The sequence below is a fragment of the Paenibacillus sp. NPDC056722 genome, from assembly GCF_042790635.1.
GTDB classification, from domain to species: Bacteria; Bacillota; Bacilli; order Paenibacillales; family Paenibacillaceae; genus Paenibacillus_AQ; species Paenibacillus_AQ agri.
Window position 1 is genome coordinate 173015 of record NZ_JBHTYV010000003.1, and the last position, 230686, is coordinate 403700.

A 230686-nucleotide genomic window follows, 5' to 3' on the forward strand; every position below is an offset into this window, starting at 1 on the left:
TGCCAAATACTTCGGTGTACATCGGATTGCCGACCGCTTTAAGCACCTGGCCGGATTCGATCTTATAAGGAGAAATCCCGTGCCATTTATAAGAGTCGGCTTCCGCTGGCTTGTAGCCCTTACCCTTCGTAGTAAGCACATGCACAAGCACAGGGCCGTTGACATTATCGGCCTGGTGGAAAGCTTCGATCACTTTCTCCAGATCGTGGCCATCTACAGGTCCAAGATAAGTAAAGCCCAGCTCTTCAAAGAGAACACCAGGAACCATCATATATTTAAGGCTGTCCTTCACCCACTCCGCCGTCTTGGCGAGGCGGTCCCCGATGGCAGGGATTTTCTTGAGCAGTCCTTCAACTTCGTCTTTAGCGCGCAAGTAGTGGCGGTCTGAACGGATCTTGCTCAAATAATTGTGCATCGCTCCGACATTCGGCGCAATGGACATTTCATTGTCGTTCAGAATTACCATTAGTTTACGCTTTTCGTGTCCAATATGATTCAGTGCTTCAAAAGCCATACCGCCTGTCAAAGCTCCGTCGCCGATTACTGCGATCACCTTGTTGTCTTCGCCTTTCAAATCCCGGGCCATCGCCATGCCCATGGCTGCTGACAACGAGGTGCTGCTATGTCCGGCTTCCCAGACATCATGCTCACTCTCAGATCGCTTGACGAATCCGCAGAGCCCCTCGTGCTTGCGCAGCGAATCGAAGCGATCCTTGCGACCAGTCAATATTTTGTGGACATAAGCCTGATGCCCAACGTCGTATATCATTTTGTCCCAGGGACTATCATAGCAGTAATGCAGGGCCAGCGTGAGCTCCACGACTCCCAAGTTAGATGCAAGATGCCCTCCGGTTACAGACAGCTTTTCAATCAGGAAATGACGAATTTCCTCCGCAAGAACACCGAGTTCTTCGATTGATAGCATTTTCAACTGCGCAGGCTCATTTATTTGTGGAAGCAGCACGTGTATTCCCCGCTTTCCTAGTTGTTGTAAAATATATAAATCCCATTATAACACAAACGAAACGGCTGTCGAAGTACAGCCGTTTCCGTATTTGATTCTAATGATCCCGCTTCATGAGATAATCGGCGATCTCCAGCAGCCTGCTGGAGTCGGTGAAACCGCCGCCCAGCACGGCTTTCCGGGCTGCCAGCGTCAATCGCTCCACCTCGGATTTCGAAGCCTCAATCCCGATAAAAAAAGGATAAGTGACTTTTTGCTGCTCGATGTCACTGCCTGTTTTTTTGCCGAGCTTGCCTTCGTCGCCGATCAGATCCAGAATATCGTCCTGAACCTGAAAGGCCAGTCCAATATTTGTTCCAAACTCCCGTAGGGCAGCCAACTGCTGCTCATCTGCGCCCGCGATCCGTCCTCCGGCCAAGAGCGAGAAAATAAACAGATCGCCAGTCTTGTGTTCATGGATGTAGCGAAGCTGCTCTAAGTTGGTCAAGCCTTGCTCACCCTCCATGTCGGCCACTTGACCGCCGACCATTCCGCGGGGACCGGCCATTTCAGCCAATTCCTCTACAATGGCAAGCGAGCTCTCCGCCGGAATACCATGGCGCCGCGTAGCTTGTACAATACTGTAGAACGCGTGGGTCAGTAGTGCGTCTCCGGCCAAAATGGCTGTCGCTTCGCCAAACACCTTGTGATTCGTTAACTTGCCGCGCCGGTAATCATCATTGTCCATGGCTGGCAGGTCGTCATGCACCAGTGAATACGTATGTACCATTTCGATGGCTGCGGCCACAGGCAGCGCTGCAGTTCGAGATCCACCCAGTGCTTCACAAGCCGCGACGACAAGCAGTGGCCGCAGGCGTTTGCCCCCGGCCATCAGCGAATACTGCATCGCCTTATGCAAGTTATCGGGGACAAACCATGCTTCTGGGATGGTGGTCTCCAATTCTGTAGTGACCAGATCATTAATTATCGCAATGTAGGACTCAATGGGTTCCCGCAGGGGCTCCCCGGCGTTCCCTTCAGGACTGCTGTCAAAAGGACTCATCGCCGACCCCTTCCAGACCGCCAAACGGCTTCTTGCGCAGTTCGCCGTCTTCTTCTACTATCATCTCAATCTTGCGTTCTACCTGCTCAAGCTTGTTACCGCACAGCTGGGACAGCTTCATCCCCTGCTGAAATAAATCGATGGCCTTTTCCAGGGGGACATCGCCGTGCTCAAGCTCCCGCACGATTTCCTCCAGACGGTCCATCGCTCCTTCAAAATCCAGTTCCGCTTCCTTTGTCATCGTCTTTGCCATCCTCCTTCATTCCCCATACCTGGCAATTCAGTTCACCATCATTCAGCTTGACCACCACAAGGTCACCGAGCGCTACATCGTTAAGCGACTTGACCAAGTGCTGTTGTCCTTCATCGTAGACGAGGCTGTAGCCTCTCGACATGACTTTGAGCGGGCTTAGCGCGTCGAGGTGGCGCATCTCCGCCACAAAGCTCGAGCGCTTGTCCCGCAGCCGTGCCCCTATGGCGCCGATCAGTTCGCGGCGCAAGCCTTCGGCGCGCTGCCTGGCGGCGACCACGCCATCACGCGGATGGAAGCGCTGCAGGCTGTGCCGCAGCACCGCTTCACGCTCGCGCGCGCGCCGCAGGCGCGCATCCGCCGCGCTGGAAAGGCGCTGGCGCAGCATGTCGAGCTGCTGCGTATGCTGCAGCAGATACCGGCGCGGGTTGACCAGCACCGGCGACCGCTGCAGCGAAGCCAGCCGCTCGCGCCCGCGCTGGGCGCGCCGCTGCAGCCCCTGGCGCAGCCTGCGCTGCTGCTGGCGAAGCTGCGCCGCCAGCTCGGCGGAATGCGGCACCGCCAGTTCCGCCGCCGCTGTAGGCGTCGCCGCCCGGAGATCGGCGGCGAAGTCGGCGATCGTGAAATCGGTCTCGTGGCCAACGGCCGAGATAACCGGGATATCCGATGCCGCAATCGCACGGGCGACGATCTCCTCGTTGAACGCCCAGAGCTCCTCCAGGGAGCCACCACCGCGGCCAACGATCAAGACGTCTGCTTCACCCATAGCGTTCAGTGTCTTGATCGCCTTTACGATGGAAGGCGCAGCGCCTTTTCCCTGCACCGTCACCGGGTACAGCACAACTGCGGCTTGCGGGTATCTCCGCTGAAGTGTGATCATAATGTCCCGCACGGCTGCGCCGGTCGGGGAAGTTATGACCCCGATGCAGCGAGGCAGCCTTGGTAGTGGAGACTTGCGTTCCGCCGCGAACACCCCCTCTTGCTCCAGCTTTGCCTTCAGCTGTTCATAAGCAAGATACAGACTGCCAATGCCATCCGGCTGCATGTGCGTTGCATAGAACTGGTATTGCCCATCCCGCTCATATACAGTCACGTTGCCTCTGGCAATAACCCGGGAGCCTTCCTTTGGCACAAAGGGTAAACGCTGATTGTGGGACGCGAACATGATCGCCTTGATACGGCTGCTCTCGTCCTTCAGTGTGAAATACATATGTCCGCTGCCGTGATGTGTAAAGTTGGAGATTTCACCACGTATCCATACATCCGACAGAAGATGATCCGAGTCCAGCTTCATGCGGATGTAACGGTTAAGTTCCTTAATGGAATAGACTTGCCGCTCTGCCGCCATGATTCCTACCTATTCCAGTCCGTGACGGCGTTTCGCTGCAATCAGCGTATTCCCCATCAGCATCGTAATCGTCATAGGGCCCACGCCGCCCGGTACGGGTGTAATATGGCCAGCAACTTCTTTCGCGCTTTCATAGTCAACATCACCGGCAAGTTTGCCAGAGTCCAAACGGTTCATACCAACATCAATGACGATAGCGCCCGGCTTCACAAAGGATGCATCAATGAAATTAGCACGTCCAATCGCGACTACCAAGATATCAGCCTGACGGCTGAGCTCTGCAATGTTAGCTGTGCGGGAATGGCACATAGTAACTGTAGCATTCTCACGTTGCAACAGCAGGGATACCGGCTTGCCAACAATATTACTGCGACCGATAACCACAGCATGCTTACCGGAAATCTCGGTTCCTGTACGCTTGATCAACTCTATGACACCAGCAGGTGTACATGGAAGAAGGCTATCATCGCCAATAACCAGATTACCCACATTCACCGGATGGAAACCGTCAACATCCTTTTCCACAGCAATCGCATCAATAACGGCTTTTTCTTCGATATGTCCCGGCAATGGCAATTGCACAAGAATTCCGTCAATGTCATCACGTTGATTCAACTGTTCTACCAGTGCCAACAGATCTTCCTGTGAAGTCGAGGCATCCAGTCTATGTACTTCGGAATGGAAGCCTAAGCTAATGCAGGATTTCTCCTTATTGCGAACATATACTTGCGATGCTGGATCTTCCCCTACAAGCACAACGGCAAGGCCTGGCTTAACCCCGCGTTCCACGAGCCCAGCAACCTCCCGGGCAATGTCGATGCGAATTTCGTCGGATACTTGTTTACCACTGATGATTGCTGCTGTCATGAAAATCTCTCCTCTTTGGTAGGCTTTGATTGATTTTATATTATAAATTGAACCTGTTTTGGGGCTCAAGTCAAAATCAGAGGTCAACATTAAAGTTCTTTCCTGATTCTAAAGATAACTCCTAATTCCAGCTTAATTTATTTAAAAAAAGTTAATAGCTCTACGCAAAACATGGCGTGCTTTCAAAACCTGAGCTTGCAATGCTGAGTTTCGGAACAAAGGCAATATTCCACCTTAAAAGTTGGGAATTCCGATGTGTAATGTACATTAAGAGCAATAACCGCACTTAATCTAAAAGATTCACTTCTCTAAGACCGAGGTAGAACATTTTAGCATACGATAATGCTCCTAAATCATACATTCACCTGTTTCTTGCTAAATTAGCTTCCTCAACGTTTAATCAATTATTGAAGATGATCCGCTTTGAGCGTGTCCAATTCCTGAATCATCTTACCCAGTACCCCGTTGACGAACTTGCCGGAATCCTCGGTACCGAAATGCTTGGCCAGATCAATGGCTTCGTTGACGGAGACCTTGGCAGGAACATCGCTTGCGAATACCATTTCAAAAGTCGCCAGACGCAAAATTTGGCGGTCCACACGCGACAGACGGCTCATTTGCCAGCCCTTCAAGTAATATTCCAGCATGTCATCGATCGCTACCTTGTGCTCCCAAACGCCATTCACATGGTCTACTACATAGTGCTTCAGTTCAATCTCATCGGTAATTACACGTTCCGTCTCATTCTCCTCCGAAGCTTCTTCCAGCAGCATTTCTACCGCCTCAGCACTGTCCACATCATTCATTTCCATTTGGTACAGGCTTTGTACAATAATTTCTCTAGCTAAACGTCTCTTCATGTGTTCCTCCTAAAATCTTGTTTCGCATATCTTTATTTTAAGCCCAAATTCAGCACATTCTATCCCTATATAGGACACAGATATTATCGCAACTGCGACAAGAGCCTTCTCTCCACAAAAAAACCGCGTGATCTTTCTTCCGGGGCAACGAACATCAACAGACCTGCAATTCCTGCTTCGGGAGAAAGACTATCGCGGTTCATTTGAAAGGACGCCAGCGTCCAGACAACCACTCTACCAGCTCCTGCCATCTAACCATAGGAGACTGCGCGTGATCGTCCTTCCTTTTGCCAAGCGTATATCCGATGAACACTACCAGTGCAAAGAACAGCATATCCCAAAAACCACTAATCAAATAAATCAAACCGAGAATGACCCCGAAGGAGACTCCGGCGATCCTACCCCCGTGACTTTCCCATACTTCTCTCCAGGACATAGGGGAAACCCACCTCTATTCCACTCGACTTTTGAAGCTTGGAGACTGTGACAGGTTGGCAATATATACGGACACATCCGCGACCGGTATGCCAGTCGTTTCCTGCACGAAATCATGCACCTGACGCTGAACTTCCGTGGTCAGCAGCGGGAGCGAATGCTCTCCGTCCACTACCGCGCGGATCATGATTTCCAGACCCGCCTGAGAGACGCGGATACGCGACTTCAGATCGCGGATGCCTTTCACCTTACCGGCAGCCTTGAGACTGAGGTTCTCAATCGTTTCCATGGAGATCTGGATATCCCCATACTCTGTGCGCTGATCCACCGAAGGCAAAGTTGCCCGGTCGCGTCGCATGGAGATATAGAAGAAACGAATGCTGAGCAAGAACAGGATCACTGAGATCGTGATCGCAACAATGTAAACTGCCGGCCCATCCTTAATCTCCACCGTTCTGGGGATGGCTCCGCTCAAGAGGAGGATGGCAATTACAGATAATATTCCGATGCTAAGGCTGTAGATGAACAGCAGAAGCCTGTCCAAAATTTTTGCCACGAGTCTCATAACCTCCTTAAATTAGAGTAAACCCTCGACGTTGCTGTCGGGGGTTTATAGAAGAACGGGTGGCTATTATTTCACGCGAAGCACGGCTTCGACATCCTCGTTCTTTTCTACAGTGGTGCTCTTGAACTGCACATCATGAATATGAACATTGACTTCCACAACGGTAAGCCCAGTCATGGTCTCGATGGAACGCTTAACATTGCGCTGAATCTCCGCCGCCACTTCAGGAAGACGGTTGCCGTACTCGATGATTACGGATACATCCACCGCTGCCTCGCGTTGACCAACCTCTACCTTCACACCTTTGGACAGGTTCTTGCGTCCGAGAAGCTCCACAATTCCTCCAGCAAATCCACCGCTCATACCGGCTACACCTTTAACTTCTACTGTAGCCAAACCTGCGATTACCTCGATTACTTCCGGGGCAATTTGGATTTCACCGATTTCCGTCCGTTCGAATTCCGTCGGCAATGTACTCATCTTAGCCTTCACACCTTTCAACATGTTGTTCATGATTTCAAGCTTAAAGCACGTCTCTTATTAAACATACTATATCATTTGGCGAACTTTATGACAAACAAAGCAAAGTCGTCCTAAACTTCATACTCTTCCAGGAATTTAATGTCAAAATTCCCGTCCAAGAACACAGGATGTTCAAGCAGTTTTTGATGGAACGGAATCGTCGTATGAATACCTTCCACCGCGAACTCGCCCAGAGCGCGCTTCATCTTCGCAATAGCTTCCTGGCGGGTCGGTGCCCAGACAATCAGCTTTGCAATCATGGAATCATAGAATGGCGAAATGGTATACCCGGGATAAGCGCCACTGTCTACGCGAACGCCAAGACCACCCGGTGGCAGATAAAAGCCGATTTTGCCCGGTGAAGGCATGAAATTCTTCTCAGGATCTTCGGCATTGATCCGGCATTCAATGGACCAGCCGTTAATGACAATATCCTCTTGCTTGAAGGAAAGCGGATTGCCTTCAGCTACGGAGATCATTTCTTTGATAAGGTCAACACCGGTAACCATTTCTGTAACCGGGTGTTCAACTTGAATCCGGGTATTCATTTCCATGAAGTAGAAATTACCATCCGGACCTAGCAGAAATTCCAGTGTACCTGCTCCGGAATAGTTCACGGCAAGCGCCGCACGTACGGCCGCATCACCCATGGCCTCACGAATTTCCGGTGTCAGTACGGCGCAAGGCGCTTCCTCCACCAATTTCTGACGGCGGCGCTGCACAGAGCAGTCCCGTTCGCCCAGATGGACAACATTGCCATGCTTATCAGCAATAATCTGTATTTCGACATGCTTCATTCCCGTCAGGAATTTCTCCAGATAGACTCCGGCGTTACCGAAGGCTTTCTGTGCTTCCTGCTGGGCTGCAGTAATCTGCTTCACCAAGGATTCTTCATCCTCAGCAATCCGGATGCCCTTGCCTCCACCGCCCGCTGTTGCCTTAACGATGATCGGATACCCGATCTCACGGCCCAGCGTTACAGCTTCCTCTACATCACCCACAAGGCCATCAGAACCCGGGATAACCGGAACTCCGGCCTGCTTCATGGTGTCTTTCGCCACAGCCTTGTCACCCATACGCGTAATCGCTTCCGGGGAAGGCCCGATAAAGGTAATATTGCAAGACTCGCAAATCTCCGCAAAATCAGCGTTCTCCGCGAGAAATCCGTATCCCGGATGGATAGCATCGCATTCGGTCAACGTGGCAACACTCATAATATTAGTAAAGTTCAGATAGCTGTCCTTGGATGGCATCGGTCCAATGCAGTAGGCCTCATCTGCCAGACGGACATGCAGTGAGTCCCTGTCGGGCTCGGAATAGACCGCCACGGTGGAAATGCCGAGTTCACGACAGGCCCGGATAATGCGGACCGCTATTTCTCCACGGTTGGCAATCAGCACTTTTTGAATGTTCATGCGTTTCCTCCCAAAAGTATTGCGGAGCCTTAGCTCCGCATGATTTACGGCATATTATTCCGGTTTAACCAAGAACAGCGGCTGGCCGTATTCCACAAGCTGGCCGTTCTCGACCAGAACGGATACGATTTCGCCTTTCACTTCCGCTTCCAGTTCATTCATCAGCTTCATAGCTTCGATAATGCATACTGTTGTCTTGGCATTGACACGGTCGCCGACAGATACAAACGACGGCGTTTCAGGAGATGCGGCACTATAGAAGGTACCGACCATCGGAGACACGATTGTATGTAATGTGCTTTCTGCAGGAGTAGACGGAGTCTGTACCTGAACAGGTGTCTCAATTACAGTTGGCTGGACCGCTGGTTGCTGCGGAACAGGCTGTTGCAGAACAGGCTGCGTCAGAGGATAGGCATAAGGAACCGCTGTTCCGTCGGCCTCAGGGCGTTTCGGTTTGCGGATAGCCAGTTTCATTCCTTCGCTGTCAATCTCCAGCTCATGTACGGAGGATGTCTGGTCCAGCAATTTAATCAATTCCTTAATTTCGCTTAATTTGAACATAAAATCAGTTCACTCCTTCAGCTTTCTCTCGAAACCGCTCTTCTTCGCGGACAAGATAACTTTAAGTATTATATCATAAACGCTAGAAATGGAAAGAGCCCGGGATAACCCGAGCTCTTTCGCTATTTTCTTTGTTTTTTCTCATCGTTTACTGCTGGGAGACGTATTGCACGCTGACCTTGTCCTGAGTGACACTAAGTTCCTTCATGACCAGGTCTACAATGCTCACCGCCTGCTTCACATCCAGCTTGTCACTCTGAACGATCACTTTGTAGAAATTGTTACTGTCTTCCTTGACGATGGCCTCGCCATATTTTTGTTGAAGCTGCTCTTCGATGTTAGTGATTTTGGACTCTTTGTCTTCCAGCGCATGCAACTGTTCTTGAGCTACAGCATTCTCAGCTGGCGTCTTATCCATATCGTTGATCAGAGCCATCAGATCGCGGTATTGCTTCTGATTATTTTGCTCACGCTCGTACATGTAATTGTTGAATAAACTGCTTGCAGAGACACTTTGAGACGCGACTTCGTCCAGGACATCGGCATCTTTCTTGGCTGGTGTTTTCTCATCTGCTACTGCGGTTTTCTTATCGGTACTCTTGTCGCTGCCGTTCTTGCTGTCAGCAGTTACTTTGTTACCGTCAGATTTCTTATCCCCAGCAGCTGATTTATCGGCTGTCTTATCTGAAGTACCGGTGCTGGCCGCTGCATTGTTACTGTTATCGGCAGCTTTGCTGCTGTCCTCAGTAGTTGCTGCTGCGCTGTCATCTAATGTTGCAGGGTCTTGTGCAGTTGTCTGAGCGGTAGCATCTGCATCGCCGGTAACATCACCTTGGGTCACCACTTCATTGACCTCGAAGCCTTTATCAAGAACATTATTTGCGGAGGTTCCCTTAGCTGTGCCATCCACCTGCATGCTGCCCGCCGTCTCCTTCGGAACTGAAGCACCAGAGTCTTCTGTGAATAAATAATACGCGGATAAGACCACCATCAAGCTGAGCATCGATACTAACCAAATCGTTTGTCTTTTGCCGTTCATTCCTTATTCCTCCTTTTATGCTTTCCTTCTTCTATTCCTGCTTGCGCGGCACTACGGAGATCCTGTAGTTCGGTACATTTAGACCCTTCTGAACTGCCTGTTCAATCAAGCCGCGGACAACCTTGTTCTCTGCTCCTTTGGCCACTACCAGCACACCGCGCACCTGGGGTTTAACCCGCTTCGTTATGATCGGGGTCTGATCCCCGGACTGGGTGTACGTTACGATCTCGCCGTCTCTTGTGTACTGCGTCGTATGACGCTTTCCCCCGTTGGCATCCGTCTCTTCACTGCTCTGCTGAGAGTCTTTGACATCTCGTTGCACGACGATTTCCTCGGTAGAATCAACGGTGACCATAATATCCACTGTCCCCACACCGACGATTTTCTCCAGAATTTCCTTGGTGCGGTCTTCCATAGCCTGTTCTATGCCGGAAAAAGAATTGCTGACCGCCGGATCAGCCTGCTGGATAGTCGCCTGTGAACTACCGGAGCCGGGCGGCTCCCGCCCTGTATTCTCGCTGTCGATCTTCTTCACATTCACAAAAGAATTAAACAGCATGATCGCCGCGCCCAATAAGCCCAGAATAATCAGCCAGCGGAACGTATGGCTCCGCTTCGGGCTTCCCTGTCCGCCCCCGGCCCACTGTTCCAGCTTTTTCAACCAGTTGCCCATCCCTGTATCCCTCCTTCATTGTTTGGCATATTGTCGGTGCTTGGCCTCACAGCTTTGTGTCGCCTGCGCTTTGATCTTGTATGTGGATGACCTCCGGATCGAGATCCCATTTTTGTTTCAGCAGCTGAGTGATTAACTTTGCTTCTTCCTTTGACTCCCCGCTATCGTCGACACTGCCCTTTACTCCCTTGTGCCCGGTTTGGGCTGGCGCTGCGCTTGGTGTTCCCCCTATAGACACCTCTACAGCTTCCACAGGGGCGATGACAATCGGCTGGGAGACCGCTGCGCCGGAAGCACCTCCCTCCCCCCCTGAAGGGGATTGGGATGCAGGCAGCGCTACCGTTACGCCAGAGATCACCGGGACGTCTCCACCGCTTCCCCCAGGCGGCTTGCCCATCGCCAGCGAGACAGTTACACGGACACCCCGGACGCCCATTTCACTTGCGATCTGATCTCGCATCTGTCCGGCTACTTCCTCAGCCGCCAGCTTGAGACTCTGCTCCTGACGGCCTTGGGCTAACTTCTGTCCGTCCGCCAGAATCTTTTCCAGCGAATCCGTCCCCTTGCCAGTGCTTGTGAACATTCCGCCTGTCTTCTCTTGCTGACTCATCGCCAAGCTAAGCTCCTTAGCAGCGTCTCCCTTCAGCAAGGAGACGACGGGGTTCAACAGGGTGAGCAGGATCAACAGGCTGAGCACCAGTCTGGCATAACGCTCCATGGACTTGCTAGGAAGCAGCAGCTCCACGAAAGCCGCCAGCAGTACTACAAGGATGATCTCACGCAGCCAATCGCTTAACCAAGTCATCGTCTCCCTCCCAAAAATGTGCTGCTGATGCTGCATCCCGGAATCCTCTGCTGCAATCCGGCTTCAGAAGCACCGCCTGCACTCACCTCATCATTACCGTGACATTGCCTGCGGTCAGCATAATCGTGACGGCCAGGAAGAACATCAGCGAGACTGCAGCCAAGGCGGCGAACACATACACCATACTTTTTCCAATCGTCTGCAGACAGGTTACGATTGGTGTCTCGCCGAGCGGCTGCATAACAGCGGCAGCAACATTGTAGATGAGTGCAAGCACCAGGATTTTGATTGCCGGAAACGCACAGAGGAACAAAATAATGATAACTCCCGACAATCCAATGGCGTTCTTCACCAGCAGTGAAGCAGAAATGACGGTGTCCGTGGCATCCGCGAACATTTTACCGATGACCGGAACAAAATTTCCCGTTATATACTTTGCAGCCCTGATCGTAACCCCGTCAGTGACCGAGCTGGTAATGCCCCTGACGGATATGACGCCCAGAAACACAGTCAGCAGTACCCCCAGCAGCCCGGCACCGATATTGCGCAGCAGATTGGCCAGTTGGGTAAGCTTGTATTTCTCGGACAACGAGCTGACCAGATGCAGCACGGCCGAGAAGAATAGCAGCGGGAAAACCATGGTGTGAATCAAGGTGCCGACCGTATGGATCATGAACACAATTAGTGGATGAGTGACCGAGACCGTGATGATATTCCCCATGGAAGCGAGAAGCGCGAAGAGCAGAGGAATCATCGCCATCATGAAATCAATCATCCTGTCGATCGCATCCTTGGCATAACCGATAGCAATATTGAAACTGTTAACGGCAATGACGAGCACTACCATATAACAGAGGGTATACGCGACTTTACTGACGGTTTTACGTTCAAAAGCGGTCTGCAGCGTCTCCAGGATCATGCTCATCACACTGATCATGACAATGGTGACGAGGAGCTTGCCGTTATACAGTACCTCGTGCCACATGTACGCCCCCAGACCTGACAGCACCCCTTTCATGCTGAGTCCCTTGTCACCTGGCAGCAGCATATCCATGAGGGTAGGGGTGGCCCCGTCCGGGAAAAATCCGCCGTAATCCTTCATCAGCTGATCCCAGTATTTGTCCACTTTATCTTTGGGAAGGCTCTCTACCTGGCTTTTCACCCATTGATCCACCGGCGATGAGCTTCCTGCTGGAGTAGGCACTGGCGAAGCAGCGGCGCTCCCGGCACACCACAGCATCACGAGGCAGGGGAGCAGAAGCAGTATGATTTTGAACGGCGGAGGGCGAAACTTGCGGCGCTCCGACATGGCTTCTCCTCCCTGTTCCTCTTTCGCGTTCGTAGTTATTTAAGACCCTATGCGGGCAAAAGCTTCATGACCGTTTCAATAATAATGCTGATAATGGGCACGGCCAGCACCATGATCAGTATTTTTCCAGCCAGCTCAATCTTTGAGGCAATCGATTCCTGGCCTGCATCACGCACCACCTGGGCGCCAAATTCGGCAATGTAGGAAATCCCGATAATTTTGAAGATGGTCTTCAGGTAGATCATTTCCATCCCGGAGGATTCGGCGATCCGCTCCAGCGTGGAGAGGACCATCCCAATTTTGCCAATCAGGAGCAGAAAGATCAGAACTCCTGTGGCAGCTGTGAGCAGGAAGGCGAACATCGGCTTCTGTTCCTTCAGGACGAGTATCAATATGGTCGACATGAGCCCGATCCCTACAACTTGAATGATCTCCATGACACGCCGCGCCTATTGAAAAAGAAAGATCGTTTTGATTTCCTGGAGCAGTCCGTCCAGCATGCGGATGACCATGAACAGCACGACGACGAACCCGATGACTGTGACCCAATGGGCGATATCCTCTTTGCCCATCTGCTTCAGCACGGTATGAATCATGGCGATGATGATGCCAATGCCGGCAATTTGGAAGATGGCATTCACTTCAATATTCATTCCTGGCACCTCGCTAAAAGATCAAAATGACGATCAATGCTCCAAGCAGCAGACCCAGGCTTTTGCTCATAGTTTCGTATTTGCCCTGATCTTCTCTGGCCGCCGTCTCTTCCTGCTTTAATTGCTGCAAAGCCAGCGCGATATGGTTGCTCTGGTTCGACCTGTCGCTGGTGCCAAGCGTACAGCTTAGCTGCCTTATAACTTCTTTCTCCGCGCCCTTCAGCGCTGCGGCCTTCCAGTGAGCCTCCATAGCCCGGCCGAAGGCCTCCTCGGCGCTGCGATCATGCGGCGGAGACATTTCCTCCGCAGCTTGGACAAACAAGGCTCTCAGCGGCTCCTTGCACTGCTGTCCAATCCGCCGCAGCGCTTCCGGCAGCGGCGTGAAGCCGTACATGATCTCGGTCTCCAGCCGCTGCAGGGCGGCGATCAGGCTACGGATGTTCCGGGGACGATCGGCATACTGCCTGGCCCGCTGGAACCCGGCCAATGTACCGGCTAGCACGACCAGCACGGCGCCGAACAGTTTAAGCATGGCGTTCACCGCCTGTCCGCTCTCCCGGTGCGCCGGGAAGCAGCGCGCGCTTCTGACTGTCCAGAACGCGGAAGGATAATCCCGCCTCACTGCGGTGGAGAATCACATAGCGCTCGAACATCCTGTGTTCGAGCAGACTGCCCAGCCCCGGTCTGCGGGCCAGCTCGGCCACTTCCTTACCGTGCGCGGAAGCCACGACCGTGATGCCTGCATGCAGTGCTTCAGTTACCGCATCGGCATCCTCGGGACGCCCGATCTCGTCGGCAATAATGACGTCTGGGGAGAGCGATCGAATCATCATCATCATTCCTTCCGCTTTGGGGCAGCCGTCCAAAATGTCAGTGCGTGGGCCTACATCAAAGGCAGGTATCCCCCGTCTGCTTCCTGCAATCTCAGATCGTTCATCGACGATACCCACTTTGAGACCTTGCCGGCTCCCGCCTTGCCTGTTCTGGCTGCCGCCGGAGATCTGTCTGGCGAGATCGCGCAGCAGTGTGGTCTTGCCATGCTGGGGCGGCGAAAGGATCAGCGTATGCAGCACCCGCAGCCGACCTTTGTCCAGCAGATAAGGAAGCACACCGTCAGCCACACCCGGCACTTCACGTGCAATACGTACATTGAATCCGGTGATGTCGCGCAGATGTTCGACACCGCCCCCGCTCAATACAGTTCGTCCGGCCAGTCCAATCCGATGGCCTCCAGGAATCGTAATGAACCCCTTCCGCAGCTCTTCTTCCATCGTATACAAGGAGTGGTTGCTGATCAGATCCAACAGCCGGTGGCTATCCTCACGATCCGGCCGATAAGCTTCCTCCGGCTTTTGTGTGAGCCTACCATCGGCGCTTAGAAAGTGGTACTTCCCGGAATAGTTGATTTCGAGCGGCCGGCCTTCGCGGACCCGGATTTCCTCTACCGCTGATAAAAGTTGCAAAGGAAGGCTTTTTAGCAGCATTCTTACTTTTTCAGGGAATAAGTGAAGCCAGTCATTTGCCATACAAGCTACCCCCAAGTTGTCCTCTACTTCTTCTGCTTTAGTTCATATTTATGCTTGTACCGGTCAAATATGACTATCATCTATCATTTTTTTAGAATTCCAATTAAGAGAAAGGCAACACCGCAGCCAATCCAGCCCAGCTTGCCCCAAGACAGTTCCTGTGCCATACCGGTAAGTCCAATAGCCGTGGTCAGAATCAATATAGTGGGTCCAACTAAAGCCAGTGTAGAATTGACAGCCAACGCCTTATCCACCTGATTAAGCCTCAGCATAAGCAGCGCAGCTATAATCTCGGCACTGCCGGACAGCATTCTCAACACAGCCATCCAGCTTACATACTTGTCCAAATCCGCTCATCTCCTTCTGACAATATTAAAAACACTCTTGCTCCCTTTGAATTCTCTACTTCCAGCCATTATTCATGGATATGCGGGACGGGCCCGGATTAGACAGGAAAGAAAGGGAAGATTAAGGGGAAGACTGTGAAACAAATCATAGTGATCATTTTGATAAGAAAATATCATCAGTATGATAAATTTATTTTTTTACATAAGAAAAAAAGAGGGGATATCGTATGTACGTTCGGAATTTATGGGCAGGACTAAGTGGAGCTGCTGCTGTGAAGCAGGCGCGAGAAGTAGCAATTATTATTATTTCGGCCTTTTTGGTCGCCAGCGGGCTGCGTCTGTTTCTGATTCCGCACCAGCTATTAAGCGGAGGAATAGCCGGGGCAGCGTCCGTAGTGGGATATCTAACCAATCCGAAATATATCTCTATAATTTATTTTGCAATGAATTTACCGATTCTAGTGTGGGGCTTTGTCGCTGTGGGGAAGAAGTATATCTGTCTAAGCATGCTCTCGGTGGTGGCTACAACCTGGTTTATGACGATTATTCCGGTGGTAAGATTGACCAAAGATCCGATTCTGGCCAGTATTTTTGGCGGGGTGATTATTGCCTGCGGTGTTGGCTTTGCGCTGCGAGTGGGCGGTTCATCCGGGGGCTTTGATATTCTTGGCTCTATTATTACCCGTAAGCACGATATTCCGATGGGGTCGATCCTGTTCGTAATGGACGGAATCGTGATTCTGAGTCTTGGCTTCTTCAAAAGCTGGGATTCGGCCCTGTATGCCATGCTATGCATCTTCGTCAAGAGCCGGGTCGTGGATATGATACATATCCGCCACGTCAAACTGACCTGCTTCATCGTCACCAAGGAACGGGAGAAGATGCTGAATCGGCTCACACTCCTGCCACATGGGGTTACCGTGGTGAATGCGGAAGGTGGCTACAGCCACGAGGGAAATACCATGCTGATGACGGTCACAACCCGTTATGAGCTGTCAGAGCTTAGGAAGACGATCCTGGAGACCGATCCGAAAGCTTTCGTCAATGTGCTGGAGACGGTAGAGATTCTTGGCCGGTTCAGAAGACTCAGCTAGTAATAGCACCCTATCTTTTCTCTCAAAATGAATATAAATGGCCTGCAGGAAGAGACTTTTTTCACAAGTCACTATCGTGCAGGCCTTATTTGTTATAGACTTCGGGAAGTCTTCTAACCTGTGAAATTGCCAGCGGCCGCTGTTCCACTGAAATTTCTCGCCTGAACGTTGTTCAAGTTGTCTGTAACAGCAGCATTAGTGAAAATTTCGCAGGTATACTGAATCTGTCCTGTTGCAACATCCACAGCCGGGGGTACATCAACCGCATTAAATCCAATCATTTCATTTTCTCTGCTGAGTGCCACCCCAAAAGTCGTTGTAAAAATAACTGTGCCGTTTCTGCGGACATTAATAGTGTTGGTATTGAACTGTGGATTATTTTCCGTTTTCACAAAACCTGACAAGAGCACACGAACATTGCCATGATTCTCCGGCAACACCCCGGCGGTCTGAATCCCAATATCACCGAATACAAAGGGCGTGGCAGCTAGAGGAATAGTGACCGGTGTCGAATCAGACGCAGCTTGATTGGAGACTCTCAAATCAATAAATTGAATAGTCATAAGTTTTTCACCTCCTGCTTGTATCATATGACTGAGAGAGTTGATTATCTTGGACTACCCTTTAAAACACATGCTTATCCGGTAGATTTATGCACACTTTCCAGGTTTCCCAAAGAGCATTCAGGCAACGGAGATAATGCGTTTTCTTTTTCGCAAAAAAACAGGGATGCCGACAGCCGTAATGGCTGCTGACATCCCTGTTTGTGTGCTCACGAATAACTTAACGGCGGTCTTGTGGTCCGCCAACAAAAGCTTGCTCAGTGGTATCTAAATTATAGGCGGTGTGAAGCGCCTGAATGATATTTTGCAGATTGCCGGATTCAATGACACAGGATACCTTGATCTCGGACGTGCTTACCATCTTGATGCTAACGCCCTGATTGGAGATTACCTCGAACATTTGAGCCGCCACTCCAGGATGGCTGACCATGCCAGCGCCGACAATGGATACTTTAATAAGATTATCCTCGGAGGTCACTTCACGGTAAGGCAGTGCGCTGTGCAGCTCCTTGATTACTCCCTTGGCACGATCCAGATCATCCAGCGAGACAGTAAAGGAGAAATCAGCTTGCTCCCCTTGCACGCCGCTCTGTACAATAATATCCACATCGATGCCTTCTCCGGCCAGCTTGCCGAAGACTTGTGCGAGTACGCCCGGCACATCAGGCACTCCCAAAATGCTGATCCGTGCCACGTTCTTATCGTAGGCAATACCGCTTACCACTACTCCCTGCTCCATGCTTGTTTCCTCCTTCACAACAGTACCTTCATTATGGTTAAAGCTTGATCTGACGACCAGCTTGACTTGATGACGTTTGGCATACTCCACGGCACGCGGATGCAGAACAGCAGCGCCCAGATTGGCGAGCTCCAGCATCTCGTCGTAAGAGATTTCCTTCAGTTTGCGCGCAGTCTTCACGATCCGCGGGTCAGTTGAGTAGATCCCGTCGACATCGGTGTAGATTTCACACACATCTGCTTTGATCGCAGCTGCAAGTGCAACGGCCGTTGTGTCTGAACCACCGCGACCCAGCGTGGTGATCTCACCGTCCACAGTCATCCCCTGGAATCCGGCAACGATGACAATCTGGTTCTTCTCCAGAGACTCCAGCACGCGGCCAGGCAAAATTTCGTTAATGCGAGCGCGTCCGTGCGTCTCATCCGTACGGAATCCAGCCTGCCAGCCTGTATAGGACACAGCGTCCCGGCCAATTCCATTCAGCGCAATAGACAACAGAGCGACAGAGATCTGCTCCCCCGTAGTCATCAGCATATCCATTTCACGAGCTGGTGGCTGAGCGTTCAATTCCTTCGCCTGATCAATTAAATCATCTGTCGTATCACCCATGGCGGATACAACTACAACACAGCGGTGGCCCTCATCCTGCTTCTGTGCAATACGTCCTGCGACCCGCTTCATACGTTCAATGTCGCCGACGGAGCTGCCCCCGAATTTCATAACATAAAGTGACAAAGTCCCATTCACTCCCTATTTCGGTCTATGTAGTATCTTGCTTTCAGTTTCCCGCTTTAAATCAGTATAATACGAAATTAGTGTTATGCGTTAATGGTTTCACAAAAAAATATCCGGGCAATTCTTGGATTGTCCGGAATCAGGCCCCTCACAGGGCAATTTTAACAGGAAAATGATTGTTCGGGAAACCCAAACACGTACAAGCCCCGCCGCTAATGCGGGGGGCTTGTACGCAATAAAGTCTGATATGGAACACTCTTGCCTTACGACTACGCGCGGGAGATGTATTTACCTTCGCGGGTATCGATCAGAAGAACATCGCCTTCGTTGATGAACAGAGGCACTTGTACAGTGTGGCCAGTCTCAAGCTTAGCAGATTTAGTAGCACCTTGAGCGGTGTTACCTTTCACGCCTGGCTCAGTTTCAGCAACCTTCAGCTCTACGCTGGTAGGCAGGTTGATCCCAAGGATCTCGCCTTGGTAGCTTACAATGTTCACAGTCATGTTTTCTTTCAGGAAGTTAAGTTCCCATTCAAGCTGCTTGCTGGACAGTTCGAATTGATCGTAAGTTTCGTTGTCCATGAATGCGTGCTCCGAACCGCTGGCATACAGGTACTGTACACCACGGTTTTCGATGATCGCGCGGCCGATAGTTTCGCCTGCACGGAAAGTACGCTCAACGGTGTTACCGTTACGCAGGTTTTTAAGCTTGGAGCGTACGAATGCCGCACCTTTACCTGGCTTAACATGCTGGAAATCAAGAACGGTGAAGATATCTCCGTCCACCTCTACGGTCAAACCTGTTTTGAAATCGTTAACTGAAATCACAAATACCCCTCCTGAAATCAATAATTATAATGGAACCCTAATGAGAAAATATAGTCTTCCCGTTCGAAAGCTACTCATGGGCTTAAAGCCAACTTACAAAATGGTGTATTCTTTGGACGAGTGCGTCAGCAGCGAAATGCCGCTTTCCGTAATCACTACATCATCTTCAATGCGCACGCCGCCGAGACCCGGCAGATAAATTCCCGGCTCTACGGTAACTACCATGCCTGGCTCCATAATCTCATCACTGAGCTTGGAGAGGCGTGGCCATTCATGCACTTCCATGCCAAGGCCATGGCCGGTGCTGTGTCCGAACTGCTCGCCGTATCCATAACGCGTAATGATATCACGCGCCAGTGCGTCGCATTCACGTCCGGTCATACCCGGTTTGATATTTGCCAGCGTATGTAGCTGAGCCTCCAGCACAATATCATAAATCTCTTTCAGCTTCGGATCAGGCGATCCTAGCGCAATGGTCCGCGTCAGGTCGGAGCAGTAGCCGTCAAGCAGAGCACCGAAGTCCAAAGTTATGAACTCGTTACCCTTAATCACACGACTGCTCGCCACACCATGCGGCATCGACGAACGTTCACCGGAAGCGACGATCGTATCAAAGGACGACGATGTTGCTCCATGAGTACGCATGTAGAATTCCATTTCCAGATCCACATCACGTTCGGTCATGCCCGGTTTGATCACATTCAGAATATGGCGGAAAGTATCATCCGCGAGCGCGCCGGCCCGTCTCATGACAGCCAACTCTTCTTCATCCTTGTAGGTACGCAGGTTCTCAACAGCCTTGGATACCGGAACCAGCTCAGCCGGCTTTAAGGCTTCCGCATAAGCTGTATAAGCACTGTAAGCCACTTGATCCTGTTCAAAGCCAATACGCACATTGTTGCCTGCTGGCAGCAATTCACGTACTGTATCTAGAAACTTGGAAGCGTGCTCTACCACTTTTAATCCGTTTGATTGATCCGCTGCCTGTGTCATATACCTGAAGTCTGTCAGCAAATATGCTTCATCGCCTGTGACGAGTACATATCCCGATGACCCGGTAAATCCGCTCAAATAGCGGCGGTTGATGTCGCTGGTAATTAAGATCGCATCCAAACCTTGATCCAGCAAAGCCTTGCGCAGCTTGGAGACACGCTTGTTGCCCATTTTCATTCTCCTCTCAAAATAGCCACATTGTATTTTAACATAGGGTTATGCCCTTGAGAAGTTTTTTTGAGGCGTTTAAGTAAGTATGCTTTTCCGCTCCCGCTTGCGCTCATCCGTGTACTCCATCGCAACGGTATAGCCGATAAACAGTCCCCAGAGTAAAAAAACGCAAAATTCACTGATCACCGAATTCCATGGCAGCCGGAATGGACGCTGCAACAGGAAAAGCCAGGAACCCGCCAGAAAGATGCCTGCCCACCAGAGTGCACCATAAATCATCCCCGGCCACGGGCCCTTTAACCAGCGGAACACGAATACATAAATCAGGGTAGCGATCACCGACAGGAGAATAAAGGACAAGTACCCGATCAGATGACCGGCTGGCTTCAGCAAGAACCCATGCTTAAAGAAAGGCTCTGCCAAAAATGCGGGAATGACTTTGGTAAAGTGTAGTGTATACATGATCCAGCGGGCACCTCCCCAGAACAATCCGGCAAAAAAGCCGAGCTCCAAAGCAAACACAAACGGATTTGTATGCACTGTTCTCTGTTGTTGCGACTTGCTCATCTTGGCTGTACACCCTTTCCTCATTGGTTTAATACGGCCTAAACATCCTTATCCTCTCTCTAATGGATAGTATGTACAGCAAAAGCCGATCCAACTAGTAATGTCCGTAAAAATTAGTTACAATGAGGGATATACAAATATATTACAAACGGGAAGGTGAATGGGTTGTCCCAGGAAACTCCAAGCTACGGCGGCCAAGCCGTCATTGAAGGCGTCATGTTCGGCGGAAAGCATGTCAACGTAACAGCCGTACGGCGCAAGAATCAGGAAATCACATTTTTGGAGGTGCCGAAAAGCGACAAAAGCTGGGTCGTCAAACTCCGCAAGATTCCGCTGCTTCGCGGCCTTGTCAGTATTATAGATGCCAGTGCCAAGGGCTCCAAACACCTGAACTATTCCGCAGAATCTTATGCCGAGGATGAGGTAGATCCAGAAGAAGACGCCAAACCCAAGAAGAAGGATAAGGAAGAGGGCTGGAGTCTTGGAATGATCTTTGGCGTCGCTGTCATGGGTATTCTTTCTTTTATTTTTGGTAAGGTGATTTTTACCCTCGTACCGGTATTTCTTGAAAGTTTTTTATTTAAAAATGTATTCGACAACTATGTTTTGCACAACATCATAGAAGGTGCCATTAAGCTGATTCTGCTGCTGGTATATCTATGGGCGATCTCCCAGACACCGGTTATCAAGCGGCTCTTCCAATATCACGGCGCGGAGCATAAGGTAATCAGCGCTTTTGAAGCTGGTGAGGAATTGACCGTGCGCAACGTACAGAAGTACAGCCGCCTGCATTACCGCTGCGGAAGCAGCTTCATGATGCTGACCATTGTGCTTGGCGTAATTATCTACTCTGTAGTTCCATGGGATAGTCTGTGGGAACGTGTAATTCAGCGGATTATATTGCTGCCAGTCGTGATCGGAGTCTCCTTTGAAGTATTGAAGGGAACAAACGCGGTACGCGACGTACCGGGACTGAAGTACCTGGGCTATCCGGGTCTGTGGCTTCAATTGCTCACAACGAAAGAGCCTAAAGACGAACAGGTAGAGGTATCTATCGCTTCCTTCAACCGCATGCGGGAGTTGGACGCAGAGATCGAAGCAAAGGGTTATGCAGGAGCAAGTGTGTCAGGCATATTGGATCCGGCGAAAGGATGAGTGGCCTATGAACAGGCATGCTTTGATTTTTTGGAGTGCAATACTGCTGGCAGCATTCGGACTGGTGTACTCGATCATCGATAGTGATTGGGGGGCTTTATCTGAACTGATTATCCCGGTTCTCTTGATCGCTGTGATCTATTATTTCTTCAAAAAACGTGCCTTTAGCGGAAGTCCACGTGGATCGAAGATCAAGGTAAAGCCTTCCCAGAAAACGATGGCCAAGGTAGCTGGCACCCGCAAGAGCCAGGCCTCGCCCGGTAAACGTAAAAGCTATCCATTCCAGGTCATCGAAGGCAGCAAAGGCAAGAACGATGATCACCTCCCCAAATATCATTAATGTAAAAAGGCATCTCCACGTTTAACTTGTGGGATGCCTTTTTCAATAAGTCTGCACTTCAGTGCGGCCGCCAACTCTTGAAGAACGCCTCCCCCGCCTTCAAATACAGCATTTATGGCCATAACCATAGAAATACCCCCCGTTCCCATAGATCCTACTGCTTATCTATGAACACGGGGGTAAATTCATGAACTATAAGGGATAACTAAAGGATCAGGGCTTAAAATAAAATGTGAGTAGGCTTGAAAGCCCAAATGGATCTCTGACCACAATATCATTGGCGCGGAACATAATGCTTCCCGCCACTTCATTATACTTCTCGTTATATTTCAATTGATTGATGATCTGCTGGCCGCTCTGCCATTCCGCGCTTTGGTCGCTGGCCCCAACTTTATAGGCTGCCAGGCCGATGTAGAGCTTCACCTTAGTGTTCGCTACTTCATTCACCCACCAATCGACCAGCTTGTCATACCGTGCAGCATTGAAGGACAGGCTCCAGTAAATCTGTGGAGCGACATAGTCGATCCAGCCCTGCTTGACCCATGTCCGCACATCGGCATACATGCTGTCATAGGCGGTTACGCCTGCTGTGGTGTCTGAGCCTGTGCTATCCATCTTGATGTTGCGCCAGACGCCGAATGGACTGATGCCATACGATACTGCTGGCTTAGCGCTGTGAATCTGTGATCCAAGCTGACGAACGAAATCATTGATGTTGTCCCGGCGCCAGTCATCCTTAGATACGATTCCCTTGGCGTTATAGGTCTTGAAGGTTCCATCATCAGCAAAGGTAGTATTCGACGGATAGAAATAATCATCCAGATGAACGCCATCAATGTTATAGCCATTGACGACCTCCATTACCGTGTCAATAATATGCTGACGCGCCTCAGGTACCCCTGGATTTATGTACAGCTTGCCTCCGGCATTCACAATCCATTCAGGATGGGCTTTAGCGACATGATTGCTGGCGAGGCCTGTAGTAGACGCATCCGTGGTAGCCCGGAACGGGTTGAACCAAGCATGAAATTGCATACCGCGTGCGTGAGCTGCGCTGACCATATATGCGAGCGGGTCGTAGCCCGGATCCTTGCCCTGCGTTCCGGTCAACACCTTCGACCATGGCACCAGGGACGACGGATACAAGCTGTCTGCAGACGGTCTAACCTGCACAAAAACCGCATTGAAGCCCACTGCCTTCAGCTTGTCCAGTAGATTATCGAATTCCTGCTTCTGCTTATCGATTTTCCCGGCGGAAGACACCGATGGCCAATCCAGATTGAAGACAGAGGAAATCCATGCACCTTTCATCGCTTTGTTAACTCCCGCCCCAGGAAGGGGCACTGTCGGTACCGCTGGCGTCGACGTTGGTGTTGGCGTCGTTGTTGGTGTTACTGTTGGTGCTGGCGTCGCCGTAGGTGCTGGTGTAGAGGTAGGTGCAGTCGATGGTGTCGGCTGCTGCGGACCTGCCGATTGCGGCGGTTCTGCCCCTGTATACAAGGAGATATGCTTCGTTGCTTGATCCCATATCACCTGCAACCCGAGCTGTTCACTGACAAAACGCAGCGGTACCATTACCCGGCCCTGCTTCACCTCTACGGTGGTGTCAAGAGTTACTGCCGTTCCATTCACCAGAGCGTTCTTCTGGCCGCTGGTCAGCTTGATTACCGTGTCCCCTTGCGTGATCGTAGCAGTCTTGCTGCTCTGGTTCCATTCAACACCTGCGCTCAGTCCTTTACTGATAACGCTGATGGGCACCATAGTCACATTCTTCGGTGTAATATAAGGTGGCACATCACTAACCAGCGCCTGCCCGTCCAGTTCAATCGTAATCTGAACCCCCGCCGCTCGTACCCCTACAGAAAACAGCGGCAGACTCAAGATGATTACCAGTAGTCCAAGCATCCATTTACGGTATTTCATAATTCCTCCCCAAATTCAAAAAGTGTGGTAAAAAAACAAAAAAACGGAGTCGTCCTAAAAAGGACGGTATCCGTTTTGACGTAAAAAACTGGGAAAGGTTGCGGTAAATTCGTAGAAAAGAAACATCCGGGTCCCTTTTTCTAAGAATCGCTAACCAGTTCATCATGAATATTATAAAGCGTCTGCACCCGCTCCTGGTCCCGCCGGAAATATTCCACCAGTGTCTCAATACGCGTGATGGAGTCCCAGCTCAAGTGATGCTCGATGCCTTCAACATCCTTATAGATATTCTCCTGCTGCACACCAATCAGTTCAAGAAATTGCTCCAGAAGCTGGTGGCGGTCAACCAGTCGTTTTCCCACTTTTTTTCCTTTATTGGTCAGGACAAGCCCACGATATTTCTCATAGATGAGATATTCGTCCTTATCCAGTTTTTGGATCATCTTGGTCACAGATGAAGGGTGGACTTCCAATCCCTCGGCGATATCCGAGACCCGCGCATATCCCTTCTCATCGATGAGCTTGTATATGCGCTCCAAATAATCCTCCATGCTGGGTGTTGGCATTCAACTTTACCTCTTTTCTATAATGAGCGTGGCGCATAAGGCCAAACCTTGCTCTAACAATGATACATGTTTCTCCCGCTCCTTGGCAAGTCCCGCCACATTTTGCGGACCAAATTGCACAGGATTACCACGGTTTCAATGACCGCTAAACCCGCACACTAAGGACATCCCCTATATGAAGGAGCGTGTATTCATGTCAACCGTGACACCGAAACGCCCTGCAGTCAGGCGGCAAAAAAGACCAACAGCCCCCTTCATGCCCGAGCTTGTTTTTTTCGAGCCGAATGCCCTGAATTACCCCAAAGGGGAGCGGATTATGGAATGGGTCAAGAGCAATAACATCCCTTACCGTATGACAACATCGCATAATCGTATCACCAATCTTCCAGGCGAAACGGAATCCGAGCAATATAAAATCGCCAAAAGAACACTTGTCGTCGGCTTGCGCAAAACACTGACCTTCGACCAGTCCAAGCCTTCTGCCGATTATGCTATTCCCATCGCGACCGGTTGTATGGGGCACTGCCATTATTGCTATCTTCAAACTACCCTTGGGGCCAAGCCTTACATTCGGGTATACGTCAATACAGATGATGTGATGGATGCTGCTAAAAAATATATCGAAGAGCGCTCACCAGAGATCACAACGTTCGAAGCCGCCTGTACCTCTGATCCGCTGGGTCTGGAGCATATTACAGGTTCCCTGGAGGAACTAATTAATTTCATGGCAAAAGAGCCGCTGGGCCGGCTGCGTTTTGTGACTAAGTATCAGCATGTGGACTCCCTGCTAAAGCTTCAGCATAACGGCCATACGCGTATCCGCTTCAGTGTCAACGCCGATTATGTCATCAAAAATTTCGAGCCGGCCACCGCCCGGTTCGAGGAACGTATAGAGGCTGCCGGTAAGATCGCTAGGGCCGGCTACCCTCTGGGCTTCATCATTGCCCCTATTATCTGGCATGACGGCTGGCAGGAGGGCTACGCAGAGCTGCTGTCCAAGCTCGCAGAAGCGCTACCTCCTGAAGCGGGTAAAGGCTTGACCTTTGAAATGATTCAACATCGCTTTACCAAGACGGCCAAGACGGTCATTGAGAAGCGCTATCCGAAGTCGAAGCTGGAGATGGACATTGAGAAACGGAAAAAGAAATGGGGCCGTTGGGGCCAGAACAAATACGTCTACCCCGATGAACAACAAACCGCCCTGCGGGAATTCATCACAGAGCGGATTTTCGAGCATTTTCCAGAAGGTAAGATTGATTATTTCACCTGATGAAACAAGCTGCGTTGGCAGCATCTTCTAAATAGGAAGAATCACAGCCATTGTCCCATATTAATTCCAGAGTGGCTCAGCCTAAAACTTCAGCCATTCAGGTGTAATGTTCTGCAACCAAATCGTGATGCGGAACATCTGATCCGTAAAGAGCAACAGGCCCATAAGCACCATCAGAACGCCACCGATCTTCATCAGCACATTGGAGTACTTCAGAATGCGTCTGGCTCCGCCTAGGAAGAAAGCCAGCGCAAAGAAAGGTAAAGCGAACCCGATACTATATGCAGTAATAAGCGTAAACCACGTGCCAGGATCACTGGCTGATAGCGCAATGATGGCTGTTAGAATCGGGCCAATACACGGTGACCAGCCGGCAGAAAATCCAATGCCGAAGATAAAAGATCCGGCATAGCCTGCCGGCTTCCATTTGAGATTCAGCTTTCGTTCACGCATCAGAAATTGCGGCTGAAAAATACCGAGCAAAAACAGCCCCATAACAATAATAAGGATTGCCGATAACTGGCGAATCAGATCCCGCTGGCCGTTAAAGAACTGTCCGAACAACCCCGCACCAAAACCCAATGTGTAAAAAACCGCAGAAAACCCAAGGATAAAAGCCAAAGTATGACTCAAGGTCCGGAAACGGACCTCTTTGGTGTTGCCGCCGCTCTTCAATTGCTGAACAGATAATCCGGTTATGTAAGACAAATACGAAGGATAAAGAGGCAGGCAGCATGGAGAGATAAATGAGGCCAGACCCGCAGCAAAAGCTATTCCTGCATTAATGTTGGACAAAGCAGCAGTGCTCCTTCCCGATTAATGTCTCTTCCCAAAACCTTCTTCAGTGCGGCGACTTATGATTTCCCGTTGTATATGTTAAAATGCTCAGCTCACACCTTTTTTTTGTTGCGTTCACACATTCAATGTTACGTTAGGGCGTTCAATGTTGCATTCACACGTTCAACGTCCGCTTACACGTTCTTTGTTACGTTCACACATATTCATTGTTGCGTCCACACGCCCAACTTCTGCCTACACGGGACTACCTGCGTATCCCCTGTTTATGTTGGTAGGCCCTTCTTCCCGATCAGCGTCAGAGCCAGCATCGCAATAAGTAACAGGACAATCGTAGCCCCTGGCGCAAGATTCCAGATTCCGGCTACAACAAGGCCACCCACTACCGCAATTTCTGCGATAACCACCGAAACAATAACCGATGATTTAAAGCTGCGCGATAACAGCAGGCTAATGGCTACTGGTATGGTCAGCAGCGCGGATACCAGCAGGGAACCAACGATTTTGATTGCTGTGCTGATTACCAGTGCGGTCAGGATCGTTATTAACATGTTCAACAGCTTCACCGGCAGTCCGCTGACGCTCGCAGCATCCTCTTCAAAGCTGAGTAGGAAGAACTCTTTGAAGAATAGCGCAACCACAACTACAACTGCTATCGTAACCAGTCCAACGACGAGCAAGTCCGTATTATCGAGCGTATAGATGCTACCGAACAGATAGCTCATAACATCTGCATTGTACCCTTTCCCCAGTGTGAAGAAAAGCGAAGCCAGCGCTACACCGCCTGACATGATGATGGCTATGGACAACTCGGCATAGCTTTTGTAAGCCTTGCGGAGCTTCTCAATGGCAAAGGAGGCGGCAACGGCAAAAATCAGTCCTGCTCCCAGCGGATAAAATCCCGCCAAGAAGCCCAATGCCACACCGGCAATCGTGACATGCGCCAGCGTGTCCCCGATCATCGACAGACGTCTAAGAACAAGAAAAACGCCTATAAGCGGCGCAGTAATACCAATCAGCAGACCGCCCGCAAGCGCCCGCTGGAAAAAATCGCTGAATAGAATTTCCAAAATCAATTCTCCTTTTTTTTCGATCCCTCCCAAACCCTCCCTTCCCGAAGGGAGGGCCCCAAAGGGCTGCACCCTCTGGACACCGCTAAGTGCAACTGACGTAGGCGGGAGGGGGGCTGTGTCTAGGACCGTTTGGCGCATGATCGCTTTCGTCCCTGACGGGACACACTTTACGGTGGACGGGACTTAGGGACTTGAAAGATCTACTGACAAGTTCAAGATATAAGGTCAAAGGCAAGGGCAAAGACCTGATGTTATCCTATGTTATACAATGGATAACTGTAAGATCCAATGCGCTTGGTTATCCCATGTTTGACTATGGATAACCACAGGATCTAATGCTTTGGTTATCCTATGTTTGACTATGGATAACCTCAAGATCTAATGCTTTGGTTATCCTATGTTTCACCATGGATAACCTCAAGATCTAATGCTTTGGTTATCCTATGTTTCACCATGGATAACCACAAGATCTAATGCTTGGTTATCCTATGTTTGACCATGGATAACCACAAGATCTAATACTCTGGTTATCCTATGTTTGACTATGGATAACCACAAGATCTAATGCTTTGGTTAACCCATGTTTCACCATGGATAACCACAAGGCAAACATATGAAGGCAACTAACGTTATACTGTCGACGCCTCATCAATACTAAAAAACCTGGGAGCATAACTGGAAAAACTCCAGTTATTTAAGAAGGATAGCTCCTTTTTCTCAAATTAGCTGGAATTGTTCCTGTTAATCTAGCATTTTAAACGGATTAGAGCTCAATAGCCGAGAAATAACAGGAACTTATCCAGTTATTCTAACACTGACCAAAGAATGAATCAGATTACCGGGAAAAAATCCCGTTATTCTCATGTACTCGATCTCCATCAACCAAGTGTGTGCTGAAGATTATCCTCGACACAATCCTGCACATCATGAGAGTGGCGGGAGTAGAAATTGATTTTACCGTTACGCTGGACAGGCTCCTGCCCCAAATAATTACGGATCATATCAATATCATGGGACACCATCAGGAAGGTCATATGATGATGAGCATGCATATGCGTGATCAGGTCGAAGAATCCGGCCTGCGTCTCGGCGTCGATCCCAACGGTAGGCTCGTCCAAAATCAGCAGATCCGGGTGATTGATCAGCGCCCGCGCCAGGAACACACGCTGCTGCTGACCGCCGGAGAGCTGACCCACTCTTTTATCCGCAATATCCTGTATACGCATCACTTCGAGTGCATCATCACACTGCCGGTGCTGTGCTTTGGATACTCTACGAATCAGGTTTTTGTTGTTATAGAGGCCAGACAGCACCACTTCACGCACGGTAGCCGGGAACAACGGGTTAAACGCATTTTTCTGCGGCACATAGCCGATCCGCTCCCAGTCCTTAAACTTGCGCACGGATTGGCCGAACAACTTGATATCGCCGCTACTCGGAGGCAGCAGGCCGACGATCATTTTCATCAACGTGGTTTTACCAGCGCCATTGGAGCCAATGATGCCGAGAAAATCACGCTCTTTTACAGTATAGCTAAGTCCGGATATAACTTTTTGCTCTCCATAGGAAAAGGAAAGATCCTGTATCTCAATCATATGTTGATGACAGTCCAGGGATACCGGTTGCATGCATAGTACCACCTTTCACGTATACTTTCCTTATTATTGTAAGGCTAGAATTAGATTTTGCAAATTTTTCTCCATCAGAGTGAAATAATTATCGTTATTTTTCTCCTGTTCCTGAGTCAGCCCCTCTACCGGATTCAGCACAAGCGTCGATACTCCTGCTTCATTTGCCAGTGTTTTGGCAAGTCGATCGGAGACCAGTTCCTCGAAGAAAATATACTTAATCCCTTCATCCTTCACCAGTTTCGCCAGCGCAACCATATCCTGCCCGCGTGGCTCTGCATCCGGTGACAAGCCCATAATCGCATGCTGATCGAGACCGTAATCACGAGCCAGATAGCCGAAGGCCTGATGGGAAACCACGATTTCTTTGCCCGGTACCTTGGCAAGTTCGGTTTCGAACTTGGTGTCAAGTGCCTTGAGACGCTCTGCGAGCTTATTGTAACGCTCCTCGTAGGCATCTTTATGCTCAGGGTCAGCGGTTTGCAGACTATTTTTAATATTTCCGGCCATAATGAGCGCCGACTTCGGACTTACCCAAGTATGCGGGTCCGTGTGCAGGCTATCTCCGCCCGTATTTCCACTCTCCGCACCATGATCCTCTGCTACACTCTCATGATCGGCATTACCGCTGCCGCCATGGTTATGACCGTCATCTTCATTGGTTTTGATCAAATTAATGCCTTGGCTCACTTCCACCGCCTGCACTTTACTTCCACGATCCAGCCCCTTCAGGAAGTTCGGCACCCAGCCTTCCAGCCCGGCACCATTATACAAAAACAGCTGCGCTTTAGAAGTATTAATAATATCCTGACTGCGAGGCGTCCAGTCATGCGGTTCTACACCGACTGGCAGCAGATTAATGGCATGGACGTCATCCCCGCCAATTTCTTTGGCAAATTCATATATAGGATAAAATGTGGTGACCACGTTTACCTTGCCCTCCACAATATTTCCACCACTCTTAGCGCCGCATCCGGCGAGTACCAGAACCAGCATCAGGGCTGCCATGAACCACCCTTTGCGTGACATGCGTGAAACCATAATAACTATCGACTCCTCAGATCGTAATATTTACTATGCGAATTATAATAGTAATGGTTACGATAAGTCAACTCTTTATCCTCTTTACCCCTAATGTTGATTTGGTATTTGACTTGTGTTTTCTCTTCCTTTAGCTTGCCCTTCTATAGCAGATAATAGAATACCGCTGTTGCCGAAGCATAGTCTTACTATTCCTTTTCCTTTTCCTTTTCTTTTTCTTTCTCATCGTATATACAAAAAGGAACACCCCCTCAGCTCTCATAGCTGTGAGAATGTTCCCTTTTTAATGTACTCTGTTGTGCTCGGCAGTACTCTGGCATTATTCCAAATTGCTGCTCTGCACTACTCTAAATCACTTTTTAAAAAATGTCCCGTCTTATTTCACAATCGCTCCGTTAGGCATGCTGTCCGGTACCGTAGCAAGCGTCAGCTGATCGCCTTTGGAAGCTGCCAAAATCATACCCTGCGACAACTCACCACGCAGCTTAACCGGCTTCAGGTTCACGATACAGATCACCTTTTGCCCTACCAGCTCTTCAGGCGTGTAGAATTTAGCAATTCCCGATACCACCTGGCGTTGCTCGTAACCAAGATCCAGTTGGAGCTTCAGCAGCTTGTCAGCTTTCTTCACTGGCTCAGCGGCGATGACTTGTGCCACCCGCAGCTCTGCCTTGGCGAAATCGTCAATGCCGATTTCTTCCTTGTGCTCTTCTTCCACCTCGGAAGCTTCTACTGCAGGAGTCGCTTCAGCCTGTTGAGCCGCTGCTGCCTTGCCTCCGCCCATCGCCTCAGCGATGTAAGCCACCTCTTGTTCCACATCGAGACGCGGGAAGATCGGATTACCCTTCACCAGCTTCGTGCCGGCCGGAATCAGGCCAAATGTCTTACCACTATTCCATGTAGTCAGCTCGCCTGACGCAATACCCAGCTGCTCCCAAATCTTCGCTGGTGCGCCAGTAAGGAATGGCTGCAGCAGAATGGACGCCGTCCGCAAACCTTCAACAAGATGTCTCATCACGGAAGCCAGCTCCGCAGTTCTGCTCTCATCCTTGGCAAGCACCCAAGGCTGCGTCTCATCGATATACTTGTTCGTCCGGCTGATGAACGCCCCAATGGCAGTCAGTGCTACGGAGAACTCCATTTTTTCCATCGCTTCTTCTACTTTGGCATACGTACTCTGCGCCGCAGCCTGCAATTCGCCGTCGAATGCTGTTACGTTACCCTCATAATCCGGAAGCACACCATCAAAATATTTCTCAACCATTGCACCTGTACGGTTCAACAAGTTACCTAAGTCGTTTGCCAGATCGTAGTTAACGCGGTCTACAAAGCTTTCCGGTGTAAATGTGCCGTCAGAGCCGAATGGCACTTCGCGCAACAGATAGTAGCGCAGGGCATCCAGACCGTAGCGGTCAATCAGGGTTACCGGGTCTACGACATTACCCTTCGATTTGGACATTTTTCCATCCTTCATCAACAGCCAGCCATGCGCAAAAACCTTCTTCGGCAGCGGCTCACCCAGTGCCATCAGAATAATCGGCCAGTAAATGGTGTGGAAACGGACGATCTCTTTACCCACGATGTGCACATCTGCAGGCCAGTATTTATCGTACAGACTACGGTCTTCCGAGCCATAGCCCAGTGCAGTAATGTAGTTGGTGAGCGCGTCAATCCATACATACACCACATGCTTCGGATCACCTTTAACCTTAACGCCCCAGTCGAAGGTCGTACGGGACACTGCCAAATCTTCCAGACCCGGCTTGATAAAGTTGTTAATCATCTCATTCTTACGGGATTCCGGCAAAATAAACTCCGGGTTCTCCTCATAATATTTCAGCAGACGGTCCGCATATTTGCTCATCCGGAAGAAGTAGCTTTCTTCCTTGACCAGCTCTACCGCATGACCACTGTCCGGGCTTTTCGCGCTAACAATGACACCATTGCCATCGCGCTCCACATCAACGAGTTGCGTCTCGGTGTAGAACGTCTCGTCAGGAATGCTGTACCAGCCTTCGTACTCCCCTTTGTAAATGTCGCCTTGCTTCAGCAACCGGTCAAAAATATCCTGAACGACAGTTTTGTGGCGTTCTTCTGTTGTACGAATGAAATCATCATTGGAAATGTCCAGCTTGCGCCACAGGTCCTTGATGCCAACAACAATATCGTCAACGAACTGCTGCGGGGTCTTGCCAGCTTCTCCGGCCTTTTGCTCAATCTTCTGCCCATGCTCATCTGTACCAGTCAAGTAATGAACCTCGTAGCCACGCAGGCGCTTATAGCGGGCCATAGCATCTCCAGCTACCGTTGAGTAGGCATGCCCGATATGCAGCTTGTCACTCGGATAATAGATTGGTGTTGTCAGATAAAAAGTTTTCTTGTCGCTCAATTGTCGTCACCCTTTCTTCTCCATAAAAAACAAAAAACTCCCGCCCCCTATATGGGGCGAGAGTAAACTCACGCGTTACCACCCAAAATTCCCTGTCTCCTCACAGAGAACAGGCTTCTCCAGTTCCCTTGCCGGGAACTGCCCATTAACGCTGGAACACGCCGTTATCTTACGTGAACCCAGTCATGCGGTTCTTCGCTCGAACACAGTTCCTCCCGGACCATATTCAATCTGGCGTCTCCTGCCGGTTCTCAGCTTCCCCGGTTCTCTGTACAGGTATCCCGATCTACTCATCCGTTCCTCGGAAATCAAGTTATTATCCAAAATATACCCAAAAAGACGCCGTCATGTCAAGTAACCTGGGACGTTCCTCCCTCTGGGTTCTCTTCCTTTAGCGGAGGGACAGGGTCCAAACCTCCCGGATGAAACGGATGGCAGCGGGCTATCCGCTTCGCAGCCAGCCATGAACCCTTTAAGGGGCCGTGAACTTCTATCGCTTCCAGTGCATAGGCTGAACAGGTCGGGTAAAATCGGCAAGTAGCCGGCTTAATCGGAGAAATATACTTGCGGTATACCCGGATTGGCGCCTGAATCGTTCTGCGTCCGACTCCCATCTTAATGTCCTGCTTTACTAAGACTTGCCGGCGCTGACTCTTCTTCCCGGGTCTCTTCACAATCTTTGCAGTAACCGAACACCTCAAATTTATGCTTGACGACCCGGAACTGGTCCGGCGTATCAGTCAAATTCATCGGACAGAAATGGATTGGATAAGTCTTCATGCATTGAAGGCAAATCATATGATGGTGATGATGATCGTGTACGCAGCTTGCTTTGAACTTCACGCCATCTTCAAAGACGACCTGCTCAAGCACACCCAGCTCCTCCATGACCCGGAGGTTACGGTAGACGGTATCAAAGCTGAGACCGCTATACTTGCGACCCATATGATCATAGACATCCTTCGCTGACAAATATCCTGTATTCTCGCCGAATAACTTGGCAAGCGTTTTGCGCTGATCGGTGATTCGCAGTCCCTGCCCCGACATGACTTCCAATATTTGATCTGTCGACAGCATACGCTCATCTCCCATAATAATTGTTCATTTCAATAACACTCTCTTTATAATGCCCCAAAATATATGCTCCGTCAATGAAGCTCCACCCTTGCCTAATCAAATATCAGTCCATATGTATTCAATTCATTAAAAAACCCGAGGCATGTTCAATAGCTGAACGCCCTCGGGATGGATAAGAAAATTTATTTATAAGTGCTTTAAACTGTAAATATCCTTACTTTTTAGCTGGAAGCGGAGTGAAGACAAAGTTTACAGGAAGATTACTTCCGGATGCAACGGTGAAGAGCATCTCAACCGAGCCCTCATATTCACCGGTACGGAAGAGCACTGCGTTCATGTCAGAATTCGACAAGCTTCCTTTATTCGCCAGATTCACAATCACACCATTTACAAGAACAGAACCAAGGTAGTTTCCTCCGCGCGGGTTGAAAGTAATCAGTGTGTTTGGAGCTACCCGATCAATCTTGATTTTGTACAATACGCCAAAGTTCCCCGCGTTGGAAGCTTCGGTGCCATTCATAGGATCCACACCGATAAGGTTCAAATCGTTCTTGTTGTCACCCAGAACAAGTCTGGATGGTACTGTTCCTACTACATCAGGTACGTCGATGATGCGGGTAGAATCAGGATACGTACCACGGTTGTGCACGCCGTCGCGGTCAAGGATAGGCAGCAGCGGCAATGTAGTCAACGGATCCTTGGTCTGCTCGATCATGATTACGTTATATTGGATGGCATAATCGCTCATCAGGTCAGCACTCAGTGAGATGATGTCACCCGGCTTCATAGCGACTTTGCTAGTATCCGTCAGGATCGGAACGCTTTGTCCCGGTTGAAGTGTGATCGTGCTGTAGTTCGCACCAGTCACAATAGAATTATAATACTTCATGACAGAAATTTTGCCCGTGTACTCCGGTGATGCTGCCGGACCGGCAAATCCGACAAATTGAGTCGTAATCGTCGCTGGTACCGGATTGTTATTAGTTGCAATGATATACACTTTCTGTCTTGTGCTCATGTTGTTCTTATGGTGAACCAGGAAACGTGTCGCACCAAGAGCCGTCTCGCGGTACAATACGCCTTCAGTGTTTACTGTCTCAGGGCTGTTACTGCGGATCAGTGTGTATGGCTCGGAAGAGGTGTTGTACGCCAAATTAGGATAGCTTGGGATGGAACCACCATCGATAGTCAGAACATCACCCGGCGGGGTGAACAACTTGGCTACTTCGTCTTGTGTATACATCTGATCATTAGTAATATTAATCGTCTTTTCAAAAGTTCCGCTGAGTCCGTGTTTGTCCGTAACCTTCAATTGAATGGAGATTGGACCCGGGTTGAAATAGGCAAGTGCGCGATTCGACCATTCGGCCGTCAGTTCTTCGCCTTCAGGATCGTAGCTGTGGTCAGTAATAACCACTGGCTCACCCATTTTATATTCATCTTTATCTGTCGTGAAGTTGGCTACCGGCGGCTGGTTAGGCTGCAGGACATTAATGGTTACAGAGTAAGGATTACTCCATTCTCCATTCGCGTCCCTAACGGAGTAGCTAACGGTATAGAAGCCTGGTTGATCATATATATCCTGCTTGCCTTCCCAACGTTCTTCAACGATGGCTGTACCATTCGGGGAAGAGCTGGTTGTAGTAAAAGCTACCGGCTGGCCAGCGTAGATCTCGGTCGGCTGAACCGTGAAGGAAGCTTTAGGCTTTGTATCCAGTGTCAGAGTGACACTTTTTTGCACATTATCTACGGTATAAGGAATACCAAGTGCCGCAGTAATGGAAGTTAGCGGAATCATAAAGGTACCATTGAACAGGTAAGCTGGACCTTTCATCGTTACCTTCTTGCCGTTAACGGTATAGACATTGCTGTCCGTCTTGAAACGCATAACGTCAGTACCTTTAGTTACGACTGTTTCCTTTGTTTTGTTGTCAAAAATGAATTTGACCCCTACCCGCTCCACCATGGCGCGGATTGATACATAGGATACACCATTCTTGACGGCCATTGGCTGGTTAGCCAGATATTGAACGCCATTGACATACATCTTGTTACTATTCATCATCAGAATAAGCTGATTGGGACCACCAGTGGGAATAGGCTGTGTGCCTGAGCCCGGGGTAACGGTTGGCGTCGGAGTTGCACTCGGTACTGGTGTTGCTGTTGGCAACGTTGTGGATACAGGTGTCTCTGTCGTTACAGGCAGGTCACTTGGCGGTGGCGTGGGTGAAGCTTGATCTGCTTCAGGCGCTCCGGTGTTAAGAGGCTGTTCTGTGGCCTCTGGCTGATGCGGCAATGCGTCTGTTGCTTGCGTCGGATTGACGGTGTTCTGTGGCGTAGCATCCGGGACAGCGGCACCAACTGTGCCGACTACCGTACCACTCACAGAGGACGCAAATGCCGGAACGGCTGCAGCGACCTGGGAAACGGCCAGTACAGCAACTAATGCGATTTTTCTAAAATTCATTGTATAACTCCTTCTGCTCCTATTTGATGGAATATTAGCGCACTACGATCTTGTTAGATGTACAGCAACCACATTCCCTGCAAAAATGCAGCCATCCATAAGGACGGCGGTCAAATCTGCCACGTACTTTTTTAACAAAACATAGTATTAGACGCATCAGGCCTTAAAAAGTTTCAGAAATGTAAAGAAAAGATTAACGCCAGCTTCCATAAACATGGGAAAACACCTCCCTGAATCGAAAACCATGATCCATGAAGGTGTCCATAGTATGCCATTGCGCATTTTTTATAGGGCTTAAATTACTTGGGAGCTATACCAAATGCTTACTCGGCGCTACGCTTCCAGGCTTCCCGGTATTCCTTGGGCGACATTCCCGTCTGTTTCTGGAATACTTTGGTGAAATAACGCCGTTCCTGATAGCCGACACCCGAACCAATCACCGCAATGCTCTTCTCGCTGTGGGCCAACATGAACTTGGCGGCATCCACTCGCTGCTGCGTCACATATTCGACAAATGTCATGGAGAAGCGATTCTTGAACAGCAAACAGAAGTAACTACTGCTTATGCCAAGCTTACCAGCCACTTCTTCAATGCCGATGTCGGAACTCAACTTTTCTGTAATGTACTGAACCGCCATATTCATGAGCTGATCCGATGATTTTTTCGAGTTCTCGCTTCCGTTTTCCGGCACTTCCTGGAACAAAGGTAGACTATTGAACAATTTATCTTTGTACTTTCTGCTGCGAATGTGGGCCCCGATCTCACGCACCTTGTTGCCTAGCTCCTCATAGTGTATCGGCTTGCAGATGTACTCCCTCACTCCTAGCCGGATCGCTTCACGAGCATAATCAAATTCCTGGTAGCCGGTGAGCAGCAGTACCTCGCACTCATTGCCAAGCTCGCGCAGCTTACCAACGAACGTCAGACCGTCCATGACGGGCATGCGGATGTCACACAGCACAAGATCGGGATGCTCCTCCTCGGCGATACGCAAGGCATCCATCCCGCTGCGGGCCATGCCCGATACAGTCATGCCCATTTCCTCCCAGGGCAGCACACGGTTCAAATTATTGAGAATCGGCGCCTCATCGTCAACCAATAATACTTTTAGCATAATGATCTTCCCCCTGCTCGTATTTAGGTATGACGCATTGTATGATCGTTCCAAGTCCCGGGCTGGAGCAGATAAAGACACCGTATAAGTCACCGTATTCAATACGGATACGGTCGGCCACGCTGCGGACGCCAAGTCCCCGTCGCTCATGATTCATTCGCTGCTCCGGCTTGTCAATGACCTCCTGCTCCGCATTTTCGTTCACCATGTACTGGAATAGCGATAGCTGAGCCGGTGTCATGCCTATACCATTGTCTGAGATTCTCAGGATCAGATTCCCCCGTTCTTCCCATCCCTGGATGATCAGCTTGCCTGTATAATCAATCCCTTCAAAACCGTGTTGAATACTGTTCTCCACAAGCGGCTGTAACGTAAGCTTCAGTATCCCGCAGCTCATCAGCTCATCTGGAATGTCGATCTCATAGTCGAATAGATCCTCAAAACGGAACTTTTGGATATCCAAATAATGGCGCAGATGTTTCGTCTCTTCCTCAACGGTAATTTCATCCCTGCCCTGAATGCTGATCCGTAAAATGCTGGCCAGCCTGTAGACCATTTCGCTTACTTTTCGCCCCTCATTCTGCACCGCGAGCACATTGATTGACTCAAGGGTATTAAACAAGAAATGAGGCTTAATCTGCGCCTGCAGCACTCTCATCTCCGCCTGATTCTTGCGACGCTGCTCGACCTGAATTCTGTTGAACAGACCATTGATCTTATTCATCAGATCGTTGAATCCCTTCGCTAGCAGAGTCAGCTCATCGTTCCCTTTTTCCTCAACACGGGTAGTCAAATCTCCGTCTTCCACACGGCGCATGAAACGGACAATGACCGCAATTGCCCCGGTAATTCGGTTCATGAAGAACAGGTTGAAGAAAACGGCAGCCAAGAAACAGATAAATACGACGATCACGAACCAGCGTGCGAACACTGTGACTTCACGGGATAATGTCTCCCAAGAGGTCACGGATACAAGACTCCATGGATAATCCTTCAGGTGATAGACAGAGAGAATACTCTTCTCGCCGTCGAACTCGGTTTTAAAGCTCTGAAATCCTTTTTTGAAGGCTACTTGTTTAGTGGTAAAAGATTCAAAGTTTTGTCCATCCAGCTTGCGATCCGGATCAAACAGGATCATACCGTCATCATTGACCAGCATGAAGGAAACATTCTGATCGCTGTCGCCTATCTTCAAATTGCGGAAGATCGACTCGAACTCCCAGTTTTTAATTTGAACAACCAGTATGCCGATATTCTGAAAAAAGCTTAGCTCCTTCACGAGCCGAATTTGCGTAAACACGGGTTCAGTCCCCGTAAGTTCCGGGTATTCGTGAGGAGCCAGCCATTTGGGCACACCATTGAGCGTCATGACTTGCTTGTACAGATCGCTCTCTTTGAACTTTTCATAAGGCATCGTGCGGAAATTCTCTTTGGTGAAAACCGAGACAATCTCCGAACTGCCTTTTCCATTGAAATTGTATAGAAACGCATAACTAATAGAAGGATGATTGTATAACAGACTCCGGAAATTGCGCTGGCTGGCATTCAGGCTCAGTTGCTCGGCATCCGTCAGATCCTGTTTGGAAGGATCATCGGCACTTAGTGCCATATGGAATACTGAGGTGGCAATTCCGTTGTCTGTTACATTGTCCATGTCTTTGAAGACATTAGAAATACTGTAGCTGATCGCCTTCAGGGAATATTCCGACTGCTGGCTATATTTTTTCTCAATAGAATTATAAGTCACGAAGAACATAATCATGCCAAGTATAAATAGGGGAATGATAATCAGGCCCACAAATGCCGTAAAGAGTTTATAGCGCAAATTCATCGGCCATGCTCCTGACCCTAAGGGATTATCCTTTCACACTACCCGCTGTAACGCCTTCAATGATTTTCTCCTGCAAAATCGCATAGATAACAACCACTGGCAATACGCTGTAGACAATCCCCGCCGACATCTGTGCATAGTTCATCTGATATTGATCACGGAATTGAACCATGCCCACTGGAAGCGTACGCAGCTCATCATTGGAAAGGAAGTAGTTGGCTAGCAAGAATTCATTCCAATTTCCTAGGAAATTCACAATGAATACTGTAACCATAGCGGGAACCGTTAGAGGTACAATAATTCTAGCAAAGATACCAGGGGCATTCAAGCCATCCATAACGGCTGCTTCCTCAATTTCCGAGGGCAAAGATCGCATAAAAGCAGCCAAAATAATGATCGTAAATGGAATTGCATTGGCAATATATGGGATGATCAGCGCCCAATGCGTGTTCAAGATGCCAAGCTTACGTACAATGTTGTAGATCGGCAGCATCAGCGCGTTGTTCGGAATCAGCATCCCTACCAGAACCAAAGAGAACAATATCGTATTCCATTTGCCCTGACGCATGCGCGTGATTGCAAACGCGAACATCGAGGCTAGCAGGATGGATACGACGGATGATAACACAGAAATGTACAAGCTGTTGAAGAAATACGTGCTTATTTTGGCGTTAACCCATGCCTCAACATAGTTATTGAAAACAAATTCTTTCGGAATACCAAAAGGATTGAGAGCAATCGCGTTGTTATCCTTTTTCACAGACGAGAACAGCACGAACAGGAAAGGAAACAGGATGACCAGCAGATAACCCAGCAGGATCACATGGGGCAGACTCTTTTTCAGGGTGCGCATTAGTATTCCACCCTTTCTGTACGCCGGGCAATAAGCACTTGATAAAGAACTGTAACCACCAGGGTGAACGCAAAGATCAGAACAGCGATGGCATTGCCGTACCCATACTTGAAGTTGGTAATCGCATATTTAATCATATAAGTTGCCATAACCTCGGTGGAACCTGCTGGTCCGCCCTTCGTCATGACGATAACGATATCTGCCGCCTTCATCGCACCCGCGATGGACAGCATGATGACTACTGAAATAATAGGGACAATCAAAGGAAGAGTAATCCGGGTCGCCCGCTGGAAACGGGTCGCGCCATCAATTGCCGCAGCTTCATCCAGTTCGCCTGGAATAGACAGAATAGCCGCCAGCACCATGACAATATAAAATCCGGTCCACTGCCACGCATTGGTGATCAGGATGGACAGCATCGCGAACCGCTCATCCGACAACCAGTATACCGGGTTGATTCCGACCAAACTCAGCAGTTTGTTAAAGAGTCCGATGTTTGGCTCGTAGATAAAGCCCCACAGGATGCCGATAACAGCCGTTGACATAATCGATGGCATAAATACTGCTGTCTTATACAGACCCTTCAGCTTTTTGACATTTGCGATCAAAAGAGAGAAGATCACGATCAAAGGAACTTGGATAAACACGGAGAACAGAATGAACCATCCGTTGTTTTTCACCGAAATCCAGAATCTTTCATCCCCAAAAGCCTTCGTATAATTACTAAACCCAGTGTATTTCACTGTCGCTGATACACCATTCCAACTGGTAAAGCTGTAATAGATGGAACTAAAGATCGGATAAATGAAGAACATCAGGAACAGAATTAAAGCAGGAACAACAAACAGCGTAAAAACCACAGGGTTTCTCAATGCTTTATTCATGGCTACCTCCAATTGCTTAGACATCAGAGAACGATTTAAGGAAGTATTTTAAAAAATGTACCCTGGAACAAGCGCCAGGGTACATTCAGTTTCCTGCTTCTTATTCCACTGCTGCGTTGGCTTCTTCCTGAACCTTTTGCAGCGCTTCGCCCATCTTCTCAGGTGTGGTTTGTCCGCCGATCAGCTTTTGAATTTGAATGTTACTGATCTCGGTCGTTACATCCGCTTGCACAAGAGAGTCAAAGGCTGGGAATGAGGATTGGGAGTTGTTCAGTACAGCTACGATCTCGCTCATCAGATCATCTGTAATATTCTCATTCAATACGTTTTGGTCAATCTTCATTGCAGGCAGCACGCCATCTTCTACAAGTCCGCGAAGCTGCATTTCTTCATTAAACAGATTCTTGATAAAGGACTTCACTGCAGCCAACTGACGAGGATCATTAGCTACTGCTGCAGAGAAGCCGTAACCATTGTTCACATCGCGCATCAGAGCTGTTTGGTCACCCGCGCCGCCCTCAACCGGAGGAATATTGAAGAATCCAACTTTGCCGATCAGGCCTTCACCAGATTGACCTGGTTTGAATACGGAAGATTTCCATGTTCCGTCATACAACAGGATGGCTTCACCACTTGTGAATTGTGTTGTATATTCAGCATATTCGAAGCCCAGTTCGCCTTTTTTGAAGTAACCTTTGTCTACCCAGTCTTTGTACTTAGCAAAGCCGGCAACGACTTGCGGATCTGTCCATTTAGCTTCGCCAGTAGCGAACTTAGCAGTAACTTCCGGTCCAGCATAACGGGACCACAAGTGGTTAGCCAACATCAACGGTACCCAACCTGCTTTGGAGGCAGCAGCCAATGGCACTTTGCCGTCAGCTTTGATATCTGCCAGTTGTTGTTCCAGCTCGGCAAAAGTCGTAGGGGCCTTCCAGCCCTTGCTGTTGTAGTACTCTTTGTTATAGAAGAATCCTTCACCGGAACCGCCGATTGGCAATCCGTAGATCTTTCCTTCATAAGTAAACGGATCAAGGTTGGAGAACTTATCTTTGATGCCCAATTCTTCCAGAATAGGCGTCAGATCAAGAAGCTTGTTTTCTTTTGCATAAATCTTGGAGTCAGGGCTACCGAACAGATCGAATACCTGCGGTGGATTGCCTGCCGCCATTTCACCACGAAGTTTTTCTTTGCGGTTCACGTCTGATTCAACGCCGTCCAGCTTAAAGGTTAAACCAGGAACATCCCCTTCTACCTTCTTAACTACATCCTCCAAAATAGCCAAACGTTTTTGTTTGTCTGCCCCTACTTGGGTGTGACGGATCGTCATTTCGAACGGCTCCTCACTTACCGGTTCCTCAGTAGCAGGTGCGTTTGTAGCTTCCACCGTGTTCGTTCCAGTTTTGTTGCCCTCACCATTGGTAGTGCTAGTGTTGTTATTTCCTCCACAACCGGCAAGCAGCGCAGAGCTTACGAAAATCAGGGACAACAGCAAAGTCATACTTTTTTTCATTTTTGTGACCCTCCCTATTTAATGTTTTCGTTTACAGTTTCTATTATAAAAAAAGGTGATTGTTAACGTAAGGTTAAGATTCATCTACAGTAGGGATAAAATTGTCTAATGTAAGCGAAATCATTGTTATTTTTTAACTTTTAACGTTAGTATATATAACATATATCTTTGTAAAGGCTAATTTTAAAATCAAAAATCATCTAAAAACAATGAAGAATAAGTGCTTTTATGTATGATAAACCGTTATTATGTTATGTATTTTAACATAAATCAAAACAATCGATTCTTTTCTAATCAATTTGTAAACGGATTATTCTTATATCATAACAGAAGCCGCCCCTTTAGCAGCAGCTATTTTGGGACGGCTTCTTATGTTCTTATGTTCTTATGACAAGATATTATACCAGTTCGACTTGCTTGCGACCTTCTTCAACCAGTCTGTAAGCCCGCTGTACTTCCTCTTCAGTTGGGCTGGGAACACCCTCAAGCTCGTAAGCCTTGCCTAACATTTCCCACTTGTATACGCCCATCTGGTGGTATGGCAGGATCTCGAACTTCTCTACCCCATTCAGGCTGCCGATGAAGCGACCAAGATTCAACAGATCCTCTTCCCGGTCATGAATGCCAGGAACATAGACGTGCCGGATCCACATTTTGCGATCATGATCTGACAACCAGCGTGCGAGCTTCAGTGTCCGCTCATTGGATTTGCCCGTCAGTTTGATATGGGCTTCGTCATCAATATGCTTAAGATCGAGCATCACCAGATCTGTTACATCCAGCAGATCATTAATCTTATCACCTTCATTGTAGCCATTGCTATCCAGTGTGGTGTGCAGATTCCAGCGTTTCTTCACTTCCGTGAACAGTTGCTTGACGAAATGGGCCTGTAGCGTTGGCTCTCCGCCGGATACGGTCAAGCCACCTCCGGACGTACGGTAATAGTTCAAGTAAGGTTCTATCTCAGCCAGAACCTCTTCCAGGCTCATTTCCTTGCCCTCATCCAATGCCCATGTATCTGGATTATGACAATATTGGCATTTCAACAGACAGCCTTGCATGAACAAAACAAATCGAATGCCAGGCCCGTCAACGGTTCCAAAGGTTTCCAAGGAGTGTATGCGACCTTTAATCATTAGGAGTCATCCTTTCTCCACGACTGACCACAGCCTCTCCTTCCGAAGAAGGTCCCTGTCCTTAAAGACTGTTGTCACCTAAAATCGCGGTCCCGAAATTTAAAATTTTAACCAATTGAGAACAAGATTTTACCGCCCTTGTGACAAGGGCGGCATCTCCTTGCGAGTATCATAATGATATAGCTAAAGCCAAAGCAATTTCGTTATCGTCTTACATCGAACCATGGAACGTACGGTTGATTACATCCAATTGTTGTTCGCGGGTCAGCTTGATGAAGTTAACTGCATAGCCGGATACACGAATGGTCAATTGTGGGTAGTTCTCTGGATGTTCCATAGCATCCATCAACTGTTCGCGGGCGAACACGTTGACGTTCAGGTGGTGACCCTTGCTGCCGAAGTATCCGTCAAGCATGGATACCAGGTTGGATTTACGGCCTTCTTCTTCCTTACCCAATGCCTTAGGCACGATGGAGAAGGTGTTGGAGATTCCGTCCAGGCTATCCTCGTAAGGCAGTTTGGCAACAGAGCTCAGGGATGCCAGGGCGCCCTTCTTATCACGGCCGTGCATTGGGTTAGCACCCGGTGCGAATGGCTCGCCTTTTTTACGTCCGTCAGGTGTAGTACCTGTCTTCTTACCATACACAACGTTAGAAGTGATGGTCAGTACCGATTGTGTCGGCAAGGAATCACGGTAAGTTGTGTTTTTGCGAATCATTGTCATGAAGGATTCAACCAAATCTACCGCGATGCTGTCTACGGCATCGTCATTGTTACCGTAGCAAGGGAATTCACCTTCGATTTCAAAATCAATGGCAATACCTTGTTCGTTACGTACCGGTCTAACCTTGGCATATTTGATGGCGCTCAGGGAGTCGGCTGCAACAGACAAACCGGCGATACCACAAGCCATGGTCCGCAGAATATCGCGGTCATGCAAAGCCATTTCAATACGCTCGTAGGAATATTTATCGTGCATGTAGTGAATGACGTTCAGCGTGTTCATGTACAGCTTAGCCAGCCACTCCATCATTGGTTTGAAACGTTTCATTACTTCTTCATAATCAAGAACATCGGAAGTGATGCGCGGAAGCTCAGGTCCAACTTGCACGCCGGATTTTTCATCAACACCACCATTGATAGCATACAACAGTGCTTTTGCCAGGTTGGCACGTGCGCCGAAGAATTGCATTTGTTTACCAATGCGCATTGCAGATACACAACATGCAATACCGTAGTCATCGCCATAGATCGGACGCATCAGATCATCATTCTCGTATTGAATGGAACTGGTCTCGATGGATACCTTGGCACAATATTTCTTGAAGCCTTCAGGCAATTTCTCGGACCACAGTACAGTCAAGTTCGGTTCCGGTGCAGGTCCCAGGTTGTACAGGGTGTGCAGGAAACGGAAGCTGTTCTTAGTAACGCGTGTTGTACCATCTACGGACATACCGCCAATGGATTCTGTAACCCAGGTAGGGTCACCACTGAACAGTTCATTATAGTCAGGTGTGCGCAGGAATTTAACGATACGCAATTTCATTACAAAATGGTCTGTTAACTCTTGTGCTTGTTCTTCGGTCAAAATACCTTCTGCGATATCGCGCTCAACATAGATATCAAGGAAAGAGGATACGCGTCCAAGGGACATTGCCGCACCGTTTTGTTCTTTGATTGCTGCAAGATATCCGAAGTACACCCATTGGAAAGCTTCTTTGGCAGTGTTAGCTGGCTTGGAGATATCAAAGCCGTGCATAGCTGCCATCTTCTTCAGTTCACCCAGTGCGCGGATCTGTTCGGAGACCTCTTCCCGAAGACGAATTACGGATTCGCTCATGGCATCTACTTCAAGATTCTTGAGATCTTGTTTCTTTTCGTTGACCAAGAAATCAATTCCGTAAAGCGCTACGCGGCGATAGTCACCAATGATCCGGCCACGGCCGTAAGCATCAGGAAGACCGGTAATGATACCCGCTCTGCGCGCTGCTCTCATTTCATCTGTATATGCATCAAATACGCCTTGGTTATGCGTTTTGCGAATGTTCGTGAACATGTCGACAATGCCTTGCGGAAGTTCAAATCCGTATGCGTTGCAGGCATCGATCATCATTTTAATACCACCGAACGGTTGGATGGAACGTTTGAAAGGCGCATCTGTCTGAACGCCGACAATTTGCTCCTTGTCTTTGTCAATGTAACCAGGATTGTGCGAGACGATCGTAGATACAGTGTTCACATCTACATCAAGCACACCGCCGTTGGCAATTTCCCGTTTAGTCATTTCAGAAACAATTTTCCACAGCTCTTTGGTGTTCTCAGTAGCTCCGGCGAGGAAATCTTCCTTGCCCAGGTAAGGGGTAATATTCTTCTCAATAAAGTCATTCACGTTAACTTTTCTGGACCATTTACCTTTTGTAAAACCGCGCCAACCCGACTTCACTTCTTGTACATCTTTTTCAATCACCGACATGCTAAATCCCTCCATCTATATTTATAGTATTGTAGAGATCGCGGGCTTGAAGGTTAATCCCGTGTCTCGCGACCCCATCTAATGGTTGTTATAAAATTCACAAAAGTGATTTTACAACTGGGATCGTTGTTTGTTTATATAAATATTTTAGTTTATTTTCTGAAAAAGGACTGTGACAAATATCACCTTTTCGGTGATATTTGTCACTTGCATCCAGTTTCTAAAGGAACAGAATTCTTAGCTTAAATCCTTGGTATTAGTTGTCAAATTTTCCGTAGAAAGCATTGCGGTATACGTCTGCAAGCTCGCTGACAAGCGGCATTTTTGGATTGGCAGTTGTACATTGGTCTTCGAATGCACGGTCAGCCAGATAGTCAACACGCGATTCGAAATCCTTAGGATCAAAGCCCAGCTGTTGGAACGACTCCTCAATACCCAGCTTCTTGTTCATGTCGCGGATAGCATTGATCAAGCTGGTAACCCCTTCTTCAGTGGTACGAGCTGGCAGTCCCAAAATACGGGCGATTTCTGCATAGCGCTCATCAGCAACGAAGTGCGAATACTTAGGGAACGAAGCAAACTTCGTTGGTTTCTTGGCATTGTAGCGGATAACGTGTGGCATAAGAATCGCATTGGTGCGACCATGAGCCGTGTGATATTGACCGCCCCATTTGTGCGCCAAGCTGTGGTTAATGCCCAGGAACGCGTTGGCAAACGCCATACCAGCAAGCGTTGAAGCATTGTGCATTTTCTCACGGGCCAGTGGATCAGCTTCCAGTGCCGATTTCTCCAGGTATTGGAATACGAGCTGGATAGCTTTGATGGCCAGACCATCGGAGTAGTCACTAGCCATAACCGAGACATAGGCTTCAATCGCATGGGTCAAAACGTCCATACCTGTATCAGCAACAGCAGTTTTTGGCAAGCTGTATACGAACTCTGGATCAATGATAGCTACATCAGGTGTGAGCTCATAGTCAGCCAAAGGATATTTGGTGTGTTTTTCAGTTGTTTTATCCGTGATAACCGCGAAAGAAGTAACTTCCGAACCCGTACCCGAAGTGGTAGGAATGGCAACGAATTTAGCTTTGTTACCCAGTTTAGGGAACTTGTAGACCCGTTTACGGATATCCATGAATTTTTGTTTCAGACCGTTAAAGTCAGCGTCTGGGTGTTCATAGAACAACCACATACCTTTAGCTGCGTCCATAGGGGAACCGCCGCCAAGTGCAATGATGCAGTCCGGCTGGAATCTGTTCATCATAGCTGTACCTTTTTCCACTGTAGTTGTCGATGGATCTGGTTCTACTTCCGAGAACACTTCGATGGCTACTGGTGTTTGACGTTGACGCAGGTAGTGTTCAACTCTTTCCACATAACCCAGCTTCACCATCATAGGGTCAGTGATAATCGCAACACGTGTAATATCAGGCATTTTGGCAAGGTATTGAGTTGCACCTTTTTCGAAATAGATCTTGTCGGGTACTTTAAACCATTGCATATTCACGGTACGACGATTCACCCTTTTCACGTTGATCAGATTGATGGCAGTCACGTTTTGCGATACCGAGTTGCGTCCGTAAGATCCGCAGCCCAGGGTCAGCGAAGGGATATTAGTGTTGTAAATATCGCCGATGGCACCGTGTGTTGATGGCGAGTTTACCAGAATACGTCCGGTTTGCAAACGGTTCGAGAATTTCATGATCACTTCTTCATTGTTGGAATGGATAGCCGAGCTATGGCCCATGCCTCCGAACTCAACGATCTCGGCAGCACGTTCGATACCTTGATCAGCATTTTTAACTTTATAGCAAGCCAGTACCGGGCTAAGCTTCTCTGCAGACAGCGGGAATTTTGTACCTACACCTTCAAGTTCAGCTACCAGAATTTTAGTGCCTGCTGGAACTTGAATTCCGCACATTTCCGCGATCTTCGTTGCAGATTGGCCAACAATTGCCGGATTCACTGCACATTTTTCAACGTTCATTGCGCCGGAAGTCAGCTTGCCAGCTTCTTCTTTGTTAACAAAGTAACAGCCGTTCGCAATCATTTTCTTCTTCACTTGGTCGAAGATAGCTTCTTCAATAATAACAGCTTGCTCAGATGCGCAAATCATACCGTTATCGAATGTCTTGGAAAGAATGATGTCAGTTACCGCTTGGTCGATATCAGCACTCTTCTCGATAAAGGCAGGCACGTTACCAGGGCCTACACCCAGAGCCGGTTTACCACAGCTATAAGCTGCTTTAACCATCGCCGATCCGCCTGTTGCCAGAATCAGTGCAACGTCAGGGTTGTTCATCAAAGCGTTGGTTTTGTCCATCGTCGGCAATTCGATCCATTGGATACAGTTCTCAGGAGCGCCAGCTTTCACTGCTGCGTCATGTAGAATTTTGGCGGATGCTGCACTACACTCTTGCGCAGATGGATGAAAACCGAATATAATAGGGTTACGTGTCTTTGCGGCGATCAAAGCTTTAAACATCGTGGTGGATGTTGGATTGGTTACCGGTGTGATACCCATAACGATGCCGACCGGTTCGGCGATCTTTTGGAAACTTTCGTAGGAGTTGTCTTCGATGACCCCTACGGTTTTGTCATATTTAATTCCGTGCCAGATATATTCTGTTGCGAAAATGTTCTTCGTAATTTTGTCTTCATAGACTCCGCGACCTGTTTCTTCTACGGCCAGTTTCGCCAGATACATGTGCTTGTCGAGTCCTGCCAGCGCCATTGCATGAACGATTGTGTTGACTTGCTCTTGATCCAGCTGCATGTACGCTTCTTGAGCCTTCTTGGCTTTATCTACCAAAGTCTGAATATATTCCTCAGCTGTTGGTTGCTTCACTTGGGCGGGCACTTCATTTTTAACTGCCATGTCCCTCGTCCTCCTGTCAATTTTTGAGTTGTTTTTCTCTACATGTTCATATTATCACATACTTTTCGTCTTGTATAGTGAAATCTTTCACAAAGTATAAAGTTTTTTTGACATGTTTCAAAGCGCTTACATTCAATCATATTCAGGTATTTTAACCATATTTTATTTAAAAAATCGTTTAATTCCCCTGATTTTAGGCTTTTACCCAGCCTATTCCTTGTTATTTATAACTAAAAAGAAACCTCTTGCTCTTCATTCAACACTCCATGAATCACAGAAGGTTCACAATCCCTCTTCCCCGCTCAGTGCCAATCCTGCTCGCTTTTTCAATCTCAAACCTACCTAACAAAAAACGGCTATTAAAAAAGATCAACCAGTACTCTCTCGTTGATCCTATAATACGAAGGGATGCCCCTCACCATTCACATGGTTTCTGGGACATCCCTTTGTTCGTGCTATTCAGTTACAGCAATTATGCTGAAGTCTGATTATTGAACTTTGATTCCGTCGAAGAATTTCTCTTGGACTGTTTTAGCAGCAGCATCAAGCTGAGCTTTGGAATCCGTTCCTTTTTTGGAGAACAGCTCTTGAATGACATTGGACATTGTTGCATAGTAGTCCTGAGTATTGTACTGAGCTTCTGGCTTACCGTCCAGCAGGTTCATGATTTCCGGATTGTATTGGTAGACGTTTGTATACTTATCATAGACAGCTTTAGTCTTCTTACCGAATTCAGAATCAGCGGAGAAGTAGTCAAGAAGCGGCGGAATGAAGAATTTACCGTCTGCTTCACGTTGCTTGATTACCGCATCAAGTGCATCCAGACCCTTTTCAGAGAAGTAGTCGAATGTGATGTAACGGAAAGCCATTTCTTGCTCGTCTTTCGTTGCATTCGGGTTGATTACGAGATAGTCGCCACCAAGTACGCCTGTGTGCTTGCCGCCTTTTTCAGCTGCAGGCATTGGGTACGTCAACACCTCTTCAGGTTTCAAACCACCTTGGTTCAGGGCTTGCTCGATAACGCCGTCAGAACCGGCCATAACCATTGCAGTACGGCTTTGTTGGAACGCGCCTACAGCATCGCCCCAGCCAAGTGCCCAGTCTTGAGGAATAGCATTAGCTTCCCATCTAAGCTGCTTATAGAAGTCCAGTGCTTTCACACCAGCGTCGGAGTTGAATGTAGCTACAACTTTACCGCCGTCAATATTTTGAATTTCTCCGCCTGCTTCGAACAGGAAGTTGGTCCAGTTCCAGCCAGCTTCATTACCTTTACCCATTGGAGCAATACCAGAGATACCTTTTTTAGTATCAGCTGCGCCCTTGGCAGTGTTCAGCATATCGTCCCAAGTCCAGTCAAGTGGAGGAACAGCTACACCTTTTTCATCAAGCAGCTTTTTGTTGATCATTGTAGTGGTGACATAACCTTTTTGTGTTACGCCGTACACTTTGCCATCAATGATGAACTGATTCTGCAAGACAGGGTTAATTTCATCTTTGTGTTCATAGTTGTTCCAAAGATCTGTGATATCAGCTACCCAGCCCTTTTCAACCAGGAACTTAGCTTCTGTAGCAAAGGTATTGAAGAACGTTGGTGCCTCGTTGGCAGCCATTTTGATGCCGATTTCATTTACGTTGTACTGCCAGTCATCCTTAAGGATTTCAACATTTGGATATTCAGCTTGGAAACGCTTAATTTTGTCATCTTCCTGAGCTCTGATTTCTGTAAGGTCAGGTGTCGGATAGTGAATCTTGATTGTAACTTTTCTTTGGGTAATGTCATCCTTAGCTGCTGCATCGGTGCCGCTCGAATTGTCTGTTGCAGCATTCGTTGGGGCTGTAGTTGCATCCCCGCCCTTGTCGCTGGCTGTATTACCGTTGTTACCGCCACAAGCGGAAAGCAACGAACCGGCCATTAGGAGGCTTAGTAGCATAGTGGAATACTTGCGCATTGAAACTCCCCTTTTCAATTTCATAATTATCTTACACATTGATCATAAAAGAGAAATCGTTTACAAACGAGGTGCATTTATATTCCTTTTATGTGTAAGTTTACGATTGGTAGTAGAATCAGACATTAAATTTAACCTTTGACAGCGGATAAAGCCACACCGCGCATAATGAACTTCTGGAAGATCAAGAATACGACAATTGGCGGCAAGCTGACAAGGAAAAGAATCGCAAACTTGATATTGGTATTGAGTGCCTTAACGCTAATAACATACTTATAGATCGCTGTTGCCAATGTGTACTTGTCATCACTATGCATAACGAGTGACGGCCAGAACCAGTCATTCCATGCTGTGGAGAAGATAAAGATGGCAAGTGTTGCGAAAATCGGAACCGACAGCGGTACTGCGATGGAGAAGAAGCTTCTTGGCTCCGAGGCTCCGTCGATCCGGGCAGCTTCGAAGATTTCAGGGTGAATACCGTCAAAGAAGTTCTTGAGCAACAGGAAATAGAATGTATTCGCACCTGCTGGCAGCCAGAAAGCTGCGTATTGGTTCAGCAAGCCCAGTTCCTTCAAGTTGACAAAGTTTGGAACCATATAACTGCTCGCCGGAATGAACAGGGTCATCAGGAAGAAGAAATAAATAGCTTTCTTATAAGGTACATTCATCCGGGAGATACTAAACGACGCCATCCCCAACACTACCAGGGTCATTAACATGTTACCCACAAAGATATAGATAGTGTTTCTTAGGTATGAAAACAGATCAATATAGTTCATTGCTTGCTTCAGGTTGTCAAAATGCCATTCCTGCGGGAAAAAGTGCGGCGGGAACGTGTTCACTTCTGTATTGGACTTGAGTCCGTTAAACATCATCATGAGTATAGGATACAACATGCTGAACACCATGGCACATATAACCAAAACCATTATTCCATATACGATTTTATTACTGGTCTGCTTAAGATCGTGTTCCGATAATATACCTCTATCTCCACTTTTCATCTTAGTTGTCCTCCTTGTTGAGCTTGAACTGTAAGACGCCCAAACCGCCCAGGACGATGAACATAAGCATGCCTAGTGCAGTAGCCGTTCCATAATCAAGTTTTGTAAACGCGTATTTAACCATCAGGAGCGCATAGGTCAACGTGGTGTTGTTAGGTCCACCATCAAGCAAAGCCATCTGTGACTGGTACCCTTGCGAAGTGCCGATAACCTGCAAAATAAGCATCAGAATGATCAGATTACGCATAGAAGGCAATGTAATATGACGAATACGTGCCCATACACCAGCACCGTCAATTTCTGCCGCTTCATACCAGTCACGCGGAATGCTCAGCACTGCTGCCAGATATATTAGCATCCCTGAACCGAATTGCTGCCAGGTCTCCATAAAGACGAGTGAAATCATAGACCACCTGGTGTCAGTCAAAAACGCAATTTGGTCGATTCCAAAAGTGCCAAGTAACGCATTGATTGGTCCAACCGGATCGTACAGCCATCTCCATAGTCCGTACAACACGACGCCTGGTACGACAAAAGGCAAGTAAGCAGCTACCCGCACAAAGCCTCCGAATCTGCGGAGCTCCGAGATCGCAATCGCGAAGGCGATTGGAACCCAAAATCCGAGGACAAAACACAATGCCATGTAATAGAGGGTATTCTTTACAGCCGTTAATACATCGGGATCTGTAAGTGCTCTGGCATAGTTGTCAAAGCCCACAAAAGTATTGCCTGAAACGAAATCGACGTGATAAAAGCTGTACACTAAGCCCTTCAAAATGGGAACCCACATGAATAGGATGAAAATTACAAATGCGGGTACAAGGAACATGTAGCCCCAGAAGTTTTTCTTCCAGCGGCCATTCCGTTGTGGCGTGGACGATTTACGCTCCATCTGTGCCCCCGGGTTTTCGTTTACTACTGCAGTTTGGTTCATCAAGCTCCCTCATTCCTTTGGTTCGTTCGGCATTTTTTCGCAAAATGCTTCCTACCTTAAATTGTAGAAAATCAGGCTTGTACTGAACATGTGTATATCTATCGAAGTAATGACTGTTCTTACTTCTTCAATTCGCTGGGGCTAATTCCATAGTATTTTTTAAATATTTTGCTAAAATGTTCCGGTGATTCATAGCCTACCCGCTCTGCAATTTCATATCTTCGCAGATCCGTATTCAGGATCATTTCCCGGCTTTCCTCCATCCGCAGCTTAATCACATACTCCCACAGATTAAAGCCTGTATTCTTCTTGAACAGGTAGCTCAGATAGTTGGGACTTACATGATTTTTCTTCGCCACCTCGTGAATGGTCAGACCTTTTTGCGCATAATTCTCGTCGATGTATTCCTTCGCTTTCTGGACGATGAGGTTGCTTCGCGTATGTAGTTCTTCAGCAGAAGGATCTATTGCGTAATTATTCCAGTTAAAATCACCATAGTAGAACACATAGTGGTCGCTATGCTCCTTGTTCCAGAGAATAGCCTTTGAAGCCTGCCGGTTCAGCACATTCATAAACGGCAGTCCCTTCAGAATCTGGCTAATCCCGATAACCGCGTGCAGATGCAGATATTTATGAATATTAAAATGCAAACTGCGACCCAGAACATCTAACCGGTTAATCTGGCCCGAGGAAGATTCTTCATAGCTTTTCTCATCCCACTGGATAATGATCGTTATTTCTCCCTCTGGAGAGTAAAAAGCAATAGAGTTCCACTCCTGATCCATAAGTTCCTTGGCAATATTCAAGGCTGCATAACATAAGAGGCGCTTATCATTGGCGCAATATTTCTTCTCTGATCCCGGTTCAGACAACGGAAGCTTGATCTTGATAACCGAAAAGAAAGGTCCCTGAAGGTTAAGGGCATCGATTTTTTGCAGACTGCGCGGGTCAGCCAGCACCTTATCCGGATTCGCCAGCAATTCAGTCAACAGTTGACTGTATTCCGGCTGCGTCTCTTCTAAGCGAAAGCTCTCGCTGATACCGGACATGAACGTATCCAGCTCCGGTGAAGGCTTATCCAGCTTCAGCAGCACATTACGTACAGAGTCCAGGAACTGCTCGCTGTTCAAGGGCTTGATCAAATAATCCTTGGCTCCTAGCCGTACGGCCATTTGGGCATACTGAAACGTCTCATGCGCTGAGATGACAATGGTTTGTACCCAAGGCTTGGTCAGTTTCGCATGCTGCATCAGATCAATGCCGCTCATGGCGCCCATCTGGATATCCGTGACCAGCAGGTCGATATCTTCCATTCGAATGCAATCTAGCGCCTCAAAACCGCTGTTTGCTGTATAAATATGATCGATTTCCAAGCCGGATGAAGCAAGCAGGCTGCTCAGTCCTTTAACAATCAACGGCTCATCATCCACTACTAAAATATTAAACATATCGTTGATCTCCTTTTATTCGTGATTCTCTGATTTCGGCAGCTTCACTACTACCTGGGTACCACCACCTGCGCGGGCAGCGTAACTAATGCCATATTCAGGGCCAAAATGCAGATGTATACGCTGGTTGACATTGCGGATGCCATATCCGCTGGTCGGATTTGGATTTTCTTCATCGAGAATCCACATAATTGCCTCAAAATCAACTTCTTTGTAACCGTTATCTTCTATGGAGATAAGGATGTAATCCTCCTCCATCCAGGCTGTAATAATAATCTCGCCGTCTTCTCCCATATTCTTCACCCCATGAATGATGGCATTCTCGATCAACGGCTGCAAAGTGATCTTCGGAATCAAGTTGCTCTTAATATCCGGATCAATATTCATCTCAACCCGAAAAACATAATCATACCGGTGCTGCTGGAGCTTGATATAAGCAGAGGCATGTTCCAGTTCTTCCTCCAGTGTAATCAACTCTCTGCCACGACTGAGACTAATCTTCATCAGCTTGGACAGCTGCTTGACCATCTCGGCAGATTCCGCATTACCTTCAAGTGATATTTTCCAATATATGCTCTCAAGTGTATTATATAGCAGATGGGGATTGATTTGTTGGTAAAGCAACTGCAGCTGCGATTCTTTCTGCTTCAGTTCCATTTTATACTTGTAAGTAATCAGGCCATTAAGCCTTCGGGCCATGTCATACGTGGAAGTGATTAGCACGCTGACCTCGTCATTGCTGCCCCACCTTGGCGTCTCTGGGACACGATTGCCAGGTTCGTATTTACGCACGAAAAAGGCTAGCTTTTGCAAAGGCGTCATCAGGGAACGCCAGAAATATGTAATAATGATCAGCCCGAATACCGCATAGGCGATGGTGATATATTGTATGACCCTCTTCATCTCATTTTGCTGCTGTAAAAGCGCTTTTACAGGAACCTTGTAGACAAGCTTCTGACCCAGGGCATGGTTGTTATTGACCACATAAATAAAATCATTGGTGATAACATCCACGATACCTTCCGGATCTCCCTCCTCTGCCCCTTCCGGCAGTTCAATATGGTCACCTAAATTGTTAATCGTAGAAGCAAGTACAAGATTATTCATATCTGTGAGGTAGATCTCACCGTCAGGCAGGGATATCGATTTCAGCGATTCACTGATTTTGGACTCCATTTTGGTCACGACCAATACGCCAATGGTCCCTTCTCCCCGGTAAATGTTGTTGACCGCCCTGACATAGGTTAGTGTCTTGTTATTCTCGGCTTGGGCGCTGAGTCTGTCCATAAACTGCAGATAGCCCCGCCCTTTCTGCTGCACCGCCGATTGGAACCAACTAGGCTCCTCTTCCTTGGAGAAAAAATAAACTCCCGCCTTCTTGACCTGCGGAAAGTTCGGGGCAAAGAAATATTTATCCTCCGGATCGTATACATAGAGCGAGTAATAAACAACATCATCCTTGCCGGTACCCTGAGAGTAGCTGAGCAGCAGCTTTTCTATAGCCTCATAACGCTTGAACGAATCCATCACAATTTCATTGGTTTTTGTACTCAGCTGTTGAATCAGCGGGTTCTGAATGATGGTGGTGGTGATTTTGTTAACGGTCTCAATATCTCGGTTAATAATCGTAAAGTTCTGTTTATTCAGCTCCACATATGCATTCGTAACATGACGCTTGAGAATGCCCTCGGCCTTCAAATTGCCGTAGCTGTTCAGAATCAGAATGGGAGAGATCATAATCAGGAAGAGCAGGATTAACTGCTGCTTGACGTTCAGTTTCACAAGTGGCTTAACAAGTCTTGACCACATAAGGCACACCTCCAGCTTCATACTATAACAAACGCTATATGCGTCATATATGTCTATTCTAAAGTTTTTTAGGAGTATTTGTATCTATTTTTCTACTAAAGACAAAATAAAAGCTACGCCATGATCCAGCCAGCGAAAGTGGACTGCTAAATTTTCAGTTATCCGTTAACTTTTGGAGGATATTTGAAAATCTCAGTTATACAGCTACAGCACAAAAAAAGACTGGAACAGCCCGTCAGAACGGCTCCAGTCTTCTCTGAACACGTATTAGTACATTATTATTGCGTATATCCATTTAAGTCAAGCCATGAAGCGCAAGTCTCCGTCCAGCCACTAGTATGCTGTTCCTCCGTAGCCAAGCCTAGGCCATGTCTTCCGTGTGCATAGACATGCAGATCGAACGGAATACCATGACGTCTCAGAGCTGCGGCGAAAAGAAGGCTGTTCTCAGCCGACACGCCTTCGTCATCCGACGTATGCCACAGAAAGGTCGGCGGTGTGTCCGTTCCTACTTGCAGATCGCTGCTCATTAGATCCACCAAATCACCTTGCGGGGAAGAACCCAGTAAATTGTCCTTGGACCCTTTATGTACCACCTGATCATCCATAGAAATTACCGGATAACATAGAATCATAAGATCCGGACGGCTGGACACCCGTTCCACCGGATCAATATCCTCTGCATTGCCCTTGTCAAACAACACGCCAGCCGTAGAGGCCAAGTGACCCCCTGCAGAGAATCCAAGAATCCCGATTCGGGTGGGATCAATCCTGAATTTCTCAGCGTGCAAGCGCACTGTACGCATCGCCCGCTTGGCATCCAGAAATGCATTTGGATATTGGTAGGGCGCTACGCGGTAGCGCAACACAAAGGCTGAAATGCCCAGGCTGTTGAGCCAGATAGCTATCGGTTCCCCCTCATGATCTGCACGCATCCCGTAAGCACCACCGGGGCAAATCACAACTGCGGCATTGCCGTCCCCTTCGACAAGATAAGGTGTAATAGCCGGACAATCCTCGTCACTAGTACCTACAGCTCCGGGAGCACCGTCAGGCCATAAAAGAATGGTCTCCATTTCTCATCCCTCAATCTTCCTTCATAGACTTGTCATTATGAGGGAATTCCCTCACAATGACATCAGTCTATCAAGTTAGAGGAGTTCATGCAATCCGGCAACAACAAGATCCGCTTCCTTAAGGATTTCTGGCTTGCCGATTCCGACTACCTTCATTCCTGCCGCTTTTCCTGCTTCCACACCCGCTTCTGCGTCTTCAAACACAATGCATTCCTCCGGCTGCAATTTAAGCTCTACAGCCCCGGTGAGGAACACTTCAGGGTCAGGCTTAGCGTTAGACACTTTGTTGCCATCAACTACAGCATCGAACAATTCCGTAATGTTCAGCTTGTCAAGAATGAACATGGCATTCTTGCTTGCTGAACCAAGCGCGATACCAACACCGCGTTCTCTAAGACCTGTAAGATATTCCTTCACGCCAGGCAGCAGCTCGGACTGATCCAGCTTGTTGATGAACTCTACATACAGGCGGTTTTTCTTATCCGCCATCGCCAGCTTCTCTTCCTCTGGGAAATCAAGACCGCCTACCTCCAGCAGGATATCGAGTGATCTCATCCGGCTTACGCCCTTGAGCCGTTCGTTATCCGCCTCTGTAAATTCAAAGCCAAGCTCACGGGCAAGCTCTGCCCAGGCCAGGAAATGGTATTTGGCCGTATCTACGATAACACCGTCCAGATCGAAGATGGCACCTTTCATATTTTGCAGCATGATGTTCTGTCCTCTCTATGTGTTGATCATATAGTTATCATTGTATCTGAAAATACATCACAATGCTGATCGGGCTATACCGCAGCCCCTGCGGTCTGAAGTTTCAGCTCCACGCCCGGCTGGCATAACTGTGGCTCTGCGCCATCTACAACAAAGTTTAATGCACTACTGTTGCCAGCTGCAGCCGTAATCGTTACTTCTCCGCGGCTGATTCTCAGCGTATAAGTTCCTCCGCGCAGTACCACCGGAAGCTCCACTGCCTCCCATTTCTGTGGCAAAGAAGGCTTGATATGCACAGTGTCTCCATCGAAATGCACGCCGGCAAAACCAAGTACCGCTGCCATCCATGCACCGCCGTTCGCAGCTGGATGCGTTCCGCCAATATAAAGATCGCCTACGTATTGTTTCGATTCACCGGTCAAATCCACAGTAGCGGTCCGCATGAAGTACGGATATCCCCAATCGGGAGAGCCGATATCAGCAGCAACCAGCGCATAAATGCACGGACTGAGACTGGAGCCATGCTCGGTGCGTGGCTCGTAGAATTCCCAGTTCGCCTTCTTGACTTCTTTAGAGAAGGAATGCTTGAACAGGTTCATCATGAGCACAACGTCTGCTTGCTTCAGGATTTTGGTTGTAGTAGCCAAACCGTTGCCGCCGCCCCAATATTCGTTTTTATTCAGAACACGTGATTTCAGATCCGCCAGCGTGACTTCTTCAAGGGTATGATAACGGTCAAATTGTTCAATGACAAGCGTCTCTTCATCAGGCTGTGGAACATAGAAGCTCTCCAGCATCGAACCGATCTCGGTCAGGAATGGACCGTCTGCGAACTGAGCCGTCAATTTTTCAAACTCGGCAGGATACTTCTCTTTGAGCAATTCCGCCGTCCGTAACGAAATTTCCAGACTTTCCTTGACCAGCGCATTCGTGAAGGCGTTGTTGTTCACACGTTCATGATATTCATCCGGTCCGGTCACATCCAGAATTTCATAACGCTTCTTGACTGGATTGTAGAAAGCGTAGGAATAGAAGAATCTGGCGCACTCCCAGATTACCTCTGCTCCGCCATCCACCAGCAAGCTGTCATCACCGGTAAACTGCACATACTGCCAAATACCGTGGACAACATCCGCACTGATATGCACCTGTTTATCCCGGAAATAAGTACGCATAGGTCGTCCGGTGAATACATCATTCACGTTGAACAGGGTACAGGCATCGTCACCCGTATCCTGGCTCTCCCAGGCATAGAATGCACCAAGGAAGCCATATTCCGCTGCCTTCCGGCGGGCTCCATCCAGCGTGTGGATACGGTACATCATCAGATTGCGAGCGGTACTCGGATCACTGTGAAGGAAGAACGGAAGCATGAACATCTCTGTATCCCAGAACACTGCTCCCTTATAGACTTGCCCGGACAAACCGCGCGCCGGAATGGAGACCTTCTCCGATTCCGTTGGGGCAATGATCAGCAGCTGATAAATGCTGTATCTGAGCGCCATCTGTGCTTCATCGTCACCTTCAATGATCACATCACTGCCCACCCAACGATCTTCCCAACGCTTACAATGTGCTGCAAGCAGCTCATCATAACCTAATTTAGCCGCCGCCTGAACAGCCTCTACAGCATTGTCTAACGGTGCTTTACCGGCATCAAGGCCAGTGTATACCGACACATACTTGTGCCATTCGTAGGTTTCGCCTGCCTTGGCATCCAGCAAGAGCTTGCGGATGGTCAGGCCATCCACAATTTGCTGCTCTCCAAAGCCAAAATCAGCGATTTCTGCCACAGCAACCGGAACGTTCAATTCTCCGGAAACCGCACTAGAGATCAGTACATCGCCCTCGGCATATTCTTTTTTCTCGAAAAGGTGAGGACCGTTGATATCCCACACCTCTCCGTCGATTCCCGTCTCAATATCAATCCGGCAATCGATTGTACTGCTGACAGTAAGTTTGCTGAGAAGCAGATGCAGGTTATCCATGCTTGCAAAACGCTCGGCGGTAACGGTCACCGTGCCGCCCTCAGGCGTACGGTACACAGTCTCACGACGGTGGATTGCACTGCGGAAATCCAGCTCTTGTATGTGGGATACCGGTTCGGTATCAAGCACACTGAGCGGCTGGCCGTTGCAGGAGATGACCGTGAACAGTCCATTCGGAGCGTTCACAGGCTCACGCCATTTCTCACCAGCTCTATCATAGAGACCGGCCAGTGTCACCGCGGACAGCTGCTCCTTGCCGAATTCTTCAAGTGTGCCGCGATAACCCATATAGCCGTTGCCGGTCATATATTTGTTCCCGTTCGTCGTTATCAGGTTCTTGTCGAAGCTCTCTTCCCTAACTGTCCAGTTCAACCTGCAATCATCCCTTCGCCCAGCGGAAGCACCGTACCGGAGGCATCCACTTTAATCCGTTGCCCGTAGACAATAATCTCAGTACTACCGCCGCTGATGGCTTTCAGACTAACGTTATCCTTGCTCACAACAATCTTCAGCAGCACTCCCTCGTACATTACCTGGAAGCTGTAGGATGTCCAACGCTCAGGCAGGGATGGCTGGAATGATAGGCGTTCTCCGTCGGAACGCATGCCGCCAAATCCGTACACAATGTTCATCCATGCCGCAGCAATAGAGGTCGTGTGAAGTCCTTCGCGGGTATTGCGGTTATAGTTATCCAGGTCAAGACGTGTTGCGAATTCGAAGAAGTTGTACGCTTCCTCATGCTTGCCGATTTCGCTGGCAAGAATGGAGTGAATCGATGGCGACAACGAAGACTCATGGATACATCTTGACTCATAGTATTCATAGTTAGCTAGCTTCTCTTCCTTGGTGAATTGCTCACTATACAGGAACATGAACATCAGCACATCCGGCTGTTTGATCATGTCATAGCGGTACAGGCGATCGTACGACCAGTTCGAATACAGCGGGAATTCAGTGACTGGAATGGAGTGAATATCAATGTGAGGCATATCAAAGAATCCGTCATGCTCCTCATATACTCCAGTTTCCTTATCTACAGGAATCTTCATTTTTTCTGCCTTGTTGCTCCAGTCGCCCAGTTCTTCCTCACGCAGTTCCACTTTAGCTGACAATTCAGCGAACTCGGACGGCGCCTTTTCCTTCATTTCCTGAATCGCTTCCAGGGCAAATTCGAAGGATTTTTTAGCCATTAGGTTGATATAGCAGTTATTGTTCACCATCAGTTGGAATTCGTCTGGTCCCATAACTCCAAAATAACCGTATTCGCCAGTACGTTGTCCCCATTGACCGCGTGTTGCATAGAAACGGCTGATCTGGATCAGCATTTCTACCCCTTTGCTGAATAGGAACTCTTTGTCTCCAGTATTCTTGACATAGTGCCAAATACCAAAGGATACTGCCGTACCTACATGCAACTGCAGGTTGGAGTGCTGCCACAGATCACAGCTTTCCGTTCCGTCGATGGTAGCGATCGGGTAGCAAGCACCTTCGCAATCCACATCTTTGGCGCGTTGCATAGCTTCAGGAAGCGTTCTGTAGCGGAACTCCAGCAAGCTCTTGGCCGCTTTCGGATTGTTGAACATATAGAATGGAAGACAGTAGGACTCTGTATCCCAGAAGGCCAATCCGCGGTATACTTCCCCCGTCAGACCCTTGGCTCCGATATTGAAGCCGGGATGGTCTCCATGGTAAGTCTGATACAGTTGGAAAATACAGAACCGGATACCCTGTTGGTTCTCAGGATCGCCTTCGATACTAATATCACTGGTCTCCCAGATTCCGTTCCAGTAAGCTTCTTGCTCCGCAAGTACAGCCTTCTCTTCAAGACTCGATGACGCCACAGCCAGACCCAGACCTTCACTCCACAGCTCTTCGGCACTTCTTGCGGATGTGCTGTCTGCGCAGTTGATAGCAAACTTCGTAAAGTGTGCAGTTTCACCTTGGGTCAATTCCAGTGAGAAGCTCTGTCCAATGAATTTCTCCCGTTCAACACGTGCCGTTTCAAGCGGCTGGGAAGCTTTCAATGTGAAGCTGGAGAACAGCTTGTTGCCGGTATTTATGGTGCTCGCCAAAATTGCCGAGATTCCATCTTGCTCTCCGCTGCGAACAGGGTTCCACATGCTCACGCCGCGCTCTTCATGAATGATATTGAAATCAAGACCCGCAATGATATCCACACTTCCGGAGAAGTTTAGCGGCTCAAATGCAACTTGCTGCAAACCAAGGTGAGACATAGTCATGCTGACAAGACGGGTGAAAACAAGCTTCAGGCTTTTCCCATTCTCCAGATGCCATACAAATTCCCGGCGGTAGGTGCCCGTACGGAAATCCAGTTTACGTACATAATCCGAAATCTTGCTCTTAGCCAAATCAAGCTGTTCGCCGTCTACAGCGATACGTGTATGCAGCCAGTCCACGGAATTGACCATATACCGCAGAGAGCGAATAATCCCTTTATAATGGTTGCCGATGTCCAGCTGTTCATTTAAACCGTTGAAATAACTCCCGATAAGACTATCACCGCTGTATCCTTCTTCAGCGTATCCACGTACGCCCATGTATTCGTTACCTAGTGAAAAGATAGATTCGGAAACCCGGTTCCGCTCCGTGTCGAAGCCCTCTTCGATAATTGCCCACGGATCCACCTTTAGATATTTGTCCGCTACTTTAGCCATGTATGATTTCTCCTTCTCCTGAGTTTTGTCCGCCCGCCCTTATAATCACAGAGCTCCAGACGCTCAACTCTAGGATATCGTCCGGCTTTATTGTCGCCAATGTCCGGCTGTAACAGAGTTATGTGCATTTATACGAAATTATGAGAAACCAGTGTACAAACCAACCTCTTTTGCAAAAAAGACAACAAAAAAACAACCAAATCCCACTATATGTGTATACTGGTAATGGCTGTTTTGCTATGCACCTTAGTTACCCTTTATACTCCTAATGTCGCGAAAATCATATTAAATCTCACACATTTGAAGTGAAAATAATCACAATGTTAAAAATTCGACACTTTTAAGGGCTTTTTTTTACCCATATCTGGCCAATTTCAAGGTATAATTAATTTAAAATTTACTGAAAAACTGAGGGAATAAAGGGGATGTCGATTATGATCAAGGAATACCACAATGCTATCGAAGCCCATGGCAATACGAAATGTTTCTCCGAGCAGAACTTCAACAGACTTCTCGTTACAATGAAAGAACGTACAGTCCCTGAAGGATCACACCTTTTCTGGGAAGGCGACTATTCGGATAAACTATTTTACATCAAACGTGGACGTGTGAAATTAACCAAATCTACCGATGAAGGTAAAGAACTCATTCTCTATATGTACCAAGCTGGCGATATGGTCGGTCAAGCGGATCCTTTCTTCAGCACGAAGCACAGCTTTACAGCCGAAGTCATTGAAGACAGCGAAGTAGGCGTCATTGAACACAAGGATCTGGAGATTCTCATCTGCCAGCACTGCGACTTTGCCATTGACTTCATGAAATGGATGGGTATTCATCATCGTCTGACACAAACTAAATTCCGGGATCTAATGATGTATGGTAAACCGGGTGCACTCTGCTCTACGTTGATCCGTCTGGGCAACACCTATGGTGAGAAGAGCGGCGAGAACATTCTGATTAACAAAAAAATAACGCACACAGACCTGTCTAATATGATCGGTGCCACCCGTGAGAGCGTGAACCGGATGCTGAGCGATCTTCGGAAGAAAGACGCTGTGGAATATGAGAATGGCATGATCGTCATCAAGGATCTGGGCATGCTTCAGGAAATTTGCCATTGCGAAATGTGCCCGGGAGAAATTTGCCGAATTTAACGCCCTAATCTAATACCCTCTATTCACCTCATTGAATCATACCTGACCCAAGAAATTTCACGGAACTTAATAGAGTGGTCAAGACGCCTTGCGGGGCGTCTTTTTTTACGGCTGTACTGGCGGTCTACGATGATGACAAAGGCCAAATAAGGGGCTTTTAGAAGGACCATAACGACATGGTCAGTCCTCTAAATGTCAAAAACCAGGAAGCCCCCGACCTGCTGGAGACATCCTGGTTTAAAAAGTGTAACTTTGTTGAGTAGCATTGTGCTCAGCAAAAGACGCCCTTTAACTCTACGTTTGATGTTGCGTTTGCTTTTGTTTTATCTCTAGCTCTAGCTTTTACCTCTAATATACTCTTTAGCTTTGCCTCTAGATTTTCTTACCCGCGCCGCGCAAAGGTGAAATCAGCCAATAGGCCATACCGACAAAGACGCCGCCGCCAATAATATTACCGAGCGTTACAGGAATCATGTTGTGCAGCCAGCCTGCCAGCGAGATCGTTTCGGGATGACCTGGAAGCAGCAGCGCTACGCTCAGCAGCGTCATATTCGCTACACTGTGCTCATAGCCGCTGGCGATGAACGCGAACAGACACCACCAGATCAGCACCAGCTTGGCTGTCTCACTCTTGGCCCGCGAGGACATCCATAACGCCAGGCACACCAGCCAGTTACAAAGAATGCCGCGGAAGAACAACTCTGAGAACGGCAGACTCATTTTTTTAGCAGCAGCCGTGAAAATTAGATGTTCCGCCGGAGCCGCCTTGAATAGCCCCGTCCCTTGAATCAGAAGAGCAAGAACTATTGCACCCGCCAGATTGCCAAAAAAGACGATCACCCAGTTTTTCAGTGTATCCCCGATGCTCGTTCTGCCTGCAAGCGTGCTTGCAGTAAAAAACATATTATTGCCGGTAAACAGCTCCGATCCCGCAAAGACAACAAGGGTCAATGCGATTCCGAAGGAAGCCCCCATAATTAGTGATTGAAATGGCGACTTGAGTGCTGCCAGCGGCGCTCCCAGTGAAAAGATAAGGATAATGCCGATCCCTACATAGGCCCCTGCCAGTAGTGCTGCCAGAAAATACTTGGGCAGACTTTCATTCATTTTGTCCCTTTTGTAAACAGCTGCTTCAACGATGCTCTCCACATTTTGTGCAAACATTAACTTTCACCCCGCTGTTTCTGGTTCACCATGCTTATGAATCTTAACCGGTCAGGCTACACGCTAACCTTCACCTGATTTTCTTCAATCTGAACGGAATAGGTCACCACTCTGCCCTGATCTGGTGCCTGAACCTCTCCAGAACGCAGATCAATCTTCCAATCGTACAAGGGATCATAAAGGTAATAGCCCGATACGATTCCTTCCGCGAGCGGTCCACCCTTCGGATGAGGGCTCCGATTCTCCACAGCATAAAAAGTCCCGTCAGAGGTGCGGAAAACAGCCAGCTCAGTCTGTCCCGCCCTAACTACCCGGCCGATCTGTGGTAGAAAATCCTGCACTGCGCCGATCGCATATTCCTGCTTCGTCAGTTTCATCGTTCTCGCTCCTTTAAGATTATTCCTTCCTCATTCCGGCCAGCTTGCGCACGGCTAGACCTTTGCGGTCTCGAACAGAGCCGAACGGGTGCTGTCGTCATTCAGGATTTTTTTCCAAGGATCGCTAACCTGGGCCAGGGCAAAATCAATTCGTGCCGCCAGTTCCTTACGGTTACTCTCATTGTTCAGAATAACGTTCTGAATGTTCTCAAGTCCCATTCTCTCTACCCATTCGGAAGTTCTCTCCAGGTAGTTGCCAGTCTCCCGGTAATACTGCATTACGGCTGAGCATACTTCAATCAATTCCTCATCAGTCTTGACCTTACAGAAGGAGTCCGCAATCCGCGGTTTAATTCCGCCGTTGCCCCCGATAAAGACCTCCCAGCCGCCATCATTGCCGACGATGCCGATATCCTTGGTGCAGGATTCCGCGCAATTGCGTGGACAGCCGTTGACCGCCATTTTAAATTTCGCCGGGAAGTCCAATCGTTCGTACTTGCGTTCCATCAAAGCCCCCATCCCCATAGAATCCTGGGTGCCAAAGCGGCAGAACTGTGATCCCACACAGGTCTTGACGGTACGCAGCGACTTTGCATAACCATAACCGGACGGCATATCCAGCTCTTCCCACACCTTGGGCAGATCCTCCTTCTTCACACCAATCAGATCGAGGCGCTGTCCGCCGGTAACTTTGACCACTTTAACGTCGTACTTGAGGGAAACGTCGGCGATTTTTTTCAAATCCTCCGGTGTAGTCACCCCGCCGTACATCCGCGGAATTACAGTATAGGTACCGTCCTTCTGGATATTGGCTCCCATTCTCTCATTGACAAAGCGTGATTCCTTCTCATCCTCATAGGTGTCGGGATAAGTCATACCCAAATAATAGTTAATAGCAGGACGGCACTTGGAGCAGCCCTCCTCCTGGGCCCAGCCCAGCACATGCATGACCTCTTTACTGGTTTTTAGACCTTTGGCGTGAATCTCTGCCACGATCTCATCGCGGTTCAGGGAAGTACAGGTGCAAATGCCCTGTTTGGCACTTTGCTGGAAACTGTCACCAAGTACAAATTGCAAAATCTGCTCAACCACAGGTTTGCAGCCGCCGCAAGAACGGGTTGCGCCTGTGCAGGCCTTGATCTCGTCCACCGTCGTGAAGCCGTTCTCGGTTACCGCATCTACAATAGCTTTCTTCGTCACACCGTTGCAGCCGCAGACGATTTCTTCATCGGCCATAGATTCCACAGATAAGCCCTTTTTGGCCTCCCCATTTCCGCAGCAGCCGGTTCCCATAACCTCGGCATAGATATCATCCGTCATCTCCGCGCCTTGCTTCACAAGCTTCTGTAAGTTGGCCGATTCTGTCACATCTCCGAACAGAACAGCGCCGACGATAATATTATTTTTCAGCAAAATCTTCTTATATGTTCGTTTCCATTCATCTTTGGCAGAGATCACCGTATGTTCGGGGGTATCTATGAATTCGCCAGCAGAAAATACATCCACACCGGAAATCTTCAGCTTAGTCGATACCACGGAACCTTCATATGGCTTCGTGTCTACATTGCACAAATGCTTCGCAAGCACCATCCCCTGCTCAAACAACGGCGCGACGAGGCCATAGCATACACCCCGGTGCTCCGTACACTCGCCCACAGAATATACTCCCACTGCGGAGGTCTGAAGATAGTCATTCACAACAATGCCGCGGTTAACTTCAAGCCCACTGTCTCTCGCCAACTGCACGTTCGGCTTAATCCCGACAGCCATGACCACAAAATCAGCCGCCAGCTCACTGCCATCACTGAAGCGCAGCCCACTTACCCTCTGCCCGCCGGTCAGCTCTACCGTCTGCATACCCATCGCAAACTTCACACCTTGGCGCTCCAGTTCAGCTTGCAGCATTGAAGATGCGCTCCGATCCAGCTGGCGCTCCATCAAATCTTCCATCAGATGCACGACAGTGACATCCATGCCCAGATTGACCAGCCCTTTAGCCGCTTCCAGTCCGAGCAGTCCCCCGCCAATTACAGCTGCTTTGTTGTACTGCTGGGCTGCCTCCACCATAGCCTCACAATCCGCAATATCGCGGAAGCCTACTACTCCCTCCTTGTCGCTGCCCGGAACCGGCAGAATGAACGAATTTGATCCAGTGGCAATGATTGCCTTGTCATACGGAATCACCAAACCGCTGTCCGTGTAGATCTGGCGTGATGCTGTATCGATGCGCGTAGCTGTTGTTCCCGTATGCAGCGTAATCCCATTGTCTTTGTACCAGTTCCAATTATTTAGAATAATATCCTCGGTGGTCTTGCTGCCTTCCAGAACATAAGAAAGCATGATACGGTTGTAATTAGGGTGAGGTTCACTACCGATCACGGTAATCTCATACGCACCGCCAAGCTTTAAAATCTGCTCCACAGTGCCAATTCCAGCCATCCCGTTGCCGACTAATACCAACTTTTCTCTGCTTGCTGTCATGGTTAGGTACCTCCTCAATGCTTCTGCATGCTCTCTTGTTACTTCCATATAATGAAAGTATACATTTCAAATTTGAACCGTGATTGTGATTGCAGTCACAGTAATTGTGAATACTTTCACAATATATTTAGCAACTAACCATCTATATAAGATGCACAACAGAAAGTAACAAAAAGCGAGGAGGAACAAAGGGGGAAGTTTGGAACTGTAGGAGCGAAGCGCTCGCCTGAAAGCTTTCCGTAGGAAAGCTAGCACCGGAAGCATAGGCTGTAGCCAGATTTCAACCGCTACAAGCGGTTTACAAGGAAGAAATCTGGTGACAACAGCGACCGGAAGTCCAAACATTCCACCGTAGTGACGACAAGCATATGTTCGAATCTTATGTTCATCTTATCTATAACAATCCCTGATGAACGCAAATGAAATAGCCAGACCCCCTTTTTCTAACAGGCGATCTGGCCGTTATGTATTGTTATTATCGCAACCCTAAGGAAATCTCCAACTCATCCATCGGCCGAAGTTTCATGTCCATCCCGTTGTCCAGCAGCTTTTTTCCATTTACTCGCAATTTCCATATTTCACTGGACAGTGGTGTATGTCCCTTCACCACCTGTATCCTCTGGTTGTCTTCCGACAGTTGAACCATTCCGCAGCTTTTCAGCAGGCTTCTCACAGAGAGATCACTTGTAAAGCTCATTACGTATATATGTGTCAGGTTCTCCTGCTCACTCCCACCGTTCACGTATAGGAAGACTGAATCCGGGTCTTTGCCTCCGGCATCCGACTTTGCCATAATCACAATACGTGCGCTTGAATTAACGGGACTGCTCTTCCAATTCGTATTACTGATTACCTTGCCGTCCATTTGTACTTCCCATTCCATTTCTGGCCCCAGGGACACATTGCTTACAGCGAGAATCTTCTGTCTGTCTTCCGCAAATACAGCAATACCGCTGCCCTGCAACAGTTCAAGAATCGTGATTCCTTTTCTATAAGTGCCGCTCAACAATCTTTCTGTGCTGTCAGCCAGTTCTCTGCCGCCAACCATTAAAGAGAATGTCGGCCCCACAGGCTCTGTAACCACTTCCGCTTTGGTACCTAGAGCGGAGGAGCATCCCCCCAAGGTCATAATAATAATCACTCCTAGCAACAAACGCCCCAACCCTAGCATGGGCATTTCCAGCACCGCCTTATCTTCCCGACAACATCCGCTAGTAGTGTCTCAGGCTGTAATCACTTCGTATTTCGTCTCATTTTAGGATAACCGAAGCCAGCCATGTTCTCAATGCAAAATCAGGAGATTATTCCTATTGATAGAATAAAAAAGAGTCCCCGAAGGGACTCTATGCAAACTCTGCTTCTATATGATATCTGGGAAAAAGGATGTTGTTCTCCAGATGAATATGTTCAAACGTCATTCCTTCTAACTCTTCTAGGCGCGCATAGGTCAATCGATACGTAGTGCACGCGTGTTCCGGAGGTGTAAAATCCTCAGTAATCTTGCGAATCTGTCGTAAAATATCGCCTGCAGCATCATGCTCATCCTCCAGCTCAGCCAGAGCAGCACGTAATTCTGTCAAGCTGGCTGCTCCCGAATCAGCACTATATGCCAAAAGCCTAGGGAACTGAGTATCCTCTTCCTTAGCTGTATGGTCAAGCAGTTCATCCATCAGCTTGTGGAACAGCTCGTGTAGCTGGGCCAAATGTGGAGAGTTTTCCCCATGAACGCGAAATACTTTGTTGACATTCTGTGCGATTAGAGGCAATTCCTGACGCAGGTAATGATGATGCTTATCCACAATATGCTGAATCAGTTCAGAGGAAGTAGCATAGTTCCATACTGTTTCTTCTTCCAGAACCGGATGTTCCATCAGCAGTTTGTTCAGGTCGGCAAGCACAGCATCCTTGTCCAATCCCCGTTCAGTGACAGCTTCTCCAAGCGGTCTATCTCCACCGCAGCAGAAATCAATTCGATTAACTTTAAAATAATCCGCAGATTTAGGAAATTGCAGTACTACATCTCTTACCCAAGTTTCATTACTCAAACTGCTCTCCGGCGTTGGCCGGGAGGCTGAAACTCTATCCATAGGTTGTCTCATCATCATTGTGGATTCCTCCTTCGGTTGGCGGTTCAGGTTGGTCTACCCTTCCACTTTACCTCCGACAGAAACCTTGACTTGTGATTTAACACACAGCAATTGAAACGTTTTATTGAACAAAGGCCTGCATATACGTACGCTTGCCTTTGGCATCCTTCACATAAGGGCCGAGTCCGGCAAACCGGGCATGATCCATATAAACACCAGTCATCCATCGACCTTCCGTCAGCCCGCCATCCCATTGCAGGACCACATCGGGTGCTGAGATCCACTCCTGGTACACGCGAATATGCTGATCCTTATACTCTTTACAGGGCTTCGAGCGCTCAAGCAAAGGGAATTTGCTCAGATAGGTTGGCACGAAGTAAGAGGAGATCGTTTCCAGATCCTCTTCAGTCAAAAAGGGCTCTTCGCCCAAAAATGGTTCGAACAATATCGTATTCTCATACATGGACCAGATTACAGCCTGAAGTACCATGCTTTGTCTGATGCCATTGTGGAATTTGTACTTCCGCTGTACGCCGGATGGACGAATCTCAGCGGGAGGTGACGTAGATTCCAGGCAGTGACGTTCACAACCGATACATTTAAAGCCGGACGGACCTTGAATCCACTTCTGAAAAACAGTTCCACCATCGTTATCTCCCTTATAAAGGGAAGATATAATATTGTAAGGCACACCGATCCACGCATCCCACACGGACTTAGGAAGATGGCTGTGAAGCATAAACAGTGTCTTGTCATAAATAAGCTGCACCTTAATCGAAGCAGCCTCCAGCTCGGCAACATCCTTTTTTCCATACGTTATTTCCCGGGAAAACAGGGTAGTCTTCATCTTCTCGCCTCCTGTTAGTTGTGCTGAATCTAAAGCATGCATCTCAAGCAGCAACGTGGTACCCGGGCTGACTAGAGAATACTTAGGCCGGACAACAGGACAAAACATGCGATTGGAAATCATCCCCACGAAGTATGGGCAATGTTTTTTCTATTATATTACACAAATCTCGACTTTGTGCAACCATTCCCTATCCAATTTTAAGTAAATAAGTAATTTCATAGTTGGACAGACCTGAATACCATAGCTGAGCTATCAGAGGTTGAAAAAAGCCCCTCTCCAATACAGGAGAAAGAGGCTATCTACAAGTCATTGACCGGATGCAAGCTACTCAACCCAGCTCTCGGCCCATACAGAAATTTGTTTCATGACAGGCTCAAGTGCCCGTCCTTTGTCCGTCAACTCATATTCAATCCGCACCGGAGTTTCTGGATAGACATGGCGTACCAGAATGCCTTCGCATTCCAGATCCTTCATTCGCTCCGACAGCATCTTGTCACTCATCGAAGGGATCAGACCGGAAATATCCTTGAAGCGTTTCGGCCCGCTCATTAACGTCTGAATAATTAGTCCATTCCACCGCTTACCAAGGAAAGAAAAAGCCGTCTCAAATCTCGGACACATTGTCAGTTGATGTTGTTCCATTGTTTTCACCTCTCACTAATAAAACTTACTATTAGTTAGTATATAAAATTTTACCACACTTCAACCCCGATGAACATCGTTTGCCAAAAAAAAGTTAATACTGACATAATAATTGCCGTTTCTTACTACTCTCCGTCACCCTGTGAAGAAGCGCGTTCCGCTATCGCTTCAGTGACTACGAAGGCCAGATCATCATTGCCATACAGCGACAACACGCCGAGCACCGTATCATTGGAAATGAATCCGGCTTCTTCCTCAGATACGGTCAAGGAGAGCGCATGGTGCAGAGCTGCATTGTTCTCCTGATGCGGGTAAGCCTGCAAATACAAGGCATGCGGGTCCAGCTTATTGTTCACACACCACTGGGCAAAAACAAGAATCATCATTTCTTCATCACGCTTATAACTCTCAATAATCTGTTCTTCCATTTGTTTACGCTGGTCATCCATTTTATGTATGTCCCCTTTCTGTTCTCCTCAATCCGTAAGCTCTTCCGCCAGCTTGTGGCTTGCCAATACGGCTGCGGCCGCGATGCCGCATTGCTCCGGAGAGTCAATATGGCTTAGAAAATCATCCACAGCGCCGCTAAAGCCCCTTCTCTGGAGTATCGTATCCCAGCTACCAAAGCCCTGGCTACGCGGCAAGCCACCTTTTTCATAGAGTACCGCTGTCTCCAGGTTCACTACCTCCGCTGATCTGCCGTTTCCGTGCAGCTCCAGCTTCTCCAGATCTGTTCCGGCATCCCGGATCATACTGAACATCCCTGACGCTCCACTACTCCAACCCAATAGACCCGAGGATTGCAGCAATTGTCCCTCTTTGTTACTTTGCAGCATGGATCGTAACAGCTCATAGTCATTGCCGCACAGCCATAGCAGCAAATCCAGCATATGAATCAGATCATCATACACCGTCTCCCGGCTACTACTGCCAGATTGAAGCTCTGTTCGATGCTTAACGGCAGTACATTGACTGATGCCACCCGCCTGCTCTAACCAAGCCTTCGCTTGCATATACAAAGGAGCGTACCGGCGGTTAAACCCTACAGCCAGCAGAACCCCTTGCTCCTGAGCAAAAGAGGCCATTTCCTGCGACTCCTTCAAGTCATAGGAGAGCGGCTTGTCCACATAGACTGAGACTCTGCGTTCTAGACATTTCATAACGATATCATAATGGGAGGGTGTTGGGCTATGTACAAATACGGCATCCACATCCCAGGACAGTAATTCATTCAAATCAGTCGTGCCCTGAGGAAAACGATAGGTATCTACCGTATCTCGCACAGTTGTCGCGGAACGGCTCAACACTCCCGCGACCTCCACATGTGGATGGTTAGCCAGCAGTGGCAGATATACTTTACGCGCAATACTGCCGACACCGACCAGTGCAACTCTTTTTCGATCAGGAACTATCATGTCGTGAGCTCTCCCCCTTTTGAAGTCTGAATGTTCATCACGTATACACTCTTCCAGCTATTATACCTTGAACTGATGACCCGACAAATGACCTTTGCTTCAATAATTTCATTTTTTTCAGTATGATGAGATGAAGAGATGGAGGAAAGGGCATATTAAGATGAGAAAATGGTTGCCGATTCTGTTGTATATTGCGGGTATAGGCGCAGCTTTCATTTACAGGAATGACATCCTGGACTGGATGCGAAACGTTCAAAACCCGATTTTGTCGGTGGGAATGGCCACTGTGCTCGCCTTATTTCCGGTCGTGCCCTACAAGGCTGTCATCGGATTATTCGGCTATGTATATGGGAGTCTTGCAGGTGCGGTGATCTGCTGGTTAGCGACTAACCTGGCCGCAGCCTTGATGTTCATTGGCGTAAAGTACTGGTTCCAGGGCAGAGCCCGAGCCTATCTGGCCTCTATTCCCGCGCTTGAAAAATTCACAGCTACTGTGGAACGCCGTCCCTTCGCTTCTGTCGTATTGGCCCGGCTGCTGCCAATCATCCCGCAGACTGCGGTCAACGCTTATGCCGGAGCAGCAGGCCTGCCCTTCTGGAGCTTCCTACTGGCATCGGGCTTAGGCAAAATCCCCGGGATCGCCCTGTTCGCATATCTTGGCGGCAATGGGTTGAGCAATCCAAGGAATGCTATTATTGCTGTCCTGCTGTACGTGGCTGTGATTGGCCTAGCAGGGCTATCATTACGCTCGCGTCCAAATGGGGCTTAATGGAGGCAACTGCTGGCAGGCGGCCCATATTTGTTTTATAATTAAATTGTGATCTATTTAATTGCATTATCCGAATGGAGGGATATTAATGAGTGAAGTTCATAAGAATCATATAGAATCCAAAACGGAACAAGCCACCTTCGCAGGCGGATGCTTCTGGTGCATGGTATCCCCTTTTGAGGAGCTACCGGGCATTATCGACGTAGTCTCAGGTTATACCGGCGGCCATACAGAGAACCCTACCTATGAAGAAGTATGCTCCGAAACTACGGGCCACGTAGAAGCGGTGCAAATTACGTTCAATCCGGATATTTTCCCATATCGCAAGCTGTTAGAGCTGTTCTGGCAACAAATCGACCCTACCGATGAAGGCGGACAGTTCTACGACCGTGGAACTTCGTACGGCACAGCGATCTTCACCCATTCCGAGGAACAACGGGCTGAGGCAGAAGCTTCCAAAGCCGAGCTTCAGGAGAGCGGCCGCTTCTCCAAGCCAATTGTTACTCCTATTCTTCCAGCGTCCAAGTTCTATCGGGCTGAAGAATACCATCAAGGCTATCACCACAAGAACCCGGGGCATTACAAACGCTACCGCACTGGCTCCGGCCGGGATGCTTTTATCGAACAACACTGGTCCCATAAGGAAGACAAGGAAAGCCTGAGAGAACGTTTGACTCCACTCCAATATGAAGTGACACAGAATAATGCGACAGAGTCGCCTTTCCGCAACGAATTCTGGGATCATCATGGGGATGGCATTTATGTAGATATCGTATCCGGCGAGCCGCTGTTCAGCTCTGAGGACAAATACGACTCCGGCTGCGGCTGGCCGAGCTTCACCCGTCCGATCCGCGATTACTCCGTCAAAGAAAAGACCGACCTCAGCCACCTGATGGTCCGTACGGAAGTCCGCAGTAAAGAAGCCGATTCTCACCTCGGCCATGTGTTCAACGACGGCCCCGGCCCTAACGGCCTGCGCTACTGCATCAACTCCGCTGCACTGCGGTTTGTGCCCAAAGAAGACCTTGAAGAAGAAGGATACGGGGAATACCGGGTACTTTTTCAGCAAGCTTAATTAGCGGGGATGGGTATTGGTAAGAGTATGAGTTCGAGCACGCGTTAGAGTACGAGCTTGAGTAATGAGCTTGAGTACGTGTGTGCGTTTGAATAATGAGCAGCAACTAAAGACTTCGACATATAAGTACAGACAGGAGCCACTACGCTGTTTATACAACACCGTTAAATACGAATAGCTGACCTGCTATTGTGCTCCTCACAGTAATATCAAAGCCAAAGACAGAGCCGCCAAGCCTCACGAAATACGTGAGACTTGACGGCTTTTTTGGATCTTGAAGTGTAAGCTTTTAATGGAATTGGTCGTGAATATTTTCCACTACTAGTGCTCATCACTAATTCCCGTTACTCACTTCTGACTTTTACCCAAAAGATACAAGATGATCATGCTCCGCGCTGACGGCTAACTGGAAATTCTCCTGTTAATTCAAACATTTCTCCAGATATTCACACAATAACAGGATTATCTCCTGTTAATTCTGCCTGATTTAAATTTAATCGTATAATCGGGAGAAATAGCAGGATTTTTTCCTGTTATCCCCTAAAACCTAACGATCCAAGACAAAATAACGGGACTCCGTCCTGTTATTTTTCAAGTGAACACTGCCTAGGCTTAATCACCTCAGCCGCTTTACTGCTTGATCTCCCAAACGACTAACTCTGCTTTGCTGCTTGGTCTCTAAATTACTTATTCTGGTTGCTCAACACTGTCTGCTCGGACTGCCTTGTTCGCTTACAACGACTCTGGTTATTCTCATCAGATTGTTCTAAACGAATTTTTTCTTTCAACAAACGCAGTACCTTCTACCTCCACTTAGCTTCAGCAACAAATGAGGCAGGTTCGCGTTCCAGGTACAAATTTCTCACCCGCATACATTACTTTTTATCACGGTTACCATTCTCACGGTCATCCACAGGATCAGCCCCGCCCTGTGGCGCTTGCACATCTTCCGATTGTGACTTCTCTACCTTAAGCTGCGCCTGGTCTGCTTTCGCCTGCGTCTGGTTTGCTTTCGCCTGCGTCTGTTTGATCTCCGGTGACGGCTGCCGGATTTCCGGCGTTTTCTCTTGCGTCCGCCCCGACTGCCGGTTCGCTTCCCGAATCAATTGAGATTCTTCACTCTGCCGGTGCTGTCTTCTTCTACGATAAGCAAAAACGATAATTAGAACAAGCGCTGCACCGATTAATATTGGCAGGGCACCGGCCAGGATCACCACAATCCACTGAAAGGTAACGGACAACGCATTCAAACTGCCGCTCAGCGCCTGGGATGCGCGTGTGCCAAGTGGATCCTGACCTTTTTTCTTCATCACATCAAGGCTTTCGTCCGTTTGGTACAAACGTAGCTCTACGGTTGAAAACGAAACATTCTGGTCAATGTAACGCATTCTCCCTTTGATCCGTTCAATCTCCACCTGGATGGAACCCAGTTCGTTGGCAAACGCGACAAGGTCAGCGGGTTTGGTCGCTTTTTTCATAAATTCGGTATATTGGGCTTCCATCATTTGCTTAGCCTTCAGCCGGGACTCAAGATCTACATATTCTTCAGATACATCCTGCCCCTGAATACTACGCTGGAGTTTCGCATGCTTCACTTTTTCAAGATTACTCAAAAAAGAGGAGAAGCCAGATGCCGGTACCTTCATAATAAAAGTGCCACCCTGCTCATATTCAGACATATTCTCGTTGAACTCGATAATATAGCCTTGGGCAAGCGTCACCATGTTGCGAACCTCAGTCTGAGCCTTAGCGTAGTTATCCACTTCCATGTTCAGATTGGCGCGATAGATCAGCTTCTTGTTCAATCCAGCTACTACGTCACTGCCTGTAAATCCGGCACCAGCCTTGCTGGTATTTAACGCTGTAGAATCTCCTGCGGTGTCCGTACTACCGTCTCCTGATCCGCCCTCGGCGCTGGCGTCCGAATCGGCAGAAACATTAGACATAGACTTGTCCGCCATCTCAGATTTTTGTATCAGCGCCTCACTGTCAAATTTACTTTCAGAGCTAGCCGTTCCCGAATCCGCAGCCATATTACTGCTGTTCTTGTCAGCCGATCCGCAACCCGTGACGACAATAACCAAAATCAAAAACCAAATCCCATACAGCCCCCATTTTCGCATCGCCATACCCCCATAATTTAGTAGAATACTTCTTTCTACCCAGACGATTCCAGAAGCTGGAAGGTTGCATGTTATTAAAAGTTTTGCATAAAGTGATAAAGAATCCTAGTAAAAAAACAAAAAACAGAAGTATCCTGATCAGGATGCTTCTGTTTGCGAACAGTCACTTTGTTTGGTACAATTACGGTGTCTTAACAGACAAATAACACCAAAAACCCTAACATCCAATTAGGATGAGGGCATGGTTCTGTTCGGACAAGCTCCACCTTGCCGAGCAGTGCATTCCATTTAACGATGCAGTCATTTTACTAAAGGGGAGGTGAACCCTTATGGCAAAAGACGTAATCTGTGAAGTCAACTCCTGCACCCACTGGGCAGAGGAGAACAAATGTCAGGCTGATTCCATCTTTGTTGCTTTCCACAGCTCCAAGGAGCCAACACGTGCGGAAGAAACAGATTGTAAAACATTCGAGAGCAAGTAAGCCTACCCGGAAGGAACCCTCCACGGTTCCTTCTTTTCTCATTTATTCTATCAAGAATGAGAATTATTATCAAGTGTATCGCTAAAAAAAGTATACAATAAAGAAGTTGTCCTAAACGCCAGAAGACGTGGACACACCCTTTGCAGTCTACACAACCTTGCTTACTGCTGTATGCTCTTGCTTGTCTACAGCATGATCTTGTTTGCATGCAGTAGGCACTTGCTTATCTACTGCTTGCTTCTGCTCACCTGACGCAATCTCTCGCTTATCTGCTGCTTGCCCCTGCTCACCTGACGCATTCTCTCGCTTATCTGCTGCTTGCTCCTGCTCACCTGACACATCCTCTCGTTCGCCACTCGATTGTAACTGTTCCTCGCCCACTCCATGCTCTTATTCTCCCTGCTGTGCCCATACTCTCCTTCCCTACGCTCGCCTACTGTATGTTCTTACTCATCTTTCCCCTACGCTCACCTACTATATGTTCTTACTCACCCTCCCACGCCCTTGCCCCCTGCTATATGCGCTTCACCCTCTTTCCTAAGCTCTTGCTCTCCTTTTGTATGCTCTTGCTCACTTCCTGTTTAGCCTAACTCAAGTCAGCTAAAGTGGCCTGAGTGAACCGGGCCAATTCTAGTGCCCAATAACAAAAAACCAGCAGGCCCCCCACGAAGGGAGATCTGCTGGTTATCTTTTTCCGCTGCTATTTCATAGCTTACAGCGCGGTATTTACACTTTGCTTGGGCTAGTCTTGGCTCTTGCGATCGCAGCGGCCTCAACCATGTTGCGCAGGGCGCTTTCGGTTTCTGCCCATCCGCGGGTCTTGAGTCCGCAGTCTGGGTTGATCCAGAACAATTCTGGTTCCAGTACACGCAGAGCGCGGTCGATGTTGACTGTCATTTCCTCTACAGCTGGGACACGCGGGCTGTGGATGTCGTATACGCCAAGGCCGATGCCTTTATCGTAGTCTTGCTCCTCAAAGCTCACGATCAGTTCGCCATGGCTACGGGAAGTCTCAATGGAGATAACGTCAGCATCCATATCGGAAATGGAATCGATCATGTTGTTGAACTCGCTATAGCACATATGCGTATGAATTTGAGTTGTGTCTTTGACATCGTAAGTGGAGATACGGAACGCTTTAACCGACCAATCCAGGTAGTGCTGACGGTCTTCTGGCTTCAGCGGCAGACCTTCACGGATCGCTGGCTCATCCACTTGGATCATCTCAACTCCAGCGTCTTCCAACGCCTTCACTTCATGACGCAGTGCAATTGCGATTTGGTTCGCTACTTCTTCACGGCTCAAGTCATCGCGGACGAACGACCAGTTCAGGATCGTTACCGGTCCAGTCAGCATGCCTTTTACCGGAAGCTTGGTGCGGGATTGTGCATAGACGCTCTCTTTAACGGTCATTGGCTCGATGAAAGCAACGTCAGCATAGATTACTGGCGGCTTCACGCAGCGGGAACCATAGGATTGCACCCAGCCGTTGCGAGTGAACAAGTATCCAGCCAGCTTCTCACCGAAGAATTCAACCATGTCTGTACGTTCGAATTCACCGTGTACGAGTACATCCAGTCCGAGCTTCTCTTGGAAAGTGATGACTTCGTCGATTTGATCACGGATATATTGATCATAACGCTCTTGGTTCCATACCCCTTTGCGCCATTTGAGACGTGCTTGGCGAACTTCTGGTGTTTGCGGGAAGCTTCCGATCGTTGTTGTTGGCAGCAACGGCAGATTCCATTTCTCCTGTTGTACTTTCACACGCTCTGCGAATGGCAGGTTACGGTTTGCAGGAAGTTCAGCCAGCTTGCGCACTTCTGCAGCGATATCTTCACGGCCGCGCTCAGGCAGGGCACGGAAGGTAGCAAGTGCATCGCGGCTAGCTTGCAGCTCGGCAGCAACAGCATCACGGTTTTCCAGTGCAGAGCTGATCAGCTTCAGTTCAACCAGCTTCTCGTTCGCGAATGCCAGAGCGTTCTTGATTACGGATTTCACCTTGTCTTCGCCTTCTACGGTTACCGGTACATGCAGCAAGCTGGAGGATGGTTGCAGGAACACACGGTCCAAGCTAACATGAGTCGCCAGTTTGTCCAGCAGAGCCAGCTTAGCATCCAGATCGGAGCGCCAGATGTTACGTCCGTCGATGATACCAACGCCGAGAATCTTGTCTTCCGGCCAGCCCAGACGCTCGATGGATTCGAGGTTTGTACCGCCATCGTGTACGAAGTCCAGACCCAGACCTTGTACAGGTAGCTTAAGAAGTGCTTCAAGCGGTTCAGCAGCTTCGAAGTAAGTTTGCAGGATGATGTTCAATCCAGGCACAGCTGCAGCGATTTCTGCATAAATCGTCTCAAGCAGGCTGATATCTTCATTGGTAAGCCCGGTTACTACCGCAGGCTCGTCCACTTGTACCCATTTCACGCCTTCTTGCTTCAGCTCTTGAAGCAGTTGCACATATACTGGCAAGAAACGCTTCGCGATTTCAGCCGTTTCAGATGGCTGGAAGCCTTTGGACAGCTTCAGGAAGGTGTAAAGGCCGATGACAACCGGCTTGCCTTCGATACCGGCTTGCGCTTTAGCAAAACGATAAGCCGCAAGTGGCTTGTTCTCAGTCAGACGCGGCGTTTGGTTGCCGATCTCTGGAACGATATAGTGATAGTTCGTGTTGAACCATTTAGTCATTTCGCATGCAGTAGCTGTAGCGTTACCGCGGGCCATTGCGAAGTAAAGGTCCAGTCCGATGTCTCCGCCATCGTATTCATACCGTGGAGGTACAATTCCGAACATTACGGCTGCATCCAGCACGTGGTCGTAGAATGTGAAATCATTGACCGGAATCAGATCAATACCGGCTTCTTTTTGTGTCTGCAAATGCTCAAGCTGGATTCTTTCCATTTCGGAACGGAATTCAGCTTCATTTTTTTGGCCGGACCAGAAGGTCTCCAGGTTCTTTTTCCATTCACGGTTTTTCCCGATTCTCGGGTACCCGAGGTTACTTACTTTTACTGTTTGCGTCATTCCTAGGTTCCTCCCTTATCTCACTAATAATCTATATGCGTCATGTTTTATACCCAAAAAAGGCGTCTCTCCCTGTAAGAAGTCAGAGGGAAAGACGCCCTAGTATTATACATACTGGTAGCTGGTCTAACACCGTCCTATCTTCCGTAGGTAAAGCTGTGCTGTCGAAACAGGCAGGTCTCCTGGCTGCGGCGTCTACATCTCCAGCCGTCTTCCCGAACAGCATATGCTGCCAGTGACGAGGGTTGCTGAAGACTCTTCCGTTACAGTGGCGGGACCGCGTCGGTCTTGCACCGAACTTCCCTATTAAGCCATCCGGTATGCCTTGGCATCCGGCAGGCACCTGTATCCGTTATTCAGTTTCGGGAATGAATATAACGTCATCATACTGGAATACCAAGTAAACCGCAATAGATTATGAGTGTAGCAGTTATACGGAATCCTTATAGCCAGTTAGAAGAAAATAATATACACCACTGCTGCCAGCACAATTCGGTAGATCGCGAAGGGCATCAGCTTGACCCGATTGATCAGTTTCAGGAAGAAACGCATCGATATCAGCGCGAAAACAAAGGCACTTATGAAGCCAGCGATGAAGAACGGCAAGGAATCCATCGTAAAGTACTGCCAGTTCTTGATCAGGGAGATTAGCGTAGCTCCGGCCATGACCGGCACGGCCATAATGAACGTGAAGTCAGCAGCTGCCCGGTAGCTCATCCCCAGCAGTACACCTCCGGAGATGGTGGAACCGGAGCGGGAAAAACCCGGCCACAGGGCGAAGCACTGCATCAGGCCAACGCCCAGCGCCTGCTTGTATGTCACTTGATCGACCGTTTCGGTCTGAACCTTCTTTGGGGCGAAACGATCGGCACAAATCATAAATACCGCACCGATGACGAGACCAATCAATACAGTTGCCGTCGAAAACAGATGGTCATCAATGTAGTTCTCCGTCAGTACGCCAAGGACTCCGGCAGGAATGAGACCAATCAGCACCATGCGAAGCTTTAGATGCCCTTCACCGGCAGGCAACTGTGGCTGTCCATCCGGCACAGGCTGCATTTCTTTGCGGCTGAACCGCTTCAAGCCCAGCAGATCAATAAATCTTTTCCAGAAAATCACTACAACCGCCAGGATCGAGCCTAGCTGAATAACTACTTTAAATGTATTTGCCGTATGTTGGCCCAGAAATGCCTGTGACCGCAGCCACATATCATCCACAATAATCATATGACCAGTAGAGGATACGGGAGCAAACTCGGTTATACCTTCGACGATGCCAAGAATAATTGCTTTAATAATCATGAGCAGGTCCATGTTAAATCCTCCTTAAATTTTTCTTCAGATTGCGCAAGTAACGACTCCGGATGAAGAAGAAATACAATACCTGCGCGACAAAATAAACCGCCAGCACCGCACCAGTCTCGGTCACGATCGATAAGTAGAACAGGCGCTGCAGGGCGATAAAAGCAAATAGGCTATGCAGGATAGCCAGTCCGATCGGTACAAAGAACATCAGGGCTAGCTGGAATGTCACAATCCGGTTCAGTTCCCGATCCGTTAATCCCATCTTGGCCAGGGTGGAATATTGCAGACGATCATAATCCAGATCCATGTACAGACGGAAGTAAAGAAAGCTTCCAGCTGCAATGAAGAAGACGGTGCCCACAAGCAGAGAAGCGAACAGCATTGTACTGTACAGAGTCTTGTGGATCTCAAACAATGTGCCGCTGACTGCAATGGCATAGGGATAATCAGCAGTGTATGCCCTCTTGCCCTTGACCGAAAGATCGGCTGCGATTCCAACCGTTTGCAGCAAATCCGCAACATAGAATCCCGTGTACCTATCAGTCTGCACGGGGCGGATAGCGGCATACAACTCATCGTTAACCACAATGCCGCTAAAGTCACCCCCGTCAACGCCGTCCAGCGCCGGGAGCAGATGGTTCGCAATCGGTAATTCCTCGGTGTAGCCGGTCTCGCGAATTGAGTTTCCCTGCCGCAGTGTATATGTAGCCTTGACTCGTTCACCCGTCAGGCTACGGTCCCGCTGAGAGCCGATCATGACCAGCCCGTCATGACCTTCAAGCGGCCTTTCAGACGAACGGAATCCAGCCTTCATCAGCGCCTGCTTATAAAGACTGTAGGAGATCAGGGGCAGCAGCCGCGTCCGATCCGGCCCAGTCTGCGATTCCACCTCTGCATATTTAATAGGGATGCTAAGTGTATCAAAGATCAGGCCACGGCCTGCGAGCTCCCTGCGAATGCTGTCCAGGTGCCGCTCTGTTTCTGCCGCGTCCTCCGTCCCCTTTGCCACATAGCCAACAGCTGCCGGGTAATTAAGCTTCAGTTCCCGGGTCAACGTCTGAATGGAAGCAAATACACCAACAGAAGTGAATGATACGGCCGAAATAATCGTGATAATGAAGAACATGCGTCCATTCTCTCTCCAGCGGGATGACAGGCCAGAGAGTGCGATCAGGTTAATCCGATGCCAATAGAAACGCCGGGTTCTCTTCAGCAGCTTCACAATGTAGATGCTCAGTTGGGTATAGAACAGATACGTTCCAACGACCGTAATGACCACGACTGGGAACATAATGACATCTACCAAAGCCGCGCGCACTGTGGCGGCCATAACGTAGCCAGCGATCAGAAAAACTGCTGACAGCAGCACAAGCACTATAGAGATTTTAGGTTCTTCCTCATGCTTGCTTTCCCCTTGGAACAGCGGCATCGGATCTTCAGGGCCGGTTAATGCAAAAGTACAGAGCGAGATCAGACCAAACAACAGCACAAAGCTGCAAATGGTCAGCACTGGGGCCTGCCAGGGCAGATGAAAGGAAAGCGAATGAATGCCAAGAAAGCCCGAGCCGATCATCAGGAACAGCTTGCCAAGCAGCAAGCCCAGCCCGGTACCGGTGAAAATTGCCGCGCTGCCGATCATCATATTTTCCAAAAAGACCATCAGATGCAACTGCCGCCTAGTCATCCCATGCATCAGTAGAATACCGAACTCCTTCTTGCGGGATTGCAGGAACGAACTCACAGATACCAGTACAAAAAGGGAGCAAAACAAAAAAATGGACCCTTCGGCGACCATCATCGTCTGCGTTGCAGTACTGAAAATCAGATCCTTGGACAGAGCCGGGTGATAAATAAACAGGGCGCACAGAAAGAAGATCATTACCGAGAACGAGCTGCTGACAAAATAGGCGGCATACTTCCGCTTGTTACGAATTACATTTCTATAAGCGAACTGCCGAAAGGTCATGGCCCGCGCCTCCCAGAAGCGACAGCATGTCAATGATATTCTGAAAGAAGGCGGCCCGGCTGCTGCCCCTGTACATCTCACTATGGAACCGCCCGTCTTTGATAAAAATCACCCTGTGACAAAAGCTCGCAGCCACGGCATCATGTGTAGCCATCAGCACCGTCGCTCCCTCCGAAGCATTGATCTGCTCCAGCATACCCATCACTTCGCCCGATGTTGTGGAGTCCAGATTGCCTGTAGGTTCGTCGGCCAGAATCAGCGCAGGCCGGTGGATCATAGCACGGGCGATCGCCGTCCGCTGCATTTGCCCGCCGGAAATTTCGTACGTCCGCTTCTTGAGCAAGTGCCCAATGCCAAGCGCTCCTGACACCTGTAGCAGCCTGCTTTCCATCTCTGGAACAGAGGCACCGGCCAGTGTCAACGGCAAAATGATGTTCTCTTCCACGGTGAGCGTGTCGAGCAGATTGAACTGTTGGAATACAAAACCCAGCTCATGACGGCGGAACAAGGCCTTCTCTTGTCTGCTGAGCAGATTAGGGTCTCGTCCACCAATCGAAATCTCACCGGAGGTCGGCTGATCGATAGTGGCGATGACGTTCAGCAGGGTCGTTTTCCCGCTTCCTGAGGGGCCCATAATACCGACGAATTCACCCTTTTCCACAGCAAACCGGATATGATTCAGCGCGTGCGTGGACACTTGGCCCTCATAAATTTTGGATAAATTATTGACTTCAAGTATGGGCAAGTGCCGCCGCTCCTTCCGTGGCCTGGAATGCTTCTATTATACAAACACGTCTCAGGCGCCAGCTATTTGTGAAACTTACAGTTACCTTACACAATTGTAAGGTGGTTAGAATACGATCCGTACCGTAGAGCCTTTCCCTACCTCTGAAATGATGCTTACCTCATGACCGAGCTTGGTACAAATCTGCTTAACCAGGTACAGCCCCATCCCGGTGGATTCTTGAAAATTCCGGCCATTTACGCCAGTAAAATAAGGGTCAAACACCCGCGGCAGATCGCCCTGCGGAATGCCTACCCCTTCATCACGTATATCCAGTACTACCCTATTATTCAGTATATAGCCTGTTAAATGAATGACTGCGCCCTCTTTTACCGTATACCGGACAGCATTTGTAATGATTTGGGTCAGCACAAAGGACAGCCATTTCTCGTCCGAAGTCACAACAATATTGTCCTCTACCATAATAGAGGGATATACACGGCTACGAATGAACAGTCGCTTCTGCTCTGAAGTGATCCGCCGCAGGACTGTCTGAAGCTCCAACCGCTCCACATAGAAATCATGCTCGAATGTATCCAGTCGTGCTGTATATAGCACGGTCTCCAGTCCTTTCTTCAGACGGTCAAGCTCGTCCCCGATCGCCGTGAAGGGTGGGCCATCCTTGTCTTGAATGATCAGATGAATGACGGACAAAGGGGTCTTCATGCCATGAACCCATTGATTGATGAAATGAATATGCTCCTCCAGCTTGTGGCGGTAACTATGCAGATCATTTTTATAGAGGCGGAATTGATGGGTTAACAGCCCGCGCAAGCTCTCAGCCAGCGGCGTATCCTGCGACGGGCCACCTGTCTCGTCCAGCGTGGAAGGCCGTGCCGTCATCCGTTCGTAGAAGGTACGGTTGGAGATGTAACGGAAACCGAGGTAGGCAAGCAGCAGACAAGTGCTGAGGATATCAGCATATAGACTAACACTGACCGCGCTACCTCCATCCAGTCTGTACACCAGTGTAATGACAGCTAGTTGGGTCAGATATACGAGGATTAACGTCTTTTGCTCCCGTAAAAATAGTTTCACTCCCCATTCCCCCAGTTCGGTGTCAGCCGGTAGCCTTGACCCCGCACGGTCTGCAGACCGTCATGGATCTCCAGCGCCGCTAGTTTTTTACGGACCCTGGTAACGTAGACGTTAAGCGTGTTGTCATCGACAAACACCTGATCATCCCATATCTTCTCCAGCAAGCGGTCACGGGTGACGATAGCTCCGGCTTTTTGCATCAGCTCGTCCAAAATCTTGACCTCCGTATGACTGAGATCCGTCCGGTCATTGCCCCTAGACAGCACCAGCCGTTCCACATCCAGCGTCAGTCCGGAAACGGTAAGACTCCGTTCATTAAAGTTACCCGCGAAAGTACCGTAGGCGCGCCGGAGCTGACTTTTGATTTTGGCCATAGCAATCTCATAATCGAAGGGTTTCGTAATATAGTCATCCGCACCGTTCTCCAGTGCCATCACCTGATCCATCTTGCCCGCTCTTGCCGAAATGAACAAAATCGGACAGGTAGAGATGCCTCGAATCTGGCGGCACCAGTAATACCCGTCGAATTTAGGCAGGTTGACATCCAACAGCACCAGATGCGGAGCGAACGCCTCAAACTGCTCGCGCACCGTCTCGAAATTATGCACGGCCTGTGTCTCATAACCGAATTTATGCAAGTAGTCCTGGAGCAACGACACCAGGCTCTGATCATCCTCAATAATGAATATTTTAAACATTCTAATTTGCGCCTCCAATGACCCAGATCTCTTGACCGGGGGTCTGCCAACTAATATATACAGCACCAGGGACGTACGTCAAATTCAGCTCTTTAGTATACGGTGCAATTACATTCTATGGTATCCTATAACCATAAGTAAAATAATGGAATACCGTTTCAACGATAATTGGATTGGAGCTTTAGGGATATGAATGCAATGAAAGCAAGTAAACTTATACTGTTCTTGGCATCGCTGGTTGTGCTGCTGGCTGGCTGTACGTTTGAGATGATTCAGCAATCGGATGATACATCGCTATACAGAGGACAAAGCTTAAATCTGGCGGTCATTGGCGATCCGCCGATCGTGAGAGAAAAGCATGTGACCTTCACTGAGATTACTTTTGAGGATTTGAAAAGAGGGGCTGAGCTTGCGTCCCATTACGACGCCGTCTTTATTATGAAGGAGCATCTTCGCGAAGCCGCCGAAGGCCAATATGCGAAAATGTACGGGGAGACGAGGCTGCCCATCTTTTTCGTGGAATCCAAGCAGCCCGCCGCCTTTTTTACTCTCGAGGATGTGGAATACGGCACTTTTGCAGACATAGATCCTCATATGTATATTTCAGGATTTCTGCTGCACCCTGAAGATCAACCCGGCGGAGATCCACCAGTGATGGCGCGTCAGGATTGGGGGATTACACTTGACATTGTGAATAGTACGAACATTAAGGCTGCGTATTCATGGGTATTTGAAACGATTGCCTCCATTAATAACGTCAGTAAACAAAAGAGCGACCTCACCGTAAATCCCCGGTAAGGCCGCTTTTTCAACATAAACACAGCTTCACAAACTTTCTTACCGGCCGTCCAGCAGATTACCGAGGCCACCGAGGATGCTGCCTTCTTCCTTATTGCGCCCGCCCGGTCTCGCTGCAGACAGAATGCGGTCCGCCATCCGGTTGAAGGGCAGTGACTGAACCCAGACCTTGCCGGGTCCGCGCAGCGTAGCGAAGAACAGACCTTCTCCCCCGAACAGCGCGGACTTTACTCCTTTTACAAACTCAATGTCGTAATCCACAGTAGAAGTCATAGCGACCAGACAGCCGGTATCGATCCGCAGCACCTCACCAGGCTGCAGCGTCCGCTCCATCACATACCCGCCGGAGTGCACGAACGAGAGCCCGTCTCCCTCCAGCTTTTGCATGATAAAGCCTTCTCCGCCGAAGAACCCTGCGCCCAGCTTGCGCTGGAACTCAATTCCGATCGAGACGCCCTTAGCCGCACAGAGAAAGGCATCCTTCTGGCAGATTACTTTCCCGCCGTATTGCTGGAGGTCCAGCGGGATGATTTTGCCGGGATACGGCGCTGCAAAGGTGACGCTTCTCCGTCCATACGCTCCGCTGTGTGTGAAGATGGTCATGAACAGACTTTCTCCGGTCAACAGACGTTTGCCTGCACCCATCAGCTTGCCCATGAGACCACTGCTCGGTCCGCCTCCGCCACTGCCGTCGCCGAAGATCGTCTCCATCGTAATCTCCGGGTCCATCATCATGAAGCTGCCCGCTTCAGCAATGACGCTCTCTCCGGGATCAAGCTGTACCTCCACACACTGTATTTCTTCGCCCATAATTGCATAATCAATCTCGTGAGCACTCATCCCGCTATTCCTCCTTAGATTATCAAACCTGATATAAGCGCATGGCTGTTTGATGAAAATATATACGCCAGCAAGCAGACCCGGTTTCAATGAAGCAGGGAAATTCATAAAAAAGAAGCAGCAGCAAAAAACCGGCCAGAAATTCTGACCGGTCTCTCACTAATAAGTCTATATCCATAGCTAGCTGATGATTCAGCCTTGCATTCCAATTATCGCACATTCTGGGGGTTGCCCAGCGGTGTTGGCAATTTCGGCTTTGGCGCTTTCGCCAGCTTTCCTTTGCCCAGAGAGGTTGTAAAAGTAATTACATAACCTGCCACAACGACAGCCATAACCGTGTATAGCGTCTCTTTCAATGGCATATAGAAGAGGGATAGTGCCAGCACGATAACATCCATCAGAATAAATACGGTGCCAACTTTAATTCCTTTCCATTCACTGATCAGCAGCGACAAAATATCGTCACCGCCGCTCGCCCCGCCTGCGCGAAGCACCATTCCAGCTCCCAGACCTGTCAGTACTCCTGATAACAGAGCCGCAACCGGCAAATTATCATGCAGATTGATGACCCATCCAGAGTAATGTTCCATCAGTCCGTAGAAGAGAGTGAACGCTCCTACAGAGACACATGTGTTCAAGACAAACGCTTTTCCTTTGAAGAACCAGGCAATCAGAAGTACTGGTATGTCTAGGATCAAAATAGAAAGTGAAGGCGAAATGCCCAATACATATTTACCAAGCAGCGATAATCCTACGAACCCGCCCTCGGTCAAATGGTTCTGATAATTAATGTGATAATACGTAAATGCAAGCAGCAATGTTCCTAACAAAATGACTGTCAACCGCAGCAGAAGCTCTGCTCCGTGATTGTGTTTCCTCATACTGGTCTCCCCTTATCGTAAATGGCGGCTAGACGTCCCACCAACCTCTACGACGGGTTGAACCGGAGGTATTGCTCCTTCGCATAATGCTACTCCCTTCCCTCGTAGAGGCGGCTTCGTCAATTAACGGTTCGCGCATCTTCGGCAGGGAAGCTAAGTATAAGACAGATCATAACGTTTCCAAATCGTCCTTTGGGGATTCGTCCTTCGGGGACACATGGTATCCTGATCCTTTCTTTAATTTGATAAGTTCTGTTTACATTATACCACGCGAAGAAGAGACTCTAAACACCTTTGTGTAAAAATGATGATTTGGCCCTTTCTGTTTTTCTCCCATTATATTTTAAAAAACGTTAAAAAATACATCGAAATGCGGTAACAATGGTCGTATTTCGAGAACTACGCTACGGTTTGTTAAGCCAATGTAAAAAAGAGGGAATGCAGATATCTGCACTCCCTCTTCACCTTTATGATTGTAGTCGGGTCAAAATAGCTGCGCCTGCGCGTGGCACCGGCACCTCCAGCAGCCCTTTCCGTAATTCCAGTGTCAGCTGTTCCGTCACTTCCCCACGGCAGTCCTTAATCACTGCCACATACACGGCAGGATCAGACGTCCATCTGACAACTACATTATCAGTATAAGTTCCGTTGACAATCGCCAATCGCTCAGGCGTTCCCTCTGGCGTGATGACCATTTCAGCATAACAAGCAATCACCTGAACGTTGTCTTTCTTCGCCGTCACGATCGGATACAGCAGTTCCGGGTGCTGCGGAGACAAGCTTCCACGCAGAAGCACATCACTGTATTCCCGGCTGAAGTCGGTCCAGAACCTTAGCATCGCCAGCTTCTCCTCCCCAATCTCTGCGAGTCTCACAGAAATTTGCAACACAGAGAAGAGACTGTTGATGAACTGCATAGCTGAGCTAGCAGTGTCCTCATGCGGATTGAACATAATCATATCGGAATGTACAGCTGTATCGCCGGACAGCAGCCGAAGATCAAGCGTACGCACACGGTTCTGAATGGAATCGTTCGGACAATCCCCCGCTCTGAAAATGTTGCCGTACTTGCGCATTAACGGTCCGATATAGCTCTGACGGAACTCAATCAGAATATCCGGCTTGATCGCTTTGAGCGACTGCATGATGTCGGTGAAGAGCCGGTCTACAGCTTCCGGGATGGAACGGTAATCACGGCCGCCCCCTTCTACCGGAAGTTCACCGTCTCTCGGCTGAAAGCTGTCCACAAAATCCAGCTTCAATCCGTCGATACCCCACTCCGTTACTGCCTGCTGATAAATATGCAGGAGGTAATCCCGCACCTCAGGGAAGCGCGGATCCAGCACGCCGGCGTCCAGACCTTCCTCTACCTTGAGCACCTTGTCCTTAAAGATGTCCCAGACCCGGCTTTTCCGGCCGACGAACGGTACAGAATACCAGAGCATATATTTCATGCCCAGATCATGAACTCGATCCACATGCGCTTTCATATCCGGGATCTTGGTCTCACAGACCTCCCAGTCCCCGGTAAACGCATATCCCCGGTTGTTATCATCTGTCTGCCAGCCATCGTCGACGATAATCGTATCGCAGCCGATTTCACGGGCCAGACGGCATTCTTCCTCAAGTGCAGCATCAGTCAGCTCCTGATGGTAAGAATACCAAGTAGAATACATCGGGAGCAGGGCAGCATCAGGAACGCCAGCAGGCTCAAGACCCGGCTGCTGCTCCCACCAACGGCTAACCTCTGCTAATGCCTCATGATACGGGATATCTCGGGTATCAATCCGCAGTACCGCCTCGTATACCTCCAGGCTAGGTACAGGCTCTTCAAAGAGCTTCAGTGAGCACAGGAAGGAGGAATCCTCCTCATGAATACCTGCCTTCACCTCGATCTTGTTCAAGACATCGGTGAAAGCAAAGGTCATACGGTTTCTTCCGGCAAGATTTAACAAGGCCGTCACAGGCGCCTGCGAAGAGTTCCGACTGTTAAAACCGGAGCCCCAATCAATCTGGAATGCCCGATTTCGCTCCACGCCGGGATGCCACATCGAATGGATATCGAGGGCTGGAATCGACCAGCTAATCGTACATACTGGCGGGATACCGTCTCGCTTCGCCTTTAAGCGAATGCCAATGAACAACAGATGTTCCTCAGTCCGCTCAACAGTCTTGGATATTTCAAAGAAATCTTCTTCGCTTACCACATTTACGGTGGGGAGAAGAGCGTCAATCAAATTCGTCATAGTTCCTCCTGTTGGGTTCTCTCCTAGTGATAGCTGTATCAGCCCTTAACCGAACCGATCGTCAAGCCGCCGATAAAGTACTTCTGCAAGAAAGGATAAACTAGCAAGATCGGAGCTGTTACCACGATTGTTGTAGCTGCACGAAGCGTTAGTGGCGACAGGCTGTTGAACTTCTGGTGCAGAAGCTGCTGATCCATAATTTGCTGTGAAGCTTCTACTTCCAGAAGCAAGCGGCGCAGATAGACCTGAAGCGTGTCATAATGTCCGCTGGAATTATACAGCACCACATCAAACCACGAATTCCAGTGTGCTACTGCGGAATAGATAAAGATCGCTGCAAACACCGGAAGCGACATTGGCAGCACCAGCCGGATATAAATCTTCAGCTCGGTAGCACCATCAATTCTCGCAGATTCAAACAGAGCTTCAGGAAGCTCGGAAATATAGGAAGACATCAGCAGCATATAGTACGCGCTGATCAGAGACGGAATCCAGTACACATGGAAAGAATCCGTTAAGCCCAGCTTCACCATAAGCAGGTAAGTTGGAATCAGTCCGCCGTTGAAGTACATCGTAACCAGAAACAACACACGGAGGAACTTACGTCCCGAGAAATGCCGGACGCTGACGATATAAGCCAGCAGACCTGTGACGAACAAACTGGTGCTCGTACCCACCGCTACACGAAGAGCGGACCATCCGAAGCCCTCCAGCAGCTTGCTGTTCTCGAACAACAGCTTGTAGGCATCTAACGAGAACACCCGTGGAAAAATGTAAATACCACCGCGCGCCGCGTCTGCACCATCATTCAGCGACAGTGCCAGCAGATTGAAGAATGGATAGGCTACAGCAATACCGAATAATGACAGGACGAGAATATTTACAATATCAAATAAGCGTTGTGACCAAGGAACCGATCGTGAGGCCATCGATGCATTCTCCTTTCTAGAAAATAGACGTTTGCATAAATTTTCGGGACAAGCGGTTGGCTGTTATGACCAAAGTTAATCCGATCAAACTCTTCATCAAGCCGACCGCAGTACCATAGGAGTAATTACCAAGTTGAACCCCGAACCGGTATACATACGTATCGATGACTTCATGATAATCCCTCGTGTTAGGGCTTCCCAAGAGCAGCTGCTGCTCAAAGCCCGCATTCAGAATACCGCCTAGCGCAAGAATAAATAATAGTACAATTGTGGCACGAATGTTTGGTAGTGTAATATGCCATACCAACCCAAACCGTCCCAGACCATCTACTCTGCCAGCTTCATACTGCTCCTTGTCGATCCCGGCAATAGCAGACAAGTAAATGATCGAGCTGAAGCCGACGTCCTTCCACAGGTTGGCGGAAGTCAGAATTCCCCAGAAATATTTACCTTCGCCAAGGAACAGAATCGGTTTGTCGATCCAGCCGAAGCGGACCAGCAGTTCATTGATAATACCGTCACTTCCCAGAAGGGTGAACAGGATGCTGGCCACCACGACCCATGAGATAAAGTAGGGTACATAAGACAGAGATTGAATGGTTTTCTTAAAAGCCTTGCTTTTCACTTCACTTAGCAGCAGTGCCAGCAGAATCGGTGCTGGAAAGCCAATCAGCAGATTTAGCATACTGATGACAAGCGTATTTCTAATAATCATCCAGAAGTCAGGTTCGTTAAAGAACCGGACAAAATTGTCAAAGCCGATCCAGTTTCCGAAAAGGGATTGCCCTGGAATATAATTTTGAAAGGCGATTACTAAGCCATACATCGGATAATAGGCAAACAAAAGTACCCATAGGATGATTGGCAAACTTAACAGCCACAGCTGCCGTTCGCGGGAAAATCGCTTGAGGTAATTCATAGTAGGTTCCCCTCCAAATCTCTCCTTGTTATTTCACCAGCGCGAGGTTCTTTTTATATTCCTCAGTGCGGTACTGCTCGAGATCCTTCAGACCCAGTTTGTTAGCCTTGTCACGCAGCTCATCGAAGTTACGGGATGCTTCATCCTCAGACTGGGACATAATGACTTTAACAAATCCTGTTTTAACGAGATCTTCCACCTGCTGATTCTTGATCGTCAGCGGGTTCTCATTGGTGAAGCTGACACGCTGCTCCGTATTGTCATAGATCGTATCCTTGACATTATCATTCATCAGCTTCTTCCACTTCTCATCAGCGATGAAATTCTGATCGAACCAAGCAGTACTCTTGTTATCATCACTCAGCAGACCTTGCGGATAAGCCAGCCAGAAGGAATTGCTGCCGTTCGCTGTCTCTGTTTTCTCAAAATCCAGCTTGCCGTCCAGAAGCGTTTGCTTCTGTGTCTCATTGAACGACCATTTGCCGTCACCTTCATAGTTCCAATAGGATTCCGGCAGGTTCGGAATGCCCCAGCCCATCAGACGTGTACCGATCGGTGAAACTGTGAAATCGAGGAACTTGATAATCTCTTCAGCATTTTTTGCTTTATCTGTGACTACTGTGTAATTCCAGCCATGTGTATTCTTGGCGGACAGATAAGCTTTCTCTGCGTCAGGAGCTTTGAATGCCATTTGCACGAAACGTTTGTCTTCTTTGTAATCCGGATCTGTTTTTTGCCAGATTTCATGGCCAGCATTCCATGATTGCCACCATGGGCCGATATGGCCGGCGATGCGCTCGTTGGAGAACTTGATTTTCCAATCGTCGAATTTATTAATAAACGCGTCTGGATCCATCAGCCCCTCACGGAAGAAACGGTTGTAATAGAGCAGGCCTTCCTTGCCCTCTGCCGTGTTCAGCCAGTGCGTAAGGTTGTGATCCCCGTCCTCTTTGTAGCCATCCTTCAAGCCCCAGAAGCCGAGAGCGCTGTCAATTCTGACGTCGCTATTCCAGGACAGTGCATAGTTCTTCTCACCTTTGTCATTGGTAGGATGCTTGGCTACGATCTGTTTCAGGACATTGTAATAATCATCAGGCGTTTTGATCTCGGGAGCACCAATCTCCTGATACCAGTCCCAACGGATGTGAGCGGTAAAATCAGGAATAGGCAGATATCCCCAACCACGAGGAAGTCCCCACAGCTTGCCATCTGCGTCAAGATAGGTTTCATAACGGGAGCCTAACTCTTTCTTGAGATTCGGTCCGTATTTATCTACCAGCGGGGCCAGATCGATGATTTTGCCCTGTGCCTTCCACTGGGAAATCTGGGATTCATCCATGGCTGCAATAACCTCTGGGTAATCACCGGATACCAGCATCAGATTCAATTTTTCTTTGGGATCAACATCCAGAGACGATCTTTGGATATCTACATTAAATTCCTTCAACAAATAATCATGGAACGCTGCTTGTTTCCTGTTGATCTTATCCGGATTTCCTTTCTCTGCTTGGAAAAAGTGAATCTGCGTCGTTTTCTGTGGCAGCTTCCAGCCGAACTCATTAACCTTCTCCACCGCCGGTGTTGTGCTATCACCCTCGCTAGCAGTATTGCCGCTATTGTTGCCGGATGAATTGCCGCCGCAGGCAGATAATAGCATTACGGATGCCAGCATAGCCGTGCCCAAGACACTACCTTTTCTGCTCATCAGTGTTCCCCCTCATAGTTGTGTTTCTTGTCTACATGGTTATTGTAGAAGATAGTCTGGGGCAAAAAAATGGAGATTTCATTTCGTTATGTTCTTTTCATCACTCAGTGTTAGCGGTTACATTATTGTTGCATCCGTTTTCTATATTCTGAGGGCGAAAGGCCGATCATCCGCTTGAAACGCTTCGTGAAATGGGAGTAATCGGGATAGCCACAGCGTTGTCCAACCTCATAGGTCTTCAGCGAAGTGTCTGTCAGCAATGCTTTGGCGTGCTCCATGCGGACATTAGTCAGGTAGGCAATATAGGACATCCCTGTCTCTTCCATCAGCAGATGGTAAAAATAAGTCGTGGAAATATCCAGTGGCTCAAGCACCTTCTCCAGGCTCAACTCACTATCTGAGAAATGCTGCTTAATATAGTCCATCGCCTGCTGGGTGGCACTGCGTCTTCCCCAATTCCGCTTGTCCCGTGTCTCTGCCAGCTTGCGTTCCAGCCAGTCTCTGAACGATGACTCCAGTGTTGTGTACCCTGGTTCATCGTATGGGATCTCCCATGGGCTGATCAAGAGCCGATCCTCCAGCTGATTCTGGATCAATGAGGCTGCGTTCTCCAAAAGTGTGCGCCGTTCCTCATAAGAAAGTTCCTGATGCGCAAGTAGTTTAAGCAGATTTTCGGTTTCCTGGGAAAGAACCGGTGCATTCGCAGCCCAGAGTGCCGTGCTAATTCGTTCTGCAGCTGATATAACCGGTGCTAACAGCTGATTTTTTACCATCGCCTTCTGGCGGGTGTTGGCAAAGCGATCGAACAGTCGACCAACCAGCTCTACAACCAATTCCTCCTTCAGCGGCTTCAGCAGATAATCTACTACCCCATGGCGCAGGGCGGCCTGGGCATATTCAAACTCCCCATACCCTGACAAAATGATAATCTCACCATCGTAGCCATCCTGGCGCAATCGCTGGATCAGCTCGATTCCATCCATTATGGGCATGCTGATGTCTGTAATGATCAGATGAGGCTGTTGAAGCCGTATCAGCTCCAGGGCTTCAGCCCCATTAGCGGCTTCGCCCACAATTTGGTATTGAGAATGCGCCGAAGTAAGAATTTTATCCAAACTTTTTCTGCTCATGGATTCATCATCCACAAGAATAATTCTATACATCCTGTATGCCCCCTTGTTGTTCCTGCTCTAATTCCGCGATGTGTGTAGGCAACAATATATCGATACATGTCCCATCTGGGCCAGAAGTGGAAATGAACAGTCCATACGGTTCACCAAATAACAGCCGCAATCTGGTATGTACATTCAGCAAACCTATCCCTTTTTGCTTGTTCTCTGCTTCAAGCTCCAGTAATTCATCTCCGGATAGATCAAAGAGTCGATTATAGTTGTCCATGATAGCCGGAGGCATGCCACCGCCCCCATCTTCAATCGAAATTAAAGAGCCGGCTGCGACCTGCATCTCCGATATGCGAATGTAATTGGGAACGATTTTATATTTATCAAATCCATGCTTGAAGCAATTCTCAACAATCGGCTGCAGCATAGAGTTGATCGCTGAGGTCTGTGCTGCAGCTTTTTCAGAGACTTGAATAAAGTAGGAGAGACTCTCATAGCGTTCGGCCTGAATCGAGAGATAGGCAGACACATGCCCCAGCTCCAAGGCAAGCGTGACCGTTTCATTCGGGTTCCTTACGCTGTATCGAAACATATCACCGAGGGAAACGATCATCCGGCTAATCTTTCGGTTGCCCTCAACAATGGCACTGGCATTAATAAATTCCAGCGTATTGTAGAGAAAATGAGGATGGATCTGCGCCTGCATAGCTAGAAGAAGTGCTTCCTTCTGCTTCACCTCGAGCTCCTTCTCCCTCAACTTGGCCCGGTGCACCGTATCAATGAGCCTTTGAATTTCATCAACCATCTTATTGAAGCCCCTGTATAAGCTGCCTATTTCTGCAGTTCGGTTTTCTGGCGCTCTGACTCCCAGCTCGCCAAGCTGAGTTCGCTTCATCAGCCGCAAAAGTGTCAGCAGTGAATTGCTCAGCATGTACATCACCCCACTGACAATAATCATGATCAGCAGGAAGATCAGCAGCAATACAATGGTAGAAATTCTGCTAATCTGCAGTAGAGGCTCGTTCAATTCAGCAAGCGGTACCTCCGCGAACAGTGACATACCTGTGGTATTAGAATGAAAGAACATTACAAGCTTGTCCCCCGATTCACCAGGCATCGTCAGCGTCCCCTGACGCTTATCGCCCATAGCTTTGGCATAGTCAATAGACAGTCCCTCATTAGGATGACTGCCAGGCCGGTAAATCGCGCTCCCCTTGCTGTCTGCAATCCAGACGTACCCGGTTTTGCCAATCCGCACATTCCGGGCAATCTGGATCACCTCGTCCAGCTTCAAATCAATAATTAACAGCCCGCTGTTGGTACTGTAACTCGTGCTGTTGAATTTAAGCGCAATGGACAAAAAGGGCGGGCTCCATTCATCCTGTTCCAGCCCCATAACTTCAAAAACGCCGGTCTTCGTAATCTTGGCGTTATACTCCTTATATCTCCGCTCCGCAGATGTGAAGCTGGAAGACGATACCGCCCTCCCCTCCCCATTGACCAGAGAGATTCCCCGGATGCCTTCTCGGTTACTTGTTAGCGGATTCAAAAGCTCTCGCTCGATGCGATTGGAACGCAGAAAACGATCATAGGAACCGCTTACAGAATCATTTAAAAATTGCAATGTCAGATCATTAACCAGGATAGGATACATTTGATGCTCAATATCCTGAAAATACCTGTCCACATATCTATTCACCTGTTCAACCAGCTGATAGCTTGATTCAATGGTGTTTTGCCGAATGACCTTATGGCTTTTTTCGTACCAGAATTGACCTAGCAGCGGAAGCGGGAGGTACAAAATCAGCATTAACAATATTATTTTTTTCTGAAGAGAGAGGTTGGCGATTAATTTCATGATGTCATGCTCCTTCTAAACCAGGTAAACCAAGGAATCACTGCCAAGAGCCCTCCCATGATTCCCCTTCATCTATTTTCTAAGTATAATCTTTTTTACAGTAACGCAATGGTTTCTTCAAGAAGCAGTGAATAAATCCCCATGTTTGCGATGATTCTGACATATTTATTGTGCTGTTTTTCTCGCCAAGATCCGCGTTTAAACCATACTGCTTCAAGAGTATCTCTTGTCAAGCCTAGATAATATGTTACAATACTTTTTATAGTTAAACATTTACTTAGTAGTCAAAGTAAACAGCACGTGAAGTGTAATTCTAATGAGACAGGTGAAAAGAATGAATCCACAATCGGAATATGCAATTCTGCTTTACTATAAATTTGTAAAAGTGCCGGATGCAGAACAATTCGCCCAGGAGCATCTTGCTTATTGCAAAGAGCTGGACGTAAAAGGCCGGATTCTCATCTCCGAAGAGGGCATTAACGGAACACTATCCGGTACGATCGCCCAAACTGAGCAATACATGAAGGATTTGCGCGCGAACCCGCTGTTTAGCGATATCGTCTTCAAGATCGATGAGGCTGATGGTCATGCCTTCAAGAAGATCTTTGTACGTTATAAAAAAGAACTCGTGACCTTCCGTGTTGAGGAAGAACTGGACCCTAATGTGATCACCGGAGAGCACCTCGCGCCGAAGGACTTCCACGAAATGTTACAGCGCGACGATGTTATCGTTCTGGACGGTCGTACCGGTTACGAATATGACCTCGGTCATTTCCGTGGCGCGATCCGACCGGAGGTAGACAGCTTCAAGGAATTCCCGGACTGGATTCGCGAGAATATGAGCGATCTTAAAGATAAACCAATCTTGACCTACTGTACAGGTGGTATCCGCTGCGAGAAATTAAGCGGGTTTATGATGAATGAGGGCTTCCAGCAGGTGTACCAACTGGACGGCGGCATCGTATCCTATGGTAAAGACGAAGAAGTACAGGGCCGACTGTTCGACGGAAAATGCTATGTGTTTGATGAGCGGATTTCGGTACAAATCAATCATACCGATGAGGATATCGTTGTCGGACGCTGCCATCACTGCGGTAAGCCGGCTGACCGATTCATCAACTGTGCCAACGATGCTTGCCACCTGCAGCATATTTGCTGTGAGGACTGTGAAACAGAGCACAGTGGTCACTGCTCGGACGAATGCGCCGCAGTTACGAGTGCAGCACGCTAAATAAAGGTATAGACAAAGGCGGTGAGCTGACCGTGCAACCCAAAGAGGATTTGTCCACCCGCGAGACGATATTACATCTATTTAAAACCAATGATGAGCTGACAGCCAAAGAGCTGACAGATCGGCTCAGCATCACTTCCATGGCGGTGCGCCGCCATATTGATGCCCTGGAGCGCGACGGATTTATTGAAGCGCGAACCATCCGGCAGCCTATGGGTAGGCCAACTGCGACCTATCATTTGACAGAGCGCTCCAATGTGCTTTTTCCTAATAAATATCACACGGTAGCTCTGGATCTGCTCGATGAATTGGTGCAGGAGACTGGTGACGAAATGGTAGAACGGCTGTTTGAACGCCGGAAAGAAAAATTGTTCAAGCGTTATTCTTCTGTCATGGAGAACAAGAGCTTCCACGAGAAAGTCTCATTGCTGGCCGAACTACAGAATGACAATGGCTACATGGTGGAATGGAAGCAGATTGGTCAGGACGATTACGAACTGGTGGAATACAATTGTCCGATCTCCCAGATTGCCAATCAGTACAACCACGCCTGCCAGTGCGAGCTTCAGTTATTCGAGTCACTGCTTGAGGCAGAGATTTCCCGGCCGGATTGCTTAGCACAAGGCGGACGCAAATGTCTCTACAAGATTCAAAAACGGGCACAAGAATCATAAGTTAAATAAAAGGTGGCGCACAGGATATTCACTGTGCGCCACCTTTTTTTATGGACGAAGCGTCTATGAGCTCATCCGATTTATCCTGGCTACGCCGGAAGTCTGCGTCTCATTAAATTACGTCCAAATTGCCTATTTCCCTACCGCACCTCACGACATATTTTATAGTACATTAGAGAAAGCGGGTGAACGAGAATGCCCACGAATAGTAACGGGAATAGCTCCAAAAATTCCGGGGATGACGGTGTAGAGGCGAACGAGCTGAGCGCTGAAGATTATGCCATCATTGGAGCCGGACTTACTGCCTTGGGCGACTTCTTCGCCTTTTTGTCGCTTGTCAAAGCCAGGGAGATTACTAAGGAGACCGGAGGACAAAGCGATGTTCTCCCGCTGGCTATTATTAGATCTTATAAGAAGGCAGTAGCTAAACAAAAAGGCCGGCCGCGGAGAAGAAGATAAAATGACTCGTTCTCCTATTAGCTGGAGTGCATTATACCCGTGATGGAGTGACAACGGATGATTAAGCCACCTCCTTGTTCAAGAGCAAGCAACATTACATGTCCTTCTTAAGGGATATTTAGTATACGCCTCCGCCTTATATATGGGGAGTTCAAATTCCCCTTTTAAATAAATCGCAATTACGTTCGTCATGGACCATCCCCGGCCCGCTTCAGCCCAGTATGGTCTTACTGTTATCATCTGTTTGGTGTAGGGACAGTAGCGTTATTTAGGTAATAAAATTTAAGCATTTATGTGTGTACAAGCTGTGAGGGAATATGTATACAAATATTACTTGGGCTAGAAATATTATTAAGTGATTGCTGGGAATTCACCGTTCCAGCGTGTAACAACAACGAGACTAACTTCATTTATTAACAATTAGCAAATAGATTACGATAAACATCAGAATACAAAACATGAACATTAAAGAGCTTACTTTTATTACCTGTTTAAGTTTTACTAATTCTGCTTTTCCTTCGATCAATCGCAAGGAGGCAAGGGATAGTAATGGTATACCCGTTAAACCTACAAAGATAGGTACTATATGTAGTACACTTGATGAATCAATGCAATTGTGTTTTTCCAAGATAGTATTAAATCCCGCACCAATCATCGCAATTCCCAGCACTACCAAAGCAATACTCGCTATTTTATTTAACCTACTTGCATAATACGATAAGACTAATAAACAAATTCCACAACCAAAAGTAAATACTAGCTCACCCGTGTATGAAAAAGAATTATAAAAAGTTAGCAACTGAACACCTCAATTATTTATCTATTTTATATGAATTTATCACAGAACCATCTTATCTACATTTTATAAACTGATATTTATATTATCCCCCCATGCTTTACCCCTACCATTTCTGTTTATAAATATAGAATCGGGTCAAGTATAGGAATAGAAAGTAATCGGGGGGTGCTGCCATGCAGCAAAGCAAGTATTTTCGGACAAGCATGGCTATTATTGCTTTTTTGCTAATCTTGTATTTGGGCTCAAAGGTCTTCTTCTTGTTCGCACCGCTGATCTCCATTCTTAAACTGCTGCTCGTGCCCATGATGCTGTCCGGCTTCATGTTTTATTTGCTCCGGCCGCTGGTGAATTTCCTGGAGAAAAGAAAACTGAACCGTATGCTCTCCATCCTGCTGATTTATCTTGTCTTTATTGGCCTGTTCGTGCTGTTTTCGGTGCTCGTCTGGCCGACATTGCAGGAGCAGATTCAGACCTTCATCGACAACACACCACAGCTTGTGGATGGTCTGCAAGAGCAGTTCCAAGATTTGCAGCAGAATCCAGTGTGGTCCCGCTTTTTCACAGGAGATTCGGACTTGGCAACACGTCTGTCCTCTTATCTGAATGATGCGATCAACTGGGTATCGAATTCTGTCAGTAATCTTATCGGGGTCATCTCCAACATAGTCGTCATCATCGCCACGTTGCCCATTATTCTCTACTATATGCTCAAAGACGGACACAAGCTGGCGCCGATTCTATTACGTCTAGTTCCCCGAAGATTTCGCAAGTCCGGTCAAGAAATGCTACGCGAGATCGACGGTGCCCTCAGCAACTTTATCGTGACTCGCGTCCTGCTGAATGTCATTTTGGGGGTAATGCTGTACATAGGATTTCTGATTATCGGCCTGCCATACTCACTTCTGCTGGCTGTTATAGCGATTCCGCTCAATTTCATCCCCTATGTCGGGTCTCTGCTCTCGGCTGTGCCGGTCATCATCGTCGGTTTTATCGAATCGCCTACGATGGCGATCTGGGCAACGGTTGTGATTGTAATCGCCCAGCAGATTCAGGATAACCTGCTCTCACCAATTGTATATGGGAAGTCGCTGGATGTGCATCCGTTAACCACGGTACTGCTGGTGCTGATCGGCGGGGATTTTTACGGGATTATTGGTGTGCTGATTGCGCTCCCGGTATACATGATTCTCAAGATTATAGTACGGCGGCTATATGGAATTATTATTACGGAACGAACCGGCGACACTAACTCGGCCAAGGAACCACTGATCAAAGAAGAACAGATGTAAGAGTCTGTCCATTAAAAAATCGCTCCCGGCTGGATTGAAGGAACACCTGTCCTCTTCATCCGCTAGGAGCGATTCTATCGTTACATTTTGAGCCTGAGGTTAATTTCCCCTCAGCCCCGCAAGGAGCGCACTACAAAGATGTGATTGCCCTTCATTAGATTTTGACCATCCTCCAGCATCACGGAGCCTTTCGTATGTGACACAATAGTGGTATTGAGGGCAATCAGCTTATCGCCCTTCCAAACGGTCACCGCCGACTTGAAATAGACCGCATTATCGAACTGCTGTCGTTCCCGCATAACATACCCTACGGCATGAAGGACAGGGGGCAGTGCTCTCTCCTTGGGCGCCAAGGCTTTGATATATACAATATCCTGAAAAGGCACCGCAATCTCCTGATGGCCGATTACCGCAATCCGCAGGGAAGGGTCCCATTTGCGGAGAATGCCCTTCATGATCGTGTACGGCTTCTCGCCGCAATACATTATGACCGGTCTGCCCACCCAATGGCGCATGGCTCCACCCCCTTCACTGTGTCCGAATCCTTACAAATTCGGTATGGTCCAATCAATCCCCTGCAATTCGTGGGATTCCAGGAACCGGTTCGCCTGCGTGAACGGGCGGCTGCCCAAGAACCCGCGATGCGCCGACAGCGGACTCGGATGCGGTGACTGGATAACCAGATGCCGGTTCTTATCGATAAAGGCCCCCTTCTTCTGAGCATGACTCCCCCACAGAATAAAGACCATCGGTACGGTTCTCTCATTCAGTTTCTCCATAATAGCATCCGTGAAACGCTCCCAGCCCAGACCTTTATGCGAATTAGGTTGACTCTCACGGACAGTCAGCACCGCATTCAGCATCAGAACACCTTCCTCCGCCCAGTGCTTCAGGTAGCCATGGGTCGGAATTGGCATCCCAATATCCTCATGCAGCTCCGCATAGATATTACGCAGCGATGGCGGAATCCGTACGCCTGGCTTCACCGAGAAGCTAAGTCCATGGGCTTGTCCCTCTCCATGATAAGGATCCTGTCCAAGAATGACGACTCGTGTTCCTTCATAAGGTGTCAGCTTCAAAGCTGAGAATAGCTGATCCTTAGGCGGATAAACGGTTTGTGTCTTATACTCCCGCGCCAATGCGTAGCGCAGTTCATCGAAATACGGTTTTTCTACTTCCTCTTGTAATACTTTATCCCAATCGTTGCCGAACATGAGTTGTTCCTCCTGCTACCCTGTTTGATACATGGTTTACTCTGTATTAACCCTATTATAAGTCCGCGAACGTACTGACGATAGAAGAATCGTCATTTACGGCAAACGTCCCTTGCTACTTCCGGCCGTAATCCGCCTTAATCTCGCCCCATTCACGAGTCTGCCACTTCAGCAGCTTGTTGTCATAGGTGTTACTCTGCAGCCATTGCACCGCCCGATCAATCAGTTGCCAGATTTCTTCCGTGGAAGCATCGCGCGGCAAGGTTGTCGCTACCTTCTTCTGCTTCACCCATTTGATGGCATTAACAGAATCACTATAAACCGTTCGATTGCTACCTTCCTTCTTTAAGTAGGCAAGGGCATGCACTATCGCCAAAAATTCACCTAGATTGTTCGTTCCTTTTCGGATCGGACCACAGGAGAAGATAACATCACCAGTCTGGGTATCCACGCCCTTATATTCTACCGGACCGGGATTGCCTCTGGTACCGACATCCACCGAAATACTATCGTAGTCGATCTCCTCCGAAGTCTCCACAGCGGCGCTGCGTCGAAATGAATTACCTGGTTTAGGCTTTGCTCCGCCTGCTGTAGCGCCTGTACCCCAATTACCTTTCCAGCCCGCCTTATAGGCGGCGTCCGCAGCCGCTTTGGATTCATAGGATTTATATTTCGCTCCTGTATAATGATCTGTTTGGGCCTGACATTCCGCCCAGGTACCATAGACTCCAGGCTGCTTACCTTCCCATACTACATAAAATTTCTGCTTAGCCACTTTGATGAATCTCCTTTCAACGCCAAGAAGTTGCTCAAAGCCTTATTGTAATTCATTCGCTTCCTTAGTTGAAGCTATTTCTCTCAATCCAAAACAGTCAATGTAATATCCACGATTTGCTCCAGTCTGGAGGGATCTTGCCCCGTTTTGACCATCACTCGCAGTCCTACCAGCGCGTTATGCAGATAAGCTGCCAGGGCTGGGGCCTCCAACTGTCGGGAGATTTCCCCGCTGTCCTGCCCGCTTGACACCAGCTTTTCTAATAGCCGTTCGCTGGACAGAAAGCTATCCTGTACAAGGGAATCGGCCTCAGAATCATGCAGCGACAGTTCCACCGCCGTATTAACCATCAAGCAGCCTTTGGGCATCCCGGTGTCGTTCCGGAGCACCAACTCAAACAAGCTACGGATCGCCTGCTTCACTGTAGGCTGTGCCTCAGCCTGCTCCTTCATGCGCTCGGCAACGCTTCTTCCATACCGTTCCACAGCTTTCATATATAAGGAGTGTTTGTCTCCAAAAGTATCGTACATACTTCTCTTATGAATCCCCATCCCAGTCACTAAGTCCTGCATGGAGGTCTTCTCATAACCTTGCAGCCAAAAGAGATTCATCGCTTTTTCAAGAACGTCGTCAATCTCAAATTCTTTGCTACGAGCCATAATCATGCTCCTTTCTAAGACTATTTTAGCATTTGTAGAACGAACGGTAAATATTCATTACTTTCTAAGTACTCACAGTAGATGGGTGTTGTGTTATAAACTACTATCTCAATTCATCCACATTATGGTACATTATAAATTAAAAACCATTCAAATCAGGAGATGTACATGCTAAATTATACAAACACAACGGCTGAGATAGCCAGCAGCGGGACTGACACCGTAATTATACCCATAGGAGCTACCGAACAGTTCGGTCCTTTTCTTCCAATGCATTTGGATACGCTTATAGCAGATCTATACGCCGAGGCTTACGGTAAAGCATTGAATGCATACGTGTTACCTACACTGCCCTTCAACACATCAGAAGAACACGCCTACTATAAAGGGACCGTGACCGTTAGCCCCAATATTTTAACGGCAATGATAGAAGAAATAATAGTCAATTTGACAAGACAAAATTTCAATAAGTTTGTAGTTTGTACCGGGCATGGGGGTGCCTACTGGGAAGCGGCTTTTATTAAACATATTAATTATAAATACCCTCATATTCTTGTAATTGCCCCAAATCACAATACTCATAACGCTTGGGAAGAAGCTATACATACGGCCGGATTTCAAGATTTAAATGAGATGCACGGTGGCCTACTGTCTGTATGCACGGCGATGTGGCTCTGTCCTGATCTTGTTAAGAAAAGTTCTATGGGCTCGGATGTTCCTCAGAACAATCGTATTTATGCTGATTACATGGGTTGGGATAAACTTACGGAAGATGGCTGTTGGGGCAAATATGAAGAAGGAAGCTATACGGATGAGGAATTGAGCCAGCGGGGTCAGACATTCTGGGAAACGTTTATTCAGAAGAGATCCGAAGGGCTACAACAAGTTCTTGACGAGGCTTACCATAGAAAAATGTCTCCTTCATAACAAAAAGAGGGGTGCTTCACCCCTCTTTACTATTTTAGATGAACAGCTTATTTCCCAGCCTTTACAGCCAATTTAGTCAGCTTGCCATCCGCAGAAGAGACATATACAGCATTGTCTCCGTAGGTTGTCATCAGCGGATTATGACTGCCGCTGTTGAAGGAGAGAATCACATCCAGCGACGTAGGATTCAACAGGTACGTATTATCTTTCAGGTTCAGGCTTAGCTTCCCGTCACCCGTTTGGGCAATTACGGTATATTTGCTTTCTTCCTCTTCAAAAGTACGAGTCGCTGTATTTTTCTCCAAATCATACAGGGTCATCGTCCCGTTGGCAAATACGACATAACCGTTACCTGTCGATTGAGTAAGCGCACTGCCCGGAATACTACGCTCCCACAGCACGCTACCCTGCGAGTTAAATGCCTGAAGCTTATTCCCTGTTCCATTGACGTTGGTCCGGAGGACCACCGTACCGTCCTTCAATACCATCTGTCCAGGACTGCCGTCTCCGTATATATTGGAACCAGCCGGTACCTGATAGCTGTACAGCGACTTGAAAGACAAATCATAGACTTCCAGGCGCGGGTTCAGCTTGTCCAGCCAAATACCGGCACTATTCTTGACTAGTGGACTGGTGGACAGGATAATCCGGTCTTCCTGGGCGGTAAGCAAAGTCCCTGGTAGCTGTTGACGTTTGGACACTTTGCCACTGCCGTCGAATTGGGTGAGCGTGGTCTTAACGATCCCCTTGCTGTCCGGCGCACCAGGAGATGCTGCCAGAATAGAGCCGTCCTTCAGCAGAGAGATAGAAGATGGTCCGGTCAGAGATTGAACCCAGTTCAGCTTCCCAGAGCTGTTCACCGAGTACAACCGATAGGTCTTGTCCGAAAAAGCCTGATAGACATAGGCAGTGCCGTTGTTGTTAAAGACCGAGCTGCCGGCAGTTGTGTAAGGTCCTTTGGAATCATGAAATACATATTCCCAATTCTGCTTGCCGGTATCGGCATCCAGTGCTTTTAACGTATCGACGTACCACAGTTGCTTCGTCTTGCTGGTGGTATTCGGCACATTCTGTCCCATATGTACGTATACCTGCTTCTTCGCAGGAACAGCCTTAACGTCATAAATAACGGATTCTGCATCTTTCGGGACCAGAACCGAGGATGTGAACAGAGACGCTGAAGTCCAGCTTGGCTTCAGTCCGGCTTGAAGCGGCGCGCCGAAGGCTTGCGCGGTCAGGGTCAGGCTGAGTGCGCTGGTCAGCAGCACTGCGGCCCATTTACTGTATTGAGTTGTTTTCTTCACTGCAATTCCACCTTTGTTCTTTTATACTAAATTACTATCTAACCATTGTATAATAGGAAGAGTGTGGAAAAGGTCACAAAAGTGTATTCTTTTTCAGCAATAAAATGTAACCCAATTAAAAGAAACCTCTCCAAAAGGGAATCCCCTTTATGGAAAGGCTTCTTGTCGTACCGTTATCGATGATGTTCAGACGCTACTGGACAGCCGGATTATACTCGTCATAGGAGACCGAGACATGCTGCCAGCATAGCGGAAGGCCTGCAATAATCGCTTTGCGCTTGGCTTTCAGAATGATCTGTTCGATATCGGCAAAGCTACAACCCGTCAACCGCTGACAAGCGAGCTCAGCCAATCCTTCCTCTTGTCCGAATTCACCGATCAACAGCTTGATATATTGCTCTCTGCTCTCGTTATCGGGGAGAGAATAAGTCATTTTGGTGTCAAAGCGTCGCCAAATGGCGCGGTCCAACTCTTTTTCCAGATTGGTGGCTGCTACAAAGATACTATTATCTCCAAAGTCATCCAGACATTGCAGCAGCGTATTGACTGCCCGCGCCATCTCCTTAACTTCATCGCCGCTCTCCCGGGTCCTGGCAATGGCATCAAATTCATCAAGGAAGAGTACGCAAGGCGACTGCTTGGCATACTCGAAAATTTTGCGGATATTGCTTCCGGTCTCGCCCAAGTGGCTATGAATAAGCGCATCGAGCCGGACCAGAATGAGCGGAAGCTCCAACATTTTCGCGAGATGAAAGGCGGTCAACGTCTTCCCGGTACCTGGGGGACCGTACATCACAATCTTGTTCGGAATAGGAACACCATGTTCCTCGAAGGTCTCACGCATGCCGAGAATCGTAATAAACTCTTCAACGATCTTCTGGTTCACCGTAGGCAAGACGAGGTGGCGGACTTTTCTGGCACATTCCTTGGGCATATAGCAGGTAGCCATGTCTATTCCTTTGGCCCTCGGAAGCCGTCCAGCAGAACTACTTTTGTTCATTATATAAGAATACTCCTTTAGCTGATAAATTCATTAAGCCTATTGCCAGCCGAATTATTTCTCTGCGCACACCATGAAAACCGGGGTGGAACGGGTCAGGAGCTGCTCCCTCTCATCCATCACTAGGGACGACAGATTCTCCTTGCTGTACACCTTGGCGAAGCCTTCCTTCTCCAGCGTCCGCACATCCCATGCCGGCCGCCATTCCCGGGTCAGCGGCAGAAGTCTGCTAAGTCTATCGGACTCCTCCCAGTCTATGTGACGCGGCGGACTGCCCCAGCCTTTCGCTTCATAGTCGCGGTAATCGCCTTCACGCTTCTCTTTCATCTCGTCATCTACTAGATGACGGTTCCAGTTGGCATCGAAGACCAGGAGACGCCCACCCGGCTTCAGCACTCTTTTCCATTCCTTATACGCCGCCTCGGGATCAGCCAGACTCCATGTGACGTTCCGGCATACCAGAAGATCGAAGCTATCGTCACCAAAATCCAGTACATGCGAATCCATCTTCCGGAATGTAACCGTAACACCTTCCCGATCGGAATGACTGCGTGCTTGCTCCAGCATATTGTCTGTACAGTCAATCCCGGTAACGAGATGACCCGCGCTCGACAGGATCACGGAGAAGAATCCGGGACCACAGCCGATATCCAGCACTTTCAGGGTCTCTTTCTGCGGGGCATGCTCTAGAATAAGGTCCAGCCAGGCCTGTCTCTGAAAACCATTTAATTCCTGGCGAATGCCTTCACTGTATAGCTCGGCCTCGCCCTCCCAATAGGTCTTTACTTCTTGCTGTATACTCATGGATTTCTACTCCTTTGTGGCGGTTATCATGAAACGTTGTACGTTCTGAACTCCATATTTCAAATGATGGAGAGGTTGCCGACGGGCCGGAATGAAGTTGCGGCGAATGCGGATACTCTTGAATCCAGCAAGTTGGAGAGCCGTTTCATCCGCTTCTGGCCGGAGGACATTGACGAACGGCAGCCTCCCGAGCAACGCTGTATCACGACTGCTGCGACGCCGGACTCTTTTTTCCGTGAATAGAATCAACGTCCAGGATAAGGCATACCACAGCTTATGGAACAGAGAACGCTTCTCCTGATACAAATAATTCCCGTCAAAAACAATCAGCACTCCGCCCGGCTTCAGAATCCGATGCCATTCCGCATACGCCTTCTGCGGCTCCGGCAGAGTCCACACCACATCCCGGCAGACCACCGCGTCAAAACTGTTGTCGGCAATTCGCTCCAGATTAGCTGCATCCCCAACAAATGAAGGCACCTTGTAGCCAAAGCGGTCAAAATTAGCCGATGCCCGTTCAATCATCCCTGGCGAAGCATCCACTGCCGTCGGCTGGTGCCCCATCTGCGACAGCAGCAGGGAGAAGAAACCAGGGCCTGTACCCACATCGAGCACCCTCTGTTCCTGCCTGCCTTGTAACCCTTCTTCCAACAGCTCCTTCCAAATGGACACTGCTTTAGCACTGCGGAACTGGGCACGGATGACCTTGTCATAGCCCTCGGAGCTGACGGTCCAATACTTGGAAATCTCTTTAAGCATTGATTATTCACCCACGTCCAGCTGATTCCAGAAAACCGGAGTAAAGGTGGTATAGCCCAGCTTGAAGTTCTTCACTCTGTTATTGACGACAAAGATATCATCCGGGAAGTACACGGCGGCGAACATTGCTTCCTGGTACATCTTTTTGAAAATGTTATCGTAAGCAGACTGCCGCTCTTTTAGATCGGTCGTACCTACGGCTTTGTCAATCAGCGCCTCTAGCTTGGCATCGGACCAGACGACAGCAGGAGCATCCCCTGTCTTATGGAATAGCGACAAGAGGAAGGCATGCGGATTGTACGCATCGTCATAGGTACGATAGATGATCAGGTCATAATCTTTCGTTTTCCACAGCGTATCGTAATAGGCATTCGGCTCCAGCACCTGCAGCTTCACGTTAATGCCGATGTCCTTAAGTTCCGACTGAATCAGCTCCCCGATGGATTTCCATTCCGGAAATTCGGACTCCTGCAGCACAAAATTCAGTGTCAGCGGAACTCCTGCCTTATCCACGATCCCATCACCGTCAGTGTCGCTATACCCTGCTTTAGCTAACAACGCCTTGGCCTGCTCTGGCTCGAATCCGTACCAAGTGCTATTATCTTCTGTCACATAAGGAACGGTCTGCGGGAATAATCCTTTGGCTTCCTTGCCTATTCCTCCCATAAGATCTTGAACGATGCTCTTCTTGTTGATCGCCAAATTGATCGCTTGACGCACTTTCACATCCTGAAGGACAGGGTTGTTACCGTTGAAAGCGAGGAAATGGGAATTCGTCCCCGGTGCTTCTTGTACGCTCAGCGTAGAATCTTTTTGCAGGACGGGCAGACTCTCCACCGGGATTTTGCCCAGCTGGCCTCCAGCAAGATCAACGCTACCGTTCTGCAGCGCAAGCACTCTGGACTGTGGATCTGGAATCACCTTCAAAATAATCTTGGACAGCTTCGGCTTCTCCCCCCAGTAATAAGGGTTTCTGACGAGCACCGCCTCCTGATCGGTTTTATAACTCTCCGCCATCCATGCCCCGGTTCCAATCGCCTTAACAAAAGTTCCATTAGGATCGCCAGCAGGCTCGACAGCGGAAGGACTGATGATCCGGACCGGTCTTGCGAAAGACAACTCCGTCAGGAACGGATAGTAAGCTTTATTGAATGTCATTCTGATCGTCAGGTCATCCACAGCTTCAAGTGACTGCATCGCCGTTGCGATATTCAGGGAATTAGCCGGGTCCTTTATCCAGCGCTCAAAAGAGAACTTGACCGCCGCTGCATTCAGATCCGTACCGTCGGAGAACTTGACGCCCTTACGCAAATGGAAGGTATAGACCTTGCCATCCTCCGAGATCTCCCACGACTCCGCCAGTGCCGGCAAAATCTCGCCCTTCTCTCCGTATTCCACCAGCCCGTCATAGATCATGGCATGTACATTCATTGAGCCTTTATAGGCACCGGCGTCCAATTGATCAATACCGGGATCTGCAGCAATTGCCACGGTAATCGATTTGTTGTCATCACCGGTGTTGTTGGCAGGCTGTGTCACTGCATTTGCCGTAGTTCCATAGGCAGTGCTGCTACTATCCTTGTTAGTACCGCTGTGGCTGCTGCATCCGGCAATGACCAAGACTGCCGTTGTCACTGCAGCCAGAAATACTTTGCTCCATCGTACATCTTTTCTCTTTTCCATCTTGCTCATATGATTTGCTCCTCTTCTCTATTCAAAATAAAGCTACTTGTCTTAACCTAGGGTCCTGGATCGGTACCGACTCCAGCAAAGAGCGCGTATAAGGGTGAACCGCTTTTTGCAGGATGCATTCACTACGCTGCCATTCAACAATCTGCCCCTGGTGCATTACCGCCACATGGTCACAGAAACGGTCGACCAGTGACAAGTCGTGTGTAATGAACACATAGGATAGGCCCAGCTGTGATTTCAGATCCAGCAACAGATTCAGCATTTGTCTCCGCAAGGTCGCATCCAGACTGGAAAAGGGTTCGTCACAGATCAGCAGCTCCGGCCCAAGCACGATGGCTCTGGCAATTCCAATCCGCTGCTGCTCGCCGCCGCTCAGTTCATGCGGATATCTCCTTATATACTGGCTGGATAGGCCGACCCGCTCCAGACTCTCCAGCACCTTCTCCCTCCGCGCTTCAGCAGTTCCCACTCTATAATTTCTCAACGGTTCGCCGATAATCTGTTCGACGGTAAACAGCGGGTTGAAGGCCGACAGACTATTCTGGAAAATCATCTGCATTCTGTGCCGGACACTCCGCATCCGCTTTAGGCTGAGGCCCGTGATATCCTGCCTCCGATACATCACCTTCCCAGAGGTGGGCTTGTCCAGACCGAGTAGCAAACGGCCGAGCGTGCTTTTGCCAGAGCCGCTCTCTCCAACCAACCCGAGGGTCTCACCTTGTTCCAGACTTAATGACACATTATGTACAGCCTGCATCGCCCCGGCCTGCGTAGTGAACCAGCTCCGCTTTTTGCCGTAGGTTTTGCTAAGACTTACAGCCTCCAGCAGTTTCATTGCGCAGTCTCCTCCTCTCTATCTAGCAGTCAAATTCCAATTCGCAGAACGACATATAATGATTAAATACGGCGAGCTTTCTAAACCATTCCATATTAGTTGTTATCTGCTGTTTATAAGTTCTCGGGTATAGGGATGCCGGGGGTTCTCGAAAATATCGAATACATTCCCGAACTCCACAATCTGCCCCGATTTCATCACATAGACTTCATCTGCCAATTCGGCGACAACGCCCCAATCATGGGTAATCAAGAGAATTCCAATATCCTCCTCCACCCTGATCCGGTCCAGCTCCTTCAGAATTCCGGCCTGCACTCTTACATCAAGCGCCGTCGTTGGCTCGTCGGCAATAAGCAGGCGAGGCCGGGAGACTAACGCCAGCGCGATCATCACCCGCTGGCACATTCCACCGCTGATCTGAAACGCATACTGTGTCATCAGCGTATCCGGGTCTTGCAGGCCGACCCGGGTCAACTGAGCCCGGGCCAGCTCCTTCGCCTCGGCCCGGGACACCCGGCGGTGCAGCCTGATCGTCTCGATCATCTGCGCACCAATGGTCAGCACCGGGTTCAGGGCGTTCATGGGGTCCTGGAAGATGACTCCCACCTGACTTCCCCGGAGCGCCCGAAGCCTGCGCGGCGTACATTCCCGGAGATTGACGCCGCCGAGCCAAATCTCGCCCTGCTCCACCACGCCGGGCGGGTCGACCAGACCGAGAACCGACATGGCCGTGACGCTTTTGCCGCTGCCGCTTTCCCCAACCAGGGCAACAATCTGCCCGGGCTTCACCTCCAGGCTAACGCTATCAACCGCAGTAATGACCTTGCCCGGTGTATGGAACCGGGTAGTTAACTGCGCAACCCGCAGTATAGCGGACGTCTCTATCGTCAAATGTCATCCTCCTCTCCCTGACTCATTAATGCATTCGGCCATCTGCTCTGCGCAGCCCCTCGCCCAGCAGATTAAAGCCCACAACGACAAGCAAAATTACGAGGCCGGGAAAGAGCATCAAGCGTGGTGCGGTCTGAATATAGGTTCGGCTGTCATTCAGCATCACGCCCCATTCCGGTGCCGGTGGCTGAGCGCCAAGTCCGAGAAAGGACATTCCGGCCAGTGACAGAATGATCGTTCCTACCTCCATGGAGGCCAAGACAAGAATCGGACGGGCAACGTTCGTTAAAATATGCCGCACCATAATCTGTAGATGCGATGATCCTGCTGCTTTAGCCGCCATTATGAAATCGCGCTCCTTGATCTGCAGCACCATGCCACGGATAATCCGCGCATAACCTGTCCACCAGACGGCTGCAAAAGCAATCAGCAGGTTCACGGGGCCTGGCCCCAGCATCCCTGTCACCGCTAGCGCAAGAATAAGACTGGGAAAAGCCAGCAATACATCAATGATTCGCATAATCAGCTGATCCAGCTTTCCCCCGGCATAACCGGCGATCAGGCCAACAGGAATACTGATGGCGAATACGACACCTAATACTATCAGGGCATAATATAGAGAAGTACGCGTGCCATAGATCAGACGGGACAAGACACAGCGGCCCAAATGATCAGTGCCGAGCGGATACTCCCAAGAGGGCAAGCTCAGTCTGTGATCCATATGAATCTGCAGCGGATCGGATGGGGCCAGATAGGGAGCGAAGATTCCAATCACAATAAATATTAATACGATGCTGCCTCCAGCCATGGCTGCGCGACTTCCCTTGGGCAAGTGCAGAGTAATCATTTGCAGTTTCTCCTCTCTCCGGCTCTAGCGCAGCCTGATCCTCGGGTCCAGCAGCAGACAGCCTATATCCACAACCAGATTTACCAAAACGACGACAACCGCCATCAATAATACATAGCCCTGAATGACGATATAATCCTTGGCAAAAATCGCCTCAACAGCATATCGGCCGATGCCCGGCCAGGCGAATACAGTCTCCACAATCACCGAGCCACCTAGCAGCCCGCTAATCTGGACACCTAGCAGAGTAAGACTTGGCAACAGAGCGTTGCGGAAGGCATGCCTGCCAATCACAGACCATTCCCGCACACCCCTACCTCTGGCCGCTTTAATGTACAACTGGCCCAACGCTTCCAGCATACTTGCGCGGATTAGCCTAATGTAGACACCCGCCATGCCGAAGCCCAGCGCCAACGAGGGCAAGACCAGACTGGAGCCCCCTTCCATTCCCATCAACGGGAAGAGTCTCAGCTTAACCGCGCCATAGTATATCAGCAGCAGGCTAAGCCAGTAGCCCGGCATGGATACACTGAGCAGCGCGAACACCCGGCCCAAGCGGTCAATCAAGCGGTCCGGGTAGAGTGCCGAGAGGATACCTAACGGCACTGCGAGCAGTAAAGCGACGATGATCCCGCAGATCGCCAACAGCGCGGTAGCGGGAAAACGGCTCAGTATCTCCGTCAGAACAGGCCGGCCACTGCTATAAGACGACCCTAGATCCAGATGCAGCACACGGCTAAGCCAATGCCCATACTGTATGTATACCGGCCCGTCGAGGCCTAGTGTATGGCGGGTAACCTCGATCGCCGCTGCTGTAGGCTTGATGCCGTCCGCCCGCAGCATAATCTCTGCGGGATCGCCTGGCGTCAAGTGCATCAACGCAAAGGTAATGCAGGAGATGCCGAGCAGCACCGGAAGAATATGCAGAAGCCGCTGAAACAGATAGCGTATCAGTGTTGCTCACATCCCCTTGCTTTAATCGTAATGTTTACGATTATAACATAATCTTTTAAAATTAATAGTCTCAAAAATAAATATTTTGTCGAAATATGACGCGATTATAGCTCAAACATAGTGCAGACATAGTGTAACCATAGTAAAGAGGCTCCCCCAGCCGTTAACCGGAATCGGGGGAACCTCCTACTTCATAGCTATTAAATTAAAGGTCTGCCTTAAGATCAGTGCTTGCTTCGTTAAGCAACGAAGAAACAAAGCAATAAAACAACGAAGTAACAAAACAACGGACCCCAGAGCCTTTATTGCCTACGGATTTCACCATTCAGGAAGATAAAGGACTCCAGTGGCCTTATTAAAGAAATACTTGCTTAAAATCCACGGTTTAGGAGGAAATAGCGTCTCCTGAGTCCGTTCCATGTAACAGAAGCTGCTTTATGTGCAAATAACGACTATACGTTCCGTTAGTTCCCTTACGTGACTCATTCTTCTATCCTGATTGTTTTGACCAGGTCAGAAGGTTAGATTAACGAAGTTGTTATAATAACACTGTTATGGCCAAGTTATTTTGGCAGGCACTGATTATGACGTAAAGTCATAGTTGGGAGCAATGATCGTTCAGCGTTTAGCGTTAGCGTTTAGCGTTAGCGTTTAGCGTTAGCGTTTAGCGTTAGCGTTTAGCGTTAGCGTTTAGCGTTAGCGTTTAGCGTTAGCGTTCAGCGTTAGCGTTTAGCGTTAGCGTTTAGCGTTAGCGTTTAGCGTTAGCGTTTAGCGTTAGCGTTTAGCGTTAGCGTTTAGCGTTAGCGTTCAGTGCTTAGCACGGCACTTAGCACTTACCACTCAGCTCTTAGCACTAACAATCCAGGTTTTACGATTTACGATTCATAACATACAGAGGCTCCCGTATCGATTACGCTTCCGATATATTGTGTTACCTCCATATGAAGGGGATGTACCATATACGCATCAAGATCAGACATAGAATCGTATTGTGTTACAAACATCAGATCATAGGAAGATCGCTCGTGACGGATATTTATTTCCACTCTCAGGTCACGTAGAGTCTCGATCTGCCCCCTCATACTGAGCAAAACCTCTTTTGCCTTTACGATATTCTCGGGACTCCGGTCTTTCAACCGGATCATCATGTTATTCGTAATCATCTATACTCCTCCTTCTGCTTCTTTGGGTAATTCCAGCTTAATCAGGGTGGTGGCAGCTTCACGTCCATTAACCAAGAGCGTAATAAGATGCTCGCCCGGATAATGACGGCGGGTCGTCAGATCAGCCCACCGGTGCGTGCGAGTACCCGCCAGCCTAGTCCCGCCGGGGACAGTCTTGTCGGACAGGAGGAACAGCTTGCGGGAGGTCTTCCCGCTCGCTTTCACAAAGTCGATCCCATATTCGATGCGAATACGGACAGGCTCTCCTTCGCGGACCCGCAGCTCGTACGTCAGCTCGCTGCTGTCACCAATCCCTAGCGCTTCTGGTGCGGCCGTCAAGGAAGCGCAAACCACAAGTGGCGCCGAATCATCCGCTTCGGCGTAACCGAACAAGGCCATCACCCCAGGATCTGCTTTACGGATCAGGGAGCGGCAACCATGCCGCACGATCCAGTCCGTGTCAGGATGCTGACCCTTCCAGCGCTTCGCAATCTCCAGCACCAGCGCCGGGTGATCCTTCGCGATGTCGTTAAGATTGTTGGCGACACTTTTGCGAACATAGAGAGACGGATCGGCCTTTAGCTGCTCCAACACAGGCAGCACGGGTGCCGGGTCGCGCTTGAACATCGGAAGCGCCTGCCCCCATGGCAGTCTTGGCCGGCAACCCTCGCTGGATAGCCGCCGGACATGCTCGTTCTCATGCCTGGACCAGATCAGCATTTGCGCCATCATCCGCTCCGGCTCGCGCAGCAGAAACGGTCTTACCGCGAACTCTGCCGATGATTTTAACGTGAACCGCTCGAGCGCCTCCATGGACAACTCCCAGTGTTCCGGGGCCTGTCCATGCACTTCGACAAAGTCGGGAAAGATCAGATACGGGAACCCAACACAATCCTTGTCAATCTCATATAGAACCCGCAGTGCATCTTCATAACGCGAGGGTAGATATTCTCCTAGCGACTGCGTAATACGCCTCATGCGCCCCTTTAGCTCCAACTCCTCCCACGGCTCCGCCATTGCCGCAGCGAAGAAGCCCTCCGAGTCAAACGACGAATAGGCACGCTGTACTTTCCCGGCGAGGCTGTGCAAAAACTCCTTATTGTACATGGCTTTCAAAGGTTCGGCCATTCTTTTGCCCCCCATACAATTTATAACTTGTCTACACTCCGGCATGAACGCTTGATCCATCCATTATGCCCATTGGAGAAATTGTAGCATACGTAACTGGACAGCCTTATGTCAGGTTAACCACCCGAGCTACTGCAACAACGGGCGGGACCATTTCTACTTTGCGTGAGGATCTCTAGATCATAAGAAACCGTTCCTCCGCGCAATCCCTCTTACAAGTTCTGTTAACCCATCCGATAAAATAGTTTCGACAATCCTATAAATAAAATGAACGATTACATTCTATTATCGGTCTTATTGGTGAGAACAACAAAAAAAGGGGGTGCAGCAGAATGACTGACCGGGAAATTTTCGAACTCTATAAAGAACAGGTCTATTATTTTTGTTACTATTTGATGAAAAATCAGGCAGATGCTGAGGATGTTTGCCAAGAAGTATTTGTCAAAGTAATCTTGGCTGATCGATCAAAGGTAAGGGATCTTAAATCGTGGATTTTACGAATTGCTTCGAATGAATGTAACAGTATTCTTAAAAGGCGCAAAACCGGATTCATGAAAGAAGTACGCAATTATTTATTATCCAGATCTCAAGCTTCCAACCCTGTAGAAGAAAGTTTATATCGTCGTGAAACTCAAAAAGAACTTCAAGGACTATACAGCAAGCTTCCTGACAAAATCAGAATGGTAGTTGTCCTTCGTTTTATCAACGAGTTGACTGTGCCTGAGATCGCTAAAGTTATGAACATCCCTGAAGGAACTGCAAAATCCAGACTAAACAAGGGACTTCAACTGCTAAATCGTATGGCTAAACCTCAGCTAAAGGAGATGAATAGTAATGAGTCAGTATATTCAAAAGGATAAGCATATTCCTCAGCCAAACTATGATTCCATGTGGACAGCCATAGAACAAGAAGCCTATAAACGCCAAGCTAATCTGCAACCCTCACGGACCCCTGGAAATCGCATAAAAGTTGTTCCCATCAGTATCCTATTCTCGTGCTTTTTGCTTGTCGGCATCCCTGTATTCGCAGGTGTGACGATTAATTGGAATAAAATTGGCGGTCGCAGTGTGACCAATGCATTAAATAACGGTATCGGTCAGCAGTATGATCTTAAAGCTTCCAGTTCAGGAGTTACAATGAATTTGAACGGTGTTGTATCTGATGGTGAAACAATGAAAATGCTCATCTCTCTGGATACAAACATGGACCTAACCCACTATATTGGATTTGCTACAGAGCGAAATACTATGACTAACGAATCCGGTGCCACATCAAAGGTACAAGGTTATCTAGAATACGATCCAGAAACCCAGAAGCTCATTGGTATTTACGAAACACCTGATACATTGAAGGATAGTAAAAAAGATTACAGGTTTGAAGCACAGAATCTCATTTTTTATCGTAATAAGGATATTCCCTTAAAATCTAATCATCAAGCTGGAGATACGATCCTTACCGGGGCTGCACAGTATCCAAGCGTTCATATCGATTCCATTCGACAGGCTGAAAATCAAACCATTGTCCGTTATAGAGTCGCTGCATCACCATCTGACTCAGGCCGTGGTAACCCACATTTGGTAGTTAGTATCGGTGGTCAAGAGAAAGCGGCCATTCCAACCCTTATGCCTAACGAAGGTTCGGATTTGTTTATTGAACAGGTATTCAATGTGACCGAAGGAGATTGGAAGGATGCTAGTCTTCGTTTTAGTTACATTGAAGAAGCACAGCGTATTTCGGGTACTTGGGCGTTCGATTTTAAAGCCGATGGAAAAAAAGCTAGTGAAGCTATTTATGCTAAGAAGCTGAATACCAGCCCTGAATTTCAAGAAAAGACAGGTGTAACTTTAGAGCAATTGGTGGTTACTCCTTTAGATATTCAAATCCTTATAGATGAAGAAGTTTCGCTTAAAAAAGGAATTGTTCACTATAAAACTGCCCAGTTAGTTGTAGGTGATAAAACAATCACTGGGGGGTTAAATTTGAAAGGAGACAATCCCGAAAGCTATCAGCATTTATTTCAATTTGAATCTCCGGAGTGGTATAAGAGCTGGTCTGATGTTCCAATGAAACTTATATTAAAAGATGCTGTTATTGAGAAACGTGATACCTCTAACAATTGGATCACTCTAAATAAACCTGAGCAGGAAAAGCAGTTCACCAAACTGACTGTGGATGGTTGTGAAATTCAATTCACGTACTATACTGAAGGCGAAAATTTGATTGTTGAGTCGACTTCCAAGTCTCCTGGCTTCAAGGGCGTTAACCAAACTACGTTACGTATTAATGGCAAAGAAGTGGTGCCTGAAATTACACCCAAAGGTATGGTATCTACAGGAACTAATATCGATAGCTACAAAGATGTTCCTTTTGACGGAAAAATTGAACTGAACCCTGGTATCTATAAATACAGCGATCCGAGCCGGGACGTAGAAGTTAAACTCTAATAATTAAGCTAAACTTTAGTTTGTTACCCGCCTCTTTTAGCCAGTTTAAGGGCGGGTTTTTAAATTGGCTATTTATGAGAATATATAGTCCCACGTTACTTCCCTACTCTAGAAAAGCAACCGGATACCTCAGCTCGCCCTTTACGGCAGCCAATCGCCCCTCTATGCTCTCATGAACCATGAACACATCGTCAGGGACTTCGAATTGCTTCAGTTCCAACCCATAAGGTCTAGCCGATTTGAAGCCCAGCTTAGGATAATAGCCCGGATGTCCGATCAGCAGCACCAATCCGTAATCCAGCTCCCGGCATCTCCGCAAGGCTTCCTTAATCAGCGCCTTACCTACTCCCTGCCCCTGCGCATGAGGATGAACTGCCACCGGAGCCAGCACGATGACGGGGTGCTCTGTGTCGCCATCAATTACACTCGCTTTGCTCAACAGCACATGACCGATGACAGCTTCACTCTCCCCCTCGCCCTGAATTGCCACAATAGACAGCTCCGGGATAAAACCCTCCGACTTCCTGATCCGCTCCACCAGCCTGGATTCGTCCTCTCTGTTCCCAAAGGCGACAACATTTAAATCGTATACCTGCCGGTAATCCTCTACCGTCTCTGTTCTAATCCGCATGATTCATCCCCTCCTGTCAGGATCGTTCAATTCATAATCTCTTCAATAGAATCCATGTCCTGCTTGGCCCGCTGGTTCAGCCCCCGTTTATCCTTCAGCTTCAGCTGTGCCAGTTCATGGCCGGGGTCGACGATCAGCGGCTGGGCGATAATCGCCTCAAGCAGTTCGGCAGCCGTCTTGCAGGCCCGCAGCAGCAGCTCTTGGGAGATTTCTTTTTTATGCAACCGGATAATATCCAGTAAGTGTTCAGCAAACATCAATCGGACCACGCTATCGGCACTCATCATATTGCGGGCGGCAAAAGAAATCACATTTTCGACAATTCTGCTCTCTTGATGATGCTTGGAGACCAAGCTCAGCGATGACACTGCTTCCCAATCCCGAATGGACAGTTCTCCGCTCAGCTGCTCCACCATTTCCTTGCACCATAGCTTCTCTGTCGCGATATCGACGCCATAGGTTTTGTACTCCGCATACCTTCCACCCCGGTGCATATCTGGCAAACTGCCACAGTATTCCATGAACAATGCTTTCGCGCTCTCTAGTTGATCGTTCAATGTACATTCCCCTTCTCTTGCTGACATTTGTCTTCCAATATGTCCTACCTTATCACAAAGTGACTCTACTCATGCTATTATATTAGAACGAGCAACACCACACGGTTTAGCCGAATTACCATTTCAACGGAGGAAGAACGTTATGCCACACACTTTGGTTAAAAATATTGATTTTTTCGTAGCGGCCCTATCCCAGACCTTCGTCTCTGCTTTACAGCTCGATCCTGACGGAATGTATGCCCGGGTAGGCTTTGGACGGATTGACAAGTTCTCAGAAGGGTATGTCCGCCTTGTCGGGTTCGACGGCTCAATTTCACATTATGACCGGGAAACGACCAAGTTCCAGCGGGACAAGGGATAACAGGGGCCTGATATTTTATCTTATTTTAAAAGAACACCAGTCAGCAGCAAGGTGCGGTTTCTGCGCCTCTTTGCCGCAGAATACAACAACGGGTACTTTCCAGTATAGGAAGATACCCGTTGTTTTTGCTGTATACAAAGTTACTTCTACTTCTATACACCCCCTCTTCCCAAAACATTGAGGATAAGTACACTCAAATAAAAATTGAAATTCACAATTCCCGAATGTTACATTTTGATAAAGCAGTATAGTCATTACTATTAAAAATGGAAAGAGGGCTTGGAACATGGGAATGCGTGGATATTACTTTGCTATGGATGACAACCTGGTGCAACAAATCGCAGCAGGCGACATTGCATTGAAGAATTTGAAAATAGACGATTATCCCGGACTGGACATTGATAGATCCTGGGAGGCGATTCACTACTTGCTTTGTGGAGATATTTCCGATGGTGATCCCCCTCTTGGCTATGTTGTACCGCTGACGTCAGACAAAGGCATTGATTTTGGCTCATTCGGGGCGTTTTCCTTACGCGCCGGGCAGGTTGCAGAAGCGCTTCAGGCTATGTCTGAGTTAGATGAAACGCAGCTCTGCTTGCGGTATGATTTCCCGGCCATGGTCAAGGACGAGGTATACCCTCTTGACCCTGACACTGTTTCAGACGAGGATAAGGACGAGTTTTTTGCCTACATGCTTCAGCATTTTAACGAAATCCGGCGTTTCTACAGCCAAACTGTAGCCGAGAGCAAAGGTGTCATCTTCTATATTTTCTGACTCCAATCGGGATCAACCACAAGATAGCCAACAAGCGAATAAAACAACGGCAGGTTAGGACTTTATTTTCTGCTAACTATAAGATGAATACAAGAAAGCAACAGTAAGCTAAAAAAGATCAGCCAGAAGTTTCTGGCTGATCTTTTCATACCAAATACGGTCCTACCGGACCGTATCGGTTACTTGTACATTTCATTTTCAGCTGATTACTTGATCGATTTATCGTACTGCAGATACACTACATGGGTCTGTAAATATTCGTTCAAGCCATGTTTGCCGTCCGCACCGCCGATGCCGGATTTCCGCCAGCCTGCATGGAAGCCTTGCATCGCTTCAAAATTCTCACGGTTAATATAGGTTTCCCCGTATTTGAGACGCTTGATCACTTTCATAGCTACGTTTAGATTTTGAGTATATAAAGATGAGGTCAGTCCAAACTCACTGTCATTGGCCAGCGCAATCGCTTCATCCAGGTTAGCAAAAGAAATGATAGGGATGACCGGTCCGAAAATTTCCTCCTGCACGATTTCCATATCATTGGTAGCATCGGTAATGACGGTAGGTTCGAAAAAGCTGCCGGTTCCCTCTACCTTACTACCACCTAAGGCGATCTTGGCACCTTCTTCTACTGCACGGTCTACTTTTTGCTGCACAGATTCTTGCGCCGCCTTGTTAATCAATGGCCCCATATGAATACCTTCGTCTTTCAGCGGATCACCATACTTCACTGCGCTCATCGCCTTAACCAGACGGGTAGTAAATTCGTCTTTGATCTTCTCATGGACATAGACACGCTCTGCACAGTTACAGACCTGCCCAGTATTGATCACCCGGGAGTCTACAATCGCTTTAACTGCCAAATCCAGATCAGCGTCATCCATAACAATGGCAGGGGCTTTGCCGCCAAGCTCAAGACTTACCTTGATGATATTTTCAGCAGCCGCTTGCATCACCTTTTGTCCAGCTGGCACGCTGCCCGTTAGACTGACCATGCCGACTTTAGGGTTGCTAGCTAATTCATTGCCGACCTCTCCGCCTTTACCGGTCACAAGATTGAACACACCCTTAGGAAGACCGATGTTATCCACAATTTTGGCAAAAGCCACCGCGTTGTTTGGAGATTCGGCACTAGGCTTGACGACAATCGTATTTCCGGTGATCAGCGCCGGTGCCATTTTTCTAGCAATAAGAAAGAACGGAAAATTCCAAGGCAGAATGCCTGTTGTTACGCCAATCGCTCTTTTAAAAACAAAAATATTCTCATTATCACGGTCACTCTGAACAATTTCCCCTTCATAGCGACGTGCCCATTCTGCCATATAATCCATATAATCTGCTGTAAAATTAACCTCTACCGTGGACAATTCCAAGGTCTTACCTACTTCTTCGGAGATCAGTCTGGCCAGGATATCAACCTCTGCCCGAATCCCGTCGGCAATGGCATGAAGGTACTTTCCTCGTTCAACCGCAGGTGTCTCCTCCCAGGCTAACTGGGCTTCTTCCGCTGCGTGAATGGCACGCACCACATCATTCCTTGTAGCTTTGGGAACCTGTGAAATGACTTCATCTGTTGCTGGATTGGTTACATCCATCCACTCTTTGCCTTCTGATTCCACAAACTGGCCGTCGATATACATCAAATGCTTTTCCACTGACTCTCCCCCTCAAGGTAGATTATCCATTTTATCCTTTTTCAGTGTAAACGCTATCAATATTTATTGTCAACAAAGTTCACTTTTTTTATTTGTTTTTATGTTGTTTTTCATTGACTTCCTGAGTTAAGCTATTCTCATCAAGGTTGCAATTGGAGGGATCGGAATGAAAGTCAGTATTTTTTCGACTTGTTTAGTGGATCTCATGACTCCGAATGTCGGAATAGCTATGGTTGAAGTGCTCGAGAGGCTGGGCTGTGACATCGATTATCCGGCGGCGCAGGTGTGCTGCGGTCAACCTACTTATAACAGCGGCTATCTCGAAGATTCAAAGCTTGCCATGAAGAACATGATGCTTGCCTTTGAAAGCTCCGATTATGTCGTGGGTCCTTCCGGCTCCTGTATCGCTATGTTTCATGAGTACCCGAAAATTTTTAAAGGAGACCCCAACTGGGAATTGAAAGCGGTTGCTTTAAAAGAAAAATCTTATGAGTTTACCCAATTCATCGTAAAGGTGCTCGGCGTTACCGATGTTGGCGCAAAGCTTAAAGGGACCGCCACCTACCATCGTTCCTGCCATATGACAAGACTGCTGGGCGAGAAGGAAACCCCCTATCAATTGCTTGGCAAGGTTAGGGGACTTCAACTGGAGCCGCTCAAAAACAGCGATAATTGCTGCGGATTCGGTGGAACCTTTTCTGTGAAAATGCCTGAGATCTCCGAGCAAATGGTCGATGAAAAATGCGGTTGTGTCGTGGACACCGGAGCAGATATTCTGATCAGTGCAGATATGGGATGCCTGCTTAACATCGGTGGCCGGCTGTCACGTAAGGGAGAACCCGTGAAAATAATGCATATTGCAGAAGTGCTGAATCACCATCATGCTACTGCTGCTGCCAAAGGAGGACGCGAGACATGAGCCTGCAAACAGATAAACGGGACTTCAGCGAACGGACTTCAGAAGGCCTCGGGGATAACTTCATGAGAAGCGCGGTAAGTTCAGCCCAGGACAGCCTGAAGACCAGGCGTCTGTCAGCTGCGACCGCTCTTGGGGATTGGGAACAGTGGCGTTCCATTGGTCAGCAAATCCGTCAGCATACGCTGAAGAATCTGGATTATTACTTGGAGCAGTTGGCGGATAACGTAGAAAAAAAAGGCGGGCATGTCTATTTTGCCAAAACAAAAGAGGAAGCCAGCAGCTATATCCGGGACATCGTCATGCAAAAAAAGGCTAAAAAAATCGTCAAATCCAAATCGATGGTTACCGAGGAAATTGAGATGAACCGTGTCCTGATGGATGCCGGCTGCGAGCTGATCGAGACCGATCTTGGGGAATATATTCTGCAAATCGATGATTGGGACCCGCCTTCACACATAGTTGCCCCCGCGCTGCATAAAGACCGGACGCAAATTCAAAGGGTGTTCACAGAAAAGCTGGGCTATACAGGTGATGAAAGTCCCGAGAACCTCGCCAGGCACGCCCGGACGGTGCTGCGGCAAAAGTTTCTGGAAGCGGATGTCGGGATTACGGGCTGCAACTTTGCCATCGCGAACATGGGTGCCATTAATCTGGTTACCAATGAAGGCAACGGCGATCTTACAGCCGCCATACCAAAAACGCATATCGCTGTGATGGGGATGGAACGAATCGTGCCCACGCTTGAGGAGATGGAGATACTGGATAATCTGCTCTGTCGAAGTGCTGTAGGGCAGAAATTGACCAGCTATATTACCGTGATGGGTCCTTCCGCTACCGGGGAGACGGATGGGCCCGAAGAGTTCCATTTAGTTGTCGTGGACAACGGCCGCTCCGAGATTCTGGGAAGCGAATTTAACGAAGCCCTGCAGTGTATCCGCTGCGGCGCTTGTCTTAATGTCTGCCCGGTCTACCGTCATATTGGCGGTCATGCCTACGGGTCCATTTATCCAGGTCCGATTGGCGCTGTAATCACCCCGCTACTGGGCGGATACGGTGACTACAAAGAGCTTCCTTTTGCCTCCAGCTTGTGTGCTGCTTGTACCGATGTCTGTCCGGTTAAAATCCCGCTTCATGAGCAGCTGATCTTGCACCGCCAGAAAATTGTGGAGGAAAAGAGAACCGGTAGCGCGGAAAGAATCCAGATGAAGACGGCAGGCCGTCTCCTGTCTTCTCAGACATTGTTCGGCAAAGCCCTGCGGTTTGCAAATCCGGCAAGCCGGCTGCTCAGCAGACATGGACGAATTATAAAAGGACCGGGGCTAGTCCGCGGCTGGATCAACGCTCGTGATCTTAGTCAGCCAGTCAAGCAGCAAGACAGCTTCCGGACCTGGCTTGATCGACGCAAAGGAGGCGCTGAGTAATGACGATATCGGGCAAGGAGTCCTTTTTAAATACAATCGCCGCCAAGCTTGGACGGGAACGTGTCTATGACGTACAGCGGCCCGACCTGCGACCGTTGATTCCCGACAGCTATGGTAGTCTAACTAACGACGATCTGATAGAGATTCTTAAAGAGCAATGCTATTTCATCCACACCCAGTTAATCGAGTCGAACCCAGAGATTTTGCAGACAACGTTAAATGATCTAATCCATGCGAATGGCGGGGGCGCTGTAATCACATCTGGAGATGACCGTTTTCTACTTTACGGGCTAAGCTTCCCGAATTCGTCCATCTGGGAAGAAGCCGCCGGACGGGAGAACAATCTCCTCCGCTCCGAAACGGCCAATACGGCTATTGTCTTCGCTGATTATGCACTGGCCGAGTCAGGAACGATAGTCATAGAGAGTCGCCCGGACCAAGGCCGCTCCCTCCACTTTCTGCCTACTAACTATATTGCGATTATTGAAAAAGAGAGACTCGTGCTTCGTTCCACCCAGGCAGCGGCAGATCTCAACCGGCGAATTGAAGCAGGCGAGCCTATGGGCTCAGCCATCAATTTTATCTCCGGTCCTTCCAATTCAGCCGATATTGAGATGCAGCTCGTTGTTGGGGTTCATGGTCCTTTGAGGGCAACTTATGTGCTTATATAGTAGCTGAATGCCAAGCTTAAAAAAATGACTCCTCATGCGTAAGGCGCTACGGGCTCGAAGGGTTCTTACGATCGCTGTTAAAGTCTGATTTCTAAATTGGAGAAAGATTAGCGGTTGAAATCAGACTTTAAAGGCGACCACTGGCGTTTCTTCAGAATTCCATAGGGCCCTCCGCTACCCTCGCGCTTATTGTTAAATACAGAATTTAAGATTGAGTCTATTTAGTTTTATAACTTTGTACTAAAAGATCGGGGTCCCAATCAATTACACGCGCGTTGGAAAGTTCGAACTTAGCCTAATCGATGTTCTAATAGAGCACTCATAATACAATCCAGCATCAAAAGAATCCCAGAAGAGGCGGTATAGCCACCTACAAGACTCCATATAAAAAAAGAAACGGGTACCATCCTCTTTAGGAAGGTACCCGTTGTCCTGTAATCCTATTCTATTCCAGCACCAATTCTCCAAAGCTCGCGCTTAGATGAAAGTTTGGTGTGGCGGAATCCACCCTGTTCCAAGAGCCATAATGGGGTAACTCTGTCTCATCCCCACACTTGTAGAAATTCCCGCGCAAGACTTGCCCCGAACTGACCGTGAAATCTGGGAACAATCCCGTCAGCCAATCGAAAGGAATGGAGAATTCCAGCTCCCAGCCGCTTTCTTCAGGATGTTGTTCCCTATCTGCATAAGAGGTCTGAATCTCAAAAAGCGCAGGCGGTGCATCCTCCAGATACTTCCGGTCACGTCCCTCGCCAAGCTGAAGCAGTAGCGTCCCTGCCGCATTCAGTTCAAAATTCAAATACCGGGCGTCACTTCCGGGCAGCGGCTGTACGAAGAATTCGACACAGCTATCCGTATACACCGGCTCATTGGGCTGATGATAGCGAACTAGTGGATGACTCTCATCCACCTTGAATTGAACATACAGCCGCTCAGCGGTGTAATACGATCTGACTTCTACTTTAGGCGCATAGCCGTTGTCTAGCCAAAGATATTGGTCTACCGGGAGCGCCGGAACCTCAGACCAGTCTTTGCGTGCGGAGCTTGCGATAATCTGATATGAACGATGGTATGCCATGGAACAATCGCCTCTTTTCAAATGTGATAAGATACTTTAACACTCTAATTTCTCGAAAACACTTGTTGTTATGTACGCAGTATATTCCCCATCCCTGGTAAATATTGAATTCTAGTCTCCCATTACCTTGCTGATATGCTTCTCAGCCTTATAATCCTTACGGATTTCATTCAGTTCATTGCTACTAGCTTCACTCCAAGACTCTAGTATCATTCGCGGCTCCGCTTCGATAATGTTTCGAGCCTCTCTTATATCATTTCTTTTGAAGGCTTCGATCATTTTTACCAAATCTGAACGATCCAGGAGCTTCACATGATTAATCCCCGCCAGCGTCTCACAAGGCTCTGTAAATCTAGAACTAGTAATTACAATAGCCTTTTTAGCTTTATAATATCTCATACTAGAATAGACCTCTTGGACAGCACTGATACCCACTGTATTATCAACAGAATAGCGTTTTGCCTGAATAACATTTCTGATTCCATGACGGTCTGTGAAAATTACATCAGCTCCAAAATCACGGCTCCCTTTAGTTTTATAAACGCCCGTATAGCCTAACTCTAAAAAAAGCCTATAGAGGTACATTTCAAATCCCGTTCCATCCTCCATCTTATCAATATTGGCAATAGTAACTGACTTTAAGTCCGTCACTTTTTCTATGTTAAATGGTTTAGATTTGCGCTTGTTGGGACTAATAAACTTGAACAAGAGAAGTCCCAATATTAATCCAGCAACGATCATTACTATTAAAGTTCCTTGCAAAATAAAACCTCCAATTTAAAAAATAATATATGGAACGCATTAATAACTATACCAAAGTGTAATTAAAGGCATTTTTGTACCTTAAATACTCTGCAGCTACCGCTTAGTGGGAATTAACGACAATATTGTACCTTAAATTTTCCATAATAGGCCTTTCAGCTCGATTTTTCGAAAATAAGATACAAAAATGCTCTTAATTGACCCATTTACCCATATTCAAGAAAAATAAGGTACGAAAATGCTCTTAATTGGGGAGGAGAACCATTTTTTTCTGTTTATACGACGGGACTTAAATTAAATTATAGGGAACAGAAAATTCACCTTCTAGAGAGTTATCTTCAACATAATTCAACAAAATAGCGCCTAATTTCTGTTTAATATTTAATTTCACTTATATAGCTAATCACTATAATAGTTCTAGCAAGCCAAGTCTTGTAAAACATTAGAAGAATAACTCCTTCAGTATAATACCATATTTTTCTTGTTTATCTCAGCTTAATAAGAATTATTTGTAAAATAATATATGAGTCTCCTACTAACTTTTAAACAACAAAAAACCAGCAAGTCCCAAGGGACTTGCTGGCTTATATCAATTCTCCCGCCACGCAGGCTCAGACGAGCACCGGTAGCTTGCGGATGTAGGTCTTAACCTTCCAGCACCTTGTTCAGGAACGCCAGGCTCAGGCCAGTCGTATCCGGAAGCACTACATCGGCTCCAGCCTCTTCAAGGCTTTCACGCTCGCCGATACCTACGGCCTTCATGCCAGCAGCTTTAATGGCTTCAACGCCTGCTGTAGCATCTTCGACGCCGATACAAAACTCAGGATTTGCACCGACCTTCTCTGCTCCAGCCAGGAACAAATCTGGTGCAGGCTTGCCATGCTGTACGGAATCCGGTGGTACCACATACTGGAAGAAACTGTCCAGCTCAAGGGAACGCAGGATTTGCGGCGCGTTTTTGCTCGCTGAAGCGATAACAGCCGGAATGCCTTGTTCTTTCAGCTCTTTCAATAGCTCTGCAATACCAGGGTAAGTATCCGCCGGTGTAAGATCTACCAGCAAGGAGACGTAATGTTCGTTCTTTTGATGGGCCAGCTCGGCCTTTTGTTCAGGCGTGAAGGAATTTTCCTTACCGCCCAGACGCAGAATCCGCTCCAGGGATTCGCCGCGGCTGATGCCCTTAAGGGTCTCGTTGAATTCGCGCTCGAATGGAATGCCAATGGATTCCCCAAGCTTTTTCCAAGCTACGTAATGGTATTCTGCGGTGTCTGTAATGACACCATCCAGGTCAAAAATAACAGCTTCCAGTTTCATTATTCTCCATCTCCCAGCTCTATGTTCTGTTCTCTTTATATAGGTTATAGGTTACCCTGCGGATAGTTCAAGTTCAATATGTTTCTCACTGCTAGTTACCGTCTCGCCGTTCCAATCTACTGTTACTTTCCAGCCCGCCTCATTATGGATGACCGCCTTCAGCGTTCCATCGTTTTGGGTCAGGGTAAGATCGAATTGTGCATCCGCAACTACCAACTGTTCCAATGAGCAAGCTTTGCCGTTCCAGGCAACAGGCAATTGTGGTTTGATTTTCAATTCTTGATTAGCAGCAAAAGGTTCTACGCCGAAGAAGTGACGGATAAACGGTACCGCAATAGCATAAATGGTCCAAGCCTGCACGACACAACCATAATCTGGTGACATTTCGGAAAAAGAACCCGGCATAACGCGTGAGAAACTGCGTTTCATCCGGTTCAACAGATCCAGTGCTGCGTCCGGGTTGCCGTTGGCAACTTCCGCTACAGCGTGCACACCCGTTGAAATCGTCATTGTTCCCTGCTGATACATCCCGGACAAGTACGTTCCGTATTCTCCGATGAAGGTATCATTCCGCATGTTGTCCAGCGCCCGGCGAGCTTTATCAGGCTCAGCGATGCCAGCTTCCATCGGGGTCACAATAACCCAGTTCTTGTTCAGCAACCAGCCACGGTCAGCAGATACATCCTCACCGGAGGCAGCCAAGAGTCCGTCTACATATTCACGGTAGTCATTAATCCCTTGTCCTTCTGCCAAGGAGACCATGTAGTCTACTTTTGGCGCAACATCTGAAGCTGGAGCTACCGCATCGGCGTATAAGCCTTCTTCTTCTTGCCAGAAGTACTTGTTCACGGCATCTGCGCAGCGTTGAGCCAGTTCACTATATTTGTTCTGCGCTTCGCTATCTTGCAAATAACCGCTCATTTCGGCCATAGCCCGCAGCGCCTGTGCTGTATACACTGCACTGTCGATCAGTTCCATGTTCAATCCGGCAATCTCGATAATGCCGTATCCGGAAGGGAACAGATCGCCATCCGGGTCCATTTCACCCAGTAGCCAGTCGATGCCTTTAACACAGTAGTCGTAGTGGCGGCGCAGCAGTTCTTCATCCCCGGTCCAGCGGAACAGATCCCATACGAAAGCAATATAATGAGCTGTCTCCTGCGTGTTACCCTTGTTCGATACTGCTCCAAGCGTCGTCACTTCATGAATGAAACGACCGTTGCCGTTAACTTCTTCCGACTTTTGCAGCAACAGGTTCAGTGTATCCTTGGCCAGCTGTGGATCACCAATCGCCAGCACCCCTTGCAAGGAATACGTATTGTCACAGCCGAACCACCATGGATACGTTGGTCCACCCGCAGTCAGGGCGCGTCCGATACCATCCACCTTTTGGATCAGCCATTGGTTGTTCCATTTTGCCCAGGTAAAGGCTTCATTCCATTCGTTTTCGCCTTCAATGGTCAGCTTCGCCCGATCTGCAATCGCGTTATATACCTCACGCTTCTCAGCCAGCAGACCTGCATAATGAGCCGATAGATGACGATAAGTCTCCTCAACCTCTTCACGGGAAGTGTGGGACCCAGCGACAAACAGATTAAAGCTGTGCTTCTCACCTGGAGCCAGTCTCAGTTCAGTACGGAAAGCGATACCGCAGCCTGCTCCGGCTGTAAACTCAGGTCCATACAGATCCGGACGAGTCTCAACTTGATCACCAGGAAGATCGGTACCAACCAGTGTGTACCAATCATGACTGGAGTCCTTCACGAGTACTTCGCGCGGGTTCAGCACGGTAGCTTCATCCGCAGCACCATCATGAATACCAACCTCATCCGAGTACCACACCGGGCGCAGATCGGTACGGAACAGAAGTTCCACCTGTAGCTGCAATTCCTCATCACCGTAGTGCTTGATTTCATAAGCAGCCGTCATCCCTTTTACATGCTCAGGAGCAAACTGAGTACGCTCCATGGATACCGGGATGTAGCTCAGGCCATGATCATATTGGAACCGGCTGCCCCAAGGCTCGCTTATGAAGCCATCCGCACGGGACCAGACGGAAATATTTCGCTTCTTATCAGTAAGCTTCAGCCAAAAGCCATCCAGCAGCTTGATCGGGTGCAGCCAGACACCGCCCATCTCATTGGCAACATGGTGGCCGAAATCAGGAAAATAGCCGTCCTGCGTACCGCAGATTTTGACGTATTCTCCACCGTTATAGTATAGATTGAATGGATGCTTGCTAGTAGTTCTAGCCATTAAGATAACTCATCTCCTTATCTGTAGGTCATACGATAACACTTTAGCCTCATTAGCCTTTCACGGCTGAGGAGATGGAAATGCCCTCGATGAAATATTTCTGCGCGATAAAGAACAAGATCAAAGCCGGCAGCATAATGAGAATCGTCGCCGCCATGAGCATGTTCCACTCTACGTTGTACAAGCCCTTGAACATGGAAAGTCCCAGTGCGAGTGTATATTTCTCATTGGAGTTCAGATAGATCAATGGACCTTGGAAGTCATTCCATACGCCCATAAAGGTGAAGATGGATACGGCAACCAACGGTGCTTTGGACAACGGCATCATAATCCGGGTGAAAATCTGCCAGCGGTTAGCACCATCCACATAAGCCGATTCATCGAGCTCACGCGGAATTCCACGCATAAACTGGCGTACAAGGAAGATATTAAACGCATTTTGTCCGAAGAATGCCGGAAGGACCAGCGGTAAGAACGAGTTCGTGAGTCCTACTTGTTTGAACAATAGGAAGGTTGGAATCAAGGTTACTTGGCTCGGCAGCATCATTGTCGCGAGCAGTACGAGGAACAGCGTTCTTTTGCCACGGAAGTTGAAGCGGGCGAAGCCGTAAGCACTGATCGCCGATGTGAACACCGTACCGATCATGACTGGAATAAGGATAATAAGCGTATTGCCCAGGAATTTAAAAAACGGAATCGCCGTCACGGCATCCGCATAGTTGGACCATTGCCATTTAGTCGGCCAGAAGGCAGAACCGAACACTTCGGCCGGTGTCTTCAAGGATGTCGAAATCGTCCACAATAGCGGAACCAGTACGATGGCAGAACCACCGAGCAGCAGTAACAGCGCAATTAGTTGGGACAGATTGAATCTAGGTTGTATTTTTTGCATCTTGGCTTCTCCTTCCTTAGTCATTTTGATCATCGCCCTGGTAGTGAACCCAGAAGGACGAGCTGCGGATGACCAATAGCGTGAAAATCATGATGATCAGGAACAGAATCCAGGAGAGCGCGGACGCATAACCCATGTCAAATTCCATAAATGCTTTGTTGTACAAATAGAGATTATAGAACAGGGTCGAGTTCAGCGGTCCACCGTTCGTCATAACGAAAGCTTGGGTGAAATATTGGAATCCGCCGATAATCCCCATAATCAAGTTGAAAAATACGGTCGGCGTAATCATTGGCAACGTAATACTGAAGAATTTGCGGAGCGGACCTGCACCATCCAGTTGACCCGCCTCGTACAAGTCCTCCGGTACCCCTTGCAGACCTGACAGATAGATGATAATTGTATTACCCACGCCCCATAGACCCATTACGATCAGGGCGCCCAGCGCGTAGCTAGGATCCTGCAGCCAAGCCGGTCCTTGAATACCGAACCAAGCCAATGCCTTGTTCAGAATCCCGTATTCCGGATTGAAGATCATCACCCACATCATGGAAGTGGCGACAGCAGGAATTACAGAAGGCATAAAGAAAATCAGACGGAAAAACTTCATTCCGCGCGAACGCATATTTAGAAGTAATGCAATCAGAATGGATGCCACTTGAAAGAGAGGCACTGAGACGAGTGCGAAGATAAAGGTTACTTTTAAAGACTGGTAGAACAATTCATCGTGAAAAATGGCTTTGAAATTGTCCAAACCCACAAATTGAATCGACTCGACGCCGGTGATTACATCCCATTTGCTGAAGGATAGGATCAGCGAAAAGATCATCGGCCCAAGTGTGAAAATAACCAGTCCCAGCAGCCACGGTAGGATAAACCAATAGCCCGCGCGCTCCGATTTGGTATTATTCATGACGGCCTCCTTGATGGAAAGCAGGTGAAGCACCGTGATCAGTGCTCCACCCGCAAACTTATTTATTTGATTTTGGAATCAGCGGTTTTAGCTGCTTCGTCGAGTGCACTCTTCACATCCAGCTTACCTAGCAGGATTTTCTCAAGTGCCTGAGTGAAGGCCTCTTTGAAAATCGGGCCGTTAGCAGAACGCATAGTAACCGGTTTGCGTGCAAAGTTCATCATTTCGATAACTGGTTTGTCTTTCTCTTCTGTAGTTTTCACTTGATCCAGTTCAGCTACAGTAGCAGGCAGTACCAATCCGTTCTTGGAGCGCAGTTTCTGCGCGTCTGTACCGGACAACCATTTCATCAGTTCGAAAGCTTCCGCTTTATGCTTCGTCTTAGAGTTCATCGCCCAGCCTGCAGCTGCGATAATACCAGCGCGTTCGCCGTCAGCACCCTTAGGAATCAGCGCGGAGCCGTATTCTACATTGGATTTGTCCAGATCAGACTTAATCCAGCGACCTGTAACCATCATGGCCAACTTATCGGTCATGAACATGGAGGAGTCACCACCCATGGTTTGTGTATCTTGCGGTGTAGGGGATACTCTTCCATCACCCTTGGACAGCGCTACATATTTCTCCATTGCTTGAACGGTCTTCTCACTGTTCATGAAGCCTTCAGCTTTGGTGCCTTCTTCATTAGCAATATCAGTGCCATTAGTCCACAGGTAAGTGTAAATCGGATACTCCCAAGTGCCTGCGTTGAAACCAAATTGTGTATATTTGCCGTTCTCTTGCTTGGTCAGCTTCTTCGCTGTAGCGAACATATCATCCCAAGTCCAGTCATCGCTTGGATAAGGAACGCCTGCTTCGTCAAAGATACGTTTGTTGTACCACAGCGCGAGTGGATTGAAATCCTTCGGCAGGTAGTACAGCTTATCGTTGATGCGCTCCATATCGATCAGGTCTTTTTGGTACATGGCAAGGTCAAATGTAGAATTCTTGCCGATATAATCGTCAAGTGGCTCAACAACACCTTTATCCACGTAGGAGTAGAAGTCGCCTTCCCCAATCAGGAATACATCCGCTGCGGTACCGCTTGCCAGAGAGGTTGTCAGCTTTGTTGCATAGCCGTCGCCTGGAACTGGCTCGAATTTCACTTCGATATCAGGGTGTGCTGCATTGAATTCATCCGCCAGTTGTTGCTCTGAGGAACCGCTGGTTACGTCACCCCAAGTTGTAAAGGTCAGCTGTACCTTTTTGCCTCCGGCATTGCCGGAGCTTTCGTTGTTACCTGTGTTTGTGTTACCTGCGGAACAAGCCGAAAGAAGCATAACGCCTGCGAGCACGCTGGCAATCTTCATGGATACTGTCTTTTTCATATAGAAAGACCTCCCCTTATAATGTCGATGTATTAGCAAATGTAGCACTTTCATGTACTTCTTGCTGCTTACCGTGAACGATCAGTTGAATCGACCCACCTGTAACATTCGTAATGGAAATCTCTTGCGGGGTAATGTTAACTTCAAGGCGTTTACCCTGCCAGTAGAGCGGGAAGGACAACCGGTCCCAATGCTCAGGCAGTTTTGGTGCCAGATGAAGTTTTCCGTCCAGCATTCTCACGCCGGCGAAGCCCATTACCGCACATTCCCAAATTCCGCCAAGTGAAGCCGAGTGGATACCTGCATCGGAGGAATGAACCTTCGGTCCGAGGTCAATCTCGGTCGCTCTGTGGAAGAGACGGTAAGCAAGTTCCTTGTCACCAAAGTCGCTGGCCAGAATCGAGTGTGTGGACAGTGACAGCGAGGAATCATGTAATGTTTTTTCCTCGTAGTATTGGTAGTTGGCACGCTTTACTTCTGGTGAGAATTTATTCTCCAGTAGGAAGAATAACATCATAATGTCTGCTTGCTTCGAAACCTGCAAGTTACCAACCTGATCCAGGTTGTAGTCATTGAATATACTGCCCACTTTTTCCTGATCCTTGTATGGTGTCAGGTCAATAATTTCCTTTTGCAGATACGTATCGTCCTGCGGAATAATCAGATCCTCGTTCGGTTGCGGGAGATAGATCAGATTCAGTTTGCTTTCCCACACTTTATGAGCTTCTTTCAGGTTCAACAATCCATCATAACGGGCGAACAGTTCTGGACTCTGAGCTTCAAGCTCCTGATAGTAATCCATTGCCAGTTCGATGTTGAAGTGAGCCATATAATTGGTAAAAGCATTGTTGTCGACATGCTCTTTATATTCGTCTGGTCCGACAACTTCGTTAATTTCGTAGCGTCCGAGCGCTTCATTCCACTCCAGGCGGCTTGCCCAGAAAATAGCTGTATCGAAGATAATCTCATAGCCGTATTTCTCCATGAAATCGGTATCTCCAGTAGACCGGAAGTAATGCCATACCGCATAAGCTATATCGGATGTAATATGCTGTTCAATGAATCCGGACCAGATCTTGGTCTGCTCACCTGTCACAATATCAACTGCACCCCATACTGGTGTTACTTCGCCATCAGACGGCCAAGCTGCTTCCCACGGATACATCGCTCCGGCAAAACCGTTCTCCTTCGCCTTGTTCCGTGCGCCTTCCAGTCCCAAGTAGCGGTATTCCAGCAAAGAACGGGCAATTTCCGGGTTGCTGTAGATGTAAAATGGCAGGATGAAAATTTCTGTATCCCAGAAAGAGTGACCTTTATAGCCTTCGCCGCTCAAACCTTTAGCTCCAATACCCATTCTGTTATCGTGAGCTGGCGTCATTACTACCAAGTGGTAGTGTGCGAAGCGTACACCAAGCAGGTCAAATGGATTGCTGGACTCAATCGTAATTCCGTAATTCTCCCACACCTTAGCCCAAGCAGCAGTATGGCTGCTGAACAATGCGTCGTACCCGAACTCTTGTGCTGTTTTCAATGCTGCAAGTGCTACTTCCCGCATCACTGGCAGACTGTAGTTGTCACCAAATTCCTTGTCGCGGCTAGTGTATACAGTAGCTACCTTCTCGAATGTAAGGGACTGTCCTTCTTCCAGCTTCAAGCTGTAACCAACAGCTACAATACGGCGGTCGATCTCCATTGCTGGCGCAACGTCAACCAATTGACCGTCTACCTTCAAGCGGTGTGAGGCTCCGATAGCAAAATCAACCTTCGACTCTGTTGTCGTCTGGATCAGCTCCAGATAAGTCTTGTCATAGATGCGCTTTTCGCCTTCATGGAAATGTTGGCTACCGCTGTTGCTGACTTGAGCATCAATACCGGAACTCACCGACAGATTCACCGAACCACGAAGTACTTTCACTTCCATCTTCAGTCCGATCACATGCAGGGAATCCAGGGAAACGAAACGGCGGAATGTGAATTCCAGTTCCTTGCCTTCGCCGTTGTTCCAAATGAAGGTACGAACCAGTTCAGCGTCGCGCAGATTCAAGCTGCGGCTATACGCTTTCACTTCACCTTGCTCCAAAGTAAAGCGTTTGCCATCTATCCGAATGTCCAGCTTCGTTAGATCCGCCGCATTCGGCAGCTCGCTGACTTCCAGTTCATCGAAACGGTTAAATGTACCGTTTACGAACAAATTGCGTTTTTCTCCTACATAAGACTCCTCCGCTGCGGAACGAAGTCCCATGTAGCCGTTGCCAAGAGACATTACAGCTTCACATTTGGCTAGTGCCAAGCTTGAGAATTGGTCTTCCGATACAACCCACCCCGGGGCTCCATCAGGTAGTGTCTTGTTGTAATTAAGCATGGGTTAGATTTTCCTTTCTTTCTCCTAGTATTCTCTCTCTAATTCAGGGAATCTTTGTAAGCGATATCGAAATCGTTTTCGAACTTCAGAAAAAACATCGAAAACGATTTCGATGAACTCATTAAGATCCCTTTGTGTAACAAATTGTGTAAGGGATTTCGAAAACGTTTTCGACCTTATTATAAAAGCATGATTGTCTCTCTGTCAACTATTTTGAAAGGAAGAATCTTATGATATCCGGGGGTATTATTTTCCAGCATCTTCACAACCTGCTCCAATGCGGAGTATCCAATACCGGCAAAGTCCTGGCTGATCGTGGACAATTTCGGTGTTGTATAGCTCGACAGCACAATATCATCAAAGCCCAGGATCGAGATATTGCCTGGAATCTGTAGTCCCAGTTCCCGGCACCGGTTCATGAATCCAATCGCCATGAGATCACTGGCCACAAATACGGCTGTAAGGTGCGGGTTCTCCGTAATGTAGGATTCTGCCAGATCATAAGCCTGCTCTTCGCTATAATCGGCCTCTACAACACGCGAAGGAATATATTCAATCCCCGCTTCCTCTAGCGCTTCACGATACCCCTGCTGCCGGACAATACTGACCGTAGCATATTTATGCCCATTGATCATTCCGATCTCCCGATGTCCCTTGCCAATCAGGTACTTCACCGCTTGCCGGGCAGCCGTAAGATTATCTGTGATTACAGAGCCAGCGTGCGGACCAACCGTATCTGCATCAATAACCACGCAGGGAATATCACTGCCGACCAGATCCTCAAAATAAGGGTCCGTCGTCCGCAGACCGGAGATCACTACACCCGCGATCTTATGATCCTTGCAGAATTGCCAATATGACTTATCCTGTTGTTCGGACAGACTGCGGGTATAGATCACGACCTCATATCTGAACTCCGTAGCCGCCGCATAGACACCGCTCATGATCTGGAACATGACGCCGTCCTTACCGTTGGCCTGCTCAAAGTTCGAGATGATCAGCGCAATCGTCTTTGTCACCTTATGCTTCAAATTTTTAGCTAACATATTGGGTGAATAATTCAGCTCCTGCGCAGCCTGCAGAATCTTCTTCCGCGTAGCTTCGCTGACATCGCTATACCCGTTAAGCGTCTTCGAGACCGCAGAAATACTCACGCCCGCATGTTTTGCCACATCTTTAATCGATACCATAATCCGCACTACCATCCTTCTTGATATTTCAGTTATGACTGTATTTATCCCCCATTATAGCACATAGGGAGTGATGAGGAATTTAAGGGGATCACAAAACGAAGGGAATTAGAACCATAACGCTTACCGGAAAAGTGCTACTTCCCCTTGATTGGCTTGCCTTTTAGAAGTTTTGACCAAAGATAAAGACTGCATTCAATAGACTTGATTTCCGGTCCGATTAGGGGGAAGTTACTCGATGTAATTCACCAGTACAGAAATAAATAAGCTACTCCAGTAGAATAATCTGAAGCAGCTTATTAAAGATTTCAATCCCTTAAATCCCTAGTTCTTAGTTGAGTATTCATTCACTTCAAATGTGAGTATATTCCCAAAAATAAGATATTCTATTCTTTTGTTAAAAGGTCCTTTATTATTATCATGCTTATCGATCCCGTATTTTGAAGGACCAATTCCAGCGTCCTTATTGTCGTACCAATTAATAAAATTATTAACCTCATCACTGGAAAGATCATACTCTTTGGTAATCCCGGTCACTAACGTAACTGTAAGGATGGCCCGATCTCCTGTCGGTTCTGGAACAGGATCGGGTATGGGATCTTTAGTGGGATTTCCGTATACTTCGATGCTGTTAATAGGAACATTGGAGACTGTACTTTTAGTACCACCAACAACGTATATCTGCCCCTTATACAGAAAGACTCCAGAACTGGTCCTTGCGATATTCAGACTGGCTTCATTGTTCCATTTATTTTTTTCAAAATCAAACGATTCCACGGTGCCTGACTCAGTTGCTCCAACGCCCTGACCTGTATTTCCGCCAATCACCATGATTTTATTAGAGTACACAACAGCATTAGGAGCCGCTCTGACAATAGATAAATTATTCTTAGTAATCCACGAGTCCGCATTAGGATCATATTCTAAAAAACTATTAATAGAGACATTAGTAGCGTTGTCGATATGTCGCCCTCCGATCAAATAAATCTTACCATTATATGTAACCGAAGTTTGTGAGTGGCTAGCTACCTGCATATCCTTTTTATTTGACCAACTATCTGTTAACGGATCATAAACCTGAACAGATGATACTGACCTAATATTAGTAGTTAGACCCCCGAAAACATATATTTTGTTATCCAAAACAATTGCTGAGGTCGATCCCAATGCTTGCGGCATGCTCGCTTTTGCAGTCCAAGTGTCTAATTCCGGATCATACACCTGTAAACTACTCAATGAAACACCTTTACCCCAGGTATACGCATTCCCAGTATACCCTCCAACAACATATATTTTACCATCATACACCACAGCGGAAGCTGCTGATCGGGCTACTGGCATTTCCTTGCCATTACTCCAGGTGAAATTTTTCAGATCAAGAATTTTGACCTGATTGAATGAGGTATCACCCGAAGAACCACCAATGATATACGCTTTATCATTAAGCTGCACTACAGTTGAGAACGCTTTTGACTCAGGAATCGTTGCTTCAATGGTGGTCCACTTGTCCACAGTTTCCGCATTTACACTCAACGGAACTAATAGCAGGGATAATGCAATGATTGAAAAAATAAAAGATTTGATTAATTTCACTTTGTAATTCTCCTTTATATTAGATATGAAACACTAATTAGTGTATCTAACATAAGAAAAAATTACCAATATTAAATAGGATAAAAAGTTAATATAAGTAATAATTACCTCATCTATATTTACCAGAAAATCAAATATGAAACAGTAGCTTCCACATCCTATGTACCAATAGGCTAAGAATTAAAGCTTTTTCATCTAGTATGTTTTTCTTTAGGTTCATTGCGAAGCAAGTTTCTTGCAGGGATTCCTATCGCTGATGCATTGTCAGGCACATCCTTGACTATTACCGACATCGCTCCGATATTCGCATCATTCCCAATCCAGATAGGACCAAGTATTTTAGCCCCCACTCCGATCAAGGCTCTGTCTCCAATGACCGGCTCACCTAGACCGTTTCTTCCCCCAATCGTCACTTGATGAAAGATCGTAGCATAGCTCCCGATCACTGCTTTGTGACTAATAACGATCCCATTTAAACCATGCGGCAAATGAAGATAGTCCCCGATCTTGGCCTGTGCATGTAATTCTCCGTTAGAAAGAATCCTGACGAAGAACAAATCCATCACCTTATAAAGTATCCACAGCGGTTTCTTTATGATCTTACCCTTCACCTGATAGTGCACCCAATTACCAAAACGATAAGTAAATAAGACCATGAGCGTTTGCGGATTTCTACGATTCGCTTTTAAATCTGTTTTAAAAGACTTAATCACCGGGGCTCCCTCCATTTACATATTCAATTCCCATTTCATATAAGAGGCTATTTCCAATAAACTCGCATCATAAAGTGGTGATCTTCGGCATGCTTCATTCTGGATTGGATTTAATTCAGTGCTGATATGGGAGTAAAATTCATTATGTGAGAGCTAAGGAGGGGGTGAATTGAAAGGTAGTAGAAATATTCAATACTTCCATCAGATAAAAATAAGAAACCAATTTAGAAATATTTATTTGGAAAAAGAAGTTCGTGTGCTATGCACCTTTAAAAAGTGAACGGAGTTCTTCTTTTCCTTTTTTATATCCAAGGTACGCCTCATGATTACGACTAAACTTGGCCTCCATACTGAGGAATCCGGCCGTCCATCTGAGCATGAAGTACCTGAAGTAATTCGCCTTATTTCTCGTTTTAAGCAAATGGAAGTGATTTATAATTTTCGTGTGAGCAACCTGCTCGGCATTATCCCTTGAGGTCGGTGATCCGTGGTGTATTAATTTCAGATCTGGATTTACATACATCGGGCCATGTTTACCAGCCAAAGCAGAGATATACAAATCCTCGCCTAGACTATATCCTTGGAGCCAGCTTACCGCTTCGATCTCCAAAAGGTACTTTTTCCTGTAGCACATATTGCAGCCATGCAAAAACTCTGTCCGAAAAACATTCTTCTGAATATTCCACAAGTTCATAGCTGAAGCAAATCCACTTAACGAGTATTTTCCCGGAGAAAACAAACTGCGGCCACTAAGAATCATCATGAATCTACCTTTGAGAGAGCATGAAAAGCCTTGGTCAGCGCCGCTAATTCCAACAGCTTCCGGGTACGAAATCAGCGTTTTCTTAAGAACATCCAAATAATTAGCTGAAAGCTCAACATCATCATCTACGAAAATAATCGTCTCGTAGCTGCTAACCTCAATAGACTTAACTCTAGACTTGATCAAACCAGCTTCACTAGGGTCTTTCTTATAGTATCGAAGATACATATTCCCCTTGTTAATGAGGCTACCGGCGTGGTCGAGCCACTCTCTATCGGTATCACCATCATCCACAATAATGACCTCAATGCTGTCCTCCTCCATGTTCGTTTGTCTTGAGATGGACTCCACACACTTCAACAGATCGTCATGCCGGTTCCTGGTGCATATAGCGACAGACAGTTCGATAGAGTTGCCCATAGTCACCACAGCCTTTTTTCCATAATAATACACGTATATTGGTAGAGTTTATGTCGAAAATTGTATGGATTTGAAATTTTGTTTTGTGTTTGAGATCAACAAAACCCCTCACTTGATTGTGGAGGGCTTTAACCTTTATCTATTTAATCTGCAAGATTGGCCACTTTAAGCTTCAAATCATAAATCATATAAAAATGATTCCATTTTTTCATTGTCACAATTTCCTGTTGGCCATCCTTTTCAAAAAAGTAACCCGCACCCTCCTGGCTGATATAAGTCCAGCCTTCCTTTTTCATGCGTGCCTTTAATAGTTCCTGTGGTTGTTCTACCTTTGTAAGATAACGTACATACCCGCGTGCATCACTCTCGATCTGCACAATGGATAGACCCGTTGTTTGTAATCGATACATCTGTTTTACGTTGTTGTACCCAATATTATGGATGTATACGGCTGCAGCTATCACTAATAAAACAATAATCCCGATGAAACTAAATAAGGCTATCCGCCATGGTTTTACCATCCATAATCCACCACCTATATCCTACTCCAATATGATCCATTAGTTATTCCAGAGTGACAAAACAGCATCCATTTGCGGATTATGAGACATTTCTACTCCATACATATACTACCATTCCATATGTATAAAAGCATCAAATTGGCTGAGATCTACAAGAAAGGTTACTATTTTGATTTATATACTTCTAATATTCATATTAAAATGTAACAAAGCATGTCTATTATCTGTAGAACGTGGAGGAATCATATGTCCCTTTTTAGAAAAGCTACTTTCTGGTTCTCATTAGTAAGCATTCTAGTTTGTGTGCTTAACTACATGGGAAACGACGACAAGAATATTTTGCTGATTGGTTTTAATCCCTTCCTGAACGCTGTCGTTTACGAACAGTCCTTTCGAAGTTGGATCATCGGAGCTGATGATGTCATTCGTCCGACTGCTTATTTGTTACACTTTGCTTCCTTCTTTTTGACAGGAGCTATTGTGGATATTCTGAGCTATGTTTTCAGAAGACGAGAAAAATAAAAATCCACCTTCGCCCTACTTGTTTTATTAACAACAGATGGCTCAAAAGTGGACCATTTAGCAGGAGTCCTGTGCGCCTGGATCTACCTTTTCCGCAGCCCACAGGGTTCATAGTTTATATAATGGAATACACAAACAAAAAAACCTTGATTTCTCAAGGTTTTTTCTCGTGGATGCCGAGGACCGGGATCGAACTGGTACGGTAGTCACCTACTGCAGGACTTAAAATCCTGTGCGTCTGCCAATTCCGCCAAAACGTCAGTATCACGACTCCGCTTACTCTTGAATCCCCGTGACGATCCCATCATTTACATAAACATATCTAAAACCACTATATACCCATTGTTCACTTGTACCATAATCCGTCGTTGTTTTATTTATTTCTTTGGGCTGCCCCCATCTTGAATTCTTTAGTTCATTCACTGACATACCAATTGTAGGGTCGACTTTATTAAGCGCTTCTTGGACCTGATAATACTCAACATCCGATTCAAACCAGTAGTCTCTTGGTTTTAAAGATAATTTCAAATCATCTACTTCTTTCAAAAAATCTCCTGTATATCCCCTTAAGTAAACTTCAAGTATTTCAACTGCTCTTTCCTTGTCTCCTTTTATAAAAGCTTGTTTTGCATTTATGTAGTTTCTAAGTGCAGATGCTTCTGAATTACCATACAGTTGCTTAGTGAGTTCGTTAGCTTGTTCGTATTTCTCATCCCTTATCAAACTCTTAATTCCTTCTAATGTATTAGATATATATTTTCCGTAGAAATATGATTCATCGGGAATAGATAATTTTGCCCATACTTCTTTATAGCTATCGGCAGCGTCTACGTATCTCTTCTCAGTCTCAAGTTGAGTTGCTTGTGTTAAGATTTGTTTCGCTTCTACTATTTTTTCTTTCTCAGACAAAATCAATTCGTTCGTAATTCCATCATAGATACTGAGGGCAGCATCTATATCTCCAGATACTAAATACTTAGTCTTAATCCACCCACGCGCTTGAGCTGTACGAAGTACTGAATCTTTATCTATTTGTTCTAAGATTCTGTAGTCCTTCACAGCACCATCCATGTCATTTTTTGCAACTTTACTCTTTATGACTGTTAGAATTTCTTGCGGTGTTCTATCATCCTCCACAATTTTACTTTCAACATTACTTTTAGCAGCTTCTTTCACAACATTTGAATTGTTGCTACATCCAACTACTGCGGCTAAACTAACCAAAGAAAGTGAATATACCATCCATTTAAAACCTCTGTAAAGCAACCAAAACTCCCCCATTTTCTCGTTGTTCCTAATTTTGTAAATACACAAACTATATTATAGTTAAAATACAAAGTTTATCAACGTTTAATTCTAATATATACCTTTACTTCCAACTTCACCTTTACCTCTAGCTATTAATATTATCTATCATTCAATGGACATATGACAGGAGGGCAGCATGAATAGAATGGAAAGGTTCCCGCCGCTCAAAACCAAGCAGAGCATTCGGTTCTTCAATTACACCAAGAAGGTATTACAATGTATTTTGAGCAGTGTTAGCAGGCCCGCCTAAAAACAAACAAGGGCCCCAACTCAAATGAGTTGAAACCCTGATCGAGCTCAAATCCTTTAACCATGCGAGTTACAGGGGGCTTTTTGTATTCCAGACGCAAAACGACTCTTACAAAGGCCCTTCAGCTCCTCTCGCTTAACCGCAAAGACAAAAATCAACAAGCCGAATTAAAAAGCTAAACGGCTTAGCGCCAGCTACCCTCCACTACCCCCGGCCTCCGGAGCCTCCTCTTCCGCCGTAAATACCGGAATATCCTCGCCGTATGCCCCCATCGGACTAAGCTTCAGCTGTACAAGCCTTTTGCCGTTCTGGGTTGATTCTGTCTGCTCGGCAATATACCCTTCGCCTTCGACGGAAATCTTGACCTTCAGCAGATTGAGCACCTCCAGCGCATCACGCAGAGACTGTCCCCGGAGGTCAGGAATAGATGCCTGGTCGCCCTGCTGACTTAACAGATAGATCTTTTGTCCCGAAGCAAGCAGGGTGCCCGCCTCCGGATACTGGCTGACCACTTCGCTTCCGCCTCCGACCGTTTCAAAATCAAAGCCCTGATCCATCAGCAATTTCCTGGCCGTCTGCACCATTTTTCCGGTCAGATCAGGTGCGGAGCGCTGTGCGGAAGGTACATTCTTGACGGATACGGAAACACTGCCTCTATCACCCGTTGTAACTTTTGGCACACCCATATATGACAATACTTCGGATACGATCTCTTTAAACACCGGTCCCGCCGCAGCACCACCGCCAGCCGCATTAGCAGGCTCGTCAATACCGACATAGACCACAATCTTTGGATTGTTAGCCGGTACGTATCCAAGAAAAGACGAGTGCACCTTGTTGCGGTCATACCCGCCCTTACCGTCAGGTTTAATCGCCGTACCGGTCTTTCCTGCTACCCTATAGCCTTCAATGTACGCATGACGCCCGGTTCCATGGACCAGGTCTGCAACGACCTGCTCCAGATAACTGCCGGTTTCACTGGCGCTTTCCTCGGAAATAACCTGTCGCACCACCTGCGGCTGGGTTACGGTAATCCTGCCGGTATTAGGATCGGTGCTCTCTTTGACCACGTGCGGTACCATCAACTTACCACCATTAGCGATGGCCGCCATAGCGGTAAGCTGCTGAATGGGAGTCACCTGTACTTTGCCGTGTCCGAATGCGATCGTCGCGTTCTCAGAAGCATTGTTCGGTGTAGGATTAACGAGTCCGCTGATTTCTCCCGGCAGGTCAATACCGGTAGGATCGTTAAATCCGAAATCATCCACGTATTGCAGCAGCCTTTCCGGACCGAGCATTTCATAGCCAAGCTTGACGAAGGCCACGTTACTTGAACGCTTCACACCTTCGAGGTAGGAGATTTCGCCATAACCACTTCTCTTCTGGTCATACAGCGGCTTGCCGTACCCCTTGATACGGATAGAGCCGGACATAAAGGTTGCGTTCGGATCGAACAAATTCTCCTCGACCGCTCCGGCAAGCGGTACAATCTTGAACGTGGAGCCTGGTTCAAATCTCGTTTTGATAGCATGGTTGAAGAATACCCCGGGATTAGAGGCATAATTCCAGAACTCATTCGGGTTAAAAGTCGGCATATTCGCCAGTCCCAATATTTCCATAGTCCTCGGGTCCGCGGCAATTACCGTAATACTCTTGGGCTTATATTCTGCATAGGCCTTCTGCATTGCCTGTTCGATATAATACTGGATTGTGCTATCAATCGTCAGCTTGAAATCACTTCCATTGACTACCGGCTGGTAAGCATCCTCCGAGTCAGGCAGCTTGATGCCTTTGCCGTCGCTCTGGTAGAATAGCTTGCCATCCTCACCCTTAAGCCGCATGTCAAAATACTTTTCGAACCCCATCACTGCATTGCCGTCGCGGTCTGTATAACCCAAAATATGTGCGGCCAGTGTTTGTTGCGGATAATAGCGCTTCTGCTCCCTAATCAAACCGACGCCAGTCTCCAGAGTGTCATGTTCATCCTTCAGCTTCTCAATAAACTCGTCTACCTTGTCACGTAGCTCCCGGTCTATCCTCCAGCCTTCATTACGGATCTCCCGGTTCTTCAGATACTTCCCGTTCTCGTCTTTGGCTTCCACGAGCGCCTTAAGCTCATCCTCAGGCTTGCCAAGCAGCTCATGCAGACCGTTGATAACTTCTTTCCCGATGCCGAGCGCGGAAATCGCATCCGGATTGACCACTACCGTGTAGGCCGGTACATCGCTGGCCAGCACCTTGCCGTTGCGGTCCTCGATCGTGCCACGCACCGCTTTAATCACCGAGGTATGGGCCCATTGCCCTGCGGCCCTGGCTTGCCAGAAATCCCGCTCCAGAACCTGAATCCAGAATACTCTGCCGAGCAATACAAGAAAAAAAAGGGTGATACACCCTCCTATAAACAACGTGCGAAGTTTTATTCTCTTCACCATAAGCAAACCCCACAAACATATAGAAATCGCTCCATAATAGTTCCCATCCGCGTTCTATCCGCTGAAATGAAGGGTATCATCGGCATTCTCCTCCTGATATCCCATATCCTTGGCTTGCTGCTTCGCTGAAAAGCAATATCTGCTGCAAAGGGATGACTATGTATGCGTTATCAGCGAAAAGCGGCTGAATAAGTTGTTTTCTTCCAGAATCAGATAGTAGGTGATATACAAAATCTTCTTGTAGGTGCCAGGGAAACAAGTCTTGAGATCAATTTCAACGCCGGCGGCTTGTCCGATTTGGTTCTATCAGGTAGGATGCGCCGTAGAAACTGCGCTAAAAGGGGATGATCGGTAGAGGTCTCGTTAGTTTCATAAATGATCGTCATAATGAACACCAGCCTCGTTACACATTGTACAATGTACACTGAGTTAAACTCAACCATTTTTGAGAATATATTGTAACTACGTTATTTCGGGAATTTAGGCCACATAGGTCGAACTACCAAAAAGAGTCACGTATTTCTGTCCAATTGCCGTATTATTCAGTATGGAAGGCGTTGGGCTGCGCTAAAGTCTCTTTCATACCGGGGGTGCGGCAGATTTCTCGAACGCAGATTCTGAGCAAAGAATCGCTCGCCGTAAAGCCGGTACAAACATCATTCCGAGCATACCCAAAAACCTCGAATCCACACGAAAAAGTAGCGGCTTTAGCAAAAGGTTAGCAAACCACCTTAAAAATAAACAAGGGTTCCAGCTCTAATGAGCTGAAACCCTTGTTTTACTAGTGCCGAGGACCGGGATCGAACCGGTACGGTAGTCACCTACCGCAGGATTTTAAGTCCTGTGCGTCTGCCAATTCCGCCACCCCGGCATGAAGATATTACTAAATCGCTGATGCGCAGCTAGTAATTCGTATTATTGGCGACAAGATAGATAATATCATGTTTTGGACAATCATGCAACCCCTAAAAATATGTAAGTTTCCTCAAACCCCTCACCTTGCATCTCCATAAAAAGACTAATCCCTTAGTTCCGCACCTCTCCCTAGGCAAATGCATACGATAATTCTAAATTGATATTGTAACCGGAGGTCAAATACTCATGAGTCTTCAACCATCAGGATATCATCATCCGCAGCAACAAGTGTTATACAGAGCGGACAATAACACGATTCATAATTTAAGAAGTGTTCGAGACAAACTGCAGAATATTTGCCGGATTTATGGCAATCAATCCGTTAGAATTGAAACTTTGGATGGCCAGGTGTACGTGGGGAGAATTGTCGGCTGCAGCGGCGGATTGATGTATTTAAAGGTTAGCAGTCAGGGAGGACAACGGAGTCCATATTCCAATGATGAAATGATCTTAACCCTTGTGCTTTATGAATTGCTGGTCATCACATTATTGTACACGTAATGGGAAGAGGAGCCTGCGTATGTAGGCTCCTTAGACTGTCCAGAAACACCATTATCTACGATTGTTGATGAGAAATAGCCTTATAAAAGCCTTATATATCAGGCTCAACTTCATCATCAGTGCTTGCCAAAACCACTGCTGATGAAGGTTGAAGCTTATGCATAAGGGCTAACGGACCCTATCGTCGTTATTTGCACCTCAAGCTGCTTCTGGAACATGTAACGGACTCAGGTGTCGCTATCTCCTCCCAAACCGTGGATTTTACACAGGATTTCTGCTCATAACGTCTCTGGAGTCCGTTATTTTCTGAAACGGTCGGTGAATCAGGAAATAACGTCTCTGGGGTCCGTTGCCAGATAGAACAAGAAGCAAATACTAATTTCGAGATAGGTCCATGATTCTTTAACCCAGACATGCAACAAAAAACGTCCCTGCCGTATGGACAGGAACGTTAATAAAATCAGCTTTATTTTCACATGCATGTAACCGCTCGACGCCTCCCCTTCACTACTTAGCTGCGCTCTCCAGTACGATTTCTCATGCCAGCCAGACCGAGCAGGCCGATGAGTCCCAACCAGCCCCAGTTCGACCCGTTTCCGGTACTGGTGGTGCTGGTGGCCCGATAGGTACCATTCTGGTTCGTCGTGGACAACGGAGCTACTCTGTGATTATCTTCAGTCCGAACGTTGTTGTCCAGGATGTTACTGTTGCTTCTGCTCGTTCCTGTCGTACCATTGATCATGCTGCCATTTGGATGCAGTCGGTTTGCGTCGTTTCTAATGGTGCCGGTATTGCGCGTGGTATCCCCCACCCCGTCGACTCCAGCAGCCTCGGCCGTATAGCCGGTGCCAAGCAGCGTCATAGACAGTGCAGCGGTACAGATAAGGCTTGTTATCAGCTTATTCAAGATATGTTGCCCCCTTGTAATTTGGTTGCTGATAATTTCCCCTTATCCCTTATTTTCTATGCAACCCCAAACTGCTTATCCTGTAACAATATTCACGGTCTTGCTTGCGGCGTCATACGTAACCTTCGCACCCAACGCTTCCGCCAACGCCCGCACGGGCACATAGGTGACGCCGGTATCCAGAACACCGTCTGTGAGCTTGTTACCATTCAGGACGATGCTTACCTTCACGTCTTTGTTCACGTTGTCACCTCCATTGATCACCTTAAGTGCAGCCTTGATCTGCTCTGCCGACGGGCGGAGGCCTGCCCGCAATTGATCAATTGAAAGGCCATAAGCAATCTGCAGATGGGAATAATCTTTGAAGGAGGTCCAGTCCCCGCCCCATTCAAAACCCAGCTGTTTCGCCTCCTGCACTACTTCCTGCCAGTCCGCGATTTTATTGCCGTTTCCGTCACGCTTCATATCCCATGAGATGCCCTTGCCATCTGGCAACAGCAGTGCAAAGTCAATCGCCAATCCATAATTATGATAACTGAATCCCCCGCGCGCATTGGTCACGATATTCCCCGGCTTGCTTCTCCCCTGTGCATAAAGAGCATTCTGCTGAGCAAGGGTCCGCAGGCCCTGGGTAATGATAATCGGCACGCCCTTGGCGAAGCTGCGCTCGATCAGCGCATTCGTTCCTGCCAGTACGGCCGGGTTCAGCCCCGTGAGAGCAGTTGCCGATTTGCTTTTTACCACGTCCAAAGTCAGCATATATTCACCCCCTGGTATAGTAGATGTCCGAATTTTCTCTTCTGCTTGTACAGATACCCCTATGCCTGGATGTTTGTAATTTCAATGCTTCTGCATACCGCTTTCCCACGAAAAAAAGCCCTCGGACAACGTCCGGGGCTCCATCTAAGAAATTCACACTTTCATTTACCCTGAGATCCATATCGCATCTTTTTCTCGTCTCACCATCTGGATGTTTCCCATCCACAAGGACAACCTAAATAGGCATCCTAGACAATAGTGAAAGGGGATTCGTCATGGACATCCATACCAACAACTACAAAATCGCCGCATTAAGCGAACGGGATGAAGCGATTGCGATTATCCGGGACGCGGAAGCTGCCCTTGCCGAACTGACAGGCAACCCCACCGTAACCTTGATCGCTTATGAAAAAAGCACAGAGGTACACACCTAGGCAGTAGCTTGTTATACGATATAGGCCTCCACAATCTGGTCTACACGAATCCACTTCCATTCCTCCGCCCACTGCAGCTTAATCTCCCGCGAGTGGGTGTGAATGGAGGTCACAAAGCCGCTCACCACCTCATTCTCGAACGGATCGAACAGAATCACCGTGACGCATACATGACTTCGCAGTGACAGCGCCAGGGTGCTCTCAATCTCCTCCTGCTTCTGCTCATCCAGTACTGGCTGGATGCGGCGCAGCGTCTCCCGTTCATCGCTGATAATCCGGTTCTTGTGCTCCGGCAGCATCATCCGGCTGCTCTCCCATAATCCGTTACCTTCCAGCTTCTTACCCATTGCCTGGCCTCCTTCTGTTCAATTAATAACCCCACATAACACGAACGTATGTTTGTATTATATCCATAGTCAAGTCCTTTAATCAATATGGAAAAAATGACAATCTGCACGCAAAAAAAGCGCCCACAGCTGTGCTGTGCAGCGCCTTTTATCGTCATCCCCAGGCATAGGGGCAGGGTATCTTATGGTTTAACAGTTTCCGAATCTGTTCCGGTTACCACCTTGGAATCAGCGGCTGCCTTCGGGTCAGCATCCTTGTCCGGCTCCAAAAGTCCAGTAGCCACTCTGGCTTCGTTGAGCTTAGAGATTCCGTACAGCATCGCGAGATCTGCATTCTGATTAAGCTCGTTGAATTCGTCGGCGGACACATCAGCAGAATCGGCACCTTTTGAAGCTTTTTCCTTTAAAGAATAGGCACTTTGAAAAGCAATCTGGGCCTCATCCAGCAGCTTCTTAACTTTCTCCGGCAGACGGTCGGAGATTTCAACCTTTTTCGCCTGAGATGAAATATCAGTAGCCGTATCCTTGAACTGAGCAATGGCTTTCTCCATTTCTTTGGATGTAGCTGTCCCAGCCGAGTACGCAGCGATCGTCTTGTTGAATTGCTCCCGCGACGATTTTCCTAATTGTTCAATTTTAGACATTTCATTGTAATAATTTTGCACAGATTCCTGCACTTCTTCCTCCGACAGCGCCGCGGTTGAAGCAGAATCATTATAGCTGCAGGCTGAGAGCATTAGAACCAGCCCAATCAACCCTATTAGCCAAGCTCGTTTCATCGTTTACATTCCCCCCACATAACAGAATAATGTCGGTTATTGTAAAGTGCAAATGAAATTAATGTAAATCGGGGGAAGATGCAAAAAAATACATCATAGCTATGTGTGCAACCAATGACCGGATAAGGCAGTATAATAATAAATATAACAAATGTTTATGGGGAGAGGAGGTTCATTCGATGCCTTATTGTACAGCCTGTGGAACAGAATATAAGCAGGCCGCTAAATTTTGCGGAGAATGTGGGACCGCGCTGAACGGAGGAGCTTCACCGACAGCCGAGCGCACGCTGCGAGACCTGACGCCTGCTCAGGAAATCAAGCTATGGGAAGGAAAGCCTGCGGGCATATCCGACCGACTGAAGGGTCTTGTGGGCCTTAATACAACCACTTATACGATTACAAGCCAGAGAATTATAGTAAAGACAGGCCTGATCGGTAAAAATGTCGAAGAGATTGAATTGCTCCGAATTCGTGACCTGGGAGTATCCCAATCCATTCTGGATCGCATGCTCGGTATCGGGACACTGACGATCTTTTCCGATGATGCTTCATCGCCCGAGCTGTGGTTCCGCAAGATCCATGGTGCCCATACTGTCAAGGATGCGCTGCGCAAAGCAGTACGTGATGAGAAGACTGTTAATAACATCAGCTATCGCGAACAGATTTGACCTTATACGCCTTTGTTGCAGATCAAACAGCCCCGGATCATTTCCGGGGCTGTTACCTCGTTCACTTCTATATACAGAATTCCACATCGCCCTGCGTTAAGGAAGAAAGAACGCCGCCGCCGGGATGACCTCCTTGACCTGACTGGGACTCTCCCACATCAGCACGGCCCGTGCATCACCCTGATTCTCATAGAACTCCACTTTGATGTCATGCAGCTTGCCAGCGATCAGATTAACAATACCTTTTCGCTCCTGTCCACTCTGCTTGATCCAGCTGTCAATAACCAGCTGTCCGTCAATCCAGATTCGAATGCCATCATCGGATGAAGAGTACACCGTGTAACCCTCACTATAAGTCGCACTGAGCCTTCCGTTCCAGCGTACAGAGAAGAAGTCCACACCGATTGCCGGGTCCGGCGAGCCTTGTCTCCAGACAAAGTTAATATTGGCATCCGTCCGTACTAAAGCTGGCATTCCGCTAAGAACCATATTATTAAAATACTCTCCCCGCAGACCACTGACAGGGACTGGCGGACTACCCTCAGGCTTGGAAGCCTGAACTGCAAGCGCCTTCGTATATTCACTCCTGTTGATGGTGAAGCTGGCATTCATAAAATCCTTGATAGCCGACTCCGTATTGCTCTCATAAAGAAGCTTGCCCCAGGTCATCAGGTAAGACCACCTGCGCTGTGACTTGGCAAGTAGTGCAGGTGACGGAAGCTTGCCATTCTCCCCAATAGCAATCAGCTTGCCCCGCCCAAGATCCCACAGCCGATTATAAAACTCATCCTTAAATTCACTGTTATAGATATCGAGTGCCAGGATATCCACCCTCGCCCCGCCGGGGTAATAAGCTTCTTGCGCTTCAACTCCATCACCGTCTGCATTGGGGCTCCACACCCATAGTATATTGTTCAACTTATGAGTCTTCGTGAAATGATCGAACATCAAATTCCAAAGTGTGATGAACTTGCTCTTGCGCCCCCACCAGAACCAACCGCCGTTCATCTCGTGATATGGCCTCCATAACACAGGAACACCAGCATCCGCTAACTTGCGCAAAGACAAAGCAACGTCATCGAGATCGGCAAGCAGTGCAGCATTCTGGGGAGTGCCGGGCGTTACGTATTTATCGAATTCTGCATTACTCAGATTCATAGATACATTAGACCAGGCCGGGGCTGTTCCAGGCAGATGAGCGTGATAGGTCAGGGCTACAATCCCTCCGGACTGGTACCAGCGGATTGCACTGGCGACCACCCCGTCTCTTTGGCTGCGGATCAGTTCTGGCCTCTGGTTGTTAATGGCGCCCAGTTCGTAACCATGAAGTCCGGCATACTGTCCCCCAGTCGTCTTCAGCTTGTTGCTGAATTCATCGGGACTTTCGAGATAATCATGCTGTCCGTTAATAATCCCCGTGCCTTGTAAAGCATATAACGTCCTCAGAAGATTTCGGGCAGGAACCGTCAAATTCGGATTGGCCGGGGTCATGACCCAATTCCTGAACGCCGTCTGCCACTGCACATCGTTTACCAGCCGTGATGCAGAATCTAACAGCTGCCAAAGTACCCCTTGTTCCATTAGCCCTCACCACCCTTGTACTTTTGGTACATAGTATGAAAAGGCCCTGTACATGGACGCGGCTAATCTACAGGACAGAGAGCCTGTCTTTAGAATCTGCTGTTTCTCTGCTCGATTTTATCAGCGATATACAAATCCAGGCGCTATAATTGGAAATACGCTATACTGATTGAAGCGCAGAAAAAGGAGGAGCAGAAGTGAAGTTACGTAAATTAATCGGCAGTCTCATCATTGTTGCGCTGCTAGCTCTGGGTTCTTACTGGTATGAAGAGGACGGACAGTTCACGCCATCATCCCCATCCGATTCTGAAATTGTCCAGCTGGTCTTTCCCTCGGATCGTTATCCGGAGACAGCTAAGCATATCCAGGATGCCATTGCAAAGGGCGAGTCTGCCATATGCACAATCGATCGTGAGCAAGCAGAGAACAACCGCCGCCTCTCTCTAAAGGGCGTCCCTACCAAGAAGGGCTATGACCGCGACGAATGGCCAATGGCGATGTGCAAGGAAGGCGGAGAAGGCGCAGATATTGAATACATATCGCCAAGTGACAACCGCGGTGCCGGAAGTTGGGTTGGCAATCAGCTAGAAGGATATGCGGACGGTGTTCGCGTGGAGTTCATGTTCCAATAATGACAGAACCGGCCCCGGATAGCCTCCGGGGTCTTATTATGTAAAGGTGTCCACAATATTCGCCATCCACACCCACCTGAATGTGCCATTGTTCAACTCTAACTTAATTTGCAGCGGTTTGACGTTCATAATCCGCACAATGCCACTTAATTTTTCAGTGCCAAACGGGTCCCAAGTATGCATGGAAATCCTGCACCCGTTCTGAAACGAATGAAAAATATCTTCCATAATCGCCTTGCCTTGCGCCACCGTTAATTCAGGCTTACCGCGGTACTCCATATCTCTGCACTCCACCTCTAGTCGCTCCAGTAAGCCCTTCATCCAAAGTTCCTGACTTGCTGCTATGCCGAAATCCCCAATATTGATGGTCATGATGTCTGTCCCCCTGCCGAAATTTAACGATTGATTTTATTATATGCGAACAAATGTTCTTGATGCAATGTTTAAAATCCTCTATTTCAGTTTAAAATAGAATGGAATTTTATCCATAAACGGAGAGCCAGGTGTTCTATATTTGTTATCGCGGAAGAAGACTATACGGACCCATGTCTGAAACCGAGGCCTTGCAGGAATGGTTTACCTTATCGGGAACGATCAAAGAATTGTACATTGTCGAAGTGGATCAGAATACCGGAAGAATCAAACGCCAAATTGGGCCTGCGCGCAGAAAAAAGAAATAACCCCCGCCCGGCTAAGGCCAGGGGGGGGACAGTACGATAAAGCTATCCTAGAACAAACAGGCTTTAGTGATGATAACCAACAGAATGAAGAGAACCAGAATAGCACCTGTAGAAGTAAAAGGACTTACACACGGAGCGACAACCGGAGCTTCATTTACCGGACTAACATTTCCACAACCGCAACCATATCCTGCACCCATTTAAATTTCCTCCTTAGAATGATGAATATTGAATACAGCTCAGAATATGTGAAATTCCGCCTTGAGGTATGGGCCAACAGGTAAAGAAATGCGTGACAATTATATCAAGGCCTTGACTGAGCTATTTTTGTGTACCCTGCCTGCTTATAAAAAAGAATATCCTTGTCGATATAGCTTATAGAGGGAGGTGCGACATGGATATTGCAGCATTATCTACTTCAATGAGCCAGGCATCCCTGGCCCAGGCTGTGGGTATACAGGTATTAAGCATTGCTAAGGACCAGGCAGAAACTCAGAGCCAGAATCTGGTGCAGATGCTTGAACAAAGCGTTCATCCGAGCTTAGGAAAAACACTTGATATTCGCGTCTGATTGTTTTATGCTAATCTAACAAGAACATTAGTTCTCTTTTTAAAAGTATTTCAAAAGACACCAGGCGGAAAGCAGACACCTGCTTTCTCCGCCTCTCTGTATTTCACAAGCCCTCCGGGCTTTTCTTTTACTTTTAAATACGAACATACGATCCTATAATGAGGTGGATGAAGTGAAATCATATTATCAAATGACTGTTTTGGAGAAATGGACCGAGGATCTATACAACAGACTCCAAATAAAGCAGCCTTCCCAAATCTCCATCGAGTATATTTCAGAACGCTTGAATATCTGGGTCCATTATCTCGATGTGAGAAGCAAGGCGGTGGAGGCATCTGCCGGGATGTACAGCATGTTCATTGATAATCGTCTGCCATCAAGCATGCAGCGCCTGGAATTTCTTCACGCCCTCTGCCACCTGCTGCGCCATTCCGGGAAGCGTACGCTGATGCCCGAAATCTTCACTCAAGATCAGGAGGATGAATCCGACCGCTTCATTCTGTATGCCTCCATGCCCTATTCTATGATCTCGCGCATGCCATTGCCGGAGCAGCGTGGAGAGGCGATTCGTTACCTGTCAGCTATGTTTCAAGTCCCGAACGAATTGGCTGTCCAGCGGATTGATCAGATACAAAGACGCATATTTCAAGGTCAACTGCTTGCGGTAATGTCCCCAGCAAATTAATTCCAATGATATTCAGTCCGGCTCGCGGGGATAATAGCGATAACACAATCGCCAAGCTATTAACCGCCCACCCGCGTTACATGGTGGAATGATCTCATTGGAGGGAGCTTATGGAAGCCACTAAAGTCATTGCCTTATTATTGACCCATCCCGAATACAATGTTGATGCAGTACACCCCGAAATGCCTGATTTTGTCGGAATCGAAACGATTGAAGTGGACCACGAGACTCAGACCTTCTCCATCCTGCTGCAAGAACCCAAGGAAGATGATTTAGTTCTATAATCATACGCTCCGCTAGGTTGATCAACCGGCGGAGCATGTATGATTCGTGTGGCCCTAAGATCCATAAGACCTGTATGTGTATGAAACGCCTCCTGCTAACGGTTGTTATACCAATCATAATATGGGTATAATTGACACAGACTAATTTATGGGGGCAATTTAATGAATAAAGGAGTACGTCAGAACTTGCAAGCTGCAGTGGCAAAGAACGAACGTATCAACCTCGTTTTATTGAATGGCGGGAATCTAAAGGGAACAGCCGAAGCCTTGACCTACCGAATGATCAAGATACAGACGGAGGAAGAATCACTCTGGGTTCCGATTACGGAGATCGAGAGCGTGTCCCATACATTGCAACACAATATAACCGGTACCCCGGTGGATCAGGAAGCCAGCAGAGAGAAAGACAGTCAAATCACAATCAGCCGCATCCAAGAGGCAATAGCCCAAGAGAATAACCCCATACAGCTGAGAGCCTTGGCAGAGCTTCTAATCACGTATTTGGACAAGAAGATCTACGATTAACTGTTTTACCGACAAACTCTGTAAACAGACATCATACAATATCTATCCTACTTATACATAGGCCTGACTACATCAAAGCACCTCGCCTTATTGGCAAGGTGCTTATTTTGCGGCTTTCCACAAGCCTCTCCATTACTACTTGGCTATCGCTCTTAAAACACCCGTCAGCCGCTTGATTCCCTCTGTCCCGGCCCAGCTCCCGGCACTCGCCAAAATCACGTTATGAAACAACTTCATGGCTATGGAATACGCCATCGTTCCGATCACGATCTCCATGACAATAAACCGCAGGATATCCCGAGAGGTTATAATGTATACCTTAAACTCCTGATTATGCAGCATGGGCTCACCATCCACCTCTATAGCGTTTATGTAACCCATATGCTTTCACCAGTCTGTCTGATTCCTGTAAAAAAACAAAGCAGATATCACTAGGTTAAAGTATTTTCACCTTATTCCCGAATAAGCAATATCAATATTCTCCCAGCATTATAGTAATATTTACCTAGTTCTGATAGACTAGATCTAAATATCATTCAATTCAGGAGGATTTTTGTCGTGAAAAAAGTATTACTCCCACTGTTCCTTTCGATAATTCTGTTACTTACACCCGCACTAGCCAGTGCCCATCCGGGTCGGACCGATTCAAAAGGTGGTCATTATTGCCGCACAAACTGCGAGAAGTGGGGATTGAAAAAGGGAGAATACCACTATCACAACAGTGGAACCAAAAAGAAAAAGCACTGATTTTACATAACTCTGGCACCTCAATAATTGAAATTGAATGAGCTGCCAGAGTAACCTAAAGAATTTCAGGATCCATAAGCTGTACTCTAAATTCCCCAGATTTAACCATCGTATGGAATCTAAGCCTCTGAGTCGAAGTAAGATATGAATATTCCTCTTCCCCAACTTCTGCTGGGTTACCCAAAGCACTCATGCTTTGATCCTGGGTCCATTGATCAAATTCTCCCAGGTCAAGATAATCAATTGTATCTATTACATACTCGACAGTCAGTTTCAAATTATCCTTTAAATTCCATATCGCAACTTTAGAGTCCACTTCAAATGAATCATCGGGGTTACCAAGGAGTTTAATCGCTTCTTTAATATTCATCCCTAAAGTTATCCCATGGATATAGAATTTATTACCTTGTTTGACAATCTTCAAAGGACTCACAATTTGATGATCTTGAACCAAAGAATCAATCTTCTCCTGATTAACATCAGGAATAAAGTTTCCCTCAAACAAATCATTGGCAGCCTGAATTAACACAAACAGCGCTTGCTTTTCTCCTAAATCACTGCTCTCAGTTACTTTCTTTTTCAAAGACGGTATGTAATTATTTTTATAATATTCACTGTATTTATTACTAACCAACACTAGATCTTCCTTGTTTACATCGAATTCATATACATCATCCCAATAGGGCATTTGAGCATTACTAAGATTGTCCACATCTATTCGATATGAAATCACAAACTCATTTACACCATCGTGGTCTATATCAACACTTTTAGGTTCAAAGATGTCGCTGATTAATTTAGTTTTAACAACACCTTCTTTACGGTACTCTACTTCAAATTCTCCCCGACCATTGTTTCCACCGTTTGACACAAAAGAAGTATGGATAACCTCTTCAACTAAATCCGCCTTTAGCGAGTCTTCGACTAATTGCTTTTCCGGTTCTGGTTCTTTTTCTGCTTCTACCACGGGTATAGTTTCAAATGTTACCTTATTGTTATTCTCATCCGTTGAAGCTTGATGATTCTTTATTGAAAAAGTAAACTTAGTCAAAAATCCGAAACTGATTACAGCTGTTACAAGAAGAATTGCGGCAATGTAAGATGAATTTTTGATAATTCTTTTCTGCTTTTCTTTGTTTCTTTTTAATTGTTGCTCATTTTTCTCACGTTCTTCCATCTGCTTTTTTGCCTTTTCTTCTTCAAAAACCCTCAAATTCCGGATTATTGTCTCCTCTTCTTTATAATCAGTCAGAACATTCTCTTTGTTTCTTCTGCATCTTTTACAAGTTAGGTGATCGCCAACATTCAATCTTCCGCAAATACATATCCATCTCTCATCAAACTCGTTAGCCAAATATTTAGCATCATCCCCAGCTCTCGCTTGTACGAATGCCAATAGCTTGGGATCCCCTACCTTTACTAGTTCAATCTTTTCCGATGAAGAGGTATCGTTGTTCCACATTGAATTATCGTCAAACAAGATTTTCACAATATCCACTTCTATTTTTCTGGTGTTTTGATCCACTGCCAGCTCTAACTTTTTGTCCGTGAATTGTCTAAAGCTCGGAGGTAAACCATCTTTAAATTCAATCTTACATTCAAATGTGTTCCGCTCATCCTCAACTGGATCACCGAATTGGTCATAGCAGTAAATAATAATTTTTAGTCCTTTTACGGTACGGGAAGACAAGTTGTTAAACATTAATGAACAGTAAATCTTTCCTGTGCTTCTACTCTCATATAAATCATAATCAAGACATTCAACAGGACATTCGATATTTACTAACATTCCATTCCCCCGCTTAATCGCTTAATAAACGTAGATCGTCTTCCTCTGGCTCTTTTCCTAATTTTGAATTAATTTTATGTAATTGCTCTATAATCTCGGATATACCGATGAAAAACATCCCCGACACAAAACCAGCAGCCCAATACAACAGAGTGACAGACCATATTTGTTCATATGTGTCACTATAGAGTCCAACATTTTCTCTCCCAAATACCAAACCTAGAATAAATCCTGCTGCGATGTTAATAATTCCTATCCAAGTTATTACACCAGAAATTTTATTTTCCCTTTCAAACAACCTGATCACCACCTTCCCAATAGTTATATATTACCATATGAAAAATAGGTATCTATACTTCTTTGCGGAAAAACATCAGCCGACCGCTCTAACGAAGAACTGTTCACTACCAAAATGGCTACGCGATGCTACAGATAAGGGGGTATAACCTTACTCGAAAGATGCCCTTTACATATATCATTCTTAGTAAAATGCATAGATTACCATCCTTTTATCTGATAGAATCAATTTTAAATAATTATCAGATTTAGGGGGAAGAATGATTGGAAAAGTCGATTTTTAAAAAGTGGTGGTTTTGGTTACTGGTGATAATTATTTTTGGAGTGAAGTGGTGGCTTTGCTTACTGGTGGTACTTGTTTTTGGAGTTATGGGTAATATGGGTGGAAATAAGAAGGTCGCTGAGTCCACACTGTCAGCTACAACTACCGTAGAACCTACGAAGGAAGTCGTAGCTGAAGCGAAAGCAGAACCTACAGAAGATCCAACGCCAGCTCCCCACAGTGGAGATAACAGAAGCTCCTACTGAAAAGCTCCCCCAGCATCAACTGCCGCTCCTGACAAAAAAACTGCACAAGATTGAAAGTCAGAGATAGGCCTTTGATTGTTATCAAAACACAAAATATACATATTACGGTGCCCCACGAACCTCAATGGTCCGCGGGGCTTTGTTAATCTTTTAGGATCTGCAGTTTTGGAATATTATTAGCAGCTTTAAGTTCTATAGTTATTTTGTAGTATTCCTGCCTTCCCACACTCAAGCATATTCGCTCCGCTAAGTGTATAAACAGCAAAAAACCCTTACAACGTAAGGGTTTTGGCGAAGTGGGCCCTGAGGGACTCGAACCCCCGACCAATCGGTTATGAGCCGACCGCTCTAACCAACTGAGCTAAGGGCCCGGATCTAAAATATCCGTATTTAGGAGTGCTGAGGATGAATAAAATTGGTTGCGGGGGCAGGATTTGAACCTGCGGCCTTCGGGTTATGAGCCCGACGAGCTACCGGGCTGCTCCACCCCGCGTCAGTCATTAAATTCAAACAGCGACAATAATTAATATACATTACATGATGCCTCTAAGTCAAGAGAATTTAGAAAAACTTCTCAAGGGAGGAAACGTACCCCGTACTTTCCCTTACGGGAACGGTAAATTTCCACGAAACGTGGATCATGATAGCCATAAATCCATCCGTCCTGCTCTAATCGTTTGGCTAGACATCCGGCTTGAAATCGGGTCCGGAACAACTTGGCGAAGTATATCCAGTTCATGCTGTATTCGGCTCCTTTGTCGGCAAAATAATGGGATTCCTTCATGAGCTTATCATACCCAGTTTTCATAAAATAAGCCGCCGAAACTCCCGGCGGCTTTGGACCTTTTATTTGGAATAAATAGTGATTAATTCCTCACAGCACCTTGTGACATCCAGCCATCCTCCAGATCAAAGGTGGACGCCGGGGATTTTTTCAGCTTCTCAAGCATCTTATTACCCTGGGATTCCCAGGTCTTCAGTGCTCGATCCACAGATTGGCGGCCGTTATACACTTCGATGAACAACTGACGGCCGGCATCGCTGATTTGGGTAATTCCCGGCTTCTGCGCCTCCAGTTGATCCATAGCGGGATCACCAGCAGGCAGTGGTTTCTGTGTATAAAAAGGCTGCAAATCCAGACCCGGCTGACTGGAAATAATGTAGTCTATGCGGGACGTCAGTTCGTAGTTGTTATGGGCTTTGATTTTCGCCACCTCGTTGCTGTTAACGAACTTAATCAGGTCCCAGGCATCCTCTGGATCGGGCGCATTAGCACTGATCGCCATCATATTTCCCAGCCAAGTGCCGGATGACACCCCCGGCTTCTCCGCATGCGAAGGTACATTCACAATGCCCCAATCCGCCAGCTTGTAGTTAGGGATTTTGGAGGCATTTCGCTCAATATCCGCCAATTCTTTCACATAGCCGTACTCCCCGATAACCATGGCAGCCTTACCTGTCGCGAATAGATCTCCCTGAAGCGGGTTGAAGCCATTGCTCTCGGGACTACCGACATCGCTGACAAACCCGGGAATAATCCCCTTATGCACAAGTTCACTATAGGTTGTCCATGCTTTTTTCCATGGTTGACTGTTGACAGTCATCTTCTCGCCTTTGTTATCGTACATGGTCAGCTGAAGCGGCGATATATAGGTCAGCATGTCCCAGAATGGATCGCTGGAATAACGGCTCATGGAGAATCCGTAGACACGGCTATCTGGATGACCCGACACTTTGGCCATTTTGGAAGCATTGACAACCTTCGTCGCCAGTGTGAAGACTTCATCCCAGGTCATTCCATTCGTTGGATAAGGTAGACCTGCCTTGTCAAAAATAGCTTTGTTATAATACAAAGCACTGGAATTAAAGGTCGGTGCCAGAGCGTACAGACTGCCGTTACCCAGCTCGCGGATACCATCCAGCATCGTCGGCGCCATATTGCTAATATCATAATGGTCACGATCAATCAGCGGCTGAAGCGGCTTGAGCATGTTGTGGTCTCTCAGGCTCTTGATGAGCGTGCTGTCCCCGACAATAACATCCACAGGCTTGTCTCCGCCCATGAGCTTACGAATGCTCTCCAGGTTGTCTCCTGCGGGTGCTTGCGGGCCAGGATTGAAACGGGTGTCACTACTGTTTATAGCTGGCACAATCTCAAGCTTGACCTCTGGATGCTTCAATTCATACAGATCCGTAAACTGTTGGCGAAAATAGGTATCCTCTTCTCCGCTCCACAAGCTACCGATCCGCAGCACACGTTCTTTCTGCTGAGCATGGCCTTGCCCTGATTCTGCCCACGCTGTATGTAAGTTCGATGACGCCAATGGCAGCAGCAATGCCGCGCTAAGACCAAGACTCACCCGGCGGATTGCCTTTCGTTTCTTGTCAGTTGTATTCCTATTAAATTTCACTATATATCCCTCCTGAACATACTAAACATTGGGTCATGAATGCCTGGTTACTGGAGTAATCATCCATTCCTTCTTTATGTATTATATAGGTTTATAGCATTGTGAAAGTTACAGCAAATTTAAAGTTAAACAACGAATCTTTCATCGAATCCCCTTATATTGGAATAAGTAGAACGGCTTCTCCGTCCGCTAAGGGACGGTATCCGTTTCAGCGAGATATATAAGAATGATTTATAGCGAAAACATATAAATTCTTATATAAAAAAAAGTCCCTGCGCACCAAGGCGAGGGACTGTAAAACATCATTTATACTCCAAATGCCGCAGGATCTTTTCTCCAGGAGTGCAGAAGATCTACATCACTTGCAGCAATTTTACTCTGCGACAGTGCAACATCAATCAACGTGGTGTAATTGGACAGGCTCAGCAGCGGAATCTCTGCATCAGCGAATGCTTGTGTAGCCCGATCTAGCTCATAGCTGAAAATAGCCAGTACCGCCAGTGGCACGCCACCGGCCTCCTGAACCGCCTGAGCGGCCTTAATGGAGCTGCCCCCAGTGGAGATCAGGTCCTCAATAACGATCACCTTTTGCCCTGGAGCAATCAGGCCCTCAATCTGGTTCTGCTTGCCATGGCCCTTAGCTTTATCACGGATATATGCCATAGGCAGATTCAGCTTGTCAGCTACCCAAGCCGCATGTGGGATACCCGCTGTTGCTGTTCCGGCAATCACTTCAGCATCCGGGTAACGGCTCTTAATCAGCTCGGCAAATGCATCGGCGATATAGTTACGGACCTCTGGATACGATAAAGTCAGACGGTTATCACAGTAGATGGGCGACTTAATACCGGAAGTCCAGGTAAAAGGCTCTTGCGGACGCAGGTTTACCGCCCCGATCTCCAGCAAATACGAAGCGACTTGTTCACTTTTATTCGAAAATTGGCTCACGCTTGAATCATCTCCTCAATAATGGTTAGTGCCGCTTGACGCGGATCGGATGCTGCCGTAATCGGTCGGCCGATGACTAGATAGTGGCTGCCCTGGCGGATCGCTTGTCCCGGTGTCAGGACTCTCGTCTGGTCATCCATCGATGAGCCGGCTGGCCGGATACCCGGGGTCACTGTGCGAAATTCCGGGCCACAGGCGGACGCAATGGCCGCCGACTCCTGCGGGGAGGCTACAACGCCATCCAGGCCTGCTTCCGCAGCCAGCTTGGCATACCGAACTACCGTGTCACCTACATTGCCCGGGATTCCAATCTCCCCGTTCATGACTTCCTGACTCGTGCTGGTCAGCTGGGTTACCGCAATAATCACCGGCATATTAAGCTCCGGATTAGCGCTAACCGCAGCTGCTGCGCCCTCACGGGCAGCTGCCATCATAGCCTTGCCGCCTCCGGCATGCACGTTGAACATATCGGCACCCAGCCTTGTAATGCTGCCTGCTCCGCCTTTTACCGTGTTCGGGATATCATGCATTTTGACATCCAGGAATACAGAGTAGCCTCGTTCTTTCAGCTCCCGCACGAACTCCGGCCCAGCCGCATAGAACAACTGCATGCCTACTTTCATATAGCATGGGATACCTTCCAGCTTCTCCATGAGCAGTCTTGCACTCGCTACATCCGGGTAATCCAGGGCAATCATCAGCCGCTTAGCCGTATCTGACCATGCAGCATCGTGATCTGTCTTCACCTCTTGTTCTTTTTCGTAAGCCATAACCACCGCTCCTATCCAGTTTCACCTTGTCCACGAGGACCCTCATTCATCTTATTCATGGCCCGGTCATGGCGGGACGGTCTGCGAATCATCCGCAAACCGTCCCAGTAGCATGTTCAATGCTGTCTATTCAGTTCTTTATTGACCGACAAATGCAGGCATGGACTGCGACGAGAAGTTGATTGTCTGCAGCATTCTCAGCAGCGCCGCTACGGTGTCAAGGGAGGTCATGCAGACCACGCCATTCTCTACCGCTTCACGGCGGATACGGAATCCGTCACGCTCTGGTGTTTTACCCTTAGTCAGGGTGTTGAAGACAAAGTTCGCTTGTCCGCTGCGGATCAAGTCGACGATGTTCGGCTCCCCTTCGCCCAGCTTGTTCACGTTCATCACGTTCAGGCCAGCATCTTCAAGTGCGATTGCCGTACCGCCTGTAGCAATGATTTTGTAACCCATCGCATGGAAGCCCTTCATCAGTTCAACCGCTTCAGCTTTGTCCTTGTCAGCCACCGTCACGATAATGGCTCCCGTAGCCGGGATCTTCATACCCGCTCCGATGAGACCTTTATACAGCGCTTTGGCATACAGCTTGTCGCGGCCCATAACTTCACCGGTGGATTTCATTTCCGGCCCCAGTGTAGGCTCTACGCGGCGCAGCTTAGCAAAGGAGAACACCGGCACTTTAACCGATACATAATCGCTTTCCGGCCATAGTCCTTCTTGGTAGCCGTCTTCCTTGAGCTTGCCGCCAAGGATAACTTTAGTCGCCAGGTGGGCCATAGGAATCCCGGTCACCTTGCTCAAGAACGGAACCGTACGCGAGGAGCGCGGGTTAACCTCGATGACATAGACTTCATTTTTATAGATAACGAACTGGATGTTGACCAGACCAATGGTCTTCAGTTCCTTGGCAATCTTGATTGTAATTTCGGAAATCTTCTGCTTCAAGCCTTCGTCCAGATATTGCGGCGGATAGACGGCGATAGAGTCACCGGAATGAACCCCTGCCCGTTCCACGTGCTCCATGATGCCCGGAATGACTACAGTCTCTCCGTCGCAGATGGCGTCTACCTCAACCTCTTTACCCAGCATGTAACGGTCAATCAGTACCGGATGCTCTGGATTCACCTTCACAGCTTCGACCATGTAGCTCAGCAGTTCGGTGTCGTTGTAGACAATCTCCATCGCGCGTCCGCCAAGTACGTAAGACGGGCGAACCAATACCGGATACCCTAGCGACTGTGCGGTTTCAACCGCTTGATCGACAGTCGTAACCGTCTTACCCTTCGGCTGTGCAATATCAAGACGGGAGAGCAAGGCTTCGAACTTCTTGCGGTTCTCGGCTTCGTCGATGCTTTCCAGACTTGTTCCGAGAATATTCACCCCGGCAGCACTCAGCGGTGCCGCAAGGTTGATCGCGGTCTGTCCACCGAACTGAACGATTACCCCAATCGGGTTCTCCTGCTCTACCACGTTCATTACATCTTCAAAGAACAGTGGTTCAAAATACAACCGGTCCGATGTGTTGAAGTCTGTAGATACAGTCTCCGGATTGTTATTGATAATTACAGCTTCATAACCAGCCTTCTGAATCGCCCATACCGCGTGTACAGTAGAGTAGTCGAATTCAATCCCCTGTCCGATACGGATCGGACCAGAGCCGAGCACGATTACCTTCTGCTTGTCAGAAGGTGTCACTTCATTCTCAGTCTCATAGGTAGAGTAGTAGTAAGGTGTGGAAGCCTCAAACTCAGCCGCACAAGTATCTACCATCTTGAACACTGGCTTCAGCCCCTGGCTGAGACGCAATGCCCGCACCTCGGATTCCTTCGTTTGCTTGCCGTTAGGGTCACCTTCAGCACGGATCTCGGCGATAGCCCGGTCAGTGAAGCCAAAACGCTTAGCTTCATACAACGTTTCTGCGGTCAGGCTTTCTTCCCCGCGAATAACGCTCTCGAAGTTCACCAAACCTTCGATCTTGGAGAGGAACCACCAGTCAACGTTAGTGATATCCTGAACCTCTTGCAATCCGTAGCCGCGGCGGAATGCCTCGGCGATCAGGAACAGACGCTCATCATCGGCTTTTGCCAACCGATCTCTCAGAACCTGTTCTTCCAGCTTCTCTGCCCCTGGCAGACGGAAGCGGTGAACGCCGATTTCAAGGGAACGAACCGCTTTATGAATGGACTCTTCGAAAGTACGGCCAATGGCCATAACCTCTCCGGTCGCTTTCATCTGCGTGCCCAGCTTGCGGTTAGCCGACGTGAACTTGTCGAACGGCCAGCGCGGGATTTTGCTCACGATATAGTCAAGGGTAGGCTCGAAGCAGGCATAAGTCTGTCCGGTTACCGGGTTGACGATTTCATCCAGCGTATAGCCAAGGGCGATCTTGGCAGCCATCTTCGCAATCGGATAGCCGGTTGCCTTGGAAGCCAGCGCCGAGGAGCGGCTAACACGCGGGTTCACTTCAATGACATAGTATTGATAGCTTTGCGGATCAAGCGCGAACTGTACGTTACAGCCGCCTTCGATGTTCAGCGCACGGATAATTTTGAGCGACGCGCTGCGCAGCATTTGGTACTCACGGTCAGACAGCGTCTGGCTCGGCGCCACAACGATACTGTCCCCGGTATGTACACCTACCGGATCAAAGTTCTCCATGTTGCAGACCACGATACAGTTATCGTTGGCATCGCGCATAACTTCATATTCGACTTCCTTCATGCCGGCGATGCTCTTCTCAACCAGACATTGTCCGATCGGGCTGTAACGGATACCTGCCTTAACCGTCTCACGCAGTTCCTCTTCGTTATCACAGATACCGCCGCCTGTACCACCCAAAGTGTACGCAGGACGGACAATCAGCGGATAGCCGATCTCATCAGCGAAGCTCAGAGCTTCTTCCAGTGTAGTGATGATTGTGCTCTCTGGAACTGGCTGATCCAATTCGCGCATCAGTTCGCGGAACAAGTCGCGGTCCTCAGCTTTTTCGATGGAGTGAAGCTGCGTTCCGAGCAACTTTACATTCTCTTGCTCCAGAACGCCTGCACGGGCCAGTTCTACAGCCATATTCAAACCGGTCTGTCCGCCGAGTGTTGGCAGCAAGCCGTCCGGACGTTCTTGGCGGATAATGCCGGTGACGAATTCAAGGGTGATAGGTTCAATATAGACTTTGTCGGCCATATTGGTATCGGTCATGATGGTCGCCGGGTTGCTGTTGATCAGCACTACCTCAACGCCTTCTTCTTTCAGGGCTTGGCAAGCTTGAGTTCCTGCATAGTCGAACTCGGCTGCTTGGCCGATGACGATCGGACCGGAGCCGATCACCAGTATCTTTTTAAGTTTATCATTCTTAGGCATGTTATCTTGCTCCTTTCACGGCTTCAAGCTGGGGCGCCCACTGCTGCGCCGTGATTCTGGCGTTGGCTGCAAGCTGCGCCTGACGAGTGCTTACAGGCTTGCTCGCTTTATGCTCTGCAATCATCTGCAGGAAACGGTCAAACAAATAGCTGCTGTCATGCGGTCCCGGCGCTGCTTCTGGGTGATACTGCACCGAGAAGGCAGGGTAACGGGTATGTTTTAGTCCTTCGACTGTCTTATCGTTATTGTTGATATGTGTAACTTCCAGCTCTGTACTCTTGATGGAGTCTTCATTAACGGTGTAGCCATGGTTCTGTGAAGTGATGAAGCAACGTCCGCTCTCCAGTTCCTTAACCGGGTGATTCCCGCCGCGGTGACCGAACTTCAGCTTCTCTGTATCCGCTCCACAAGCCAGGGCAAACAATTGGTGACCCAGGCAGATGCCGAAGATCGGATATTCGCCAAGCAGCTCAGAGATTGTTTGTACCGCGTAAGGTACATCCTTAGGGTCCCCAGGGCCGTTGGACAACTGAATGCCATCCGGGTTCAGGCGGCGAATCTCATCTGCTGTCACATCATGCGGTACGACTACAACGTCACATCCGCGGTTGTTAAGCTCGCGCAGAATTCCTGTTTTAGCACCGTAATCAACGAGTACGATTCTTTCCTTGTTGCCAGGACTAATGTAAGTGTTCGGTGTAGAGGTGCGCGCTACCTGATTGCGCAATTCCTCTATACTGGTGTCACCCATCATTTCCTGCAGTTCTTCTACCCGTTTGTTGGACGTGGTCAGGATTGCTTTCATCGTTCCGTAGTGGCGAATGATGCGGGTCAGCATCCGGGTGTCAATCCCGCTGATACCGGGAATGCCATATTCCTTCAGCAGATCGTCTACACTGTATTCTGCGCGCCAGTTACTTGGCACCGTCTCATGACGACGCACCACAAATCCGTGTACGAACGGACGTGCCGATTCGAAATCATCGCGGGTGATGCCGTAGTTTCCGATCAACGGATAGGTCATGGTAACGATCTGACCGCAGTAAGAAGGATCCGACAGTACCTCTTGATATCCTGTAATTCCTGTGTTAAATACAACCTCGCCTGTCTTCTCGCCCTCGGCACCAAATGCGGTACCTGTAAACAGCGTGCCATCCTGCAGCAACAATCTTGCCTGCATTCCCTTCCACTCCTTCTTGTTGTTTCTATTATAAAAGTTCGTTAGTTAGTTTGTCTCATTCCAGACCAGCTTGCCATCCACCCAGGTACTTACCGGCCAACCTTTAAGCTTCCAACCGGTAAAAGGAGTATTCCGACCCTTAGTCGCAAAATCCGCCGGGTTCACTTCCTTCTCCTGTTCCAGATCAATCAGTGTCAAGTCTGCAGGCGCTCCGGCTTCCAATACCCCGGTGTTCAACCGGAATACACGAGCCGGATCAGCGGTCATCCGCTGGACCAGCAGGGACAAGTCCCATTTGCCTGTGTCTACAAAAGCCGTGTAGAGCAGCGGGAATGCTGTCTCAAAGCCTACGATACCGAATGGAGCAAGCTGCATCCCCTTAGCTTTCTCGTCTTCGCTGTGCGGAGCGTGATCGGTAACGATCATATCGAGCGTACCGTCCAGCAGTCCTTCGATACATGCTTCCACGTCACGGCGCGAACGAAGCGGCGGGTTCATTTTCCAATTGGCATCCAGCCCTGGAATGTCCTCTTCTGAGAGCAGCAGATGGTGCGGGCATACTTCAGCGGTCACCTTAATCCCGATCTCCTTGGCTTGACGGATCAGACGTACCGATTGTTCTGTGCTGACGTGGCAGACATGATAGTGAACCCCAGTCGCTTCCGCTAGCAAAATATCCCGGCCGACATGGATCGCTTCCGACTCATTCGGAATTCCGATCAGGCCGTGCTTCTCTGCGAACGTTCCTTCAGCCACAAAGCCGCCCTCCACCAGCGAGTTATCCTCACAGTGGGCAATCACCGGCATATCCAGCTTTGCAGCCAGCTTCATGGCGTCTTTCATCATTTGCGCGCTCTGCACGCCCACACCGTCGTCAGTAAACCCAATCGCTCCGGCTTCCTTCAGCGCTGGAAAATCAGTCAGCTCTCTGCCCAGCTCATTCTTCGTAATTGCTGCATAAGGCAGGACCTTTACCAGACCGGCTTCACGAGCCTTGTCTTTAACCAATTGCACCACTTCGGGGCTGTCTGTCACCGGACGCGTATTCGGCATGCAGGCGATGGTGGTAAAACCGCCCTTGGCTGCCGAACGGCTGCCCGTTTCAATCGTTTCCTTGTGCTCGAATCCTGGTTCACGCAGATGCACATGCATGTCAATCAGGCCGGGAATCAGCAGCTTTCCTTCTGCATCAACGATCTCAGCAGCTCCGGTTACTTCCTCATTTCCATCTATAAGAGCGGAGATCACTCCGTCCTCAATGACTATGTGTTTGCGCTCCGGCTTGCCGTCCTTGTTCAATACGCTGGCGTTTTTAATGATCACTGTCATGATTCTCCTTTTTGCCTGCAGACCACTGCCGCAAGCTTCCCCGTTATTATATAATAAAAATTCATCATTGTGTATATTTATTAATCGGTTAATGTTAGCTTTTTTTAGAGAAGCGCTCTTTCGAGTACAGCCATCCGTACCGGTACCCCGTTGGACATTTGCGGGAAGATGCGCGACTGGCTGCATTCCACCACTGCATCATCAATCTCAACGTTCCGATTCACCGGTGCAGGATGCATGATGATCGTGCCTGCACTAAGCTTCGAAGCACGTTCTTCGGTCAGGCCGAACTGGCGGCGATATTCTTCTGCCGACTGCAGAATTCCGCTGGCATGACGCTCGAGCTGTACCCGCAGCATCATCACCACATCAGCTTGCATCGCCTCTTCCATGGAAACATATGGCGCGTAAGCCGCAAGCTCGGGAGCCTTCATATTCTCTGGTGCGCAGAACTGCACCTGTGCTCCCATCTTAGTCAATCCCCAGAGGTTGGAACGAGCCACGCGGCTGTGCAGGATATCTCCGATGATCGACACCTTCAGTCCTTTCAAACCGCCGAAATGCTTGGTCATGGTATACATATCCAGCAGCGCTTGTGTCGGATGTTCGTTGTTACCATCACCCGCGTTGATTAGCGGGATAGCTACTTTCTCCGCAAGCTGCTCCAGCACCCCTGCCGGCTTCAAGCGGATAACGCCCGCGTCGATCCCCATAGATTCCAGCGTCCGCACGGTGTCGTAGATGGATTCGCCTTTCTCTACGCTAGAAGCGGCAGCCGTGAAGTTCAATACTTGTGCACCGAGGCGCTTCTCAGCCATTTCGAATGAGAAGCGGGTGCGGGTACTATTCTCAAAAAACATGTTGGACACAAACCGCGATTCCAGAACGGGTGTTAATTTCTGACTCTGATTATCCCAATGGGATGTTCTCTCCAGCAGTTGTTCGATCTCTGAGCGATCCAGATCTTTTAAGCCGAGCAAGCTGCGTTCCTTCACCTTGGTTGCTGTCATCATGATTATTTTTCCTCCCATTGCGAAATAATGGACACTTCGTCTTTACCGTCATATTCCTTCAGCGCCACTTCGATTTGCTCATGTTTGGAGGTAGGTACGTTCTTGCCGACGTAATCTGGCCGGATCGGCAGCTCACGGTGACCGCGATCCGCAAGGACCGCTAGTTGAATCATGCGCGGCCTGCCGCAGTCCATCAGGGCATCCATCGCCGCCCGGATGGTCCGTCCGGTGTAGAGCACATCGTCGCACAGAATAACTTTTTGATCGTGGATGCCTGCACTGTCCGCATTCAACATCAGATTACTGCTTACAACCGCCGAGGCTCCCGCTTCATTGCTGCTCTTGCCCTCATCACTACGGTCATCGCGGTAATGGGTGATATCCAGCTCACCGTAAGGAATGGCTACCCCTTCAATCTCCTTGATCCGCTCAGCAATCCGGCGGGCTAAATATACGCCTCGAGTGCGAATACCCACTAACAAGCAGTTCTCAATACCTTTGTTCTTCTCCAAAATCTCATGTGCAATTCGTGATAACGCCCGGCGAATCGCCGTTTCGTCCATAATGACGTTTTTTTCAGTAACCATGATTGTCATCCTCTCTGTTTGAACGCCACTTCAAGTTCCTTGGAAAACAAAAAACTCCTTGCCTGAAACAGGCAAGGAGTGGAATCCACACATGAAGAAGATGACGGCTGCGCACATAAAAAGACTTCCGTATAGTCATACGGATACCTTCCTAGAGTCGCGAACCTCGATTCACGTTACCTTGCCAGTCTCACGGGACTGAATTAAAGGCGCTATTCATTTAACAGAAGTATGACAGAATGACGGCGGCCTGTCAACTCCAAGAACTGCTTTTGGGAAGAAGAGGCACTACAGATTTACAATAGGAATTTCGTTCTCGATCCGGAATCTACTTTCTGCAATCCAGTCCTTAAACCATTGATTGTCAGAGCTGCTGAAAGTTTCATCTCCGTCCCAATTTCGAAATGAGCCTATGTATACGATCAGTTCTCTTAGTCTTAGAAATAACGGGATCTGCCCGAGCCAATATTCATCTAATGTATGCTCTAAGCGATAACCCTTCATAAAGTGATGCATAAATCGGCTGGTCTGCTCCTCTCGGTAAACCAGTCCATCATCACCGCCATAAACATATACCAAATAATAGATCTGGATCGCTATATCCTCTACAAACCAACTATACTGGGCTTCATCAAAATCAAAAAGTGTAATCACTCCATGATCATCCACCTTAAAATTCGCAACATTAATGTCGCCATGAATCAATCCGTATCCGTTATTATCTTTGGGTAAAGCCCCGATAGTCTTGACCAGGGCCAAATAGCTCTCACGAACGCTGACCTGTGATTCAGGAAGCAGTTCAATGTTTTCCAGAAACCAGTTTTGGTTCCAGTCCTGTCTTTTGGCAATACCTTCCTTAGGGCGATATGTATTAGACAACGCATGCATTTTGCCTGTCAACTGTCCCAGCCGCTCGTACAGCTCATCATCCTGAAGACATTCCGGGTAGTCGATCTTGTTTCCCTGAGCTTTTTCAAAAGACACGCAAGTGTAATACCCACCCGGAAAATGAATGACCTCCGTCCATCGTCCCTTATTCGAAAGTGTAGGTAAGGAGACTACAATCCCTGCATTTGCGAGGAACATCATCCAATCCAGTTCACTTTGGACCAAACTCTCTGAACGATTGGCGCTTGGCGTGAATCTCAGAATAAAGCTTGCTCCCTCCCGCTCATACTCGTAGACGATATTCTGACTGCCTCCTATATAAGAGAGCTCATTACTGCTCGTGTTAAAAAGTTGTGCCGCTATCTCAAGTAGCTCATTGGTTAAAGCAATATTATTTTTCATCGTACCTCCATAGCGTTAGGTTTCAGGATTTCCTATTAGTTTGAATAATTGAATTTTTCCAAATAATCACTAATGATTGTCTTGTCCTGATGTCACCATAACATTGGAAAATCATGATTTCTTACAAATCCTAACTTCTCCGCTAACTGGATCGAACGTTGATTTCCTGCATCGCAATTATAGTTCGGCACTACATCATGCTTCAAACAATGCTCGATAAATGCTGCACCTGTAAGTGTTGCTAACCCTTGCTTCTGGTATTCATCCACCGTTACGATATCAATATCCGCATACCCTCCACCTACAAAAAAAGAATTGCACACGCTAGCGAAATGATCATTCATCATTATGCAATAACCAAATCCTCGCTCCATAAAATGTTGAGATGAATTCCATAGCGAGTCATACGAAGCGTCCATTTCATTACGATATTTGTCGAACAGTGCGTCATCCATTGATTTCATTATATAATGCTCGGGCAATGCTTTTAGAGTAGTTTCAAGATTCTGGAATCGGGATGGATCGAATGTAAAAGAAGATCGGTGCAACAAAACAGTCCGCCCCGCTAGCTTTTCGTTAATTAGAATTAGCAGTTCCGGCGTTGTAACATAAAGATCATAGTAAGTTGAATGGTTCTGTTCATTGAGTAAATATTCAACTACATCGTTCATAAAGCGCTCATCGCTACCGCTCCCGGCCAAAAGATACTGTCCATACGAGTTGATGATAAGACTGCTGGCAGGATTTTCACGACGATCCACAAACACTTTACCAGACTGATTATGATCAATTACGGAATAGGCAAATACAGGTTCATACGCTTGGTTCTTAACCAGCGGCAGAACGTAAGTGTACTCCTCATCAGATAGCTCTATCATCTTATCTAGCTCCTTAATTGTATTTAAGCAAAGTTATTTAGCAAACATGCTGTTCCATCATTGCAATTTACAAACCCTTCGCTTCATCCCAGAACCCTTTGAACGTGCTGACATTGTCGTACCTCAATTCTCGATCTTCACTAACTGCTCGCAAAACCACTTCGTAGAGCGGTTTCCCTGCTTCCCATTTAGCGAAGGAGTGATCCATTTCGCCCCCTAACAAACCAAAGGCAATAGCGCCCATCGTGAAAACATTGGTCTGTGCATTAATAGGGGCACCTAATATGAACTCTTCAGGAGCTTTTGATCTCGTTGCACCCCAGAAATTCTCCCCCATATCATTTACAGCAGGGACTTTTCTGTAGAAATCAATGTCACATATTTTCGTTATATCGTGTGAAAAATTGTATAAGATACTTCCATCGTAGAAATCAACTGCGACATATCCTTGTGCTTCAACAAAAGTATGAAATTCAAAAATGGCATCAAGGGATTCCAGGCGCTTTTCAAGGGGCAAATGCTTGTATTTATAAAATGGCGAGTCAGGATGGTTATATTTTGCTTGACCAGCGAAGGACCAATGCGAATGAAGACACTCCCCTTCGAACCATTCAAATACTGCTGCGTATCCGTTAGCGGTACGGAAATGATCCTTGAGCTGAATAAGATGCCGATGATTTAAAGCAGCGTACAATGGAATAGCCGCAACTAGCCGCGACACAGCCTCTTGAGGATTTCCCGAAAAATCTAGTGGCCTGGCTCCTGCATACTTAACGAATTTCTTCTCCCCATCCTTCTCCACTCCGAAACAGATATTACCTGAATCCTGTTGATCAAACACGCAGAATACTTTGCCTAGAGACCGCAGCCATGCAAAATCGTGTTGTTCTTGAAGCTGAAAGGTAACCTCATCGAAAGAATAGGTAACCGGCGCACCGCTTGTTTTTGTGAAATTGTGTCTGGCTACTTCCTTCTTCTCAAGAAACACTACAAACTGCTCAATGTTCTCAAAACGATTGATTTCGACCCCTTTACTTCGCAGATAAGCCTCTAGCATAGCGCTTAAATGTTCAGTAGCTGCTTGTAATTGCGGTAGATCTCGTGAGTGGAGAAGTGACACCAGATCGGGGAATCCCAATTGTAGGTATTGCTCCTGGTATTTAAAATCAGTGGTATAATCACTTGGCCAATGCCCGGTTTCAGCGTAAAACAAAAAGGCAGCGACCACATCCTGTACATGGACAGCAGAGAAAAATGCGGTATCAAAATCATTCGTTTCACAAGCGGTAATGATTTTATCCAGAACTCCCTTTTCCTCTTCATAAAAGCCTTTCATTCTATCTGGGTAATCAGGGTTGCTGTAATGCTGTTCTTTTTGCGCTATGATTAGCTCAAGTGTATCTGCCACGAGTCCTTCACATGCCTCAAGAATACGGGCGTTCACGTCGCTTCGTGTAATCGTTTCTATGTAGGATTCCAAGCGAACCGGCTTGAGCGGCAGGCTTAATATTTCTTCCTTGTTTTTACCAAAGCCTTTTGAGTAATACGTCCCATTTAACAGGGCAAGGCTTAGGAAAATCTTTGTTAAAATACCGTGTGCCTCTGTTCTATAGAACGCTAAAGAACCAGACCCTCTAGCCCTGGTCAGCTTATACAAATGCACATAAACATCACGGAGCTCGGCTTCAGCCTTCTCTATCATCTTTTGCGCATTCTCAGAGGCCTGCAATACAGAAGTGGTCTCCCGCAGCTTCATAAATCTTTCCCGCTCTTCATCCGAACGAGTATAGAGGACCTTACAATCCGTGATAATCGTGGTTTTATCTTCTTGAAACGAAGCCATTCTCTCCGCACGTTCCCAACTAATCGGCCAGAAGTCAAAGCTTATGTCATCAATGATAAACTGAATACTTGCTTCATATCCTTTTGATGTGGCTGGTATAAAAAAGAAGTCCAAGTCAGAGCGTTTCGTCGCGGTTCCCTGCGCGTATGATCCGTAGTAAGCAACAATCGCAATCTCTTCAGCGTAAACTTTCTCTATATGATTCAAAAGTGACTTGGCAACATCAAATACATTCAGCATTTAAAATCCCCTTTGTATATAAATGGATATCCCATTTTCATAATACTAAAGGTTGAAGGAAGAATTTCGGTAAAGTTTAATTATAGTAAGAATTAACAAAGACCATCCTGAATACAGGATGGCCTTTGTATTTAAACAACTTACATGTTTTATTTGTTATTATAGCTCGCCAAAAGGGCTTCGATGGACACCCCATTAACTTTAAGCCCTGAGATATCGCAATCTTTAATGTCGACGTTTGAAAGATTACAGTTTAGGAAGGAGCTCCCCTGTAATTCGCAGTTTTCGAACCGATTCCCTTCTCCGTGCTTGGTAATATCATGGAAATGAGCTCCTCCCATCTGACAATTACTCACCTCAATCTCCCACAATCCAACCTCAACAAATTTCGCAAGATGCATGTTTATATTATTAAAGACGGTCTTGCTCATATTGATATCATCAAAACTGGAGCCCTCTAGATTAATGTTATAGAATCTTGTTGTATTCAAATCGCTGTCGTCAAAATCACTTCCGCCCATAGTCACACGCCGGAACTGCGTTTCTGGCATTCTCTCATCTTGAAATACCTTCTTCTTAAACTCCTCATTCAATCTGTTCTCGCTGAGATTATCATTTACCATACTTAACATCTCCCTTTTTAATGATGTTCTTGATCTGCGAAGTCTGCTCTCTACTGCATCGACAGATACACCAAGGAAATCACTAATCTCCCTAATCTTATATCCATCAATATAGTACAGAATTGTGACTGTACGGTTAGCTTCGGATAGGGTGTTTAGAGCGTTCCATACCTCACTCTGAAGTTCTTTCTTTAATAATGTATCTTCGGTGCTTTCTAGCTGCGGAGTATCTACTTGTTCCGCTAATTTGTACACTTCCTTGTGTTTATTAGCCCTAAACCAGTCCATGCATTCCCTTGTGGTAACTGCATATAGCCAACTGCTGAGTTTTTCGGGTTCCTTTAAGTTGGACAACTTCTTGAATGTCTTGACAAAGACCTCCTGTGCAACATCCTGTGCAGTGTGAAAATCACCCAATTTGCCGTAAGCTACCCCGTAAACAGCATTGGCATATTTGCTGATAAGTTCACCGAATGCATCAACCTCTCCTTTACACACCCTATTTACCAGCTCTGTATCCGAACAACCCACTTTCATCCTCCTCAAATTAAGTTCATAACATTAGACGTAAGAAGAATTAAGAAACCGTCTTAACTATTATAAATTTATTTGGAATAACCGTGTTTACCTCTTTTCAGCTATGTGAACGTAGTCTTTCTCTTATTTCATTGTTAGATATGCTGTAAGGAATTACAATTTATCATTGCCTAACGAATACTGCTGGCATCCCCAACTATACAAGCTCCCCGGATTTTTGGCCTCGTACGATGAGATTACCTTCGACTCTGGATCAGTTGATAGACTCATTTAAAGAGCAGAAATTGGAATTCCAGCCTGGAAGCCGCTTTGGGTATTCTAGTTCTGGCTATGCAATTTTAACGGGCATTATCGAAAATGTCTCCGGGATGTCGTATTCAGATTATATACAAGCACAAATATGCCTGCCGCTAGGCATGTATAATACGGGATGCGACGATGGGATAAACGTCATTCCAGGAATGGCTTCCGGTTATTCGTTCTGGGAGAAGCCGATTCATACCGCTTACGCCGATATGTCCTTGCCTTTAGGGTCGTATGGATTATATTCTACAACGGAGGATTTATTGGTTTGGGATCAGGCCTTGAAATCTGCGAAAATACTAAGTCAAGAGCTGATGAACCACATGTTTACCCCACACCTCCAGTCCTATGCCTGCGGTTGGGTCGTTTCTAATGAACTGGGAAGAAAATGCTTGAATCATTTTGGAGATATTAGTGGATTTTTTAATGATTTCCTGCGATTTGTTGACGATGAATTGACAATCATTTTTTTAAATAATATGAATGTCACACCTGTAACGCATTTATCCAGAGATATAGCTAAGACAATATTTGAGGATCAGGTCACTTTACCACCTATTGCAGTCCGGGTACCATTAACAGGCCTAGACGCTCTAACCGGCTGCTATTTCCTTGAAAACGAGACAAATACGCACTTGGACATTTCCACTAAAAATCAAGAGCTTTATCTAACGGTTACTATAATGTATGGGGTGCCGTATAAATTCAAGCTGATCCCTATCCGTCAGGAGCCCGGCAGAATCACTTTTATCACGGACATGATTTATGAACATCTTGAGTTCTGTTGTTCACTATCAGGCAAAGTAGAATATCTATTGTACACCGATTACCATGGGGAACTTCAAAGGGGCTATACGATGAGCGGATAAAATTTAAGACCTCTATCCGGTCACCCCTTACCCAAGAGATTGTTTACCAGAATTGCTAATCCACTTTGATGTAGTCTATATATTTCATTAGTTCTACTATTCCCTTTAATTGTACTATTAGCTTATCGTTTAATTTTTCAAGTGCTAACTGAAACGATCGATCTATTGTTGTAAAATGTTGTGTTTCTAGGTCATTTAGAAGGTCTTTCAGATTTTCAGTGTAATATATTGTTTTTCTTAAGCTGCTAATCACTAAGATCTTCCGCAATTCAGACATAGTGAAAATTCGATAACCATTACCTTCGTCTCGTTCTGAAGAAATCAACCCCTCCTGCTCCCAATGCCTAATAGCAGAGGTGTTAACCCCAGCAATTTCAGCTGCTTTTCCAATAGTCAGTGGCTGTATTAATTTAATATTTCTGTATTGGCTGAAATCAGCATTTCTGATCATACCCAGTATTTCTTCAACCCGCTGTTTTTCTTCTTGAGTCAGGTACAGCTGATGGTTCACTAGCCAAAGAGCATCCGTTATATCAAAATTCTTGATTCGCCTCATGACATCATAAACTACAGGTATATCATATCCCTTCAATAATGATCGAATGGTACTAAAAGCCTGAAAATGTACCAGAGTATAGGATCTATGGCTTCCTGCCGTTCTCGGTACATCAGGGATTAATCCTTGTTCTTCATATCTCCTTAAAGTAGTGGTACTTACGTTCAGTATGTTAGCAATTTGTATAGGTGTGAATATACTTTGCATTTCCCCACTCCCAAATCTTAAAGTAAAACCTTAAAGTGCTACGTTAACATAAAATCCGAATTCTATACTAATACCAAGGTTTTGCTGGGAAAAACCGGACTATTGCATGAATGTTGTATGTTATTAGTATATCCGGTGGGGAGTGATCATGTTGAACAAAATCGTAACATTAAATGATGGATCAAAATTAGAGGCAGGTTTGACTGGAGATCCTGCTAGTAAAGTAATTATGTTACCAATAGCTAAAAAATCTGTTTTTGGTCAAGAAGCTGAAACGTTGAAATTGTGGGGCGTAGATCCTGAACTAGGAAGAAATTTTGTGGAAGGACTTTCTGATAAATTTCAGGTGTTGTACTTTGACTATGAAGGCCACCTTTTTCGCAATCCTCAACCAGATCTTCTTACACCAGAGAACATCTCAAAGGATTTATTACGAATCGCTGATGAAATGAAGGTTAACACATTTAGTTATTACGGCTACTCCTGGTTGGCTCTAATTGGCTTACAATTGGCGATTAGAACAAACCGTTTGGAAAGTTTAGTTATGGGAGGATTCCCACCCTATGAGGGCCCCTATAAAGAAATGATGGTAGTAACCACCAAGACTTATGAGCAAGCATTAAATAATCATGATAACTCTAAGTATCAATTCGAAGAAAATATCAGTCCAGAGGAATTCGATTGGGATAACTTACAGGTAACAATAGATCCAAAACAAACCAAACAATTTGTCACCATGTACAAAAACTTAATAGATTTCGATGATAGCAAAATTCAAGCCGGATTAAACTTTCCTAAGCTTACATTCGCTGGTGACAAAGATACCATTGTTTATGGCGAGAACTTTGGGAATGTAACTGTCAATATCAGCGGCTTATTAAAGGAAAATGAAGATGTACTAAAGCACTTTGGCTGGGATGTTAATCTTTTATGCGGGGAGAACATGGATCATACAAAAGCGATGCAGCCTGAAACGGTTCTGCCTTTGATTAAACCTTGGTTTATTGAAAAACTATTATCGAAGTGAAAGCATCCTCGCTGTAATAATTTTCGCTTTTCTTTCAACCGATGTTATGATTATTTTATTCCATTAAACTCATAATCTAACAGGAGGGAATATCATTGGAAGAACGCAAATCAACATATAACTTTCAGAATGTTAGTATTGGAGCCGACGCAGAATTGTTGCGCTTAAAAGAACAAGCTCTGATGGGGTGGGAAAAAGAATACCGCACCCTGAAATGGTTTGGACTACAAGATGGGATGAAGGTATTGGAAGTTGGAAGTGGCCCCGGATTTGTTACTGAACAACTACTGGACGAATTACCGCAGAGTCAAATTACCGCATTGGATATTGATGATATTCTGCTTGAAAAAGCTAGACAGAGGCTAAGTCATATCCCTGAATCAAGACTTAATTTTGTTAAAGCATCGATTTACAATACCGAACTCCCCGATAATCAGTATGACTTTGTGATTGCACGATTAATTTTCCTTCATCTACATAACCCATTGCAAGCTGCGGAAGAACTTAGCCGTGTCTTAAAACCAGGCGGGAAGCTCATTATTATTGATATCGATGACGGGGTATTTGGGGCTATTCAACCTGAACTAGATGTTTTACCATCCATATTGAAAAAGCTGTCACAACTACAGGCTTCAAGAGGTGGCAACCGGAATATCGGAAGAAGCTTGCCGCGGATTCTATCCGATTCCGGCTTTATAGACGTGGATATGGATGCAATCATCCAACATAGTGATTTACATAGTATCGAAGGCTTCAAACGACAATTTGATATCAACCGCTTTGCTGATTTCTATAAACATGGCATTATTACTTCATATGAATTTGAGGAATTAAATAAATCCTATGACCTTTTTGTTAGTTCTCCGGAAGCTCATGCCATGATGCTATTCTTTATGGCGTGTGGGACAAAGCCTTTATAAAAAGGTGCTCGAATATTCTGTACTTTAACATTAGTGAGATACGCTGTTCCCCGTGTTGACTGGAACGGTAAATTTAAGAGCCATCCTTGCAGGATGGCCTTTTCTTTTTTGAAAAATAAACTAACAATTTTTCCATCATAATGTCTTCCATACTACCAGTGCTTGCCTCGTAACGGACTCCAGTGGCTTTATTGGCTATAAAATCAACCATTCAGGAAGATAAAGGACTCCAGAGACCTTATGGGCACAAATCCTGTTCAAAATCCTCTGTTTGGAACGAAATAACGTCGTCTGAGTCCACTCCATATACCTGGAGCAACTTCATCCGGAAAATAAGGACTATACGGTCCGTTAGCTCACATAAATAAGATTCCACTTTCTGGACTGATTGTTTTGATGAATTAGTTTTGAATAAGTTGTTTTAATAACGGATGCTTTCCCAGCAGTTATATGTATTTCATTTTCTCCTGAGTAAAACAATACCCCGCAGCCATTACGGCTGCGGGGTATGCTATATGCACTATATTAGAATTCAAATTCAACATCGCTGAGCCGGCGTTTGATCTCAGAGATCACGCGGTGCTCTTCCTCTTCGCCTTTGGCAACGAAGGTTACGGAGAAGCGTACAAAGGCTCCGGCATCATCCCAAGGTACGGTGGAGATCAGCTTCTCACGGATCAGGAACTGCGAGAAATCTTCGCCAGTCTCAAAACGGCGTCCGCCCTTCACGCCTTTCGGCGCAGCCACGTACAGGAAGAACGAGCCTTTAGGCTTCTCGGCCTGGAAGCCGAGACTGTTCAGCGCATCTACCAGCAGGTTATGACGGCGGGAATATTTGTCCGCGATCGCTTCTGTGATCGAAGGGTTAGCCAGACCATAGGCTGCAGCTTTTTGGATGGCGATAAACTGACCGGAGTCATTGTTGTCCTTCACATCGCTGAACGCTTTGACAATCAGCGGGTTGCCGGCTACAAAGCCAATTCTCCAACCAGTCATGTTATACGACTTGGACAGGGAATGCAGCTCAACACCGACATCCTTAGCACCCGGAACAGACAAGAAGCTGAGCGGCTTCACACCATCATAGGTCAGGGCAGCGTACGGTGCATCATGAATCACGACAACATCGTATTTCTTGGCCCAGACTACTACCTCAGCGAAGAACTCAGGCGTCGCACTGGCTCCCGTAGGGTTGTTCGGATAGTTCAAATAAAGCAGTTTGGCTTTCTTGGCAATGTCCTCAGGAATGGCGTTCAGATCCGGCAGGAATTTGTTTTCTTTCTTCAATTCCACCGTGTAGACTTGTCCACCCAAGTATTTGGTGTGTGTGCCCAAGACCGGATAGCCTGGAACCGTCATGATGGTGATATCGCCGGGATTAATGAAGCAAGATGGCAACATGGCCAATGCTGGCTTCGAACCGATAGAATGCACAACCTCGGTTACCGGATCAATGCCTTCCACGCTGAATACATCGTGCAAGTATTGTGCAGCTGCAGCCTTGAACTCAGGAATACCGTTATCCGAATAACCACGGTTCTCTTCCTTCGATGCTTCTTCGGCCAGCTTGGCAACAATGCCCGCGTCCGCCATTTCGTCCGGTTCGCCGACACCCATGTCAATAAGTTCGATGTCAGGGAAATCCAGCTTCGCGGATGCCTTGGCGCGTTTGATTTTCTCGAATTTATAAATCGCGGTGTCTTTACCGTAATTGGCACCGCCGATGCGGTCTGCAAAGTTACTCTGGATGAATGTATCTTGATATTGTTCAATACTCATAAAGGTCATCTCCTGGCTTTTTTTCAAAGTTCTAATCATAAATATGACGTAAACCGTGATGCAAAACCATGGATTTATTATCACTTCATTTGTACTTATCTGCTACGCAAAGCGAACAATAATTCTTCCATATCTGCTGGAAGCGGTGCACTGTACTCCATATACTCTCCAGTAGAAGGGTGAACAAATCCGAGGACAGCTGCATGCAAAGCCTGACCTTTCATCGTCGTTCCTTTGCTGCGGCCATAGATCGGATCACCAGCCAGAGGATGACCGATGAATTTCATATGTACCCGAATCTGGTGGGTGCGCCCTGTCTCCAGTTGCAGCTCCAGAAGCGTGCAATCGCCAAACCGTTCCAGTACGGTAAAATGAGTTACAGATTTTTTGCTGTTCTTCTCCGTTACGGTGTACAGCTTGCGATCATGCGGATCTCTGCCGATTGGCGCATCTACAGTTCCCTTGTCATGACTCAGATTGCCCTGAACTACAGCAATATAACGACGGGTCACACTGTGCTCCTTCAGCTGCGCAGCCAGCGAAGCATGGCTGGCATCGTTCTTCGCGGCCATAATGAGGCCAGAGGTATCTTTGTCAATGCGGTGTACAATACCTGGACGGATCTCACCGTTAATGCCGGACAAGTCCTTGCAATGATACATGAGGGCATTAACCAGTGTTCCTGAGGGATGACCTACTGCAGGATGCACGACCATTCCGCGCGGCTTGTTCACAACGATCACATCGCTGTCTTCATACACAACGTCCAGCGGGATATTTTCCGCAACCAGATCCGTGACTTCCGCTTCAGGTACCGTGACAGCGACCACGTCGCCTTCCCATAGCTTGTGATTGGCTTTGACCGTTGCACCATTCACAGTAACATTTCCGCCGTTGATCCACAGCTGAACCTGTGAGCGGGACACCTCTTCCTCCCAAGCCTCGGTGATATACTTATCAATACGCTCCCGGGCATTCTCGCCGGAGACCGTCCACTCCGTGACGTCCCTCTCTTCTTCGTAGCCGGATGCCGGTTGCTGATTGACGTCATTATTCAAATCATTCATTCCTTTCTGTGAGCTTACTTTGTTTCCTTTACTTCCGTGATCTCTTCTCCGCCCTTCATATCACGCAGCGAATCCAGAATAATCAGCGCCACACCGATAACGATGCAGGAATCCGCGACATTGAAGATCGGGAAGGTATAGCTTCCAAAATTAAATTGCAGAAAATCGACAACCTCGCCGTTCAACATCCGATCCAGGAAATTGCCGACGGCTCCACCGAGTACGAGACCTAATGCGGTAGGCAGCAATTTGCGTGTCGCTTTGACCTTATTCAGATACCATACGATACCGGCAACAACCACAATGGTAACCAAAATGAAGAACCACTGCTGTCCCTCCAGAATGCCGAAAGCGGCCCCACGGTTTCGATGGGAGGTAATCAGAAAGAAGTTCCCAATCACCGGAATTTGTTCCCCGAGCTCCAGACGCGTAGCGATTACATATTTGGTTGCCTGGTCGATCAAAAAAGCAATGAGAGCTATCAGATAATACACCACAGAAGTTGTCACTCCGTTCTTATTTTTCCCGCGTCTACGCGGTCAAATACTGATTAAAGACTCGTATATTGTAGCACAGGCCTAAAGACCCGTCTATTGCAGACCCTTTCGTGCAGGGACTCTTGGGGACTATTTTCCATCGCTAAAATCCCTTCTCTCCGGTCAACCTATCAAGGAGCCCTCCCGCACAGGCTAAGGGGAAGGAATGATGTTCTGAAGCAGGATCAGAAAGGAGCACAATCAAATGACACACCTGACAGCAGAGCAGCTCTCGGAACTTCGTGCAAATCTGCATCAGCAACGGGCCGATATCCGCCACAGACTGCAAAATAATGAACATTACGGGCTGCAGGAATCCATGCGCGACAACTCCGGGGAACTGTCAGAAATCGATAACCATCCAGGCGATGCCGCTACCGACCTGTATCACCGGTCCATGGACATTTCGCTGCTGGAGCGGGACGAGCATGAGCTGGAGGATATCGATGCAGCCTTGAAGGCGATGGATGAAGGAACCTATGGCACCTGTATTGCCGGCGGTGAACCTATTCCATTTGAGCGGTTAGCCGTCGTCCCAGCTACCCGTTACTGCAAAGAGCATAATCCCAAACAAAAGAAGCCGAATAACCGTCCCGCCGAAGAGGAATTCCTCACGCCCCCTTTTGGGCGAACCAGTCTTGACGAGAATGAAGAGCAGAATGGTTTTGACGGCGAAGACGCCTGGCAAATTGTCGAGAGCTGGGGTACTTCCAATTCTCCGGCCATGGCAGAAAGCAATGAGATCGGTGCTTATGAAGACATGGAGATTGAGGCCGACGAGACCGAAGGCTTCGTAGAGCCTTGGGAAAATTTCATTGCTACCGATATCGAAGGCAACAATGTAACTGTCGTTAGAGGGCGGAGCTACCAGCATTATATGGACAGCGGCGAGGGTAGTTACCTGCTTGACCCCCATGGCAAAGAAGACGGAGAAGACTAATAGAACCTATTCATGAATTATGCACAGAAAAACATCAGAATAAATCGCGTGGAGACGGTTGCAGGATGCTATATACCGGCTCCTCTTTTTTTGTTTAAGAAAACTTTGAGAAAATGTTCAGAATGTCCTAGTATAATAGTTCTGTTGAACTATATATCTGTTGGCCCTGTATAAATTCTTTTCTGTCTATGTGTATCACGAACCCAACTCAGAAGGAGTATGCACAATGAAACCTAATTACTTTAAAGAAGTACATCAGTTCAGTCATCAAGATGACCGGCGTTATCAACTGCTCATGAGAAAACTGCGGATTATCTATGCGGAAAAGAAGCAATACACTCCGCTGCAGCGGTTGAAGAGGGATTGGAACAGCTTTAGAAAGCCGATCAAAGCAAGCGGTTGGAGCAACGCAGAGGCCACGGCTTTTAAAAAGTCTTCAGTTCCAGTTGATGTTGTACAATCCGCACGATATCCGCAATATAATCCCCGATAATCGGCAGATTAAGCGCCCCGAGCACTTGAAGGACATAAATAATCGTTGCCGCAAAAAACGTGAAGCCCACTGCAATTCCAACTCCACGTGACGTTCCTGAGAGCACATTCAGCCAAATTAGGCGCCAAGGAGAGTACAGCAGCTGTGTATACTCGGCAATCCGAGACTTCTCCATCTGCTGTGCCAGATCAAAGGTCATCCGATAGACGAGGTTTAGCTTCTCCTCCGGTGGAATTTCCTCAGGATTTCGAGGATCCCCGGCTGGAGTTTCCTTGTGCCCCTTTATCTTGTCCGAGGTCTTGATGGAGATTCTCCCTCTAGGCCCTGAACCTTTGCTGTCTTCCTTTCGTTCCGTCACTGTCACCCGTCCCTTCCCATGTTCCTGGCATCTCAAAACAGACGAGCCCGGCAAAGGAAATATCTTTCCTTTAGCACGGGCTCGTTATTTTGCGCCGAAATATAAGGAACTATATTTCATGCATAGACGGACGGCCCGAAGACTGTTCATCTATGCTTGTGACGCTAGTATATGCCATTAACGGACAAGTGATACATTTTTAAGCACCGATGTGAATACCGATAGATTTGCCTCCGGCTTCCACGGTCTCAAAGGATTGTGCTCCACCTAATTCAACAGTGGTAACCAGAACGTTCTCACGTAGCACATGCTCAAATGCAGTAACCGCCGCCTTCAGTTCGTCGTCAAGATCCAGTGTCAGAGCAATGCGCTTATCGATCGGCAGATCCAGACGTTTGCGGTAATCCTGCACGGCCCGTACGATCTCCCGCACCCAGCCTTCTTGCACCAGTTCAGGCGTGATCTCGGTATTCAGCGCTACAGTGATACCATAGCCAGATGCAGAGGCGAAACCAGGCTTAGCCTGCTTCTCCACCAGCAGCTCATCGGCAGTGATTTGCAGCTCTTCCCCTTCCGGAGAGACGATGGCGATTACGCCGTCCTGTACAGCTTTGCGTGTAGCCTCACTGTCCAGGCTCTTCAGGAAGCCTTGCAGGAAGCCGATGTTTTTGCCGTATTTTTTACCAGCAACCTTCAGATTCATCTTCAAGGTAAAATCAACAAACCCGCTATCGCTGGTCTCCACCACAATGTTCTTGATGTTGATCTCATCCTTGATGATTTCTTCATAGTCGGCCACGTGGAAGCTGCGATCAATCGACACAATCAGCTCGGACAACGGCTGGCGGTTCTTAATGCCCGTCTCGTTACGCACGTTACGTGCAAGCTCTACGATGCCCCGAGCACTTTCCATATCCTGCTCCAGCTCTTTGTCGATCAGGCTTTCGTCAGCTACCGGATAATCCGCCAAGTGTACGCTCTCGCCGCCACCCAGGTTTGTGAAGATATCCTCAGACAGCATTGGTGTGAACGGCGCCATCAGCTGTGCTGTGGTCAACAGTACATGAGTCAGCGTACGGTAAGCATCCAGCTTTTCCTCGCCCAAGCCGCTGCCCCAGAAGCGGTCACGGGAACGACGGATGTACCAGTTGCTGAGCTCGTCGATGAAGTTCTCAATCGCTTTTGACGTATTGACAAAATCATTCACAGCCAGCCCTTTATCTACCAACAGAATCAGGCTGTTCATGCGAGAAAGAATCCAGCGGTCCAGCTTGTGTTCGGATACTTTGAACGGATGATCCGCCGGATCATAACCGTCAATACCAGCATACAAGGTCAGGAACGCGTGCGTGTTGACCAGTGTATCCACGATTTTGGATTTGGTCTCACCGACCAGACCACGGGAGAAGCGTTTATTATTCCATGGTGCGCTGTCGGATAGGATCGCCCAACGGAAAGCATCGGTGCCGTATTCGTTCATGATTTCCCATGGGTCAATGACATTGCCCTTGGATTTGGACATTTTTTGGCCATTTTCATCAAGAATATGACCAGTAGCAATAACCGCTTTGTAAGGCGCTACGCCCTTGAACAACGTGGAAACTGCCAGCAGGCTGTAGAACCAGCCACGAGTCTGGTCAATTCCTTCACAGATCATATCTGCCGGGAATTGGTCATCTAACGCGTCAGCATTTTCAAATGGATAGTGGCTTTGCGCAAATGGCATCGATCCGCTATCAAACCAAACGTCGATAACTTCCGATGTACGTACCATCACTCCACCCTCGCTGAACGGACTGCGCAGCTTGATGTTGTCCACGAACGGCTTGTGCAGCTCGATATCCTCTGGTACTTCGTCCACGGCCATCGCTCTCATCTCAGCGATGCTGTGCGGCGCGAACTCCTTGCCGGTGTCCTGGCAGACCCATACATTCAGCGGCGTTCCCCAATAGCGGTTACGGCTGATGTTCCAGTCCACCAGTTCCTCCAGGAATTTACCAAAACGTCCATCACGCACGTGTTCAGGGTACCAGCTCACACCGTTGTTGTTGGCAATGAGTTGATCCTTGATCTCTGTCGTGCTGATGAACCAGCTGTCTGTCGCATAGTACAGAAGCGGGGTATCACAGCGCCAGCAGAACGGATAACTGTGCTCATATTTTTCCTTGCTGTAGAGCAAACCTTTCTCCGACAACGTCTTCACGATGTCCAGATCGCAATCCTTCACGAATCGTCCGGCAAAATCAACAATCAGATCTGTATATTTACCGGAAGCATCAACCACATTCACAAAGCTGATGCCGTTCTCGCGGCAAGTCTTGTAGTCATCCTCACCATGCGCCGGAGCCATGTGTACAATCCCTGTACCGCTGGCATCTGTAACGAAAGAGGCGCCAACAATGACATTGTGCTTCTCAGCCTGAATATAGCTGAATGGAGGCGCATAGGTTTTGCCGATAAATTCGGAACCTTTATGCGTGGAAAGGATCGTATGCTCACCCTTCATCACATCATCCACCAGATTCTTCGCCAGGATGTATACTCCATCCTCTTGCTGTACCCGCACGTAATCCATGTCCGGGTTCATCGCCAACGCCATATGCGCCGGCAGCGTCCAAGGGGTTGTGGTCCAAGCCAGTACATATTCTCCGCTGTCATCCAGCTTGAACTTGGCGGTAGCACTGAGGTCTTTGACCGTCTTGTAGCCTTGTGCAACTTCGTGGGAGCTCAGTGTCGTTTGGCAGCTCGGACAGTACGGGCTAACGCGGTGCCCACGGTATAGAAGACCCTTCTCATGCACTGTCGCCAAGATGTTCCAAACACTCTCAATGTACGTATTGTTCAGGGTGATGTACGGGTTATCCAAATCCGTCCAGTACCCGATCGCTTCCGTAAATTCACGCCATTGCTTCTCGTATCCAAAGACGCTCGCTTTACATTTCTCGATGAACTTCTCGATGCCGTATTCCTCGATCTCTTGTTTCCCGGAGATTCCGAGCTGCTTCTGAACACCCAGCTCAACCGGCAGGCCGTGTGTATCCCAGCCCGCTTTACGAACAACGCGGTAGCCCTTCATCGTCTGGTAACGGCCGATAAAGTCCTTGATTACGCGTCCCAGCACATGCCCGATATGGGGTGCACCATTCGCTGTAGGAGGTCCTTCATAGAACACATAGTTCTTGCGGCCTTCACGGTTCTCCATGGATCTGCGGAACGTATTTTCGTCGCTCCATTTCTTCAAGATGCGGACGTCTCTAGCCCGCGCTTTTTCTCTGACATCAACTTTTTGCATTTAGGGTCAAATCCTTTCGTTCTTTTTTCAAACTTTTCTCAATCTTTTTCTATCCCTCCCAAACCCTCCCTTCGCCAAGGGAGGGCCCCAGAGGGCGCCGCCCTCTGGACACCCGGAAGCAGAGCTCGAGGTGGGAGTGGCAGTGGTGGAATAGTAACTGATACGTTGGCGCGAGAACCGGCCCTTCTTAGGCTCCCCTTCGGGTTCGCCTGCGCGGCCTCGACTTTTAAAGACTTTGGACTTGCTTGCGACGCTTCGCCCCTCGCTAGCTTCCGAGCCTCAGGCTGCCTCCTGCGGAGGTTCGCGGGCTCGGGGCAGAGCGGAGTGCTTGCGACGCTTCGCCTGTCGCTGGCTTCCGAGCCAAGGCTGCCTCCTGCGGAGGATCGCGGGCTCGGGGGCTCGGGGGCAAAGCGGAGGCCCCGCAGGCGAACCCGCCAGGGGAGCCTAAGAAGTGCCGCTCCCCCGCCGAACAAACCACCTGTCCGCTAGCCAACCTTCTTCCGTCGAGATTTACTTGCGGGTGTCCAGAGGGCTGCGGCCCTTGGGGTCCCCCTTAGAAGGGGGATTTAGGGGGATGACCCCACGCAAAAACGAGCGCCATCCCGCCCCACAAGGGGCGAGACGACGCTCGCGATACCACCCTAATTCAGTGCATGAGCACCTCCTTAGAGGGAGAGTATTCAGGCACGATCTCAGTTCCGCGCCGTTACTTTATGACGCGGGTCCGGTATAACGTCCGGCAGACGGCTCGGCTTACACACGCGAGAATGCGCTTCAGCGTCGCTTCTAAGGGGAGATTTTCCGGCAGGGTCTGAACATCGGCTTTCAGCAATCACCGACTCTCTGGGGGACAGATTCTTGTCGTACTTGGCCCTTCATCGAATTACATATAATCATGGTTGAAGATATGTTCTAGTTATAGCCTCTTTGAGCTTAAATGTCAACCGGACAGAACACACCTAAAATGCGTTCTCGGTAACCTCACGACTCTCAAGTGCATTCCAGTCATCCTGGGAGAGCAGCTCCAGCTGGGCTTCAAGCAGCGTCCGGAAACGAGTCCGGTAAATAGAAGCCTGCTTACGCAGCTCTTCAGTCTCAATCGAAATTCTGCGGGATTTGGATAAAGCTTCGTTAATGATACGGTCAGCGTTCTTCTCCGCTTCCTTGATAATCAGCTGCGATTCCTTCTTGGAGTTGTTCTTCACTTCATCAGCTGCTTCCTGAGCAATGATGATCGTCTTGGACAATGTCTCCTCGATGTTCACAAAGTGGTCCAGACGCTCCTGAAGGGCCAGGAGCTGATTTTGCAGTTCCTTGTTCTCACGAATGACGCTTTCGTAATCCTTGATGACCTGGTCCAGAAACTCGTTGACCTCATCTTCGTCATAACCGCGGAGCCGCCGGGAAAACTCCTTGTTATGTATATCGAGCGGCGTTAATGGCATGCTGTGCACCTCCTAGAAATTTCGGACCTTCCTGGCCTCTGCAGCCGTGCAGCGGACAAAGAAGCAAGATTGTAACTCAAGTATTAGGCAGAAGTTGCTGTTTCATACTCACTGCCGGCTAGGGTCCGCCTCTTCTACACTATCGGCGTCCAGCTTCAAATTCGTTTGTTTCCCACGAGTTAATCATTTTCGACAAGGAAAGCGAGATTCCTGCAAAGGGATTCACACAAATTTGCCAACCTGAACCCGGTATCGGCCTTTTTTCGTCAAGCCGCCGACTTCCAGCACCTTGAAACGGCCAAAGCCTTGCAGAGATACCACATCGCCTTCCTTGAGTGCGGTGGACGGATCCTCCTCCACCTTCCAGTTCACCCGTACCCGTCCGCTTTTGATCGGCGCAAGAATTTTGCTCCGGCTAAGACGGGTCACATCCGCAGCAATGCCGTCAAGCCGCAGGGAGGCCACAGTCAAATCCATCATTTCAAGCTTGGTCTCACTGCTACGCAGCGAGGAAAGCGGTAAGATTTCAGTGCTGACATTAACCTTATGCACACCATGCAGATTCATGGTGAGATAATCGGCGATATCTGCCGTTACTACGACATGGCAACCATCTGCAAGCACATGAATATCACCGATTTTGCTTCGTTTGATTCCAAGGCCCAGAATGGCGCCCATATAATCTCCATGCTCCAGAGCCAGAAATTTCTGCTCCCCGGAGGTAATCGCTAACACTTTCATTTCCATGTCTTCGCCATCCAGCTCGCGGTAATCTGGAGCAATGAGGGCTCTGCACCGCTCTGCATCTTCATGGCCACCTTCCAATCTGACTATGACATCAGGATGGCGGTTCACCAGACTATGCAGAATATGACCTTGGCGCGGATCGAGGAAATCAGTCAGTTTACTCTCATGATATTGCCCCGCAGCCGTCACCCAGTCCCAGGCCCTGTCCACAAATTGCCGCTCGTCGGGATGAAAATGCCCGTAAATTTCTGTCTTCAACATAGGTTACAGAACATAACTCAGCAAAGATTTGAGGCCGTAAACCGCCCATCTGAGTACAAACAACGCAACGATCGGCGAGATATCCAGCATTCCGAAAAGTGGCGGAATAATCTTGCGGAACGGTGACAAATACGGTTCGACCAGCTTTGCCAGCAGTTCCCCAATAAAGTTCTCACGGACACTAGGAACCCAGGACATCAGGATATAGATAAAGATCATGTAGAAGTAAATATTAAACAGGATATCAATAATGGAGCTCACTTCTTGGTACAAAGCCCGTTCACCTCATTCTGTTATAGTCTTGTTCGTCGCCAAGGATCTCGGTGATGGAGCCTTGAATTTCAACCGTATCCGGAGTGCACATAAATATATTGCCCCCGATTTTGGATATTCCTCCACCCAGGGCATAAACAGTTCCGCTTAGAAAATCAATAATTCGCATAGCCTGGTCATTGCGCACCCGTTGCAGGTTAATTACAACGGTCCGATGTGCCCGGAGATGATCGGCAATTTCCTGCGCCTCCTCATAGGAACGCGGTTCATACAGCACAACCTTGACATTTTTCTGTGAGTGGATGCTGACGACGTTGTTGGTCCGCTGATTCTTGCGGGTTTCTACAGGGGTTGGCTCGTACTCATCTTCCTCACGTGAAGAAATCTGCTCCCGCTCCACAATCTCCTCTTCCTCCTGCAAGCCAAAAAAACTCATAAAACGGTTCATAACACCCATCACCTATCCCTCCTTGTGACCTACCAACACCGTACCCAAGCGAACCCAGGTAGCTCCTTCCTCTATCGCCACTTCAAAATCATTTGACATTCCCATCGACAATTCCGTAATCGGCTCCGGTGTCAGTCCCTGCCGATTCAGCTCATCACGCAATTCTCGAAGTCCACGGAAGACAGGGCGAGTCAGTTCAGGCTCCATCTCATAAGGTGCCATGGTCATCAGTCCGATCACGTTAACGCGGTCAAGATCAGCGATTTCCTGCAAAAATCCCGGCACATCTCCAGGTGACAAACCAAACTTCGTATCCTCACCCGAGATGTTAACCTGCAAAAAAACATTGACCTTCTGTCCGATGCTCTCGGCCTTTCGCTGCAGCTCCCGGGCCAGCGAAATACGGTCCAGGGAGTGTATATATTGAAATTTACCGATAACATCCTTAACCTTATTCGTTTGCAAGTGACCGATGAAATGCCAGGTTCCCTTCTCTCCCAAGGCCAACCACTTATGCTCAGCATTCTGCCAGCGGCTCTCGGCGATATGCTCCAGCCCTGCTTCCAGCACAGCGGATACCGTTTCCAAGGAAACGTATTTTGTAACAGCGATTACCTTGACGTCCTTGCGGTCTCGTCCGCTCGTTGCGCAGGCACGTGCTATGCGCTCTTCTACCTCGGCTATTCTCTCCTGTAGTGTTAAAGCCAACTTTCAACTCTCCTTTATTCCGATCCAGCTCGTCATTCTGCCTGTAATCCCATTTTCCGCACGGTATGAAAAGAAAATATCTGTATTACAGCTTGTACACCATGATGTACATTCGATATGAGTCGGCAATATTCCTGCTTTTATCATAATGCGTCGATTCATTTCTTTCAAGTTCAGCATACATTTACTGCTATCTGCAGCAGAAGGACTGTACAGCACTTCACCCTGCCCTGGTGACTCCCCACACTCCGCTTCCAGACGCCGGATATGATTCATCACATAATCGTCGACTTCATAACAGCAGTCACCAATCGAAGGGCCTATGGCGGCACGAATATCCTCCGGACGACTCCCATATGCTTGCTCCATGGCCTGAACAGCGGCAGCAGCAATTTCCGCTACAGTCCCTTTCCAGCCTGCATGAGCAAGACCTACGGCACAATTGATGGGATCATAGAAATACAGCGGCACACAATCTGCATAGAATGAAGTCAGCAGTACACCAGGAATGTTGGTGACCATTGCATCTGTAGCCTGAAAAGCAGAGGCCCGATCCAGACGACCCCGTCCACGGTCATTCTCTGTAACAACAGCGACTGTAGCACCATGCGTTTGCTCACCACAGGTCCAGTCCTCCAGGGCAAATCCCAGACTATCGACCAGCATAGTCCGATTATTCATAACATTGTCGGGATCATCCCCGACATGGAATGCACAGTTAAAACTATCATAGGGAGCCGTACCGGCCCCACCCTCTCTGCCAGTAAATCCTGCAGTTATTTCCGGATGCTCCTCAGCCCACGGTTCCAGCCGCAGTAGCATAGGAGCCTTCCCGCTCCGTACAAACGGTTCCATTTCCTCACCTCCGCCTTAGTGTAACACAGGGCAAAACTCCCCACAAAGAAATGCCTTTGATTCAGGGCAAATTCTGAAAATCCAGGCATTTTGACCTAGATTGTAAGAGAATATCCAAAGAAAAAGACGCATCATTAATACATGCGCCGTTCACTCCGGTCTCCCCGCTCCAAATACATCGTCTGCCGTTCTTCCTCAGCCTGGGGCATCCGGTTCTCTTCAATTTTCACGAGGACAACATCCGATCCAATCTTCACAATATTCCTCCAGGGAATGATCAGGTCTGCACCACCGCCGAACAATCCCATGAAACGGGTATACCCGGGAACCACAATAGCATCAATAACACCCCGCCGGAGATCCAGCTCCAAGTCACTGATCTGTCCCAGTCGCTTACCGTCTACGATATTGATGACATCCTTAGTCTGAAAATCAGAGATCTTCATTTTTTTGCCCGCTCCTATAGTTTCCTGATTCATTTCATCACCCCTGTACCATCAGACCTATAGTCCAATATATGATCCCTAAGCTTGGCAACATGTCTATTTTGTCCCCATTCTCCCTCCCTCGGACAAATATAATTTGGAAGCACTAGGCAGCTCTGTCGACAAGATGGAGCATTCATGGAATACTCCAAGTCGAGGCTGCCTGTGCGTTCATAGGATAGTTCTAGATTAGAAATGCACATAGAAAATGGGATGTCCCTAAGCCTTGAATTCGGCCGAAGGGACATCCCATTTTTAGTGAAGCCAATAATTACGATTTAACATGCTTCTGCATTTGCTGAATTGCAGATTTCTCCAGACGTGAGACCTGGGCCTGTGAAATGCCGATTTCATCAGCGACTTCCATCTGAGTCTTCCCTTCGAAAAAGCGCATGGATAGAATTCGCTTCTCCCGGCCGCCTAACTTCCGCATAGCTTCCCGCAAGGCAATTTCCTCAATCCATGAGACATCCTTATTCTTATCATCACTGATCTGGTCCATGACATAAATCGGATCCCCGCCGTCATGATAGATCGGCTCGAACAAGGACACTGGATCCTGAATGGCATCTAGGGCAAAGACAACATCCTCTTTAGGTACGCCAAGGGCTTGCGAAATTTCGAAAATCGTCGGTTCCCGCGAGTTCTGGTTGGTCAGACTGTCGCGAACCTGCAGCGCCTTATAGGCGATATCCCGCAGCGATCTGGAGACACGAATCGGATTGTTATCGCGCAGATATCTGCGAATCTCGCCGATGATCATGGGAACCGCATATGTGGAGAACTTAACATTTTGCGATAAGTCAAAATTGTCGATGGCTTTCATAAGCCCGATGCACCCCACCTGGAACAGGTCGTCCACGAATTCCCCCCGGTTGTTGAACCGCTGAATTACACTCAGGACCAACCTCAGGTTGCCGTTAACCAATTTCTCTCTGGCGGATCGCTCCCCCTGTTGCTGCAGCGAAGTGAACAATTCACGCATTTCAACGTTCGTTAGAACGGGCAATTTGGATGTGTCCACACCGCAAATCTCGACTTTATTACGGGTCATGATGATTAACCTCCCAAGGAGAAACATTACTGTACATTATCTCCCCGGTCCGGCATTTTATTCCTTGATGATCTCACCTCAGACCATCTTGTTGAACTCCTTACGCAGTCGCTTGATAATTCTTTTTTCCAGACGTGAGATGTAGGATTGGGAGATGCCCAGCAGATCAGCCACATCTTTTTGTGTCTTCTCCTCACCGCCGCGCAATCCAAATCTCAGCTCCATAATCAGCCGCTCCCGCTCACTCAGCTTCTCCAGCGCCTTCTGCAACAGCTTGCGGTCCACCTGTTCTTCAATGTTCCGGTAAATTGTATCATTCTCGGTTCCCAGTACATCGGACAGCAGCAGTTCATTACCGTCCCAGTCAATATTCAACGGCTCATCGAAGGAGACCTCGCTGCGTGTTTTGCTGTTGCGCCGCAGATACATCAGAATCTCATTCTCAATACAACGCGAAGCGTAGGTTGCAAGTTTGATCTTTTTCTCCGGGTCAAAGGTGTTAACCGCCTTAATCAGTCCGATCGCACCGATAGAGACGAGATCCTCAATGTTGATCCCAGTGTTCTCGAATTTGCGGGCAATGTAGACGACAAGCCGCAGGTTGCGCTCAATCAGCATCGCACGTACAGCCGCATCACCACTAGACAGCCGCTGCAGCAGAAACTCTTCCTCCTCGCGTGTTAACGGGGGTGGCAGAGCTTCGCTCCCGCCGATATAATAAATTTCCTGGCTTTTCAGTCCCAGCAGAAAAAGCATGCGGTAATATTGTAGCTGCAGCGAAATCTTCCATTTGATCATTCTTGTTCCTCCTTCAAGATGTGCCTGGCTCGTAAAAGAATGGCCTTGAGAAACGTACATGTCTGTCAGTCGTATGCCCATATTAGGAAGGCACCGCCTCGGCGCTTTCCCGCACAACCAGATCGGGATGTATCACAGCCCGGTACGCTCCGTCTCCCGAAAGTGTCCCGCCATCCAGCCCGATTAGCACCCGCTTACAGCAAAAGGTGTCTGCATCCAGCCTTATGGTCACAAGGTCAGGCTTCAGGGCGAGCATAAACGATGCACTTCGGTTTACTCCCCGGTAAGGAACAAGCCGAATTCTGTCTTGCCAAGCAAAGGACTGCCCGTCCGTCTCCAGTAAAAGTTGGTCCGCACTACTCTGTGTCAGCCTCCCCTTCCAGGATGCTGGAAGCTGCTTCTCCCAGAGCGACGACTCCATGACCATAACTGGAATACGAGTCAACGGATCACTTAGTCTGTTGCCTGTATCCAGCAGGCCAAGGCAGGTAACGGTTACACCATCAATCTCCACAGTCACCTCGCCGATATAAGACTCTAGCTGTTCTCGCTTCATCCTAGAAGTCTGTACCGCCTTGAAGCAGAGCAGCACCAACGGCAGAAGTGCAATAACGAACCAAATGCCGATTTTTAGCCTGTAGGCATGCCCGCCTGCCGCGGTGAACATGATGCCATTCCAGATATCACCTGAGCTCTGCAATAGATAGTGAATGCCAACAATTCCTCCTGCCGCCGCAAAATTGATGATATAAAAAGCGCCCATCGTCCGCAGATAGCGCTGAAGGCTCCCGAACCCAAAGGCAATCCACAGCATAATCACTGACAATCCGAACTTGATAAGGAAGGTATAGAGGAAGGTCAGCTCCGGTACAAACATCATAACCACATACAGTGCTCCAACCACAGCAGATAGTACAAGCCTCCACCAAGATACTTTGAGCTTGACCAGCCAGCCCGTCAGCCAGAGCAGCACTCCGTCAATCAGCAAATTGGCGGCGAATATCAAGTCAATATAAACTACCAGGACATTCACCTGCCTACAGACTGCAATCTATTCCCGAAACGGACAATAGAGCAGGCTCTCTTTTTTGGACGATATGATTAGTATAGAAAGTCTCGTATTCAAAGTCTGTCTAAACTTGGGAGGCATTCTTGCGGTTTTTTTGTCGAGTTATAGAACAGCTACCGCCATTGCAGCGTAAAAAGACCAGCCGTTTCCGGCTGGCCCTAAGCTAATTATTATATTAAATCATAAGCGTCTGCTTACGCGGCATCTGTAATACTTTAAATGTTAAGGGTTACTAGATTCAATCTCCTCGTCACTCAGTCCGGTAGCTTCGCGAATTTCTGACCGGTTTAACCCCATTGCCAACAGTTTCTTGGCGATTTCCAGCTTAGCCTTTAGTTGTCCTTCATGTAAACCTTCTTTCAAACCTTCTTGCATGCCCTTTTGCAAACCTCTTTCCCAGCCATTCTCAGCTGCATCACGAAGAGAAGCTTCATCATGCAAATATTTTTGGCGGGCTTCATAAATTCGGCGGGCCTCCGAATCCTGACTTAAAAACTGCAATGTATCCATGGCCTTCTTCATGACCGGTTCATTCATGCTCAGCACCTCCCAGTGAGATTGGTCTATACCTTTGAGAAATAACAGCCAGTTCACTAAACCTTCTTGCTCGGGAGGTGAGGACAATTTCAGGTTCGGCAGCTCCAGAAAGTGTATCTCTATATCCTGGGTGAGCGCTATGCCGCTATTATCCTCACGCAAATGAAAAACACTCTCAATATCAATCATTCTGCCATCTACTGTCTTGGCCCATATATCGAAGATAGATTGCTTGTCCAGCGGATCATCCTTATCCGTATATGGATTCAGCAGTACCACTTCATCCAGGGCAGGTTCTCCCGCCTCGGCGAAAATCCTGTTAAGAAAGGCCAATACACATCTTTATTGTTGTCACTGGCAAAAATTCGTTTAAATACAAAATCCACCCGGGGATCGAGCAGTTCCATCATGTCATCTCCCGTTATTGTTATTATAACAGCAGGCACAATAAAAAACACCGCATTGCCCATAGCTGTCAGCTAAAGCAATACGGTGCTTCCGTATATCTCATTAAAATCTATTTAGTCATTATTGCCACGTGTACGGTTCCGGAGGAACGTTGGAATATCGAGCTGATCAGAAGTATTCTGATTGCCGAACGGACGCAAATTAGCATTCTTATCCGTCGCTGCAGGCTCGGTACTCGTACTCGGAGCTGCCGGACGACGACCAGGAGCCATAGAAGAAGGCTTATGTTCAAAGCCAGTCGCGATAACCGTAACTTTGATCTCATCCTTCATACTCTCTTCGATAATCGCACCAAAGATCATATTAACTTCCGGGTCCGATGCCTCGGTGACGATTTCTGCCGCTTCATTAACCTCATAAAGTGAAAGGTTAGATCCACCGGTAATATTCATGATAACTCCGCGTGCGCCTTCAATAGACGTCTCCAGGAGCGGGCTCATAATCGCTTTGCGTGCAGCTTCCGCAGCACGGTTCTCACCGTTAGCGATACCAATGCCCATCAGTGCTGAACCACGTTCAGTCATGATCGTCTTCACGTCTGCAAAGTCAAGGTTGATTAAGCCGGGAACCTGAATCAAATCCGAGATACCCTGTACCGCTTGACGCAATACGTTGTCTGCTTCGCGGAAAGCTTCAAGCATCGGGGTCTTCTTGTCGACGATTTCGAGAAGTCGGTCATTCGGGATAACGATTAAGGTATCGACCTTTTCTTTCAAAGCTTCAATACCAAGATCAGCTTGATTCGAACGCTTTCTGCCTTCAAAGGTAAACGGGCGTGTCACCACGCCTACAGTCAATGCTCCACACTCTCTTGCAATTTCAGCAATTACCGGTGCTGCTCCTGTTCCTGTACCGCCGCCCATTCCTGCGGTAACAAATACCATGTCTGCACCCTTAAGCGTATTTGAGATCAAATCACGGGATTCCTCAGCCGCTTTTTTGCCGACCTCTGGATTGGCTCCTGCACCAAGTCCACGAGTCAATTTATCCCCAATTTGCAGCTTATGCTCCGATTTGGCCATATGCAGCGCCTGGGCATCCGTGTTAACGGTAATGAACTCGACACCTTGAACGCCATTTTCAATCATCCGGTTGACCGCATTGCTTCCGCCGCCACCCACGCCAATGACTTTTATTTGCGCCAAGCTCTCCATTTCAAAATCAAATTCCAACATATTGTTCCATCTCCCCCTAGAAAAGTGCTTGGATGCCCGGTCCAAGTATATCTGGTCTTACAGTTATATAAACTCGCTGAACATGTTCTTCAGACGTTCCACCAATCCAGGCTTCCGAGCGGTATCCTGGTTGGGTGCGGCACTTTGCTTCGTGCGGGCCGCCGTCTTCTTGTTGCCGCTTCCGCCGGTACTGCGTCCACGGAATCTGCGGACCACATTATGCAGAATGCCGACACCACCGGTAAATCCGGGGTCGCGCACACCGATATAATCGGGTACAGCTATACGTACAGATGCCGCCAGCTCTGCTTGAGCAACCTTTAACACACCTGGCATAGAAACAGTGCCGCCCGATAGTATATAACCTCCGGGAAGCTCACTGTAACCCAGGCGCTTCACTTCCTTGCGGATTAGATGGAAAATTTCCTGGACTCGCGGTTCAATAATCGCCGCCAGATCCTCCTGGTTGAACTCCTTCTCCACGTTGCTGCCAATACGCAGCACCTTGAAGACCACATCCGAAGCCGCATCGTCGATCCAGGCGCAGCCATACTTCAGCTTCACCTTCTCCGCCTGATCGGTCAGTGTCCGAAGTCCATAGGCAATATCATTGGTTACAAATTCCCCTCCGATCGGAATCGTAGAGGTTGCAGTGAGGGAACCCTCTTCATATACGGCAATTGTAGTTGATCCTGCTCCGATATCGACCAAGACCGATCCCATCGACTTCTCGTCTTTAGAGAGCGCCAATCCACCAGCGCCAAGAGACATCAGTACAAGATCCTTAACTTTCAATCCTGATTTCTCTACGCAGCGCAGCAAATTATGTATTGGCGTCTTCGCACCAGTGATAATGGTCGCGTCAACTTCCAGACGGACGCCTATCATCCCGCGCGGGTCCTGAATGCCCTCCAGGCCATCGACGATATATTGCTTGGCGACAACATCGATCACTTCGCGTTCTGGAGGCAAGGCGAGCACCTCCGCTGCCTTGATCACGCGATCAATATCATCTTCACCGATCTCACGGTCTTCATTCTGAACGGCCACGACACCGTGGCTGGATTGCAGGCCGATATGGTTGCCGGTAATCCCGACATAGACCTCGGATATTTGAATACCAACCATCTGCTCTGCATGTTCTACAGCGCTTCTGATTGATTGCACAGTCTGGTCGATATCTACAATCGCACCTTTGCGTATTCCTTCCGAATCAGCAGATCCAACGCCAATAATATTAAAGGTTCCATTGGTAACTTCACCAATGATCGCCCGAACTTTGGATGTACCGATGTCCAAACTAACAATGATGTCATTGTTGCTCAAGCCCTATGGCACCTCCTGTTATAATCAAAGTAAATTGCAAAGCCTTTCCCGTTCTCGGGAAACATCTTCTGTACATATTCAACATACCTAATCCTTTCCCTCTTTTTTCTACAAATTTTTTGAGTGGAATAATAATACAGCTATCCCAGAAGCAAATGACTCTGCTAAAAAGCAAAAAGCAGACCATTTCACACAAGAAATATAAGCAAAAGAGTGAAAATATATCCATAAATATGCTCAGATTCCAAAAAATCCGGAGAAAAAAGAGGGATGGAGCTCATAACCCATAAAATCTATTTTAGCATTTTTTTAAATCTATTAGTAGGGACTATTTACTCTTGTGTACCTATTTCCCCTCTGTTTCTGCGTCTTCCGGTTGGAATGGAACGTAGGAATCCGCCTCTAGCATCGTGATCAATCCGGGTTGCTCCGTTTCTATGACCTGATTAAGATAGCCCACCTTGTTCTTTAGCAGCGAAATCGCCGTAATCACCTCGAATTTGGAGCGGGTGTACAGCTTGATTCTGTCCGGAAAAGACAGCGTCGGTGAAGGTACAATTTCAGAAATATCGCTCGTCAGCTCATTAGGAATCCCAGCCAGTACCTGCGAGAGCTTTGCCTTAAACGGATCGGATGGATTCCAATTGGTCAGAATAGGCTTCTCGACGGCAATTCCGGTCTCATTTACCTTGACAGCTGCTCCGCTAGAGAGAATAGCCTTGAGGCTGCCATCCTGATCCAGTTCATAAGCCACCGCCGGGTACTCCTCAATGTGTATGGAAATTAAGCCCGGGAACTTTTTATCTACCGTTGCTTTTTGCACTGTATCCAGTTTCATCAGAGATTCCTCCACAGCGCTCTTGGAGACAGCAAAGAACTGTCCTCCGGTCTGCAGACCGCTTTGGGCTAGCAATTCTTCTTGCGTTGAATACTTGCTTCCCTCAAAATCTATCTCTGTAATCCGGCTGGCAGACGAACGGAAAAAAATCACAGCGAGCAGCGCGGTGAACAGCAGGATTAGAATAAAGGTAACCTTGCGGCTCATTTTCTTTTTGGGCTTGTCCTCTTTCAATAGAGGCACAGTGGTTTTAGACATTCTCATTTCTCCGTAGTAAGGCCCTGTCTCCTTCCCGGGCAATTCTTCCGAAGGAGACAGGGAGCTTTAATTGGCCAAATCAATCGGTCCCGGAACAGGTACCTTGCGGCTAATACGGGCACCCAGTTTCTGAAACAACTTCTCAATACCGTCATAGCCCCGGTCTATGTGATGCGCCTGCTCGACAATGGTCGTCCCGTTGGCGGCAAGGCCGGCAATCACAAGCGCTGCCCCCGCCCGCAGGTCAGTTGCCTCCACAGTAGCTCCGTAGAGCCTCTGCACACCGCGGATGAACGCCCGGTTCAGGTCAATAGAAATATCCGCACCCATACGGGCCATTTCCTCCACATGCTTGAAGCGACCCTCAAACACGGTTTCTTTGATCACACTAAAACCGTCGGCGAGCGACAGCAGCACCATCACCTGGGACTGGAGGTCCGTCGGAAACGAAGGATATGGAGAGGTCACTATTCGCTCTACCCCCCGGGGACGCCCCATGCAGCTGACATTAATTATATCATTGCAGACTGTAATTTGAACACCGGCGCGCTTGAGCACATGAATGAGCGAGGTCAAATGCCCTGCGTTAGTATGTGTCAACGTAACGTTCCCCCGTGTTGCCGCCGCTGCAATCATTACGGTTCCAGCTACAATCCGGTCCGGAATGACCTCATACGTACAGGGATAAAGCTTCTTCACACCTTGAATTGTGATGGTATCAGTCCCTGCACCCATGATCTGGGCTCCCATCTTGTTCAAAAAATGCTGAAGATCCTGTATCTCCGGTTCCCTGGCCGCACCGGTTATCGTTGTGGTGCCTTCCGCCGTAGCCGCAGCCATCATAATATTCTCTGTCGCCCCTACGCTCGGGTAGTCTAGGTGAATATCACTTCCTGTAAGCTTTTCCGCCCTGCAGGAGATCTGGCCACTACTTTCCTCGATCACCGCACCGAGCGCCTTTAGCCCCTGCAAATGAAGATCAATCTTGCGTTCGCCGATAGCACAGCCACCAGGCTGATATATCTTCACCTCACCAAACCTGGCGAGGAGCGGACCCATCAGAAAGATCGAGGACCTCATCTGCCGCATTAAATCCTCTGGAACATGAGAAGTAGCCACGGAGGATGTGTCAATCGTCACCCTCTCGTCTTCATGCACACTTTTGCAGCCCAGCCGGTCCAAAATATCCAGCATGGTCACGGTGTCCAGCAGCTTCGGCACATTATGCAGTGAGTGAACTCCTTCGGCCAGCAGACTTGCCGCCAGGATCGGCAGCGCCGCATTTTTTGCTCCATGGATCCGAATGGTGCCGGACAGGGGACTCCCACCCTCAATCACCAATTTGTCCAATGTATCACCTCCGAGATTACCGCTCACCCACCACAAACACTTCCGGTACCAGGGCCTTCGTGAAATGAACAGGAACGCCCGCCTGCCTCATTTCAATACCGGAAGTGTCTGGGTGATTGTCACGATTATAGGATTATCCTATGTTCAATCCCTCGGGTGTGTGACTGTGGCTGCCAATAAGGCATTTTCCGCCACCGCAGCCCTAAATCCAGGCTTATTTCCCACTGTCGTGCGGCCTGTACTTTAGCCGCTGAGGAATTACTTTTGCTTGCCGACGAGTTTGTACAGCTCACTGACGACCAGCGCGGCAGAATCTCTTTTGCCCAAACGCAGCGAGGACTCAGACATTTTACGGCGAACAGCCTCATCTCCAATAATCTTGGCAATGGCTCCATGCAGTGCCTGCCCGTTCAGTTCTCTCTCCAACACCACCACGGCGGCGCCTTCGCGTTCCAACTGTCTGGCATTGGCTTCCTGGTGATTGTTCGTTACGTTAGGAGAAGGTATAAGTACAGAAGGAATGCCCAAAGCCGTAATCTCCGAAAGAAATGATGCGCCCGCACGGTTGACGATCAGCGACGTGCATGCCAGTACTTCCGGCATATTGTGAATATAAGGAAGCACATGCAGCCAGTTAGGGAGACTCCCCAATTTTTGCCGCAGCGCTTTGCGGGTCTCTTCAAAATAAGGCTCGCCCGTCACATAAACGTAATGAACTCCATTACCCTTACCCACAAAAGGGGCCATGTCAATCATCGCATCATTAATAGCCTTGGCTCCCCGGCTGCCGCCGACCACCAGCACAACTGTGCTGTCTTCGGGAATACCAAGCGATGCATACCCGCGCTGTGCGCTTGCCGTGGTTACTGTAGTAGCCCGCGGGTTGCCGGTATAAATGACCCGTTTACCACCAGGAAACGCGGATTCCGTGCCTTCAAAGCTGACAGCCACTGTATCTGCATAACGGCTCAGGAAGCGGTTAGTCAGACCAGGAATGGCATTCTGCTCATGAATCAATGTTGGAATGCCCAGTCTTGATGCGGCATACACGACAGGACCGCAGACATAACCGCCCGTCCCGATCACTACATCCGGCTTGAACTCTTTAAGCATCTCTTTGGAAGCCCTGACTCCTTTCAGAAAACGCATAACGGTCTTAACGTTATCCAGAGACAGCTTACGGCGGAAGCCGGTAATATCAATAGATTTGAACGGAATGTTCTCCTGGGGAACCAGTTTGCTCTCCAGGCCGCGCGTGCCGCCAATATACAGAAAAGCAGCTTGGTCGTCCTCTGCTTCCAGTTGCCTTGCGACTGCGACGGCCGGATAGATATGTCCACCCGTGCCGCCGCCACTTAATACGATACGCATGCCTTTCACCTCGCATAACGGGATAAATTCAGTAGAATGCCGAGTGCCGTGAGCATGAGAGTTAACGAGGACCCGCCATAGCTGATCAGCGGAAGCGTAATACCCGTTACCGGCATCAGGCCGATAACCACACCGATGTTGATGACGACCTGCACAGCCACCATACAGACGATGCCTACGGCTAAGTAGCTTCCGAAGCGGTCAGGCAGGCTCATCGCCACCCTCATCCCGCGCCAGATCAGAATTAAGAACAAGGTCAGCACCGCCAAGCCCCCGATAAAGCCCAGTTCCTCGGCCAATATGGAAAAAATAAAATCAGTCTGTGGTTCCGGTACATAACTGTACTTCTGGCGGCTCATTCCAAGCCCCATGCCCCCAAGTCCGCCAGGACCGATGGCGTAAAGCGATTGGATAATCTGATAGCCTGCGCCGAGCGGATCGGACCAGGGATCCAGGAACGCTGTGATCCGCTGCAAACGATACGGAGCCGTGGCGATCAGCCCGGCAAATCCGGCCAGGCCCGCAATACCCAGTGACACCAGATGCTTCATCCGGGCACCAGCTGTGAAGACCATCATCAATGCGGCGCCGAACATGACGGTGCCCGTCCCAAGGTCAGGCTGGAGCATAATCAGACCAAAGGCCGTACCAATCAGTGCCAGCGGGGGCAACAGTCCACGGGTGAAGGTGGAAATATCATAATCATCGCGTCCCAGCCAATTGGCCAGAAACAGGATCATGCCCATCTTCATGAACTCCGAGGGCTGAATGCCGAAGGAGCTAATGCCCAGCCAACTGCGCGCTCCCCCGCGCACAACCCCGATTCCAGGGATCAACACAATCACCAGTAATACAAAACAAACAATCAAGAGCGGTTTGGCGAACTTCTTCAGAACGCGATAATCCGTATTGGCGGTAAAGAACATGACCACCAGGCCCAGACCCGCGAACAACAGCTGCCTTTTGACAAAATAAAACGAGTCTCCATAATTGCGAAAGCCCAAGACGGATCCGGCGCTGTATACCATCACCATGCCGATAACCAGCAGGGCAAGAATAGGGATCAGCAGCCAAATATCCGGCGCATGACGGGATTTATTCATGAGGAGCACACCTCTGCTTCCGTAGTAGGGGCTTATCCGCCCCCCTACTTAAAGGTTATGCACCGCCTCTTTAAAAATACGCCCGCGCTCTTCATAGGATGTAAACATGTCCCAGCTTGCACATGCAGGTGACAGGAGAACGATGTCTCCTTCTTCCGCCAGGGCGGAAGCCTCCCGCACAGCCTGCTCCAGCACGGCGGCGGCGCTCTCCCCATTATCGACGGACACCACGGCGTTTAGTCCTGCCAGCTTCGCCACGTTCACCAGCTTGTCCTTCGTCTCTCCCAGCGCCACAAGTGCCTTAACACGACTGCTCAGGACAGGCAGCAGTTCAAGATAATCAGACCCGCGGTCCAGCCCGCCAGCAATCAACACTACCGGTCTACGGAGAGAGGTCAGCGCCATCGTAGTCGCTTGGGAATTCGTCGCCTTGGAATTGTTATAATAAGCAGCTCCGTTTTTATCTGCAACGTACTCCAGACGGTGCTCTACACCACGGAAAGACTTCAGTACCGCTGACAGTCCAGCTGGATCAGCCCCTGCCGCTATGGCAATAGCGCTGGCTGCCAGCGCATTCCCCACATTGAAGCGTCCTAGAAGACTGATAGACTCTACCGGAGCGATCTCTATCTCCTGACCCGCCGAATTACGGTAGAGAATGACGCGCTCCAGATCGTCTTCAACATCAGGTACATAGGATGGACTAACAAAGACGCCCTGCACCAGCTCCTCTGTCATAGAGAAAGGCAGCAGTTCTGCTTTTACATAAGGCACCAGTTCGCGACAAACGGGGTCATCCCAGTTCAGCACTGCTGTATCGCTATCCAGTTGATTGGCAAAAATCTTCGCTTTGGAGTCCACATAATCCTTCATATCTCCGTGATAATCCAGATGCGTCTCGGCTACGTTCAGCAGACAGCCTATCTTCGGGCGGAAAGTCTCCGTTCCTTTGAGCTGGAAGCTGCTCAGTTCAACCACCATCCAGTTGTCCTCGGTGGCCTCCTGTGCCGCCTGACAGAGCGGTGTGCCGATGTTACCGGCTACGATCGGATTCATACCTGCCGCATCCAGCATCTGACCCACCCAGGTCGTTGTCGTCGTCTTGCCGTTGGAACCGGTGATACCGATCATCGGTGCGGCACAGAGACGGTAAGCCACTTCGACCTCGGTGACCACTTCTATGCCGAGCTCCAATGCTTTTTGAACAGGAGGCACGGAATACGGTATGCCCGGATTCTTAACCACCAGCTTGATGCCCGGATGAATCAACCCTTCCGGATGCCCGCCGCATATAACAGAAATTCCCAAAGATTCCAATTCGGAAGCTTCGGGACTTTGTTCTCTTTCCTTTTTATCATTGACCGTAACCACGGCGCCGCGCTCATGCAGCACTTTGGCTACCTGGACGCCGCTCTTGGCAAGACCCAGAACGACGACCTCTTCTCCACGATACAAATCCGGATGTTTCATAGTCTACAACCCCTTGCTGATATAAAGTCCTACTGCCGCCAGCACCAGACTTACCGCCCAGAACGAGATGACGACCCGCCATTCCGACCAGCCGCTGAGTTCAAAGTGGTGATGGATTGGGCTCATTTTGAAAATACGCTTGCCGCGGGTTTTAAAGGAAGCTACCTGCAATACAACGGATAGCATTTCCACTACAAATACACCGCCAATAATCAGGAACAACAGCTCGCTCTTCGTGACGATCGCTATGGCACCAATGGCGCCGCCAATCCCGAACGACCCCGTGTCTCCCATGAACACTTTGGCCGGGTGGGCGTTAAAGACCAGAAAGCCCAGCACAGCGCCGATCATCGCCGCAGCACATACGCCTGCCGCAATGGAAGTCGTCTGCATGGCAATAACAGCGTAAGCCGCAAGGGCAATCGCACTAACCCCGGACAGCAGACCATCTACGCCATCGGTAAAATTGACAGCATTGGTGACGGCCATCATCATGACGATGACGAACGGATAGTAGAACCAGCCACCCCAATCAAAGCTCCAGGACGTGCCTGGTACACTGATGCTGGTGCTATGTCCCGCGGAAATTAACAGGTAGCACATTACAGCTCCCACGAGGAGCTGTCCGATCAGCTTCTGGCGCGCTGTTAGTCCGAGGGAACGTTTGAAGACGATTTTGATATAATCATCCAAAAAGCCGATCAGGCCAAAGCCGAGCGCAGCCACAAGTAGGACATAAAAATCTGAGTTTACTACGGAAAACTTAAGAAAAGACAAGGTAAAGGCCACAATGATCACGATCCCGCCCATTGTAGGCGTTCCCGCTTTTTTAAGATGACTCTGAGGCCCGTCGTCACGAACCTGCTGTCCGAATTTCATCCTGCGCAGCAGCGGAATGAAGAGCGGAGCGGCAATGACCGCAAGGATAAAGGAAACAGCGATAGTAAGCAGCAATAATTGATAATCCATGGGTACACCCCCTCCAATGTTCTATGTCTGTTGATAATGTGCATTCAGTGACCCTAGCACTTCTTCCAGCCGCATGCCTCGTGAGCCCTTGAAGAGCACAATATCTCTTGGCGTGCTTTTAGCGATCAGAAGTTCAGTCAGAGACGCTTTATCTGTAAAAGCGAATACTCTGTCCGGCCCGAATGTCTTGGTGGCAGCTTCTGCGATATGTGTAGACAGAGGGCCAAAAGTAAATACAAAATCAAGCTCTTCGGCATTCAGGTAGCTACCAATTTCACGGTGATACCGTTCTTCCTCCGGCCCAAGTTCCAGCATGTCCCCAAGCACAGCGATTTTGCTGCCGCTACTCTTCATGGCTTGAATGACATCAATCGCTGCCCGCATGGATGTCGGACTGGCGTTGTAGGCATCGTTCAGCAGGGTTAGTCCGCAAGGCACTGAGATCACTTCAATTCTCATACCTGTCAGCCGGAGTCCGCCGAGGCCCTGCTCGATATGCTCCTCCGTAATGCCGAAGTGACGCGCAACCGCCAGCGCAGCCAAAGCATTCACCACATTATGGCGGCCAGGCAAAGGCAGGGTAAAGGCACGATCGGCATGGAGATGAGAAGTGAAGCTCATTCCCGCACTGTGAGTCATCATGCCTGTCGGATAATCATCATTGTCTGCGGCCAGGCCGAAACGGAAGGTCCTCATCTCTTGCGGAGCCTGGAACCCCGGTTCCTCCATCACTTCCGCAAGCAGTGGCTCATCCCCGTTATAGACCAGCAGACCGCCAGGCTTCAAGCCTTCAGCAATTTCCAGCTTCGCCCGGGCGATTTCCTTACGAGAGCCGAGCTGCAGCAGGTGGGACTCGCCAATGTTGGTAATGATGGCGATATCAGGCGGGGCCAGTGAAGCCAGAAGAGCAATTTCTCCCCGACCGCTCATGCCCATCTCAAGGATGGCCACCTCGGTATCGGATGCCATCGACAGAATCGTTAGCGGTAAACCGATATGATTGTTGAAATTACCTTGTGTCTTATGAACTTTATATTGGCTCTCTAACAAGGCAGTAACGATATCCTTGGTCGTTGTTTTACCGTTACTACCCGTAATGGCTACGACCTGAGGCTTCACGATATCCAGATAAGAAGCGGACAGCTTCTGAAGAGCTATTAGCGTATCTTCAACGAGAATGACCCCACCCTCGGGAGCAGGTCCCCTATCACGCTGCCAGAGCGTGCCAGCAGCCCCTGCCGCAAGCGATGCAGCACCGTAGTCATGTCCATCGAACTTCTCGCCTACCAGCGGAACGAACAAGCAGGCAGGCACAATTTTGCGAGAATCCGTAACGACTCCCGTAACCTCTATATCGGCAGCAGCAGGGGCCAAGAGTTGCCCCCCGCACATGGCGGCGATATTTTCAAGTGTACTAGTAATCAATAGCTTCGGCCCCTTATCACTTCTTTAGCGACGACGCGATCATCGAAATCGTGAACCACTCCGCCGATCAATTGGTAGGTCTCATGACCCTTCCCCGCAATCAATACTACATCGCCGGGGCTTGCCATTTCAATAGCTTTCCTGATAGCTTCTCTCCGGTCTGCGATCAGTTCGTAGCGTTCCCGTGCAACCCCGTCCTCCACCAACCCGGCTTCAATATCCTTCAGAATCAGCAGTGGGTCTTCGGTGCGCGGATTGTCAGAGGTAACAAGGATGGCATCACTGTACTTGGCGGCGATCTTGCCCATCAGCGGACGTTTGGTGCGGTCTCTGTCCCCGCCGCATCCGAATACGGTCAGTACTTTGCCCGTCGCAAATTCCTGCACAGCACGCAATACATTCTCCAGGCCATCCGGGGTATGCGCATAATCCACGATCACCGCAAACTCCTGACCTTCGTCCACGGATTCCACCCGTCCGGCCACACCAGGAACAGCTTCCAGACTAGCCTTGATCTCCTCTAACGGCACATCCTCCAAAAGAGCGGCCGTAATGGCAGCCAACGCATTGTACACATTGAACTTGCCGACCATTCGCAGCGATATGTCCGTCTTTCCTTTAAACGTGTCAACATGGAAAAATGTTCCTTTTGCAGTGATCGAGATTTGAGAAGCACGGACATTGGCCTCATTGTCAATGCCGTATGTAATGACTTCTGCAGCGGTCTGGGAAGCAAAATAAGCGCTGGCCCCATCATCTGCATTCAGCACCGCGTATTTGCGCTCTTCCTTCCAAGGGGAGATGACATTGCCCAGGCGGGAGAAGAACAAACCCTTGGCTGCCCGGTACTCCTCCATTGTATGATGATAATCCAAATGGTCCTGGGTTAAATTTGTAAATATCGCTGTGCGGAAATCTGTTCCTTTCACACGCCCTTGTTCCAACGCATGCGAGGACACTTCCATGACGCATAATTGCACGCCTTTGTTCGCCATATCGCTCAGTGAACGCTGAAGCTCCAGTGATTCGGGAGTGGTTCCGGACATCGGATAACTTTGACCATCATAGCGCATTTGAATGGTTCCAATGAGTCCTGTCTTCACCTGATGATCTTCCATGATCCGTTCAATAAGATAGGTTGTCGTAGTTTTACCGTTAGTACCCGTGATACCGATCATCCGCATGCGGCTGCTCGGGGAACCAAAAAAGGCATTAGACAGTACAGACATCGCAAAACGACTGTCGCCTACTACGATTTGCGGCACATCAAGGTCAAGTCTTCGTTCCGCCACAATAGCAGCAGCCCCGTTCGCCACTGCCTGTGAGGCGTACTCATGCCCGTCTACAGTGTGGCCGGGCAGACAGATGAACAAGTCGCCCGGTTGTACCCGGCGGGAATCTGTCTGCAGATTCTTGATCTCAATATCTCCTGCCCCGTATAGATGCGATACGGCCAGACAGGATGCCAATTCGTTAACTTTCATAGTAATCCCTCACTCTACATTTTCGGATAAGAGATACAGTAGTATACCTCTTGGAATGCATATTTGATACTGGCGCTCTGGGGGTCTCTCACTTTCATCCGCTGCTGGTTATTCGGGTGATGCACCCATGTAAATGCGGATGGTGGATCCCCGTTCCACTCTGGCTCCCGGCTTGGGGGCCTGGTTGATTACGGTATTGCCCGTTCCGGAGCGGGCCAGTGTAAAGTTCATATTCAGATCTTCATAAATATCCTGTACGGTGGCGCCAGTGAGGTCAGGTACAGTCACAATTGGCGTTTCCCCGTATTTATAATTCTTGGCTAGCTGGTCTGTTCGTTCCGGCACCTTCATGTAATGCAAGGAGTCTTCCAAAATATTCTGTACAATTGGTGCGGCGACAACACCCCCGAACTGAATGCCTTTCGGATTATCCACCGCCGTATAAACAACGATTTGCGGATCATCTGCTGGCGCAAAACCGACAAAGGAAACGATGTGCTCTGTCGGAGAGTAGCGGCCGTTAATGACCTTCTGGGCTGTACCTGTCTTGCCACCTACCCGGTATCCATCAATAAAAGCCGGGCGGCCAGTGCCCTTGGCAACCACACTCTCCAGCGCAGCCCGAACCTTCTTTGAGGTCTCCTCAGAAATAACCTCCCGCACCAGTTCAGGCTCCACCTCTGAGACGGTTTCCCCTGTATCCGGGTTAATCCAGGCTTTGGCTACATGCGGTTTATATAACTTGCCGCCATTGATTGCTGCCGATACTGCTGTGATCTGCTGAATCGGTGTAACCGAGACACCTTGGCCAAACGCCGTTGTTGCCAGCTCGACAGGCCCCACCTGCGATGGCTTGAACAAGATACCATTCGATTCACCGTTCAAATCAATTCCCGTCTTGCTCCCAAAACCGAAATCCCGGATGTATTTGAACAATGAATCCTTACCCAGCCGCTGACCCAGGGCCACGAAGCCCGGGTTGCAAGAGTTCTCGACAACCTGCAGGAAAGTCTGGCTGCCATGGCCGCCTTTCTTCCAGCAGCGGAGTCTCGCTCCGCCGACTTCGATAAAACCAGGATCAAAGAAGTGATCATTCTGCAGATCAACCTTCCCCTCCTGCAGCGCAGCCGCAAGGGTAATAATCTTGAAAGTAGACCCTGGCTCGTAGGTCATCCAGATCGGCAAGTTCCGGTTATAGGTCTGAGCATCATATTCCTTGTATTGCCCGGGTTCATACCCCGGCCTACTGGCCATCGCCAAAATCTCGCCATTCTTGGGATTCATGGCAATGGCCCAGCTGCCCTGAGCCTGATACTTCACCATTGCCTGATCCAGCTCTCGTTCCATAATCGACTGAATCTGCTTGTCAATCGTCAGTTCCAGATTAAGTCCATCCTGAGGCTTGGAATACTTCTCGGAGGAACCTGGCATTAAACGCCCTCCGGCATCGGAGAGATAAGAGATATTACCGCCAATACCCTGCAGCAACTTGTCATAGATGCTCTCTACTCCGGTAATGCCCTGGTTGTCTATCCCTGTAAAGCCTAGAATATGCGCTGCAAGATCACCGTAGGGGTAATAGCGCTTGCTATCCTCAGCCACAACGATGCCCGGCAGCTTCAAATCACGAATTTCGGCGGCAAGCTCCATCGTAATTTTACGGCCGCCGGGCTGCAGTCTCACCGAGGCTTTCTTTTGGGACAGCATAGGCACAAGCTTCTCCTTGGTCATGCCAAGCAAGGGTGCCAACTGCTGTGCTGTCGTCTCTTTATCTTTTACTTGCACAGGAATGGCGTAGATCGTAGGCGAACTGACGTTATATGCCAGCGGTACACCTTCACGGTCCAATATTTCACCGCGCTTGGCGGTAAAGGGAATATTCCGGCGCCAAGAATCCTCAGCTTTAGCAGTTAGTTCCTGGCCTTTAGACAATTGTACATAAGCCAGCCGAACCGCCAGCGAACCAAACAACAAAGCCAGTCCTAGCAGCGTCCACAACATTCTTCGGCGGCTTGTAACTTTCGATACCTTCATTCCGTTCTCCCCCGTTTCCCAGGTAATAGACATGAGCTCTTACCTTCATGACTATTCGGGACAAACAGGGGTTAGAACAAGCCTATGGATTGCTTTTGGCCTCATTCTCTCCGTCCGGAGGTGGATCGGCCGCCGCCTGATCTCCCCCTGGCTCGTTGAGCGGAGTTAATTTGAGAGTGATAAGCTTCTTGCCATTCTTCGTACTCTCTACTTGCTCAGTTACATAACCTTCACCCTGTACAACGATGCCAACCTTCATAAGGCTGAGCACTTCCAGCGCATCACGCAAGGACTGACCCTTCAGATCCGGAATGACTGACGAATCCCCCTCCTGACTCAGCAGATAAATCCGCTGGCCTGAAGCAAGCTTCGTTCCGCCAGGCGGATACTGACTGACCACAGAAGCGCCTTGGCCAACAGTCTCGAAATCATATCCACCGGCGAGCAGAAGTTCACGGGCCTCCTTCATCGTTTTCCCTTGAAGATCTGGAGCCGTACGCAGAGCTGGAGCCGCCGCTTTGACTGGTTCTTTACTGTTTTTATCATCTTTGGTGACGTTCTTCGGCACACCCATGTATTGCAGCGACTGGGACACAATCTCCTTGAACACTGGCCCTGCCGCTGTACCGCCACCTACCTCGACGTTCGGCTCATCAATGATAACGATCACGGCAATTTTCGGATCATTCACGGGCGCATAGCCAATAAAGGATACAAGCACCTTGGATTTCACATAGTCTTGTCCCTCAACCTTAATAGCCGTTCCCGTCTTCCCTGCTACCCGGTAGCCTTCAATATAGGCATGACGTCCAGTACCTATAGTCTGGTCAGCAACCACCTGTTCCAGATAACCCCCGGTCTCCCTAGCGCTTTCCTCCGAAATCACCTGACGCACAACCTCTGGCTTAGTAACCGCAGTTTGTCCTGTATTCGGGTTGGTTACTTCCTTGACCACATGCGGAACCATCAGCTTCCCGCCGTTGGCAATAGCTGCAACCGCCGTTAACTGCTCAATCGGGGTTACCTGTACCTTACCATGACCATAAGCCAGTGTGGCAAATTCAACGGGGTATTGGGGCGATACTCTACCCGTAACTTCCCCCGGCAAATCTATACCTGTTTTCTCTTTAAAACCAAAATCTTCAATATACTTTAAGAGTCTATCCTGTCCTAGCATTTCATAGCCTAGTTTGACGAAAGCTACGTTACTGGAGCGTTTTACACCTTCAAGAAACGAGATCTGGCCCCAGCCAGCTTTTTTGATATCATGCAGTGACTTGCTGTAGCCCTTGATCCGGATCGATCCAGACATGAATGTGTCATCGGGCTTGAACAGCTTCTCTTGCACTGCCCCGGCTAGTGTAGCAATCTTGAACGTAGAGCCAGGTTCATAAATAGATTGGATGGCATGGTTCCGGAAAGCACCTTGATCTTTAGTTTCCCAAAAGGCATTAGGGTTGAAGGTGGGCATATTCGCCATCCCCAGAATTTCCATTGTGTTCGGATCTGCCGCGATGACAGTCATACTTTTTGGCTTATACTGGTTAACGGCCTTTTTCATCGCCTCTTCGATATAATACTGAATGGTACTATCAATCGTCAGCTTGAAATTGTTTCCATTAACTACCGGTTGATAGGATTCCTCGGCATTGGGCAGCTTGATTCCCTTACCGTCACTCTTATAAAGTAACTGCCCGTCCTTACCTTTCAACTGATCGTCAAAATACTTCTCGAAACCCATAACGGCTTTGCCGTCACGGTCTGTATACCCGAGAATATGGGCTGCAAGGGTATTCTTAGGATAATATCTCTTCTGCTCCCGTACAAATCCGATCCCCGTCTCCTGAATCTTATGCTCTGCTTTCAGCTTATCCCGAAAAGCCACTACCTTCTCATAAAGATCCTGATCGATTTTCCAGCCTTCGTTACGAATTTCACGGTTCTTTAAAAAATTACCGTTCTCATCCTTGGCTTCCACTAGCTTCCGCAGCTCACTCTCCGGCTTCTTCAGCAGATCCTTGAGACCGGCGATCACCTCATCGCCAATACCTATCGTGTTTATCACCTCAGGGTTCACAACAACAGTGTAAGCAGGGACGTCGCTGGCCAGCGTGCTTCCATTGCGGTCGGTGATCACTCCGCGGGTCGCCTTAATTGTGGAAGTATGCGCCCACTGCTTTTGTGCCCGTTCCTGCCAGAAATCCCCGTTTAGCACCTGGATATAGAACACCCTTCCGACCAAAACAAGAAAAAAGAGGGTAATACACCCTCCTATAAACAGCGTGCGAAGTTTTATTCTTTTAATCATACCTAACCTCACATACTCTATTATTGCGATCTTGCCAATCGCTTACTAGTTATCTCCGTCAGTAGATGTTCCTGATTTCGGAACAAATATCGTAGTATCTTCATTGGGCGGGACAAAACCCAGCTCCTTGGCCTTTATCGGGATCAACTGCTCCAGTGTCTGCTTCTCCATCTGGTATGTAGCGATCTGCTTCTTATCTCTGGCAATTTCAGCATCCAGCTTCTGCGCTTGCTTGTTCAAATCGTAAATATGAACGTAACGCCAAATCAGGGTGACGGCTACCAGGACAAATACACTTAGAGTCAGCATGTACAGCAGCTTCTCTTGCATGGGGAGCACCATTCGCCTGGTGACTACTTTTGTCTTCTCGCGGTATAGTGGGTTCTTTTCTTCTTTTCTTTTGGGCTGGACTGCCAAGTTGCCGCGGGTATAGGCCATCTCTGACTCTCCTTTATCGTAATTTACAATTTCTCTGCAATACGCAGCTTCGCTGAACGGGCACGAGGGTTAAGCTCAAGCTCTTCTTCGGAAGGCAAGCGTGGTTTGCGATTGATCAGTTTGAGCGAGCCTTCAGCACCGCATACACATAACGGAAAATCAGGTGGGCATGTGCATTTGCTGACATAACTGCTCAGAATCTGCTTGCAAATCCGATCCTCCAACGAGTGGAAGGTGATGACGGATACTCTTCCTTCAGGCGCCAGACAGCGAACCGCCCCATGCAGCCCTTCTTCAAAGGCACCCAATTCATCATTTACAGCAATTCGCAGGGCCTGGAAACTCCGTTTGGCAGGATGTCCGCCAGTTCTGCGCGCAGCCGCAGGAATACCTTCCTTGATCAACTCTACTAATTCGCCAGTGTTCTCAATAGGCTTCTCGGCTCTCCGCGCTACAATGCGTCCGGCAATCCGTCGCGAGAATTTTTCTTCCCCGTATTGGAAAAGCACGCGTGCGATTTCCTGTTCGGACCAGGTATTCACAATATCCGCTGCAGTCAGCATTCCCGACTGGTCCATCCGCATATCCAGCGGCGCATCGTGATTGTAGCTAAAGCCGCGTTCCCCTTCGTCGAACTGGGGCGATGAGACGCCAAGGTCAAAGAGAATTCCGTCAACCTGGGGAACTCCGTCTTTCTTCGGGACAAAAGGCACATCTCTAAGCACATATTCCAAATCGCGGAAATTCGTCTTCACAAGAACAACTTTATCCCCGTATTCAGCCAGTTTTTCCTTGGCGTTATTCAGGGCCCAGTCATCTTGATCCAGGCAGATCAAACGGCCTTCTCCGCTGAGTTTGGAAGCGATAAGTGAGCTGTGACCTGCCCCGCCGAGCGTGCAATCTACATAGATTCCGTCTTTTTTGATGTGCAGCCCTTCTGTCGCTTCTTCTTTAAGCACCGTGATGTGATGAAACAAGCTGCATCCCTCCAGGACAGTATTCGATATTTGTGTGGTTTATAGATCAAAGTTGAAATCGACCAATTTCTCGGCAATCTCGTTGAATGATTCTTCTGACTGTTCGAAGTACTGTTCCCAAAGCTCCTTGTTCCAGATCTCCACCCGGTTAGAAACGCCTAGAATAACACAGTCCTTGTCCAGCTTGGCATACTGCCGCAAATTGCCCGGCAAGTTTACCCTGCCCTGCTTGTCCCAAACACATTCTGTCGCTCCCGAGAAAAAAAAGCGGCTGAATGCGCGGGCATCCGATTTCATCAACGATAGGGTTTTGAGCTTTTGCTCCATGATGCCCCATTCTTCCATGGGATAAACAAAAAGGCAGGAGTCAAGTCCGCGGGTCGCCACGAAGGAAGTTCCGAGCATTTCACGGAACTTGGCCGGAATAATAATTCGGCCTTTCTCGTCGATACTATGCTGGTATTCACCCATGAACATAGCTTTCCCACTCCCGCTCCCCAAATCCCCACTTTACCCCACTTTTCACCACTTAAGCATAATAGATTCGCCGTTAAAAATCAAAAACCTTTTTCCAGACCAAGGTAATTGTTTCCTAATTGTAAAATTGCCTCTAAGTCCCTATATATATGGTTCCAAGGTCCTGTCAGACACCTGTTACCCCCTGTATAAATTACCAGAAACACGCAAGAAACCGCCCGGCCGGAATATGCTTCCGGCAGAACGGCTTCTGCATCGTATCACCTATGCAAAGTTACATATATATCATGCGGTGGGTACCGCTGTAATCAGCAGGAACAGCCATTAGATTATCAAGCCAATCTGGTCCATAGCGGTTCAAGTAATACATGATGTTGTAGACTCTCTCCTGAAGCTTTCCTTGCGGCATTAGGGACAGCTCAATCCGTTCCCACTGGCGCAGCGCCGCTTCATTCTGCTTCTCAAGAGCATCCTGAGCTTTGGCCTGCAGGAAAGAGATCTGATCGAGGATCTTGTCCTTATTATTGCTTCCCAGCTTAAGTAGTCCGGCCTGTATGGTGCCGAGCTGTTCAATCAAAGGCTCATAAAGCGCATTGAATGCTGCTTTCGTTTCTTCAAAACGGTCTCCCAAACGAAGCTCGTCCTGCGCAGTCAGCCATTCCTGTCTCTTACTGTCCAGTCCCTGATGTACATCAGGGAATCCGATTCCGTATTTGTCCATATGCTTTTGCAGCGTGCCCTCCACCAGAGTGAAAGACATCCGCGGAATAATCAGCGGCATAGCTCCCCCCACCGTCTTGAAAGCCTGATGCGGGATCGCCCAGTAAGCAATCTCTCCCTGACCCAGCACTGTAGCCAAGGTAGGCAAGAGGTAGTCCTGCATCAACGGGCGGGTCAGCACATTGTTACTGAAACGCTCTGGGTGGGTATAAAGTATATCCAGAAGTGCTTCCTTTGAAAAAGATACAGTTCCTTTACGGTCCGTAAAGAAACCATCCTTCTTGTGCAGCAGCAAGCGTGTGCCTTCATGAATATAGAACAGATTCGCACTGCCTTCCGCCACATCGGCCTGAAGCTGATACCCGCTATCACGAATAACCGTAGCCGCATTTAGATAGGCCGTCTCCAGTTCTCCATTCTCACGGATCAGCGTTTCAAAAAACGGCTGCTCCAATTTGCGTAGACAGGGATCAGCAGAATCAAGCAGAATCAGACCAAATTTGCCAAACAGATTACCCATCAACTTGGCGAAAAGGTCTGTCATGTTATTGGAAGCAGAAGAGGCTTCACGGATGAATTCCATAATTCCTGGTTTGAACTCGCTGTCCTGCAGCAGTTCATCCAGTTGAGCTACGGCTTGCTGCCAGCTTTCGTCTTCAACCTTAATATCGCTGACCGATGAACGTACATCTCCGGTTTTCTCAATCTTGATCTTGCTGATTTCCCCGCTTCGATTCAACACATAGGTATGATTGACCTCATCCCAGTCATGATCTTCCCCGGCAATCCAAAATAATGGAACAACAGGTCTGCCTAATTGCTCCCCGGCTTCTCTTGCCGCTATTATGGTTGTCATTGCCTTATATATCACAAGCAGCGGACCCGTGAACAACCCACTTTGCTGGCCTCCGGAAATTACCAGTGTCCCCGGCTTCTCCAACAATGCAAGCGAAGACTTTACCGCCTCATGTGGATTGTGTGCTTCATTATAACTCCGCAGGCAAGCTGCCACCTGCGCCCGGTCAGCACGCAATGCCTCGTGGCTGTCCAGCCATTCCGCCCGCAACGCTCTGCTGCCTTCATTACGGAAGTCACCACCGTATAAATGTTCTACCGTCTCATAACGGTTCATATAGTCCCTGGCAAGCGCAGATCCGCCCGCAAGCGGCTCCGTTACAACCTTCATTGCTGTAGCCTCCTGTCTGCTATCTCTGCTATATATAAATTAAATTACAGAGTGATAAACCCTATCTGATTGTATCCAAAGGAGGGGGATTCGTCAAAGAATCACTTATCTTAAATTTTAATCACCATAAAAATGCACCCCTTAGGATTTCATTGGAAAACCCGAAGGTTTAATCCAATGTCTATTCTAAGGGGTGCACTTCAAAATACTCGTGATATCATCGAGTTGATTTTGAATTCATTTAATATTAAGCAAACGCTTTGGACACAAAATGCCCTTTGGATACTTCAACCAATTGCGAAGCTTCCTCTGAGTCCTTCTGGCCTTGCGTATAAATCGGCGATTTCAATTCATCATGGAAATGAATCCGCTTCTTGTTCGCCTCAACCTCTGGGTCCGGCTCAGGGATTGCAGATAACAATGACTTGGTGTATGGGTGTATCGGATTGGAATAAAGCTCTTCACTTTCTGCAAGCTCTACCATTTTCCCCAGATACATTACAGCAACTCTGTCACTGATGTGCTTAACCATAGAGAGATCATGGGCAATGAAGAGGTATGTCAGTCCAATGCGATCCTGAAGCTCTTTAAGAAGGTTGACAACCTGTGCCTGAATGGACACGTCCAGTGCAGAAATAGGCTCGTCGCAAACAATAAATTTCGGGTTAACGGCAAGCGCCCGAGCAATACCGATCCGTTGTCGTTGTCCACCGGAGAATTCATGAGCATACCGGGTGGCATGGTCATGATTCAGACCAACCATATCTAATAATTCTTCAATGCGTTTTTTGCGCTCGCTACTACTTCCAGCCATTCCATGGATGTCCAATGCTTCGCCAATAATATCCGAAACAGTAAACCGCGGATTCAGGGATGCATATGGATCCTGAAAGATCATCTGCATATCCCGACGGAAAGCCTTCATTTTTCTTGAGGATAATTTATAGATGTCAGTTCCGTTATATTTCACGCTTCCGGCAGTCGGCTCATACAAACGAAGAACCGTACGTCCTGCTGTGGTTTTACCACAACCAGACTCACCTACCATACCTAGCGTTTCTCCCTCACGGATATTAAAGCTGACGTTATCGACTGCCTTAAGTACCTTGCCTTTACCTACATTAAAATATTTTTTAAGACCTTCTACTTCAATTAAGTTCTTACTCATAAGAACCGCACCTCCTTGGCCATCAAATGCAGATTTCAGCAAAGCATCTAATGCATATACTGAATCCTGTGACACCGGAATCGAACCATTCACATGTATGCACCTTATCACTGTAACCTACAGTGAACAGATAGCCGATCGGTGATTAAAAGAATAAGGCACTGTGTCGCTAATTAAAACAGCAACTTTCCCTGTCATCTTGCATATAACACTACTCGTCTTTAATCAGCACTCAGGACACAAAATAACACGATAGTAACCAACAACTATCGCATACCCGAAAGAATTGTGAGAATGTTGATTACAACGGATACCTGCATCATTTATATCAACCAGGTTCAGCACTCCAATACCTTATGATGGACTCAAATGCTGATCATGCTTGATATTTGGCCAGAACGTTGACAACTGATTTCAATGTCGATGTTTTGACCCTTCTGAATTCTTTTTAAGTTAACGAGAAGATCAGAGGAAATCATGATTTAAACAGTTGCGCTGAAAAACACTAAACTAGTAAAATTGATTTCCCCAAATCCTTATTTTTTCAATTTAGGATCCAATGCATCCCGAAGACCATCGCCTAGAATGTTAAATGCAAGCATAGTCACACTAATCGCTGCGGCAGGGAAAATCATGCGCCAAGGATAAGTCATCCAGCCTGTTCTAGCGTCGTTAACCATAGAACCGAGTGATGAAACTGGTGCTTGAACACCTAAACCGAGGAAGCTTAAAAAGGCTTCTGCAAAGATCGCACTTGGAACAGAAAGCGTAATGGTTACGATAATCGGACCAACTGCATTCGGCAACAAATGACGGAATAATAGACGACCAGAGCTTGCACCCATTGAACGCGAAGCAAGGACAAATTCACGGTTTTTGAGTTGCATGATCTCGCCCCGAACAATCCAAGACATATTAATCCAGCCTGTAATTGTTAACGCTAATATAATTGTACCTAAACTAGGTTCTAAAACAACCAGCAATAGTATTGTAACAAGCAGGTACGGAATAGAATAAAGGATTTCTGAAAATTTATTCATAATCTCATCTACACGACCGCCAAAATAACCCATGATTCCACCGTATATAACACCGATAAACAAGTCAATCATTGCTGCTGCCAATCCAACGATAAGTGAAATACGTGCACCCATCCAAGTCCGTACCCACATATCCCGTCCTAAATCATCGGTTCCAAACCAATGCTCTGACGAAGGAGGCTGATTAGTATTCAGCAAATCATTTGAATAGTAATTGTATTTCGAAATAAGTGGACCAACAATCGCTGCGATTATTATGATGATCATCGCAATTAAAGCTGTCATGGCCATTTTATTTTGACGCAAACGATACATGGAGTCTTTCCAGGCAGAAATACTTTCACGTTCTATTGTTTCGGCAACCTTCTTATCTGTACTAACTTGTACAAAATCCTCCGGTTTAAGTTGTGTGCTCTGCGATGATAATGTTTGATTTACAGACAAAACTAACCCTCCTTCCTTCCAACAAGTTTAACTCGAGGATCGATAAACACATACAAAATATCTGTTGCAAAACGTGCAAGCATAAGTAATACTCCGTAGAAAATAGTAATCCCCATAATAAGTGTATAATCCCGAACACCTATAGCTTGTACGAATTGTTTTCCGATTCCGCCGATACCAAAAATTTGTTCAATAACAACTGAACCCGTTACAATGTTAGCCGTCATCGGTCCAACATAGGTAACTACAGGCATGATTCCGTTACGAATGACATGTTTGAACATGATTTGAGCCCAGCTTAAACCTTTAGCTTTTGCTGTCTTAATATATTCTGCATGCAAAACTTCAAGCATACTGGAACGTGTCAAGCGAGCAATAAACGCAATTGGCTGGAAACTTAATGCAGCTACAGGCAATACATAATCCAGTGGTCCTGTGAAACCCATAACTCTGAACATATGCAATTTATAAGAGAAGACATACTGGAGTAAAGCAGCGACTAAAAATCCCGGTACCGCAATACCTAAGACCGCTATCACCATTGCTAAATTATCAATTAGGCGCCTATGATACAAGGCAGCAAGCATACCCAAAAGTACACCGATTACAACTGAAACTACAATAGCAACTAGACCTAACTTTAATGAAGCAGAAAATGTTTTTCCAATCAAACCACTTACATCTTGGTTCAATTGCTTCATAGAAATCCCTAAATCTCCCTGCGCAATATTCCCCATGTACTTCAAATACTGTTTCCAGACTGGTTGGTCCAAACCATACTGCTGATAAAGTCTGGCTTGTACTTCAGGTGGAACTTTCTTTTCAGACATAAATGGATCGCCAGGTATTGCTTTCATTAGAAAAAATGTTGCAGTAATTAGAATCAAAATAGATACTAGCATGTAGAAAAATTTATTTAAAAAATAACGCACCATTCCTACTGCGCACCTCCTTTTTCGAGTTAAAACAATCCTTTTCAATTGTAGGAAAAACTAAGCCCCTTGTCCAATGCATGTTTATGGATAAAGAGGAAGAAATAAACACCATTGCACTTACACAAAAAAACGGGATATATATGATGTGTTACCACATATATCCCTAGACTTTATAACATGCACTCTTATTTTACTGCATAATATTTGTGCAAGCTTTTAGTGTTCCAACAAATATGCTTTAGAGTAATCCACAGTACCGTCATACTGAGAAACTAAGCCTTTGAGATATGGCTTTTGAAGCGAGACTTGAGTGTAGTAGTAAATCGGCATAACGCCCATTTCATCTTTAATCAAAATCTCTTCAGCTTTATGGAAGCTTTCCATACGTTTAGTATTGTCTACTTCTTTATAAGCATCATCAAGCAACTTGTTGTATTCTGCATTGTCGAACTTAATGTCGTTGTTACCATTACCAGTTTTCCACATATCCAAGAATGTCATTGGATCGTTGTAATCTGGGTTCCAACCAGCACGTGCTACTTGGTAATCGCCATTTTGACGGTTTTTGATGAATACGCCCCACTCTTGGTTTTCAGTTTTCACGTCAACACCAAGGTTCTTTTTCCACATATCAGCGATGGCAAGAGCAATCTTCTTGTGACCTTCGCTTGTGTTGTAGATCAATGTAACTGGTGGCAATGTAGTGTATCCTTTTTCTTTCATACCTTCTTCAAGCAATTTCTTAGCTTCTGTGTAGTCCTCTTTGAAGAAATCATCTTTGTAATCGTTACGATATTCGCTACCTTCGGATGCACCTTTAATACCTGGTGGAATGTAACCGAATGCTGGAACTTGAGAAGCCAAAGTTACCTTATCTACGATATCTTGACGGCTGATTGCCATGGAAAATGCCTTACGGATTTTCGCGTTGTCAAATGGCTCAGCTTTTGTGTTGAATTCATAGTAGTAAATGCTTGCAATAGCTTTCAGTGTGAAATCATCTGGCAATTCATTTTTCAATACAGGGATTTGGTCTGGTGGAATGTCACCGTTTGGTGCGCCTGCACGATCAATTTCGCCGTTTTTGTAACTTAGAACTTCTGTAGAAGCTTCGTTAACAATAGTAGCAGTGATTTTATTCAATTTAATGTCGTCTTTATCCCAATACTTATCGTTCTTGGTATACTCAACGGATTGACCTGTAATCCAGCTAGTAAGGGTAAACGGTCCGTTTGTAATCATTGTTTTAGGATCAGTTGCCCATTTCTCATTACCTTCTACCGATTTGTGAACCGGGAAGTAGGTGTAGAAGGACATCAAGTTCAAGAAGTATGCAGTCGGGTTATTCAAAGTTACTTCAAGAGTGTGCTCATCAACTGCCTTAACACCTACTTGAGAGAAATCTTTAATTTCACCTTTGTTGAACTGTTCTGCATTTTTTAAATAGTAAAGTTGTTGTGCATATGGTGGCGCTGGAACAGTTGCTGGGTCAAGAACCCGCTTCCATGCAAATACGAAATCATTTGCAGTTACCGGATCACCATTGCTCCATTGGCTGTCACGCAAGTGGAAGGTATAAACCAATCCGTCTGCGGAAATATCCCATTTCTCAGCTACGCCTGGGCCTTCTTTTCCGTCTTTGTCAATACGCACTAAACCTTCATACATTAACTTAAGAGCCACATTCGATTGGCTGTCCTGAGCTTGACCAGGATCAAATGTCGGTACATCTGCACTCATATTAAGTCTAAGCGTTTGGTCAGCAGCCAGTTTTTCGTCGCCGCTACCTGTGTTTGTGTTGCCTGCCGCGTTGGTTGGGCTGGCTGTGTTGCCGTTGTTTGCTTTGTTCCCGCCGCAACCAGCAAGCGCTGTGCCGATTACAAGAACTAGAGCAATCATAAGCAATAGACTTTTACTCTTCTTCATCTAGCAGTTCCCCCTAAATAGAATGTGGTATATGGTTTATGATTATACAACCAGTGGTCAAAAAAATCTAGACTAATGTTTTCTGAAAACACATTTTTTTTAAAACTTTAAAATTTTGTGACGTTGACGCTTCACCGAAGTAGCGGAACATTACATGGCTTGTGATATGTACTTTATAAGGCCTACGAACATGAACAAAACATAAAAAGTGCTCATTACGATAAAACTGAGCCGCCAAACTGCCCGTAAAATCCGTTTACCATCCACTTTTCCTTTCATACGATTTTGCGCTCCACCAATCAGTCCAGCGGATATTAATACAATAAGTAGTATAAGATAAAAGCCGAATTTGGTACTGAATATGTTATTAAAAAGCGCGGACACCGATAGCAATAAAAAAATCGTGCTAACATCCATGGCCAGAAAAAAGGTCTTCCTCCTGTCTTTTTTCATACCTGTTCCGATAAAATAAACAAGCAAAAAAGGGACAACCGGAATAACACTTAATGTAACGAACGAATTCTGCAAAAATTCCAAGGCAACCTCACCTCTCCTCCGCGATCATACCCTCTACCAGTCGGCACATAATGCGGTGCAGTGGAACCGCCAGGCCGGAACGCTCTCCCATTTCTACAAGACTGCCATTAATCCAGCGGATTTCTGTTGCCCTTCCGGCAAGAACGTCCGCAAGCATAGATGAGGTATTACCCGAAGTGGATCGGCATACCTGAGCAATGACCTCCCATGAATCGGTTTCATAAGGAATGTCGCATGCTTCATATACTGCAATGGCTTCATTATACAGATCTCTCATGACCCGTATGCGTTCCTCGGAGGCGAGCAGTTCCCCGTTCGGAATGCGCCAAAGAGCAGTAAGTGGATTAATAACAGCATTGATTAAGAGCTTTCGGTAAATCATGGTATTCATGTCATTCGACAAAAACGCGGAGAATCCTGCAACTGAAAGTGTTTCAAGTAAATGAATTACTTCAATATCGTTCTGAGGCTCCGTAAAAGGAGCTCTCATGGAGGCTTCTGGAGGAACCTTCCCTAACCATACTTCCCCTTTCCCGGCGTGAATAACCTCTGTTAATGTTTTCCTTTTAGCGCCTTCCGTGGTAACAGCAGCATAAATATTGCTCTCCGGGAGCAGTTTTTGCAGCAACTCTATATGTCCGATCCCGTTTTGAAAACAAACAATACTTGGACGCTCATTGCGAAGTGGCTGCAACATCTCAGGTAAATCATGATGCAGAACATTTTGTTTAACAGTAATTACAATGCAGCCACCAGGTTCTCGCAAATAGGTCTCGGTAAATCCGGTCACCAAGCCTGCATGGAAAAGATCACTTTTAATTCTAATTGGCGTTCCTTCATCCTCATAACTAATGTTGATCCCGCTGCGCACCAGCTCGTGGACCTGTTGACCGCCGCGACACCACAGTCTGACCTCGTTCCCAGCTGAAATAAGCCGTCCGGCCAGCAGCAGCCCCAATGATCCAGCGCCTATAATATCAATCCTCATACTTGCCCCCTGCCACATTTCCCCATAGTTTCCCTTTAGTATATCCCGCACCCCTCGGCAAAAGCAAAAGCAAAAATCCCGCAAGACAGGCCATTGCACCTGCACATTGCGGGATTCTCAGCGCTGAGAAACCTTACTCAATTCGCTCCAGATTACCATTAGCATCCATCTTGAAGCGGGTCTTAAGTTCCTCTTCTTCTTCATTCAGAAAGGCCAGCCTTCTGGCGCGGTCCATAATCTGAATCAATGCTTTATAATCGTCATTTACAACCCTGTAATCCGTTTGAGCAAGATTGACTTCCTTGGACAGGCGTTCATTCTCCGTCCGCAGCTCTGTCAATTCCTCTTCCTTTTCCCGAAGGTCCCGCTCAAGCATCTTTAGCTGCCGGCCGGCCTCTTGAAAAGTTCCCTTCCATTGTCTCAAGAAACGAATTACCGCATCAATGGACAATGTGTTCTCGGTCAGCCCTTCACTTCTAGCGTAATCCTCTTCTGTTTCTCCCAGGATCAATCCAGCTACCTGTGCGCCTCTTACGGCTGGTTGTTTCTTCAAATAACTGCGTTTCTGGCGTTGCCCTTTAGCAATGCTGATCGCATCTTCATAACTCTTGCGGACACAGCTGTTCCAGCGGAATCCGCAGGCAGCGGAAGTTCTGCCGATTTTTTCCCCCACTTCTTCAAAAGCAGCAAGCTGAGTGCTACCCTCCCGAATGTGGCGTAAAGTTACTTCTGCCAGGATTAGATCATCCTCTGTACTCCAAGCGTCCTGTCTAACGGCTGTCATAAAAGCCAAACCTCCTAACAACATCTTGAAATAACCATCTTCATAACCGGCAGCTCCGCCGGGTAGTGAATAGGGATAAAAGCTGCTTACTCCATTTCTATGCCTCTTAAAGAGTTCATAGAATCTATTTGATACTAAATTGTATTTCCATTTTACGTACACCTCATACGCATTATGCTTTATTAATTCTCTCGAACCCTCCTTAAGAAAAGGTGTCAATCATAAAAATCACATTTTTTCACAAATCCGCACTTTTTTTCGATGAATTCGTTTACACTCATTTCCGCAGCGGGTATAATTAAAATAAATGGAATGAAGATACATATTTGAAGGGGGACTCGCTCTTGGACCGCATGTTTCGGGTGTTGGGGTTTTTCACGCTGGCGATCGGCTTGATGGCTTTTGCCGGAAATTTGACCGAAATGGCCTTGCTCTTCTTTTTGCAAACCGCATTCTTCGTTATCCTGGGGTATCTTAAATTTACCGAGAAGACATACATTCTACTCTTCTGGGGATACATGATTGTGACCTTCACCGGCTTTAGCTACTGGACGATATTCCAGATGGGTCTCCCGTTATAAACGTAATTTACTCTAACGGAACGGACGATGCCCCCTGATAGCAAGGGGCTCTTCCGTTTTTTTGCATGCTTTTTTTTATAGGACATGGACTTAAAAACGGAGTATGCTATTTTAGCAGGGTGAATCATATCATTAGTAATATTGCTATTCCAATCCTGAACTATTTTATACAAGCAAAGGTGGTGGTGTGGTGCTCTCCCGTCCTTCTATACGCCGTATGATTGCAGCCATACTCATTTTATTCTGCTGCGCACTCCTGCCACTGGTTCCCTCCGCATATCTGTCTGCTGACCCTGTCGGCACTGTCGCGCCTCCACCAGCTTCTCTTACGGATAATGAAGATACGCGCAAACTGCTGGAGCAGACCTTGTCCTCTGCCGAAATTGAGAAAGAAATCGCCCGGATTAGCAGTGAACAGGAAGCTCTCGAGAACAAAGTGGCGGGGTTGGAAACTCAGGCGGCCGAACAAAAGTCGGCAATTGCTGCTCAGCAGGAACGTGCCGGTGCCATTATTCGTTCTTATTATATGGGAGATCGGGATGGACTATTGGAAGCTTTTCTGTCCGCCAAAAGCATTAGCAGAGTGCTTGTTCTGTGGGATTACTACGAAATTATCATCGGGCGGGACCGCGATATTTTATCGCAGTATGAGAAGCAATACAAAAGTTTAAAAGCGACGCTTCAGGCTGCCAAACGAAGTTCACAAGAGCTGGCAACGCTCAAAAGCACACTCGAGGAGCAAAAGATCAGGGTAACGGCTCTACATAAGGAGATTGAAGGAGGAATCCGAGGCAGCAGTGATCCGGAAAGCATGAATGCTCTACTGAAAGAGTTCTCATTGTATTGGGAGAATATCGGGCTTCACGAAGTAAAAACCTACTTTAAAGCATTAGCCTCCGCGATGAAGAATCTACCAGACTTTGTCCAGAACCGCGAAGGGCTGCTTACCCGCCAGGGAATGACTTATCAGCTAAGTCTTAAGGAAGAGGATCTTAATGATTTTTTACAGTCGCAGAACAAACTGTTCACCGATTTTGCTTTTCATTTCAATGAAGGCTCTGTGACCGCTTCGGGAAAAAGCGGCAAATTGTCACTGGCTCTAACCGGACACTATACGATCCAGAATGAACCGGTCAATGCGATGTTGTTCCATGTTGATAAAATTGTCTTTAACGGACTTGAACTGCCGGATACTACCAATCAAGCATTGGAAAAAGAATTCGATTTAGGCTTTTATCCGGCAAAAATCATCTCTTTCCTCCGGGCAACCGAGGTTGATAGCAAGGACGGCCTGCTTCAGGTCAAGCTTGCCGTCTCATTCTGATGTCTGCAGCTGCTTCTGAAGCTCTGTAGCATTCAGCTTGCCTTCAAGAAATAAGGCAACCGCCTCGGTCATTTTCTTCCAGCCGCCTTCCGGTTCATCATCGGGGGCGGCTTCTTCAGCCAGCAGCAACTGCGAATCGAACGGCAGTACTACACTCGATGGTGGCCCGGAACGGTAGATTTCATCTAGCGCGGGCAGGCCCCCCGTTGTATCTAGCCAATCCAGCTGCGAAGTCGTTCCGGTGATAAAGGCCAGCCATTTCACTGCTTCTTCGGGGTGTTCGGACTGCGCAGGCAAAGCAAACGACCGGCTGTAAATACTCTCAATTCCATTAGTACCTCGCGCACCAAGCAGTCCTTCAGCCTTCAAGGAAGCATTCCCGTATCGTTTCCATTCCGAGTACGGAACAGCGGCAATGGCAATACTACCATCCTGAATTTTGTCCCAGACCTTATGGTCTGGTTGGCTGCTCAAATAAAAATCTCCCAACGCTTGCTGCAACCAGTTTAGCGTCTCCGGCTTTACAGAGGTCATGCTGGTTTCCATAGACTCCAGTACAGCTGCAAATCCGTACGGAGTTCGGGTATCCAGGGCAAGCAGATATTTATCCGGCTGTTTGCGAAGGTTCTCCAGCATGAGATTCCACTCATTTACATTTCGCGGCAATGAAGGCATTCCAAGTTCAGTCAGCCGCTGCGGGGAATACACCAGTACATAAGGATCAATATCTAGCGGCACGCCCCAGTCATACCCATTCCACTGCATTTGCGGGATTAGCCGGGTAAGCGGCGCGCTGCCTGGAACACTTCTATATACATCAATAGGA

General features: G+C 47.9%; 212 protein-coding genes, 3 tRNA genes, 4 pseudogenes and 1 riboswitch (2 of these 220 cut by a window edge). Of the genes and pseudogenes, 39 read left to right on the top strand and 180 right to left on the bottom strand.

Annotated elements, in window-relative coordinates; all coding sequences use genetic code 11:
* The 20 genes from dxs to ACFRAM_RS09480 form a co-directional block, all read right to left on the bottom strand.
* On the bottom strand, positions 1–964 hold the 5' portion of the coding sequence (gene dxs / locus ACFRAM_RS09385; RefSeq protein WP_379465655.1) for a 1-deoxy-D-xylulose-5-phosphate synthase. The gene continues 941 nt to the left of window position 1, outside the view; only the first 964 of its 1905 coding nucleotides appear in the window; it begins with the start codon at positions 962–964; the stop codon falls past the left edge of the window.
* 97 nt (positions 965–1061) lie between these two features.
* Complete coding sequence (locus ACFRAM_RS09390; protein ID WP_379465656.1) at positions 1062–2006, bottom strand: polyprenyl synthetase family protein; 945 nt, start codon at positions 2004–2006, stop codon at positions 1062–1064.
* Complete coding sequence (xseB, locus tag ACFRAM_RS09395) at positions 1993–2247, bottom strand: exodeoxyribonuclease VII small subunit (RefSeq protein WP_066363700.1); 255 nt, start codon at positions 2245–2247, stop codon at positions 1993–1995. The genes ACFRAM_RS09390 and xseB overlap by 14 nt, the downstream gene beginning before the upstream one ends.
* Complete coding sequence (xseA, locus tag ACFRAM_RS09400) at positions 2219–3604, bottom strand: exodeoxyribonuclease VII large subunit (protein ID WP_379465657.1); 1386 nt, start codon at positions 3602–3604, stop codon at positions 2219–2221. Before xseA ends, xseB begins: the two co-directional genes overlap by 29 nt.
* A 9-nt stretch (positions 3605–3613) precedes the next feature.
* Complete coding sequence (gene folD, locus ACFRAM_RS09405) at positions 3614–4471, bottom strand: bifunctional methylenetetrahydrofolate dehydrogenase/methenyltetrahydrofolate cyclohydrolase FolD (RefSeq protein WP_379465658.1); 858 nt, start codon at positions 4469–4471, stop codon at positions 3614–3616.
* Positions 4472–4875: 404 nt separating this feature from the next.
* On the bottom strand, positions 4876–5331 hold the full coding sequence (gene nusB / locus ACFRAM_RS09410; protein WP_066363708.1) for a transcription antitermination factor NusB: 456 nt from the start codon (positions 5329–5331) through the stop codon (positions 4876–4878).
* 199 nt (positions 5332–5530) lie between these two features.
* Positions 5531–5767 carry a DUF2273 domain-containing protein gene (locus ACFRAM_RS09415; RefSeq protein ID WP_066363711.1) on the bottom strand — a complete coding sequence of 79 codons (237 nt, stop codon included), beginning with the start codon at positions 5765–5767 and terminating at the stop codon, positions 5531–5533.
* A 15-nt stretch (positions 5768–5782) separates the two neighbouring features.
* Positions 5783–6322, bottom strand: a complete 540-nt coding sequence (gene amaP / locus ACFRAM_RS09420; RefSeq protein WP_379465659.1) for an alkaline shock response membrane anchor protein AmaP — start codon at positions 6320–6322, stop codon at positions 5783–5785.
* A gap of 75 nt (positions 6323–6397) precedes the next feature.
* Positions 6398–6811, bottom strand: a complete 414-nt coding sequence (locus tag ACFRAM_RS09425; protein ID WP_175373055.1) for an Asp23/Gls24 family envelope stress response protein — start codon at positions 6809–6811, stop codon at positions 6398–6400.
* A gap of 113 nt (positions 6812–6924) precedes the next feature.
* Positions 6925–8268 carry an acetyl-CoA carboxylase biotin carboxylase subunit gene (accC, locus tag ACFRAM_RS09430; protein WP_379465660.1) on the bottom strand — a complete coding sequence of 448 codons (1344 nt, stop codon included), beginning with the start codon at positions 8266–8268 and terminating at the stop codon, positions 6925–6927.
* A 54-nt stretch (positions 8269–8322) separates the two neighbouring features.
* Entirely contained in the window at positions 8323–8829 is a 507-nt protein-coding gene (accB, locus tag ACFRAM_RS09435) for an acetyl-CoA carboxylase biotin carboxyl carrier protein (protein ID WP_175373053.1), read from the bottom strand.
* Between the two features lie 148 nt (positions 8830–8977).
* Positions 8978–9868, bottom strand: coding sequence for a SpoIIIAH-like family protein (locus ACFRAM_RS09440; RefSeq protein ID WP_379465661.1), 891 nt, complete (start codon positions 9866–9868; stop codon positions 8978–8980).
* Positions 9869–9899: 31 nt separating this feature from the next.
* Positions 9900–10541, bottom strand: coding sequence for a stage III sporulation protein AG (spoIIIAG, locus tag ACFRAM_RS09445; RefSeq protein WP_379465662.1), 642 nt, complete (start codon positions 10539–10541; stop codon positions 9900–9902).
* A 46-nt stretch (positions 10542–10587) separates the two neighbouring features.
* Complete coding sequence (gene spoIIIAF, locus ACFRAM_RS09450) at positions 10588–11346, bottom strand: stage III sporulation protein AF (protein ID WP_379465663.1); 759 nt, start codon at positions 11344–11346, stop codon at positions 10588–10590.
* An 82-nt stretch (positions 11347–11428) separates the two neighbouring features.
* Positions 11429–12655, bottom strand: coding sequence for a stage III sporulation protein AE (gene spoIIIAE / locus ACFRAM_RS09455; RefSeq protein ID WP_379465664.1), 1227 nt, complete (start codon positions 12653–12655; stop codon positions 11429–11431).
* 47 nt (positions 12656–12702) lie between these two features.
* Positions 12703–13092 (bottom strand): stage III sporulation protein AD, encoded by a 390-nt coding sequence (gene spoIIIAD / locus ACFRAM_RS09460; protein WP_066363745.1) that lies wholly within the window; start codon positions 13090–13092, stop codon positions 12703–12705.
* A gap of 12 nt (positions 13093–13104) precedes the next feature.
* On the bottom strand, positions 13105–13308 hold the full coding sequence (gene spoIIIAC, locus ACFRAM_RS09465) for a stage III sporulation protein AC (protein WP_025335735.1): 204 nt from the start codon (positions 13306–13308) through the stop codon (positions 13105–13107).
* Between the two features lie 13 nt (positions 13309–13321).
* The gene (gene spoIIIAB / locus ACFRAM_RS09470) at positions 13322–13840 is read right to left on the bottom strand and encodes a stage III sporulation protein SpoIIIAB (protein WP_175373048.1); all 519 of its coding nucleotides are present in this window, start codon (positions 13838–13840) and stop codon (positions 13322–13324) included.
* Positions 13833–14834 (bottom strand): stage III sporulation protein AA, encoded by a 1002-nt coding sequence (gene spoIIIAA / locus ACFRAM_RS09475; protein WP_379465665.1) that lies wholly within the window; start codon positions 14832–14834, stop codon positions 13833–13835. Before spoIIIAA ends, spoIIIAB begins: the two co-directional genes overlap by 8 nt.
* An 83-nt stretch (positions 14835–14917) precedes the next feature.
* A complete protein-coding gene (locus ACFRAM_RS09480; RefSeq protein WP_376767049.1) occupies positions 14918–15181 on the bottom strand; it encodes a YqhV family protein in 264 nt (87 codons plus the stop codon).
* Positions 15182–15408: 227 nt separating this feature from the next.
* Between ACFRAM_RS09480 and ACFRAM_RS09485 the strand changes: the two genes are divergently transcribed.
* A complete protein-coding gene (locus ACFRAM_RS09485) occupies positions 15409–16275 on the top strand; it encodes a YitT family protein (protein WP_175373046.1) in 867 nt (288 codons plus the stop codon).
* A gap of 113 nt (positions 16276–16388) precedes the next feature.
* On the opposite strand, the gene ACFRAM_RS09490 is transcribed toward ACFRAM_RS09485, so the two are convergent.
* The 5 genes from ACFRAM_RS09490 to ACFRAM_RS09510 all read right to left on the bottom strand — a co-directional run bounded on the left by ACFRAM_RS09490 (position 16389) and on the right by ACFRAM_RS09510 (position 20870).
* Positions 16389–16838: a hypothetical protein gene (locus ACFRAM_RS09490; protein WP_175373045.1), complete on the bottom strand. Its 450-nt coding sequence runs from the start codon at positions 16836–16838 to the stop codon at positions 16389–16391.
* Positions 16839–17058: 220 nt separating this feature from the next.
* The gene (locus ACFRAM_RS09495; RefSeq protein WP_379465666.1) at positions 17059–18312 is read right to left on the bottom strand and encodes an aspartate kinase; all 1254 of its coding nucleotides are present in this window, start codon (positions 18310–18312) and stop codon (positions 17059–17061) included.
* Positions 18313–18581: 269 nt separating this feature from the next.
* Entirely contained in the window at positions 18582–19139 is a 558-nt protein-coding gene (gene efp, locus ACFRAM_RS09500) for an elongation factor P (protein WP_175373043.1), read from the bottom strand.
* Between the two features lie 93 nt (positions 19140–19232).
* Positions 19233–20303, bottom strand: coding sequence for a M24 family metallopeptidase (locus tag ACFRAM_RS09505; protein ID WP_175373042.1), 1071 nt, complete (start codon positions 20301–20303; stop codon positions 19233–19235).
* A gap of 75 nt (positions 20304–20378) precedes the next feature.
* Positions 20379–20870, bottom strand: coding sequence for a YqhR family membrane protein (locus ACFRAM_RS09510; RefSeq protein WP_379465667.1), 492 nt, complete (start codon positions 20868–20870; stop codon positions 20379–20381).
* A gap of 216 nt (positions 20871–21086) precedes the next feature.
* On the opposite strand from ACFRAM_RS09510, the gene ACFRAM_RS09515 reads away from it, so the two are divergent.
* Positions 21087–22025 (top strand): DUF1385 domain-containing protein, encoded by a 939-nt coding sequence (locus ACFRAM_RS09515; protein ID WP_379465936.1) that lies wholly within the window; start codon positions 21087–21089, stop codon positions 22023–22025.
* A gap of 7 nt (positions 22026–22032) precedes the next feature.
* Positions 22033–22365 (top strand): hypothetical protein, encoded by a 333-nt coding sequence (locus ACFRAM_RS09520; protein ID WP_379465668.1) that lies wholly within the window; start codon positions 22033–22035, stop codon positions 22363–22365.
* Here ACFRAM_RS09520 and ACFRAM_RS09525 read toward each other — a convergent pair.
* The 3 genes from ACFRAM_RS09525 to mntR all read right to left on the bottom strand — a co-directional run bounded on the left by ACFRAM_RS09525 (position 22362) and on the right by mntR (position 24854).
* The gene (locus ACFRAM_RS09525) at positions 22362–22493 is read right to left on the bottom strand and encodes a hypothetical protein (RefSeq protein ID WP_379465669.1); all 132 of its coding nucleotides are present in this window, start codon (positions 22491–22493) and stop codon (positions 22362–22364) included. The two genes, ACFRAM_RS09520 and ACFRAM_RS09525, sit on opposite strands and share 4 nt — an antisense overlap.
* A gap of 85 nt (positions 22494–22578) precedes the next feature.
* Positions 22579–24288 (bottom strand): family 10 glycosylhydrolase, encoded by a 1710-nt coding sequence (locus tag ACFRAM_RS09530; protein WP_379465670.1) that lies wholly within the window; start codon positions 24286–24288, stop codon positions 22579–22581.
* 140 nt (positions 24289–24428) lie between these two features.
* Positions 24429–24854, bottom strand: a complete 426-nt coding sequence (gene mntR, locus ACFRAM_RS09535; protein WP_066363772.1) for a transcriptional regulator MntR — start codon at positions 24852–24854, stop codon at positions 24429–24431.
* Between the two features lie 193 nt (positions 24855–25047).
* Between mntR and splB the strand changes: the two genes are divergently transcribed.
* Positions 25048–26124: a spore photoproduct lyase gene (splB, locus tag ACFRAM_RS09540; protein WP_379465671.1), complete on the top strand. Its 1077-nt coding sequence runs from the start codon at positions 25048–25050 to the stop codon at positions 26122–26124.
* 81 nt (positions 26125–26205) lie between these two features.
* On the opposite strand, the gene ACFRAM_RS09545 is transcribed toward splB, so the two are convergent.
* From ACFRAM_RS09545 to ACFRAM_RS09665, 25 genes are all read right to left on the bottom strand, one after another.
* Positions 26206–26919, bottom strand: a complete 714-nt coding sequence (locus ACFRAM_RS09545; RefSeq protein ID WP_175373036.1) for a cytochrome c biogenesis CcdA family protein — start codon at positions 26917–26919, stop codon at positions 26206–26208.
* A 266-nt stretch (positions 26920–27185) separates the two neighbouring features.
* Positions 27186–27989 carry a metal ABC transporter permease gene (locus ACFRAM_RS09550; protein WP_175373035.1) on the bottom strand — a complete coding sequence of 268 codons (804 nt, stop codon included), beginning with the start codon at positions 27987–27989 and terminating at the stop codon, positions 27186–27188.
* An 881-nt stretch (positions 27990–28870) separates the two neighbouring features.
* Positions 28871–29620, bottom strand: a complete 750-nt coding sequence (locus tag ACFRAM_RS09555) for a metal ABC transporter ATP-binding protein (protein WP_175373034.1) — start codon at positions 29618–29620, stop codon at positions 28871–28873.
* A gap of 33 nt (positions 29621–29653) precedes the next feature.
* Positions 29654–30661 carry a metal ABC transporter substrate-binding protein gene (locus tag ACFRAM_RS09560; protein WP_379465672.1) on the bottom strand — a complete coding sequence of 336 codons (1008 nt, stop codon included), beginning with the start codon at positions 30659–30661 and terminating at the stop codon, positions 29654–29656.
* 376 nt (positions 30662–31037) lie between these two features.
* Positions 31038–33050 (bottom strand): methionine--tRNA ligase, encoded by a 2013-nt coding sequence (gene metG, locus ACFRAM_RS09565; RefSeq protein ID WP_379465673.1) that lies wholly within the window; start codon positions 33048–33050, stop codon positions 31038–31040.
* 350 nt (positions 33051–33400) lie between these two features.
* Complete coding sequence (yidD, locus tag ACFRAM_RS09570) at positions 33401–33664, bottom strand: membrane protein insertion efficiency factor YidD (RefSeq protein WP_379465674.1); 264 nt, start codon at positions 33662–33664, stop codon at positions 33401–33403.
* Between the two features lies 1 nt (position 33665).
* Positions 33666–34127, bottom strand: a complete 462-nt coding sequence (locus tag ACFRAM_RS09575) for a Fur family transcriptional regulator (RefSeq protein ID WP_066363786.1) — start codon at positions 34125–34127, stop codon at positions 33666–33668.
* 214 nt (positions 34128–34341) lie between these two features.
* Positions 34342–36594 (bottom strand): copper amine oxidase N-terminal domain-containing protein, encoded by a 2253-nt coding sequence (locus ACFRAM_RS09580; RefSeq protein WP_379465675.1) that lies wholly within the window; start codon positions 36592–36594, stop codon positions 34342–34344.
* Positions 36595–36917: 323 nt separating this feature from the next.
* On the bottom strand, positions 36918–37709 hold the full coding sequence (locus tag ACFRAM_RS09585; protein WP_379465676.1) for a response regulator transcription factor: 792 nt from the start codon (positions 37707–37709) through the stop codon (positions 36918–36920).
* Complete coding sequence (locus ACFRAM_RS09590; protein WP_379465677.1) at positions 37687–39540, bottom strand: cache domain-containing sensor histidine kinase; 1854 nt, start codon at positions 39538–39540, stop codon at positions 37687–37689. Before ACFRAM_RS09590 ends, ACFRAM_RS09585 begins: the two co-directional genes overlap by 23 nt.
* Positions 39541–39565: 25 nt before the next feature.
* A complete protein-coding gene (locus tag ACFRAM_RS09595) occupies positions 39566–40393 on the bottom strand; it encodes a carbohydrate ABC transporter permease (RefSeq protein WP_175373027.1) in 828 nt (275 codons plus the stop codon).
* On the bottom strand, positions 40393–41277 hold the full coding sequence (locus ACFRAM_RS09600; RefSeq protein ID WP_175373026.1) for a carbohydrate ABC transporter permease: 885 nt from the start codon (positions 41275–41277) through the stop codon (positions 40393–40395). Before ACFRAM_RS09600 ends, ACFRAM_RS09595 begins: the two co-directional genes overlap by 1 nt.
* A 100-nt stretch (positions 41278–41377) precedes the next feature.
* Complete coding sequence (locus tag ACFRAM_RS09605; RefSeq protein WP_379465678.1) at positions 41378–42787, bottom strand: extracellular solute-binding protein; 1410 nt, start codon at positions 42785–42787, stop codon at positions 41378–41380.
* Positions 42788–43185: 398 nt separating this feature from the next.
* Positions 43186–43923, bottom strand: coding sequence for a pyruvate formate-lyase-activating protein (pflA, locus tag ACFRAM_RS09610; RefSeq protein ID WP_066363800.1), 738 nt, complete (start codon positions 43921–43923; stop codon positions 43186–43188).
* A 211-nt stretch (positions 43924–44134) separates the two neighbouring features.
* Positions 44135–46396, bottom strand: a complete 2262-nt coding sequence (gene pflB, locus ACFRAM_RS09615) for a formate C-acetyltransferase (RefSeq protein WP_175373024.1) — start codon at positions 46394–46396, stop codon at positions 44135–44137.
* 256 nt (positions 46397–46652) lie between these two features.
* Positions 46653–49274, bottom strand: a complete 2622-nt coding sequence (gene adhE / locus ACFRAM_RS09620) for a bifunctional acetaldehyde-CoA/alcohol dehydrogenase (protein ID WP_175373023.1) — start codon at positions 49272–49274, stop codon at positions 46653–46655.
* A 488-nt stretch (positions 49275–49762) separates the two neighbouring features.
* Positions 49763–51223 carry an ABC transporter substrate-binding protein gene (locus ACFRAM_RS09625; RefSeq protein ID WP_379465679.1) on the bottom strand — a complete coding sequence of 487 codons (1461 nt, stop codon included), beginning with the start codon at positions 51221–51223 and terminating at the stop codon, positions 49763–49765.
* A 131-nt stretch (positions 51224–51354) separates the two neighbouring features.
* A complete protein-coding gene (locus ACFRAM_RS09630) occupies positions 51355–52227 on the bottom strand; it encodes a carbohydrate ABC transporter permease (protein ID WP_379465680.1) in 873 nt (290 codons plus the stop codon).
* 1 nt (position 52228) lies between these two features.
* Entirely contained in the window at positions 52229–53119 is an 891-nt protein-coding gene (locus ACFRAM_RS09635) for a carbohydrate ABC transporter permease (RefSeq protein WP_246317300.1), read from the bottom strand.
* 161 nt (positions 53120–53280) lie between these two features.
* Entirely contained in the window at positions 53281–54609 is a 1329-nt protein-coding gene (locus ACFRAM_RS09640) for a response regulator transcription factor (RefSeq protein ID WP_379465681.1), read from the bottom strand.
* 15 nt (positions 54610–54624) lie between these two features.
* Complete coding sequence (locus tag ACFRAM_RS09645; RefSeq protein WP_379465682.1) at positions 54625–56418, bottom strand: cache domain-containing sensor histidine kinase; 1794 nt, start codon at positions 56416–56418, stop codon at positions 54625–54627.
* 278 nt (positions 56419–56696) lie between these two features.
* A complete protein-coding gene (locus ACFRAM_RS09650) occupies positions 56697–57494 on the bottom strand; it encodes an alpha/beta hydrolase (protein ID WP_379465683.1) in 798 nt (265 codons plus the stop codon).
* A gap of 75 nt (positions 57495–57569) precedes the next feature.
* Positions 57570–58202, bottom strand: coding sequence for a beta-phosphoglucomutase (pgmB, locus tag ACFRAM_RS09655; protein ID WP_379465684.1), 633 nt, complete (start codon positions 58200–58202; stop codon positions 57570–57572).
* Positions 58203–58276: 74 nt separating this feature from the next.
* Positions 58277–60562 carry a glycosyl hydrolase family 65 domain-containing protein gene (locus ACFRAM_RS09660; protein WP_379465685.1) on the bottom strand — a complete coding sequence of 762 codons (2286 nt, stop codon included), beginning with the start codon at positions 60560–60562 and terminating at the stop codon, positions 58277–58279.
* Entirely contained in the window at positions 60559–62865 is a 2307-nt protein-coding gene (locus ACFRAM_RS09665) for a glycoside hydrolase family 65 protein (RefSeq protein WP_379465686.1), read from the bottom strand. Before ACFRAM_RS09665 ends, ACFRAM_RS09660 begins: the two co-directional genes overlap by 4 nt.
* Before the next feature lie 434 nt (positions 62866–63299).
* Between ACFRAM_RS09665 and ACFRAM_RS09670 the strand changes: the two genes are divergently transcribed.
* Positions 63300–64019 carry a Crp/Fnr family transcriptional regulator gene (locus tag ACFRAM_RS09670; protein ID WP_217622451.1) on the top strand — a complete coding sequence of 240 codons (720 nt, stop codon included), beginning with the start codon at positions 63300–63302 and terminating at the stop codon, positions 64017–64019.
* A 372-nt stretch (positions 64020–64391) separates the two neighbouring features.
* On the opposite strand, the gene ACFRAM_RS09675 is transcribed toward ACFRAM_RS09670, so the two are convergent.
* The 9 genes from ACFRAM_RS09675 to ACFRAM_RS09715 all read right to left on the bottom strand — a co-directional run bounded on the left by ACFRAM_RS09675 (position 64392) and on the right by ACFRAM_RS09715 (position 73035).
* A complete protein-coding gene (locus ACFRAM_RS09675) occupies positions 64392–65183 on the bottom strand; it encodes a formate/nitrite transporter family protein (RefSeq protein WP_379465687.1) in 792 nt (263 codons plus the stop codon).
* 56 nt (positions 65184–65239) lie between these two features.
* Positions 65240–65560 carry a nitrite reductase small subunit NirD gene (gene nirD / locus ACFRAM_RS09680; RefSeq protein WP_379465688.1) on the bottom strand — a complete coding sequence of 107 codons (321 nt, stop codon included), beginning with the start codon at positions 65558–65560 and terminating at the stop codon, positions 65240–65242.
* 54 nt (positions 65561–65614) lie between these two features.
* Positions 65615–68041: a nitrite reductase large subunit NirB gene (gene nirB / locus ACFRAM_RS09685; RefSeq protein WP_379465689.1), complete on the bottom strand. Its 2427-nt coding sequence runs from the start codon at positions 68039–68041 to the stop codon at positions 65615–65617.
* 475 nt (positions 68042–68516) lie between these two features.
* A complete protein-coding gene (locus ACFRAM_RS09690) occupies positions 68517–69218 on the bottom strand; it encodes a hypothetical protein (RefSeq protein WP_379465690.1) in 702 nt (233 codons plus the stop codon).
* Positions 69219–69384: 166 nt separating this feature from the next.
* On the bottom strand, positions 69385–70143 hold the full coding sequence (gene ric / locus ACFRAM_RS09695) for an iron-sulfur cluster repair di-iron protein (RefSeq protein WP_379465937.1): 759 nt from the start codon (positions 70141–70143) through the stop codon (positions 69385–69387).
* Positions 70144–70249: 106 nt separating this feature from the next.
* Positions 70250–70975 carry a hypothetical protein gene (locus tag ACFRAM_RS09700; protein WP_379465691.1) on the bottom strand — a complete coding sequence of 242 codons (726 nt, stop codon included), beginning with the start codon at positions 70973–70975 and terminating at the stop codon, positions 70250–70252.
* 327 nt (positions 70976–71302) lie between these two features.
* The gene (locus ACFRAM_RS09705) at positions 71303–71620 is read right to left on the bottom strand and encodes a winged helix-turn-helix transcriptional regulator (protein WP_175373008.1); all 318 of its coding nucleotides are present in this window, start codon (positions 71618–71620) and stop codon (positions 71303–71305) included.
* A gap of 125 nt (positions 71621–71745) precedes the next feature.
* Positions 71746–72069, bottom strand: a complete 324-nt coding sequence (locus ACFRAM_RS09710) for a hypothetical protein (protein ID WP_379465692.1) — start codon at positions 72067–72069, stop codon at positions 71746–71748.
* A gap of 27 nt (positions 72070–72096) precedes the next feature.
* The gene (locus ACFRAM_RS09715; RefSeq protein ID WP_379465693.1) at positions 72097–73035 is read right to left on the bottom strand and encodes a Gfo/Idh/MocA family protein; all 939 of its coding nucleotides are present in this window, start codon (positions 73033–73035) and stop codon (positions 72097–72099) included.
* A 160-nt stretch (positions 73036–73195) separates the two neighbouring features.
* Between ACFRAM_RS09715 and ACFRAM_RS09720 the strand changes: the two genes are divergently transcribed.
* Complete coding sequence (locus ACFRAM_RS09720; RefSeq protein WP_379465694.1) at positions 73196–73804, top strand: TVP38/TMEM64 family protein; 609 nt, start codon at positions 73196–73198, stop codon at positions 73802–73804.
* Positions 73805–73892: 88 nt separating this feature from the next.
* The gene (gene msrA / locus ACFRAM_RS09725) at positions 73893–74879 is read left to right on the top strand and encodes a peptide-methionine (S)-S-oxide reductase MsrA (protein ID WP_379465695.1); all 987 of its coding nucleotides are present in this window, start codon (positions 73893–73895) and stop codon (positions 74877–74879) included.
* A gap of 875 nt (positions 74880–75754) precedes the next feature.
* Here the strand turns inward: msrA and ACFRAM_RS09730 are convergent.
* The gene (locus tag ACFRAM_RS09730) at positions 75755–77002 is read right to left on the bottom strand and encodes a DUF4349 domain-containing protein (RefSeq protein WP_379465696.1); all 1248 of its coding nucleotides are present in this window, start codon (positions 77000–77002) and stop codon (positions 75755–75757) included.
* A gap of 329 nt (positions 77003–77331) precedes the next feature.
* Here ACFRAM_RS09730 and ACFRAM_RS09735 point away from each other — a divergent pair, with 329 nt between their 5' ends.
* The gene (locus ACFRAM_RS09735) at positions 77332–77484 is read left to right on the top strand and encodes a DUF1540 domain-containing protein (RefSeq protein WP_175373001.1); all 153 of its coding nucleotides are present in this window, start codon (positions 77332–77334) and stop codon (positions 77482–77484) included.
* Between the two features lie 147 nt (positions 77485–77631).
* On the opposite strand, the gene ACFRAM_RS09740 is transcribed toward ACFRAM_RS09735, so the two are convergent.
* The 7 genes from ACFRAM_RS09740 to ACFRAM_RS09770 form a co-directional block, all read right to left on the bottom strand.
* Complete coding sequence (locus ACFRAM_RS09740) at positions 77632–77865, bottom strand: hypothetical protein (protein ID WP_379465697.1); 234 nt, start codon at positions 77863–77865, stop codon at positions 77632–77634.
* A gap of 345 nt (positions 77866–78210) precedes the next feature.
* Positions 78211–80508 carry a 5-methyltetrahydropteroyltriglutamate--homocysteine S-methyltransferase gene (gene metE, locus ACFRAM_RS09745; RefSeq protein WP_175372999.1) on the bottom strand — a complete coding sequence of 766 codons (2298 nt, stop codon included), beginning with the start codon at positions 80506–80508 and terminating at the stop codon, positions 78211–78213.
* Positions 80509–80663: 155 nt separating this feature from the next.
* Positions 80664–80870: riboswitch (cobalamin riboswitch) on the bottom strand.
* Positions 80871–80961: 91 nt separating this feature from the next.
* On the bottom strand, positions 80962–81825 hold the full coding sequence (locus ACFRAM_RS09750) for an undecaprenyl-diphosphate phosphatase (RefSeq protein WP_379465698.1): 864 nt from the start codon (positions 81823–81825) through the stop codon (positions 80962–80964).
* 1 nt (position 81826) lies between these two features.
* The gene (locus ACFRAM_RS09755; protein WP_379465699.1) at positions 81827–83782 is read right to left on the bottom strand and encodes an FtsX-like permease family protein; all 1956 of its coding nucleotides are present in this window, start codon (positions 83780–83782) and stop codon (positions 81827–81829) included.
* Positions 83757–84527, bottom strand: coding sequence for an ABC transporter ATP-binding protein (locus ACFRAM_RS09760; RefSeq protein ID WP_379465700.1), 771 nt, complete (start codon positions 84525–84527; stop codon positions 83757–83759). Before ACFRAM_RS09760 ends, ACFRAM_RS09755 begins: the two co-directional genes overlap by 26 nt.
* 105 nt (positions 84528–84632) lie before the next feature.
* Entirely contained in the window at positions 84633–85604 is a 972-nt protein-coding gene (locus tag ACFRAM_RS09765; RefSeq protein WP_379465701.1) for a sensor histidine kinase, read from the bottom strand.
* On the bottom strand, positions 85601–86302 hold the full coding sequence (locus tag ACFRAM_RS09770; protein WP_379465702.1) for a response regulator transcription factor: 702 nt from the start codon (positions 86300–86302) through the stop codon (positions 85601–85603). The genes ACFRAM_RS09765 and ACFRAM_RS09770 overlap by 4 nt, the downstream gene beginning before the upstream one ends.
* 198 nt (positions 86303–86500) lie before the next feature.
* On the opposite strand from ACFRAM_RS09770, the gene ACFRAM_RS09775 reads away from it, so the two are divergent.
* Positions 86501–87100, top strand: coding sequence for a hypothetical protein (locus ACFRAM_RS09775; RefSeq protein ID WP_379465703.1), 600 nt, complete (start codon positions 86501–86503; stop codon positions 87098–87100).
* A 39-nt stretch (positions 87101–87139) separates the two neighbouring features.
* On the opposite strand, the gene ACFRAM_RS09780 is transcribed toward ACFRAM_RS09775, so the two are convergent.
* From ACFRAM_RS09780 to ACFRAM_RS09815, 8 genes are all read right to left on the bottom strand, one after another.
* On the bottom strand, positions 87140–87940 hold the full coding sequence (locus ACFRAM_RS09780) for a TIGR00266 family protein (RefSeq protein WP_379465704.1): 801 nt from the start codon (positions 87938–87940) through the stop codon (positions 87140–87142).
* A 209-nt stretch (positions 87941–88149) separates the two neighbouring features.
* Positions 88150–88821 (bottom strand): YitT family protein, encoded by a 672-nt coding sequence (locus tag ACFRAM_RS09785; protein ID WP_175372988.1) that lies wholly within the window; start codon positions 88819–88821, stop codon positions 88150–88152.
* Between the two features lie 467 nt (positions 88822–89288).
* Positions 89289–91067 carry a glycoside hydrolase family 36 protein gene (locus ACFRAM_RS09790; RefSeq protein WP_379465705.1) on the bottom strand — a complete coding sequence of 593 codons (1779 nt, stop codon included), beginning with the start codon at positions 91065–91067 and terminating at the stop codon, positions 89289–89291.
* 38 nt (positions 91068–91105) lie between these two features.
* A complete protein-coding gene (locus tag ACFRAM_RS09795; RefSeq protein WP_379465706.1) occupies positions 91106–91996 on the bottom strand; it encodes a carbohydrate ABC transporter permease in 891 nt (296 codons plus the stop codon).
* Positions 91997–92012: 16 nt separating this feature from the next.
* A complete protein-coding gene (locus tag ACFRAM_RS09800; RefSeq protein ID WP_379465707.1) occupies positions 92013–92915 on the bottom strand; it encodes an ABC transporter permease in 903 nt (300 codons plus the stop codon).
* 28 nt (positions 92916–92943) lie between these two features.
* Complete coding sequence (locus ACFRAM_RS09805; protein ID WP_379465708.1) at positions 92944–94620, bottom strand: type 2 periplasmic-binding domain-containing protein; 1677 nt, start codon at positions 94618–94620, stop codon at positions 92944–92946.
* Positions 94621–94742: 122 nt separating this feature from the next.
* Positions 94743–95783 (bottom strand): response regulator transcription factor, encoded by a 1041-nt coding sequence (locus tag ACFRAM_RS09810; protein WP_379465709.1) that lies wholly within the window; start codon positions 95781–95783, stop codon positions 94743–94745.
* Positions 95776–97599, bottom strand: a complete 1824-nt coding sequence (locus tag ACFRAM_RS09815) for a cache domain-containing sensor histidine kinase (RefSeq protein ID WP_379465710.1) — start codon at positions 97597–97599, stop codon at positions 95776–95778. The genes ACFRAM_RS09810 and ACFRAM_RS09815 overlap by 8 nt, the downstream gene beginning before the upstream one ends.
* A 334-nt stretch (positions 97600–97933) precedes the next feature.
* On the opposite strand from ACFRAM_RS09815, the gene trhO reads away from it, so the two are divergent.
* The 4 genes from trhO to ACFRAM_RS09835 all read left to right on the top strand — a co-directional run bounded on the left by trhO (position 97934) and on the right by ACFRAM_RS09835 (position 102051).
* Positions 97934–98830 carry an oxygen-dependent tRNA uridine(34) hydroxylase TrhO gene (gene trhO, locus ACFRAM_RS09820; RefSeq protein ID WP_379465711.1) on the top strand — a complete coding sequence of 299 codons (897 nt, stop codon included), beginning with the start codon at positions 97934–97936 and terminating at the stop codon, positions 98828–98830.
* Between the two features lie 32 nt (positions 98831–98862).
* The gene (locus ACFRAM_RS09825; RefSeq protein ID WP_379465712.1) at positions 98863–99504 is read left to right on the top strand and encodes a helix-turn-helix transcriptional regulator; all 642 of its coding nucleotides are present in this window, start codon (positions 98863–98865) and stop codon (positions 99502–99504) included.
* A 195-nt stretch (positions 99505–99699) separates the two neighbouring features.
* Entirely contained in the window at positions 99700–99963 is a 264-nt protein-coding gene (locus ACFRAM_RS09830) for a hypothetical protein (RefSeq protein WP_379465713.1), read from the top strand.
* 972 nt (positions 99964–100935) lie between these two features.
* On the top strand, positions 100936–102051 hold the full coding sequence (locus ACFRAM_RS09835) for an AI-2E family transporter (RefSeq protein ID WP_379465714.1): 1116 nt from the start codon (positions 100936–100938) through the stop codon (positions 102049–102051).
* 110 nt (positions 102052–102161) lie between these two features.
* Here ACFRAM_RS09835 and ACFRAM_RS09840 read toward each other — a convergent pair whose 3' ends face one another.
* The 4 genes from ACFRAM_RS09840 to ACFRAM_RS09855 all read right to left on the bottom strand — a co-directional run bounded on the left by ACFRAM_RS09840 (position 102162) and on the right by ACFRAM_RS09855 (position 104699).
* Positions 102162–102566 carry a hypothetical protein gene (locus ACFRAM_RS09840; RefSeq protein ID WP_175372979.1) on the bottom strand — a complete coding sequence of 135 codons (405 nt, stop codon included), beginning with the start codon at positions 102564–102566 and terminating at the stop codon, positions 102162–102164.
* A gap of 30 nt (positions 102567–102596) precedes the next feature.
* On the bottom strand, positions 102597–103265 hold the full coding sequence (gene ung, locus ACFRAM_RS09845) for a uracil-DNA glycosylase (RefSeq protein WP_379465715.1): 669 nt from the start codon (positions 103263–103265) through the stop codon (positions 102597–102599).
* Positions 103266–103380: 115 nt separating this feature from the next.
* A complete protein-coding gene (rnhA, locus tag ACFRAM_RS09850) occupies positions 103381–104040 on the bottom strand; it encodes a ribonuclease H (protein ID WP_379465716.1) in 660 nt (219 codons plus the stop codon).
* Between the two features lie 83 nt (positions 104041–104123).
* Positions 104124–104699 carry a TetR/AcrR family transcriptional regulator gene (locus ACFRAM_RS09855; protein ID WP_379465717.1) on the bottom strand — a complete coding sequence of 192 codons (576 nt, stop codon included), beginning with the start codon at positions 104697–104699 and terminating at the stop codon, positions 104124–104126.
* A 168-nt stretch (positions 104700–104867) separates the two neighbouring features.
* Here ACFRAM_RS09855 and ACFRAM_RS09860 point away from each other — a divergent pair, with 168 nt between their 5' ends.
* The gene (locus ACFRAM_RS09860; RefSeq protein WP_379465718.1) at positions 104868–105626 is read left to right on the top strand and encodes a creatininase family protein; all 759 of its coding nucleotides are present in this window, start codon (positions 104868–104870) and stop codon (positions 105624–105626) included.
* A gap of 47 nt (positions 105627–105673) precedes the next feature.
* Here the strand turns inward: ACFRAM_RS09860 and ACFRAM_RS09865 are convergent, their stop codons facing one another.
* From ACFRAM_RS09865 to ACFRAM_RS09915, 11 genes are all read right to left on the bottom strand, one after another.
* On the bottom strand, positions 105674–106930 hold the full coding sequence (locus ACFRAM_RS09865) for an outer membrane protein assembly factor BamB family protein (protein ID WP_379465719.1): 1257 nt from the start codon (positions 106928–106930) through the stop codon (positions 105674–105676).
* Positions 106931–107123: 193 nt separating this feature from the next.
* A complete protein-coding gene (locus ACFRAM_RS09870; RefSeq protein WP_379465720.1) occupies positions 107124–107930 on the bottom strand; it encodes an AAA family ATPase in 807 nt (268 codons plus the stop codon).
* A gap of 54 nt (positions 107931–107984) precedes the next feature.
* Positions 107985–108734 (bottom strand): class I SAM-dependent methyltransferase, encoded by a 750-nt coding sequence (locus ACFRAM_RS09875; protein WP_379465721.1) that lies wholly within the window; start codon positions 108732–108734, stop codon positions 107985–107987.
* Between the two features lie 6 nt (positions 108735–108740).
* Positions 108741–109493 carry a class I SAM-dependent methyltransferase gene (locus ACFRAM_RS09880; protein ID WP_379465722.1) on the bottom strand — a complete coding sequence of 251 codons (753 nt, stop codon included), beginning with the start codon at positions 109491–109493 and terminating at the stop codon, positions 108741–108743.
* A 3-nt stretch (positions 109494–109496) separates the two neighbouring features.
* Positions 109497–111185, bottom strand: a complete 1689-nt coding sequence (locus ACFRAM_RS09885; RefSeq protein WP_379465723.1) for a nickel ABC transporter substrate-binding protein — start codon at positions 111183–111185, stop codon at positions 109497–109499.
* Positions 111186–111207: 22 nt separating this feature from the next.
* Positions 111208–112020 carry an ATP-binding cassette domain-containing protein gene (locus ACFRAM_RS09890; protein WP_379465724.1) on the bottom strand — a complete coding sequence of 271 codons (813 nt, stop codon included), beginning with the start codon at positions 112018–112020 and terminating at the stop codon, positions 111208–111210.
* 102 nt (positions 112021–112122) lie between these two features.
* Positions 112123–112911, bottom strand: coding sequence for an ABC transporter ATP-binding protein (locus tag ACFRAM_RS09895; RefSeq protein ID WP_379465725.1), 789 nt, complete (start codon positions 112909–112911; stop codon positions 112123–112125).
* A gap of 25 nt (positions 112912–112936) precedes the next feature.
* Positions 112937–113758 carry a nickel transporter permease gene (gene nikC, locus ACFRAM_RS09900; protein WP_379465726.1) on the bottom strand — a complete coding sequence of 274 codons (822 nt, stop codon included), beginning with the start codon at positions 113756–113758 and terminating at the stop codon, positions 112937–112939.
* A 24-nt stretch (positions 113759–113782) separates the two neighbouring features.
* A complete protein-coding gene (nikB, locus tag ACFRAM_RS09905; protein WP_379465938.1) occupies positions 113783–114712 on the bottom strand; it encodes a nickel ABC transporter permease in 930 nt (309 codons plus the stop codon).
* An 875-nt stretch (positions 114713–115587) separates the two neighbouring features.
* The gene (locus ACFRAM_RS09910; protein WP_379465727.1) at positions 115588–115875 is read right to left on the bottom strand and encodes a Dabb family protein; all 288 of its coding nucleotides are present in this window, start codon (positions 115873–115875) and stop codon (positions 115588–115590) included.
* Positions 115876–117003 (bottom strand): DNA alkylation repair protein, encoded by a 1128-nt coding sequence (locus ACFRAM_RS09915; RefSeq protein WP_379465728.1) that lies wholly within the window; start codon positions 117001–117003, stop codon positions 115876–115878.
* 332 nt (positions 117004–117335) lie between these two features.
* Here ACFRAM_RS09915 and ACFRAM_RS09920 point away from each other — a divergent pair, with 332 nt between their 5' ends.
* On the top strand, positions 117336–117863 hold the full coding sequence (locus ACFRAM_RS09920; RefSeq protein ID WP_379465729.1) for an RNA polymerase sigma factor: 528 nt from the start codon (positions 117336–117338) through the stop codon (positions 117861–117863).
* Positions 117838–119448 carry a DUF4179 domain-containing protein gene (locus tag ACFRAM_RS09925; RefSeq protein WP_379465730.1) on the top strand — a complete coding sequence of 537 codons (1611 nt, stop codon included), beginning with the start codon at positions 117838–117840 and terminating at the stop codon, positions 119446–119448. The genes ACFRAM_RS09920 and ACFRAM_RS09925 overlap by 26 nt, the downstream gene beginning before the upstream one ends.
* 103 nt (positions 119449–119551) lie before the next feature.
* Here ACFRAM_RS09925 and ACFRAM_RS09930 read toward each other — a convergent pair whose 3' ends face one another.
* Both ACFRAM_RS09930 and ACFRAM_RS09935 read right to left on the bottom strand, forming a co-directional pair.
* Entirely contained in the window at positions 119552–120079 is a 528-nt protein-coding gene (locus ACFRAM_RS09930) for a GNAT family N-acetyltransferase (RefSeq protein ID WP_379465731.1), read from the bottom strand.
* A 26-nt stretch (positions 120080–120105) separates the two neighbouring features.
* Positions 120106–120636, bottom strand: coding sequence for a hypothetical protein (locus ACFRAM_RS09935; RefSeq protein ID WP_379465732.1), 531 nt, complete (start codon positions 120634–120636; stop codon positions 120106–120108).
* Between the two features lie 142 nt (positions 120637–120778).
* Here ACFRAM_RS09935 and ACFRAM_RS09940 point away from each other — a divergent pair, with 142 nt between their 5' ends.
* Positions 120779–120997: a hypothetical protein gene (locus ACFRAM_RS09940; RefSeq protein WP_175372965.1), complete on the top strand. Its 219-nt coding sequence runs from the start codon at positions 120779–120781 to the stop codon at positions 120995–120997.
* A gap of 286 nt (positions 120998–121283) precedes the next feature.
* Positions 121284–121772, top strand: a complete 489-nt coding sequence (locus tag ACFRAM_RS09945; protein ID WP_379465733.1) for a YfbM family protein — start codon at positions 121284–121286, stop codon at positions 121770–121772.
* Between the two features lie 206 nt (positions 121773–121978).
* On the opposite strand, the gene aldA is transcribed toward ACFRAM_RS09945, so the two are convergent.
* Positions 121979–123424 (bottom strand): aldehyde dehydrogenase, encoded by a 1446-nt coding sequence (gene aldA / locus ACFRAM_RS09950; protein WP_379465734.1) that lies wholly within the window; start codon positions 123422–123424, stop codon positions 121979–121981.
* 166 nt (positions 123425–123590) lie between these two features.
* Here aldA and ACFRAM_RS09955 point away from each other — a divergent pair, with 166 nt between their 5' ends.
* From ACFRAM_RS09955 to ACFRAM_RS09965, 3 genes are read left to right on the top strand one after another with little or no spacing between them, the layout of a single operon-like run.
* The gene (locus ACFRAM_RS09955) at positions 123591–124343 is read left to right on the top strand and encodes a (Fe-S)-binding protein (RefSeq protein ID WP_379465735.1); all 753 of its coding nucleotides are present in this window, start codon (positions 123591–123593) and stop codon (positions 124341–124343) included.
* The gene (locus tag ACFRAM_RS09960) at positions 124340–125764 is read left to right on the top strand and encodes a LutB/LldF family L-lactate oxidation iron-sulfur protein (RefSeq protein ID WP_379465736.1); all 1425 of its coding nucleotides are present in this window, start codon (positions 124340–124342) and stop codon (positions 125762–125764) included. Before ACFRAM_RS09955 ends, ACFRAM_RS09960 begins: the two co-directional genes overlap by 4 nt.
* Positions 125764–126435 carry a LutC/YkgG family protein gene (locus tag ACFRAM_RS09965; RefSeq protein WP_379465737.1) on the top strand — a complete coding sequence of 224 codons (672 nt, stop codon included), beginning with the start codon at positions 125764–125766 and terminating at the stop codon, positions 126433–126435. The genes ACFRAM_RS09960 and ACFRAM_RS09965 overlap by 1 nt, the downstream gene beginning before the upstream one ends.
* A gap of 445 nt (positions 126436–126880) precedes the next feature.
* On the opposite strand, the gene ACFRAM_RS09970 is transcribed toward ACFRAM_RS09965, so the two are convergent.
* The 13 genes from ACFRAM_RS09970 to ACFRAM_RS10030 all read right to left on the bottom strand — a co-directional run bounded on the left by ACFRAM_RS09970 (position 126881) and on the right by ACFRAM_RS10030 (position 142579).
* Positions 126881–127513: a carbohydrate-binding family 9-like protein gene (locus ACFRAM_RS09970; RefSeq protein ID WP_379465738.1), complete on the bottom strand. Its 633-nt coding sequence runs from the start codon at positions 127511–127513 to the stop codon at positions 126881–126883.
* A 111-nt stretch (positions 127514–127624) separates the two neighbouring features.
* The gene (locus ACFRAM_RS09975) at positions 127625–128275 is read right to left on the bottom strand and encodes a restriction endonuclease (RefSeq protein ID WP_379465739.1); all 651 of its coding nucleotides are present in this window, start codon (positions 128273–128275) and stop codon (positions 127625–127627) included.
* Positions 128276–128920: 645 nt separating this feature from the next.
* A complete protein-coding gene (gene pgmB / locus ACFRAM_RS09980) occupies positions 128921–129589 on the bottom strand; it encodes a beta-phosphoglucomutase (protein WP_379465740.1) in 669 nt (222 codons plus the stop codon).
* 51 nt (positions 129590–129640) lie between these two features.
* On the bottom strand, positions 129641–131845 hold the full coding sequence (locus ACFRAM_RS09985) for an alpha-L-rhamnosidase-related protein (RefSeq protein ID WP_379465741.1): 2205 nt from the start codon (positions 131843–131845) through the stop codon (positions 129641–129643).
* Positions 131846–131897: 52 nt separating this feature from the next.
* Positions 131898–132737 carry a carbohydrate ABC transporter permease gene (locus ACFRAM_RS09990; protein ID WP_175372957.1) on the bottom strand — a complete coding sequence of 280 codons (840 nt, stop codon included), beginning with the start codon at positions 132735–132737 and terminating at the stop codon, positions 131898–131900.
* Between the two features lie 16 nt (positions 132738–132753).
* The gene (locus tag ACFRAM_RS09995; RefSeq protein WP_175372956.1) at positions 132754–133650 is read right to left on the bottom strand and encodes a carbohydrate ABC transporter permease; all 897 of its coding nucleotides are present in this window, start codon (positions 133648–133650) and stop codon (positions 132754–132756) included.
* Between the two features lie 62 nt (positions 133651–133712).
* Positions 133713–135017, bottom strand: coding sequence for an ABC transporter substrate-binding protein (locus ACFRAM_RS10000; RefSeq protein ID WP_379465742.1), 1305 nt, complete (start codon positions 135015–135017; stop codon positions 133713–133715).
* A gap of 16 nt (positions 135018–135033) precedes the next feature.
* On the bottom strand, positions 135034–137379 hold the full coding sequence (locus tag ACFRAM_RS10005; protein WP_379465743.1) for a glycoside hydrolase family 65 protein: 2346 nt from the start codon (positions 137377–137379) through the stop codon (positions 135034–135036).
* A gap of 179 nt (positions 137380–137558) precedes the next feature.
* Positions 137559–138569 carry a LacI family DNA-binding transcriptional regulator gene (locus ACFRAM_RS10010; protein WP_066365549.1) on the bottom strand — a complete coding sequence of 337 codons (1011 nt, stop codon included), beginning with the start codon at positions 138567–138569 and terminating at the stop codon, positions 137559–137561.
* A gap of 324 nt (positions 138570–138893) precedes the next feature.
* Positions 138894–140162 carry a Kelch repeat-containing protein gene (locus ACFRAM_RS10015; protein ID WP_379465744.1) on the bottom strand — a complete coding sequence of 423 codons (1269 nt, stop codon included), beginning with the start codon at positions 140160–140162 and terminating at the stop codon, positions 138894–138896.
* Between the two features lie 191 nt (positions 140163–140353).
* On the bottom strand, positions 140354–140875 hold the full coding sequence (locus ACFRAM_RS10020) for a serine O-acetyltransferase (RefSeq protein ID WP_379465745.1): 522 nt from the start codon (positions 140873–140875) through the stop codon (positions 140354–140356).
* Between the two features lie 259 nt (positions 140876–141134).
* Positions 141135–142058 (bottom strand): glycosyltransferase family A protein, encoded by a 924-nt coding sequence (locus ACFRAM_RS10025; protein ID WP_379465939.1) that lies wholly within the window; start codon positions 142056–142058, stop codon positions 141135–141137.
* 143 nt (positions 142059–142201) lie between these two features.
* A complete protein-coding gene (locus ACFRAM_RS10030; RefSeq protein ID WP_379465746.1) occupies positions 142202–142579 on the bottom strand; it encodes a hypothetical protein in 378 nt (125 codons plus the stop codon).
* A 246-nt stretch (positions 142580–142825) separates the two neighbouring features.
* Between ACFRAM_RS10030 and ACFRAM_RS10035 the strand changes: the two genes are divergently transcribed.
* Positions 142826–143101, top strand: a complete 276-nt coding sequence (locus ACFRAM_RS10035; RefSeq protein WP_379465747.1) for a hypothetical protein — start codon at positions 142826–142828, stop codon at positions 143099–143101.
* Positions 143102–143377: 276 nt separating this feature from the next.
* Here the strand turns inward: ACFRAM_RS10035 and ACFRAM_RS10040 are convergent, their stop codons facing one another.
* The 4 genes and pseudogenes from ACFRAM_RS10040 to ACFRAM_RS10050 all read right to left on the bottom strand — a co-directional run bounded on the left by ACFRAM_RS10040 (position 143378) and on the right by ACFRAM_RS10050 (position 147962).
* Positions 143378–144367, bottom strand: coding sequence for a tetratricopeptide repeat protein (locus ACFRAM_RS10040; protein ID WP_379465748.1), 990 nt, complete (start codon positions 144365–144367; stop codon positions 143378–143380).
* Between the two features lie 486 nt (positions 144368–144853).
* Positions 144854–147091: a penicillin-binding transpeptidase domain-containing protein gene (locus ACFRAM_RS10045; RefSeq protein WP_379465749.1), complete on the bottom strand. Its 2238-nt coding sequence runs from the start codon at positions 147089–147091 to the stop codon at positions 144854–144856.
* 116 nt (positions 147092–147207) lie between these two features.
* A pseudogene (locus ACFRAM_RS28765) lies at positions 147208–147425 on the bottom strand (IS1634 family transposase); the annotation flags it as partial.
* 451 nt (positions 147426–147876) lie between these two features.
* A tRNA-Leu gene (locus tag ACFRAM_RS10050) sits at positions 147877–147962 on the bottom strand.
* Between the two features lie 230 nt (positions 147963–148192).
* Here ACFRAM_RS10050 and ACFRAM_RS10055 point away from each other — a divergent pair.
* Positions 148193–148507 carry a hypothetical protein gene (locus tag ACFRAM_RS10055; RefSeq protein WP_379465750.1) on the top strand — a complete coding sequence of 105 codons (315 nt, stop codon included), beginning with the start codon at positions 148193–148195 and terminating at the stop codon, positions 148505–148507.
* 511 nt (positions 148508–149018) lie between these two features.
* On the opposite strand, the gene ACFRAM_RS10060 is transcribed toward ACFRAM_RS10055, so the two are convergent.
* Together ACFRAM_RS10060 and ACFRAM_RS10065 are read right to left on the bottom strand one after the other, a co-directional pair.
* Positions 149019–149414: a WGxxGxxG family protein gene (locus ACFRAM_RS10060; protein ID WP_379465751.1), complete on the bottom strand. Its 396-nt coding sequence runs from the start codon at positions 149412–149414 to the stop codon at positions 149019–149021.
* A 75-nt stretch (positions 149415–149489) separates the two neighbouring features.
* Entirely contained in the window at positions 149490–150173 is a 684-nt protein-coding gene (locus tag ACFRAM_RS10065; RefSeq protein WP_379465752.1) for a M15 family metallopeptidase, read from the bottom strand.
* Positions 150174–150448: 275 nt separating this feature from the next.
* Here ACFRAM_RS10065 and ACFRAM_RS10070 point away from each other — a divergent pair, with 275 nt between their 5' ends.
* A complete protein-coding gene (locus ACFRAM_RS10070; RefSeq protein WP_379465753.1) occupies positions 150449–150607 on the top strand; it encodes a hypothetical protein in 159 nt (52 codons plus the stop codon).
* A gap of 11 nt (positions 150608–150618) precedes the next feature.
* On the opposite strand, the gene ACFRAM_RS10075 is transcribed toward ACFRAM_RS10070, so the two are convergent.
* Positions 150619–150954, bottom strand: a complete 336-nt coding sequence (locus ACFRAM_RS10075; protein ID WP_379465754.1) for a YolD-like family protein — start codon at positions 150952–150954, stop codon at positions 150619–150621.
* 182 nt (positions 150955–151136) lie between these two features.
* Positions 151137–151733 (bottom strand): hypothetical protein, encoded by a 597-nt coding sequence (locus ACFRAM_RS10080; RefSeq protein WP_379465755.1) that lies wholly within the window; start codon positions 151731–151733, stop codon positions 151137–151139.
* A gap of 179 nt (positions 151734–151912) precedes the next feature.
* Here ACFRAM_RS10080 and ACFRAM_RS10085 point away from each other — a divergent pair, with 179 nt between their 5' ends.
* Complete coding sequence (locus tag ACFRAM_RS10085) at positions 151913–152401, top strand: PH domain-containing protein (protein WP_175372921.1); 489 nt, start codon at positions 151913–151915, stop codon at positions 152399–152401.
* A gap of 96 nt (positions 152402–152497) precedes the next feature.
* Here ACFRAM_RS10085 and ACFRAM_RS10090 read toward each other — a convergent pair whose 3' ends face one another.
* Positions 152498–153982 carry a glycosyl hydrolase gene (locus ACFRAM_RS10090; protein ID WP_379465756.1) on the bottom strand — a complete coding sequence of 495 codons (1485 nt, stop codon included), beginning with the start codon at positions 153980–153982 and terminating at the stop codon, positions 152498–152500.
* Positions 153983–154179: 197 nt separating this feature from the next.
* On the opposite strand from ACFRAM_RS10090, the gene ACFRAM_RS10095 reads away from it, so the two are divergent.
* The gene (locus tag ACFRAM_RS10095) at positions 154180–154614 is read left to right on the top strand and encodes a DNA-entry nuclease (protein ID WP_379465757.1); all 435 of its coding nucleotides are present in this window, start codon (positions 154180–154182) and stop codon (positions 154612–154614) included.
* A gap of 36 nt (positions 154615–154650) precedes the next feature.
* Here the strand turns inward: ACFRAM_RS10095 and ACFRAM_RS10100 are convergent, their stop codons facing one another.
* Positions 154651–154986, bottom strand: a complete 336-nt coding sequence (locus ACFRAM_RS10100) for a YolD-like family protein (RefSeq protein WP_379465758.1) — start codon at positions 154984–154986, stop codon at positions 154651–154653.
* Positions 154987–155159: 173 nt separating this feature from the next.
* Between ACFRAM_RS10100 and ACFRAM_RS10105 the strand changes: the two genes are divergently transcribed.
* On the top strand, positions 155160–155294 hold the full coding sequence (locus tag ACFRAM_RS10105) for a hypothetical protein (RefSeq protein ID WP_281364515.1): 135 nt from the start codon (positions 155160–155162) through the stop codon (positions 155292–155294).
* A gap of 47 nt (positions 155295–155341) precedes the next feature.
* Here the strand turns inward: ACFRAM_RS10105 and ACFRAM_RS10110 are convergent, their stop codons facing one another.
* Positions 155342–155494: a hypothetical protein gene (locus tag ACFRAM_RS10110; RefSeq protein ID WP_175372782.1), complete on the bottom strand. Its 153-nt coding sequence runs from the start codon at positions 155492–155494 to the stop codon at positions 155342–155344.
* Between the two features lie 194 nt (positions 155495–155688).
* Here ACFRAM_RS10110 and ACFRAM_RS10115 point away from each other — a divergent pair, with 194 nt between their 5' ends.
* The 4 genes from ACFRAM_RS10115 to ACFRAM_RS10130 all read left to right on the top strand — a co-directional run bounded on the left by ACFRAM_RS10115 (position 155689) and on the right by ACFRAM_RS10130 (position 157359).
* Positions 155689–155865 carry a YjfB family protein gene (locus tag ACFRAM_RS10115; RefSeq protein ID WP_066364027.1) on the top strand — a complete coding sequence of 59 codons (177 nt, stop codon included), beginning with the start codon at positions 155689–155691 and terminating at the stop codon, positions 155863–155865.
* 172 nt (positions 155866–156037) lie between these two features.
* Positions 156038–156550, top strand: coding sequence for an ImmA/IrrE family metallo-endopeptidase (locus tag ACFRAM_RS10120; protein ID WP_379465759.1), 513 nt, complete (start codon positions 156038–156040; stop codon positions 156548–156550).
* Between the two features lie 110 nt (positions 156551–156660).
* Positions 156661–156834, top strand: a complete 174-nt coding sequence (locus tag ACFRAM_RS10125) for a hypothetical protein (RefSeq protein ID WP_379465760.1) — start codon at positions 156661–156663, stop codon at positions 156832–156834.
* 162 nt (positions 156835–156996) lie between these two features.
* A complete protein-coding gene (locus tag ACFRAM_RS10130) occupies positions 156997–157359 on the top strand; it encodes a hypothetical protein (RefSeq protein WP_379465761.1) in 363 nt (120 codons plus the stop codon).
* Between the two features lie 135 nt (positions 157360–157494).
* Here ACFRAM_RS10130 and ACFRAM_RS10135 read toward each other — a convergent pair whose 3' ends face one another.
* Entirely contained in the window at positions 157495–157740 is a 246-nt protein-coding gene (locus tag ACFRAM_RS10135) for a hypothetical protein (protein ID WP_379465762.1), read from the bottom strand.
* Positions 157741–157908: 168 nt separating this feature from the next.
* Between ACFRAM_RS10135 and ACFRAM_RS10140 the strand changes: the two are divergent.
* Positions 157909–158079 (top strand): annotated as a pseudogene (locus ACFRAM_RS10140) (YHYH domain-containing protein); the annotation flags it as partial.
* A gap of 82 nt (positions 158080–158161) precedes the next feature.
* Here ACFRAM_RS10140 and ACFRAM_RS10145 read toward each other — a convergent pair.
* Complete coding sequence (locus tag ACFRAM_RS10145; RefSeq protein ID WP_379465763.1) at positions 158162–159895, bottom strand: hypothetical protein; 1734 nt, start codon at positions 159893–159895, stop codon at positions 158162–158164.
* Positions 159896–159908: 13 nt separating this feature from the next.
* Positions 159909–160193, bottom strand: coding sequence for a hypothetical protein (locus tag ACFRAM_RS10150; RefSeq protein WP_379465764.1), 285 nt, complete (start codon positions 160191–160193; stop codon positions 159909–159911).
* Positions 160194–160456: 263 nt separating this feature from the next.
* Between ACFRAM_RS10150 and ACFRAM_RS10155 the strand changes: the two genes are divergently transcribed.
* A complete protein-coding gene (locus tag ACFRAM_RS10155; RefSeq protein ID WP_379465765.1) occupies positions 160457–160720 on the top strand; it encodes a hypothetical protein in 264 nt (87 codons plus the stop codon).
* A 297-nt stretch (positions 160721–161017) separates the two neighbouring features.
* Here ACFRAM_RS10155 and ACFRAM_RS10160 read toward each other — a convergent pair.
* The 16 genes and pseudogenes from ACFRAM_RS10160 to ACFRAM_RS10235 form a co-directional block, all read right to left on the bottom strand.
* Positions 161018–161091, bottom strand: a tRNA-Ile gene (locus tag ACFRAM_RS10160).
* Between the two features lie 45 nt (positions 161092–161136).
* Positions 161137–161213, bottom strand: a tRNA-Met gene (locus tag ACFRAM_RS10165).
* Positions 161214–161294: 81 nt separating this feature from the next.
* A complete protein-coding gene (locus ACFRAM_RS10170; protein ID WP_175372781.1) occupies positions 161295–161528 on the bottom strand; it encodes a hypothetical protein in 234 nt (77 codons plus the stop codon).
* A gap of 58 nt (positions 161529–161586) precedes the next feature.
* The gene (locus ACFRAM_RS10175; RefSeq protein ID WP_379465766.1) at positions 161587–163131 is read right to left on the bottom strand and encodes an ABC transporter substrate-binding protein; all 1545 of its coding nucleotides are present in this window, start codon (positions 163129–163131) and stop codon (positions 161587–161589) included.
* 306 nt (positions 163132–163437) lie between these two features.
* Positions 163438–164079, bottom strand: a complete 642-nt coding sequence (pyrE, locus tag ACFRAM_RS10180) for an orotate phosphoribosyltransferase (RefSeq protein ID WP_175372908.1) — start codon at positions 164077–164079, stop codon at positions 163438–163440.
* Complete coding sequence (gene pyrF / locus ACFRAM_RS10185) at positions 164076–164849, bottom strand: orotidine-5'-phosphate decarboxylase (protein ID WP_379465767.1); 774 nt, start codon at positions 164847–164849, stop codon at positions 164076–164078. Before pyrF ends, pyrE begins: the two co-directional genes overlap by 4 nt.
* A 138-nt stretch (positions 164850–164987) precedes the next feature.
* Complete coding sequence (gene carB / locus ACFRAM_RS10190; protein WP_379465768.1) at positions 164988–168209, bottom strand: carbamoyl-phosphate synthase large subunit; 3222 nt, start codon at positions 168207–168209, stop codon at positions 164988–164990.
* A 1-nt stretch (position 168210) separates the two neighbouring features.
* On the bottom strand, positions 168211–169389 hold the full coding sequence (gene carA, locus ACFRAM_RS10195; RefSeq protein ID WP_379465769.1) for a glutamine-hydrolyzing carbamoyl-phosphate synthase small subunit: 1179 nt from the start codon (positions 169387–169389) through the stop codon (positions 168211–168213).
* A 45-nt stretch (positions 169390–169434) separates the two neighbouring features.
* Complete coding sequence (locus ACFRAM_RS10200) at positions 169435–170718, bottom strand: dihydroorotase (RefSeq protein ID WP_379465770.1); 1284 nt, start codon at positions 170716–170718, stop codon at positions 169435–169437.
* Positions 170719–170822: 104 nt separating this feature from the next.
* Positions 170823–171731, bottom strand: a complete 909-nt coding sequence (locus ACFRAM_RS10205; protein ID WP_379465771.1) for an aspartate carbamoyltransferase catalytic subunit — start codon at positions 171729–171731, stop codon at positions 170823–170825.
* A 2-nt stretch (positions 171732–171733) separates the two neighbouring features.
* Positions 171734–172318 carry a bifunctional pyr operon transcriptional regulator/uracil phosphoribosyltransferase PyrR gene (gene pyrR, locus ACFRAM_RS10210; RefSeq protein ID WP_379465772.1) on the bottom strand — a complete coding sequence of 195 codons (585 nt, stop codon included), beginning with the start codon at positions 172316–172318 and terminating at the stop codon, positions 171734–171736.
* A 288-nt stretch (positions 172319–172606) separates the two neighbouring features.
* Positions 172607–173608: a phosphotransferase enzyme family protein gene (locus ACFRAM_RS10215; RefSeq protein ID WP_379465773.1), complete on the bottom strand. Its 1002-nt coding sequence runs from the start codon at positions 173606–173608 to the stop codon at positions 172607–172609.
* A 92-nt stretch (positions 173609–173700) separates the two neighbouring features.
* A complete protein-coding gene (locus ACFRAM_RS10220) occupies positions 173701–174486 on the bottom strand; it encodes a GNAT family N-acetyltransferase (protein ID WP_379465774.1) in 786 nt (261 codons plus the stop codon).
* A 67-nt stretch (positions 174487–174553) separates the two neighbouring features.
* The gene (locus tag ACFRAM_RS10225) at positions 174554–175474 is read right to left on the bottom strand and encodes a protein kinase family protein (RefSeq protein WP_379465940.1); all 921 of its coding nucleotides are present in this window, start codon (positions 175472–175474) and stop codon (positions 174554–174556) included.
* Between the two features lie 426 nt (positions 175475–175900).
* Positions 175901–176569 (bottom strand): annotated as a pseudogene (locus ACFRAM_RS10230) (kanamycin nucleotidyltransferase C-terminal domain-containing protein); the annotation flags it as partial.
* 149 nt (positions 176570–176718) lie between these two features.
* Positions 176719–177729: a sigma-70 family RNA polymerase sigma factor gene (locus ACFRAM_RS10235; RefSeq protein WP_379465775.1), complete on the bottom strand. Its 1011-nt coding sequence runs from the start codon at positions 177727–177729 to the stop codon at positions 176719–176721.
* Between the two features lie 158 nt (positions 177730–177887).
* Between ACFRAM_RS10235 and ACFRAM_RS10240 the strand changes: the two genes are divergently transcribed.
* Positions 177888–178901, top strand: a complete 1014-nt coding sequence (locus tag ACFRAM_RS10240) for a serine hydrolase domain-containing protein (RefSeq protein ID WP_379465941.1) — start codon at positions 177888–177890, stop codon at positions 178899–178901.
* A 55-nt stretch (positions 178902–178956) separates the two neighbouring features.
* On the opposite strand, the gene ACFRAM_RS10245 is transcribed toward ACFRAM_RS10240, so the two are convergent.
* Complete coding sequence (locus ACFRAM_RS10245; protein ID WP_379465776.1) at positions 178957–179664, bottom strand: MerR family DNA-binding transcriptional regulator; 708 nt, start codon at positions 179662–179664, stop codon at positions 178957–178959.
* A 151-nt stretch (positions 179665–179815) separates the two neighbouring features.
* Between ACFRAM_RS10245 and ACFRAM_RS10250 the strand changes: the two genes are divergently transcribed.
* Positions 179816–180691, top strand: coding sequence for an alpha/beta fold hydrolase (locus tag ACFRAM_RS10250; RefSeq protein ID WP_379465942.1), 876 nt, complete (start codon positions 179816–179818; stop codon positions 180689–180691).
* Positions 180692–180786: 95 nt separating this feature from the next.
* Positions 180787–181611, top strand: coding sequence for a class I SAM-dependent methyltransferase (locus tag ACFRAM_RS10255; RefSeq protein WP_379465777.1), 825 nt, complete (start codon positions 180787–180789; stop codon positions 181609–181611).
* A 525-nt stretch (positions 181612–182136) separates the two neighbouring features.
* Here ACFRAM_RS10255 and ACFRAM_RS10260 read toward each other — a convergent pair.
* From ACFRAM_RS10260 to lspA, 3 genes are all read right to left on the bottom strand, one after another.
* Complete coding sequence (locus ACFRAM_RS10260) at positions 182137–183390, bottom strand: LL-diaminopimelate aminotransferase (protein WP_379465778.1); 1254 nt, start codon at positions 183388–183390, stop codon at positions 182137–182139.
* A 95-nt stretch (positions 183391–183485) separates the two neighbouring features.
* On the bottom strand, positions 183486–184457 hold the full coding sequence (locus tag ACFRAM_RS10265; RefSeq protein WP_379465779.1) for an RluA family pseudouridine synthase: 972 nt from the start codon (positions 184455–184457) through the stop codon (positions 183486–183488).
* A 14-nt stretch (positions 184458–184471) separates the two neighbouring features.
* Positions 184472–184954 (bottom strand): signal peptidase II, encoded by a 483-nt coding sequence (lspA, locus tag ACFRAM_RS10270; RefSeq protein WP_175372942.1) that lies wholly within the window; start codon positions 184952–184954, stop codon positions 184472–184474.
* Between the two features lie 244 nt (positions 184955–185198).
* On the opposite strand from lspA, the gene ACFRAM_RS10275 reads away from it, so the two are divergent.
* A complete protein-coding gene (locus tag ACFRAM_RS10275) occupies positions 185199–185933 on the top strand; it encodes a TraR/DksA C4-type zinc finger protein (protein ID WP_379465780.1) in 735 nt (244 codons plus the stop codon).
* Positions 185934–186358: 425 nt separating this feature from the next.
* Here the strand turns inward: ACFRAM_RS10275 and ACFRAM_RS10280 are convergent, their stop codons facing one another.
* The 36 genes and pseudogenes from ACFRAM_RS10280 to ACFRAM_RS10455 all read right to left on the bottom strand — a co-directional run bounded on the left by ACFRAM_RS10280 (position 186359) and on the right by ACFRAM_RS10455 (position 227955).
* On the bottom strand, positions 186359–186661 hold the full coding sequence (locus tag ACFRAM_RS10280) for a DUF5665 domain-containing protein (protein ID WP_379465943.1): 303 nt from the start codon (positions 186659–186661) through the stop codon (positions 186359–186361).
* Positions 186662–186983: 322 nt separating this feature from the next.
* Positions 186984–190076 (bottom strand): isoleucine--tRNA ligase, encoded by a 3093-nt coding sequence (gene ileS, locus ACFRAM_RS10285; protein WP_379465781.1) that lies wholly within the window; start codon positions 190074–190076, stop codon positions 186984–186986.
* Between the two features lie 959 nt (positions 190077–191035).
* Positions 191036–191521, bottom strand: a complete 486-nt coding sequence (locus tag ACFRAM_RS10290; protein WP_066364112.1) for a DivIVA domain-containing protein — start codon at positions 191519–191521, stop codon at positions 191036–191038.
* A 222-nt stretch (positions 191522–191743) separates the two neighbouring features.
* Positions 191744–192526: a YlmH family RNA-binding protein gene (locus ACFRAM_RS10295; RefSeq protein ID WP_379465944.1), complete on the bottom strand. Its 783-nt coding sequence runs from the start codon at positions 192524–192526 to the stop codon at positions 191744–191746.
* A 6-nt stretch (positions 192527–192532) separates the two neighbouring features.
* Entirely contained in the window at positions 192533–192802 is a 270-nt protein-coding gene (locus tag ACFRAM_RS10300) for a YggT family protein (protein ID WP_139084608.1), read from the bottom strand.
* Positions 192803–192809: 7 nt separating this feature from the next.
* Complete coding sequence (locus ACFRAM_RS10305) at positions 192810–193259, bottom strand: cell division protein SepF (RefSeq protein WP_066364116.1); 450 nt, start codon at positions 193257–193259, stop codon at positions 192810–192812.
* A 3-nt stretch (positions 193260–193262) separates the two neighbouring features.
* The gene (locus ACFRAM_RS10310; RefSeq protein WP_379465782.1) at positions 193263–193958 is read right to left on the bottom strand and encodes a YggS family pyridoxal phosphate-dependent enzyme; all 696 of its coding nucleotides are present in this window, start codon (positions 193956–193958) and stop codon (positions 193263–193265) included.
* A gap of 3 nt (positions 193959–193961) precedes the next feature.
* The gene (gene pgeF, locus ACFRAM_RS10315; protein ID WP_379465783.1) at positions 193962–194813 is read right to left on the bottom strand and encodes a peptidoglycan editing factor PgeF; all 852 of its coding nucleotides are present in this window, start codon (positions 194811–194813) and stop codon (positions 193962–193964) included.
* Positions 194814–194947: 134 nt separating this feature from the next.
* Positions 194948–195292, bottom strand: a complete 345-nt coding sequence (locus ACFRAM_RS10320) for a YlmC/YmxH family sporulation protein (RefSeq protein ID WP_175372889.1) — start codon at positions 195290–195292, stop codon at positions 194948–194950.
* A gap of 277 nt (positions 195293–195569) precedes the next feature.
* Entirely contained in the window at positions 195570–196352 is a 783-nt protein-coding gene (gene sigG / locus ACFRAM_RS10325) for an RNA polymerase sporulation sigma factor SigG (protein ID WP_066364124.1), read from the bottom strand.
* Between the two features lie 78 nt (positions 196353–196430).
* The gene (sigE, locus tag ACFRAM_RS10330; protein ID WP_066364125.1) at positions 196431–197150 is read right to left on the bottom strand and encodes an RNA polymerase sporulation sigma factor SigE; all 720 of its coding nucleotides are present in this window, start codon (positions 197148–197150) and stop codon (positions 196431–196433) included.
* An 82-nt stretch (positions 197151–197232) separates the two neighbouring features.
* Entirely contained in the window at positions 197233–198183 is a 951-nt protein-coding gene (gene spoIIGA, locus ACFRAM_RS10335) for a sigma-E processing peptidase SpoIIGA (RefSeq protein ID WP_379465784.1), read from the bottom strand.
* Between the two features lie 258 nt (positions 198184–198441).
* A pseudogene (locus ACFRAM_RS10340) lies at positions 198442–199166 on the bottom strand (Rpn family recombination-promoting nuclease/putative transposase).
* A 111-nt stretch (positions 199167–199277) separates the two neighbouring features.
* Positions 199278–200399 (bottom strand): cell division protein FtsZ, encoded by a 1122-nt coding sequence (gene ftsZ / locus ACFRAM_RS10345; RefSeq protein WP_379465786.1) that lies wholly within the window; start codon positions 200397–200399, stop codon positions 199278–199280.
* Positions 200400–200462: 63 nt separating this feature from the next.
* Positions 200463–201725: a cell division protein FtsA gene (ftsA, locus tag ACFRAM_RS10350; protein ID WP_175372885.1), complete on the bottom strand. Its 1263-nt coding sequence runs from the start codon at positions 201723–201725 to the stop codon at positions 200463–200465.
* Positions 201726–202071: 346 nt separating this feature from the next.
* Positions 202072–202821, bottom strand: a complete 750-nt coding sequence (locus ACFRAM_RS10355) for a cell division protein FtsQ/DivIB (protein WP_379465787.1) — start codon at positions 202819–202821, stop codon at positions 202072–202074.
* Between the two features lie 66 nt (positions 202822–202887).
* Positions 202888–204171, bottom strand: a complete 1284-nt coding sequence (murA, locus tag ACFRAM_RS10360) for a UDP-N-acetylglucosamine 1-carboxyvinyltransferase (protein ID WP_379465788.1) — start codon at positions 204169–204171, stop codon at positions 202888–202890.
* Between the two features lie 258 nt (positions 204172–204429).
* A complete protein-coding gene (gene murG, locus ACFRAM_RS10365) occupies positions 204430–205542 on the bottom strand; it encodes an undecaprenyldiphospho-muramoylpentapeptide beta-N-acetylglucosaminyltransferase (RefSeq protein ID WP_379465789.1) in 1113 nt (370 codons plus the stop codon).
* Positions 205543–205547: 5 nt separating this feature from the next.
* Entirely contained in the window at positions 205548–206645 is a 1098-nt protein-coding gene (spoVE, locus tag ACFRAM_RS10370) for a stage V sporulation protein E (protein WP_175372881.1), read from the bottom strand.
* 48 nt (positions 206646–206693) lie between these two features.
* A complete protein-coding gene (murD, locus tag ACFRAM_RS10375) occupies positions 206694–208115 on the bottom strand; it encodes a UDP-N-acetylmuramoyl-L-alanine--D-glutamate ligase (RefSeq protein ID WP_379465790.1) in 1422 nt (473 codons plus the stop codon).
* Positions 208116–208118: 3 nt separating this feature from the next.
* On the bottom strand, positions 208119–209084 hold the full coding sequence (gene mraY / locus ACFRAM_RS10380; protein ID WP_175372879.1) for a phospho-N-acetylmuramoyl-pentapeptide-transferase: 966 nt from the start codon (positions 209082–209084) through the stop codon (positions 208119–208121).
* A 21-nt stretch (positions 209085–209105) separates the two neighbouring features.
* Positions 209106–210509, bottom strand: coding sequence for a UDP-N-acetylmuramoyl-tripeptide--D-alanyl-D-alanine ligase (locus ACFRAM_RS10385; RefSeq protein WP_379465791.1), 1404 nt, complete (start codon positions 210507–210509; stop codon positions 209106–209108).
* The gene (locus tag ACFRAM_RS10390; RefSeq protein WP_379465792.1) at positions 210506–211993 is read right to left on the bottom strand and encodes a UDP-N-acetylmuramoyl-L-alanyl-D-glutamate--2,6-diaminopimelate ligase; all 1488 of its coding nucleotides are present in this window, start codon (positions 211991–211993) and stop codon (positions 210506–210508) included. The genes ACFRAM_RS10385 and ACFRAM_RS10390 overlap by 4 nt, the downstream gene beginning before the upstream one ends.
* A 108-nt stretch (positions 211994–212101) precedes the next feature.
* Complete coding sequence (locus ACFRAM_RS10395; RefSeq protein WP_379465793.1) at positions 212102–214027, bottom strand: stage V sporulation protein D; 1926 nt, start codon at positions 214025–214027, stop codon at positions 212102–212104.
* 82 nt (positions 214028–214109) lie between these two features.
* Complete coding sequence (locus tag ACFRAM_RS10400; protein WP_379465794.1) at positions 214110–216335, bottom strand: penicillin-binding transpeptidase domain-containing protein; 2226 nt, start codon at positions 216333–216335, stop codon at positions 214110–214112.
* A 45-nt stretch (positions 216336–216380) separates the two neighbouring features.
* The gene (locus ACFRAM_RS10405) at positions 216381–216773 is read right to left on the bottom strand and encodes a hypothetical protein (RefSeq protein ID WP_379465795.1); all 393 of its coding nucleotides are present in this window, start codon (positions 216771–216773) and stop codon (positions 216381–216383) included.
* Between the two features lie 23 nt (positions 216774–216796).
* Positions 216797–217750 (bottom strand): 16S rRNA (cytosine(1402)-N(4))-methyltransferase RsmH, encoded by a 954-nt coding sequence (gene rsmH, locus ACFRAM_RS10410; protein WP_379465796.1) that lies wholly within the window; start codon positions 217748–217750, stop codon positions 216797–216799.
* A 39-nt stretch (positions 217751–217789) separates the two neighbouring features.
* On the bottom strand, positions 217790–218227 hold the full coding sequence (gene mraZ / locus ACFRAM_RS10415; RefSeq protein WP_066364153.1) for a division/cell wall cluster transcriptional repressor MraZ: 438 nt from the start codon (positions 218225–218227) through the stop codon (positions 217790–217792).
* 274 nt (positions 218228–218501) lie between these two features.
* Entirely contained in the window at positions 218502–220133 is a 1632-nt protein-coding gene (gene bshC, locus ACFRAM_RS10420; protein ID WP_379465797.1) for a bacillithiol biosynthesis cysteine-adding enzyme BshC, read from the bottom strand.
* Between the two features lie 247 nt (positions 220134–220380).
* Positions 220381–221301 carry an ABC transporter ATP-binding protein gene (locus tag ACFRAM_RS10425; protein ID WP_175372873.1) on the bottom strand — a complete coding sequence of 307 codons (921 nt, stop codon included), beginning with the start codon at positions 221299–221301 and terminating at the stop codon, positions 220381–220383.
* Positions 221302–221837: 536 nt separating this feature from the next.
* Positions 221838–222785, bottom strand: a complete 948-nt coding sequence (locus ACFRAM_RS10430) for an ABC transporter permease (protein WP_379465798.1) — start codon at positions 222783–222785, stop codon at positions 221838–221840.
* Between the two features lie 2 nt (positions 222786–222787).
* A complete protein-coding gene (locus ACFRAM_RS10435; RefSeq protein WP_066364163.1) occupies positions 222788–223720 on the bottom strand; it encodes an ABC transporter permease in 933 nt (310 codons plus the stop codon).
* Between the two features lie 216 nt (positions 223721–223936).
* Positions 223937–225646 (bottom strand): peptide ABC transporter substrate-binding protein, encoded by a 1710-nt coding sequence (locus ACFRAM_RS10440; protein ID WP_379465799.1) that lies wholly within the window; start codon positions 225644–225646, stop codon positions 223937–223939.
* A gap of 150 nt (positions 225647–225796) precedes the next feature.
* The gene (locus ACFRAM_RS10445) at positions 225797–226183 is read right to left on the bottom strand and encodes a DUF3397 domain-containing protein (protein WP_175372870.1); all 387 of its coding nucleotides are present in this window, start codon (positions 226181–226183) and stop codon (positions 225797–225799) included.
* A 7-nt stretch (positions 226184–226190) separates the two neighbouring features.
* Positions 226191–227171, bottom strand: a complete 981-nt coding sequence (locus tag ACFRAM_RS10450) for a ketopantoate reductase family protein (protein ID WP_379465800.1) — start codon at positions 227169–227171, stop codon at positions 226191–226193.
* Positions 227172–227304: 133 nt separating this feature from the next.
* Entirely contained in the window at positions 227305–227955 is a 651-nt protein-coding gene (locus ACFRAM_RS10455) for an RsfA family transcriptional regulator (RefSeq protein WP_379465801.1), read from the bottom strand.
* Between the two features lie 344 nt (positions 227956–228299).
* Between ACFRAM_RS10455 and ACFRAM_RS10460 the strand changes: the two genes are divergently transcribed.
* Together ACFRAM_RS10460 and ACFRAM_RS10465 are read left to right on the top strand one after the other, a co-directional pair.
* On the top strand, positions 228300–228536 hold the full coding sequence (locus ACFRAM_RS10460) for a DUF2626 domain-containing protein (RefSeq protein WP_066364179.1): 237 nt from the start codon (positions 228300–228302) through the stop codon (positions 228534–228536).
* A gap of 190 nt (positions 228537–228726) precedes the next feature.
* Positions 228727–229860, top strand: coding sequence for a coiled-coil domain-containing protein (locus ACFRAM_RS10465; protein ID WP_379465802.1), 1134 nt, complete (start codon positions 228727–228729; stop codon positions 229858–229860).
* On the opposite strand, the gene ACFRAM_RS10470 is transcribed toward ACFRAM_RS10465, so the two are convergent.
* Positions 229852–230686, bottom strand: partial view of an extracellular solute-binding protein gene (locus ACFRAM_RS10470; RefSeq protein ID WP_379465803.1) — the 3' portion only. Its footprint extends 389 nt past the window's final position; only the last 835 of its 1224 coding nucleotides appear in the window; its start codon lies off the right edge, out of view; its stop codon occupies positions 229852–229854. The genes ACFRAM_RS10465 and ACFRAM_RS10470 overlap by 9 nt on opposite strands.

Bases quoted from the DNA above. Each gene is read 5' to 3' on its own strand.
- ACFRAM_RS10035 (WP_379465747.1), top strand. From the start codon at position 142,826: ATGTCCCTTTTTAGAAAAGCTACTTTCTGGTTCTCATTAGTAAGCATT.
- ACFRAM_RS09530 (WP_379465670.1), bottom strand. From the start codon at position 24,288: ATGAAATACCGTAAATGGATGCTTGGACTACTGGTAATCATCTTGAGT.
- ACFRAM_RS10090 (WP_379465756.1), bottom strand. From the start codon at position 153,982: ATGGAACAAGGGGTACTTTGGCAGCTGTTAGATTCTGCATCACGGCTG.
- pyrR (WP_379465772.1), bottom strand. From the start codon at position 172,318: ATGGTTACTGAAAAAAACGTCATTATGGACGAAACGGCGATTCGCCGG.
- folD (WP_379465658.1), bottom strand. From the start codon at position 4,471: ATGACAGCAGCAATCATCAGTGGTAAACAAGTATCCGACGAAATTCGC.
- trhO (WP_379465711.1), top strand. From the start codon at position 97,934: ATGAATCCACAATCGGAATATGCAATTCTGCTTTACTATAAATTTGTA.
- sigG (WP_066364124.1), bottom strand. From the start codon at position 196,352: ATGACCCGTAATAAAGTCGAGATTTGCGGTGTGGACACATCCAAATTG.
- ACFRAM_RS09715 (WP_379465693.1), bottom strand. From the start codon at position 73,035: ATGATAGTTCCTGATCGAAAAAGAGTTGCACTGGTCGGTGTCGGCAGT.
- spoIIIAB (WP_175373048.1), bottom strand. From the start codon at position 13,840: ATGCTTAAACTGTTCGGCGCCGTGCTGGTCGTGCTAGCCGGTACATTG.
- ACFRAM_RS09810 (WP_379465709.1), bottom strand. From the start codon at position 95,783: ATGTATAGAATTATTCTTGTGGATGATGAATCCATGAGCAGAAAAAGT.
- carB (WP_379465768.1), bottom strand. From the start codon at position 168,209: ATGCCTAAGAATGATAAACTTAAAAAGATACTGGTGATCGGCTCCGGT.
- ACFRAM_RS09510 (WP_379465667.1), bottom strand. From the start codon at position 20,870: ATGAGCAAGTCGCAACAACAGAGAACAGTGCATACAAATCCGTTTGTG.
- ACFRAM_RS09830 (WP_379465713.1), top strand. From the start codon at position 99,700: ATGCCCACGAATAGTAACGGGAATAGCTCCAAAAATTCCGGGGATGAC.
- ACFRAM_RS09925 (WP_379465730.1), top strand. From the start codon at position 117,838: ATGAGTCAGTATATTCAAAAGGATAAGCATATTCCTCAGCCAAACTAT.
- spoIIIAG (WP_379465662.1), bottom strand. From the start codon at position 10,541: ATGGGCAACTGGTTGAAAAAGCTGGAACAGTGGGCCGGGGGCGGACAG.
- ftsZ (WP_379465786.1), bottom strand. From the start codon at position 200,399: ATGTTGGAATTTGATTTTGAAATGGAGAGCTTGGCGCAAATAAAAGTC.
- ACFRAM_RS09870 (WP_379465720.1), bottom strand. From the start codon at position 107,930: ATGAACAAAAGTAGTTCTGCTGGACGGCTTCCGAGGGCCAAAGGAATA.
- ACFRAM_RS09665 (WP_379465686.1), bottom strand. From the start codon at position 62,865: ATGGCTAAAGTAGCGGACAAATATCTAAAGGTGGATCCGTGGGCAATT.
- ACFRAM_RS10235 (WP_379465775.1), bottom strand. From the start codon at position 177,729: ATGAAAGTGGGTTGTTCGGATACAGAGCTGGTAAATAGGGTGTGTAAA.
- mntR (WP_066363772.1), bottom strand. From the start codon at position 24,854: ATGCCAACACCCAGCATGGAGGATTATTTGGAGCGCATATACAAGCTC.
- ACFRAM_RS09710 (WP_379465692.1), bottom strand. From the start codon at position 72,069: ATGGATGACCAGCGTAAACAAATGGAAGAACAGATTATTGAGAGTTAT.
- ACFRAM_RS10320 (WP_175372889.1), bottom strand. From the start codon at position 195,292: ATGAATCAGGAAACTATAGGAGCGGGCAAAAAAATGAAGATCTCTGAT.
- ACFRAM_RS10145 (WP_379465763.1), bottom strand. From the start codon at position 159,895: ATGTTAGTAAATATCGAATGTCCTGTTGAATGTCTTGATTATGATTTA.
- ACFRAM_RS09860 (WP_379465718.1), top strand. From the start codon at position 104,868: ATGCTAAATTATACAAACACAACGGCTGAGATAGCCAGCAGCGGGACT.
- ACFRAM_RS10455 (WP_379465801.1), bottom strand. From the start codon at position 227,955: ATGACAGCCGTTAGACAGGACGCTTGGAGTACAGAGGATGATCTAATC.
- ACFRAM_RS09605 (WP_379465678.1), bottom strand. From the start codon at position 42,787: ATGAAAAAAAGTATGACTTTGCTGTTGTCCCTGATTTTCGTAAGCTCT.
- ACFRAM_RS09650 (WP_379465683.1), bottom strand. From the start codon at position 57,494: ATGGAGACCATTCTTTTATGGCCTGACGGTGCTCCCGGAGCTGTAGGT.
- ACFRAM_RS09640 (WP_379465681.1), bottom strand. From the start codon at position 54,609: ATGTTTAATATTTTAGTAGTGGATGATGAGCCGTTGATTGTTAAAGGA.
- ACFRAM_RS09840 (WP_175372979.1), bottom strand. From the start codon at position 102,566: ATGCGCCATTGGGTGGGCAGACCGGTCATAATGTATTGCGGCGAGAAG.
- ACFRAM_RS10110 (WP_175372782.1), bottom strand. From the start codon at position 155,494: ATGGGTGCAGGATATGGTTGCGGTTGTGGAAATGTTAGTCCGGTAAAT.
- ACFRAM_RS09960 (WP_379465736.1), top strand. From the start codon at position 124,340: ATGAGCCTGCAAACAGATAAACGGGACTTCAGCGAACGGACTTCAGAA.
- ACFRAM_RS10030 (WP_379465746.1), bottom strand. From the start codon at position 142,579: ATGGTAAAACCATGGCGGATAGCCTTATTTAGTTTCATCGGGATTATT.
- ACFRAM_RS09880 (WP_379465722.1), bottom strand. From the start codon at position 109,493: ATGCTTAAAGAGATTTCCAAGTATTGGACCGTCAGCTCCGAGGGCTAT.
- ACFRAM_RS09425 (WP_175373055.1), bottom strand. From the start codon at position 6,811: ATGAGTACATTGCCGACGGAATTCGAACGGACGGAAATCGGTGAAATC.
- ACFRAM_RS09805 (WP_379465708.1), bottom strand. From the start codon at position 94,620: ATGAGCAGAAAAGGTAGTGTCTTGGGCACGGCTATGCTGGCATCCGTA.
- nirD (WP_379465688.1), bottom strand. From the start codon at position 65,560: ATGAAACTGACGAAGCAGGAATATGCGATCGGCGCAGTGCAGGATTTT.
- ACFRAM_RS09720 (WP_379465694.1), top strand. From the start codon at position 73,196: ATGAGAAAATGGTTGCCGATTCTGTTGTATATTGCGGGTATAGGCGCA.
- ACFRAM_RS10450 (WP_379465800.1), bottom strand. From the start codon at position 227,171: ATGAGGATTGATATTATAGGCGCTGGATCATTGGGGCTGCTGCTGGCC.
- ACFRAM_RS10115 (WP_066364027.1), top strand. From the start codon at position 155,689: ATGGATATTGCAGCATTATCTACTTCAATGAGCCAGGCATCCCTGGCC.
- ACFRAM_RS09785 (WP_175372988.1), bottom strand. From the start codon at position 88,821: ATGAGGAAACACAATCACGGAGCAGAGCTTCTGCTGCGGTTGACAGTC.
- ACFRAM_RS09780 (WP_379465704.1), bottom strand. From the start codon at position 87,940: ATGAGTGCTCACGAGATTGATTATGCAATTATGGGCGAAGAAATACAG.
- ACFRAM_RS09995 (WP_175372956.1), bottom strand. From the start codon at position 133,650: ATGAATAATACCAAATCGGAGCGCGCGGGCTATTGGTTTATCCTACCG.
- ACFRAM_RS09875 (WP_379465721.1), bottom strand. From the start codon at position 108,734: ATGAGTATACAGCAAGAAGTAAAGACCTATTGGGAGGGCGAGGCCGAG.
- ACFRAM_RS10135 (WP_379465762.1), bottom strand. From the start codon at position 157,740: ATGGGTTACATAAACGCTATAGAGGTGGATGGTGAGCCCATGCTGCAT.
- pyrF (WP_379465767.1), bottom strand. From the start codon at position 164,849: ATGGCTTACGAAAAAGAACAAGAGGTGAAGACAGATCACGATGCTGCA.
- ACFRAM_RS09490 (WP_175373045.1), bottom strand. From the start codon at position 16,838: ATGACTATTCAATTTATTGATTTGAGAGTCTCCAATCAAGCTGCGTCT.
- ACFRAM_RS10400 (WP_379465794.1), bottom strand. From the start codon at position 216,335: ATGATTAAAAGAATAAAACTTCGCACGCTGTTTATAGGAGGGTGTATT.
- ACFRAM_RS09560 (WP_379465672.1), bottom strand. From the start codon at position 30,661: ATGGTTTCACGCATGTCACGCAAAGGGTGGTTCATGGCAGCCCTGATG.
- ACFRAM_RS10200 (WP_379465770.1), bottom strand. From the start codon at position 170,718: ATGACAGTGATCATTAAAAACGCCAGCGTATTGAACAAGGACGGCAAG.
- pflA (WP_066363800.1), bottom strand. From the start codon at position 43,923: ATGATTAAAGGTCGCATACACTCCTTGGAAACCTTTGGAACCGTTGAC.
- nikC (WP_379465726.1), bottom strand. From the start codon at position 113,758: ATGATTACTCTGCACTTGCCCAAGGGAAGTCGCGCAGCCATGGCTGGA.
- ACFRAM_RS10395 (WP_379465793.1), bottom strand. From the start codon at position 214,027: ATGAAGGTATCGAAAGTTACAAGCCGCCGAAGAATGTTGTGGACGCTG.
- mraZ (WP_066364153.1), bottom strand. From the start codon at position 218,227: ATGTTCATGGGTGAATACCAGCATAGTATCGACGAGAAAGGCCGAATT.
- xseB (WP_066363700.1), bottom strand. From the start codon at position 2,247: ATGACAAAGGAAGCGGAACTGGATTTTGAAGGAGCGATGGACCGTCTG.
- ACFRAM_RS09690 (WP_379465690.1), bottom strand. From the start codon at position 69,218: ATGCCCATGCTAGGGTTGGGGCGTTTGTTGCTAGGAGTGATTATTATT.
- ACFRAM_RS09645 (WP_379465682.1), bottom strand. From the start codon at position 56,418: ATGTGGTCAAGACTTGTTAAGCCACTTGTGAAACTGAACGTCAAGCAG.
- ACFRAM_RS10260 (WP_379465778.1), bottom strand. From the start codon at position 183,390: ATGAGTATTGAACAATATCAAGATACATTCATCCAGAGTAACTTTGCA.
- ACFRAM_RS10435 (WP_066364163.1), bottom strand. From the start codon at position 223,720: ATGGTGCGTTATTTTTTAAATAAATTTTTCTACATGCTAGTATCTATT.
- ACFRAM_RS09505 (WP_175373042.1), bottom strand. From the start codon at position 20,303: ATGGGCAACAAGCGTGTCTCCAAGCTGCGCAAGGCTTTGCTGGATCAA.
- ACFRAM_RS09520 (WP_379465668.1), top strand. From the start codon at position 22,033: ATGAACAGGCATGCTTTGATTTTTTGGAGTGCAATACTGCTGGCAGCA.
- ACFRAM_RS09965 (WP_379465737.1), top strand. From the start codon at position 125,764: ATGACGATATCGGGCAAGGAGTCCTTTTTAAATACAATCGCCGCCAAG.
- ACFRAM_RS09970 (WP_379465738.1), bottom strand. From the start codon at position 127,513: ATGGCATACCATCGTTCATATCAGATTATCGCAAGCTCCGCACGCAAA.
- ACFRAM_RS09525 (WP_379465669.1), bottom strand. From the start codon at position 22,493: ATGGTTATGGCCATAAATGCTGTATTTGAAGGCGGGGGAGGCGTTCTT.
- ACFRAM_RS10005 (WP_379465743.1), bottom strand. From the start codon at position 137,379: ATGCTTAATTACAACAAGACACTACCTGATGGAGCCCCGGGGTGGGTT.
- ACFRAM_RS10405 (WP_379465795.1), bottom strand. From the start codon at position 216,773: ATGGCCTATACCCGCGGCAACTTGGCAGTCCAGCCCAAAAGAAAAGAA.
- ACFRAM_RS10000 (WP_379465742.1), bottom strand. From the start codon at position 135,017: ATGAAAAAGACAGTATCCATGAAGATTGCCAGCGTGCTCGCAGGCGTT.
- msrA (WP_379465695.1), top strand. From the start codon at position 73,893: ATGAGTGAAGTTCATAAGAATCATATAGAATCCAAAACGGAACAAGCC.
- ACFRAM_RS10245 (WP_379465776.1), bottom strand. From the start codon at position 179,664: ATGCAAAGTATATTCACACCTATACAAATTGCTAACATACTGAACGTA.
- pflB (WP_175373024.1), bottom strand. From the start codon at position 46,396: ATGTCGGTGATTGAAAAAGATGTACAAGAAGTGAAGTCGGGTTGGCGC.
- ACFRAM_RS09890 (WP_379465724.1), bottom strand. From the start codon at position 112,020: ATGAAACTGCTGGAGGCTGTAAGTCTTAGCAAAACCTACGGCAAAAAG.
- ACFRAM_RS10125 (WP_379465760.1), top strand. From the start codon at position 156,661: ATGGAAGCCACTAAAGTCATTGCCTTATTATTGACCCATCCCGAATAC.
- splB (WP_379465671.1), top strand. From the start codon at position 25,048: ATGTCAACCGTGACACCGAAACGCCCTGCAGTCAGGCGGCAAAAAAGA.
- ACFRAM_RS09770 (WP_379465702.1), bottom strand. From the start codon at position 86,302: ATGTTTAAAATATTCATTATTGAGGATGATCAGAGCCTGGTGTCGTTG.
- ACFRAM_RS09855 (WP_379465717.1), bottom strand. From the start codon at position 104,699: ATGGCTCGTAGCAAAGAATTTGAGATTGACGACGTTCTTGAAAAAGCG.
- mraY (WP_175372879.1), bottom strand. From the start codon at position 209,084: ATGGATTATCAATTATTGCTGCTTACTATCGCTGTTTCCTTTATCCTT.
- pgeF (WP_379465783.1), bottom strand. From the start codon at position 194,813: ATGGAACCGTTTGTACGGAGCGGGAAGGCTCCTATGCTACTGCGGCTG.
- ACFRAM_RS10305 (WP_066364116.1), bottom strand. From the start codon at position 193,259: ATGGGTGTTATGAACCGTTTTATGAGTTTTTTTGGCTTGCAGGAGGAA.
- ACFRAM_RS09585 (WP_379465676.1), bottom strand. From the start codon at position 37,709: ATGCTAAAAGTATTATTGGTTGACGATGAGGCGCCGATTCTCAATAAT.
- adhE (WP_175373023.1), bottom strand. From the start codon at position 49,274: ATGGCAGTTAAAAATGAAGTGCCCGCCCAAGTGAAGCAACCAACAGCT.
- ACFRAM_RS10425 (WP_175372873.1), bottom strand. From the start codon at position 221,301: ATGAGTAAGAACTTAATTGAAGTAGAAGGTCTTAAAAAATATTTTAAT.
- bshC (WP_379465797.1), bottom strand. From the start codon at position 220,133: ATGAAGGTTGTAACGGAGCCGCTTGCGGGCGGATCTGCGCTTGCCAGG.
- ACFRAM_RS10275 (WP_379465780.1), top strand. From the start codon at position 185,199: ATGACACACCTGACAGCAGAGCAGCTCTCGGAACTTCGTGCAAATCTG.
- ACFRAM_RS09590 (WP_379465677.1), bottom strand. From the start codon at position 39,540: ATGAATTTGCGCTATAAACTCTTTACGGCATTTGTGGGCCTGATTATC.
- ACFRAM_RS09625 (WP_379465679.1), bottom strand. From the start codon at position 51,223: ATGCGCAAGTATTCCACTATGCTACTAAGCCTCCTAATGGCCGGTTCG.
- spoVE (WP_175372881.1), bottom strand. From the start codon at position 206,645: ATGAATAAATCCCGTCATGCGCCGGATATTTGGCTGCTGATCCCTATT.
- ACFRAM_RS10440 (WP_379465799.1), bottom strand. From the start codon at position 225,646: ATGAAGAAGAGTAAAAGTCTATTGCTTATGATTGCTCTAGTTCTTGTA.
- ric (WP_379465937.1), bottom strand. From the start codon at position 70,143: ATGATGAGACAACCTATGGATAGAGTTTCAGCCTCCCGGCCAACGCCG.
- ACFRAM_RS09930 (WP_379465731.1), bottom strand. From the start codon at position 120,079: ATGCGGATTAGAACAGAGACGGTAGAGGATTACCGGCAGGTATACGAT.
- ACFRAM_RS09705 (WP_175373008.1), bottom strand. From the start codon at position 71,620: ATGGAACAACATCAACTGACAATGTGTCCGAGATTTGAGACGGCTTTT.
- ileS (WP_379465781.1), bottom strand. From the start codon at position 190,076: ATGCAAAAAGTTGATGTCAGAGAAAAAGCGCGGGCTAGAGACGTCCGC.
- ACFRAM_RS10025 (WP_379465939.1), bottom strand. From the start codon at position 142,058: ATGGGCAACTCTATCGAACTGTCTGTCGCTATATGCACCAGGAACCGG.
- ACFRAM_RS10085 (WP_175372921.1), top strand. From the start codon at position 151,913: ATGCCTTATTGTACAGCCTGTGGAACAGAATATAAGCAGGCCGCTAAA.
- ACFRAM_RS09630 (WP_379465680.1), bottom strand. From the start codon at position 52,227: ATGAAAAGTGGAGATAGAGGTATATTATCGGAACACGATCTTAAGCAG.
- ACFRAM_RS09755 (WP_379465699.1), bottom strand. From the start codon at position 83,782: ATGACCTTTCGGCAGTTCGCTTATAGAAATGTAATTCGTAACAAGCGG.
- ACFRAM_RS09580 (WP_379465675.1), bottom strand. From the start codon at position 36,594: ATGAATTTTAGAAAAATCGCATTAGTTGCTGTACTGGCCGTTTCCCAG.
- sigE (WP_066364125.1), bottom strand. From the start codon at position 197,150: ATGATCAAATGGAAGATTTCGCTGCAGCTACAATATTACCGCATGCTT.
- ACFRAM_RS10105 (WP_281364515.1), top strand. From the start codon at position 155,160: ATGTCTGAAACCGAGGCCTTGCAGGAATGGTTTACCTTATCGGGAACG.
- ACFRAM_RS10205 (WP_379465771.1), bottom strand. From the start codon at position 171,731: ATGATGACAGCAACCAAGGTGAAGGAACGCAGCTTGCTCGGCTTAAAA.
- ACFRAM_RS10290 (WP_066364112.1), bottom strand. From the start codon at position 191,521: ATGCCATTAACGCCGCTCGATATACATAACAAGGAGTTTTCCCGGCGG.
- ACFRAM_RS10065 (WP_379465752.1), bottom strand. From the start codon at position 150,173: ATGCTGACTTTGGACGTGGTAAAAAGCAAATCGGCAACTGCTCTCACG.
- ACFRAM_RS09815 (WP_379465710.1), bottom strand. From the start codon at position 97,599: ATGAAATTAATCGCCAACCTCTCTCTTCAGAAAAAAATAATATTGTTA.
- pgmB (WP_379465740.1), bottom strand. From the start codon at position 129,589: ATGAAACTGGAAGCTGTTATTTTTGACCTGGATGGTGTCATTACAGAC.
- ACFRAM_RS09515 (WP_379465936.1), top strand. From the start codon at position 21,087: ATGTTCGGCGGAAAGCATGTCAACGTAACAGCCGTACGGCGCAAGAAT.
- ACFRAM_RS10220 (WP_379465774.1), bottom strand. From the start codon at position 174,486: ATGATAGAGCTATCTGATGAGGAGTACACTTACGTTCTGCCGCTGGTT.
- ACFRAM_RS09885 (WP_379465723.1), bottom strand. From the start codon at position 111,185: ATGAGCAAGATGGAAAAGAGAAAAGATGTACGATGGAGCAAAGTATTT.
- ACFRAM_RS09730 (WP_379465696.1), bottom strand. From the start codon at position 77,002: ATGCGAAAATGGGGGCTGTATGGGATTTGGTTTTTGATTTTGGTTATT.
- ACFRAM_RS09595 (WP_175373027.1), bottom strand. From the start codon at position 40,393: ATGCGCACCCTGAAAAAGAGTCTGCCCCATGTGATCCTGCTGGGTTAT.
- ACFRAM_RS09910 (WP_379465727.1), bottom strand. From the start codon at position 115,875: ATGATTACGAATAACATGATGATCCGGTTGAAAGACCGGAGTCCCGAG.
- ACFRAM_RS09390 (WP_379465656.1), bottom strand. From the start codon at position 2,006: ATGAGTCCTTTTGACAGCAGTCCTGAAGGGAACGCCGGGGAGCCCCTG.
- ACFRAM_RS10355 (WP_379465787.1), bottom strand. From the start codon at position 202,821: ATGTCTAAAACCACTGTGCCTCTATTGAAAGAGGACAAGCCCAAAAAG.
- ACFRAM_RS09990 (WP_175372957.1), bottom strand. From the start codon at position 132,737: ATGCAAAAAATACAACCTAGATTCAATCTGTCCCAACTAATTGCGCTG.
- ACFRAM_RS10390 (WP_379465792.1), bottom strand. From the start codon at position 211,993: ATGAAAGTTAACGAATTGGCATCCTGTCTGGCCGTATCGCATCTATAC.
- ung (WP_379465715.1), bottom strand. From the start codon at position 103,265: ATGTTCGGCAACGATTGGGATAAAGTATTACAAGAGGAAGTAGAAAAA.
- ACFRAM_RS10215 (WP_379465773.1), bottom strand. From the start codon at position 173,608: ATGAAAAATAATATTGCTTTAACCAATGAGCTACTTGAGATAGCGGCA.
- ACFRAM_RS10070 (WP_379465753.1), top strand. From the start codon at position 150,449: ATGGACATCCATACCAACAACTACAAAATCGCCGCATTAAGCGAACGG.
- ACFRAM_RS09775 (WP_379465703.1), top strand. From the start codon at position 86,501: ATGAAAGCAAGTAAACTTATACTGTTCTTGGCATCGCTGGTTGTGCTG.
- nusB (WP_066363708.1), bottom strand. From the start codon at position 5,331: ATGAAGAGACGTTTAGCTAGAGAAATTATTGTACAAAGCCTGTACCAA.
- ACFRAM_RS09485 (WP_175373046.1), top strand. From the start codon at position 15,409: ATGTACGTTCGGAATTTATGGGCAGGACTAAGTGGAGCTGCTGCTGTG.
- metE (WP_175372999.1), bottom strand. From the start codon at position 80,508: ATGACGCAAACAGTAAAAGTAAGTAACCTCGGGTACCCGAGAATCGGG.
- ACFRAM_RS09700 (WP_379465691.1), bottom strand. From the start codon at position 70,975: ATGAAGACTACCCTGTTTTCCCGGGAAATAACGTATGGAAAAAAGGAT.
- ACFRAM_RS09440 (WP_379465661.1), bottom strand. From the start codon at position 9,868: ATGAACGGCAAAAGACAAACGATTTGGTTAGTATCGATGCTCAGCTTG.
- ACFRAM_RS09800 (WP_379465707.1), bottom strand. From the start codon at position 92,915: ATGAATTACCTCAAGCGATTTTCCCGCGAACGGCAGCTGTGGCTGTTA.
- yidD (WP_379465674.1), bottom strand. From the start codon at position 33,664: ATGGGAGTCGGACGCAGAACGATTCAGGCGCCAATCCGGGTATACCGC.
- ACFRAM_RS09945 (WP_379465733.1), top strand. From the start codon at position 121,284: ATGGGAATGCGTGGATATTACTTTGCTATGGATGACAACCTGGTGCAA.
- ACFRAM_RS10075 (WP_379465754.1), bottom strand. From the start codon at position 150,954: ATGGGTAAGAAGCTGGAAGGTAACGGATTATGGGAGAGCAGCCGGATG.
- ACFRAM_RS10055 (WP_379465750.1), top strand. From the start codon at position 148,193: ATGAGTCTTCAACCATCAGGATATCATCATCCGCAGCAACAAGTGTTA.
- ACFRAM_RS09555 (WP_175373034.1), bottom strand. From the start codon at position 29,620: ATGCAACCGGTATCCCTGGACTGTCATCAACATATGATTGAGATACAG.
- ACFRAM_RS09675 (WP_379465687.1), bottom strand. From the start codon at position 65,183: ATGTTTGCACAAAATGTGGAGAGCATCGTTGAAGCAGCTGTTTACAAA.
- ACFRAM_RS09915 (WP_379465728.1), bottom strand. From the start codon at position 117,003: ATGGCCGAACCTTTGAAAGCCATGTACAATAAGGAGTTTTTGCACAGC.
- ACFRAM_RS09835 (WP_379465714.1), top strand. From the start codon at position 100,936: ATGCAGCAAAGCAAGTATTTTCGGACAAGCATGGCTATTATTGCTTTT.
- spoIIIAD (WP_066363745.1), bottom strand. From the start codon at position 13,092: ATGGAGATCATTCAAGTTGTAGGGATCGGGCTCATGTCGACCATATTG.
- ACFRAM_RS10045 (WP_379465749.1), bottom strand. From the start codon at position 147,091: ATGGTGAAGAGAATAAAACTTCGCACGTTGTTTATAGGAGGGTGTATC.
- ACFRAM_RS09600 (WP_175373026.1), bottom strand. From the start codon at position 41,277: ATGAATAAAGCATTGAGAAACCCTGTGGTTTTTACGCTGTTTGTTGTT.
- ACFRAM_RS10010 (WP_066365549.1), bottom strand. From the start codon at position 138,569: ATGGTATCGATTAAAGATGTGGCAAAACATGCGGGCGTGAGTATTTCT.
- xseA (WP_379465657.1), bottom strand. From the start codon at position 3,604: ATGGCGGCAGAGCGGCAAGTCTATTCCATTAAGGAACTTAACCGTTAC.
- spoIIIAC (WP_025335735.1), bottom strand. From the start codon at position 13,308: ATGAATATTGAAGTGAATGCCATCTTCCAAATTGCCGGCATTGGCATC.
- carA (WP_379465769.1), bottom strand. From the start codon at position 169,389: ATGCAGGCAAGATTGTTGCTGCAGGATGGCACGCTGTTTACAGGTACC.
- murD (WP_379465790.1), bottom strand. From the start codon at position 208,115: ATGAAACATCCGGATTTGTATCGTGGAGAAGAGGTCGTCGTTCTGGGT.
- ACFRAM_RS09940 (WP_175372965.1), top strand. From the start codon at position 120,779: ATGCCACACACTTTGGTTAAAAATATTGATTTTTTCGTAGCGGCCCTA.
- pgmB (WP_379465684.1), bottom strand. From the start codon at position 58,202: ATGCTGCAAAATATGAAAGGTGCCATCTTCGATCTGGACGGTGTTATC.
- ACFRAM_RS09575 (WP_066363786.1), bottom strand. From the start codon at position 34,127: ATGCTGTCGACAGATCAAATATTGGAAGTCATGTCGGGGCAGGGACTG.
- spoIIIAF (WP_379465663.1), bottom strand. From the start codon at position 11,346: ATGACTTGGTTAAGCGATTGGCTGCGTGAGATCATCCTTGTAGTACTG.
- ACFRAM_RS09955 (WP_379465735.1), top strand. From the start codon at position 123,591: ATGAAAGTCAGTATTTTTTCGACTTGTTTAGTGGATCTCATGACTCCG.
- spoIIIAA (WP_379465665.1), bottom strand. From the start codon at position 14,834: ATGGCAAATGACTGGCTTCACTTATTCCCTGAAAAAGTAAGAATGCTG.
- ACFRAM_RS09920 (WP_379465729.1), top strand. From the start codon at position 117,336: ATGACTGACCGGGAAATTTTCGAACTCTATAAAGAACAGGTCTATTAT.
- ACFRAM_RS10170 (WP_175372781.1), bottom strand. From the start codon at position 161,528: ATGAAAACTGGGTATGATAAGCTCATGAAGGAATCCCATTATTTTGCC.
- ACFRAM_RS09635 (WP_246317300.1), bottom strand. From the start codon at position 53,119: ATGGAGCGTAAATCGTCCACGCCACAACGGAATGGCCGCTGGAAGAAA.
- accC (WP_379465660.1), bottom strand. From the start codon at position 8,268: ATGAACATTCAAAAAGTGCTGATTGCCAACCGTGGAGAAATAGCGGTC.
- nirB (WP_379465689.1), bottom strand. From the start codon at position 68,041: ATGACAGCAAGCAGAGAAAAGTTGGTATTAGTCGGCAACGGGATGGCT.
- spoIIIAE (WP_379465664.1), bottom strand. From the start codon at position 12,655: ATGTCGGAGCGCCGCAAGTTTCGCCCTCCGCCGTTCAAAATCATACTG.
- ACFRAM_RS09735 (WP_175373001.1), top strand. From the start codon at position 77,332: ATGGCAAAAGACGTAATCTGTGAAGTCAACTCCTGCACCCACTGGGCA.
- ACFRAM_RS09985 (WP_379465741.1), bottom strand. From the start codon at position 131,845: ATGGCTAGAACTACTAGCAAGCATCCATTCAATCTATACTATAACGGT.
- ACFRAM_RS10100 (WP_379465758.1), bottom strand. From the start codon at position 154,986: ATGACCATCAATATTGGGGATTTCGGCATAGCAGCAAGTCAGGAACTT.
- ACFRAM_RS10130 (WP_379465761.1), top strand. From the start codon at position 156,997: ATGAATAAAGGAGTACGTCAGAACTTGCAAGCTGCAGTGGCAAAGAAC.
- ACFRAM_RS09790 (WP_379465705.1), bottom strand. From the start codon at position 91,067: ATGACGAATTTGATTGACGCTCTTCTCCCCACCGTAAATGTGGTAAGC.
- accB (WP_175373053.1), bottom strand. From the start codon at position 8,829: ATGTTCAAATTAAGCGAAATTAAGGAATTGATTAAATTGCTGGACCAG.
- ACFRAM_RS09750 (WP_379465698.1), bottom strand. From the start codon at position 81,825: ATGGACCTGCTCATGATTATTAAAGCAATTATTCTTGGCATCGTCGAA.
- ACFRAM_RS09415 (WP_066363711.1), bottom strand. From the start codon at position 5,767: ATGTCCTGGAGAGAAGTATGGGAAAGTCACGGGGGTAGGATCGCCGGA.
- ACFRAM_RS10265 (WP_379465779.1), bottom strand. From the start codon at position 184,457: ATGAATGATTTGAATAATGACGTCAATCAGCAACCGGCATCCGGCTAC.
- murG (WP_379465789.1), bottom strand. From the start codon at position 205,542: ATGCGTATCGTATTAAGTGGCGGCGGCACGGGTGGACATATCTATCCG.
- ACFRAM_RS09795 (WP_379465706.1), bottom strand. From the start codon at position 91,996: ATGGCCTCACGATCGGTTCCTTGGTCACAACGCTTATTTGATATTGTA.
- ACFRAM_RS10080 (WP_379465755.1), bottom strand. From the start codon at position 151,733: ATGAAACGAGCTTGGCTAATAGGGTTGATTGGGCTGGTTCTAATGCTC.
- ACFRAM_RS09670 (WP_217622451.1), top strand. From the start codon at position 63,300: ATGATCAAGGAATACCACAATGCTATCGAAGCCCATGGCAATACGAAA.